Here is a 201,757-nt window from a genome sequence, read left to right as displayed (position 1 = left end):
GAGCCGGCAGCAGATGGAAGCGCTGGAAGACGAAACCGACCCGTCGGCGGTGCGCGTCCAGCCGCCGTGCCGTGAGCTCGTCGCCGTCGACCTCGACCGTTCCCTCACTGGGTCGGTCCATTCCGCCGAGCAGATGCAGCACCGTGGACTTCCCCGAACCCGAGGGACCGGTCAGCGCGACGGCGGCCCCTGACTCGATGCGCAGATCGACGGCGTCCAGCGCGACCAGGTCCGCATACCGGCGCGTCACGCCTCGTAACGACACATCCACCCGGCTTCCACCCTCCTGCATTGTCACAATGCAGGAGTACATTGTCACAATGCACACGACATGTAAATGGCGTTGCAGGAGGGTCCATGCCGCTTCACCATGCGGTGCTCGCGCTGCTGGCCGACGGCCCGGACCACGGCTATGAACTCAAGGGCCGGTTCGAGAAGGCCATGGGCCCGCAATGGGGCGGCCTGAACATCGGGCATCTCTACCAGATCCTCGAGCGCCTGGTTCGAGACGGCTACGTCGTCCCGTCCCATGTGAGCCAGGCGGACCGCCCCGACAAGACCCGCTACACCCTCACACCCGCCGGACAGGACGAGTTGCGGGACTGGGCCACCAGCGCCTGGGTGCGCACCGGCGGTTTCCGGGACGAACTGTTCCTGAAACTCTTCGGCGCTTCCTCCCTCGGTCCCGACGTCCTCGCCACACTCATCACCGCACAACAGCAGACCTACATCGCCGAACTCGCCGGCCTGACCCGGCTACGGCGTACCCGAGCGGACGATCCCCTGGTCAGCCTCCTGATCGACGGGGCGATCGCCCACACCAAGGCCGACCTCGAACTCCTCGACACGGCCGCCCAACGCCTCGCCCCCATCACCCAACGCCCCAAAGCCGCAGCCCCACAGGCCGACACCCGCGAGACGGAGGGGCAGCAAGGGGCCTGACGGCTCTGAGACATGGCCCCGACGACGCCAGCACCAGGCTCGCGTCAGTCACTCCGGACAATTGCGACAGCCTCACGATCGGCCGTGTTCGTCCACCCATCAGCGGCCGTCCATCTGGAGTGATCCACCGAGCGGTGTCACCCCACAGCCGCTCCCAGTGATGAGCAAGGCGCACGGCATGGCTCTGACCAGCTCTTCCGTAGAGACGCTTCCGCCTGACAGAAGCCGCCTTGCGTCGCCGCCGTGTCCGTCAGGACGCTGTTCCCAACCACGGCAAGCGGGGCGAAGACGCCCCGCCGACAGGGACGGGAACCCCATGCCTCACATGACCGCCTTCGCCAGGAACCAGTGGTACGTCGCCGCCTACAGCCACGAGGTCGGGCGCGAGGAGCTGCTCGGCCGGACCATCCTCGGTGAACCGCTCGTGTTCTACCGGACGGAGGAGGACGGGACGCCGGTCGCGCTCGCCGACCGCTGTGTGCACCGCCGCTTCCCGCTGCACGAGAAGCCCAGCCGGCTCGACGGCGACAAGCTGGTGTGCGGCTACCACGGGTTCACCTACGACACGACGGGTGCCTGCGTGTACGTGCCCGGACAGAAGCGCGTCCCGCGCACCGCCCGGGTGGCCTCCTACCCGGTGGTCGAGCTGGACTCCCTGGTGTGGGTGTGGATCGGCGACCCGGCCCTCGCCGATGCGCAGACCATCCCCCGGGCCCGGCACCTCGACGCGCCCGGCTGGGTCACCGTCCGCGGCATGGAACCCATCGACGCCGACTACGGGCTGCTCGTCGACAACCTCCTGGACCTCTCCCACGAGACGTATCTGCACGGCGGTTACATCGGCACCCCCGAGGTCGCCGAGACGCCGATCACCACCGAGGTCGACGAGGGCGCGGGCATCGTGCGGGTGAGCCGGCACATGGACGACGCCGAGTGCCCGCCGTTCTACGCCAACTCCACCGGCATCCAGGGCCGGATCACCCGCTGGCAGGACATCGAGTACCACGCGCCCTGTCTGTATCTGCTGCACAGCCGGATCGCGCCGGTGGGCGTGCTGCCGGAGGCCGACGGCAGCGACCCGAACGGCTTCCACACCGAGATCACCTACGCGATCACGCCGTCGACGGACGGCAAGGTGTACGACTTCTGGGCCGTCTCGCGCGACTGGGCGACGGACGACAGCGAGGTCACCGAGTTCATGCGGAGCAACAACCACACCGTGGTCATGCAGGACGTGGTGGCGCTCAACCTGCTGCACAAGACGCTCGGCACGGAGCGGACGGGGTACCAGGAACTCAGCATCAACATCGACACCGGCGGTCTCGCCGCCCGCCGTATCCTCGCCCGGCTGGTCGAGGAGGGCGACAAGCCCGTGGAGAAGGTCCTGTGAGCAGCTCCACCGGCGAGATCTACCGCATCGACTGGCTGCCGGGCACCGACGTCCTGCACGGCACCTGTCACTGCGGCGCCGAGCACAGCGCCCAGGATCCGGTCGAGATGTGGGAGTGGATGCTCGGCCACCCCGAAGGACACGAGCCCGCCGCGCCACGAGGAAACAGCTCATGACCGTGTACGAAGCCGAACTCATCGTCGAGCGCAGGGAGTTCGCGGCCGACGGGGTGCTCGCCCTGACCCTGCGCCACCCGCTCGGCGAGGACCTGCCGGCCTGGGAGCCGGGCGCCCATGTCGACGTCGTGCTCGGGCCGGAGCTGGAGCGGCAGTACTCGCTGTGCGGGGATCCCGCGGACCGTTCGGTGTGGCGGATCGCCGTACTGCGGGAGCCGGACGGGCGCGGTGGGTCCGCCCATGTGCACAAGCAGCTGGGACAGGGCGACAAGGTGCGGGTGCGCGGGCCGCGCAATCACTTCCGGCTGGAGAGCGCGCCGCGTTACCGGTTCGTCGCGGGCGGCATCGGCATCACCCCGATCCTCCCGATGGTGGCCGCCGCGGAGGCCGCGGGCGCCGAGTGGACGCTGCTGTACGGCGGCCGCACCCGCAACTCCATCGCCTTCACGGAGGAGTTGGGGCGGTACGGGGACCGGGTGAGCGTCTGCCCGCAGGACGAGACCGGGCTCCTCGACCTGGGTTCCGTGCTGGACGACCTGCCCGAGGACACGCTCGTGTACTGCTGCGGTCCCGGGCCGCTGCTGGACGCGGTCGAGGAGCGGTGCCCGGCCGAGCGGCTGCGGGTCGAGCGGTTCTCGCCGAAGGCCCAGGAGGCCGGGGAGAACAGCGCGTTCGAGGTCGAGCTGGCGCAGAGCGGCCGTACCGTCACGGTCGCGCCGGACGTCTCCGTGCTGGATGCCGTGCGTGCGGCCGGTGTGGAGGTGCTGTTCTCCTGCACGGAGGGCACCTGCGGCACCTGCGAGACCGACGTCCTCGACGGCACCCCGGACCACCGGGACTCGGTGCTCACCGCCGAGGAGCAGCAGAGCGGGGAGACGATGATGATCTGTGTGTCCCGCTGCCGTGGGAAGAAGCTCGTGCTGGACCTGTGATCCCGAGGCCGGCACGCTCCTGGTCGCCGATGGCGCCCCCCTGACGCAGCACAGGTCAGGGGGCGCAGCCGCGGTCAGGATGGGGCTCATCGTCGGCGGCTCCGGCACGGCAACGAGCTGTCGCGGGGTGAGGGCCCGGGGCTACCGCTCAGTTGGTGTCAGCGGGCGGCCCAGAGCCCCCGGACGTGCCCGAGGTGCCGGGTCATCACCTCGCGCGCGGCCTCGGTGTCGCGTGCGAGCAGCGCGTCGAGGAGTTCGAGGTGCTCCTCGGCGGAGGCCTTCAGCCGTCCGGTCTCGACCAGGGCTGTCAGTCCGTACAGCCGTGAACGCTGCCGCAGGTCCCGTACGACCTCCACGAGGTGGTCGTTGCCTGCCAGGGCGAGCAGTGCGAGGTGGAAGTGCAGGTCGGCCTCGACGTAGTCGGTCAGGTCGCCTCGCGTGGCCGAGGTGACGATCTCCATGGCGAGCCGGCGCAGCGCCTTCAGGTCGTCCAGGTCGGCGGTGGTCGCGAGGCCGACCGTCGTCGGGATCTCGATCAGGGACCGGATCTGGGTGTACTCGTCGAGCTGCTTCTCGGAGACCTCGGTGACCCGGAACCCCTTGTTCGGGACGATCTCGACCATGCCCTCCTTCACCAGCTCGAGCATCGCCTCGCGCACCGGGGTCGCGGAGACGCCCAGGCGGGGGGCGAGGGCCGGCGCCGAGTACACCTGGCCGGGGCGCAGTTCACCGGAGATCAGCGCGGCCCGCAGCACGTCCACGACCTTCTCCCGGAAGCTGGGCTTCCTGCCGCCGAGCGAGGGAATGTCGGGCCGGTGCTGGGCCATGGTGATCGTCCTCCTTGGGTTACCGGACATTATCGGGCCGCCTACAACACGAACCCCGCGGGGAACGGGTCCTCCGGGTCGAGCAGATACTGGGCGGTTCCGGTGATCCAGGCGCGGCCGGTGAAGCTGGGCAGGACGGCGGGGCGGCCCGCGACCTCGGTGGTGCCGAGGAGGCGGCCGGTGAAGCGGGTGCCGATGAAGGACTCGTTGACGAACTCGGTGTGCAGGGGGAGTTCGCCGCGTGCGTGCAGCTGCGCCATGCGCGCGCTGGTGCCGGTGCCGCAGGGTGAGCGGTCGAACCAGCCGGGGTGGATCGCCATCGCGTGCCGGGAATGGCGGGCGTCGGATCCGGGGGCCAGCAGGTGGACGTGGTGGCAGCCGCGGATGGACGGGTCCTCGGGGTGGACGGGCTCGTCCTCGGCGTTGACGGCGTCCATCAACGCCAGCCCCGCCGCGAGGATGTCGTCCTTGCGGGCGCGGTCGAAGGGGAGGCCGAACCGGTCCAGCGGGAGGATGGCGTAGAAGTTTCCGCCGTAGGCCAAGTCGTATGTCACCGACCGCCCGTCGGCCAGCGTCGCCTTGCGGTCGAGCCCGACCGCGAACGACGGCACGTTCCTCAGCGTCACCGCCTTGGCCGCACCGCCCTCCACCGCCACCTCGGCGACCACGACTCCGGCGGGGGTGTCGAGGCGGATGGTGGTGACCGGTTCGACGACCTCGACCATGCCGGTCTCGACGAGCACGGTCGCGACGCCGATGGTGCCGTGCCCGCACATCGGCAGGTACCCGGACACCTCGATGTAGACGACACCCCATTCGCAGTCGGCCCGGGCCGGCGGCTGGAGGATCGCGCCGCTCATCGCGGAGTGCCCGCGCGGCTCGTTCATCAGCAACTGCTTGATGTCGTCGCGGTGTTCGCGGAAGTGCAGCCGCCGCTCGTTCATCGTCGCGCCGGGGATGGTCCCGATCCCGCCGGTGATCACGCGGGTGGGCATGCCCTCGGTGTGCGAGTCGACGGCGTGCAGGACGAGTCTGCTGCGCATGGCCTGCCTCCTGGTGGGTTACGCGAGTCCGGCGGCGACGGCCTTCTCGGTGGCCGCGCGGACGGCCGCCTCCTGATCGGGCAGCAGCGGCATACGGGGCGGCCGCACCGGCCCGCCGTGCCGCCCGACGATGTCCATGGACAGCTTGATCGCCTGTACGAACTCGACCTGGGAGTCCCACCGCAGCAGCGGATGCAGCTGCCGGTACAGCTGGTTCGCGGTGGCCAGATCGCCGTCGACGGCCGCGTGGTAGAGCTCAACGCTCGCGGCCGGCAGGGCGTTCGGATAGCCGGCCACCCAGCCCTTCGCGCCCGCGATCGCCAGTTCCAGCAGGACGTCGTCGGCACCGATCAACAGGTCGAGTTCCGGGGCGAGTTCGGCGATCCGGTAGGCGCGGCGGACATCCCCGGAGAACTCCTTGACGGCGTGGATGTATCCCTCCCCGTGCAGCTTCGCGAGGAGTTCCGGCACGAGGTCGACCTTGGTGTCGATCGGGTTGTTGTACGCCACGACCGGCAGACCCGCCTTCGCGACCTCCGCGTAGTGGGCGAGCACCGAGCGCTCGTCGGCGCGGTAGGCGTTGGGCGGCAGCAGCATCACCGCGTGGCAGCCGGCGTCGCGGGCCTGCTCGGCCCAGCGGCGGGACTCCGCGGACCCGTATGCGGCCACCCCGGGCATGACCCGCTGCCCGCCGATCGCGGCGACGGCCGTCTCGACGGCCTTGGCGCGTTCCTCGGGGGTGAGCACCTGGTACTCCCCCAGCGAGCCGTTGGGGACGACGCCGTCGCAGCCGTTCTCGACGAGCCAGGCGCAGTGCTCGGCGTATTTTTCGTGGTTCACCGTGAGGTCGTCGTTCAGCGGCAGCGCGGTGGCGACGAGGACTCCGCGCCAGGGACGGTGGTGGGTCATGAGGATCCTCTCTCGGTGGGGTGCGTGTCCTCGTCGGCGAGGACACCGAGCGGTACGGGACGCGCGAACGGCCGTCTGGAGGGGGTGAGTTGGCATCCGGCCAGCCCGGCGACCGCGGGAGCGCACACCCGGCCCTGACACCAGCCCATCCCGGCCCGGGTCAGCAGCTTCACCGTGCGGACGTCACCGGCGCCGAGCTCCGCGACGGCCTCGCGGATCGCGGAGCCGGTGACCTCCTCGCAGCGGCACACGACGGTGTCGTCGGTGATCAGGTCGCTCCAGTGGGCGGGCGGCGCGTACACGGCGTCGAGCGCCGCGGCGAACTCGCTCAGTCGGGTACGGGACTTGGCGGCCGCGGCCCACTCGCGCGGGTCCGGTGCACGGCCCGCGAGGCGGGCTGCGGCCGAGCGTCCGGCGATGTGCCCTTCGGCGAGCGCGAGGGCCGAGCCGCCGATGCCGGTGGTCTCGCCCGCGGCCCAGACGCCGGGGACGTCGGTGCGCTGCTCGTCGTCCACCTGCACGTTCATGCCGTCGAGGCGGCAGCCGAGGGTCTCGGCGAGGTCGGTGTGCGGGAGCATGCCGTGGCCGACGGCAAGGGTGTCGCAGGCGATGCGGCGCCCGGTGCCGGGCCGGACCCGCCCCTCGCCGTCGAGCGCGGCGACGGTCACCGCCTCCAGCCGCTCGGTGCCGTGCGCCTCGACGACGGTGTGCCGGGTGAGGGTGCGCACACGGTGCCGGAGCAACCGGGCCGCGTAGCCGGCCCCTTCGGCGAGCTTGCCCGGTTGCGCCGCGAGCGCCCGGGACCGTCGTACGAACGCCTTGGGATCGGCGGATTCGACCAGCGCGGCAATCCGCACTCCGGCCGCGGCGAGCACGGTCGCGACCGGCAGCAGCAGCGGCCCGGTGCCGGCGACCACGGCGGTACGTCCGGACACCGCGAGGGTTCCTTTGAGCATGGCCTGGGCGCCGCCCGCGGTGAGGACGCCGGGGAGGGTCCAGCCGGGGAAGGGCAGCACCTTCTCGTAGCCGCCGGTGGCCAGGAGCACGGCGTCGGCGTGCACGGCCACCGGGTCCTCCTGCTCGGGGCCGAGCAGGGCATGCACGGTGAACCGGTCCGCGTGACGTTCGACGAACCAGACGTGATGGTCCGTCAAGTGCGTTACTGCACCTGCCTTTACGTATGTGTCGAGCCCGTCCCGCAGTCGCTCCCAGGTCCGCCAGTCGTGGTGCAGCGCCTGGGGCCGGTGCGCGCGCAGTTCGGCGGCTGGCTGCCGGTAGAACTGGCCGCCCGCTTGTGCGGCCGCGTCCAGGAGCGTGACCCGCACGCCGTGCGCGGCGGCGGCCACGGTCGCGGCCAGGCCCGCCGGGCCCGCGCCGATGACGGCGAGATGGGGTCGGTCAGGCGGCATGGCCGGTCCCCTCCTGGGTGCGGATCGCATCGCCGGGCTGCAGGGAAACGAGGCACGCCCGTTGGTTGGTACGGCCGTTGATGGTCACCAGGCAGTCGAAGCAGACGCCGATCCCGCAGAAGACGCCGCGCGGGCGGCCTCCGTCCCGGGTGGTGCGCCAGGAGGTGACGCCCGCCGCCCAGAGCGCGGCGGCGACCGTCTGGCCGGGCAGCGCCTCGATCTCCCGGCCGTCCAGCGTGACCGTGAAGGCCGGGCGCGGGTGGGCCTGTGCCAGGTCCAGTGGGGAGCTCACGTGGTCTCCTCGGGGAAGCGGTCGGGGCGGAACGGGGCCAGGTCCGGGTCGGGTCTCTGCGCGGTCAGGGCCTGGGCGATCAGGTGCCCGGTGCCGGTCGCGAGCCCGATGCCCGCCCCCTCGTGGCCGCAGGCGTGGAAGAGGCCGGGGACACGGGGATCCGGGCCGATGGCGGGCAGATGGTCGGGCATGTACGGGCGGAAGCCGGCGTACGAGCGGATGGCGCGGACGTCGGACAGGAACGGGAACAACCGGGTCGCGCCGGCCGCGAGGGCGCGCAGGGCCGGCAGCGAGAACGCCCGGTCGAAGCCGACCCGTTCCCGGCTCGCGCCGATCAGGATCGGGCCCGCGGCCGTGCCCTCCACGACCGGCGAGGTCTGCAGCGCGGCCGAGTCGCTGGCCACGTCGGCCACGTAGTCGGCGGCGTACACCTTGTGGTGGACCATGCGCGGCAGCGGTTCGGTGACGAGGACGAAGCCGCGCCGCGGGAGGACGGGCAGGGAGGTGCCCGCGAGGGCGGCGAGTTCGCCGCCCCAGGTGCCTGCCGCGTTGACCACGGCCGGAGTGTGGATGTCGCCCTGGTCTGTGCGAACCGCCCGTACGGTCCCGTCAGTTGTGCGCAGAACGCCCGTCACCGTACGGCCGGTGAACAGGCGCGCGCCGGAGGCCCGGACGAGGTGGGCGGCGGCCAGGGCGGGCATGACCTGGGAGTCCTGCGGGTAGTGGACGGCGCCGGGCAGGCCGGGGGCCAGATGGGGTTCGAGTGCGTACAGTTCGGTGCCCGCGACCGTCGTGGCGGTCACTCCGGCGGCTCGCTGCCCGGCGGCGAAGTCCTCCAGTGCGACGAGGCCGCCGGGGGAGGTTGCCACCACCACGCCGCCCTTGGCCTCGTACTCGATGACCTCTCCGAACTCCTGCGCCAGTTCGGCCCACAGGCGGTTGGAGAGAAGCGCCAGGTCGAGCTCCGGGCCGGGCTCCTTGTCCGAGACGAGGAGATTGCCCTCGCCCGCACCGGTCGTGCCGCCGGCCACGGGACCGCGGTCCACGACGATGACGTCCAGGCCGGCCCTGGAGGCGTAGAGAGCGCAGGCGGCGCCCGTCATGCCGGCTCCGACGATCACGACATCGCAGGTCAGTGGCTGACTCACGGCAGTACTATGTCACATACCACTGATTCTGAACATGGCGCGCACCCGGCTGGCCGCAATCACCTCGCGGCGCCGCTGATGTGGACGTCACCTGCCGCGCTCAGGCGGCCCAAGAGCGCCTGCGCATCACCAGCGCGACGGTTGTCCCGATCCCCACGGCCAGCAGCCCGAGCCCGCCGAAGATCAGCGGCGCCAGCCACAGCGAGGCGAACCCGTTGATCCGCGCCTCCCGGGGGGAATCCGCCGGGTAGAGCACCTCGACCCGCTCACCCGCCTCGTACGACGGCGGATTGGAGCCCACGGAGTCCCGGAACGTCCTCTGCTCGCCGTCCGCCGACGTGAACTCGACCACCGGGTACGCCATGCGCTTGCCGCTCGACCGGTTCTTGTGGAATGAGCTGCCGTGTTCGGTGCGCCACTCCAGGGACACCACCGTGCCCTGGGCGCGCTCCCCGTCCGTCAGCAGCGAGACCGACCGCCCCGCAAGAATCAGCCCGACGACCAGGAACAGCGCCCCGAACGCGATCACGCCGAAGGTGATCCACCTGCGGGCACGCCGCTCCCGTACCTGTGTCTGCACCATGCCCCTCTCACTCGTCCGGCCTCGCTCGTCCGAACGAAAGAGGAACGTTATCCCAGGTCACTCGGTAGTCGTGGCCCTGCTGAGGCACAGTCAGACCCGGCTTCCGGTCGCCGTGTCCGCCGACAGCCGCTGGGCGACACAGATCGGAACGACCGAGAGCAGGACGAGCACGGCCGCCGGCGAACAGCGCCAAGCGCACCAGCGGGAATGTGACGTCGGCGAAGGCGCGGAAGGTGTTCGCGCCGAGGTCCATGGCCGCCTCCTCGTACGAGCCGGCCGTGCGCCGCAGCCTGGCCACGACGTTGTTGAAGACGACGATGCAGAAGGTGGCGTGCGCGACGACCACCGCGAACAGGCCGAGACCGACGCCGAGCGGCGCAAGTACCGTGCCCCCGCGCTGATGCCGGTGGCGGTCAGGCCTCGGGGGCCGGCACCACCCTCAGGTGCGCCGCCGCGTGCCGGGGCCTGCGGGTCCTGGGGCGGGCGGGGCGGGTCTCCCGCAGCACCAGCGTCATCCGGGTGTACCCCATGTCCTGCAGCGTCCTCGGGGTCTCGTCCACCACACGGCAGTCGGTGGCGCCCCAGCGCGGATCGGGGTGCGTCAGGGGGCGTACGGCGCCGTCGTGCGCCACGGCCTGTTCGCCGACCGCGCGGATCCAGTGCGGCAGGCCCTGCCGGTAGGCGGCCTCCATGATCGGGTCCTGGGCGATGTCGCGGCGGATGGACTGCAGTCCGTGGTCGTGGCCGTAACGCTCGATGGCGGCCGCGAAGTGGGCGAGCATCGGCAGGCACCAGCTGGACTCGTGCTCCCCGAGGACCGTGCCCGCGTCGGGGTGGAACAGCACGAATCTGAGGAAGTTGTCGCCGGGCATCGCCGTCGGATGCGGGCTCACCTCACGGAAAAGTGACGCGAAAGCATTGTTGGACAGAACGACGTCCCAGCGGTGGTCGAGGACGACGGACGGAAAGGGAACGGCCTCCAGGAGGGTGGCGTAGTCCTGCAGATACGCCTGGGCCTCGAGACTCTCGGGGACGGGCCGCGGTGCCGGACGCTGCCCTCCTGCCTGATACGCCATCGGGAGGTCACCCCTCTTGCCTCTGCGGCCTTCACGCGGCGCCTTGATCCTGCGGCCCCGGATCGACGCGTGTCAACTATCGTGGCATTTCATGCTTGTTGACGGCTGAATTTGGCCACAGTTGTGGCGACACCTGGATGTGAGTTCGAACTACCCGGTAATCTCCGTCGGGTTCACGGCAACCGCTTGTGAGAAGCCTGTGAGAAACGTAGGAGATCTGTCGGTGACGGATGGCTTCGAGAGTCCGGGCACCACGGCCACGACCGCTGCGCTGCCGGCCGTCGTCGCCCGCGTCACCGCGCTCGCCGACCGGCTCGGCGTGCCGCACGCGGAGGTCTTCGACACCGGCCGCCTGTCCGCCGCCTCGGGGGTTCCCGAGCCCGTGGTCAGGGCCCTGCTGAGCGGCCGTCCCGCGGGCGAGCCCGATGTGCAGGAGCGGTTTCTGCAGCGGCTCGACCTGCTGCGGCGCACCCGGCTCAAGCCCAACGGGCGCAAGTACACCCAGCAGGAGATAGCCGACGGTGCGGGCATGTCGCGCCAGCAGGCGGGCGCGCTGATCAACGGCGACAGGCGGCCCACCATGGAGCACTGCGACGCCATCCAGCGCTTCTTCCGGGTGCACGCCGGATTCCTCACGGCCGAGGACCCCGAGGCCCTCACGGGCGCGCTGCAGAGCACAGAGCAGGAACTCCTGCACAAGCTCGCCGAGCGGGAGGCGGCCGCGGCCGCCGACGACCCGCTGGAGCGGCTGCTGCAGGACCACGGTGTCCGCGGAATCGCCTGGCGGGCCGCACAACTGCCCACCGACCAGCACCGCGACAAGGTCGCGGAGTGGCTGGACATGCTCCTGGAGAGCGTCAAACGGCCCGAGTCGTGAGCCTGGGGAGAGCTGTGGGCATCGGAAGGGACATGCGCCGCCTGTGCGGCGAGCTGGTCGCGGAGCTCACCCTTGCCGCACCGGCGCCGCCCGGGGACCTGTACGGCGCGCTGTGCGCGGCGATGAGCAGACGGCGCGGCCGGCCGGTGCACTTCCGCACGGCCGCCTTCCCGACCGGCACGGCGAGCGGGCTGTGGCTCGACATGACCGACCAGGACCTCGTCGTGATCGAGGAACGGACCGCGCCGGACCACCAGTTGGTGATCCTCGGGCACGAGCTGTGGCACATGAAGGCCGGTCACTGCGGCCATCACGTCGAGGGCGCCCGGGTCGCGGCCCGCCTGCTCAGCGACGACGCGGACCTGCGGGACACCGTCCGCAAGGTGGCCGCCCGCAGCCGTTTCGACCTCGCCGAGGAGCATGAGGCCGAGTCCTTCGGCCTCCTGCTGGCCAGCAGGTGCCGCACATGGCTGGCGGGTTCCGGGGTGCGGGGGCCGGTGCAACGCGATCATCTGGCAGGGCGGATCGAGGCGTCGTTGGGGTATCTGGGGCCGCAGGGCTAGCGGTGGATGAGCGGCACGGGCGCGCACATCACCGGTTCCACGTGCTGTTCTTCACCGGCCGGCGCAGCACGTCCCTGATGCGCCACCACAGCTTGCGGGCACGCGGGGTCCCGGTGGAGTAGCCGGTGCTGAACCCGATGTCGTCCGAGGTGCGCCCCAGGGGCGTTCCCTCGGGCGAGTACCGCGGTGGTATGTCACGTTGCACTGCGTTCGCTCGCCTCCCTCAGATCCCGTTCCACCTTACGGTTACGGGCCGTGTCCGGCCGGCCCGCGGTGGTGCCCGGCCGCCCCCCGACGAGCAGTTCGCGCCAGTGCTCCCGGCTCCAGTCGGCCGGATGCGTGGTCGCCGTGAACTCCTGGACCAGCGACACGAACCGCGCGGGGTCGCTGTGGAACGGGAAATGGCCCGCCTGTTCGAAGATCTCCAGGCGGCTGCCCGGCATCGCCTCGTGCGCCCCGTACGCGTGCCGCACCGGCACCACGCTGTCCCGGTCGCCCCACAGCAGCATGGTCGGCATGCCCTCGGTGAGATAGCACCGGTCGAGCATGGTGACGACCTGGCCGCGCCAGTCCACGACCGCCCGCAGGGTACGGATGAACGCGTTGCGGCTGGTCTCGTCGGGCAGGGCGTCGACGAGGGTGAGCAGTTCGGGTGCGTCCTGGCCGAGATCGGTGTCCAGGAGCTTCATCAGGCGCACCGCGAGCCCCACTTGCAGCCGCATCCCCGGCAACCGCAGGGTGGACAGCATCAGGTGGGCGCCGGGCAGGGAGACCAGCCGCAGCACGGGATTGACCTCGCGTCCCACCCCGCCCGCGCTCACCAGGATGAGCCGTTCGGTGCGCTCGGGGAACTGGTAGGCGAACTGCATGGCCACGCCCCCGCCCAGCGAGTGCCCGACCAGCGTCGCCGACTCGATGCCGAGCGTGGTGAGCAGGTCCCGCACGCCGTTCGCGTACGCGGCCACCGAGTAGTCGGCGCGCGGTTTGTCCGAAGCGCCGTGTCCGAGCAGGTCGGGGGCGATCACGGTGTGCGTGCGGGCCAGGTCGGGGATCAACTCGGCCCAGGTCGCCGAGGAGTCGCCGATGCCGTGGATGAGCACCAGCGCCGGGCCCTCGCCTGCCATGCGGAAGGCGCGCCGGTATCCGTGCACCATGCGGTACTGCAACTCGAGTTCTCCGTCGCCCACCGGGCGCAGTCGTACGGCACGCACCGGGCGCCGTAGTGGGACGTCGACCACGCACTCGCCTCCCCGTTCCTGGGCCGCGCACAAGCGGCCGAAAGCCCTTGCCCTCCAGCGTAGAACTGCTTTCCCACAAGGGATTTCGGGGACGTTTCGCCTCCGCTAAGCGGGCGAACCGACGGTTGCCCGGACCCCATTGTCAGTGGCGGGCGGCAAGCTGGAGTCGCGCCCCCTTGTGCGGGGTGCGACCGACGACGCCGACGCGGGGAGAGCCGACCGATGCACACTGCCGTACTGACCGACCGCGAGCGCACCGCCGTGCAGGCCTACCTGCGGCTCTTGCACACCGTACGAGCCGCGTTCGACGGTCCCCCCGGCTCCCCGCGACCACCCGTCGTACCGCCCGCGGTGCTCGCCGAGGCGGAGCATGCACTGGCGGAGGCGGGTCTGGCGGGCAACGAGGAGGAGTTCTTCCGGCTGCTGCAGAGCTGGTGCCCGGAGCCGTGACGGCCAAAGCCGTGAGGGCCGGCGGCGGCCGGGCGGGGGCTCAGGGAGTGTGCGGCACGGCGATCGCCGTCGCCACCAGCCCCCGCTGGACGGTCCACCGGCCCTCGAAATGCCCGAGCCGACGGCCGCCGACCAGTGGGCCGGGGACGAGGAGTTCGGCGCGGAAGCCGCCGTGCAGCCGCTCGTCGGGGTCGACGAAGACCTCGATGTCGGCCTCGGTGAAGTCCAGCCACAGTCCGGTGAGGGGGAACCACGCCTTGTAGACCGATTCCTTGGCGCTGAACAGCAGCCGGTCCCAGTGGGCCTCGGGATGCCGCACGGCCAGGCGGCGCAGCCTGCCCGCCTCGGCGGGAAGGGACACGGCGTCCAGGACGCCGTCCGGGAGCGGCCGGTGGGGTTCGGCGTCGATGCCGACGGAGGCCAGGTCGGTGGCGCGGACCAGGGCGGCGGCGCAGTAGCCGTCGCAGTGGGTCATGCTGCCGACCAGGCCGGGCGGCCAGGCCGGTGCCCCGCGTTCGCCGGGCAGCAGGGCCTGCGCGGGCACGCCGAGCTTCTCCATGGCGCGGCGCGCGCAGGCGCGTACCAGGGCGAACTCTCGGCGGCGCTTGTGCACCGCCTGCGCCACCGCCTTGGCCTCCTCGGGGTACAGCGGTGCGGGCTCGCTCCCGTCGTCGCCGTGCACCTCCACGGCCACCACCTCGTCCGGCAGCAGCTCCTCGATCACCGGACCCCGACCTCCTTCGGCAGCACGCGGCGCAGTCTCCCCGGCGGCTGCGGCCGCTTGCGCCACTCTCGGGGGTAGCCGACGGACACCTCCTCGAAGCGGACACCCTCGTGCCAGGTGGTCCGCGGGATGTGGAGGTGCCCGTACACCATGGTCTCGACGCGGAAGCGGCGGTGCCAGTCGGCGGTCAGTGCGGTGCCGCACCACATGGCGAACTCCGGGTACCACAGGACGTCGCAGGGGTGCCGGTCCAGCGGGTAGTGGTTGACCAGGACGGTCGGCAGGTCGGCGGGGAGCGCGGCGAGCCTGCCCTCGGTCTCGGCGACCCGGGCCCGGCACCAGGCCTCGCGGCTCGGATAGGGGTCGGGGTGCAGCAGGTACTCGTCGCTGCACACGATGCCGGTGCCGTGCGCGTACTCGAGGCCCTGCTCCTTGGTGGTGCAGCCGGCCGGCAGGAACGAGTAGTCGTAGAGGAGGAAGAGCGGTGCGACGGCCACCGGGCCGTCGGGGCCCTCCCACACCGGGTAGGGGTCCTCGGGTGTGGTCACGCCGAGTTCACGGCACAGGGCGACGAGGTGCTCGTAACGGGCGACGCCACGCAGGGTGACGGTGTCCTTCGGATGGGTCCACAGCTCGTGGTTGCCCGGCGCCCAGATCACCTTGCGGAACCGGCTCGCGAGCGTCTTCAGGGCCCAGCGGATGTCGGCCACGTTCTCCGAGACGTCGCCGGCCACCAGCAGCCAGTCCTCGTCCGACTCGGGGCGCATCGCCTCGACCAGGGCGCGGTTCTCGGCGTATCCGATGTGCAGGTCGCTGATGGCCAGCAGCTGTCCGGCACCACCGGCCGTCGACGTCACCTTGCGCCCCCTCCGTACACGCTGCGCACCCGCGGACTCACGGATGGGACCACGAGAACACATTTCCCGGCTCACCGACAAGGCGGCAAGATCGTTGAATCCGTAACACGTACGTTGCACGCGCGGCCTCTGGGAGGCCGTATGATCGCCCCGACACCACCGCCAGGAACTTCCCTTCTTCAAGGGCGGTTTGGTGACCCTCCAACTCCCCTGCCCGGGCACGGGCTGCTCAGCCGTGCCCGCGAACCGTGAAAGGACGGCCCTGCATGGTCTCTCGCGTACGCGTCTGGCTCAACCGCACGTACGCGGAGAACGTGTTCTTCATGGATCAGCTGCGGCGAAATCCCAGTGATCGCGCCGTGGAGATCCATGCGACGCACGGGGACGCGGACTCCCCCGTGCTGGCCGCCGCCGACACCGCCGATCTGGAGCCGGAGGGTCTGTCCCCGGCCGCGTACGTCGAGTACGCCCTCGACCAGTGCCAGCGGCGCGGCATCGACGTCTTCGTGCCCCGGCTGCAGCAGGCGGCGATCGTGGCGCACCGCGCCGACTTCGAAGCGGTCGGTACGGCGCTGCTGGCGCCGCCTCCGGAGGCGGTGGCCGTCTTCCACGACAAGGTGATCGCGTACGAGGCGGTCCAGGCGATCGGGGCGCCCGTGCCGCCGTGGTGGCGGGTGCGGACTGCGGCTGAACTCGTCGCCGCCGTCGAGGAGTTGGAGGCGGGCGGGCACAAGGCGTGCTTCAAGCCGGCGTCCGGCGCGGGCGGCGTGGGCTTCCGTGTGATCACGCGCGCCCCCTTCTCGCTCGTTCACCTCAACGGTTTCCCCGGCCCGCATGTGCCGCTGGATCTGGTCGTGGAGGCACTGCGGCAGGCCGACGAGCCCGTCGACTGGCTGGTGATGCCGCGTCTGGAGCAGCCTGAGGTGTCGGTGGACTGCCTCACCGGTCCTGACAACCGGGTGCGGCTGGCGATCGGGCGCACCAAGAACGGGCGGCGGCGTGGGTTCACGCTGCACGAGCAGTGGCTGGAGCCGGCGCGGCGGATCGCGGAGGGGTTCGGGCTGCACTATCTGTCCAACATCCAGTTCCGGATGTTCGGTGACGAGCCGGTGCTGATGGACGTCAACACGCGGCCCGCGGGCGGGCTGCACCAGCTGTCGCTGTGCGGGGTCAACGTACCTTGGGCCGCTGTGCAGTTGGCGCTCGGCGAGGACCCGGGTGAGGTGGCTCCGCCGTTCCTGGGGCAGGACTACACGGTGGTGTCGGGGCCGCGGCCGCTGCGCGCGGTTTCGCTGCCGCAGCAGCGGGTTGAGGCGGAGCCTCTGTTGCCGGCGGTGCCTGTTGACTCCGTCGGTTTCGCGGCTCAGGTACTGCCGCTCTAGGTTGTCGGCCGGGTGCGGCTTGTCTGTGGCTTGTCGCGCAGTTCCCCGCGCCCCTAAAGGGGCGCTGCCCCACCGGTATGGACCAATTCCGCGTCAAGCCTTGACAGCGGGATTGGTCCATACCAACTTGTGTTGCGCAGTCCTCTGCATCTCCGTGCACTCCCGAACACCCCCATTCCCCAGGGAGATCGCGTGCGCAACACACTCGGACGTCACAGACGTCGGCTTCTTGCTCTGCTCGGCTCCGCCGCTCTCGCGCTCGCCGGAGCCATCGCCCTTCCCGGTACGGCCCAAGCGGCCAACATCCTGACCAATCCCGGCTTCGAGTCGGGCGGTCTCTCCCCCTGGACCTGCACCGGCAACCTCGGTTCGGTCGTCTCCTCCCCCGTGCACGGCGGCTCCAAGGCCCTTGCGGGGGCGGTGAGTTCGAGCGACAACGCACAGTGCAGCCAGACCGTCTCGGTCCAGCCGAACACCACGTACTCGCTTCAGGGCTGGGTGCGCGGGTCCTACGTCTACCTCGGCGTGGACGGCGGTGCGTCGACATGGACAACCTCCCCGTCGGCGTACAGCCAGCTGTCCGTCTCGTTCACCACCGGTGCCTCGCAGACCAGCGCCACGATCTACGTCCACGGCTGGTACGCCCAGGGCACCTACTACGCCGACGACATCAGCCTCGACGGCCCCGGTGGCGGGGGCGGCTCGGACACCCAGGCGCCGACCGCGCCGACCGGGCTGACCTCCACCGGCAAGACCTCGTCGAGCGTGTCGCTGCGGTGGAACGCCTCGACGGACAACGTCGGCGTCACGGCGTACGACATCTACAGCGGCTCGAACAACGTGCTCACCGTCTCCGGTACGACCGCCACGGTCAGCGGGCTCTCGCCGAGCACGTCGTACACCTTCACCGTCAAGGCGCGGGACGCGGCCGGGAACACCTCCGGGGCCTCCAACTCCGTCTCCGTCACCACGGATGCGGGCGGCGGTGGCGGGACCGGGTTCAAGCAGGCCGCGCCCTATCTGTACGAGGGCTGGGGTGACCCCCCGAGCCCGTCGGCGGTGATGAGCGCGACCGGCGTCAAGTGGTTCACGATGGCCTTCGTGCTCGACTCCGGTGGCTGCACTCCCGCCTGGGACGGCAGCCGGCCCCTGACCGGCGGCGCCGACCAGTCCGCGATCAACGCCGTCCGCTCGGCCGGCGGTGACATCGTTCCGTCGTTCGGCGGCTGGCAGGGCAGCAAGCTCGGCGCCAACTGCTCCTCCGCGAGCGCGCTCGCCGGGGCCCTGCAGAAGGTGATCGACGCGTACTCGCTCAAGGCGATCGACATGGACATCGAGAACTCCGACGAGTTCGAGAACGAGGCCGTCCAGGCGAAGATCCTCACCGCCCTGAAGACGGTCAAGGCCAACAACCCCGGCCTGAAGACCATCGTCACCTTCGGCACCTCGACGACCGGCCCGACGTACTACGGCAACCGGCTCATCGAGCAGGCGCAGTCGCTCGGTGCGAACATCGACGTCTTCACGATCATGCCGTTCGACTTCGGCGGCGGCTCCGACATGTACGGCAACACCGTCAACGCTGCGGAGGGCCTCAAGGCCAAGCTGAAGTCGACGTTCGGCTGGGACGACGCCACCGCCTACTCCCACATCGGCATCTCCGGCATGAACGGCCTGTCCGACCAGCAGGAGACCACCACTCCGGCGATCTGGACCCAGATCAAGGACTGGGCGAACAGCCACCACATCGCCCGGCTCGCCTTCTGGTCGGTCAACCGCGACCGTCCGTGCCCCGGCGGCGGCGTGGTGAGCAACTGCTCCGGCATCAGCCAGAACAACTGGCAGTTCACCTCCATCACGGCCGGTTTCACCGGCTGACGGCGACCTGAAGAAGACCTGGCGCCCAGGCCCCCGCGGCGGAAGAATCCTGTCCCGCCGCGGGGGCCTTCGCGTGGTTCGACGTGACGGGACTCGGGGGCGGCGCAGGCGTGAGGACGAGGATCGCGGCCGCCTGGCGTCTGTTGCTCCTCCTCACGCTCGGCCTCGCCGCGTGCGGGGTGCCCGACGAGTCGGGCTCGGGGGCGGGTCTGAGCCAGGCCGCCCTGGAGGCCTCGATCCGCAACGACCGCAAACACCTCTTCGACGGGTCCCTCACCTGCACCCCGGACATCTCGATGTCCGTCGGGGCCGTCTGACCTACGCCCTCGTCCTCACCGCGCGCGGCGAGAAGTCGCCGCGCCGCGCCGGGAGAGACCGCTCAGTGGGAGTGGAGCGTTACGGCCGACGAGCCGGGCGACTACGACCTTGCCGTCGCCGTCATCACCTACCAGGGCAACACGAACCGTGCCCTGGAGACCCTCAGCCCACCGATCAAGGTCCGTCTGAAGGTGTACGACACCTGGTCGCACCGCTTCACCTCGATGCGGAACTGGCTCTACACGGCGGCGGGCGTCGCGGGGGCCCTCGTCGGCATCTACGCGCTCCGGGCTCCCCTGACCGAACTCGTACGAGGACGGCGGGAAGCCCGGAAGCAGCGCGACGAGAACCGCGACGGATACATGTGAGCGGGTCTCAGAAGCGGCCCGACCCCCGGTACAGCTCCAGCTCCCCCTCCAACTCCACTGCGAGCACGGTCGCGTACGGGTCGAGGTCCGGCTGCGCCGGCGGGTCGATCCACAGCACGCCCACCGCGTCGTGCAGACCGCCGACCACCCGGTGGCCGAGCTCGGTGCCGGTGCCCACCACGCTGACCTTGCGGACCTTCGTGGCCAGGCCCCGGACGCCGATCTCGGCGCGGGGGATGTCGAACAGGGTGAGGTAGAGGGTGCGGCGGTCGGCGGACAGGGTGCTGGGGCCGTAGTGGTGCCCGGCCGGCAGGCCGCGCACCGTTCCGTACACCGCCTCCGCGTGCCTGCGGATCCACTCCCCCAGGCCCTCCAGCCGTTCGACCTGCGGCTGCGGGATGGTGCCGTCCTCCATGGGGCCGACGTCCAGAAGGAGATTCCCGCCGCCGCCGATCGTCTCCGTGAAGTAGCGGATCAGCTGGGCGAGCGACTTGTGGTTGTGGTCGTGGTGCTGGTAGCCCCAGGAGTCGTTGATCGTCAGGCACAGCTCCCACGGGCCGTCCGGCGGCACGATGGGGGCGCCCTGCTCCGGCGTCGCGTAGTCGCCCTCGCTGAGCATGCGGGCGTTGAAGACGACATCGGGGACGTACGACCGGATGAGCGCGGCGAGTTCGGGGATCCGCCACTGCTCCTCGCTGCGGTCCCACTCGCCGTCGAACCACATCAGGTCGGGCCGGTAGCGGGAGGCCAGCTCGCGGATCTGGCCGTCGCGGTAGGCGATGAACCGCTCCCAGGCTTCCAGGTCCTCGTCCTCGGCGGCGACCTCCGAGTAGCGGTTGTCCTCCTGTTCCGGCGGGCGGCCCGGCTTGCGGGTGGACGCGTAGTCGGGGTGGTTCCAGTCGGAGTGGGAGTAGTAGAAGCCGACCTTGAGGTCCTTCTCGCGCAGGGCCTCGGCGTAGGGGCCGAGGTAGTCCTTGCCGAGGTTGAGGTCGCCGTACTCCGTGTCCCACAGAGCGACGCCGTCGTGGTGGCGGGACGTCAGGACCGCGTACTTGGCGCCCGCCCGGGCGAACAGGTCCGCCCAGGCCTTCGGGTCGTACTCGGCCCCGGTGAAGCGCTCCAGCTGGGACATGTACCGGTCGTGCGGCACGATGTCGTCGTAGAACGACCAGGACTCCTGGACACCGTCGACGGCGTAGATGCCCCAGTGGACGAAGATCCCCAGCTTGGCGTCTGTGAACCAGGGTTGCATGGCCATGCGTCAGCCCCTCCGCAGCCGGAGGGTCAGGATCTGGAAGGGGCGCAGCGTGACCGGGACGGCGCCCTCGACGAGCTCCGCGTCCTCCAGCGGGCGCTCCAGCAGGTCGGTGACCTGGGCGCCGGCCAGCGGGAAGCCGGTGCGCAGGACGCCCTGGGCGCGGCCGCCGCGGGACTCGTAGAGCCGGACGACCACGTCGCCGGACTTGTCGTCGGCCAGCTTCACGGCCTCGACCGTCACTCCCTCGCCGTCCACCGAGACGACCGGCTCCGGCGCACCGGCCGAATCCGCCACCCGCAGGGGAAGGTTGAGGGCGTACCCCTCCGCGACCGCGTCCTCGATGCTCGCCCCGGGCAGGAGGGAGTAGACGAAGCGGTGGCGGCCCTGGTCGGCCTCCGGGTCCGGGATGCGCGGTGCGCGCACCAGGCTGAGGCTGATGCGGGTGGTCGTACCGCCGTCCTCGCGGACCGTGCGGGAGACGTCGTGGCCGTAGGTCGAGTCGTTGATGACGGCGACGCCGTAGCCGGGCTCGGCGATGTGCACCCAGCGGTGGCCGGAGACCTCGAAACGGGCCGCCTCCCAACTGGTGTTGGTGTGCGTGGGCCGCTGGATGTGGCCGAACTGGATCTCCGCGGAGGAGTGCGGGGCGCGGATGTCGACCGGGAAGCCCGCCTTGAGGATCTTCTCGGCCTCGTGCCAGTCGATGTCGGTCTCGAAGTCGATACGGGGGCTGCCGGCCCGCAGGGTGATCGTCTGGGTGAGCTTGGAGCCCTTTCCGAAGCTGCGCTCCACGCGGATGGCGCCGAGCAGCGGGTCCTCCTCGACGACCGTGACCGAGTCGGCGTCCAGCAGGTCCGTGTAGCGGTTCTTGTAGTGCTTGTCGATGTCCCAGGCGTCCCAGTAATTGGGCAGGTCGGTGTGCAGACGGAGCAGGTTGCCCTTGTCGGCGAGGACCTCGCGGCCGGCCCGCAGATCCCGTACGGACGCCAGGGTGCCGTCCTCGGCCACCTCGACACGGACCAGGCCGTTGTCGAGGACCCGTCCGGCCACCGTCACCGGCTGCGGCGGCTCGGCGGCGGCGAGCGGAGCGCTGCCGCTCGCGGGCACCTCGACGTACGTCGGGCCGCCCTCGGCCGTACGCACGACCTCGGCCCGGTCGAAGGGGCTGGTGTTGAAGACCCGTGCCGCGCCACCGCCCAGCGCGGCGACCGCCTCGGCGGTCAGCTCCTCCAACTCCTTTGCCACACGGGCGTATTCGGCCTCCGCCTCGCGGTGCACCCAGGCGATCGAGGAGCCCGGCAGGATGTCGTGGAACTGGTGGAGCAGGACCGTCTTCCACAGCCGGTCCAGCTTCTCGTACGGGTAGGTGTAGCCCGGCGCGTGCAGCGCGGCCGTGGTCGCCCACAACTCGGCCTCGCGCAGGCGGTGTTCGGAGCGGCGGTTGCCCTGCTTGGTGCGGGCCTGGGAGGTGTAGGTGGCGCGGTGCAGCTCCAGGTAGAGCTCGCCGTTCCAGACCGGGGCGTCCGGGTACTCCTCACGGGCCTTGGCGAAGAACTCGTCCGGGTGCTCGACGACGACCTTGGGCGAGCCCTCCAGGTCGGCGAGCCTGCGGGCGCGTTCCATGATCTCGCGGGTGGGACCGCCACCGCCGTCCCCCCAGCCGAAGGGGGCCAGGGAGCGCGTACCGGCGCCCTTCTCTGCGTAGTTGCGGACCGCGCGGTCCATCTCCTCGCCGCTGAAGCGGGCGTTGTAGGTGTCGACCGGCGGGAAGTGGGTGAAGATGCGGGTGCCGTCGATGCCCTCCCACCAGAAGGTGTGGTGGGGGAAGGTGTTGGTCTGGTTCCAGGAGATCTTCTGGGTGAGGAACCACTCGTTGCCGGCGAGCTTGGCGAGCTGCGGGTAGGCCGCGTTGTAGCCGAAGGAGTCCGGCAGCCAGACGCCCTTGGTCTCGATGCCGAAGTGCTCGATGAAGAACCGCTTGCCGTGGACGAGCTGGCGGGCGATCGCCTCGCCGCCGGGCAGGTTGCCGTCGGACTCGACCCACATGCCGCCGACCGGCGCCCACTGCCCCTTCTTCACGGACTCCTGGATGCGCGCCCAGACCTTGGGGTAGTTGTCGCGCACCCACTCGTACTGCTGGGCCTGGGAGCAGGCGAAGATGAAGTCGTCGTACTCGTCGGCGAGCGCGGTGACGTTGGAGAAGGTGCGGGACGTCTTGCGCTTGGTCTCGCGGATGGGCCACAGCCAGGCGGAGTCGATGTGCGCGTGGCCGACGCCGGAGACGGTGTGGGCGCTGGCGTGCGCGGGCTTGGCGAGGACGGGCGCGAGCACCGCACGGACGGCGGCGGCGCTGCCGGAGACGTCGTCCAGGTCGAGGGCGTCCATGGCCCGGTCCAGGGTGTGCAGGATCTCGTGGCGGCGCGGCTCGTGCTCGCCGAGGTGGACCATGAGCTCGCGCAGCACCTGGAAGTCCAGGTCGAGGTGGAAGACCTCCTCGTCGAGGACGGCGAGGTCGGCGCGCTGGAAGGTGTACAGCGGCTTGTCGCCCGCCGTCAGGATGTCACCCAGGGGCGTGGGCTCGGCGAAGTTGTTCGCCAGGATGTCCGGGTTCGAGGCCGCCTCGACCAGGTAGTCGATCTCCTCGCCGCCGGTGGCCGGGTTGGCGATCGGCACGTACTGGTTGAGCGGGTTGACCGCCTTCAGCGGCGTACCGTCGGTGAGGTGGACCAGCGCCTCGGCCTGGTTGCCCGGCCAGTCGCCGACGAAGCCGAGGTCGATGACCGTCTCGACGCGCCGGCCTGCCCACTCGGCGGGCACCTGGCCGCGCATCCGGAACCAGGTCGTGCCCCACGGCGGGCCCCACGGGGTGCCCATCGCGAAGGGCTCGTAGGACGCGGCCGCGGCCTCCTCGAACGGGACCGGCTCGCCCGGCGCCTGCCAGGCCTCGACCGTCAGCGGGACGGTGGCGGCGTAGATCGCGGTCTTGATGCGCTGGTTGTGGAGGCGCTCGGCGCGCTCCTCGATCCGGCGGCGTTCGTCGTGCATGAGAGGTCTCCAGAGAGAGGGCGGCGAGAGCGCAAGGTGCGCGAAAGCGCTTTCCGCCGGGAGCTTACTTCAGGTAGGAAAGGCCGGGGTGAACGTCCGTGTAGCCCTCGACCAGCCGTCGGGCCACGTTCACCGAGTCGACCAGCGGGTGCAGCGCGAAGGCCTTGACTGCCGTGGTGCGGGAGCCGGACTCGGCGGCGGCGAGGACCTCGCGCTCGACGGCCTTGACGGCGCAGACCAGGCCGGTGGCGTGCTCGGGCAGCGGTGCGACGGCGACCGGGTGCGCGCCGTTGGCGTCGACGAGGCAGGGGACCTCGATGACGGCCTCGGCGTCGAGCACCGAGAGGGTGCTGCGGTTGCGCACGTTGAGGATCAGGGTGGTGCGCTCGTCGCGGGCGATGGCCCGCATCAGGGCGAGGGCGACCTTCTCGTAGCCGCCGGAGAGGTCGTCGGCGTCGCGCTCGCCGGCGCCGGCGGTCTCGCGGTTCTCGGCCATGTAGGTCGCCTCGCGCTCGGCGCGGGTGCGGTCCCAGGCGGCGAGGGCGTGGGCGCCGGGGTCGCGCATCTCCTCGTAGAAGTGGGCCTGCTGCTCGCGCAGGAAGGCGCCGCGGGTCTTCTCCGCCTGCTGGTAGGCGCGGACGGCCTCGCGGTTGAAGTAGTAGTAGTGCAGGTATTCGTTCGGGATCGCGCCGAGGGACTGGAGCCAGTCGACGCCGAAGAGCTTGCCCTCCTCGAAGGAGCCGAGCAGGTCCGGGTCGGCGAGCAGGCGCGGCAGCTCGTCGCGGCCCGCGATGTGCAGGCCGCGCACCCAGCCGAGATGGTTGAGGCCGACGTAGTCGATCCAGGCTTCCTTCGGGTTCCCGCCGAGCACCCGGGCGATACGGCGGCCGAGGCCGACCGGCGAGTCGCAGATGCCGATGACTCGGTCGCCGAGGTGGCGGGACATGGCCTCGGTGACCAGGCCGGCCGGGTTGGTGAAGTTGATGACCCAGGCGTCGGGGGCGAGGCGGGCCACCCGCCGGGCGATGTCGACGGCGACGGGAACCGTGCGCAGGCCGTAGGCGATGCCGCCCGCGCCGACCGTCTCCTGGCCGAGGACACCTTCCGCGAGGGCCACGCGCTCGTCGTTCGCCCGGCCCTCCAGGCCCCCGACCCGGATCGCCGAGAAGACGAAGTCGGCGCCGCGCAGGGCCTCGTCGAGGTCGGTCGTGGCCGTCACCGTGGGCGCGTCCTCGACGCGGGCGGCCTGCTCCGCGAGGACCCGGGTCACCGCGGACAGCCGGCCCGCGTCCAGGTCGTGCAGGACGACCTCGGTGACCCTGCCCTCGCCGCGGTCTCCCAGCAGGGCCCCGTACACGAGCGGCACGCGGAACCCGCCGCCGCCCAGAATCGTCAGTTTCACCGGTTTCCTCCGAAGACGCCCCGGCGCCCATGCCTGCGCGGGTGAGCTCCACACAGTGCGCTGCGAGAACCAAGCACGCACTGTGTCCTTGCACTTGTTCCAAAAACCCGGGCTGGTTTCAACCCGGCTGGTGTTGATCGTGTGAGACTCGATCGTTTGCTGAGCGTTCGAGCAGCGTGAGCCAGGAATCTCCTTCGACTTCGAGGGAGAGGGTTCAACCTTGCACCTTTCCTGCCACCACGACCTCGACGCGGGCCTCCTCCAGGGCGGCCCGCGTCGCTGTGTCCACCGGCGTGTTCGTCACCACCACGTCCAGGTCCTCGGGACCGCAGACCTTCGCCATTCCGGTACCCGGGAACTTCGCCGAGTCGGCGAGGAGGACGACCTTGTCGCTCGCCTTGATCATGGCGCGCTTGACCGGCACCTCGACGACCGTCGTGTCCATCACCTGCCCGCCCGGGCGCACTCCACTGGTGCCGAGGAAGAGCCAGTCGGCGTGCAGCTGGCGCAGGTTGTCCTCGGTGAGGAAGCCGACCAGGGAGCGGTACTCGCGGCGGACCATGCCGCCGAGCAGTACCAGCTCGATGCCCTCGTCGTCGGCGAGCTCCTCGTAGACCACCAGATTGCTGGTGATCACGGTGAGGCGGCGGCCGTGCAGCTGGCGGGCGAGCCGGAAGGCGGTGGTGCCGATGTCGAGCAGCACCGACTGGCCGTCGGCGACCATCGCTGCGGCCCGCTCGGCTATGGCGTCCTTCTCGGACACCCGCACCTCGGCGACCTCGGCGAAGGGCTGGTCGCCCTCCTCCACGACGGCGCCGCCGTGCACACGGGTGAGCAGGCCGTCCTCCTCCAGCTTGACCAGGTCGCGCCTGATCGTGGCGGGGCTCACACCCAGCTGCTCGGAGAGGTCGGTCACAGCCGCGGGCCCGCCGGAGCGCAGGGCCCGCAGGATGAGTTGGTGTCGTCGTTCTGCCAGCACGGCGTGAACACTACTCGTCATCTTCAATCAAATCCATGCTCAGTTCTGCTCGGGTATTGACCAATCTCATGGATCAGCGCACGATTCCGGTCATCGAAAATGACGAGTTTTGACGAGAGGCTGTTTCGCGTGGACGACGACAGGCCCGACGTGCTCCTGACCGGGCTGCTCTTCTACGACCTCGTCCTCACCGGGCTCGGGAAGCCGCCGGCGCCGGGCGAGGAGATCTGGACGGGCGGGATGGGCTGCGGCCCCGGCGGCATCGCGAACCTCGCGGTGGCCGCGTCCCGGTTCGGCCTCAGCACCTCGCTGGCCACGGTCTTCGGCGACGACTTCTACGGCGAGTACTGCCGTGACGTCCTGTGCGACCAGGAGGACATCGACCTCTCGCTCTCCCGCACCGCGGACGGCTGGCCCACCCCCGTCACCGTCTCGCTCGCCACCGGTCACGACCGGGCCCTCGTCACCCACGGCCAGGAACCCCCGTACTCGCAGGACACACTGATGGGCGACCCGCCCGAGGCGCGCACCGCCCTCGTGCACCTCGAGGCCGAGCCCCGCGTATGGCTCGCCAAGGCCGCCGCGAACGGCACCCAGATCTACGCCGACGTCGGCTGGGACCCCACCCAGGAGTGGTCCACCGACCTCCTCGACCAGCTGAAGCTGTGCCACGCCTTCCTCCCCAACGAGACCGAGGCGATGGCCTACACCCGCACCGACAGCGCGGTCGCCGCGCTCGGCACGCTCTCCGAGCTGGTGCCGGTGGCCGTGGTCACCCGCGGCGGGGACGGCGCCGTGGCCGTCGACCAGACGACAGGCGAGTACGCCGAGGTCCCGGCCCTGGACGTCGACGTCCTGGACGCCACCGGCGCCGGCGACGTCTTCGGGGCGAGCTTCGTCGCGGCCTCGCTCGGCGGCTGGCCCCTGGAGGAACGGCTGCGGTTCGCCGTCCTCGCCGCCGGGCTGTCGGTCCGGCACCACGGCGGGGCGCTCGCCGCCCCCGGCTGGTACGGCGTCGACCGCTGGTGGCGGTCGCTGAAAGATCCCGAACTGCGGCGCGCGTACGGCTTCCTGGCCGACCGGATCCCGGCCGATCCCGGACCGCCCGTGCGGCACGCCCCCGTCACCCCGCCCGCCCACACGCCCGTCGGCCCCCACGCCTGAGAACGGCGGCAGCAACCCCTCGAATCCCCTCTCCACGTCGAACAGGAACAACAGGAGTGACCCGTGGACCTTTCTCGTAGAGGCTTCCTCCAGGCCGCCGCGCTGACCGCGGCCGCCTCCGGCCTGACCGTCGCATGCGGCGGCAGCTCGGGCTCGGGCGGCACCAAGAACGGCAAGGACCTCACCCTCTGGTACTGGGGCGGCGCACTCAGCGACAAGGTGGTCGCGGAGGCGAAGACGCACTTCGCCGGCCAGGTCAAGCTGACCTCCGCCTCCATCGGCGGCGACTTCAAGCAGAAGCTCACCACCACCATCGCGGCGGGCACCTCCGTGCCGGACATCACCGGCATCAAGGGCGAGGACATAGCGTCCTTCCTGCCCAACGCCGACCGCTTCCTCGACCTGAACGACCTGGGCTTCAAGAAGCTCTCGTCCCAGTACCTGGACTGGAAGACCAAGCTCGCCCAGACCAAGGACGGCAAGCAGATCGGCTTCCCGATCGACATCGGCCCCACCGCGCTCTTCTACCGCGAGGACTTCTTCGCCAGGGCCGGGGTGCCCACCGACCCCGACAAGGTCGCCGCCCTGGTCAAGACCTGGGAGGACTACTTCCAGCTCGGCACCGAGCTGCAGAAGAAGAACCCCGGCACCTACCTGGTCAACAACCTCGGCTCCATGTTCGACATGACCGTCGGCCAGGGCACCGCGCGGTTCATCGACAAGAACAACCGCTTCATCGGCGACCAGGACCACATCCGCGCCGCATGGACCACGTCGGTGCGCCCCTACACCCTGGGCCTCGACGCCAAGATCAACGACAACACCTGGAACGCCGCCGTCGGCAAGACCCTCCTCACCGAGCTCGGCGCGGCCTGGCACGCGCTGGACATCGAGCAGGCCGCGCCGGGCACCAAGGGCAAGTGGCGGGTGTGCGCGATGCCGGGCGGACCGGCCAACCAGGGCGGCTCCTACCTGGCCCTGCCCAGGCAGTGCCGCAACCCCGAAGAGGCGTTCAAGATCATCAGCTGGATCCTCAGCCCGGCCAACGACGCGCGCGGCTTCACCGACGCCGCCATCTTCCCGGCCGCCCCGGCCGCGTACTCCATGCCGGCCATGACGGGCCCCGACGCCTTCTTCGGCGGCCAGAAGATCATCGAGGTCTTCGGGCCGGCCGCCAAGGCCGTGCCGTCCGCGTACGAGGCCCCGGCCGACGCGGCGGTCATGGCCCCCTACAAGACGGAACTGACCAACATCGAGGCCAAGGGCAAGAAGCCCGACGACGCCTGGAAGGACGCGGTCAGCCAGGCCAAGCAGATCGCCCGCCGGCAGGGGGTGAGCTGAGGTGTCGTCCCCACCGGTCACCGGCTCCGCCGAGGTGCCGCAGCGCCTCGGCGGGCCGGTCCCGGCCCGGTTCCGCCCGCGGCGCACCCCGCCCGCGGGCTCGGCTCGGCCCAGGCGGCGCGGGCCGCTGTCGTACTGGCGGCAGTACCTGGCGATCTCGCCGTTCTACCTGATCTTCGCCGCGTTCTCGTTCTTCCCCGTCTTCTACTCGCTGTACCTGGCCTTCCAGCGCTGGGACGGCATGGGCACCATGCAGTTCGTGGGCCTGCAGCAGTTCAGGTTCCTGTGGGACGACCCGGTCTTCTGGCTGTCGATCCGCAACACCCTGGTGATCTGGGTGCTGTCCACCGTGCCCACCCTCTTCGGCGCCCTGATGCTGGCGACGCTGCTGCACTCGGTGCGCCGCTTCAAGGGCTTCTACCGCATCGCGCTGTACGTCCCGAACGTCACCTCCATCGTCGCGGTGGCGATCTTCTTCGGCGCGGTGTTCAGCAACAACTTCGGTCTGGTCAACGCGATCCTGGGCGTGGTCGGCATCTCACCGATCCCGTGGCTGAGCAACCCGTGGCTGATCAAGGTGGTCATCTCACTGCTGATGACCTGGCAGTGGACCGGCTACAACATGATCATCTATCTGGCCGGTCTCCAGGCGATCCCGAACTCGGTCTACGAGGCGGCGAAGATGGACGGCGCGGGCCCGATCCGCACGTTCTTCCAGATCACGATCCCGATCATGCGGCCGATCATCCTGTTCACGGTCATCATCTCGACCATCAACGGTCTGCAGAGCTTCAGCGAACCGCAGGTCCTGTTCGCCAACAACGCCGCCAACGCCAACCTCGGCGGCCCGGGCCAGGCCGGTCTGACCACCTTGCTGTACTTCTACCAGTCGGCCTTCCTCAACAACGACTACGGCTACGGCGCGGCCATCGTGTGGGCCTTCTTCGTACTGATCATCGTCCTCGTCGCCGTCAACTGGCGCATCACCACACGAGGGAGGAAGGCATGACGGCAGTGGACACCGCACGGCCGGCCACGGCCGGCAGGCGGCTGCGCCGCCCCAGGGGCCTCACGGCGCACATCATCCTCATCGTGGCCGTCCTGATCTCGGTCTTCCCGTTCGCGTGGACGATCATCATGGCGACCAACACCACGCAGGACATCTACAAGAGCCCGCCGAAGTTCACCTTCGGCTCCCATCTGCTGGAGAACATCCGGCATGTGCTGAACACCATCGACTTCTTCGGGTCGATGCTCAACACGGTGATGGTCGCGACCGTCACCACCGTCCTGGTGCTGTTCGTCGACTCCCTGGCGGCCTTCACCTTCGCCAAGTTCGACTTCCCCGGGCGCAAGCTGCTCTTCGGCACGCTGCTGCTGTTCATGATGCTGCCGTTGCAGCTGGCGATCCTGCCGCAGTTCATCCTCATGTCGAAGATCGGCTGGGTGGGCATGCTCAAGGCGCTGGCCCTGCCCTCCCTGGCCAACGCCTTCGGTATCTTCTGGCTGCACCAGTACATCCAGAACGGCGTGCCCGACGAACTCCTCGACGCCGCGCGCATCGACGGCGCCGGGTTCTTCCGCCAGTACTGGAACATCGCGCTGCCGATGATCAGGCCCGCGCTGTCGTTCCTCGCCATCTACGCCTTCGTGAACTGCTGGAACGACTACGTCTGGCCGCTGGTCGTGCTCACGAACCCCGGGCATGTGACTCTCCAGGTGGAGCTCGCCCAGCTCAACGTCGGCCACACCACCGACTACAGCATGGTCATGGCCGGTGTACTGATGGCGGCGCTCCCGCTGGTCATGGTGTTCAGCATCTTCGCCCGCGGGTTCATCGCGGGGGCGACGGAGGGGGCGGTACAGGGAAGCTGACCGGGCGTTCCGCCACGTGGGCCCAGGCACGAACGACGAGGGAGGCAGACAGTGACGGACGCCGAGGGCCGGAACGGCAAGGTGCTCGTCGTGGGCATGGACGGCCTGCGATACGACCGGCTCACCCGAGAGCCGTCCAACGCCCCCGTCCTGCACGGCCTGATGGCGGCGGGCGCCGTGGGCACCAGCCTGCTGCCCTACGGCGAGGCCGACGGCCACGCGGAGAACGGGCCGTCGACCAGCATGGCCTACACCGACTCCGGGCCCGGCTGGTCGAGCATCCTCACCGGGGTGTGGCCCGACCGGCACGGCGTGCGGGGCAACGACTTCGTGGGCGCCGACTACGCCCGCTACCCCGACTTCCTGACCCGCGCCGCCACAGCCGGCCGGCGCACCGCGGCCGCGGTGTCCTGGCCGCAACTGGTCCGCCGCGGCGTCCTGGGCCCCGCCATCGAGCGACGCCGGCGCTACAACGGCGAGTTCCGCGGCTACCGGACCGCGGACCGCCGCGTCGCCCGCACCGCCCTGCGCTGGCTCACCAGGCACGACCCGGACGTCGTGTTCGTGTACTTCGGCGCCACCGACGAGGCCGGCCACGACACCGGCCCCCTCTCCCCCGCCTACGACCGAGCCCTGCTCGCCCAGGACGCCCACCTGGGGCGGCTGCTGGAGGCGATCGACGCCCGGCGCAGCGACGACCCGCGCCGCGCCGACGAACGCTGGACCGTGCTGGTCACCACGGATCACGGCCACCTCGACAGCGGCGGCCACGGCGGCGACACGCACGCGGAACGGGAGGTCTTCGTCATCCTCGCCGAGCCCGGCAGGCCCGGCGGCTCCCGACCCGAGGACACCCGCCTCGACGACATCCCGTCCCACGGCGCCCGGTCCCACCCCACCGAGCCCGGCAGCACCGCGACCGGCGGCTCCACGTCCGACGGCACCCGGCCCCACGACACCCCGCCCGACAACACCCCGCCCCACAGCCCCCGGCCCCACCACACCCGGCCCAGCAGCCCCCCGACCGGCACCTCCACCTCCCACGACGCCCCGCCCCACGGCGCCCCCTCCGACAACACCCCGCCCCACGGCCTGCGCCTCGACTCACCCCGTCTCATCGACATCGCCCCCACCGTCCTGGACCGGCTCGGCATCCCCGTCGACCCCGCCTGGGGCCTGCAGGGCCGCGTCCTCCCCCGGCCCATCGCACCGACTTCGGACAGGTCATGACCGACGCACTCCCCGCGGATCCACTGATCACCCTCCGCCCCTGGCAGGCACCCGAGGTGACCTCCTGGGGCCGCCTCCCCATGAACGCCGTCGACCGGCGCTCCGGAGCCCTCTCCCTGGACGGCGACTGGCGATTCCAGTTGCTTCCCGCTCCGGACGCGCCGGTCGGCGGTGACTGGTCCTCGTCGTACGTCCCCGGCGTCTGGACCATGCAGTCCGCCGGTGCCGGCGACCTGCCGCAGTACACCAACGTCCGCATGCCGTTCCCCGAGTTCCCGCCCGGCTCACCGGACGCCGATCCGACGGGCGTGTACGAGCGCGAGGTGGACGTCCCCGCCGACTGGGCCGGGCGCCGGATCGTGCTCCAGGTCGGGGCCGCCGAGAGCGCGCTGCTCGTGCATGTCGACGGGCGCCCCGTGGGGATCTCCAAGGACTCCCATCTGGCCGCCGAGTTCGACCTCACGGATCTGGTGCGTCCCGGCGGGCGATCGGTCGTACGGCTGACCGTCGTGAAGTGGTCGGACGCCTCGCACATCGAGGACCAGGACCAGTGGTGGCACGGCGGCATCACGCGCTCGGTGCTGCTGTACGCGACCGATCCCCTGCACCTGGCCGACGTGACCGTGCGGGCGTCGTACGGCGGCGAGCTGCGTGTCGACTGCCGGGTGCGGGACACGCGCGGCGCGCTGCCCGACGGGTGGTACGTCAGCGGCGAACTGGACGGTCAACTCCTCGCGCAGGACCGGGAGTTCGACCGCGTCAACGCCGAGGACGACCGCGTCTCCGACTTCCTCGGCGAGGCCCGTATCAACGCCACCGTGCCCGAGGTGCGCACCTGGAACGCCGAGACTCCCGAGCTGTACGACCTCACCGTACGCCTGCACCGCGCCGACGGAACGGTCGCCGACACCTCGCTCCACCGCATCGGCTTCCGCGACGTCGAGATCGTCGGACGGGACCTGCTCGTCAACGGTGAGCGGGTGTTCATCCGGGGCGTCAACCGGCACGACTTCCATCCGCTGACCGGCCGCACGGTGTCGTACGACGACATGCGCGCGGACCTCGTCCTGCTGAAGCGGTTCGGTTTCAACGCGATCCGCACCTCCCACTACCCGAACGACCCGACGCTCTACGACCTCGCCGACGAGCTCGGCTTCTACGTCGTCGACGAGGCGGACATCGAGTCCCACGACCACGCCCACGAGATCGCCGACGACCCGCGCTATCTGAACGCCTTCGTGGACCGGGTCTCGCGGATGGTGCTGCGGGACAAGAACCACCCGTCGATCATCATCTGGTCGCTGGGCAACGAGTCCGACTACGGCGCCAACCACGATGCGGCCGCCGGGTGGGTACGGCGGCACGATCCGACGCGGCCGATCCAGTACGAGGGTGCCGCGAAGCTGGACTGGGCGGCGACGGACGACGCCTCCGACATCGCCTGCCCGATGTACGCGCCGCTGGAGGACTGCGTCGCCCATGCCCTGTCGGGCCGGCAGACCCGGCCCCTCATCCAGTGCGAGTACTCGCATGCGATGGGCAACAGCAACGGCACCCTGGCGGACCATTGGGCGGCCATCGAGTCAACGCCAGGTCTTCAGGGCGGGTTCATCTGGGAGTTCTGGGACCACGGCATTCTCCAGCGTGTGAACGACGGAAGACCGGTCGGGCGTGGGGGCGCCGGGCTGTATGACAACGGTGTCGCCGCGCCCGGCCACCGCTGGGCCTACGGCGGCGACTTCGGCGAGACGATCCATGACGGAGCGTTCATCGCCGACGGAGTCGTCTTCCCGGACCGCACCCCGAAGCCGGTCCTGTACGAGCACCGGGAGATCGCGGCACCGGTGCGCATCGAGTGCTTCAAGCACGAGGGCATCGTGCTCGGCAACCACCAGCACTTCCGGGGCCTGGACTGGCTCTCCGGCCGGTGGGAACTGTCCCTCGCCGACGGCCGCACCCTGACCGCACCCGCCGAACTGCCCGCCCTGCGGCCCGGCGAGACGGCCTCGGTGCCGCTCCCCTTCGACCTCCCGCGCGACGGCGGCGAGGCCTGGCTGACGCTGCGGGTGACGACCGCGGAGGACCAGCCGTGGGCGCCGCGCGGCACGGACGTGTGCGCGCCGCAGGTGCAGCTGCGCGGGCCGTCCGTGTCCTGGGAGGTCCCCGTGGACGGCACCGTCGAGGTCGACGACGAGGGCCTCCTGGTCCATCCGCTGCTGACGGCCGCCCCCACGCTCTCCCTGTGGCGGGCACCCACCGACAACGACGAGCTCGGCGGCATCGCCCTGCGCTGGCGGACCTGGGGGCTCGACTCGCTCGTCCGCAAGGTCGTGTCGCTACGGCAGGACGGCGGCCGGGTCACCGTGGACGCCGAGTACGCGGGCACGGTCGGCGTCGTACGGCACCGGCAGGTGTTCACCCCGGTCGAGGGCGGCATCCGCATCGACGAGGAGGCCGAGCTGCCGGACGAGTTCCACGATGTGGCACGGGTCGGCTCGGTCTTCGAGACGGCGGAAGGCCTCGACCTGCTGGAGTGGTTCGGGCAGGGCCCGTGGGAGTCGTATCCCGACCGGAGCGTCGGCGCACCCGTCGGCCATCACTCCGTGCCCGTCGACGCGCTGTTCACTCCGTATCTGCGCCCGCAGGAGAGCGGCGGACGGCACGGTGTACGGCACTTCACGCTGTCCGCGGCGGACGCGACCGGCCTCGCGGTCGTCCTGGACGAACCGCGCCAGGTCTCCGTCACCCGCCATCGCGCCGAGGACCTGACCGCCGCCTCGCACCACGACGAGCTCGTGCCGCGCTCCGGGTGCGTGGTGCACCTCGACGCGGCGCACCGGGGGCTCGGCACGGCGTCGTGCGGCCCCGACACCTCCGCCTCGTATCTGATCCCGCCGGGGGTCCACCGCTGGAGCTGGACCCTGCGCGTTCTGTAACCCCCCGCCCTTCCCCGTTCCTCACGTCACCTTTCACGGAGCACACGTGTGCACTTCGCATGACCACAACCAGGGCGAGGCCGCGCAGGCCGGTGCCGCCCGACGCAGTTTCCTCAGAGCGACCGCGCTGCTCGGCGCCGCCGCCGGCGCCGGGGTCGCGCTGCCGGCCGTCGCCGAGGCGGCACCGGCGAGCGCGAGCAACCGGCGGCCCGACGCCCACAGCCGTCGCTTCACGCTCGCCGTCATGCCCGACACGCAGTACCTCTTCGACGGGCCCAGCATCGACAAGGCGCCGGTCGAGGCCTCCCTGCGCTATCTGCTGGAGCACGGCAAGGACGAGAACATCGTCTTCCTGTCCCACCTGGGCGACCTCACCCAGAACGGCGCCAAGGACGAATTCGCCGCGATCAGCGAGGCGTTCGGGCTGCTGGACCGCAGGGGTGTCGGCTACAGCGTCCTGGCCGGCAACCACGACGTGAGGTCCTCGACGGACGACCAGCGCGGCTCGACGCCGTACCTGGACGCGTTCGGGCCGCAGCGCTTCAAGGGCAAGAAGACGTTCGGCGGCGCGTCCGACGACGGCTACAACACCTACCACCTGTTCAGGGCGGCCGGGCGCGAGTGGCTGCTGCTCGCGTTGGACTGGCGGCTGTCGGCGAAGGGGTACGCCTGGGCGAAGGACGTGCTCGCCCGGCACCCGAAGGCGCCGGTCATCCTCACCACGCATGAACTCGTCGTCGAGGACGACCAGTTGTCGACGTACGGGCAGCAGCTGTGGGACCAGCTGGTCGAGGAGCACGACCAGATCTTCCTCACCCTGAACGGCCACTACTGGCCCGCGGGCCGCGCGACCCGCAAGAACGCGGCCGGCAACGACGTCCATCTGCATCTCACCAACTACCAGAACCGCTACTTCGGCGGCGCGGCGATGATCCGTCTGTACCGCTTCGACCTGGACCGGAACGTCATCGACGTGGAGACCGTCTCCCCGTGGATCCTCGGCCGGGCGGGCAAGGGCATCAACGAGCTGGAGCGGCAGGAGATCGAGCTGAGCGGTGACGCGGACCGCTTCTCGGTGGAGATCGACTTCGAGAAACGTTTCGCCGGATTCGCCCCGGTACCGGCCCGTCCGGCCCGCCCCGCCTCCAGGGTCGTCATCCCGGGCACGGTCGCCTACTGGCGATTCGACGGCCACGACGACTCCACGCCGGTCGGCGGCACCGTCCGTGACCTGTCCGGGCGCGGCAACGACCTCACCCTCGTCACGGTGGGCGGCGGCGCGCTGAGCTGGTCCTCCGACCACCACCCCGACCAGCCCGGCCACGGCAGCCTGGAGTTCCAGGGCTACAAGTCGCCGCTGAAGGGCGCGTATCTGAAGACGGTCGACGGCGCCCCGCTCAACTCGGCGACCTTCAAGGACGGTTACACCATCGAGGCGTTCTACCGGCTGCCCGCCGACTGGGACCCGGACCACAACGCCTGGTCCGGCATCGTCAGCCGCACCGGCACGGGCGGCGCGGCCGGCAAGACCGCCGACGACCCGGACGAGCCGCTCGCCACCCTCTCCCTGTCCAACGACCGCGAGCCGCAGTGGGCGATGCGCCCGCTCAACCAGCAGGGCATCGCCACCAACTGGGGCCAGGAGACACCGCTGGAGACCTGGTGGCACCTGGCGGTCGTCAACGACGGCCGGCACACCACGCTGTACGTCGAGGGCTGCCCGGTCGTCCGCAATCCGAAGGCCCCCGCGGTCGGCATCGCCTCGGTCGGGCTGCCGTGGCTGCTCGGCGGCTACGAGTACGCGGGCAAGATCGACCAGATCCTGCACGGCCGCCTCGGCGATGTGCGGATCGTCTCCCGGGCGCTGCCCGTGGCCTCCTTCATGAACCACTGACCCGCGACAGGGACTCACCATGACCGAGCAGCAGCTGCCCGCCTGGGCCGACCCGTCCGTCTCCCCCGCCCACCTCGACGCCCAGGGCGTCTCCCGCCGCGGGCTCCTGCGCCGCGCGGGCATGTTCGGCGCCGCCTTCGCCCTCGGCGGGGCCGCCACCCCGGCCCTCGCCGCCACCGACCGCGGCTTCGGCGGCCACGACCCGCGCCTCGCCTACCTCGTCGGCGACCACCACGTCCACTCCGTCTACAGCCACGACGCCAAGTACACGTTCTCCCAGCAGGCGCAGGCTGCCGCGAAGTACGGCCTGGACTGGATGGTGTTCAACGAGCACTCCAACTTCGGGCACGCCCACTACGGCGCCGCCCTGGAGCACCAGGAGATCCTCAAGGCCCGCGCCGAGAACCCCCGCCAGCTGATCTTCCAGGGCCTGGAGTGGTACATCCCGGCCGCCGAGCACTGCACCGTGTTCGCCGCCCCCGGCCCGAACGAGGTCGATCTGCTCACGCAGTTCGAGCTGGCCTACGACGGCAAGCTCCTCGGCTACACCGACGGCTCCGCGACCGGCACCGACACCGCCCGCAACGAGGCCCACGCCGTCAAGGCCGTCAAGTGGCTGGCCGAGCAGCGCAGTTCGGGCTATGTCGACGACGTCCTCGTCCTCGCCAACCACCCCCTGCGCCTCGGCATCGACTCCCCGCACGAGATGCGCAACTGGCGTGACGCGGCCCCCGAGATCATGATCGGCATGGAGGGCGCGCCCGGCGCCCAGGGCGCGGCCATACCCGGCTGGCGCGGTGCCACCTCGATCCGCGGTGAGTACGAGAACAAGCCGTCGGCGCAGTCCTGGGCGGGCTACCCGGCGGACGCGTATCTGACGTACGGCGGCTTCGACTGGGCGACGGCGACGGTCGGCGGCCTGTGGGACTCGATGCTCGCCGAGGGCCGCCTCTTCACGATCACCACCAACTCCGACAACCACCGCACGGTCTTCGACACCTGGAAGAACGGCGACTGGCCGGCCGGGCAGAACTTCGACAACACCGGCAAGCTGCCCGACCCGGTGAACACCGACACCCCGCAGCCCGGCAGCGACTTCTGGCCGGGCGAGTTCAGCCGCACCCACGTCGGCGTGACCCGCTACGGCTACCGCGCGGTGATGGCGGGCCTGCGCGCGGGCCGCGTCTGGCTCGACCACGGGCATCTGCTCGACGGCCTCGACGTCCGCGTGAAGCGGGACTGCGACGCGGGCCCGGGCGTCACGCTCGGCGGGCGGCTGCGCGTCCGCAGGGGCGAGAAGATCACGCTGTACGTCACCGTCACGACCGCCTCCCGGGCCAACCCGCAGGGCATCCTGCCCCAGTTGGCGCACGTGGACGTGATCCGGGGCGCGGTGCGCGGCCCCGTGACCGACCGGGACAGCTGGAAGGCACCGGACACCAGGGTCGTACAGACGAAGGACGTGTCCGGCCGGACGGGGACGTACACGCTGCGCATCCCGCTGACCGTCGGGGACGAGTCCTTCTACGTCCGGCTGCGCGGCAGCGACGGGAACCGCCACGGGGTGGGGTACCTGGGTGCCTCGGTCGACCCTGCCGGGCCGATTCCCCACGAGCCCGGCAACGGTGATCCGTGGGCGGACACGTGGTTCTACTCGAACCCGGTTTTCGTCGATGTGGCAGGTGCGTAGATCATCTGCGGCTGCGTCGTGGCTGGTCGCGCCCCGCGGCGGAGCCGCTGATGTCACAGCCCCGCGCCCCTTTCGGGGCGCGGCGAACTGACCCGTGACGTCGTACCGTGGCCGCATGACCGGTGAAGAGTCGTTGCGGCCGCAGTCCCTCCTGCTCACCTTCCTGGGTGACCAGGTGCTCGGGCGGGACGTCTGCGTGTACTCCGGCAGCGTGATCGACGTCTTCGGGCGGGCCGGGGTCGGCGAGCAGGCGACCCGCTCGACGCTGACCCGGATGGTCAAGCGGGGCCTGCTGCGCCGCCAGCGCGAGGGCCGCAAGATGTACTTCGGGCTGACCGAGCACTCGGCGGCGGTGCTGCGGGACGGTGAGCACCGGATCTGGCAGGCCGGTGCGGTCAACCGGCACTGGGACGGCACCTGGACCCTGCTCGGCTTCTCGCTGCCGGAGTCCTGGCAGCGTCAGCGGCACGATCTGCGTTCCAAGCTCACCTGGAGCGGTTTCGGGCCGCTGTTCAGCGGTCTGTGGATCGCACCGGGCGAGGTCGACGTGGCGGAGCTGGTGTCCGAGCTCGGGCTTGCCGCGCATGTGAAGGTCTTCCGTGCGCACGCCGACGCCGGGATGGACATCGGCGCGATGATCGAGGAGACCTGGGAGCTGTCCGAACTGGCCGCGCGCTACGAGGAGTTCGTGCGCCGCTGGGAGGCCTGGGAGAGCCGGCTGCCGGAGGCCGACGACGCCCTGGCGCTGCGGCTGCGGTTGCAGGCCGAGTGGCTGCAGGTGATCCGCCGCGACCCGCGCCTGCCGGTCAAGCACCTGCCGGACGACTGGCCGGCGGAACGGGCCGAGAAGGCGTTCCGGGCGGTGCACGAGCGGCTCACACCGCTCGCACGGGAGGCCTCGGAGCGCCTTCTCGACCTGATGCCGGTACGCCCCGATCAGGCGTAGAACCGCGACAGACTCTGCAGTACGGCCGCGGGCTTCGTGCCGCCCTCGATCTCGATCGTGCCGTCCACGGTGATCTGGACGCCGCCCGGCACCTCCTCGACCTCCGCCAGCTTGCCGACCAGGCGGATGCGGGAGCCGGCCTTCACCGGGGAGGGGAAACGGACCTTGTTCAGGCCGTAGTTCACCTTCGTGGTGACGCCCTGGACGTCCAGGAGTTCGGTGAACAGGGGGATGAAGAGGGAGAGGGTGAGGTAGCCGTGGGCGATCGGGGCGCCGAAGGGGCCCTCGGCGGCGCGCTCGGGGTCTACGTGGATCCACTGGTGGTCGCCGGTGGCGTCGGCGAAGGTGTTGATGCGCTCCTGGGTGACCTCGATCCATTCGCTGGTGCCCAGGTCGCTGCCCGCGAGCTTCTTCAGTTCGTCGATGCCGTTGACGGTGACGCTCATGTAGCTGTCCTTACTCGGGAAGTTCGGGAGTCTCAGGAGTGGGTGCCGTAGCGCTTGCGCACGCGGGACTTGAGGAGCTTTCCGGAGGCGGTGCGCGGGAGTTCGTCCGCGAGGACCACCGACTTCGGGATCTTGTACTTGGCGAGCTGTCCGGCGAGGGAGGCGAGGATCTCGTCGGCGTCGATCGTGGCGCCCTCGCGGGGCACGACGACCGCGCGCGGCACCTCGCCCCATTTCTCGTCCGGCACGCCGATGACGGCGCACTCGACGATGTCGGGGTGGGCGAGGAGGCGGTCCTCGATCTCGGCGGGGTAGATGTTCTCGCCCCCGGAGATGATCATGTCTTTGATACGGTCGACGATGTAGACGTAGCCGTCCTCGTCGACGCGCGCCGCGTCCCCGGTGCGGAACCAGCCGTCCGCGAAGGCTGCCGCCGTCTCCTCCGGCAGCCCCCAGTAGCCGGACATGACGGCGGGGCTGCGGACCACGACCTCGCCGTTCTCCCCCGGCTCGACCGGGGTGAGGTCGGGCCGCACCACCCGGACGTCGGCGAAGAAGTGCGGCACCCCCGCCGAGCCGGTCTTGCTGACCGACTGCTCGCCGTCGAGGAAGCAGACGCCGAGCGCCTCGGTCATGCCGTAGCCCTGGAGGAACGTCAGCCCGCGCGCCTGGTACGTCTCGATCAGCGGGGTCGGCACCGGGGCGCCGCCGCAGCTGAGCATGCGCACCGACGACAGGTCGGCGTCCGGCCAGCGTGGCTGGCGGGCGATCTGCTCGAACATCGCCGGCACCCCGAACATGTAGGTGATCCGGTGGCGTTCGACCAGGTCGAGGGTGGCCGCCGGATCGAAGGCCTCGACGAGGACGCAGGTGCCGCCCTTGAGCAGTACCGGCAGGGTGAGCACGGTCAGGCCGGCGATGTGGAACAGCGGCGCCGACACCAGCGCCCGCTCGTCGGCCTGGAGGTCCTTGTCGATGAGGAAGTTGACGCTGTTCCAGGTGACGTTGGCGTGCGAGAGCATCGCACCCTTGGGGCGGCCGGTGGTGCCCGAGGTGTAGAGGATCAGACAGGTGTCGTCGGCGGCGACGGGCTCGTCGACCGGTTCGTCCGGGGACGAGGAGAGCAACTCCTCGTACTCCGGGCCGACTTCGAGGAACACGCGGACGTCCGTGCTGCCCGGCAGTCCGGCGACGAGTCCGGCGTGCGAGGGGCCGTAGACCAGGACCTTCGCACCGGAGTCGGCGAGCTGGTAGGCGATCTCGGGGCCGGCCAGGCGCGTGTTCTGGGGGACGAAGATCGCGCCGAGCAGGCCGGCCGCGAACAGGGTCTCCAGGAAGGAGGGGTGGTTGGGCCCGAGGTAGGCGATCCGGTCGCCGCGCCTGACACCCCGGGCGCGCAGGGCGTGGGCGAGGCGGGTGGTGCGGGTGTGCAGCTCGCCGTAGCTGAGCGTGGTGCCGCCGTGGACCAGGGCGGAGCGGTGCGGGGTCTTGCGGGCCCGGCGTGCGGGCCATGACCCGAGTCCCTCGTTGCGCATCTACGGCCCCTTACGGCTTCGTCAGCCCGAGCAGGCGGGCGGCGTTCTCCTTGAGGATCTTCGGCTTGACCTCGTCCTTGATCGACAGCTGCTCGAAGTCGGAGAGCCAGCGGTCGGGGGTGAGGACGGGGAAGTCGGAGCCGAAGAGGACCTTGTCCTTGAGCAGCGTGTTCGCGTACTGCACGAGCTGCGGCGGGAAGTACTTCGGCGACCAGCCGGACAGGTCGATGTGCACGCCCGGCTTGTGCGTGGCGACGGCGAGGGCCTCGTCCTGCCAGGGGAAGGACGGATGCGCCAGGATGATCTTGAGGTGCGGGAAGTCGGCGGCCACGTCGTCCACGTGGAGGGGGTTGGAGTACTTGAGCCTGATCCCGCCGCCGCCGGGGACTCCGGCGCCGATGCCCGTCTGGCCGGTGTGGAAGAGGGCGATGGTGCCCGTCTCCTCGATCACCTCGTAGAGGTCGTACGCCACCGAGCGGTCGTTGGGGAAGAAGCCCTGGATGCTGGGGTGGAACTTGAAGCCCTTCACCCCGTACTCCTCGACCAGCCGGCGAGCCTGCTTCACGCCCGCCTTGCCGCGGAACGGGTCGATGGAGGCGAAGGGGATGAGCACGTCGGCGTTGGCGGCCGCGGCCTCGGCGACCTCCTCGTTCGGGACGGGCGCGGTGCCGGTCGCGGACTCGGCGTCGACCGTGAAGATCACGGCGGCCATCTTCCGCTCGCGGTAGTACGCGGCCGTCTCCTCCAGGGTGGGCTTCCGCTTGCCCTCGACCTTGAAGTAGGCGGAGGACGCGTCGTGCAGGTCGTCGTCCAGGGAGGAGTGGCCCTTGGAGGAGACCTCCGCGTGGGTGTGGACGTCGATCGCGACGAGTTCCTCGACGTCGATGCTCGTCATGCTCAGGCCTCCGGGAACTTCGGGGCGGGGACGCCGACGCTCTGCAGCTCCGCGCCGACCGAGGTGGGGAAGGCGTCGGCCAGGCTGTCCGGGGTCCAGCCGCCGTCGGCGTAGGCCGCCTTGATCTCCTGCGGATGCGACCAGAGTGCCACCTTGTCGCCGCCGATGCCGATGGCCTGGCCGGTGATGCCGCGCGCGGCCTCGGAGGCGAGGAACGGGACGAGGGCCGCGCAGTCCTCGGGGGTGCCGAAGCCCTCGCCCTTGCGCAGGAAGTCCGGGAGCGGCTCGCCGTTCTTCATGGCCTCGATGTACGGGGCGAAGGCCGGGATGGTCTCGGTCATCGCGGTCGCGGCGACCGGCACGATCGCGTTGACGGTGATGTTCGCGCGGCCCAGCTCCATGGACCAGGTGCGGGCGAAGGCGGCGATGCCGGCCTTGGCGGCGGAGTAGTTGGTCTGCCCGAAGTTGCCGCGCTGCCCGGCCGGGGAGCCGACCAGGATCAGGGTGCCGCCCTCGCCCTGCTCGCGCATCCGGATCGCGGCGGCGCGGGCGCAGGTGAAGGTGCCCTTGAGGTGGGTGGTGATCACCGCGTCGAAGTCGTCGTCGGACATCTTCCACAGCACCTTGTCGCGCAGGATGCCGGCGTTGGTGACCAGGATGTCCAGCCGCCCGAACTCCTCGACCGCGCGGTTCACCAGCCGCTCGGCGGCCTCGCTCGTGCCGACCGGGACCACCTCGGCGACGGCGGTGCCGCCCGCCTCGGCGATGGACTTCACGGCCGCCTCGGCCACGGCCTCGTCGACGTCGTTGACGACCACGGACGCGCCGTGGGCGGCCAGGGCGTGCGCATAGGCGAGGCCGAGGCCCCGGCCGCTGCCGGTGACGACGGCGACCTTGCCGGTGAGATCGATGCTGGGCACGAGTGGATCCCTTTCGCATGGGTTGCGGCTTCGAGATCGAAGCTAAGAGCAATAATTGTTGACGTCAATAGTTGTTGCCAACCTATGGGTACGTCATGCTGGAATCACCAGGACGCATCAAGCACAGGGAGCCCGCCATCACACGCCAGCACGCCACCCCGAAGCCCATCGACGTGGACGAGCCGTGGATGCGTGGGCTGCACGCGGACACCGGCTACCTGCTCTACCGTCTGGGCCTGCGCTCCGGACAGCTGTTCAACGCCTTTCTGCAGGAGTCGGGGCTGCGTCTGCGGCACTACGCGGTCCTGCGCTTCCTCGCCACCACCGACGGCGCCCTGCAGCGCGAACTCAGCACCCACCTCGGATACGACCCGAGCGCGATCGTCGGCCTCGTCGACGACCTGGAGAAGCTCGGCTTCGCCGAGCGCCGCCCCTCCCCCGACGACCGCCGCAGCCGCATCGTCGTCCTCACCGAGGACGGCCGCGCCTTCCTGCGCGACACCGACGAGGCGGGGCTGCGCGCGACGAACGAGCTCTTCGAGCCGCTCGAGCCGGCCGAACGCGAGACGCTGCACGCGCTGCTGCTGCGGATCGCGGGGGACGGGCTCGGCTGACGCCATGACCGCCCGCTCCGCCCCCGAGCGGCTGCTCGCCGTGCTCTCCGCCTTCGACCACGAGCACCCGGCGCTGTCCCTCACGGACATCAGCCGGCGGGCCGGGCTGACCCTCACCACCGCGCACCGCCTGGTGGGCGCCCTCACCGACTGGGGCGCCCTGGAGCGGGACGCATCCGGCGTCTACCACGTCGGGCTCAGGCTGTGGGAGGTCGCGGCGCTCGCCCCGCGCGGGCTCGCGCTGCGGCAGATCGCGCTGCCGTACCTGGAGGACCTGTACGAGGCGACGCACGAGAACGTGCAGTTGGCGGTGCGGGACGGCGGGGAGGTCGTCTACATCGAGTGGATCTCCGGTCGCAGCGCCGTCGGCGTGCACATACGGGTCGGGGCGCGCTGGCCGCTGCACGCCACCGGGGTCGGGCTTGCGCTGCTGGCGCACTGCGGTTCGGAGGCGCAGGAGGAGTACTGCGCGGGGCCGCTCGCCTCGTTCACGCCGTACACCATCACCGAGCCGGTGCAGCTGCGCCGGGTGCTGGCCGAGGTGCGGCGCACGGGGGTCGCGGTGAGCAGCCGTCAGGTCACCGACGACGCCCTGTCGGTGGCCGCCCCGGTGCGCGGGCCGGGCGGGGCGGTGGTCGCCGCCGTGTCGGTGGTGGTGCCGCAAGCCGATGCGCAGGTACCGGTGCTGGCGCCCGCGGTGCGGCTTGCGGCACGCGGCATTTCGCGGGCCCTGGGGTGGCGGCCGGCGAAGGAGCCGTAGGGACGCCTCAGCAGTTGCCGGGCATCGGTCTGCCCGCGAACCGGTCGGTGAGCCACTTGACCGAGTCGCCGATGGCCTGCGGGTCGCCGAGGAGATGGTCGCCGGCGTACGAGGTCCACTGCGTGGCTATTCCCGCGTCGCAGTAGGCGCGGCGGGTGGCCTGGCCGGTCTCGGCGGGGATCACCTCGTCGAGGAGGCCGCGGTACTGCAGGACCGGGAAGCCGATCTCGTAGCGGGCCCCGGATCCGGACGGGCCCACGCCGACGCCGAGTTTGTTCGTGTCGGCGATCTCGCCCCAGGTCGTGCCGTCGGGGCCGCGCAGGGCGTAGAGCTGGTCGAGGGTGAGCCTGTCCTTGGTGTAGTTCTCGATGTGGGCGCCGGTGAAGCGGGCGACGGTACCGACCGCGCAGAGCGACTCGGCGTCCTTGACCGCCTGGCGGCCCGTGTCGTTGAGCAGCCCGTCGAACGGCATGTCCGGGTGGGTGACCGACAGGCCGATCACCGCGTCCACCAGGAACCCGGCGAACGCCCCGCCGTCGAGCGAGTTCCCGACCTGCTTCAGGTCGCCCGGGATCCCGCCGGACGCCACGCCGGCCACCTTCACCTCGGGGGCGTAGGACTTGGCGAGCTGCGCGGCCCACAGGCTGCCCGCACCGCCCTCCGAGTAGCCCCAGATCCCGACCTGCGCGTCGGGGCTCACCCCGCTGCCGGGCAGTCGGGAGGCGGCGCGTACGACGTCGAGGACCGCGTGTGCGGCGTCGGCGCCGGAGACGTACGGATGGACCTGGCCATCCAGGTATCCGGCGCCGTCGGTGGCCGCGACGGCGAACCCGGCCTTGAGCAGCGCCGCGATGTTCGGCCCCTCGTAGGCGTCCTGGTACTCGCCGGCGAGCTGCTTGGAGAAGGCGCACTGCGGTCCGATGCCGAGGGTGCCGGGCACGAACGCGACCAACGGCCGCTCGCCCGGGCCCTTCCACGCCTCGCGGGGCACGATCACCGTGCCGGCGACGGCGTCCTTCCTGCCGTGGCCGTCGGTGGAGCCGTACTGCACCTTCCAGGCATGGAACGGAGTGCCGCTTCCCACCATGGGCAGGGAGTCGACCGCACGGCAGGCGATGACGTCGCCGGGCGCGGCACTCGCGCTTGCGGGTGGCCGGTAGACCGCGGCGTCGGGATCGGAACACGCCCCGCTGGTCCCGGCCGTCGCGGTCACGGCCGGAACGGTCAACAGCCCGCCGAGCAGGGCTCCGGCCCCGAGGAGTGCGGCTCTCCGGTTGCGCGGCTTCTTCGGATGATTCTTCGTCACCTCAGAACGTCCCTTCTGCGTGGTGACCAGGAGCCGCGAGGTTACGGACGAGTAGGTAAGCACTGATAGTTAAAGACCGACAAAACGGAGGCGGTCCACTGCGCCCCGCTGACAAAGCAGCCCGGGCGACGACTCGGCGCCGGATATCCCTCTCACCGGCGAGGCCCCGCCCCCGACGCCCTGGCGATACTGGAACGGCCCTTGCCCCGAGGAGCCGCCCATGCCCCCGCAGTCCTGGTTCACGCAGGCCGCCGCGCGCCTGCGGACGGCGAACCCGTACGCCGTCGACACCGCTCTTGCCGCGCTCGTCCTGTTCGCCGTCTCGCTGCAGTGGCTCTTCCCCGACGAGGGGGACGACCGGCTCACCTGGCAGGGCTGGCTGCTGGGTGCCGCGACGGCGGTGCCGCTGGTGTGGCGGCGGCGGGCGCCGTTCGCGACCGCGTGGGTGGTGTCGGCGGCCACGCCCGCGATGGCCGTCTACCACGCTCCCCCGCCGGGTGTGATGTGGGGCGGACTGGTCGTCCTCTACACCATGTCCGCCCGGGCCCTGCCCTGGCAGCGGCGCCTGATGCTGGTCGGCTGGGTGATCGGGGCCACCGTCACCATGCAGCAGAAGGAGGATGCCCGGCCCTTCGAGTACGCCTTCCATCTGCTCTGCATCGCCTGCGCGTACTCGCTCGGCCGGCTGGCCCGCGTCCAGCGCGCCTACACCGCGGAACTGGAGGACCGGGCCCGGCGGGCGGAGCGGGAGCGCGCCGCGGACACCGCACGGGCCATCGCTCAGGAACGCGCCCAGATCGCCCGGGACATGCACGACATCCTTGCCCACGCCGTGAGCCTCATGGTCGTCCAGGCGGAGGCAGGCCCGGTCGTGGTGCGCAGTGATCCGGAGCGTGCGGAGGCCTCGTTCGACGCGATCGCGGCGGCGGGGCGGGACGCGATGGCGCAACTGCGCCGGATCCTCGGCGTGCTCAAGGAGGAGCAGGGCAACGGCACTTCACCACAGCCGGGCGTGGCGGCGCTCCCCCAGCTGCTGCGTCAGGTCGGCGAATCGGCGGGCCTGCGGGTCGAGTTGCACACCACAGGCAACCCGCACCCCCTGCCCGCGGACGCCGAGGTCGCCGTCTACCGGGTGGTGCAGGAGGCCCTGACCAACACGGTGAAGCATGCGTACGCTGTCTGCGCGACCGTCGAACTCCACTGGACGGAGGACCTGTTGACCCTCACGGTGACCGACGACGGACGGGGCCCGGTGGCGTCCGGCGGCGGGCACGGGCTGATCGGCATCCGGGAGCGGGCCGCCGCGTGCGGGGGCAGCGCCGAGGCCGGGAGCGGACCGGAGGGCGGCTTCCGGGTCGTCGTACGCCTGCCTGCCGCCGCCCGTCAGGCGGCCCTCGGGTGAGCATCCGGGTGGTCGTGGCCGACGACCAGGAACTGGTCCGCAGCGGCTTCAGCATGATCCTGGAGGCCCAGCAGGACATCGAGGTCGTCGCCGAGGCCGGCGACGGCGAGCAGGCGGTCGCGGCGGTCCAGCGGCACACGCCGGACGTGCTGCTCCTGGACATCCGGATGCCGGTCATGGACGGACTGGAGGCGGCTCGGCGGGTATGTGCGCAGTCCTGCTGCAAGGTCGTCATGCTGACCACGTTCGACCTGGACGAGTACGTGTACGAGGCGCTGTACGCGGGCGCCAGCGGCTTCCTCCTCAAGGACGTGCGCCGCGACGACCTGGTGCACGCCGTACGCGTGGTCGCGGCCGGCGACTCGCTTCTCGCGCCGACGGTGACACGGCGGCTGGTCGCGGACATCGTGCGGCGGCGCCGCGAGCAGACCGCCGACCCGGTCGTCCCGCAGCGACTGGACGTCCTGACCGCCCGCGAGGTGGAGACGCTGCGGCTGCTGGCCCGCGGCCTGTCCAACGCCGAGATCGCCACGGCCTTCTTCGTGAGCGAGCACACCGTCAAGACCCATGTCAGCAACGTGCTGAGCAAGCTGGGGCTCAGGGACCGGGTGCAGGCGGTGATCTGCGCCTACGAGACGGGCCTGGTGACGCCGGGGGCCTCCTAGTCCGCCCGGTCCGGCTCGTCGCCGAGTTCCTCGAAGAGGGTCAGTTGGAGGGCGCCCGGAGCTTCGAGCCGGGAGTTCAGCGAGTTCCACGGGGTACGCGTCGGCTCGGCGAGAACCTCGGCCCCTGCGGCGGCCAGTCGTGCCGTGGCGACGCCGGCGTCGTCCACCTGGAAGGCGACCCGGATGTGCCCGGCCACACGGTGGCCCACCTCGACGTCGTCGATGAAGGCGGCGTGGTTCGGGTCGGTCAACTCCAGCGTGGCGCGGCCCGCTTCGAGGATGGTGACTCTTCCGTCGGGAGACGAGAACGCGGCGCGCTCGGGCAGGCCGAGGACGTCCCGGTAGAAGCGCAGGGCCTCGTCGTAGTCGGGTGCCGTGACGACGAGGCGGAGTTCGCGGACGGCGGGTTCACCGGACATACGGGATCCTCCAAGATCGCGCTTGTTCTGCTCCCTCAACTCCTGCACCCGTGCGCAGCATTCCCGCCGTCTCCCTCTCGGGAGTGAGCCGAACGTCTGCCTCCCCCGTAAGAACGAGGCCCCGAAACCACTCCCCCCGGCGATCCGCCACACCCTCCGTCACCACGAGCCTGAGGGCGATGAGAACCGACGACCCGCCGGGAGGGACCGTGCTTTCCACACTCGCCCGGGCAGCGACCCGCCGCCCGCTGACCGTCATCCTGCTGTGGATGCTCTTCCTGCTGCTCGGCTTCGGGCTGGGGACGGGCGTCTTCGGACGGCTCTCCGACAACGTGCCCGAGGTACCGGGCACCGAGTCGGAGCGGGCCGCCCAGTACCTGGACCACGCCGACCCGACCGGGGAGTCGATCACCGCCGTCGTCGCGGGGACCGCCGTCTTTGCCCCCGGGCTGCGCGAGCAGGTCGAGCAGGCCGTGGCGGACGTACGAGACATCGCCGGAGTCGCCGCGGTGCCGGACCCGTACCGGATCCGCGGCCTGACCGCCGGCGACCGCCAGGCCCTGATCGTCCCCGTCACCTTCAAGGGCGGGCTCGGCGATGGCGCCGAAACGAAGGCGGTGGACGCGGCGGTCGACCGCATCAAGCAGATCCACGCGCCCGAAGTGCACGTCAGCGGCGGCCCGTTGCTGGGCAAGCAGCTCGGTGAACGTGCCCAGCAGGACGTGAAGAACGCCGAGTTGATCTCACTCCCCGTCGTACTCGCCCTGCTGCTCGTCGTGTTCGGCGGGCTGCGCGCGGCCGGACTGCCGCTGGTGATCGCGGTGAGCGGGATCGCGGGCGCCTTCCTGGCGCTGTTCGGGTTCAGCCAGGTCACCGACATCTCGGTGTACGCGATCCAGGTGACGACCATGCTGGGCCTCGGACTCGCCGTGGACTACGCCCTCTTGATGCTCGTCCGCTTCCGTGAGGAGCGCCGCAGCACCGAGGACGTCGTCGAGGCGGTGCACCGGACGGTCGCCGCGGCGGGGCGGACGGTGCTGTTCTCCGGGCTCACGGTGGCCGTCAGCCTGACCGGTCTGCTCGTCTTCCCCAGCGTGTTCCTGCGCAGCATGGGCCTGGCGGTGGCCGCCGTGGTCGTCATCGACATGCTGGCCGCACTGACGCTGCTGCCGGCGCTGCTGGCCAGGTTCGGCGCGAAGATCGCCCCGGCGAAGGCCGTGCCGGAGGGCGAGGAGGGCCGTTTCTTCGCCCGGGTGGCCCGCTTCTCGGCCCGCCGCCGCGTCGCCGTCCTGGCCACGGTGGTCCCGGCCCTGCTCGTCCTGGCGCTGCCCGTCACCGGCATGAAGATCGAGATCGGCGACGCGACACAGCTGCCCTCCAGCACCGAGGCACGGCAGCTGTACGACACCGTCGACGCGCACTTCCCGGCGGGCACGGGGGTCTCGCCGGTCACCGTCGTCCTCAGGCCGGGGACCGACTCCGCGACCGCCGACCGGATCCGTGCCCTCTCTTTGACGGCACAGTCCCGCGAACTGCCCGACGGCGGGGCGGTCGTACAACTCCAGCCATCAGGCAGGGTCGACGGCAGGGAGGCCACCGACCTGGTCAAGCAGGTACGGGACCTGCGCGGCACCGAACCGGTCCAGGTCACCGGGCCCGCCGCCCGCCTGGTCGACTTCCGCGCGATGCTCTCCGACCGCGCGCCCTGGGCCGCCCTCACGGTGCTGGCCGGCATCTTCGTGCTGCTGTTCGCGTTCACGGGCTCGGTGCTGATCCCGCTGCGCACGATCCTGACCACGCTGCTCAGCCTGGGCGCGGCGCTCGGCGTGGTGGTGTGGGTCTTCCAGGACGGCCACCTGGCCGGCGCGCTGGGCGCCCAGGGCCTGGGCGCGCTGAGCCTGACCGCCCCGCCCCTGATCGTCGCGATCGCCTTCGGACTGGCCATGGACTACGAGCTGTTCATCCTGGCCCGGATGCGCGAGGCCCGGCACCTGACCGGCAACGACCGGGAGGCCGTGGTGACCGGCCTGCGCCGCTCCGGCCGTGTGGTCACCTGCGCCGCCCTGCTCCTCGCCGTCGTCTTCGGCGCCTTCATGACGGGCGGCTTCTCCCCCATCCTCCAGATCGGCCTGGGTCTCACCCTCGCGGTCCTGATCGACGCCACGGTCGTACGCATGCTGCTGGTCCCGGCGACGATGACGCTGCTGGGGCGCCGGGCGTGGTGGGCGCCGGGCCCGCTACGGCGGCTGCACGACGGGTTCGGACTGCACGAAGAGGCTTCGCGGCCTCGGGAGTTGACGCACAGCTGAAGAACTGGCGGCCAGTTCCCCGGGCCCAGGGGCGCGGGGAACTGCGCGACCAGCCACGACGGCTCTGCAGACGATCGACAGTCTCGCGGATCGTTCACGCAGACAAACCCGCCCGCATACGCCGATCCCGCGGCGCCTCCTTCCGCTCCAACCGGGCATCCAACAGCCGCCGCGCAGCGTCACACCGCCCCGCCGACACCAGCGCATACAGCAACGTCTCCTCGACGACCTCCCGTTGAGCGGCACTGCCGCCAACCCTCCGCAGCACCGGCAACACCGCATCAAGCCCCCGCACGGCGTCCTGAAACCGCTCCTCCACCACCGCGGCGAACGCCTCGCACAGCGGCACGATCACCTCCCGCTGCACCTCGTCGGCACCGGCGGCATGGTCCCGCAGCCGGTGCAGCGCCGCCAGATCCCCCGCGGCGGCGAGAGCCACCGCCGCGTGCAGCGCGGTGAAGGCGGTGGCCGGGCGTTCCAGGACGTCCAAGGCGACCGTGCCCAGGACGTCTTCCGCGGGCAGTTCGCCCCGCCAGCTGTCGCTCAGCCGGGCCCGCCACAGCAGCGACCCGGAGTCCACGAGCGCCCGCACCCCGGTCACCACCCGCCCCGGTGCCAGCTGCGCGAACCAGCGCCTGCGTACCGCCGCCGGGTCGTCGAGGGCGAGTTCGTGCAGGGCGATGTGCCAGGAGAAGTGAGCCCGGTGGACGGCGCCCCGGCCCTGCCCGGACACCCAGCCGTCCAGCCAGTCGCGGCCCGCCTCGTGCACACCGGACTCGTAGTGGACGTGGGCCAGGGCGTGCACGGCATGTCCGGAGGCCGGTTCCAGGGCCAGAGCGCGGTGCGCGAGCTCACCGGCCTCGTGCAGCCGACCCTGCTCCTGCCGGAGGAAGGCGAGCAGCGAAGTGTGGAACCAGTGGCCGTCGTAGGCCGGAGACGTCCGCTCGACCAGCCGCAGCGCCTGGTCGTCGTCGAGGTCGGTGACGCCGGAGAAGGCGATGGTGGGCACGGCGGCCGCGAGCGCGAGCGCGTCGGCAGGGTACGCGTCGAGGTGGCGTACGAGGGCCGTGTCCCCGTCGTCGCCGTGCACCCGCCGCGTGACCACCTCCACGAAGGAACGCTCCCGCTCGTCGGCGTGTTCGCGCGCGGAGCGCTGCGCCTCGGCGAGTGCCCGCGGTACGTCGACGGCGGCGCCGCACTCGTGGCCCAGCAGGGCGAGGGCCGCATGGCCGAGGGCGAACCCGGGGTCGAGGGCCACGGCCCGGGCGAAGGCGTCCTCGGCGCCGGCGCGGACCTTGAGGACCCGGCCCAGGCCGCTGCGGTAGGCGGCGGCCGCCTCGGAGTGGGTGGACAGGGCGAGTCCGTGTCCGTCGACGGGACGGCGGGAGGGACGGGGCCTGGCCTTCCTGCCCGTCAGCGGGGCGAGCAACTGCCCTGCCAGGGACGCCGCCTGGACGCGGATCTCGGGGATCGCGGTCGTCTCCCACAGTTCGCCGCGGCGCGGAGCGCCCAGCGTGAACAGCGGGCGGTCCGCGCGGCCTTGCGAGTCCAGCAGCCGCCCGTCGCGGGTGGCCACGCCCATGCCGAGCGGGCCCGGGACCGCGGCGCCGGACGTGAACAGGGAGCGCCACAGGGGGTCGTCGAACCGTCGTCCCGGTCCGGTGCAGTCGATCACCCAACCGACGTGCAGCGTACGGCCGTTGGAGAGGGTGACCAGGAGTGAGCCGTCCTGCTCGACCGCGTCCGTCACCGCGCCGGTGTGGACGGCGAGCCGTCGGGCCGTCCGGGCCCGGGCGATGCACTCGGCGGTGGCGGGGGCCATGCGGTGGCGGTGGGTGTTCCACAGGGCGCCCTCATGGGCGAGGAACTCGGCCCGGTCCTCGGGGGTGAGGCTCTCCCAGAGGCGGGCGGTGTGCGGACGCAGGCTGTCGAGGGCGGGGCGCCAGTCCCCGTGGGTGCGCACGGAGCGGCTGATGTGACGGTAGACGGCCCTGCGCAGACGGCCCAGCGAGGCGTCGTCGAGGCCCTCGGGTGCGCCCATCGGGCCGGCCGGGGTGAGGGCGTGCGGCTGCGGCAGCAGGCCGCTGCGGGAGAGGGCGTGGACCGTGCGGCCGGGACGGTCGAGGGTGAGGGAGAGGTCGACGGCCGTCAGTCCGGTGCCGACGAGGAGGACGTCGGCGGTGTCGGAGAGCGGTCCGTGCAGGGCGCCCGTCGCCCAGGGCGTGGCGATGAAACGGGCCGAGGCGCGCAGGGCGGGCGGGGCCCAGGTCGCGGAGGGGGCGGCGGGGCCGGTGGCCAGGACCGCACTGTCAACGGCGAGATGTCCCCCGTCGGCGAGGCGGAGCTCCAGCCCGCCCTCGGGGGTGCCGGTACAGCTCTCGGCGCGGGTGCGCAGCCGGCGTACCGCCACCGTGCCCTGCGCCCGGACGATGGCCTGCGCGAGAGTGTCGGCGAGATAGGCCCCGTAGCGGTAGCGGGTGGCGAAGTCGGCGGCGGTGACGGACGGTTCGCCGTGCCGGCACAGCCAGCGGGTGAAGTGGCCGGGATCGTCCGGGTAGCAACTCATGCCGCCGGCGGGCACGTTGAGGCGGTGGCGCGGGTCGCGGGTGGCGTACGCGGTGCCGCGCCCCGCCTCCGGGGCCGGATCGAGAAGGACGAGGCCGAGCGGTGTCCGGCGGCGCGTGGCCGTCTCGCAGAGCTGGACGGCGGTCAGTGTGCCCGCCGCGCCTGCTCCGACGACGGCCACGGTGTGCGGCTCGCGGACTTCGGTCACGTATACCTCCGGCGGTGGTCGGTCACTCAGAGCCCCGGTCGGGCCGCTCATACTCTGTTCACAATCCCAAGGGCTGAGACAACCGTGGTTTCGGGCCTTCTCGGGGCGGCTCCTCACCGAATCTCAGGAATCGGCCCGGAAATTCAAAGGATCAACAAATCTGCGCACCGCAGGATGCACACCGCCGGCACCCTCGGGCGCGCTTTAACACCTTTGCACCGTTCAGGGCATGAACTTCCACGCCACGGAAGGACTTTCCTTGCTTTAACTCTTGACGGTCCTGGCGGCGGAGAGCACATTGGGCCCACCCTGAGAGCGCTCTCAAGGCGTCAAGGGCACCCGCAGCCCATCACCCCGCACCCGGGAGGCACCCCCATGAGTGCAACCTCCGGCATGCCCAGACGGCGACGTGCGCTCCTCGCCGTACTCAGCACGCTCGGCCTGGCGGCCGCGCTCGCCACCGCCGCCACCCAGTCCGCCGACGCCTCGGCGCCCGCACCCCCGTCGGGCTGGACGCAGCTCTTCCTCGACGACTTCAACGGCTCGGCCGGAACCGGCGTCAACACCTCCAACTGGCAGTACGACACCGGGACTTCGTACCCCGGCGGTGCCGCCAACTGGGGCACCGGCGAGGTCGAGACGATGACGAACAGCACCAGCAACATCTCGCTCGACGGCAGCGGCAACCTGAAGATCACCCCGATCCGCGACTCAGCCGGCAACTGGACCTCGGGCCGTATCGAGACCAACCGCACCGACTTCCAGCCCCCGGCCGGCGGCAAGCTGCGCGTCGAGGCCCGCCTCCAGATGCCCAACGTCACCGGTGACGCGGGCGCGGGCTACTGGCCGGCGTTCTGGATGCTGGGCGCCCCCTATCGCGGCAACTACCAGAACTGGCCGAGCGTCGGCGAGCTGGACATCATGGAGAACGTCCAGGGCATCAACAAGGTCTGGGCGACGATGCACTGCGGTACCAACCCCGGCGGCCCGTGCAACGAGACGACGGGCCTCGGCAATTCGATCGCGTGCCCGGGCACCACCTGTCAGTCCGGCTTCCACACCTACACCATGGAGTGGGACCGCTCGGTCAGCCCCGAGGCGATCCGCTTCTACGTCGACGGCGTCAACTACCAGACCGTCACCGCCAATCAGATGGACGCCACGACCTGGGCGAACGCCACCAACCACGGATTCTTCGTCATCCTGAACGTGGCGATGGGCGGTGCCTTCCCGGCCGCGTTCGGCGGCGGCCCGACCAGCGCCACGGAGTCCGGCCACCCGATGCTCGTCGACTACGTCCAGGTCCTGTCGAGCGGCGGAGGCACCACCACACCCCCGCCCTCCGGCAACCGTGACGCCTACGGCGCCATCCAGGCGGAGTCGTACGACAGCCAGTCCGGCACCGCCACGGAGAGCACCACGGACACCGGCGGCGGCCAGGACATCGGCTCCCTGGCCAACGGCGACTGGGCCCTCTACAAGGGCGTCAACTTCGGTTCCACGGCGGCCACGCAGTTCTACGCACGCGTGGCGAGCGGTGCCGGGTCCGGGGTGAGCGGCCTGGTCGAGGTGCGCCTGGACAGCCGTACCGCCCCTCCGATCGGCAGCTTCGCCCTCGCCAACACGGGCGGCTGGCAGTCCTGGAAGACGGTCCCGGCCAACATCAGCGCGGTGACCGGAACCCACGACGTCTATCTGACCTTCACCAGCGGCCAGCCCGCGGACTTCGTCAACTTGAACTGGTTCGACTTCGGTCACTGACCGGGCGGGCGGCGGACTTCTTGAATCCTCCCCCTCGTGAACGAGGGGGATTCCTGGCTCAGGCTGCCTCCGGGAGCGGCGCTCCCGGGGGTCTTACGCCGTCGGCGCCAGCCGGGTTGAGACCAGCCCGGACGAGCATCACGCGGGCGGAGTTCTTGTCCCGGGGGGGGACACGGTTCCGCATGCGGTGCAGGCGTAGGTGCGTTCGGACAGCGGCAGGGCGTGCTTGGCTCTTGCTCCGCAGTTGCCGCAGTGCATGGTGGTGTGGGCCGGGTGCACCAGGTGGACGATCCGGCCGTGTTTGCGGGCCATCTCCAGCAGGGCCCGTCTGGTGGCGCCGATCGCCGCGTCGGCGGCCTTGCGGGCCATGGTGGACTTGGCGGCGAGGAACCTGGGCCGGAAGTCCTCCACCGCGATGGCGTCGTGGTCGTGCCGAGCTGACGGAGCGGATCGAGGCGCTGACCAGGATGCGGGACACCCTGGTGCGGCGCATACCGTGGCTGGGCGCCCCGGCCGCGTCCTGAGTCACCGCAGCTCCGCCCGGAACGCCGCCGGTGTCAGCTCCGTGTGCTGCTGGAAGAACTTGGAGAAGTTCGCCGCGTCGGGGAAGCCGACCGCCGCGCCCACCCGGCCGATCGGCAGATCCGTGTGGGCCAACAGGCGTTTCGCCTCCAGGACGACCCGCTTGTCGATGAAGCCCTTGGGCGTCTGACCGGTCGCGGCGCGGACCGCCCGGACGAGGGTGCGGCGGGAGTAGCCGAGGGCGTCGGCGTAGGCGCTGACGCTGTGGTTGGTCGCGAAGTCCTTCTCCACGGCGTCGCGGAAGAGGGTGAACGTCGTGTCCGACTCCCGGCGGACCGCCTCGGCGGAGCTGGCCGCGAGATGGGCGAGGCGCAGCAGGAACGCCGTCAGCGAGTGACGCAGCACCGCCGTGTGCAGGCTGAGCGGCAGGGTCGTGTTGTCCTCGTACTCGCGTTGCAGTTGGGCAAGGGCGGCCCTGAGGGCGGTGAGCTGGGCCTCGTCGGGGTGGAGCAGGGGCGGCAGGTCGTAGCGGTAGAGGCCGGTGGCCTCCACCGTGGCGCGCGGCAGAAACCCGGGTTGCATGGTCAGCACGGTTCCGCGGTACCCGCTCGTGCGCGAGAAGCGGTGGACCTGGCCGGGACGGATCCACAGCAGTTCGCCGGCCGCCGCCTCGTACTCGGCGAAGTCGATCATGTGGCGGACCGGGGCGCCGTCGAAGAGCATCACGACATGGAAGTCGATGCGGTGGACGCGCTCCAGCGGGGCCTCGGCGTGCCAGGTGTGGCCGGTCCCCATCGGGCCGACCTGCATACCGACTCCGCCCACACTCAGCTCGACCGGGAAAGGGAACGTTCTGATGCCGTCCACCCCAGCGTCACCGTCTCCACCTTGGATGGTTCTGCCCGCCATGTCCTACTCGCGCCGCCTCGGTCGTGCCGTCGGTGTCCCACTTTCACCACAGGCTGACACACAGCGACCTTCCCCCGTAAAAGTCAGACTTTTAAGTTTGAAGGCATCCGAGCAGTTCAGTCGCTTCGATCGAGGACTTCTTGAAGATGAGTACGCACACTCCGGACAGCTTCGAATGGACCGAACTCGACCGGCGCGCCGTCGACACGGCTCGTCTGCTCGCGGCCGACGCCGTGCAGAAGGTCGGCAACGGCCACCCGGGCACGGCGATGAGCCTGGCCCCGGCCGCGTACACGATCTTTCAGAAGGTGATGCGTCACGATCCCGCGGACCCCGAGTGGACCGGCCGGGACCGTTTCGTTCTGTCCCCAGGCCACACCTCGCTGACCCTCTACACGCAGCTGTTCCTGGCCGGGTACGAGGTCGAGCTCGATGACCTGAAGGCGTTCCGTACGCACGGTTCCAAGACGCCTGGCCACCCCGAGTACGGGCACACCGCCGGTGTCGAGACCACCACCGGGCCGCTCGGGCAGGGTGTCGCCAACGCGGTGGGCATGGCGATGGCCGCCCGCTACGAGCGCGGCCTGTTCGACCCGGAGGCCCCCGAGGGAACCTCCCCCTTCGACCACACCATCTGGGCGATCGTCTCCGACGGCGACCTGGAGGAGGGCGTCTCCGCCGAGGCCTCCTCGCTGGCCGGCCACCAGAAGCTCGGCAACCTGGTCTTCCTCTACGACGACAACCACATCTCCATCGAGGGCGACACCGCGACGGCGTTCTCCGAGGACGTCCTGAAGCGCTACGAGGCCTACGGCTGGCACGTGCAGCGTGTCGAGCCCTCGCTCGGCGGCGACATCGACGTACCGGCTCTCTACGCGGCCCTCAAGGCCGCGCAGGCCGAGACCGGGCGGCCCTCGATCATCGCGATGCGCACGATCATCGCCTGGCCCGCCCCGAACGCGCAGAACACCGAGGCCTCGCACGGCTCCGCGCTCGGCACCGAGGAGATCGCCGCCACCAAGCGCATCCTCGGCTTCGACCCGGAGCAGTCCTTCCAGGTCGACGCCGATGTGCTGGCCCACGCCCGTGAGGCCCTGGACCGCGGCGCCGAGGCGCACGCGGCCTGGGACAAGCAGATCGACAAGTGGCGCGGCGCCAACCCCGAGCGCGCCGAGCTGTTCGACCGGATCGTGGCCGGCCAGCTGCCCGAGGGCTGGCAGGACGCGCTGCCGGTCTTCGAGGAGGGCAAGGCCGTCGCCACCCGCGCCGCCTCCGGCAAGGTGCTGCAGGCGCTCGGCGCGATCGTCCCCGAGCTGTGGGGCGGCTCCGCCGACCTGGCCGGCTCGAACAACACCACCATCGACAAGACCTCGTCCTTCCTGCCGAAGGGCAACCCGCTCCCGGAGGCCGACCCCTACGGCCGCACCGTCCACTTCGGCATCCGCGAGTTCTCGATGGCCGCCGAGATGAACGGCATCGCGCTGCACGGCAACACCCGTGTCTACGGCGGCACCTTCCTGGTGTTCTCCGACTACATGCGCAACGCGGTGCGGATGTCGGCGCTCATGCAGCTCCCGGTGACATACGTCTGGACGCACGACTCCATCGGCCTCGGCGAGGACGGGCCGACCCACCAGCCGGTCGAGCACCTCGCGTCCCTGCGCGCCATCCCGGGCCTCAACATCGTCCGCCCGGCCGACGCCAACGAGACCGCGATCGCCTGGGGCGAGATCCTCAGGCGGCATGCCACCGACCCGGCCCCGCACGGCCTCGCCCTCACCCGTCAGGGCGTGCCGACCTACGCGCCCGACCCCGATGCGGCGAAGGGCGGTTACGTCCTGAAGGAGTCCTCGACCGAGACCCCTGACGTCGTCCTGATCGCCACCGGCTCCGAGGTCCAGCTCGCCGTCGCCGCGCGCGAGCAGCTGGAGGCCGAGGGGATCGGCACCCGGGTGGTGTCGATGCCCTCCGTGGAGTGGTTCGAGGAGCAGCCGCGGGAGTACCGCGAGCGCGTTCTTCCGCCGTCCGTGCGGGCCCGTGTCGCCGTGGAGGCAGGGATCGGTCTGACGTGGTACCGCTACACGGGTGACGCAGGACGCATCGTCTCCCTGGAGCACTTCGGCGCCTCCGCCGACGCCAAGACCCTGTTCGCCGAGTTCGGCTTCACCCCCGAGAACGTCGCCGCAGCCGCGAGGGAATCCCTCGCTGCCGCCCGCGGTTGATCCGATCGCCAGAAAGAAGATGATCAAAGTGACCGAAGCAACCGCGACCGCGGGAGCACTCAAGCGCCTGTCCGACGAGGGCGTCTCCATCTGGCTGGACGACCTCTCCCGCAAGCGGATCGAGTCCGGCAACCTCGCCGCACTCGTCGAGAACAGCAACGTGGTGGGCGTGACCACCAACCCGTCCATCTTCCAGGCCGCCATCGGCTCCGGCGAGGGCTACGAGGAGCAGCTCGCCGACCTCGCCGTCCGTGGCGTCACGGTCGAAGAGGCCGTACGGATGATGACCACCGCCGACGTCCGCGCCGCCGCCGACATCCTGCGGCCCGTGTACGACGCCACCGGAGGCCGCGACGGCCGGGTCTCCATCGAGGTCGACCCGCGCCTGGCCCACGACACCAAGGCCACCGTCGCCGAGGCCAAGCAGCTGGCGTGGCTGGTCGACCGGCCCAACGTCATGATCAAGATCCCGGCGACCAAGGCGGGCCTGCCGGCCATCACCGAGGCCATCGGCCTGGGCATCAGCGTCAACGTCACGCTGATCTTCTCCCTGGAGCGCTACCGCGAGGTCATGGACGCCTATCTCGCCGGCCTGGAGAAGGCACAGTCCAAGGGCCTCGACCTCAGCACCATCCACTCCGTGGCCTCCTTCTTCGTCTCCCGCGTCGACTCCGAGATCGACAAGCGGCTGGACGGCCTCAGCTCCCCCGAGGCGTCCGTCCTCAAGGGCAAGGCGGCACTCGCGAACGCGCGTCTCGCCTACGAGGCATATGAGAACGTCTTCGGTGGTGAACGCTGGACCGCCCTCGCCGGCGCCAGGGCCAACAAGCAGCGCCCCCTGTGGGCCTCGACCGGCGTGAAGGACCCCTCGTACAAGGACACCCTGTACGTGGACGAACTCGTCGCACCCGGCACCGTCAACACCATGCCGGAGGCCACCCTCAACGCCACCGCCGGCCACGGCGAGATCACCGGCGACACGGTGACCGGCGGCTATGCGCAGGCCCGCGCCGACCTGGCCGCCGTGGAGGCCCTCGGGATCTCCTACGACGAGGTCGTGCAGAAGCTCGAGGACGAGGGCGTCGCCAAGTTCGAGACGGCCTGGCAGGACCTGCTGGACGCCGTCACCAAGTCCCTGGACAGCAAGGGAGTTGAGACGGAATGACAGAGCAGGCCACGGCCGGGTCGGCGCTCGACTGGACCAACCCCCTGCGGGACGAGCGCGACCGCCGGCTCCCGCGGATCGCGGGCCCGTCCGGGCTCGTCATCTTCGGCGTCACCGGCGACCTGTCCCGCAAGAAGCTGATGCCCGCCGTCTACGACCTCGCCAACCGCGGCCTGCTGCCGCCGGGCTTCTCGCTCGTCGGGTTCGCCCGCCGGGACTGGGAGGACCAGGACTTCGCGCAGGTCGTGCACGACGCGGTCCGTGAGCACGCGCGCACCGAGTTCCGTGAGGAGGTCTGGCAGCAGCTCGCCGAGGGCATGCGGTTCATCCCCGGCGACTTCGACGACGACACGGCGTTCAAGCAGCTGAAGTCGGCCGTCGACGAGCTGGACGCCTCCCGCGGCACCGGAGGCAACTTCGCCTTCTACCTCTCCGTACCGCCGAAGTTCTTCCCCAAGGTCGTCCAGCAGCTCAAGAAGCACGGCCTGGCGAAGGCGCGCAAGGGCTCCTGGCGGCGCGCGGTGATCGAGAAGCCGTTCGGGCGCGACCTGACGAGCGCCCGTGAGCTGAACGCGCTCGTGCACGACGTGTTCGAGCCGGACCAGGTCTTCCGCATCGACCACTACCTGGGCAAGGAGACCGTCCAGAACATCCTGGCGCTGCGCTTCGCCAACCAGATGTACGAGCCCATCTGGAACCGGTCGTACGTCGACCACATCCAGATCACCATGGCGGAGGACATCGGCATCGGCGGCCGCGCCGGCTACTACGACGGCATCGGCGCCGCCCGTGACGTCATCCAGAACCACCTGCTGCAGCTGATGGCGCTCACCGCCATGGAGGAGCCGATCGCGTTCGACGCGGAGTCGCTGCTCACCGAGAAGCTGAAGGTCCTCAAGTCCGTGCGGCTGCCGGAGAACCTGGGCGAGCACACGGTCCTCGCGCAGTACGCGGAGGGCTGGCAGGGCGGCGAGAAGGTGGCCGGCTATCTGCAGGAAGACGGCATCGACCCGAACTCCAGGACCGACACCTACGCGGCCATCAAGCTGGAGGTGGACAACCGCCGCTGGGCGGGCATCCCCTTCTATCTGCGCACCGGCAAGCGCCTGGGCCGCCGGGTCACCGAGATCGCGGTGGTCTTCAAGCGGGCGCCGCACTCCCCCTTCGACTCCACCGCCACCGAGGAGCTCGGACAGAACGCCATCGTCATCCGGGTCCAGCCCGACGAGGGCATGACGGTCCGGTTCGGCTCCAAGGTGCCCGGCACCTCGATGGAGATCCGGGACGTGTCGATGGACTTCGCCTACGGCGAGTCCTTCACGGAGTCCAGCCCGGAGGCGTACGAGCGGCTCATCCTGGACGTGCTGCTCGGCGACGCCAACCTGTTCCCCCGTCACCAGGAAGTGGAAGAGTCCTGGAAGATCCTCGACCCGATCGAGGAGTACTGGGCGCGGCACGGCAAGCCCGCGCAGTACGCCTCGGGCAGCTGGGGACCCGAGGAAGCCGACGAGATGCTCGCACGAGACGGACGGAGCTGGCGCAGGCCATGAAGATCGACCTGACCGACACCACGGCAAGCAAGATCAACAAGGCGCTGGTGCAGGGCCGCCGCGCCATCGGCACCCCCGCCGTGGGCATGGTCCTGACGATGGTCATCGTCACGGACGAGGAGAACGCCTACGACGCGATCAAGGCGGCCGAGGAGGCCTCGCACGAGCACCCCTCGCGCACCCTGGTCGTCATCAAGCGGCACGCCCGCACCCCGCGCGACCGCATGGCCTCCAAGCTGGACGCCGAGGTCCGGGTGGGCGCCGACGCCGGCACCGGCGAGACGGTCGTGCTGCGCACCTACGGCGAGGTGTCCGACCACGCCGACTCGGTCGTCCTGCCGCTGCTGCTGCCGGACGCCCCGGTCGTCGTGTGGTGGCCGGTGGACGCGCCCGAGGTGCCCGCCAAGGACCCGCTGGGCGCCCTCGCGCAGCGCAGGATCACCGACCTGTACGCCGTCGAGAACCCGGCCGAGACCCTGGAGCAGCGGGCCCGCTCCTACGCGCCGGGCGACACCGACCTCGCCTGGACCCGGCTGACGCCGTGGCGCTCGATGCTGGCCGCGGCCCTGGACCAGGCCCGCACCCGGATCGTGTCGGGGGCCGTGGAGGCCGAGGCCGACAACCCGGCGGCCGAGCTGCTGGCGCGCTGGCTGGAGGCACGGCTGAACGTGAAGATCGACCGCGTGGTCACCGCGGGCCCGGTCGTCACGGCCGTGCGGCTCGGGACCACGGACGGCGAGATCGTCATCGACCGCCCCGAGGGCCCGCTGGCCACGCTCACCCTGCCCGGCCAGCCCTCGCGCACCCTAGCGCTGAAGGTCCGCACCACCTCCGAACTCATCGCCGAGGAGCTCCGCCGCCTCGACGCCGACGAGATGTACGCCGTCGCCCTGCGGGGCGAGGCCGGCAAGGAGAAGCTCTCCCATGTCTGACTCCCCCAAGCTCACCCGGCGCCCCGAGTGGACCGCCCTGGAGGACCACCGCGCCCAGGGCCAGCCGGTGCTGCGTGAGCTGTTCGCAACCGACCCCGGCCGCGCCGAGCGGTACGTCGTACGCGTCGGTGACCTGCGCATCGACTACTCCAAGCACCTCGTCAATGACGAGACCCTGGCGCTGCTGCAGGAGCTGGCGACCGCCACCGACGTGTTCGGGCTGCGCGACGCCATGTTCCGCGGCGAGAAGATCAACGTCACCGAGGACCGGGCCGTGCTGCACACCGCGCTGCGCGCCCCGCGGGACGCGGTGATCGAGGTCGACGGCGAGAACGTGGTGCCGCAGGTGCACGCCGTCCTGGACAAGATGAGCGACTTCGCCGAGCGGGTCCGCTCCGGTGCCTGGACCGGCCACACCGGCAGGCGGATCAGGAACGTCGTCAACATCGGCATCGGCGGCTCCGACCTGGGCCCCGCGATGGCGTACGAGGCGCTGCGCACCTTCACGGCCCGCGAGCTGACGTTCCGCTTCGTCTCCAACGTGGACGGCGCCGACCTGCACGAGGCGGTACGGGACCTGGATCCGGCGGAGACCCTGTTCATCGTCGCCTCCAAGACCTTCACCACGATCGAGACCATCACCAACGCCACTTCGGCCCGCTCCTGGCTGCTGAACGGCCCCGGCGGGCTCGGCGAGGAGAAGGCGGTCGCCCAGCACTTCGTGGCCCTGTCCACGAACGCCGGCAAGGTCACCGAGTTCGGCATCGACCCGGACAACATGTTCGAGTTCTGGGACTGGGTCGGCGGCCGCTACTCCTTCGACTCGGCCATCGGCCTGTCGCTGATGATCGCGATCGGCCCGGACCGCTTCCGGGAGCTGCTCGACGGCTTCCACACCGTCGACGAGCACTTCCGGACCGCGCCCGCGGAGGCCAACGCCCCGCTGATCCTCGGCCTGCTGGGCATCTGGTACGGCAATTTCTTCGGCGCCGAGTCCCATGCGGTCCTGCCGTACAGCCACTACCTGTCGAAGTTCACGGCGTATCTGCAGCAGTTGGACATGGAGTCCAACGGCAAGTCGGTGGACCGCGACGGCCATGCGGTGGGCTGGGAGACCGGCCCGGTGGTCTGGGGCACTCCCGGCACCAACGGGCAGCACGCCTACTACCAGCTGATCCACCAGGGCACGCGGCTCGTCCCCGCGGACCTGATCGGTTTCGCACGTCCGGCGGCCGAACTGAGCGACGAACTGGCGGCCCAGCACGACCTGTTGATGGCCAACCTGTTCGCGCAGGGCCAGGCGCTGGCCTTCGGCAAGACCGCCGACGAGGTGCGCGCGGAGGGGATCCCCGAGGAGCAGGTGCCGCACCGCACCTTCCAGGGCAACCACCCCACCACGACGATCCTGGCGAAGGAACTGACCCCGTCGGTCCTCGGCCAGCTGATCGCCCTCTACGAGCACAAGGTGTTCGTCCAGGGCGCGATCTGGAACATCGACTCCTTCGACCAGTGGGGCGTCGAGCTCGGCAAGGTCCTCGCCAAGCGCGTCGAGCCGGCTCTCACCGAGGGCGCCGACGTCCCCGGCCTCGACCCCTCCACCACCGCTCTCGTGGCCGCGTACCGCGAGCTCAAGAACGCTCAGGAAGAAGTGAACTGACCATGCAGATCGGACTCATCGGGCTCGGCAAGATGGGCGGCAACATGCGCGAGCGGATCCGCCGCGCCGGCCACACCGTCATCGGCTACGACCGCAACCCCGACCTCTCCGACGCGGCGAGCCTCGCCGAACTGGTCGACAAGCTCGAAGCGCCGCGCGTGGTGTGGGTGATGGTCCCGGCGGGCGCCCCCACCCAGTCCGTCGTCGACGAGCTCGGCGCCCTCCTCTCCCCCGGCGACACGGTCGTCGACGGCGGAAACTCCCGCTGGACGGACGACGAGAAGCACGCCGAGGAGCTGGGCGCCAAGGGCATCGGCTTCGTCGACGCGGGTGTCTCCGGCGGTGTGTGGGGCCTCAAGAACGGCTACGCGCTGATGGTCGGCGGCGACAAGGAGCACGTCGAGCGGCTCCAGCCGATCTTCGAGGCGCTCAAGCCGGAGGGCCCGTACGGCTATGTCCACGCGGGCAAGGTCGGCGCCGGGCACTTCTCCAAGATGGTCCACAACGGCATCGAGTACGCCATGATGCAGGCCTACGCCGAGGGCTGGGAGCTGCTGGAGAAGATCGAGTCGGTGGACAGTGTCCGGGAGGTGTTCCGCTCCTGGCAGGAGGGCACGGTCATCCGTTCCTGGCTGCTCGACCTCGCGGTCAACGCCCTGGACGAGGACGAGCACCTGGACAGGCTGAAGGGCTTCGCGCAGGACTCGGGTGAGGGCCGCTGGACGGTCGAGGCGGCCATCGACAACGCGGTGCCGCTGCCCGCCATCACAGCCTCCCTCTTCGCGCGGTTCGCCTCCCGCCAGGACGACTCCCCGCAGATGAAGATGATCGCGGCCCTGCGCAACCAGTTCGGCGGGCACGCCGTCGAGTCGAAGGAGTAGCACGGTCGTGGGAGACCTTCTCCTGGTCCGCCACGGCGAGACGGAGTGGAGCGTGTCGGGACAGCACACCAGCTGGACCGACCTGCCCCTCACCCAGCACGGTGAGGAGCAGGCCAAGTCGCTCGCTCCACTCCTCTCGCAGCGGACCTACGCACTTGCACTGACCAGCCCGCTCGGCCGCGCGATACGCACCGCCGAACTCGCGGGCATCACCGGCACGGTGGTCGAACCGGACCTGCACGAGTGGGACTACGGCGCCTACGAGGGCATCACCACCGTCGAGATCCACCGCACCCGCCCCGACTGGAACCTGTGGACCGACGGCGTGCCGCCCGGCCCGGACGGACACCCCGGCGAATCGCCCGAGCAGATCGGCCGGCGCGCCGACCGCGTCCTGTCCCGCGTGGCCGCGGCCCTCCCCGACGGTGACGTGATCCTCGTGGCCCACGCCCATTTCCTACGGGTCCTGACGGCCCGCCGCCTGGGCCTGCACCCCGCGGACGGCCGCCTCTTCCAACTGGCGACGGGCACGGTCGGCCGCCTGTCGACCGAGCACGACCGCCCGGTGATCGCCGAGTGGAACACCCGGCCCTGACATCACGACCAGCGCACACGCGCGTTCGCTTTCCCGGCGTCGCGGGATGCCATTCAAGAACCAGGTGAACGTGCTCGTTTGAAACCCACCGGCGGCACGCGGAACTCTGGGATTAGAGTCCCGCTCTGTGGAGATCAACGATCTGACGCCGGCCGAGCAGCAGGTGTGGCGGGCGTTTTCGACGGGGGCGGTGGTCGACTTCCGGGAGGGGGGCGACGCGGAGGACACGGCGGAGGGCGCGCAGTGGGGGCCTGAACGGACCGTTCGGGCAACCGTGTTGCGTGCCCTTCTGCTCAACGGGCCCCAGGAACCGGGCGAGATAGCCGCGGTCAAGCTGGCCGGAGCCCGGATCACCGGTGCCCTGGATCTGCGGTACGGCACGAGCGACTTCGCCATCCGGCTGAGCCACTGCCACTTCGACGAGGCACCGCTGCTGTACGGCGCACGCTTCCGGCAGCTCAACCTGAGCCACTCGGTGCTGCCGGGGCTGACTGCCGCGACTGTACGGGTGGAGGGTGTGCTGCGGCTGACGGACTGCCGGATACGGGGGCCGGTGCGACTCGGCGGGGCCCACATCGCGGGGGCGCTGTTCATGGACCGGGCCACAGTGTCGGCACCGGACGAGACCGTGCTCGAACTCAACCACGTCACCATCGGCGACGACCTGTGGGCGCCCGGGCTGCGCGCGGAGGGCGAGGTGCGCCTCAACGGGGCCGAGGTCGCCGGTTCGATCAGGCTGAACGAGGCACGGCTCGACCGTCCTGGCCGCGTCGTCCTCGACGCAGAAACCCTGACCGTGCACGGCGATGTCCTGATGCGGAAAGTGCGCACGCGCGGGTGGATCGGCTTGCGAGGCGCCCGCATCGGGGGCTGCCTCGAACTGTCGTACGCACGGCTGTCGAACCCCGGGGACGCGGCGCTACGGGCGAGCAGCTCCAGCATCGGGGAACTGTGGCTGCGCAAGGGCCCGCCCATGGACGGCGACCTGAATCTGCGCCGCGCCCAGATCGAGGTCCTGGTCCTGGAACCGGAGATGCTGCCCACCCGGGTGTTCCTCAGCGACCTCGTCTACACCTCGCTCACCCCGCACGTACCCGCCGAGCACCGCCTGCCGATGCTGGAACGGGACGGCGACGGCTATGTCCCGTATGCCTACGAGCAGTTGGCCACCGCCTACCGCCGTGTCGGCGACGACCACGCCGCCCGCCTCGTCCAGCTCGCCAAGCAGCGCCGCCTGCGCTCGACCCGCGCCTGGTACGGCCGCCTCTGGGGCTACGTCCAGGACGCCACCGTCGGCTACGGCTTCCGCCCGCTGCGCGCCGCCGTATGGCTGCTGTCGCTCCTCGCCATCGGCTCGACCGCCTACGCCCTGCACCACCCCCACGCGCTCAAGGCGTCGGAGGCCCCGCACTTCAACCCGGTCTTCTACACCCTCGACCTGCTGCTGCCGGTGATCTCGTTCGGCCAGGAGGAGGCGTTCGCGCCGGACGGCTGGTACCAGTACCTCGCGTACGCCCTGATCATCACCGGCTGGATCCTGGCCACGACGGTCGTCACCGGCGTGACCAGAACCGTCAGCCGCCAGTGAGCCGCCGCGCGGCATGCTGCGCGGCCAGGCGCACGGGCGCGTTCTGGGCGCCGTACCCCTGGTATCCGCCGTCACGCTGGACGAGCTCGAAGAAGACCCGGCCCACGGTCCGCGTGTAGCAGTGCCGGAACTGCCCGTACCGGTCCCGGTCGTAGAGGATCCCGAGCTCGCGATACGTCTCCAACTCCCCGTCGGCGAACTCGAACCGGGCCGCCAGGTCGTCGTAGTAGTTCGCGGGCATCGCCAGCAGCAGCCCGCCCGCCTCGCGGAAGCGGCGCGCCGCGGCCACCACGTCGTCCGTCGCCAGCGCGATGTGCTGGGCATGGACCGTGTCGTCGGCGGGCGCCGCCCCGACGGACAGGGCGATACGGACGCTGCCGTCGGCGGCGGCGACGGCACGGCTGCGCAGCAGGCCGTACGGGTCGGCGACGTCCACGCTCTCCTGGGCGGACAGGCCGAGCACGCTGCGGTGGAACAGGGTGGCCTCGTCGAAGTGGTGCCAGGGCTGGACGAGAGCGAGATGGTCGATGCGCCGCACGCCCGAAGCCGCCGGTCCGGACAGCTCGACGTCCTCGAAGTCACCGCGCCAGTCGGGCAGTTCGGGCCGGCCGGTCGCGCAGAAGAACAACTCCGTGCCGTCCGGGGCCGCCACGGCATCCAGCGGGGCGTCCTCGCTCGCGCGACGGCGCGGCAGCACGGGGGCCAGCAGCGCCTCGGCGCGCCGGGCGGCGCCCGCCGGGTCCGGGGACTCCAGACCGATCGCGGCGAGCCCGGTGCCGTCCCGCCGGGCGGCCGGCCCGGTGTTGACGAGCACGCGGGCCTGACCCGCCTGCCACAGATCGACCGGCTTGCTGCGGTGCCGCGCGGTCCGGGCAAAACCCAGGGCCCCCAGCACCTCGCTGACCGGTTCGGCATCGGGAGTGACCAGCTCGGCAAAGGCGATCCCCGTGGGAACGACGGGGGCGGGCAGCTCGGCCAGCCCCACCGCCTCCTGGAGGACCAGCAGCGACCGGTGCGCATCCACCGCCGTCGGGCCGGCCTCGGCCTGCCTGAACACGTCGTTGAAGACCTCCAGGGAGAGCGGCCCGGAATACCCCGTGCGCAGCACATGCCGTACGAGCCCGGCGACGTCGAAGCCGCCCTGCCCCGGGAAGCAGCGGTAGTGGCGACTCCACTGCAGGACGTCCATCGCAAGCAGCGGAGCATCCGCGAGCTGCAGAAAGAAGATCTTCTCGCCGGGGATGTCCTCGATGCCCTTGGGATCGGACCCACGGGAAAGAATGTGAAAGCTGTCGAGACAGGTGCCGAGCGCGGGATGGTCGGCCGTCTCGACGACATGCCAGGCATGGTCGTACGTACTGACGTGCCGCCCCCAGGCAAGCGCCTCGTAGGCGACACGGATCCCGAAGTCCTGTGCCAGATCGGCGAGTCGACTCAGCTGCTCGGCGGCGAGGGCGTCGTCGTCCACGGCCAGGGGACTCACGCTGGAACAGACGAGGACCGTCCCGGCCCCCAGTCGCCGCATGACCTCGAACTTGTGCCGGGCCCGACGCAGATTACGCGCGAACTCCTCCTCCGGGACGGCCTCGATGTCCCGCATGGGTTGATAGAGGTCGATGCTGAGGCCCAGGTCGCCACACCGGGCCCGGATCTCTTCGGGCCTGAGGGGACTCGCGAGCAAGTCGTTCTCAAAGACCTCAACACCGTCAAAGCCGGCCCGCGAGGCGGCCGTGAGCCTCTCGGTCAGAGAGCCGCTGAGCGAGACGGTGGCGATAGACGTACGCATGGCCCTGCTCCTTCAAACTGCCGGTACTGCAGCGCGCCTACAGGGGCGCTGGGAACTGCGCGAGCAACCACAAACCAACCCGCACCCGTCACACGGCCTCACCCACCGAGCTCTCAACAGCAAAGTCCGCCAGCATCCGCCCACTGTCCGGCTCCCGCCCGGTGAACAACCGAAACGCATCCGCAGCCTGGAACACGGCCATCCCACCCCCATCCAAAGTGGCGCAGCCCACCGCCCGGGCAGCGCGCAGCAACTCCGTCTCCAAGGGCCGATAAACAACCTCGGCCACCCACAAACCGGGGTGGAGAAGCTCGGCGGCAAAAGGCAGCCCAGGGTGTGCAGCCATCCCGGTGGGCGTGGCGTGCACGATGCCGTCCGCGTCGGTGAGCAGCTGCGCCAGCTGATCGGGGGTGGCGGCGGCCGCCCGGCCGACACCGAAGTGCCGGTTCAGCGAAGCGGCAAGTTCCGCGGCCCGATCCGCCAACGCGTCCACGACAGTGACCCGCTCCGCCCCCAGGGTGAGCGTCGCGTGAGCCACAGCCGCCCCCGCCCCGCCGGCCCCCAGCTGCACCACCCGCTCCAGCGAAGCGTCCGGCAGCCCCCGCGCGAACGAGGCCGCGAACCCGGTGACGTCCGTGTTGTGGCCGATCGCGCGGCCGTCCTCGAAGACGACGGTGTTGACCGCCCCCAACGCCTCGGCCTGCGGAGCAAGCCCGTCCAGGTGCTCGATCACCAGCTGCTTGCACGGGTGCGTGATGTTCAGCCCGTCGAAGCCGAGGTCCCGGGCGGCCCGCACCAGGTCGCCGACCGCCTCGGGGGGCACGCCGAGGGTGTCGATGTCGATGAGCCGGTACAGACAGCGCAGGCCCTGCCGGTCCGCCTCCCGCTCGTGCAGCGCCGGGCTGAGCGACGGGCCGATGCCGGAACCGATCAGTCCGACGAGATACGAGTCCTTGGCCACGGGGCCTCCTGAACCGAGCGCTAATGTACGAACTAGTACGTTAGCTATATCAGCCCGATGGCCCCCTGGGAAGACCTCGCCGGCGCCGCCCGGCCCGCCTTCTAGAATCTGCGGCACTGGCCGCACTCCCGAAGGAACCCGATGACCAGCGTCGACGAACCGGCACGACCCAACGGGCGGATCCGCGACGCCGCCCGCACCCAGGCCGAGATCCTCGACGTGGCGACACAGGAGTTCGCGCGGGCCGGTTACGACGGCGCCCGGGTCGACGAGATCGCCGCCCGCACCCGCACCACGAAGCGGATGATCTACTACTACTTCGGCGGCAAGGAACAGCTGTTCACGGCCGTCCTGGAGCGGGCGTACGGCGTGATCCGGGAGGCCGAGCAGAAGCTGGACGTCGAGCATCTGGACCCGGTCGCGGCCATCCGGCGGCTGGCCGAGCTGACCTTCGACCACCACGAGCAGCACCCGGACTTCATCCGCCTGGTCAGCATCGAGAACATCCACGGCGCCGAGCACATCGCCGCCTCCGAGAAGCTGGGCAGGATCGGCTCCCCCGCGCTCGACGTGATCCGCCGCATCCTGGCCGCCGGGCAGGAGTCGGGCCTGTTCACGGCCGATGTCGACGCGGTCGACCTGCACGCGATGATCAGTTCGTTCTGCTTCTTCCGGGTCTCCAACCGGCACACGTTCGGCGCCCTGTTCGGCCGCGACCTGGTCGACCCGGCCCAGCGCGAGCACTACCGCACGATGCTGGGCGACATGGTGATCGCCTACCTGACGGCGGACCGCGCGACGGACTGACCACGCCGATCACCCGCACCACGGCGGCAAGATCCTTCGGCACCACCCCTTGACACCCGGGAAACGTGGGCGCAACATCCGTAGCCAACCGCTACTAACTATCCAGTGGGTTAATTAGCCGGGTAGCACCCGGCGCGGCCGTCCCGTCACCCCAGGGATCCGGCACTTCTCCCCCGCCGCTCACTCCGCTTACGTTGGAGTTCCCTCGAAGGAGCAATGCCGTGACGCACGCTGTCGCGCCCCGCGACCCTGCCGAAACCGTCGGGCAGCCGAAAAAGGCGGCCACCGCCGCCTGGATCGGCAGCGCCCTGGAGTACTACGACTTCTTCATCTACGGCAGCGCGGCCGCGCTGATCTTCCCGAAGGTCTTCTTCGACGAGTCCGACCCGGCCACCGCGACCCTGCTGTCCCTGGCCACGTTCGGTGTCGCGTACGCGGCCCGGCCGATCGGCGCGCTCTTCCTCGGCCACTTCGGCGACCGTGTCGGCCGTAAGAAGATCATGGTCTTCACGCTGATCCTGATGGGCCTGTCGACCTTCCTCATCGGCTGTCTGCCCACCCGCGCCCAGGTCGGCACGCTCGCCCCGGTCCTCCTGGTCGCCTGCCGTGTGCTGCAGGGCATCTCGGCGGCGGGCGAGCAGGCCAGCGCGAACTCGATGACCCTGGAACACGCGCCACCGCACAGGCGCGGCTTCTTCACCAGCTTCACCCTCAGCGGCACACAGGGCGGCCAGCTCATCGCCACCCTGGTCTTCATCCCGGTGGCCGCGCTCCCCGAGGACCAGCTGCTGTCCTGGGGCTGGCGGGTGCCGTTCTGGGCGAGTGTCGCGGTCGCCGTCGTCGGCTATGTCATCCGCCGCAAGCTCCAGGAGACACCGGCCTTCGCCAAGCAGGCGGCCACCGCGGGGGTCGTCAAGCTGCCGCTCGCCGTGCTGATGCGTGAGCACTGGGTGGACGTGCTGCGGGTGATCGGGGGCGCGCTCATCGCCTCGGTCTCGACGATCTTCACGGTCTGGGCCCTCGCCTACGCCACCAGCGACTCGGTCGGCATGTCCCGCTCCTCGATGCTGTGGGTGGGCGCGCTCGCCAACCTCGTGGCCCTCGCCGCGATCCCCCTGTGGGCCTCCCTGTCGGACCGCATCGGCCGGCGTCCCGTGTTCCTGATCGGCGCGGCGGGCAGCGCGCTCGCCATGTTCGGCTACCTGTGGGCGATCTCGACGGGCAACTACCCGCTGACCCTCGTCCTGGGCATCGTGGCCTTCGGCATCGTCTACAGCGCCGCGAACGGCGTCTGGCCCTCCTTCTACGGCGAGATGTTCTCCACCCGGGTGCGCCTGTCCGGAATGGCGATCGGCACCCAGATCGGCTTCGCCGTGGCCGGCTTCGCGGTCACGTTCGCCGCGCAGATCGCGGGCCCCGACGGCACCGACTGGTCCTCGGTCGCCCTGTTCACCGCAGCCCTCTGCGTCCCGCCGGTCATCACCGGCCTCTCGGCCCGCGAGACCCACAAGATCCCGACGGAGCTCCTGGGTGAGCGGGCCGCCCAGGGAGCGTCACAGCCGGAGACGGTCACCGCCTGACGGGGCCCCCGCCCCCCCCGGGCCCCGGACACCCGCACTGGTTCCGGCGCCCGGGGGTTCCGGCGTGCCCGTCCCGCGCTCACGGGCGCCTCGGCCGGCCACTCGGGCGGATTCCCCCTGCCGGGCCTGCGCGGGCGCCACCGCGTCGGCCTCCGTCCCGGTCAGGGCCTGCCGCGCTGCCGTACTCCGCCGGGCCGTGTCCCACCAGGGAGGCACGGTCCTCCGCCATTGCCTCCGGCTTGTCGGGGACCCGCCGCTGCCCGCAGATCTCGTACGCGCCGGGCCACGGCAGCGGCGTGGCCACGGCGCCGGAGGCCGGCGTCACGGCCACGCCCTCAGGGCACCCGCCGCGTGCCTCGCAGCGCGGCCGCGAGGCTGCTTTCATCGCCTCGACGGGCAGCACAGCGTGGCGGACTTCCCGGAACTGCCGGAGGCCTCGGTCGAACAGGCTGTCCGGAGCCCTACGCCCGCGGGTGCCGCGGCTCGTAGAGGCCGACCTCGCCGCCGCCCGGCAGCCGGAAGCCGGTCAGCCGGCCCCAGCGGGCCTCCGCCGAGGGCCGCGTGAACTCCACGCCCTTCGCGGTGAGTTCGGCGGTCGTCGCGTCGAGGTCGTCGCACATCAGCATCAGTTCGTGCGACGGCTCGCCCTCGGCCGGGTGGAAGGCGACCTCGGCGGGCGGCGCCTTGAAGATGAGCCAGCCGTGCCCGGCGTCGACATGCGCCCAGCCGAGGACGTCCCGGAAGAAGGCGCGGTCCGCCTCGGCGTCGCGGGTGTAGATCACCACATGTGCACCATTGATCACGCGCGGAGGCTAGGTCCCCGGCCCCGGCCACGGCAAGGGCGGCGCGCGGTCCCTCATGCGGGGGCCGCGGCCACGCAGAACTCGTTGCCCTCCGGGTCGGCCATGATGATGTGGTGTCCGCCGAACTCCTCCAGGACGCTCCCGCCCGCCCTCACCAGGCGCTCGGACTCGGCCCGGATGCGGGCCCACCGCTCGTCGGGGCTGCCGCCCCCCGGTACCCGGACGTCGATGTGGAGGCGGCTCTTCGTCGTCTTGGGCTCGGGGACCTTCAGGATGGACAGCCGGGGGCCCACGCCGTCGGGATCGCAGAGCCACGCGCCGTCGTCCGTGGGGTCGTCGTCCGGCAGGTCGAACTGTGCGAGCCATTCCCCGCGGGTCGCGAAGGGGGCGGGCGGCGGCTCGTCGACATAGCCGAGCGCCGTCTTCCAGAACTCGGCGAGGAACTTCGCGTCCGCACAGTCAAGCGTGAGATCGAAGGTGGCTGCCATGCAAGGACCGTACTGCGCACCACTGACAGCCGGGCCGCGGCCGGAGCCTGATCAGGCGTTCGACCAGCCCCGCTCGCACAGCACCAGCCGGTAGCCGTCCGGGTCCTCGATGGTGACTCCCCATTGATTCCAGTAGGGATTGGGCGACGGCACCCGCCTGCCGCCGTGCTCCTCCAGCCGGGCCACCAGATCTTCCGGCACGGGACCGTCGACGTAGACGACGAGGAGGTCCTCCTCGGTGGGCCGGGGCTCGACGGGCCGCGCCGGTTCATGGACGAGCTCCAGATGCCATCCGGCGTCCGGCCGGCCGAGCATCAGCAGGTCGTGCTCGCCGGGTTCGGAACCGCCCTCGGCCCGCCAGACCACACTCAGCCCGAACCCCTGCGCCCAGAACCGCTCGGCGGCCGCGAGGTCCCGGGACGGGCGGGCGATACGGATGTGGCTGCGGCCGTCGACCGGCATCATGACCTCTTCCTGAGCTGCGGCATCCTTCCTCGCAGCCTAGGCGGTCCATGATCCCCGGACCATCGGTCGTCCGCCCTGCACCCCGGGACCTAGGTCTCCACCCGACGCTTTCCCGAACCCTCCGGGCGAAAGGCGCTGTTGAGGCATTGCGCGCACTGCGGTAATCATGAGGGACCTCCGCGTGCTCCGGCCGGATTCAGGGGCGGCCGGAGTGCGCGGACCGATGTTGACTATCGTTGCCCGATCACACGAGCGGGTGGCGAGAGGCGGACGAGGACGTGGCGGGGGCCGGGTGGATACGGGTGCCGGTCGGCGACGACGCCGCGCGGTGGGCCAGCCGCGGGCGCAGCCACAAGGTGCTCCTCGTCGTCCACAACGTGACCGCGGCGACCCGTCTGCTGGACGTCCTGCCGCTGTTCCACGACGACTTCAGGGTGCAACTCCTGGCCACCTGCCCCGGCTCGTCGGCGTTCCGGGCGGGCGTCGCGGAACTGCTGGACGGGACCGGGGTACCCGTACTGCCGTGGGAGCAGGCGGTCGTGACGCCGGTCGCGCTGGCCATCTCGGCGAGCTTCGGCGGTCAACTCCGGTCACTTTCCGGCGTATTGACCGTGCTGTCGCACGGCATCGGATACACTAAAAAACTGGCGACACCCGACACCCGACACCCGACACCCGACACCGGGCAGCGGTCAGGAACGGTCGGATCCGGTCTTCGGGATGTCCCCGGAGTGGCTCCTCGACGAGAACGGCAAACCGCTCGCGGACGCGCTCGTCCTCTCCCACCCCGAACAGTACGAGCGGCTGCGCACCGTCTGCCCCGAGGCCGCGCCGACGGCCGTGCTCGCCGGGGATCCCTGCTGGGACCGTCTGCTGGCGGCCCGCCCGTACCGCGACCGCTTCCGCCGCGCCCTCGGGGTGGGCCGGGACCAGCGCCTGGTCGTCCTCAACTCCACCTGGAACCCCGAGTCGCTGTTCGGTGACGGCGGCGGCGATGACGTGATCCCTTCTCTGCTCCCCCGTCTGACCTCGGAGTTCCCGGCCGACGAGTACCGTCTCGCGGCGGTACTGCACCCCAACGTCTGGCACGGTCACGGCCCCGGTCAGATCCGCGCCTGGCTGGACCGCGCCCGCCGCGCCGGTCTGGCGCTGATCGACCCCCTGGAGGGCTGGCGCCAGGCGCTGCTCGCCGCCGACGCCGTGATCGGCGACCACGGTTCGGTGACCTACTACGCCGCCGCCCTCGGCACACCGGTCCTCCTCGGCGCCGCACCCCTCGCCGGCCTGGACCCCGAGGCCCCGGTCCACGCATTCGTCAGCACCGCACCCCGCCTCGACCCCGCACGCCCCCTGCGCCCGCAACTGGACGCACTCATCGACCACCACCGACCACACCCCGGACTCGCCGAGTCGGTCAGCTCCGCACCAGGCGAGTCCGCGACCCGCCTCCGACGGCTCTTCTACGACCGTATCGGCATCCCCGAAACGGACGCCCCAGCCCGCCTGGAACCACTCCCTCTCCCGCCGTACGAACCCGCGGCACACACCGTCCCGCTGCTGGTCCTCACCCGCCTGCTCGGCTCCGGCGAGGTTTCGGTCACCCGGTACGCGGGCCCGCATCCACCGGCGAACGGGGAGGGCGAGGCCCATACGGCGGTCCACGAGGACACCCGCGAGACGGACCAACTCGCCCTGGCCGACGTGGTGTTCCGGTACGGCGACGAGAACGACCCGCGCTTCGTCTCCCCCGCCCACTGGACGGCGGAGGCCCTCACCCGCCATCCGCACTGCGCGCTGGCCGCCTATGTCACCGGCCCTGGCTCGTGCGTGGTCCACACCCGTACGGGCACTTCGATACGCCTGGACGCCGCTCCCGGCGCGGACGCCGATCCGGCGGCGTACGCCTCCGCCCTGTACGCGTGGCTCGCAGCGGGCAAGTCACTGAAGGAGGCGGCCGGGCAGGGGCTGACGGTCCGGATCGGGAGGGCAGCCCACCCCGTGCGACTCACTCCGACGTAACGCACGGCTCCCTCAACACCCGCAACCGCGCCGCCTGGCACTCGGCGATCTCCCGCCCCGAGGCCCCCAAGCCCCTCGCCGATAAACGCGGCTCGCAGCGGGGCAAACCGCCGAGCCGGACAGGGGCTGAACCATCCGGTCGGACCCGCAGCCCACCCGTGGCGACTCACTCCGGCCCGACGCACCACTCCCGCGGCTCCCGCAACCACACCGCCTGGCACTCAGCGATCTCCCCGACCCGAGCTCCTCAAGCCCCTCGCCAATACGCACAGCTCGCAGCGGGCAAGCCGTCGAGGCGGCAGCCGCAGGGGGTGCCCATCCGGATCGGCACGGCGGTCCGCCCTCAGCAGCTCACTCCGCCGTGACGCACCGCTCACGCAGTACCCGTAGCCATGCCACCTGGTACTCGGCGTTCTCTCGGTCGAGGGCTGCGAGTGCCTCGTCGATCAGTGGGCGGGCGAGGTGCGGCTCGTCGGCGGACAGGTGGGTTTCGGCGAGGTCGGTGAGGGTGCGGGCGGTGTTGTAGGCCTCGGTGGTGTCACGGAAGAAGTGCAGGGCGCGTTCGAGGCGCTGTACCGCCTCCTCGCGGCGGCCCAGGCCGCGCAGGGCACGTCCCCGGTGGCGTTCCAGCAGGGCGCGGGCGCGCGGGAGGTCGGCGGCGCCCTCGTCGTCGGGGCCGATGCCGTCGAGGATGCCGTACGCCTCCTCGAAGCACGCATACGCCTCCTCGAAGCGCCACTGCCGCAGCCGCAGCAGTCCGAGGAACTCGACCGCGGAGGCATGACCGCGCACATGGCCGGCCGTCTGCTCGTCCCGGGCGGCGGCGAGCGCTTCGGGTTCGGCCTCGTCCCAGCGGCGCAACTCCGTGAGGGTGTGGGCGAGTTGGGCGTGCAGGGCGCCGGCCGTGCGGGTGCCGGGGAAGTGCTCGTCGGCGGTTCGCGCTCCGGCGCGCAGTGCGGGCAGCAGGACATCGTGGTGGCCGGCCTTGAGCTGGAGCGGCCACAGGGCCTGACAGAGCAGGACGACCGTGGCCCAGTCCCGGAAGTCCTCCGCCGCGTGCACCGCCTCTACGAGACCGGGCGCCTCGGCGGCGAGGGCGGCGACGGCCCTGCCCCGGTCCGCGAAGGACACCGGTGACTGGGCGGCGGGCACCCGCCAGCTCTCGGGCAGTGCGGCCCGTGCCGCGCCGACGGCCAGGTCCCGGTAGCCGGCGACGACGCGGCTGACGGCGGCCGAGCAGGCCGCGATTCCATCGACGGCGGCAGCCGTGTGCTCGGCGTGGGCGCGGACGGCGGGGCGGTAGCGGTAGCGGCCGGAGTCGGTGCGGTCCAGGAGGAGGGCTTCGGCGAGTTCCTCCAGGTGGCGGGCGGCTTCGCCCTCGTCGAGGTCCGCGGCGCGGGCGGCCGCTGCGGGGTCGAGGGCGGGCCAGTCGCGCAGGGCGGCGAGCCGGTAGAGACGGGCCACGGCCGGTGTGAGCAGACGGTACGAGTCCTCGGCGGCGGCGCGGACGGGATCGCCCTCGGGCCCGGCGGGCGGCTCCGTGTGCGCGGCCAGGCGGGGTGCCGCGGCGCGCAGGGCGTAGGGCGAGCCGGCGCAGCGGTCGAGGACCGCGGGCAGCGCGGCGCGGGCCGCGCTGATCGCCGGTTTGCCGACGAGGTCGGTGAGCAGCCGTACGGCGTCCCGCCTGGCCAGCGGGCCGACCGGGATGCGCAGGGCGTCCAGGCCGGTGAGCGGCTGCCGGGCGACGACGATCGTGAAGACCCCGGGCGCCGAGGTCAGCAGCGGCCGGAGCTGGGCGGCGGACCGGGCGTGGTCGAGCACGAGCAGCAGCCGCCGGTCGGCCAGACAGCGCCTGAGGAGCTCCGCGCGGTCGGCCGCTGCCGGGGGTATCTCCTCGTGGGGCAGACCGAGTCCGCGCAGCAGACCGCCGAGAACCGCTTCGGGCGCGCGGGCGCGCAGGTCGGCGTAGAGCTGGCCGTCGGGGAAGCGGGCGGTCTGCCGCCAGCCCCAGTGGATGGCGAGGGTGCTGGTGCCGATGCCTTCGGGGCCGTGGAGGAGCACCAGCCGGGGGCGTCCCGCGAAGGCGCGCGTCGCCTCCTTGTCCAGGGCCTTCAGGGCCTTTTGCCGGTCCGTGAAGAAGTGCGGGGCGGTGGGCAGGCAGGGGCGGTGCGGTCCCGATCCGGTACCGGGGGCTCGTACACCGGCGGCGAACTGCGCCCAAGCCTGCGCCAGTTGAGGGTCCCGCTGGACGCGTTCGTGCACCAGGCGAGCCACCTCGTCCAGTTGGCCGGGGGTGGTGGGAGCCGTCACCTCGCCCCCGGCGATACGGCGGACCAGACCGCCGGCCGACTCCCACGCCCACTTGCCGGCCTCGTTCGCCATGCCCGATCCGACGGCTCCGAGCACCGCGCCGATGGCGCCCAGCGAAACCGGATCCACCATGCCGCGCACTCCCCGTCTTCCGCTCTCCGCAGTTCCACCTGCCGCTGGCAGTGATCAACCCTAGCCGCAGCGAGGCAACATGACAGGGCATCACGGGACACGGGCTCCCGAACCGCCGGACGGGCTCATGGCTCTTCAGCCCTGGTTGGCCCCCTTCGGAATGCCGTACGCCCGCTCCACCTTCAGCCGCACCACCAGGCGCCGGTCGCGGACCATCGCGGCACGGTAGTCGTCCCAGTCCGGGTGCTCGCCCACGACGTCGCGGTACAGGCGGATCAGCTCCTCCACCGTGTCGTCGTGCGGATCCTTGGCGACGGGTGTGAGCTCGGCGGTGCCCTCGACGACCGTGTAGGCGCGACGGTCCGGCGTGGACACGTGGTACGACGCCCGCGCGTCCCGGCGCAGATTGCGGGTCTTGGCCCGGTCGTCGGTGACGGAGATCCGGATGATGCCCTCGTCCGGATAGTAGTGATGGCTGACGTTCGACAGCTGGGGCCGGCCGTCGCTCTTGAGGGTGACCAGTACGCCGCTGCGCTCGTCGGAGAGCAGCTCGAGCAGTGTGTCGTGAGTCATACCCGGATCAACCCGCGGGACCGATCTACGCATTCCCCTCCGCCCATTTCCCAGTAGACACTGTCTACGGACGAGTGGTAGACAGTGTCTATGGATGCATCGGAGAGTGGGCTGCGGGACCGGCTGGTCGACGTCGGAGTGGAGCTGGTCGCAAGTGAAGGCGCGCAGGCGCTGACCCTGCGGGAGATCGCGCGCCGGGCGGGCGTCTCGCACGGGGCGCCCCGCCGCTACTTCCCCACCCACCTGGAGCTGCTGTCCGCCATCGCCCGCCGCGGCTTCGCCGAACTGGCCGAGCGGGCGACGGCAGCCACCGGCGACGGCACGGCGACCCCGCGTGAGCAGCTGACGGCCCTTGGGCAGGTCTACCTGGAGTTCGCCGTCGACAGCCGCGGCATGTACGAGCTGATGTTCCGTCACGACCTGTTGGAAAGCGGGCACTTGGGTCTGCGTGACACCAGCCTGCCGCTGTTCGGGCGGCTGGTGGAACTGGTCGGGCGGGTACGGCCCGGCGCGGACGCCCGGGTCGTCGCGGGCGCACTGTGGGCGAATCTGCACGGCATCGCCCAGCTGTGGGGCTGGGGCAGCCTCCAACTCGCCACGGGCGCCGACGACTTCGTACCTGTGCTGCGTTCGGCCCTCGACGCCCATCTGGGGGACGGCGCATGAGCGGGCACCGCTCGCTGACGCTGGCGTGCAGCGTGGTCGGGGCGGTGATCGTCGCCCTGGACGGCACGGTCCTCACCGTCGCGCAGCCCACTCTGCAACGCGACCTGGGCGCGTCCTTCGCGCAGGTCCAGTGGACCAGCACCGGCTATCTCATCGCGGTGGCGGGCCTGTTGGTGTTCTCCGGACGGCTCGGCGACCGGTTCGGGCATCAACGGCTCTTCGCCCTGGGGATGCTGGGCTTCGGGGCGACGTCGGCGGGCATCGTTCTGGCGCCCGGTGTCGGCTGGGTGATCGGTCTGCGGGCCCTGCAAGGTGTGTTCGGGGCGTTGCTGCAGCCTGCCACGCTGGGGATGCTGCGGGCCGCCTTCCCGCCCGACCGGCTGCGGATGCCGATCGCCGTGCGGACCGGCGCGATCGGGCTCGCGGCCGCGGCGGGGCCCGTGCTGGGCGGGGCGCTGGTGGCCGGGCCGGGCTGGCGGGCGGTGTTCTTCCTCAACGTCGTACCGGCACTCGCCCTCGGCCTGCTCGCGCTCACACTGCGCGAGCCGCGCGCCCAGCAGCCCTCCCCGGCCCGCCTGGACGTGCCCGGCGCGCTGCTGCTCGCGGTGGCCCTGGCCTGTCTGGTCCACACCCTGGTCGGGCTGCCGTACGGCGGATGGACGCCGGCGAGCGCGCTCGGTCTGGTGGCGGCCGCGGTCGCGGGTGCCGCCTTCGTACAACATGAGCGGCGGACCGCGCACCCGCTGGTGCCGCCGGACGTGGTGGGCTCGGCAGCCGTCGGTTCCGCGCTCGGCATGCTGGTCGCCGCGTCGGCCGCCCTGAACGGCACACTGTTCGTCGCCACCTTCCTGCTCCAGGACACACTCGGTCTCGCCCCGGTGCACATGGCCCTGCTCAGCCTGCCGCTCGCGGCACTGATGATCGTCGCCGCGCCGGGGTGCGCGGTGCTGCTGCGCCGGGCCGGGGCCCGCCGTACGAGCGTGGCGGCGATGACCGTGCTGGCCGCCGGGATCCTGGTGCTGGGCCGGGCCTCCGGAACGGTCGGCTTCTGCACCGGGTTCGCACTGGTGGGGGCAGGGTTCGGCACGGTGATGGTGGCGGCCACCCATGTCGTCGTACGCCAGGCCGCCGTCGGGTCGGCCGGGGTGGCGGGCGGGTTGCAGCAGACCGCGATGAACGTCGGTCCGGTGCTGGGCGTGGCCGCAGCGACGACGCTGATGGGGCCCGGCCACGGGCACGGGCCGGCGCTGAGCGTCCTCGCCGTGGTGGCCGTGGCGGGGGCGGTGGCGGGCCGCGCACTGCCGGAACGTTCCACCGAAACGATCAATCATGGTCAACAGGGGGACCTCGTGCCCGTTCCTGAGCGACGATGAGACCAGACACAACAGGCAAAGTCCGCTGCGTTCAGCGCGCCCCCGAAGGGGCGCGGGGAACTGCGCGACCAGCCACGACAGTGCCGCAGCCGATTGACGGCCTGTCGCGGCACTCACAGCGGAGCGCTCCGCGCACGGAGGAGAGCGAATGGCACAGCTGCGACAAGAGGTCGACCCTGGCGAGGCCGGGCTGGACGCCAAGGCGCTGGACCGCCTCGACCAGCACTTCGCCCACTACGTCGACGAGGGCCGCCTGCCCGGCTACCTGGTGGCCGTGGCCCGCAGCGGACGCGTCGCCCACCTCACCACCCACGGCCTGCGCGACATCGCGGCGGGGCTGCCCGTCGAGGCGGACACCCTGTGGCGGATCTACTCCATGACCAAGCCGGTCACCTCGGTCGCCGCGCTGATGCTGGTGGAGGAGGGCCGTCTGTCGCTCGACGACCCGGTCGCCCGCCACCTCCCGGCCTTCGCCGACCCGCAGGTCTACGAGAGCGGATCCGGCTCCGGCGTCCGGACCCGCCCGGCCGCCCAACCCCCGCTGATCCGGCACCTGTTGACCCACACCGCGGGCCTGACCTTCGCCTTCTACCACCAGCACCCCGTCGACGCCCTCTACCGCGAGGCGGGCCTCGATTCGGCCGTACTGCCCGGCTCCGACCTGGCCGGGACCGTCGACGCGTACGCGCGCCTGCCGCTGCAGTTCGAGCCGGGCACCGAGTGGAACTACTCGGTCGCCACCAATGTCCTCGGCAGGGTGATCGAGGTCGTGTCCGGGCGGGCGCTCGACGAGTTCTTCGCCGAGCGCGTCCTCGGCCCGCTCGGCATGACCGACGCCGGGTTCTGCGTCACGGACGAGCAGGCGCCGAGGCTCTCCGAGCTGTACGGGGAGACCGACGCCGGCGGCATCGAGCCGATCGCCGGGCTGCCGCTGCGCGGGCGGCCCCGCTTCCTGTCCGGCAGCGGCGGGCTGGTGGCCTCCGCGTACGACGTGCACCGCTTCATGGAGCTGCTGCGCCGCCGCGGCGAGCTCGACGGGGTCCGTCTGCTGGCCCCCGAGACGGTGGACCTGATGACCAGCAACCAGCTGCCCGGCGGCGCCGACCTGCGCGCCTTCGGCAGCCGCCCGGTCCACGACGAGCCCGGCAACGACGGCGTCGGCTTCGGCCTCGGGGTCTCCGTCGTCATCGACCCCGACCGCACCCAGGCGCCTTCGGGCCTGGGCATGTTCGGCTGGAGCGGGGTGGCGACGACGACCTTCTGGGTGGACCCCGGGCGCGATCTGACCGTGCAGTTCATGACGCAGGTCCGGCCGAAGTCGTCACTCAGGCTCTTCCCGGACCTCAAGCGGCTGGTCCACGAGGCGGTCGCGGACTGAGCGGTCCTCGGGACCGCGACCGGTTCACCTCGCCGACCGCCGGTGTCGGCGAGGTGGTGCACGTTCCTGCTCAGGACAGGTGGGCCACCGCGTCCAGATGCGGCAGGACGTGGTCGAGCCGCTCCCGCTTGGTGCGCAGATAGGTGATGTTGCTCTCGCACGGCGGGATCAGCAGCGGGACGGTCTCGGCCACCTCGATGCCGTGCTGCACCAACGCCTCCCGCTTGCGCGGGTTGTTGGACATCAGACGCACCGAGTTCACGCCCAGGTCCTGGAGGATCTTGGCGGCGACGCCGTAGTCGCGGGCGTCCACCGGCAGTCCCAGCGCGAGGTTCGCCTCGACGGTGTCCAGGCCCTCCGCCTGCAGCGCCATCGCGCGCAGCTTGGCGAGCAGACCGATGCCGCGGCCCTCGTGGCCCCTCAAGTAGACGACTATGCCGCTGCCTTCGGCGACGACGGCCTTCAGCGCGGAGGCCAGCTGGTCGCCGCACTCGCAGTGCTGGGAGCCGAACGCGTCACCGGTCAGGCACTCGGAATGCAGCCGGGTGAGAACACCGTCCGTGCCGATGTCACCGTGGACGAGGGCCACTTGCTCGTCGCCGCGATCGTGATCCATGTAACCCACCGCCCGGAATTGCCCGTACACCGTGGGCAGTGGGGCATTCACAATCCGTTCCACGCCCGTGCGCTGTGGGGACTTCTTGCCGAGGACGCCGATTTTATCTGTCATGATCTGATTCCTAAGCAGAGACGAAAGGCCGTGAAGAAATGAGTGTTTCGGGCGCGCGTACGGCGGCATACGGGCTGGTGCCGGCGGACACTACGGAAGAGGTACGGACCAGGGCGGCGGGTGTCTCAACGCAGGTCGCAGTCCTTCCGGTCGGGAGCTTCGAGCAGCACGGTCCGTTCCTTCCGCTGGCGACCGACACGCTCGTCGCCTGTGCCGTGGCCCGGGAGATCGCGGCGGCGTACCCGGTGCACCTCCTTCCGCCGGTGACGATCTCCTGCTCGCACGAGCACGCGGCCTGGCCGGGGACCGTCAGCATCTCCTCCGTGACCCTTCACGCGGTGGTGAGTGACATCGCGCAGTCGCTGCGCCGCTCCGGCGTCGACGTCCTGGTGGTGGTCAACGGGCACGGCGGAAACTATGTACTGGGCAACGTCGTTCAGGAATCCTCCGCCCGCGGCGAGCGCATGGCTCTGTTCCCGGCCGCCGAGGACTGGGAAGCGGCACGGCAGCGGGCGGGGGTGACCACCTCGCTGCTGACCGACATGCACGCGGGAGAAATCGAGACCTCCATCCTTCTGCACGCTCACCCGGAATTGCTCCGCCCCGGTTATGAGGCCTCCGATTTCGTCGCGGACGACCGGCGTCATCTGCTCACCCTCGGTATGTCCGGCTATACCGATTCGGGCGTCATCGGACGCCCTTCGCTCGGTTCCGCGGAAAAGGGGAAGGAACTGCTCGCCGCCCTGGCGGATTCCTTCGGAGCGTATTTCTCACTCCTCACCTCGGCGGACGATTCCGGCGCGGAAACCGGAGAGACGGGGGAAGCCGGCAGCGCGCGCGGGTAGTCGGTTTCGCGTGCCGGTTCCGGGGCGGCTGCCGCCCTTCCGGAGCCTGCGCGCAGGCCCGTGTACCAGCGGGCGACGAGGACGGCGAGGCCGGGCAGGGCCGCCACGAAGCTGAGCACCCCGTACACCACGGAGACGGCCACCCCGCTGCTCGCGCCGAGCCCGGCCGCTCCGAACGCCCAGGCGGCGACGCCCTCGCGGGGGCCGAAGCCGCCGACGTTCAGGGGCAGGCCCATCGCGATCAGTGCGAGGACCGCGAGCGGCAGCAGCGCGGCGACGGAGGCGCCGGATCCGGCGACGCGTGCGGCCAGCACGAACATCGCGATGTGGCCGGCCAGGATGAGCACCGACGAGGCGACGACGCCCGGCCAGTTGCGGCGGGACAGCAGCCCCTCGCGCGCCTCGGCGAGCGTCGCGCGCAGCGCCCGGCCGCGGCGGGAGGGCGCCTGGTTCATCCGCAGCGCCACCATGACGGCGAGCGCGCCCGCCACTGCGAGCCCCACCAGCGGCGCGAAGTGCCGGGTCTCCGCGAGCACGGGGGACGGCATCGTCAGCAGCACGGCTCCGCCGAGGACGGTCAGCGCGACCTGCCCGGCGACCCGTTCCAGGACCACCGAGCGCACGCCTCGGCCCATGTCACCGGCGCTCTGCCCGTGCCGTACCGCACGGTGCACGTCTCCGAGGACTCCGCCGGGCAGGGCGGCGTTCAGGAACAGCGCCCGGTAGTAGTCGGCGACGGCCGCCCCGAGCGGCAGCCGGATCCTGAGCCCCCGGGCGACCAGCGCCCACCGCCACGCGCTGAGCACAGTGGTGACCACCCCGATCCCCAGCGCCGCCAGCAGCGTCGGCATGTCGATCCGCCGCAGCCCGTCCAGCAGCACCCCGGTCCCGAGGCGCCACAGCAGCGCCCCGAGGATGACGACACCGGCGACCGTACCGAAGTGGGTCCGCACGGCACGAGAGTTGAGCCGGCTCACGATCCCCCGCCACCATGACTCCCGCCCCACGCCCGCTTCCGGCCGGGCGGAGGAGACGATCACACCGATACGCGCCTCGGAGACGGCAGCACCGGTGGGCGCGAGGGACGCCACACCGGGGGGCCGAACCGCGACGGCCCCCGCCGCAGACCCGACGCCACCGACCCGCGCCTCAACCGCCGCCCCGGTCGTCGTCGTTGAGCCCGCTCCGCCGGCCAGCGCTTCCGTCGGATCCCCCGCCGACGTAACACCGTCGACCTGCCCGTCGGCGGGTCCGCGACGCAGCGCGCGTACCGCTCGCTCGCGTCGTACGACGACGGCCCGCACCGTCTCCACGCTCATGACGCGCCGCCTGTCGGTCGGGACAGGGCCAGCAGGTCGCTGTGGTGGACCACGACGTGGAGTTCGCCCGCCGCGCAGGCGGCCAGACGGTCCCGCAGATACCGTTCTGCGCGGGCCTTCAGCTCGGGGCGTTCCTCGACGGCCGCGCCCACCCAGCCGCGCAGCCACTGGGCCGTCAGCGCGGCCTCGTCGGGGCCGAGGCGCCAGGGGCTGGGGTTGACCCGTACCGTCGCGCCCCGTTCCGAGAAGGCCTCGCAGGCCACCGTGATCGCGTCCGGGCCGAGCAGGCCGCCGCGGCGCTGGTGCGCGTTGAACGCCTCGGTGATCTCCTCGTCCATCGGGTCGGACGGGGTGAGTTCGACGCGTCCGGCCACCGAGAGCGTCAGCAGGGCGGGACAGCCGGCCCCGGTGCAGGCGGCGGCGAGGGCCTCGATCTCCTCGCGGGTGAGGACGTCGAGCAGCGCGGACGCCGTCACCAGCGAGGCGCCGGCGAGCGCGTCCGGGGTGAGCCGGGCGACGTCGCCGCGGCGCGTCTCCACGGAGACCCGGCTGCCGTCGGCGGCGGAGCGCGGGGAGGCGACGGCCGCGAAGTGCAGCAGGTACGGGTCGCGGTCGTGCAGGACCCAGTGCTGGGCGCCGTCCAGGCGGGGTGCGAGCCAGCGGCCCATCGAGCCGGTGCCGCAGCCCAGGTCGTGGATGACCAGCCCGGCCTTGCCCGGCAGGTTGGCCAGCCGGATCCGCAGCGGGTCGAGCAGCTCGTGCGACCGCGCGGCGGCGTCGGCGGGTTCGCGCAGCTCCAGCCACTCGGGCGCGTAACGGGGCGCCTCCTCGGGCCCGGTGTCACGCAGCCGCACGGTGGCGCGCTCGCCGGGGCGCGGGGCGGGGCCGGCCCCGGGTATCACGGAGTCCGCCGTCTCGCAGGCGTCGCGGTCGGCCTGTTCGGAGCCGCCCCGCGGCCCGGGCTGCGCCGGGATCTTCCCGCCGGACTTCGCCGGCACCGTCCTGTTCATGCCGCCCTCCTGGGTTCGCTCGGCAGCCGGCCCAGTACTCCGGCAAGGCTTCGGGCCGTGGTCGCCCATCCGTCCAGGGCGGCCCGCCGGCCCCGGGCGGCGGCCTTGAGCCGGCGTCGTACGTCGGCCTCGCCGAACCAGCCGCGCAGTTCGGCGGCGAGGGCGGCGGGGTCCTCCGGCGGCACGAGGATGCCGGGCACACCGCCGTCGGGGGCGCGTCCGACCGCCTCGGGGAGGCCGCCGACATCCGTGGCCAGCACGGGGATGCCGCGTGCGAGGGCCTCCGTCACCGCCATGCCGTACGTCTCCGCGTACGAGGTGAGGACCATGAGGTCGGCGGCGTTGTAACTGGCGTCGAGCTCGGCACCGGCCTGCGGTCCGGCAAGGTGGATCCGGTCCTCCAGACCGTGCTCCTTGATCAGCAGTCGCAGCTGGGCGACGTACTCGGGGTCGTGCCCGAGCCCGCCGACGCACACGCAGCTCCACGGCAGGTCGGCCGCCGCGGCCAGCGCCTGCACCAGCCGGTGCTGCCCCTTGCGCGGGGTCACCGACGCCACGCACAGCAGCCGGGAGACGCCGTCGGTGCCGGAGGAGAGGGGCGCGATGTCGGCGCCGGGGGCGGCGACGTGCACCCGCTCGGGGGCGAGGCCGTGGTGGGCGACGAGGCGGCGGACAGCCCAGTCGCTGGTGGCGATCACGGCGGGCACGGCCCGCAGCACGTCACGTTCCTTGGCGTCCAACTCGGCGGCCACGGCGGGCTCGAGGCCCCGCTCGTCGCCGAGCGGAAGGTGCACGAGGACCGCCAGCTGCAGCCGCTCCGTCTCCGGGACGACGATCTCCGGGACCCCGCAGGCCACGATCCCGTCCAGCAGGACGACCGAGCCCTCCGGCAACTCCCGCAGTGTCCGCGCGAGTTCCGCACGGGCTTCCGCCCCCGGCCGGGGCCACTCGCCGGCCACCGCGTGCTTGTGCACCTGCCAGCCGAAACCGGGCAGGTCCAGACTGACGCGCCGGTCATAGGCGTTGCCGCCGCTCGGCGCGGCCGGGTCGTCGACACCGCCCGGCATGACGAAGTGCACGGAGCGCAGGGACATGGGGATGATCTCGGCGTTCTTCAGGGCGGAGTGCTGTACGGGCACATAGCTGAGCGACGTCATCTCCGCCTCCCCCGGGGCGTTCTCCACCTTCTCCAAGGTCACGTCGGTCACAGGGCACGCTCGTAACTCGCCCAGGCGATGTGCGACTCGTGCAGGGTCACCGAGATGCCTGCGATGCCCTTGGCGCCCTCACCCAGCGCGCCCTTCTCGATCCGCTCGGCGAGCCGGTCGGCGATGACCTTCGCCAGGAACTCCGTGGAGGTGTTGACGCCGGCGAACTCGGGCTCGTTGTCGAGGTTGCGGTAGTTCAGCTCGCTGACGACGGCGCCGAGTTCCTGGGTGGCGAGTCCGATGTCGACGACGATGTTGTCGTCGTCCAGCTGCTCGCGCCGGAACGTGGCGTCCACCAGGAACGTCGCTCCGTGCAGGCGCTGCGCGGGTCCGAAGACCTCGCCGCGGAAGCTGTGGGCGATCATGATGTGATCGCGGACGGTGACACTGAACAACGGACGACCCTCCAGGTGCGGCGCCTCTGGTCCTCCGGCCGTTGGCCGCCGGAGGATGCCGTGTAGTACGGCTCTTCGCTTCCCCCCGTTCAGCCGAATCTCACTCTTTTCTCAGGTCAGACCGTTTCGGGGTACCTCACACGGTGACACAGCGCGGGAATCTCGCCGTTGGCCAGCCGGGGCATCACCTCAGGCAGCTCCTCGAACGCGCTTTCCCCTGTGATGAGAGCGTCGAGCGCCGGGTCGGCGAGCAGGTCGAGAGCGAGGGCGAGCCGGTCGGCGTAGCTGCGGTTCGCGCGGGCCGGGGAGACGGTGCCGACCTGGCTGCTTCGGATCGTCAGCCGCCGGGAGTGGAAGGCCTCGCCGAGCGGGAGGCTCACCTTCCGGTCGCCGTACCAGCTCAGTTCCACGACGGTGCCCTCGGCGGCCAGGAGTTCCAGGGCCCGGGCGAGGCCCTGCTCCGTTGCACTGGCGTGCACCACCAGGTCCCTTTCCCCGAGCGCGTCCTCGGGCAGCGCGAAGTCGACTCCGAGGGCCTCGGCGGTCTTCGCGCGGGCCGGGTCGGCGTCGACGAGTTGCACGCGTACGCCCGGGAAGCGGGCCAGCAGGGCGGCCACCGAGCAGCCGACCATGCCGCCGCCGACCACCGCGATCCGGTCGCCGACCAGCGGCGCGGCGTCCCACAGGGCGTTCACGGCGGTCTCCACGGTCCCGGCGAGGACGGCCCGCTCGGCAGGAACGGTGTCCGGCACGACCGTAACGGCCGAAACCGGTACCACATACCGCGTCTGGTGCGGATACAGACAGAAAACCGTACGCCCGACCAGTTCCTCGGGCCCCTCCTCCACCCTGCCGACACTGAGGTAGCCATACTTCACGGGTGCGGGGAACTCACCCTCCTGGAACGGCGCCCGCATGGCCGCGTGCTGACTCTCCGGAACGCCGCCGCGGAAGACGAGTGTCTCGGTGCCGCGGCTGACTCCGGAGAAGAGCGAGCGCACCAGCACCTCGCCCTCGGCGGGTTCGGGCAGGTCGACGCTCCGGATCTCGCCGAGACCCGGACGACTCAGCCAGAACGCGCGTGCGGTGCGGTTCATCCGGCCTCCTCCTGAACGATCGGGAAGTTGTTCACGTACCGAGGTGTGCACAGGCCGCGCACAGTACGCGGCGTTGATCGACTTTGTCATACGGCCGGAGGGTGTGCGGTGGCCCTGAACAACACTTACGACGCAAGGCTGGTCCAGCAGGAGACCGCTGTGGGAGCGGGCGTTCAGATCCTGTTGCTGGCCCTGCTCGGCACGGCGATCGGCATGGGGCCGGCGGGCTGGCTGACCGGCCTCGTCTTCGCCGTCGCCATGTGGGCGGTGCTCTCGCGGGCACTGCACCGCACCCGGCCGCGCTCGTTCGGCCCGGCCAACCGCGTGACGCTCGGCCGGGCGACCCTGGTGGGCGGTGTGACGGCCCTGGTCGCGGACTCCTTCGAGAGCTCCCCGCCGGTCACCGCCCTCGTCGGCCTCACCGCGGTCGCGCTCATCCTGGACGGTGTCGACGGCAAGGTCGCCCGCGCCACCGGCACCTCCACCCCCCTGGGAGCGCGCTTCGACATGGAGGTCGACGCGTTCCTGATCCTGGTGCTCAGCGTGTACGTCTCCATGCAGCTCGGCCCGTGGGTCCTGCTCATCGGCGGCATGCGCTACGCCTTCGTCGCCGCGGCCCGCGTCTGGCCGTGGCTGAACGCCTCCCTGCCGCCCAGCACGGCCCGCAAGACGGTCGCCGCGATGCAGGGCATCTGCCTCCTCCTGGCCGCCTCGGGCTATCTGCCCCCCATGGCCTCCCTCGGGGTCGTCGTACTGGCCCTGACCACACTGATCTGGTCCTTCGGCCGCGACGTCCTGTGGCTGCGCCGGACGTCCCGGGTCCAGGACGGCGAGGTCGAGGAGATGCTGGACCTGGAGTCGGAACGCGAGCCGGTGGCGTCCTGAGCCTTGTCTCCCGGGCACAGACCAGGAAACGGTTCAGCAGCGCCCTACAGGGGCGCGGGGCTGTGTCGATTTGACAGGCCGTCGGAAGCTGCCTAAAACCTAGCCACATGACATTCATTTTCAAAATGAGGTCGGCCCGGTAATGCGGGTCGCGTTCGTCGGCAAGGGCGGCAGCGGCAAGACCACCCTCTCAGCGCTCTTCACCCGTCATCTGGCCCGCTCCGGCGCGCCGGTACTCGCCATCGACGGCGACATCAACCAGCACCTGGCCGAGGCGCTGGGGCACGACGAGGACCATCTGGACGCCCCGCCCCTGGGCGCCCATCTGGCCGAGATCAAGGACTTCCTGCGGGGCACCAACCCGCGCATCGCCTCCCGCGAGGCGATGATCAAGACGACCCCGCCCGGCCGCGGCTCCCGCCTCCTGCGCCTCCTCGGCGAGGACGAACTCCACGCGCGCCACGTCCGGCGCGTGGGCGACGTGCCGCTGATGGTGACGGGCGAGTTCGACGAGAGCGACCTCGGGGTGGCCTGTTACCACTCCAAGCTCGGCGGCGTGGAGCTCTATCTCAACCACCTGGTCGACGGCCCCGGCGAGTACGTGGTGGTCGACATGACGGCGGGTGCGGACGCCTTCGCCTCCGGCCTGTTCACGCGGTTCGACATCACGTTCCTGGTGGCGGAACCGACCCGTAAGGGCGTCTCGGTCTACCGGCAGTACCGCGACCACGCCCGCGAGTTCGGCATCCGTGTCGCCGTGATCGGCAACAAGGTGACGGGCGAGGACGACCTGCTGTTCCTCAAGGAGCAGGTGGGCGACGACCTCCTGACCCACCTGGTCCACTCCCCGTGGGTACGGGCGGCCGAACAGGGCCGCGCGGAAGGCGGGTTGGACACCCTGGAGCCGCACAACCGCCACGCCCTGACCATCCTGCGCGAGACCGTCGACGCCCACCCCAGGGACTGGTCCGCCCTGCACCGCCACGCCGTCGAGTTCCACCTGCGCAATGCCCGCGCATGGGCGGACGAGGCGACCGGCCTGGACCTCGCCGCCCAGGTGGACCCGGAGTTCGTACCCGGCCCGACGGCGCTCACCTGACCACCCCCATGCAGAACATCCACCACCTCTTGGAACGGACGCCCGTTTTCATGTCTCTCGACGTCTCCCCGAAGCTCCTCGCCGAAGCCGAGTCCGGTGACCTCCGCGAGGAGGACTTCGTGGACACGGTCCGCACGTCCCTCCCGTACGCCTACGACCTGATCGCCTCCCTCGCCGGCGAACTCAAGGGCGGCACGGCCGAGTTCACCGACAACCAGACCCCTCCCCCCTCCGGGCAGGAGCGCGGCCAGCTTCTGCGCGCCCTCGCGAGCGACGCCATCCGCGGCAGCCTGGAACGCCACTTCGGGGTGGAACTCGCCTTCCAGAACTGCCACCGGGTGGCGGCGTTCCGGCCGGGGGCACGGGACGGCGAGACGTACGGGCGGTTCACCTCACTGCGGTCGCAGGTACTGAACCAGTCGCCGGAGTTCCGGGACTGCTGACGCACGCCGCGCCCTGCCGGCCGGCACGACCGCAGCCACCGCTCAGAGGATCTCTTCCTCCTCCGGGACGACGACCTGGTCGATCATGTACTGGATCTTCTCGGCCGGCAGGGCGACCGCCATGGCCCAGTAGTAGATGATGAGGCTGAAGACCGCGGTGGCGAGCATGTCCCACCACAGCGGGAACCACGGGTGCTTCAGAGGACCGAAGTCACTGAGGTAGACGATCAGCCCCATGCCGACCAGATAGACCGGCAGCCACTGGGCGGCACGCAGGTCCAGCTGCGGGGTGATCGGGTTCATCTTGAACACGCGGTTGGCGATCAGGATGACGTAGCCGATGAGGATGGCGACGCCGAGCTTCCAGTCGGTCGTCCAGCCCGACCAGAGGATCAGCAGGTTGGCGACGATGAAGGCGAGCGGTGACATCCAGCTGCCGCCGGGCAGCCGGTAGGGGCGGTGCGCCTCCGGCAGCCGGTTGCGGAACACACCGAAGGACAGCGGTGCGCCCGCGTACATCAGCACGCTCGCGCTGGTGATCAGCCCGACCAGGGAGCGCCAGCTCGGGAAGGGCAGGAAGCAGATGCAACCGATCACGAAGGCGGTGATCAGACCCACCCACGGGACACCGCGCCCGTTCGTCTTCTCGAACGCGGACGGCACGTAGCCGTTGCGGCTGAGGCCGTAGGAGACCCGGGAGGAGCCCGTGATGTAGATCAGGCCGGTGCCGGCGGGGGAGACCACCGCGTCGAGATAGAGGATCGTGGCCAGCCAGCCCAGGCTGATGAGCGTGGCGACCTGGGCGAACGGCCCGCTCAGCGCGTTGAAGGCGGAATTGGCCCAGGTATGGCCGATCTGGCTCGCGGGGAGTGCGGCGAGGAACACGACCTGCAGGAGGACGTAGATGATGATGCCGAGGATGATCGACCCGATCACCGCCCGCGGGATGTCCCGCTTGGGATGGGCGCTCTCACCGGCCAGCTGGTCTGCCTGCTCGAAGCCCAGCAGGGCGAAGATGATGCCGCTGGTGGACACGGCGGACAGGATGCCCTTGGCGCCGTAGGGGTTGAATCCGTCGGCCGCGGTGAAGTTGCCGGTGTGGAAGGTCGCGATGGCGAAGACGAAGATCGTCAGCAGCGGGACGCCGACCTTCCACCAGGTCGCCGCGCTGTTGGTGCGGGCCAGCAGTCGGATGCTGAGGAAGTTGATCGCCGTGATGACCGCCATCAGCCCGACCGCGACGGCTATGCCGGAGGCGGTCAGGACGTGTTCGCCGCCCTTGATCTTCTCCCAGCCGTGCGCCCAGGAGTAGTGCTGGCCGTACGTGATCATGGCCAGCACCTCGATGGGCGCCACCGTGGCGGCCTGCAGCCAGGAGAACCAGCCGAAGGAGGCACCGGCGGCGCCGCCGTAGGCGTAGTGCGGGAAGCGGGCGGTTCCGCCCGACACCGGATACATTCCGCCGAGCTCGGCGTGCACCAGGGCCAGGATGAGGATCGCCACGCCGCCGATGGCCCAGGAGATGATCGCCGCCGGCCCGGCCGCCGCCAGGGCACCCTGGGCGCCGAACAGCCACCCGGATCCGATGATCGATCCCTCCGAGGCCCAGATGAGGCCGATGAAGCCGATCTCGCGCTTCAGTCCCGGTTTGGTTCCCGCGCTGGGCGCTTTTTCCGATGTGGCCATGACGCACACCCCCTCATAGGGTGATCCTCGTCACATCATCGTGCCACGCCGACGCGCTCGCGGCAGCCGCACATGCGTGCACGACTCGGCAAAATGCCCATGAGCGGGGCGGCCCTGCCTGTGCCGGATCCGGGCTCCCGCGCCCGGATCCGGCACAGGAGTCCCGTTTCAGGCCGCCTCGCGGACACGCCCCCGGTGAGCGCGGACGATCTCCGCGTAGCGGTGCCCGCTCCCCTTGATCGTCCGCGCCTGCGTCCGGTAGTCCACATGCACCAGCCCGAACCGCTTGTCGTAGCCGTACGCCCACTCGAAGTTGTCGAGCAGCGACCAGGCGAAGTAACCGGCCAGCGGGGCGCCCCTGCGAACCGCTGAGGCGCAGGCCGCGAGGTGGCGTTCCAGGTAGTCCTGGCGCTCGGGGTCCTCGACGGTGCCGTCCGGTCGTACGACGTCCGGGTAGGCGGAGCCGTTCTCGGTGACGTACAGGCGCCGGGCGCCGTACTCCTCGGTGAGGCGGAGCAGGAGCGTCTCGATGCCGTTCGGGTCGATCTCCCAGTCCATGCCGGTGCGCGGGACGCCGAGGCGGCGGACCGTACGCACATGCGGTGCAGGGGCCGAGGGGTCGTCGGCGACGGTGGCCGGCATGTAGTAGTTCAGGCCGTGCCAGTCGAGCGGGGCGGCGATCGTCGCCGAGTCGCCGTGCCGCTCGGGGAGTTCGACGCCGTACACCTCGCGCATGTCGGCCGGGAACCCTCGGCCGTACACCGGGTCCAGCCACCAGCGGTTGACGTGCCCGTCCTGTCGGCGGGCGGCCCGTACGTCCTCGTCGCGGTCGGTGGCGGCGTGCACCGTGGAGAGGTTGGTGACCAGGCCGACCTGCGCGGACGGCGCCGCGGCGCGGATCGCCCCGGCGGCGAGGCCGTGGCCCAGCAGCAGGTGGTAGGAGGCGCGGACGGCGGCCGTCAGGTCGGTCAGGCCGGGGGCCATCCGGCCTTCCAGGTGGCCGATCCAGGCCGAGCACAGCGGTTCGTTGAGCGTGGCCCAGTGCGACACGCGGTCGCCGAGGCGTTCCGCCACGACCGAGGCGTACTCGGCGAAGGCCTGTGCGGTGTCCCGCTCGGGCCAGCCGCCGCGGTCCTGGAGGGTCTGCGGGAGGTCCCAGTGGTAGAGGGTGACGAACGGCGTGATGCCCGCCGCCAGCAGGCCGTCGATCAACTCGTCGTAGAAGGCGAGGCCCTCGGGGTTCACCGGTCCGTTCCCGCCCGGCAGCACCCTCGGCCACGCGATCGACAACCGGTAGGCGTTGGTGCCCAGTTGGCGCATCAGGCCGATGTCCTCGCGCCAGCGGTGGTAGTGGTCGCATGCGACGTCGCCGTTGTCGTTGCCGGCGACCTTGCCGGGTGTGTGGGAGAAGGTGTCCCAGATCGACGGGGAGCGGCCGTCCTCCGCGACGGCGCCCTCGATCTGGTACGCCGCTGTGGCCGTGCCCCACAGGAAGTCGGGCGGGAAGGCGGCGAGGTCGATGCGGTCGGACACGGAAGTCCCTTCGGAATCGGTGGAGTTGGTCTCGCGACGGCTCACTTGACGGCTCCCGCCGTGAGTCCGGCGACGAGATAGCGCTGCAGCAGCAGGAAGCCGGCCACCACGGGCACGCTGACGACCAGCGAGGCGGCCATGATCTGGTTCCAGTAGACGTCGTTGAGGGTGGAGTAGCCCTGGAGGCCGACGGCGAGCGTGCGGGTGGTGTCGTCGGTCATGACGGAGGCGAAGAGCACCTCGCCCCAGGCGGTCATGAAGGCGTAGACGGCGACGGCGACGATGCCGGGGATCGCGGCCGGAACCACCACCCGGAACAGCGCGCCGAGCGGGCCGCAGCCGTCCACCAGCGCCGCCTCGTCCAAATCCTTCGGCACCGAGTCGAAGTACCCGATCAGCATCCAGATGGAGAAGGGGAGGGAGAAGGTGAGGTACGTGAGGATCAGGCCGCCGCGGGAGCCGAACAGGGCGATGCCGGTGGCGTTGCCGATGTTGACGTAGAGGAGGAACAGCGGCAGCAGGAAGAGGATGCCCGGGAACATCTGCGTGGACAGGACGGTGACCGTGAAGACGCGTTTGCCGCGGAAGTCGTAGCGGCTGACCGCGTAGGCGGCGAACACCGCGATCACCACCGAGCAGAGGGTCGCCGAGCCCGCGACGATCAGCGAGTTCACGAAGTAGCGCGCCAGCGGGACCGTCGACCAGATGTCGATGTAGGGGCGGATCGTCAGACCGCTGGGCAGCCAGCGGAACTCGCCCGTGACATCGGCGAGGGGCTTCAGCGAGCTGGAGACCATGACGTACACCGGCACCAGGACGAAGCCGGTGAGCAGGGTGAGGAAGATCCGCCGGAACCACAGGAACGAACTCGGCGGGGCCATGGGGGACTTGTACCTCTGGGCCTCAGACATCGGCCGTACTCCGTCCACGCGAGGTGAGCGCCAGATACGCGCCCGTCACCACCAGCAGGAAGAGCAGCAGGAGTACGGACATCGCCGAGCCGGTGCCGAAGTTCCAGGTGACGAAGGACGCCTGGTAGATGTGGACCGAGATGAGGTCCGCGGCCTCGGGGGCTGCCTTCCCGAAGAGCACGTACGGCGTGTTGAAGTCGTTGAAGGTCCACAGGAAGAGGACCAGGACGAGGACCTGGTTCACGGGGCGCAGGGACGGCAGCGTGATGCGGCGGAGCTGCTGCCACATCCCGGCACCGTCCAGTGCGGCCGCCTCGTACAGCTCTCGCGGGATGTTCTGCAGTCCGGCCATGACGATCAGGAAGGCGAACGGCCAGCCCTTCCACACCGACACGGTCAGCAGCGCGTAGAAGCTGTTGTCGCCGATCAGCCAGAAGGACGGCTTGTCGGTGAGGTGCAGCTGGTCGTGCAGGACGTGGTTCACCAGGCCGTTGTCGTGCTGGAACATGAACACCCAGGTGATGACGGCCGCGTAGACCGGCAGGGCGTACGGCACCAGGAACAGCGCCCGCAGCAGGCCGCGGCCGCGGAAGGTGTCCTGCATGAAGACCGCGGCCGCCGTGCCGATCAGCCAGCACAGGCCGACCGACAGCAGGGTGAAACCGACCGTGACGAAGAAGGAGTGCAGCAGTGCCTCGCCGACGGGGGCGTCGAAGTCCACCGACACCTTGTAGTTGCCGAGGCCGGACCAGGGCGCGGTGCCCCAGTCGCGGATGTAGAACTGCGTGAGCTCCTTGAAGCTCATCACGATGCCGATGACCATCGGCACGAGGTGGACGAGGAGTTCGAGGATCAGGGCGGGCAGCAGAAGCAGGTACGGCAGGCCGATACGGCGGATCCGGCCGGGGCGGCGGTCACGCGGCTCGCGTGCCGCAGCCCCGGAGGAACTCCCGCTCACCGAGGGCTCCTTGAGGGCGGTGGTCGTCATCGGGCTCACTTCGCCGGCATCTGCTGCTGGGCCTTTGCGAGCGCCGCCTTCACCGAGTCGGCGGTCACCGCGCGCCCGGCCGCCGCGTCCGCGAACAGGTCCTTGACGGCCGTACCGACCGCCGTCTCGAACTGCGACTCGTCGGCGACCTGCGGCAGCGCGGCGGCGCTCGTCGCGAGTGTCTGCTTCAGCACGGAGTTGGCCGCACTGTTGAAGGCGGCATCCGCCTGGGCGGTCTTCACGGGCGGGATCGAGCTGTACGCCGTGTTGAGGATCTTCTGCTCGGTGTCGCTGGTCATGAACTTCACGAACTTCGTGGCGCCGTCGAGGTTGTGGGTGTTCTTGAAGACGGCGAGGTTGATGCCCGCGACCATCGAGTTGACCTGGGTGCCGGTGCCGGGGGTGCCGGACTGCACGGGCACGGGCGCGATGCCGTACGAACTCTCCCTCATGCCCTGGGACTTGAGGTTGGCGGCGGCGGACTGCCACAGCAGCATGGCCTGCTTGCCCTTGGCGAAGTCGCTGACGGACTGGTTCTGCGCGTACTCGGCGTCGCCGGTCGGGATGACCTTGTCCTCGGCCATCAGGTCGACGTACTGCTTGACGGCGTCGACCACCTTGGGGTCGGTGAAGTCGGGTTTGCCGTCGGCGGTGAAGAAGTCGGCGCCGTGCTGCTTGGCGAAGACGAAGACGTGGTGGATGTTCTCCGAGAGGTTCGCCCCCTCGGCGCCGAGCGGTGACTTGCCCTTCGCCTTGATCTTCTTGCCGTCGGCGACCAGTTCGTCCCAGGTGGCCGGGGGCTTGGCGATGCCCGCGTCGGCGAAGATCGCCTTGTTGTAGTAGAGGGCGTAGGCCATGGAGTACAGCGGTACGGCCGCCGGGTCCTTGCCCTGCGCCCCCGTCGAGCCGAGTGCCGAGTCGACGAAGCGGTCCTTGCCGCCGATCTTCGCGAAGTTCTTGGCGTCCCAGGGCAGCAGGGCGCCGGTGGCCTGCAGCGAGGCGCTCCAGGTGTTGCCGATGTTGAGGACGTCGGGGCCCTGGCCGGAGGTGGTCGCGGTGAGGATCCGGTTCAGCAGATCCGACCAGGGAACCACCTCCAGCTTCACCTTGATGCCCGCCTGCTTCTCGAACTTGTCGAGTTCGGGCTGCAGGACCTTCTTGTCCACGGCGATGCTCGCGCCCTGGTTGGAGGCCCAGTAGGTGAGCGTCTTCGGCGAGTCGTTGGACCCACCGCCGGTCGAGGAACCGCCTCCGCAGGCCGAGGCGGCAAGGGCGAGTGACATGGTGACGGCGCCTACGGCCGCGGCTCGGATGCTGCGCATGGTTCTCGCGGTGTCCCTTCGGGGATCTCACTCATGGCTTAATTTAGGACGTGAGTTAAACCTCGGGGGATGGCCGCGTCAAGGGGTGCGGCAACCCTTGTGGAACTCCGGTCGCACCTCTTGACGCGCCCGTTCGGGTAGTTGAAGCATTCACCGGCGAGAGAGCGCTCCCAAACCCCACCTCGTTCACTTTCTGAACAGGAGAGCCGCCCCATGCCCCTGCCTGACTCCGGCCTGCCCGCTGTGGGCCGCAGAACCGTCCTCGGCGCAGCCGCCGCATCCGCCCCCGCAGTGCTCGGTCTGTCCGCCCGAGCGTCCGCCGCCGCGTCGCCGCCCGGGAAGCCGAAGCTCCTCCCCGGCGGCGGCGACCTCGGCCCGAACGTCCTGGTCTTCGACCCGTCCACCCCGGGCGTCCAGGCCAAGCTGGACGAGGTGTTCGCACAGCAGGAGTCGGCCCAGTTCGGCACCGGCCGCTACGCGCTGCTGTTCAAGCCGGGCAACTACAACGGCCTCAACGCCCAACTCGGCTTCTACACCTCGATCATGGGCCTGGGCCTGTCCCCCGACGACACCACCATCAACGGGGACGTCACGGTCGACGCGGGCTGGTTCAACGGCAACGCGACGCAGAACTTCTGGCGTTCGGCGGAGAACCTGGCCCTGGTCCCGGCGAACGGCACCAACCGGTGGGCGGTCGCACAGGCGGCCCCCTTCCGCCGTATGCACGTCCGCGGCGGCCTCAACCTCTCACCCACGGGCTACGGCTGGGCGAGCGGCGGCTACATCGCCGACAGCCGTATCGACGGCCAGGTCGGACCGTACTCGCAGCAGCAGTGGTACACCCGGGACAGCGCGATCGGCAGCTGGCTCAACGGCGTCTGGAACATGGTGTTCTCCGGCGTCGAGGGCGCCCCCGCGCAGAGCTTCCCGAACCCGCCGTACACCACGCTGGACACCACCCCGGTCTCCCGCGAGAAACCCTTCCTGTACGTCGCCGGCACCTCCGACCTCCGCGTGTTCCTGCCGGAGAAGCGGACGGGCGCCCGCGGTGTCACCTGGGGCAACGGCACCCCGCGGGGCACCTCGCTCCCGCTGTCGCAGTTCTACGTCGCCAGGCCGGGGGTCTCCGCGGCCACCCTCAACCAGGCGCTGAAGCAGGGCCTTCACCTGCTCCTCACACCGGGGATCTACCACCTCGACCAGCCGATCCAGGTGAACCGCGCCAACACGGTCGTGCTGGGTCTGGGTTACGCAACTCTCGTTCCCACCAACGGAGTTACCGTCCTACGGGTGGCCGACGTGGACGGCGTACGCCTGGCCGGCTTCCTGATCGACGCCGGACCGGTCAACTCCCCCGCCCTGCTGGAGATCGGCCCGCGCGGCGCCTGGCGGGACCACTCCGCCAACCCGACCACCGTGCAGGACGTGTTCGTCCGCATCGGCGGCGCGGGCGCCGGTAAGGCCACCACCAGCATGGTCATCAACAACCGGCACACCATCGTCGACCACACCTGGGTCTGGCGCGCCGACCACGGCGACGGAGTCGGCTGGGACACCAACCGCGCCGACTACGGGATCGTCGTGAACGGCGACGACGTGCTGTGCACCGGCCTGTTCGTCGAGCACTTCAACAAGTACGACGTGCAGTGGTACGGCCAGCGGGGCCGCACGATCTTCTTCCAGAACGAGAAGGCCTACGACGCCCCGAACCAGGCCGCGGTCCAGAACGGCTCGGTGAAGGGCTACGCGGCCTACAAGGTCGGCGACGGCGTCACCACGCACGAGGGCTGGGGCCTGGGCAGCTACTGCTACTACGACGTCGACCCGACGATCGTGCAGCACAACGGCTTCACCGCCCCGAACCGGCCCGGCGTCCGCTTCCACGACCTGCTGGTGGTCTCCCTGGGCGGCAAGGGCCAGTACGAACACGTCATCAACGACACGGGCACACCGACGTCGGGAACGTCGACGGTGCCGTCCACGGTGGTGTCGTATCCGTCAGCGGGGGCGGCTCCGCCCGCGCCCGTGGGACGGACATGAAGGGGCCGCGGCCCCATCCACGTACGGCAGGGCCCGTACGTGTGATGAGCCTGCGGGCAGTCGTGCCGCTTGGGGCGGCACGGGTGCGCGCAGGCGGCACCCCGCAGCGCCGGGTCGCGCGGCTCCGGGTCCGGCGCGGCAGCGGACGTACGGGCTCATCACCGACGCAGACGGGCCCCGACGTCCGGGAGCCGGGGCGGCCCCACCCGCGTACGGCATGGGCCGCGGGACGGGCCGTAGGTGTGCCCCTGCGTGAGCCTGCGGGCAGTCGTGCCGCTTGGGGCGGCACGGGTGCGCGCAGGCGGCACCCCGCAGCACCGGGTCGCGCGGCCCCGGCGCGACAACGGCCGTACGCGGTCGTCATCGACGCGAACAGCGCCCCGGCGTCCGGGTGTCGGCCGTGCCGTCCACGGACGGTGCCGTCCGCCCGATCCGGGGGCGGCCCCTGCCCACGTACGGCAGGGGCCGCCTTCTCGGTCACCGGGCCGGTGTCGCCGTCGGTGCCGGTGCGTGGCCCGTGGGGCGGGCCGTGAAGGTGCCGCGGCCCTGTGTTCGGCTGCGCAAGCGAGTCGCGTAGCCGAAGAGTTCGGCCAGGGGCACGGTGGCCGTGACGGTCGCCGCGTTGCCGCGCGTGGTCGAGCCCGAGACGCGGCCGCGGCGGGCGGCCAGGTCGCCGAGGACGCCGCCGACGGCGTCCTCGGGGACGGTGACCGCGACCTCGACGACCGGTTCAAGGAGAACCATCGTGCAGGCCCGCAGGGCCTCCCGCAGACCGAGCCTGCCCGCTGTGCGGAAGGCGGTCTCCGAGGAGTCCTTCACGTGGGTCGCCCCGTCGGTGAGGGTCACCCGCAGTCCGGTCACCGGGTGGCCGCCGAGCGGTCCCTCGGCGAGGGCGTCCCGGCAGCCGGCCTCGACCGCACGGACGTACTCCTGCGGCACCCGCCCGCCGACCACGGCCGAGCGGAACTCGAACCCGGCTTCCAAGGGCTCGACGTCGAGGACGACGTGCGCGAACTGGCCCGCTCCGCCGTCCTGTTTGACGTGCCGGAAGACCAGCCCGGACACCCCGCGCCCGACCGTCTCGCGGTAACTCACCCTCGGACGGCCGACGTTGACCTCCACCCCGTGGGCGCGCCGGAGTTTCTCCGCCGCGACCTCCAGGTGCAGTTCACCCATCCCGGACAGCACCGTCTGCCCGGTCTCGGGGTCCGTGCGCACCACGAGCGAGGGGTCCTCCTCGGCCAGCCGCGCTAGCGCCGAGGCCAACTTGTCGGCGTCGGTGGAGCTGCGGGCCTCGACCGCCACGGAGACCACCGGCTCGGCGACACCCGGCGGTTCGAGCACGATCGGCGCGCCGGGGGCGCACAGGGTCGAGCCGGCGCGGGCGGACTTCAGCCCGACCACGGCGACGATGTCCCCGGCGACCGCACGGTCCACCTGCGCATGCCGGTCGGCCTGCACCCGCAGGATCCGCCCGATGCGCTCGGTGCGGCGCGCGCCCGCGTCCCACACGGCGTCTCCCTTCTCGATGGTTCCCGAATACACGCGTATGTACGTCAGCCGCCCCGTCGGGCTGGCATTCACCTTGAACGCCAGCGCCGCGAACGGCGCCGCCGGATCGGCCGCCCGCTCCTGCTCCGTACCGTCGAACGTCCCCTGTACGGCGGGCACGTCGAGCGGCGAGGGCAGATACGAGACCACGGCGTCGAGCAGCGGTTCGATCCCGCGGTTGCGGTACGCCGAGCCGCACAGGACGACGACGCCCTCGCCGCTGCGGGTCAGCTCGCGCAACGCGGCGGCAAGCGTCACCGGCGAGAGAGCCCCGACCAGGCAGAACTCCTCCAGCGCACCGGCGTGCAGCTCGGCCACCGCCTCCTCCAGCAGCCGCCGACGCCGCGCCGCCTCGGCCAGCAGTTCCTCCGGCACCGGACCCTCTACGGCCGTGTCGGCGCCGTCGGCCCAGACCAGCGCCCGCATGCGGACGAGGTCCACGACACCGCGGAACCCGTCCTCCGCACCGATCGGCAACTGCACCACCAGCGGCGCCGGATGCAGCCGCTCGCGGATCGACGCCACGGCCGCGTCGAGGTCGGCGCCCGCACGGTCCAGCTTGTTGACGAACGCGATCCTCGGCACACCGTGCCGGTCGGCCTGCCGCCACACGGACTCGCTCTGCGGCTCGACCCCGGCGACGGCGTCGAACACCGCGACCGCCCCGTCGAGCACCCGCAGCGAACGCTCCACCTCGTCGGCGAAGTCCACATGCCCGGGGGTGTCGATGAGGTTGATCCGATGGCCGCCCCAGGCGCAGCTGACCGCCGCGGCGAAGATGGTGATCCCACGATCGCGCTCCTGCGGATCGAAGTCGGTGATGGTGGTGCCGTCGTGGACCTCACCGCGCCGGTGCGTGGTACCGGTGGCGTACAGGATCCGCTCGGTGACGGTGGTCTTGCCCGCGTCCACGTGGGCGAGGATGCCGAGGTTGCGGACGACGGCGAGGGAATCGAGGTTGGTGCGCACGGCCCGTTGGCCTTTCTGGTGATCGCTGATCATCGGCGATGATCGGAACAGGGCAGCGCGATTCCCGGGCGAACGGTCCCGACCACGGGCGCCGGTGAATACGGCGGGCCGCGTCAGACGTTCGTCGCGGGCATCCGGTACCGGCCGCGCAGCGGGCACCGGACGGACGGGGACACGAGGATCACCTCGAACTGCGAGCAGGGGACGACGACATCGCTGCGGTAACGCACGGCCGTCCTCCTCACTCGTCCCGCGCGTCACGGCGACGCACGGTGCCTGGCGAGTGTAGGGAACGCGGAGCGGGCGGGGCACCGGATTTTCCCCGCGGCACGCAGCGGGTGAACTCTCCCGGAGCGGACGGAACTTATCCTCCGCGCCACGAGTTTCCACGGTGCTGCAGCTCTCTTACGACACCGAACACATGGAGTTCTCATGGCCCTGTGGGACCGCATCAAGGAATCCGCGTCGACGATGCAGACCCAGCTCGTGGCGAAGAAGAACGACCTGAAGAGCGGAGCGTTCCGTGACGCCAGCATGGCGATGTGCGCCCTGGTCGCCGCCGCCGACGGCACCATCGACCCGGCCGAGCGGCAGCGCGTGGCCCAGTTGATCGCCACCAACGAGGTCCTGCAGAACTTCCCCGCCGACGATCTGCGCCGCCGCTTCGAGGAGAACCTGAACAAGCTGACGACGGACTTCGCCTTCGGCAAGGTCAGCGTGCTGCAGGAGATCGCCAAGGCGAAGAAGAAGCCCGCCGAGGCCCGGGCCGTCATCCAGATCGGCATCGTCATCGGGGGCGCCGACGGCGACTTCGACAAGACGGAGCAGGCCGTGGTGCGGGAGGCGTGCTTCACGCTCGACCTGCCGCCGCACGAGTTCGACCTCTGATCCGGCGTCTGCCTGAGCTGCGGCGCCCTGGCTCACCTCTTCAGGTGGTTTACGTCGCGCAGAACCGGTGAGGCGCGTGGGATGTCCCACCCCCAGGCCACAGCCGTAACTCAGGCAAGACACGCATCAGAAAACGCCGGCTCCCCACGCGGGGTGCAACAAGGGCGGGTGAAGCAGCGCGACGCCTATTTCGACAACGCGAAGTACCTGGCGATCGTGCTGGTGGCGATGGGCCACGCGTGGGAGCCGCTGCGGGACGGCAGCCGGGCCGTCACCGCGCTGTACGACCTCGTCTACGCCTTCCACATGCCGGCGTTCATCGTGATCTCCGGCTACTTCTCCCGCGGTTTCGACGCGAGCCCGGCGAAGATCAGACGACTCGTGACCGGCATCGCCGTTCCGTATGTCGTCTTCGAGACGGCGTACACCCTTTTCACCCGCTGGACGGACGGCGTCCCGGACCGGCCGATCACCCTCCTGGACCCCCTGTATCTGACGTGGTTCCTGGTGGCCCTGTTCATCTGGCGGCTGACGACCCCGCTCTGGCAGAGGGTGCGCCGGCCGCTGCCGGTGGCGCTCGTCGTCGCGATGCTGGCGACCGTCTCCCCTTCCATCGGCAACGACCTCGATCTGCAGCGGGTGCTGCAGTTCCTGCCGTACTTCGTGGTCGGTCTGTGCCTGAGGCCCGAGCACTTCCGGCTGGTGCGCCGCTGGAAGGTGCGCATCCTGGCCGTGCCGGTGTTCATCTGTGCGCTCGGCGCGGCGTACTGGGCGGTGCCGCGGATGACCGGCGCCTGGTTCTTCCACCGCGACAGCGCCCAGGAGCTGGGCGCGCCCGCCTGGTACGGGCCGGTGATGACACTGGCCACGTTCGGCTGCTCGATGGTCCTGGTCGCCTGCTTCCTGGCCTGGGTACCGGGTCGCCGCCTGTGGTTCACCGCACTGGGCGCGGGCACGCTGTACGGCTACCTGCTGCACGGCTTCGTCGCCCAGGGGTCGAAGTTCTGGGGCTGGTACTCCCCCGCCTGGATCCACGGTCCGCTCGGCGAGATCACCGTCACGCTCGTCGCCGCCGCGATCGTGACCGCGCTGTGCACACCGCCGGTCCGGCGGATCTTCCGCTTCGCGGTGGAGCCGAGACTGAGCTGGGCGTTTCGCCCCGCAACCGCGGAACACCCCTGCTGAGCAGGGGTCTCACCGGTGTCCGGGCACCGGTCGGGGGGTCGGCCCACCGGGTCTCTGCCGCCTGGTGCCGGCCGCGTCCCTACGCGCCGGCGAGGAAGCCGCTCCGTGCGGCATGAGCGCCCATCGCGGCTCCCACCAGCCGCCTCTCGAAGGACCGCAGTATCTGTTCGAGATCCGTCGCGTCGAACGACGTCGCATCCGTCCCCAGACTGATGCCGGCCGTCTCGGACATACCCCACACATCGAAGCAGAGCTTTCCGGAGTGTGTGTCGACGGGTTTGGGGAATCGTCCGTAGCGGCTGGATTCCATGGCTCGCTCGATGTCCTGCTGTGCGCTGTCCGCGCGAGCGCGGATCAGCGTGCGGGGCGCTATGGGGCGAATGTTGACCACGTACGGGTTGTGTGCCGAGCGGCCCAGTTCGGCGGAGACCTCGCCCAGGGATCTGGCGTAGCGGTCGGGCTCTCGCAGGCTGACGGAGGAGGATCTGACGAGTGCCGCGTCGACGGCCCGGCACAGCGCCGGGAACCGGTCGCTGCCCAGGGACGTGTCGACCGGGACGAGGGCCCGGCCGGCGACATGGGCCACCGCCTCGCGGGCGAACGTGGTCTGCCGGTTGGCCATCACGGTGTTGAACACGCAGTCGCCGACGCCGAGATGCTCGGCGAGCGCGCACGCGTAAGCGGCCTGCAGCACGGCGGCCGCGGATGTCCGGTACTGCTTCGCCAGACCGGCCGCCGCGAGTGCGACCGCCGCCGAGTCGAGGCATACGAAGTTGTACACGGCGCCCCGGTGGGTCGCGGGCCATTGGAGTTCGGGCATGACGGACCGACGGAGCATGGCCCGGTCATGGGTGTCGACACGATGGGCGTGCCGCAGGCCCGAGGGACTGGCTTCGAAGCTCGCGATCTGCCGCGGCTGCCACCCCGCACCGAGGCCGGCGCCGGGATCGGCGGCCAGTCGGGCTACGTGTTGGGCCACGATCCGGGCGGCCGTCGTGTCCGCCGAGAAGTGGTGCAGTGACAGCGCGATGTGGGCGGGTGCGCCGTCGACGGTGACGACGGCGGCCCGCAACGGCAGGTCGTCCGGGGCGAATCCGGGCTCGGCGAGTCGGAGGGTGAGCGCGCTCAACTCGTCGCGGGTCGCCGGGGCGTCGAAGGCGTATTCGTCGACCTGGAGCACGCCGGAAGCCACGACGACCGCGCGCGTGTGACCGTCCGCGTTACGCGGATACAGAGTGCGCAGCGCCTCGAAGTGGGCCACGACCGCGGCGAACGCGTGCAAGACCGCGGCGATGTCGGGTCGGCCGTCCAGTGCCCGCCCCATCCGTACGTTCCTGTTGCGGGGTCCGTGAAGGCGGGGCCGGCACCCTTCGCGTTCATGGGCCTTCTGCGACCAGGTCAGTTCATGCTCTCCGGCGGTACCGGCGACGAAGACGACGTCATGGCGTGCGATCAGTCGCATACCCGCCTCGGCTCTCTTCCGGTACGCCGACGCGGCCCGGGCGCGGGCGTCCTGTCTTCGGTCGGAGGATGGATCCCCAGGCAGAGAGTAGATCCGCGCGGACCGGGTGGGTCAAGGCTCGGAAGGGGTGGGACACGGCGGCGGACCCGCGTCCCGCCGCGTCCCACCGGTACTCACCGTGTCCCGCCGGCGATCGCGGCCAGGTATGCACCGCCCCGCAGAACGAGATGCAGATCGTGCACCCCGGTCACCTCCGCCGGCATCGGTGCGCTGACCGTGCGCCAGTCGTACCGGCCCTCGGTCCCCGCGGGAACGTGGAGGCCGGCGAGCAGGGTCCCGGCACCGGGACCGCCGTCGGCGTAGACCTCGACGGTCGCGTCCTCCGGCGTAGCGCGGGACACCTCGGCCGTGATGACGCGCGGTCCGTCCGCCGGACCGCCCAGGTCGACGGATCGGTAGCGCAGTGCGCAGTGGGTCGCGCCGGCTGCCGGCGTGACCGCCTCCCCAGACTCCCGGGTGGCGTCGACGAGCGTGCCGCCGGTCCACTCGTCGAAGTCGACGGCCTCCAGTCGTCCGCCGATGAGGCGGCGGACGGGAAGGGCCGGCCCCGTCACCGTGAGGGGCGCTGCAAGGGCGATGGCTTCGGCCGAGTGCCCGATCAGGATCTCGTACGCTCCCGGTGCCACGGCGAAGGCGCCCGCTGCGACGGACCAGTGTGCCAGGGCCGCGACAGGCACATCGAACTCCAGCCGGCGCCGTTCACCGGGGGCGAGGGAGACCTTGCGGAAGTCCGTCAGCCTGCGCCTGGGGGCACGGTGGCGGGCGGCGAGCGCGCGGGTGTAGAGCTGCACGGTCTCGGTGCCCGGGCGGGTGCCGGTGTTGGTGAGCTCGACGCTCACGGTCAGGGTGTCGTCCTGCGCCGCTTCCAGGGCGGACAGCCGCAGGTCGGCGTAGGCGAAGCTGGTGTAGGACAGGCCGTGCCCGAAGGGGTACAGCGGTGCGGCCTCGTGGTACTGGTACGTCCAGCCGGCGCTGATGATGTCGTAGTCGAGGCGGCCGGGCAGCGGGTCGTCGCCGCGGTACCAGGTCTGCGGGAGCCGTCCCGAGGGTTCGGCCTCGCCGAGCAGGATCGCGGCGAGAGCCCGGCCGGTGTCCTGCCCGCCGTGGGAGGTCCACACCACGGCGGGCAGGTGCTCGTCCGCCCAGTCGACGGCGTACGGGTAGCTGCTCATCACGACCAGCACCGACTCGGGGCGCGCGGCGGCGACGGCGCGCAGCAGGGCTTCCTGTGCGGGCGGCAGCGAGATGCCCGTACGGTCCTCGGTCTCACGGCCGTTGATGTGCGGGTCGTTTCCGAGGACGACCACGGCGACGTCCGCCGAGGCGGCGGCCGCGATGGCTTCGGCGACGCCGTTCCTGACGACCGTCCGGGTCCAGCGTTCGGCCTTCTCGGGGGCTTCGGCGGACAGGGTGACGCGGCCGGTGGCGGGGTCCACGGCGGCGTAGCGGCCGTTGCTGATGTTGCGCAGCAGTTCCGTGCCGTCCGGCTGGGGTTCCAGACGGAAGGTCTCGTGGACGAACCAGCCGTTCGGCTGCGTCTGGTCGGCGGCGAGGGTGAGGTCGCCGTCCTTGAGGGTGATGTAGCGCTCCGTGCGCGCGTTGCGGAGGGTCAGCACGCCTTCGCCCCAGTCGAACAGGTCGTGGCAGGCGCTGTCGCCCGGCTCCTGCTCGTCCGAGGGAGTGCCGGCCACCATGGGCCCGCCATGGTCGGGCTCCGGGACGCGCAGGAGACCTCCGGTGGAGGCGGCGCGCAGTGTGATCCGGTCGACGCCCTCCGCGCGGACCGCTTCGGCGCCGCGTTCCTCGAGCGCCGCCCCCAGGCCGGTGGCGATGGTGATGCGGTACGGCATGGTGCCGCTGTACCAGTCCTCGAAGAGGGTGTCCGCCAGCGGACCGACGAGCGCCACGCGGCGGCCGGGGGCCGGTGACAGCGGCAGTGCGCCGTCGTTCTTCAGCAGCACCACCGACTGCGTGGCCGCGCGCAGGGCGAGCGCACGGTGTGCGGGACTGTCCACGACGTCGTCACGGATGCCGGCGTAGGGGTCGAGGTCCGGGTCGAACTCGCCGAGGCGGAAGCGGATCGACAGGTGGCGTCGCGCGGCGCGGTCGATGTCGGCCTCGGTGAGCAGCCCGCGGTCGACGGCCGTGCGGAGTCTGCCGAGGGTGATGCTGCCGTCCTCGCCCATTTCGGTGATGCTGTCGACGCCGGCGCGTACGGCCGCCGCGTGGGAGGTGGGGTGGTCGTCGAAGTAGTGCTCCGATTCGGCCAGGTTGGTCACGGCTGAGGCGTCGCTGCAGACGAAGAGCTCGTGGCCGGTGGGCTCGGCCCAGCGCCGTACCTCGGTCTCGATCAGTGGACTGACATGGCAGGGGCGGCCGTTGATGAGGTTGTAGGCCGGCATGACGCCTGTGGCGGCGCCGGACGCGATCGCCGGGCGGAAGGCGGCGAGGTCGTATTCGTGCAGCACCCTGGGCGGCACCACGGAGGAGGTGACGTCGCGCTCGTTCTCGTTGTTGTAGGCGAGGAAGTGCTTGAGGAGTGGTGCGGTCCGCAGGTAGACCGGGTGGTCCCCGGCCAGTCCGCGGCAGTAGCTGACGGAGAGCCGGCCGGTGAGCAGCGGATCCTCCGCGTACCCCTCCTCGTTGCGGCCCCAGCGGGGATCGCGCAGCAGGTTCACCACGGGGGCCCAGACCTGCAGGCTGTGCCGGTGGCCGTCGTCGGAAGGGCGCTGGTGGAAGGCGCGGGCCTCGGTGCCGACGGCCGTGGCGACCTCGTGCAGCAGTTCCTCGTCCCAGGTGGCTCCCAGGCCTGTCGCCTGCGGGAACACGGTGGCCGGCCCCAGCCAGGACACGCCGTGCAGCCCTTCGGTACCGGTCTTGAAGGGGGCCAGTCCGAGGCGTGGGACTCCTGGTGAGTACTGGTAGAGCAGTTCGATGCGCTCGTCCGGCGTCAGACGGGAGAGCAGGTCGTCGACTCGCTGTGCCAGGGGCAGCGCGGGGTCACGGAACGGCAGGTCGGTGGAGGGCGGCTCGGGGCGTGTGGCGGCGGTACTCACCTGAGATGTCCCTTACAGGAGGCTCGAAGGAGAAGGCATGGGAGTCGTGGGAGTCGTGGGCGACTGCCGGTCCGGGCGGCGTACGGCTCTCTTCGATCGCACGGTCGTGGAGTCGAAGCGCTTCGACGTTGACATGACGCCGAGTCGTGTGTCAATCACAGTTCGCCCGGCCGCCGCAAGTCGCTGTCCAAGCCGTGCTCTTCCCTTCCGGTGTTTCACCAGAAGCGCAGCTCACCTGCATGAATCCGCAGGGAAGGTCGGGCGCACCATCTCCCTCGACGGGGCCTGTTACCGAAAAGTGACCTGAACGGCCCGTTGTCCCGCCCGGAAACACGGCCTTAGTGTCACCGAAACGTCGAAGCGCATCGAATCCGATTTCCTCCGACCTCCCGGCATCAGGCCACCGGAGGACTCAGCGTCGGCCCGCCGACCGGTCGGATCGACGGAAACGAAGGGCCGCAACGGGATGAGCATCGAGATGAACCGCCGAGCCGTCCTGCGAAGGGCCGCCGCGCTCTCCTGCCCCCAAGGAGCACCCCGACCTGGCGGCCGTCCCCAGCACTGGCTGGGTGTCGGGAACCGAAGGCAGGCCCGGACGGGCTGACACCGTCCGCCCACCCCTCCCCGACCACCCTGGCGCCGACGGGACTGCTGCCTCTGCACAGAACCGTACGAACCCGCACCCGAAAGGCAAGGACCGGTCATGTCCCACGCCCCGCACCTCTCCCGCCGAGGACTGCTGGCCGCCGGCGCGGCGGCGGCAGCACTCCCCCTGCTCACCCCCTCCGCCGCGTCCGCCCGTGCCGCCGGGAGGCTCCGGTGCGCGCCCTACACCTTCCGCAACGCCGAGATAGTCGGCGGCGGCTTCGTCACCGGGATCGTCTTCAACCAGCGCGAACCCGGACTGGTGTACGCCCGTACCGACATCGGCGGCGCCTACCGCCTGGACAAGGCGTCCCGGCGGTGGATTCCCCTCACCGACGGGATCGGCTGGGACGAGTACGGACACACCGGCATCATCAGCATCGCCACCGACGAGGTCGACCCCGACCGCGTCTACCTGGCGGCGGGCACCTACACCCTTCCCGACTGGGACCCGAGCATGGCGGCGATCCTGCGGTCGGACGACCGCGGCCGCACCTGGAAGACCACCCCCCTGCCGTTCCGGCTGGGCGGCAACATGCCCGGCCGCGGCATCGGCGAACGGCTGGTGATCGACCCGCACCGCAACGGCATCCTCTACCTGGGCGTGCGCGGCGGCCACGGGTTGTGGCGCAGCACCGACCACGGCAGGACCTTCGCGAAGGTGGCCGGCTTCCCCAACCCGGGCAACTTCGTCATCGACCCCACCGACCCCAATGGCTACAACGGCGACAACCTGGGCGTGCTGCAAGTCGTCTTCGACAAGCGCACCGGCAGAGCGGGCAGAGCGACCCGGACCCTCTACGTCACCGTCGCCGACAAGGACAACATCCTGTACCGGTCGACCGACGCGGGAGCGACCTGGGAACGCGTCCCCGGGCAGCCCACCGGCTACATCCCGCACCACGCGGTCCTCGACCACGAAGGCGGTCACCTGTACCTGGCGACCAGCGACACCGCCGGCCCCTACGACGGCTCCAAGGGCGATGTGTGGAAGCTGGACACCGCCACCGACACCTGGACCCGCATCAGCCCGGTCCCCTCCACCAGCGACGACAACACGTACGGATACAGCGGCCTGACCATCGACCGGCAGCACCCGGACACCCTGATGGTGTCCACCCAGGTCAAGTGGTCCCCCGACTGCATCCTCTTCCGCTCCACCGACGGCGGCGCCAGCTGGACCCGCGCGTGGGACCTGAGCGCGAACTCCGAGCGCACCCTGCGCTACGACATCGACATCTCCGCCGCCCCCTGGCTGACCTGGAACGCCTCCCCGTCCCTGCCCGAGATGACTCCCAAGCTGGGCTGGATGATGGAGTCCGTCCAGATCGACCCCTTCGACTCCGACCACTTCATGTACGGCACCGGCGCGACGATCTACGGCGCCGACAACCTGACCGACTGGGACAGCGGCGGCAAGGTGCACCTGTCCGTGCGGGCCCAGGGTCTGGAGGAGTGCTCGATCGGCTGCGTGATCAGCCCACCCGTCGGCCCGGCGCGCCTCTTCTCCGGAGTGGGCGATGTCGGCGGCTTCCGGCACACGGATCTCCACAAGGCGACGAAGATGTACGACAGCCCGACCTTCGGCGCCACCCCGGCCCTGGACTACGCGGAGCTGGCGCCCCACACCATCGTGCGGGTCGGCAGTCCCACCAGCGGCTGGACCCAGCACCTCGCCGTCTCCACCGACAGCGGCGACACCTGGAAGCCGTCGGGCAGTGAGCCGTCCGGCGTCACCGGACCGGGAGTCGACGACCAGGCCGTCGCCATCAGCGCCGACGGCAGGCGGATCGTCTGGTCACCGGCCGGTGCGCCGGTCAGCTGGTCCGACGACCACGGAGCGACCTGGACGGCTTCGAAGGGGCTGCCGGCCGGGGCCCCCGTACGCTCCGACCGGGTGAACCCGGCGAAGTTCTACGCCTACGACTCCGGCGTCTTCTACCTCAGCACGGACGGCGGCAGGAGCTTCAAGGCCACGGCGGCCACCGGCCTGCCCGTCGCGGGGAACGTCCGGTTCAAGCCGGTCCCGGGCCACGAGGGCGACATCTGGCTGGCCGGCGGCACCACCAAGCCCACCACCCCCACACCGTACGGGCTGTGGCGGTCGACCGACTCCGGCACGTCCTTCACCAGGTTCGACGCGGTGGACGAGGGCGACGTCGTCGGATTCGGCAAGGCCGCACCCGGTGCCGAGTACCCCGCCGTCTACACCAGCTCCAAGATCCGCGGCGTGCGCGGCATCTTCCGTTCCGACGACGCGGGCCGGACCTGGATCCGCATCAACGACGACCGCCACCAGTACGCCTGGACCGGCAACACCATGACCGGAGACCCACGGGTCCACGGTCGCGTCTACTTCGGGACCAACGGACGCGGGGTCATCTACGGCGACCCCGAGTGAGGTTCGGCTCCGGCCGCCTCGCTCCGCACCCGCCGTCCCGAAGAGGAGACCGGCGTGGCCCTGCTCTCCCCACGGCAGGACGACCGACTTCTCCTCTCCTGTGTGATCCCCCCACTCAGCACACATTCCGGAGGGCTGATGAAATTCCGTATCGGCTGGGCCGCGCTTCTCATGGCTCTGGCTGTCGTCCTCACCCTGCCGAACCCGGCAGTGGCAGACTCATCGACGTACTGGTTCAAGCACTACTCGACCGGCGGCAACGCCTCGACGTGGTACAGCAACGACGCCTCGTGGGGCGTGAACTCCTCGACCGGCACCGGTTTCGTCGCCATGGTCAACGGCAAGGACTGGGGCTGGTCGTCCCCGGTGACCACACTCCCCAAGAAGATCCGTGACGTCAGCCCCAACAACAACACCTGGTTCAGCCAGTCGGCGTCGCCGAACTCCGGCTCGTACTACGACGCCACGTACGACATCTTCATCGACCCCTACCCCGCGCCGACCGACCGCAACTCCAAGACCGAGCTGATGATCTGGCTCAACTGGTACAACACCAAACCGCTGGCCGACCACTACGACGCGAACGGGAACGCGGTCCCGGCCGCGACCAACGTCAGCCTGGGCGGCCGCACCTGGGACATCTACGAGTACACCTGGAGCAACGGCGGCCACACCCTCAGCTTCCTGGACAGGAACAGGTCCGGCTGGTGGTCCGGCAGCCTCACCCCGTTCTTCGACTACGGCCAGAACAGGGGTTTCTACACCGGGGACAACTACCTCAACAGCGTCATGGCCGGCTGGGAGTTCGGGCCGGGCAACTACGCCGCCAGCTCCTGGGGCGCCGTGGGCTTCTGACGCCGCCACAGGCAGAAGGGCGGACCAGTGACCGACCGCCCTGTGCCGGGAAGTACCGCCCGACTCTCCGTACGGAGGGTCGGGCGGCCCGTACGCAGCGCCCGATTCTCCGTAGGGAGGAACGTCATCACCACACGCACTGTCACCGACCGCCTGGGCGGGCTCGCCTTCGGTGGGGACTACAACCCCGAGCAGTGGGACGAGCCGGTATGGAAGGAGGACGACGAGCTCATGCGGCGGGCCAGAGTCAACCTGGCCACGGTGGGCGTCTTCTCCTGGGCCCTGCTCGAACCGGAGGAGGGTCGCTACGACTTCGCCTGGCTCGACGCCCACATCGAACGCCTGCACGCGAACGGCGTGGCCGTCGACCTCGCCACCCCGACGGCCTCCCCGCCGCCCTGGTTCACCCTGGCCCACCCCGACGCACTGCCGGTCACCCCGGACGGCACCCGCCTCACCCACGGCAGCCGCGACACCTACTGCCTCACCGCGCCCGCCTACCGCAGTGCGGCCCGGCGGATCGCCTCCGCCCTGGCCGAACGGTACGGCGACCACCCCGCCCTCGCGCTGTGGCACGTACACAACGAGTACGCCACGCTCTGCCACTGCGGCCATACGGCTGCGGCCTTCAGGGTGTGGCTGCGCGCCCGCCACGGCTCGCTGGACGCCCTCAACGACGCGTGGGGCACGGCCTTCTGGAGCCAGCGCTACACCTCCTGGGAGCAGGTGCTGCCGCCGCGAACGACGCAGTGGCACAAGAACCCCGGCCAGGGGCTGGACTTCCACCGGTTCTGGTCCGACGAGATCATCGCCGCCTACCGCGAGCAGCGCGACGCGATCCGCGCCCACAGCGACCGGCCGGTGACGACCAACCTGATGCTCCCCGCCTACCAGAACATCGATCTGTGGGCCCTGGCCCGCGAACTCGACGTCGTCAGCTCCGACCAGTACCCCGGCTCACCCGGTCTGGACGCCGCGGCCGACGCCGCGTTCCACGCCGACCGCACCCGCTCCCTGGCCGGCGGCAGACCCTGGCTGCTGATGGAGCAGGGCACCAATACGGTGTACGACCGCGACCGGGTGCTTGCAAAGGAGCCCGGGGAGATCCTGCGCCACACCCTCGGGCACATCGCGCGCGGTTCGGAGGGCGCCCTCTTCTTCCAGTGGCGGCAGTCCCGAGCCGGCGCCGAGATGTGGCACTCGGCGATGGTCCCGCACGCGGGGCCCGACAGCCGTGTCTTCCGGGAGGTCACACAGACCGGCGAGGCGGTCGCCCGGCTCGGCGAGCTGGCGGGATCGACGGTCACCGCGCCGGTGGCCGTCCTGCACGACTCGGACGCCTGGTGGGCGCTGGGCATGGACGGCCTGCCCTCCCCCGACCTCGATCACCACGAGGCACTGGGCCGGGCTCACCGAGCTCTGTGGGACGCGGGTGTCACGGTCGACTTCGCCCATCCCGCACACGAGTTGGGCCGCTACCGGCTCGTCATCGCCCCGGCCCTGTTCCTGATGTCCGACGCGGGCGCCGAGAACCTGCGCCGTTACGTCGAGGGTGGTGGGACGCTGCTCGTCCAGCACGCGAGCGGATTCGTCGACGAGCGCCTGCACGCCCGGCTGGGCGGATATCCCGCCGGGCCGCTGCGTGAGGCGCTGGGCGTCCGCGTCGAGGAGTACCGGCCGCTGCGGCAAGATGAGCGGATCGTCCTGTCGGACGGGTCGTACGGCACCGTCTGGAGCGAGTCCGTGCGCGCCGAGGGCGCTCAGACGCTCGCCGCCTACACCCACGGCATGCTCACGGACTGCCCCGCGCTCACCCGGCACCGCCACGGCACCGGGCAGGGCTGGTACCTCTCGACCCGCCTGCAGAAGACCGACTACGGAGCCCTGGTCCGCCGGCTGCTCGTCGAGTCCGGCGTCGGGCCGGAGCTGCCGGGTCTGCCGGCCGGTGTCGAAGCCGTCACCCGGCACATGCCCGACGGCCGCCGATGGCACGTCCTGATCAACCACCGCACCGAGGCCCTGTCCCTGCCGGAGCCCGCTCACGACCTGCTCACCGGTGCGCTCGCCCGCGAAGTGCCGCCCGGTGGCTGCGCGGTGCTGCGCAAGCCCTGACCTGGAAAGGCCACCATGACCAAGGAACAGCAGACCATCAGCTGGGGGCACGAGGCCCTCCGGCTGGAGATCCTCCTCGATGACGACGGCAGCCCGCGCCTGACACACCTCGGACTGCCCGGCGCGGCGGACCGCAACCCCGGTACACCCCTGCCTCTGGTCGAAGTGACGGCCGCGGGCCACGGCCGCGGCTGGTCGGGCAGCCGTCTCGTGGACACCGGCCTCGGCGGGCGGCTGCGCCACCGGGCCCATCACGCGACCCGCGACGGCGACTGGCACACGCTGACCGTCCACCTCCACGACCCGGAGACCGGGTTGGCCGCCGAGGTGACCTACCGGTCACCGGACGGGGTGCCCGCACTGCGCGGCGAGGTGACCCTGCGCAACGAAGGGCGGGCCACGCTGCACCTCGAGTCGGTCAGCTCTCTCGTGGTGGGCGTCCTGACCACGGACGGCACGGAGGCCATCGACGCCGCGGACCTGCTGTGGGCGGAGAACGACTGGCTTTCCGAATGCCGCTGGCAGCGACAGCCGATGCGCCTGACCTCACCGGCCCACCGCGGACGCGTGAGCGATGTCCACGGCAAGGCCGGCTTCGCCCTGAACGGCCAGGGCACCTGGTCCAGTTGCGGACATCTGCCCATGGGCGGCCTGACGGACCGCCGCTCCGGCCGCACCTGGCTGTGGCAGATCGAGCACAACGGCGGAGGCTGGCGCTGGGAGTGCGGCGAACGCGACAAGGCGGCCTACGCGGCGCTGTTCGGGCCCACCGACACCCACCACGGCTGGCGGCACCCCCTGGAACCCGGGGCCGCCTTCCGCACCGTACCCGCCGCGCTGTCCTTCAGCTCCGAAGACGGCCCCGACGCCGCGTTCGCCGCACTGACCCGCTACCGCCGCGCCGGGCGCCGCCCGCACGCCGACCACCGGCGCCTGCCCGTCGTCTTCAACGACTACATGAACTGTCTGATGGGCGATCCCACCACCGCCAAGCTGCTCCCACTCGTCGACGCGGCCGCCGAGGCGGGTGCCGAATACTTCGTCATCGACGCCGGCTGGTACGACGACGATGACGGCGGCTGGTGGAGCACCGTCGGCGCCTGGGAAGCGGCCGCCTCCCGCTTCCCCGGGGAGAAGGGCATCCACGAGGTGCTGGACCACATCCGCGAGCACGGCATGATCCCGGGCCTGTGGCTGGAGCCGGAGGTGATCGGCGTCCACAGCCCCATGGCCAAGTCCCTGCCCGACGAAGCGTTCTTCCGACGCGACGGCGTCCGCATCACGGAGACGGGCCGGCACCACCTGGACCTGCGTCACCCCGCGGCCCGTGCCCACCTGGACCAGGTCGTGGACCGCCTGGTCGGCGAGTGGGGCGTCGGCTACCTCAAGCTCGACCACAACATCGACCCCGGCTCCGGCACCAGCGCCCACCCCGGCGAGACGCCGGGCGCCGGCCTGCTCGGACACAACCGCTCCCACCTCGACTGGCTCGACGGCATCCTCGACCGGCACCCGCACCTCGTGGTGGAGAACTGCTCCTCCGGCGGCATGCGCTGGGACCACGCCCTGCTGTCCCGGCTGCAACTGCAGTCCACCAGCGACCAGCAGAACCTCCAGCTCTACGCGCCCATCGCGGCCTCCGCGCCCACCGCCGTCACCCCCGAGCAGGGCGCCGTGTGGGCCTACCCCCAGCCGGAGGACTCCCTCGACGAGGTCGCCTTCACCATGGCGAGCGCCCTCCTCGGACGCATCCACCTCTCGGGCCGTATCCCCGAACTGGAGCCGCAGGCCCGCGCACTGGTCCACGAAGCCGTCGCCGTGTACAAGGCCATCCGCGCCGACCTGCCCCAGGCCGTGCCGTCCTGGCCACTCGGCCTGCCCGCCTGGGACGCCCCCTGGATCGCCCTGGCTCTGCACACCCCCGCCACCACCTACCTCACCGCGTGGCGGCGCCCCGGCGCCGACCCGTCCGCAACGCTCCGCCTGCCCCGTCTGCGCGGCTCCCGCATCCACGCGGACCTGCTGTACCCGTCCACCAGCCAGGCCACCACCACCTGGGACCCCCGCACGGGCAACCTCTTGCTGACCTTGCCCACCGCCCCTGCCGCGGTCCTGTACCGGCTCACTCACCAGGAGAAGAGCGCCTAGCGGAGCAGACCTCGGCGGACGCCCCGACGGCGGCATCGAACGGGCCCAATTCGTCCGGGGTCAGCTCCGCGGCCGCCTCCTCAAGGGCCTCCTGACGTCCTGCCACCGGCGCGTCCGCCCTGCCCCACGGGTAGCGGCCGTCACCGCCGAGGCCGCGTGCATGCGGCCGCCGCCCCACCCCGGGGATGCGGGGCGGCGGCGGGGTGTCACGTGGTGGTCAAGTCTGCTTCGCGGGCATGGGTGGCAGCTGCTTCGAGGTAGGCGCCTGCCACTACCGCACTGGGTTTGGCAGGTCCATGCACTGCCAGAAGTGTCCTGGTGGCCACCGAAAACCTGATTCAGACCGACTAGCTATATTTGACCAACACCCCGATAATCGACGGCCAACCACAGCAACGGTCAGCTCCCACCATGGAGCGACGCTCGGGCAACTCCCTCCGTCGGGCCCGCTTCCGTCGCGGCACCGACGCTGTCCGGGCGACGTCCGGCCGACCCCGGAGCGGCTTGCCCCTCTTGCCTTCGGGTACAGCGGTTGAATGAGGATTGTCTCTGCAGCGTCCGAAACCCAGTGAAAGCGATGTGTTCGTGTCCCGTCTCGACGGCCCAGGCGACGACCGCGTGGAGAGGCCGGGTGACGGCCCGGACGCTGTCGCGTGGGAGATCGCCGACGCTGTGGAGAGTCTCACCAACCTGTGGTCGCTGGCTGCTCAGGAGGCGGCCGTGCGCCTGTCCCTGCACCAGCTTCGGGCGCTGCGGACGCTGGAGACGACACCAGGCCTGAACCTCACCACGCTGGCCGAGCGCCTTGACATAGGGCTTCCCACGGCCAGCCGGCTGTGTGACCGGCTGGAGGCGGCGGGGATGCTGGAGCGGACTCTGCACCCGCAGAAGCGCCGCGAGGTCCGGCTCAGCCTCACCCTGCAGGGACGCCGAGTGCTGGATGACGTGGCGTCGCGCCGGGCAGACGTGCTGACGCTCGCGTTGGCGGCCATGGAACCGGCGGAGCGGTCGGCTCTGAGCCGCGGGATGAGGGCCTTCCTCGCCGCTCGGAGCGGGGTGCCGCCCGCTCCGAGGGAGCGGCCTGGCGAGCGGTGACGGGGTCGGCTCGGGTGTGAGCCGCGCCATGTCGACGGCCCTGCCGCTCCAGTCGACGCAGAGGACAGTGGCGCCCGAGGTGATGCTCTTGTCGACGACGTGCTCGACCAGCCCGGCCACGACAGCACGCGCGTAGCGGCATTCGCGGTCGGGCACGACCCACGGCGGGCCGGTGACATCGACCTTTGCATCAGCGCCGACGAATTCGCCACGGCCCTTCATATGACCGGAACATGGGACGACGCAGAACCGATGCGGCGGGAGTCAGATGTCTGTCCCTGTCGCCCGCCCGGAACTCATGAACGGAGCGGTACGGCACAGCAGGAGGCAGACGTCGTCGTCGCGTTCGGACTCGTGGACCAGAGGTTTGAGGAGGGACTCGGAGCACGCGTCCAGGTCTTCGAGGTCGGGTTCGTGCAGTGCTGCCAGGGTCTTGGAGAGCAACTCGATCCCGGCGTCCATGCCCTGCGTACGCCGCTCGATCAGACCATCGGTGTAGAGCACCAGAGTCGAACCCGGTTCGATCTCGGTCGTGTGGTCCGTGTACTCGAACGGGATCGGGACACCCAGCATGACCCCTGGCCTGTCGTCCAGGACACGCACGGCGCCGCCGGGAGCACGAAGCACGGCCGGCGGGTGGCCGGCGGCGGCCCATGTCACCTGGAGGTCGTCGGGCCGGAAGCGCGCGATCATGGCGGTGGCGTAGAGGTTGGGCTGCTGGTGGCAGAGCATGCGGTGCAGCCGTGTGAGGATCTGGGCGGGGCTGGTCTCCTCGATCGCGTACGCGCGCAGTGCCGTGCGCAGTTGGCCCATGATGACGGCGGCGCGCAGTCCGTGTCCGGTGACGTCTCCTATGACGGTCAGCAGGCTGCCATCGGGCTGGAAGAAGGCGTCGTACCAGTCGCCGCCGATGTTGAGACCGCGGGTGGCGGGCAGGTACCGGGCGGCCAGGTGCAGGCCGTCCGCGGTGGGGAGGTCGGTGAGCTGGGCGCGCTGCAGTTCCTCGGCGGTGTCCCGATGCTGTTCGTAGCGCAGGGCGTTGTCCAGGCCGATGGCGACACGACGAGCCAGCTCGAACAGCATGAGGCTGGTGTCGGCGTCGAAACGGTCCCCGGGTGCAGCGAGCGTCAGGACGCCGAGGGACCGCCGCACGGTGAGGGGGATGCACAGCAGAGGGCGGTCCGGCGACAGAGCAGAGGGCGGGAGGTCGTCGGTGCCGGGCAGGCCACCGCGATGCGGCCCGGCGTGCTGCGGGCGGTCGGTGCGGGCGGCGGCGACTGCGGCGGCGGAGTGGCGGCCCTTTCCGGCTGCCTGCTCCTCCTTGTCGAAGAGCCAGACGTCGACCTCGCTCGCGTACTCCGGAACGAGCAGTTCGGGCAGACGGCGGACGATGGTTTCGTGGTCGAGCGACGCGGTGACGACCGCGCTGGCGTTGGCGAGGAAGGTCAGCAGGCGGCGCGCCTTCTCGGCCTCGCCGCGCGCGGCCCGCTCCGCGTCGAGCAGTTTCTGCTGGGTCAGCGCCGCGGCGTCCAGTTCGGCGTGCAGGGCCAGCACGCCCTGGTTGGTCTGGTGCAGTTCCTCACGGTGGAGACGGAGCAGGTTCTCCGACTCGTCCAGCCTCTGCAGAACCTCCGCCGTCTCCTCGTCCGCCGCCAGTAGGGCTTCGGCCCACGCGGTGTCGTCCCGCTGCGCCGGGAGAGACGGGCCCTGTGCCCTCGGGTCGGGGCAGGACAGGGCGAGCTGCCACGACGAGGCAGGTCCCGGGGACGGCGTGGCCGACTGTACGACGGCCCGTACCTGCACGCCCCCGTCCGGGCCTGGTTCCTGGACGGTCAGGGTGAGTTCTGCGCCGCCTTGCCCGAGAGACTGCCGCAACCCTGCGGTGAGCGCGGTGAGGAACCGCGCCCTTTCGATCTCGGGCGCGCCCAGGGAGGCTGCGAGATGCGCCGCGAAGGCCCGGGCTCGGGCGGCCTCCGTAGCTGTGGTGATCTTCCGGACGTCAGGCGAGGTCATGGTGTCGGTCCACGGGGTCGGAGGCCAGGACGGCCACGCTGGTGTCGTCGCGCACCGGGCTGGCCGCGCTGCTGGCATCACGCAGGAAGGTCGCCGCGACCACCGCCGGGTCATGGGTGAAGAGGCCGGCGTCCCCGGACGGCACCCATCGACTGGGCAACCCGTCACTGTGCAGGACGAGCAGGCTCCCAGGCCGCCAGGGCAGGCGACGTACGGGCACGGTCGCCGGAAACTGAGCGCCGACGATTCCCGGATGGGAGATCAAGTGGTCCCAGGTGGCGCCGACATGCAGACGGGCACCGATGTTGCCGACGCCGGCGAACGCCAGTCCCCCGCTGTCGGTGTCGACTTGTGCCACGGCGACCGCGGCGCCTCGGGTGGACCGAAGCGCCGGATGCATGTGGCGCAGGATCTCCTCCGGTGGCAGGTGTGCCGAGCGGTGCAGCTCGGCAACGGCGGCGCCGGACGCCTGCGCCGCCTTGGCGCCGTGGCCGAGGCCGTCGGCGAGCATCAGGGTCACGTGGCTGCCCGACCGGGCGAAGCTCCAGGCGTCTCCCGAGTGCTCGGCCCGGTCGAGCGGTACGTTGATCCCTCCAGCCCTCGGGCCCTGCTCGCTCCGTTCCCGACGCCTTGCGGGCTCCTGGTCGAAACGTGCGACCGCGACGGTACCGCGGGGGGTGCTGTGCAGGTCGAATTCGCTGGATATGCGCAGACAGGTACCCAGGCCGGCGCCCAGCGACGCCTCGCTGGTGGTGTACCCGTCACGGGTGGCCGCAGTGATGTCCTGGATACCTGGACCGTAGTCGAGGGCTGTCACCTGCACCCCGGAGGTGCGTGTGACGCCGGGCTGGTCGACGAGCTCGATCAGGACGCGACCGCCGTTGGCGTGCTTGACCAGGTTGGTGGCCAGCTCGGTGGCGACCAGGGCGGCGACCGCGGTGCGGTGAGAGTCGAGACGTACCTGTGTGCTGGCCGCCTCGACCGCCACCCGGACGTCCCGTACTCGAGTGGAGTCGTGCACCGGGATGTCCCAGACCCGTGCCATCACGCCCCCGGCCGTGCCGCGGGTACCCCTGTGGTCCAGGAGATGACGGTGACAGTCGTGCCGCGACCGGGTTCGGTGTCGATCTCGAACTCGTCGACGAGGCGTCTGGCACCGCTGAGACCGAGTCCCAGACCGCCTCCACTGGTGTATCCGTCGGTCATGGCCAGCTCGACGTCGCGGATGCCAGGGCCTGTGTCGACGAAGGACAGCCGCAGCCCCTGAGCCATGCGTGCAGTCAATCGCACGATGTCCACGTGCCCGCCACCTCCGTGGACCAGGGTGTTGCGGGCCAGCTCGCTGGCGGCGGTGACCAGCTTCGTCTGCTGCACCAGCCCGAATCCGAGGTCGGCCGCGCTCTGGCGTACCTGCTGACGGACCCACGCGAGGTCCACGTCCGAGGCGATCGGCAGGCTGGTTTCGACGGCGGGGTCGGAGGCCGGCATCATGTCGCCCTCTCGTGTCCGCCAGAGGCGCTCGGTGTGGACGTCCGGGCGAGGAGTTCCAGTGCGCGGTCGATGTCGAGCGCGGTGGTCAGCCCGGGCAGGGTGAGGCCCAGCTCGACCAGGGTGATCGCCACGGCCGGCCGCATGCCGACGACGACCGTGCGGGCCGCCAGCAAGCTGGCGCTCGCCGCGATCTCGGCAAGGATCCGTCCCAGGAAGGAGTCGACGGTCTCCACACCGGAGATGTCGATGATCACACCGCTCGCCCCGCTGCCGGCGATTCGATGGCTGATGTCCTGCTGGAGTTGCTCGGCCGTACCGTCGTGCAGCTCCCCCTGGAGGGTGACCAGCAGAGTCTCCCCCATCACCAGGACCGGCACCACGGTCGCGTGACCCGGGAAGGGAGCGGTCACCGCATGCTCGCACGGGGAGACACCTCGATGCCCAGCTGGCTGAGGGCGTAGGCCAGGGCGTCGGCGAGTGAGGCGCGGGTGAGGACCGAGCCGAGATCGATGCCGAGTTGCACGATGGTCTGTGCAATGGCCGGACGGATGCCGGAGACGATGCACTCGGCGCCCATCAGCCGTGCCGCGGCCACCGTCTTCATCAGGTGCTGAGCGACGAGCGAGTCGACCGTGGGCACACCGGTGATGTCGAGGATCGCGTACCGGGCACGCTGTTCCACGATGCCCTCCAGCAGGGACTCCATGACGACCTGGCTGCGGGCGCTGTCCAACGTACCGATGAGCGGTACGGCGACGACGCCCTCCCACAGACTGATGACCGGCGTGGCGACTTCGAGCAGCTGCTGCCGCTGCCGTGCGATCAGCTCCTCGCCCGAGCTCAGCGCCGCCTGCATCACCACCAGCCGCAGAGTACCCATCAGGGCGGTCAACGCCAGCAGGCCCTCGGCTGCCTCGGGCGAGGAGGGATCGGAGAACTCGGCCCTCAGCAACTCATCGACCGGCTCCCGCAGGGCGGCCACCTCGTCCGCGATCCGAGCCGGGCTCGAACCCGCCCGGGTCCGTGTACCGGACATGCCTCCCAGCTGGTCGCGCACGCTGTCGAAGCCGGGGGAGGCGATGTCCTCCAGGCGTCCGGACGAGGCGACGTCGGCCAGCGCGTCCACGACGGCTTTGCACGCGTCGACCGCTTCCTCCCGCGATACGGTGAACACGGTCCGGAAGAGCGGCGTATCGGCCCAACGCTGAGCGATCTGCTCCCGGCGGCGCTCCAGGAAAGTTCCCAGTCGGCGCGCCGTCGACCCGACCGCCTCTTGCTCCGACACCTTCATCGTCTCCTCCGTACAGGGTCACTGATCGACCACATCTGAGACGCAATTATTGCCTCGTGGCAAACGTTAGCGTCGCCGGTCTGATGCAAACAACATGGGATCGCCACACCGATACGGACACCCGGGCGATTCCGGACCTCGGTCAGATTCCGTGCCAGTCGAGGCAGACGACGAGCGCGTCGTCGTCGGCAACCGAACGACCGCGGTGTCCGGTCAATTCCCGGAGGATGGCGCGCGGGACCTCGGCGGCCGGCAGCAACCGGGTGGCCTGGACAGCCCGGGCCAGCGCGGCATCGCCGTACGCCTCCCCCTTGGGATCGGCGACCGCGTACACCCCGTCACTGACGAAGACGAGCCGGTCACCGGCCTCCACCCGGAACTCCTGGACCACATAGTCGGTCTCTTCGAACATGCCCAGCGGGAGCTGCGCCTCGAAGGTGACGCGTTCCACCGCTCCGCCACGCAGCCGCAGCAGGCGCGGCGAGCCCGCGTCCACGACGGCGGCGCGGCCCGTGGTGAGGTCGAAGTCGAACATCAGCACCGACAGGTAGCAGCGGCCCCGGTAGTGGGCGTACACCGCCTGGTCGGCCAGGGCGGCCTGGTCGTCGATGGCGAGCCCGGCGCGCCGGGCGTTGCGCAGGGCGTTGATGGCCAGGTTCGTCAGCAGGGAGGCTTCTATCCCCTCTCCCATGCCGTTGGTGACGTACAGCATCAGGTGGTCGGCCGTGGCGGACCAGTCGAAGTTGTCACCGAAGATCCCGTACGCCGGCTCCAGCTGCGCGGCCAGATCGTATTCCGGGCGGGAGCAGGAGCGCCCTGGGAGCAGTTGCCACTGCATCTCGGCGGCGAGCGTGAGCCGGTCCTTGCGCCGGGCCTGGAGGTAGATGTCGGTGTCCCGCTCCGCGACGACCACCTCGTGGCCGAGCACTTCCGCGATGTCGGAGAGCTCACCGAGCAGGTCCTGGACCCCGCTGTCGGGCGGCAGGGCCAGGGACAGCACACCCAGCCGGTCCCCGCGCACACTGACGGGAAGGTGCACTCGCACACGGCCGTTGCGATCTTCTTCGACGACCGGCTCCTGGGCACCGAAAGCACGGCCCGCCACGCTGTTGTGCACGGACACCGGCTTCGCGGTCTGCGGCAGCACCGCCACCGGTTGAAGCACCGTCAGGCCGTAGTCGGCCATCAGGAGGTCGACCGACTCAGCCGCGTACTGCTCGATCAGCACACGACGGACGGCGTCGAGCAACTCGTGGGGTGCCGCTGCACGCAAAGCCCGCTCAGCGATCACATATCTGTTCACGGTGGTAAACACACCAATCCTTCGGCGACACTTACGGGCCTCGCTCGCGACGAGGCCGCTCGATAGCCGCGTCAAGCCGTCCAAACCTTCGGTTGCCGCTACGGGCGCCTAGTACGCTGGCGACCGTCCCAGTGCCTGCGAGAGTGTGACAGTGGCCGCCTTCCGCCCCCGCCAGAAACCCGTCGAGATCGCCCGAGTGACCGCGACGGCTGGAGAGTTGCTGGAAGTCCTGTGGGGCCGGGCGTCCACCGCGCCGGCGTCGGCGTCGCAGATGCGGGTGCTGCTGACCCTGGAACACCAGGACGGCATCAACCTGCGCACACTGTGTGACGCACTCGCCTCCGCGCCCCCCGCCACCAGCCGGCTCTGTGACCGGCTGGTGGCAGCCGGCTTCGTCGAGCGCGTGATCAGCCAGGCCGACCGGCGCGAGGTCCGGTTGCACCTCAGCAACCGGGGTCGCACCTTCCTCGACGAGCTGCGCGCGCGCAGGGAACATGAGCTGCAGGCGGTGCTGCAGCTCATGCCCGTCGGCAAACGAGCGGCGCTGCTGGAGGGGTTGGAGGCGTTCTGCGACGCGGCGGCACTGCAGATACACGTGAACGGGGCACAGCCCGGAAACCGCACGGCCTGAACGCCGGGTGGTGCGACCGAACTCCGCCACACCCCGGGGCTTCGGTGGCCAGCACGCGGAGCGGTCTCCGCCCACCGGAACATTCCACATCCTTCCCCGTGCGGTACGACACGGCTACTTTGTTGTCCTAGGGTCATTGTTGTCAAATGGCAATGAACGTCTTGAGGGCTCCTTCATCACTTCGGATACCCCCGGACCGCCATCGGTCGACTGTGGGCCTCACCTCGGCGTAGAACGCGTCTGATCTGCCCACTTCCGGGTAAGCGGGCACAGTGCCATGCGGAGCAGGTCCAGTTCTGCGTGGTTGATGTGAGGTCTGTTCCCAGGACGCGCGGTGTGGGCCGCGCAGGAGAGTGAAGAGTGCGGGCGTTGATCTCGGGCTGGGCCCGGTTGCTGTTCTTCGCGGTGGTGATGTGCGGCGCCATCGTCTTCGTGGTTCTCTCGCTGCTCGTCACCGCATGGTGCTGGGTGCCGGCCGCGGTGCTGATGGTGCTGACGGCGGTCGGCGTGAGCGATCTGCTGCAGCGTCGGCACTCCATCCTCCGCAACTACCCGATCCTCGGGCACATGCGGTTTCTGCTGGAAGCCGTACGGCCAGAACTCCAGCAGTACTTCATCGAGCGCAACTTCGACGGCCGGCCCTACGACCGTGACGTGCGCTCCATTGTCTACGAGCGGGCCAAGGGAACGGACGCGGAAGAGCCGTTCGGCACGGACCGCGATGTGGACGCCATCGGGTACGAGTACCTGGTTCCGTCGATGGCGCCGAAACCGGTCGCCGATCGTCCCCCGAAGGCGCGGGTCGGCGGGCCCGGCTGCACCCAGCCCTACGATATGGCGCTGTTGAACGTGTCGGCCATGAGCTTCGGCGCCCTGTCCACCCGCGCGATCCTGGCGTTGAACGAGGGCGCCGCACGCGGTGGGTTCGCCCACGACACCGGCGAGGGCGGTCTGTCGGAATACCACCTCGGGCCCGGCGGGGACCTCATCTGGGAGATCGGCACCGGGTACTTCGGCTGCCGTACGAAGGACGGCCACTTCTCCGAGGGGGAGTTCGCGGACAAGGCCGCCCACCCCCAGGTCAAGTGCGTCTCCCTGAAGCTCTCGCAGGGCGCCAAGCCGGGCATCGGCGGAGTCCTGCCAGGCGGCAAGGTCAACGCCGAGATCGCCCGCGTCCGCGAGGTGCCGCAGGGACGGACGGTGATCTCACCGCCGTACCACCGCGTCTTCGAAACCCCGCGGGAACTGGTGCAGTTCATCGCCCGCATGAGAGAGCTCGCCGGCGGCAAGCCCACCGGGTTCAAACTCTGCCTGACCTCCCGGATGCAGTTCCTGGCAGTGTGCAAGGCGATGCTGGCCGAGGACGTCACCCCGGACTTCATCGTGGTGGACGGCGCCGAGGGCGGTACGGGCGCGGCGCCCTTGGAGTTCGCCGACCACCTCGGCACCCCGCTGACCGAGGGCCTGACCACCGTGCATGCCGCCCTGGTCGGTACCGGTCTGCGGGACCGGATCAAGATCGGCGCGAGCGGCAAGGTCGCCACGGGCGCCGACATCGTCAAGCGCCTCGTGCAGGGCGCGGACTACACCAACGCCGCCCGCGCCATGATGTTCGCACTCGGCTGCATCCAGGCCCAGCGCTGTCACACCAACACCTGCCCGACCGGAGTGACCACGCAGGATCCCCGCCGAGCCCGCGCCCTGGACGTCGCCGACAAGGCCGAGCGGGTGCGCCGCTTCCAGGAGGCGACCGTGCGCAGCGCCCTGCAGATCATGGCCTCCATGGGCGTCGCCGACCCCACGGAGCTCCGCCCGCACATGCTGCGACGGCGCGTCAACCCGACCACCGTCCTGCCCGGTGACCAGCTGTACGGTCTGCTCGAGCCGGGGCAGTTGCTCGCCGAACCGCCGCCGGACTGGGCCGCGGATTGGGCCGCGGCCGACCCCGACCACTTCGCCATCTAGCCCGGCAAAGGACGGGGCTTCGCCATCGCCGGCTCAGTTGCGAGATGCCCGGTCATTTCTGCGGGAAGTGGATGATCATGGATGACAATGACGGTCGTAAGCAAGAGTGGTGGGCGGCGCTGTGTCGCACACCTGTGGCGGTCTGGAACGATGACGTCACCGACTGGGCCGCCGCTCTCACCTACTACGCCGTCCTCGCCCTGTTCCCCGTCCTGTTGGTGATTCTCTCGGTTCTTGGGCTGACCATGCCCGCCACGACACCTGAGGTGATCGACCGGGTGACAGGGGTCGTCCCGCTCACCTCCCGCGGGCTGCTGCGCGATGCTCTTCTGCAGATGGCCCAACAGTCGTCCGCGGCATGGATGCTGGTCTTCTTCGGCGTCGCGGGGGCGTTGTGGTCTGGCTGCAGCTATCTGAGTGTCTTCCGCAGGGCCCTGCACGCGATCCACCACGCCGACGCACACCGGCCGGCATGGCGCACCGCCCCGCGTATCGTCATCACCGCGATCGTACTGATCAGCCTCCTGCTCACGACGACTCTCGCGCTGTTGGTGAGCGGGAGCCTGGCCAGGCGCCTGGGCCGGGCCTTCAGCCTGGGCACCGTGCCCCAGACCGCGTGGGACGCGCTGCGCTGGCCCGCTCTGGCTGCGGTGGCGGTCGCCCTGGTCCTGGTGCTCTACCGGTCAGGTCCCGCTCCCTCGAGACGGGTGCGGAAAATGGCGCCGGGTGGCGGGCTGGCGATCGTGCTTGTGCTGACCATCTCTTACGGCTTCACCCTCTACGCCTCGCACGTAAGCACTTACCACCGTCTGTACGGTTCGCTGGCGGGCGTGGTGGTCTTCCTCATCTGGCTGTGGCTGTCCAATCTGGCCCTCTTGATCGGCGCTCAGTTCAACTCCGAGCTGGCGAAACCCGCCCCGCATCGGCCGGCAGCGATTACCGCGTCAGCGTCGCCGACCCAGGCCCCAGAAACGACGAAATACCGGTGAGTCACATGACTCGACCGGTAATTCGTGAGTTCCGGGACGATCTCGTGAACGTCCCTGCTGGTGTCCGAGGGGGGACTTGAACCCCCACGCCCGATAAAGGGCACTAGCACCTCAAGCTAGCGCGTCTGCCATTCCGCCACCCGGACCAGGTGTCTGCCGCCTGGCCGGGGGTGTTCCCGGCGGCGACATGGACAACAATACCAAGCTTTCGGAGCGCCCTTCACCTGCATATCCGCCCCTCGGACACCAGATCCGGAGGGTCGGGCGCGGGCAGCAGGGCGCGTCACCGGAGGTGACTGCGCGGCTACGGCCTCCGGCCGGAATCGCGCCGTGCGAGGTGATCGCCGGGTGGCTCCCCTGGGGCGGGGCGCCACCCGGGCCTGGGTCACGGCATGAGGTGGTAGTCCGGGAAGTTCCCCGGCAGCCGCTCTCCCGCCGGGCCCTGGGTCACGGCGCGCACCAGCAGCTCGCCGCCGACGAAGGCGCCGCGTCCTCACCGAGGACTCCGTCCACATCGGCGACGGCGGCGACATCGTCACCTTCTCCGGGCAGGTCGTCCAGCCCAAGTCACCCGGGCACTGGATGGACCCGGGCCCGCTCGGCGCCCTCGGCGTCGGCGTCCCCTTCGTCCTCGCGGCCAAACAGGCACGGCCCGACAAGGAGGTCGTCGCCCTGTTCGGCGACGGCGCCTTCTCCCTCACCGGCTGGGACTTCGAAACCCTCGTCCGCTATGACCTCTTCGTCGGCATCGTCGGCAACAACTCCTCCATGAACCAGATCCGCTACGGCCAGGCCCAGAAGTACGGCCTGGAGCGCGAGCGGTCGGCAACACCCTCGGCGACGTCCACTACGACAAGTTCGCGCAGATGCTGGGCGGTTACGGCGAGGAGATCCGCGACCCCGCCCGACCGCCCCTTGACCGCGCCGTGGCTCAGGTCAGGACTTCGCCCGGTCGTGGTACGACCGCCGCGTGTGCTCCGTGTGCTCCCGCATCAGCTCTGTGGCCCGCTGCTCGTCCCGGTTCGAGATTGCGGCGATCAGCTCCCGGTGCTCGATCCAGGACTGCTGTCCGCGCTGCCGGGCGACCGGGGTGTAGTACCAGCGCACCCGGCGGTCGACCTGGGCGGCGAGCTCGGCGAGGACCGCGTTGCACGCCAGGTCCATGATCTTCGCGTGGAAGCGGGCGTTCATCGCGACGGCGCCGTCCACGTCGTCCGCGGCGACGGCCTTCTCGCCCTCCGCGCACAGCTCCTCGAGCACCGAGATGCCGGCGCTGCCCGCGTTGGCGGCGGCGAGCCGGGCCGCTTCGGCCTCCAGCAGCGTGCGGACGGTGAGGAGCTGGTCGGCCTCCTCCTCCGTGGGCTCGTGCACGAACGCGCCCTGGGCGGGCCGCAGATCGACCCAGCCCTCGGTGTTCAGCCGCTGCAGCGCCTCCCGTACGGGCTGCCGGGACACCCCGAGATGGCCTGCGAGTTCGCTCTCGACGAGGTGCTGGCCGGGCTGCAGGGCGCGCGTGGTGATCAGTTCGAGGAGCGCCTCGTAGACACGGTCGCGCAGCGGGCCGGGCCGTTCGAGCTTGGGTACCGCACCCTGCGGCAGACCTGTCGACAACATCGGTCGGTCCCCCTCCTGAGCAGCGCGGAGCAACTGCAGCCGGAAAGCCAGTATGGATTGTCTTTCGTCTACAGTCTACGGCGCACAGTGGCCAGGGCTACGGGTGGTCAAGTGCGTCACACCGGACCGCACGCGCAGGTCACGGGCAGCGGACGACCTGTCCGGCGTACGACAGGTTTCCGCCGAATCCGAACAGCAGCACCGGGTCCCCGGTCGAGATGGCGCCCTGCTCGACGAGCTTGGAGAAGGCGAGCGGGATGCTCGCGGCCGAGGTGTTCCCGGACTCGGTGACATCCCGCGCGACGACGGCGTTGACGGCGCCGATCTTCTCGGCGAGGGGCTCGATGATGCGCAGGTTCGCCTGGTGCAGGACGACCCCGGCGAGGTCCTCGGGGACGAGTCCGGCGCGCTCGCAGGCCTTGCGGGCGATGGGCGGCAGCTGGGTGGTGGCCCAGCGGTAGACGCTCTGTCCCTCCTGCGCGAACCGCGCGGGCGTGCCCTCGATGCGTACCGCATGCCCCATTTCGGGCACGGAGCCCCACAGCACGGGCCCGATGCCGGGCTCCTCCGCGGCCTCCACGACGGCGGCGCCCGCCCCGTCCCCTACGAGCACGCAGGTGGTGCGGTCGCTCCAGTCGGTCACGTCGGACATCTTGTCGGCGCCGATGACCAGCGCACGCAGCGAGCCACCCGCCCGGACCGCATGGTCGGCGGTGGCCAGGGCGTGGGTGAACCCGGCGCACACCACGTTGACGTCCATCGCGGCGGGCGAGGGGACGCCGAGCCGGGCGGCGACCCGGGCGGCCATGTTGGGTGAGCGGTCCACGGCGGTGGAGGTGGCGACCAGGACCAGGTCGATGTCACCGGGCGCGAGGCCGGCCGCGGCGAGCGCCTTGGCGGCGGCGTGGGCGGCCAGCTCGTCGACCGGCTCGTCCGGTCCGGCGATGTGGCGTGTCCGGATGCCCACCCGGGACGTGATCCACTCGTCACTGGTGTCGACCAGGCCCGCCAGGTCCTCGTTGGTGAGCACCTTGGCGGGCTGGTAGTGGCCGACGGCGGCGATGCGCGAGCCGTTCATTGAGGTGGTCCCCCTCGTTGCCTTGGGTAGCGGGATCCACCAGTCTGATCAGTGACTCACGGGTACGACGGCAGCCAAGACGACAGGATTCGGGCGCCATGGTTGTCGGCTTCTGTCAGGCCTTCGGACGCCCGAACACTTTCCGAACAGTCACCCGGTGAACAGCTTCGTCGCCTTCTGTACGAGCTCGTACACCCCGTAGGCGAGCGGTGCTCCCACCCACAGCCAGGCGAAGGCGATCAGCGGGCGCCGGTCAGGCCGACTCCGGCTGCTGTCGTTCGACATCGACGGTCTCCTCCCTGGGGGCGGGGATGTGGTGGCGGGCGTTGACGGGCCGGACGAGTTCGTTGGCGACGAAGCCGACGACGAGCAGTCCGATCATGATGATGAAGGAGAGCCCGTACAGGGAGGCGCCGCTCTTGCCGGCCTCCTTCTGGTGGTCGGCGATCCAGTTCACGATCAGCGGCCCGAGGACGCCGGCCGTGGACCAGGCGGTGAGCAGCCGACCGTGGATGGCGCCGACCTGGTACGTGCCGAACAGGTCCTTCAGATAGGCCGGGATGGTCGCGAAACCGCCGCCGTAGAAGGACAGGATCACCATCGCGCACAGGACGAACAGCGGCTTGGAGGAGTCGCCGAACAGCGCGATCAGCGCGTACATCAGCGCGCCGAAGCCCAGATAGACGCGGTAGATGTTCTTGCGTCCGATCAGGTCGGAGGTGGACGACCAGCCGATGCGGCCCGCCATGTTGGCGGCGGAGAGCAGTGCGACGAAACCGGCCGAGGCCGAGACGGACACGGGGGTCGAGGTGTTCTTGAAGAAGTCCTGGATCATCGGGGCGGCCTTCTCCAGGATGCCGATGCCCGCGGTCACGTTCATGCAGAGCACGACCCACAGACACCAGAACTGCGGGGTGCGGATGGCCGTGCCCGCGGAGACCTGCGGTCCCTGGAAGGCGCTCGGGGCGCCCTCGACCGGCCGCTCGCTGCGCGGCACCCGCACCAGCAGCACGCCGAGCGCCATGAAGACGGCGTACGACAGCCCGTGCACGAGGAACGCGAGCGCGATCCCGGAGCTGTCGGCGCCGAACGACTCCAGCATCTGCGTGGACCACGGCGAGGCGATGAGCGCGCCGCCGCCGAAGCCCATGATCGCGATGCCGGTGGCCATGCCGGGCCGGTCCGGGAACCACTTGATCAGTGTGGAGACGGGTGAGATGTAACCGATGCCGAGGCCGATGCCGCCGACGAAGCCGTAGCCGAGGACGATCAGCCAGTACTGCTCGGTGGCCGCGCCCAGCGCGGAGATCAGGAAGCCGGAGGAGAAGCAGACCAGGGCGACGGTCATCGCCCAGCGCGGCCCGTTGCGCTCCACCAGCGTGCCGCCGAACGCGGCCGACAGACCGAGCATGACGATGGCGAGCTGGAAGGGCAGCGCGCTCTGCGTTCCGCTGAGACCGAGCGAGGACTCCAGGGGCGGCTTGAAGACGCTCCAGGCATAGGCCTGGCCGATGGAGAGATGGACGGAGAGAGCGGCGGGGGGAACCAGCCAGCGGCTCCAGCCGGCCGGTGCGACGGGGGGACTCATGATCCCGAACGTAAGGGAGCGGCAAGGGAGTTGAGAAGGCGGCGCGTCGACCGTATGCGATGAGCGGTACACGGCGAGCGCCGAACGGTCGGACCGCCCGGTTTCCCCAACCGTGCGCGGAGTTTTGTGGCCCCCGCCACCATTGGCGGCGGGAGGTCGTCGTACGAGGTGCGGGACCGGTTGCGGGCGGTGCTCCTCGGCGGGGCGGCGGGCGGCTTCGTACGGCCGGACGAACTGGACATCCCCCTCACCTTCGAAGGCACCCGCGAGGCGGGCACCACGCTCGGCTCGGGTGTCGTCATGGCCTTCGACGACAGGATCCCGCTGCCCCGGCTGCTGCTGCGCATCGCCGAGTTCTTCCGCGACGAGTCGTGCGGCCAGTGCGTGCCCTGCCGGGTCGGGACCGTGCGCCAGGAGGAGGCGCTGCACCGGATCGCCGAGCGCACGGGCGCGGCGGCGGCCGATGACATCGCCCTGCTCAGGGAGGTCGGCCGCGCGATGCGGGACGCCTCGATCTGCGGCCTGGGACAGACCGCGTGGAACGCCGTGGAATCCGCCGTCGACCGTCTGGGGGCGTACGAATGACCGTGACGCCGCTGGGGATCCCGCGCCGGCTGCTGGAGTTCACCATCGACGGGGAGCCGGTGCGCGCTCCCGAGGGTTCGACGATCCTCGATGCCTGCCGGGCGGCGGGGAAGGACATCCGACCCTCTGCCAGGGGGACACCCTGCGCCCCAAGAACGCGTGCCGCGTCTGCATGGTCGAGGTGGCGGGATCCAGGACACTGGTCCCGGCCTGCTCCCGCAGGGCCGAGCCCGGAATGGAGGTCCGCACCGGCTCGGAACGGGCCCACCACAGCCGCAAGGTCGTCCTCGAACTCCTCGCCTCCTCGGTCGACTTATCGACGACTCCACAAGTCGCCGAATGGATCAAGGAGTACGAGGCGAAACCGGACCGCTTCGGCCCGGACGCGGCCCGCCTGGGCGAGGAACCCAAGGTCGACAACGATCTGTATGTGCGCGACTACGACCAGTGCATCCTCTGCTACAAGTGCGTGGACGCCTGCGGCGACCAGTGGCAGAACACCTTCGCGATCTCGGTCTCGGGCCGCGGCTTCGACGCCCGGATCGCCGTCGAGCACGACGCCCCGCTCACCGATTCCGCGTGCGTGTACTGCGGCAACTGCATCGAGGTGTGCCCGACGGGGGCGCTGTCGTTCAAGTCGGAGTTCGACATGCGCGCGGCGGGTACCTGGGACGAGTCGGCGCAGACGGAGACGACGACGGTGTGCGCGTACTGCGGAGTGGGCTGCAACCTCACTCTCCACGTGCAGGACAATGAAATCGTGAAGGTCACCTCACCGCACGACAACCCGGTGACCCACGGCAACCTCTGCATCAAGGGCCGCTTCGGCTACCAGCACGTACAGAACCGGGACTGAGACACGACATGGGACGAGTCACGGAACGACGCAAGGTGATCCGCATCCGCGACGGGGTGGTCTCGTCCCGCCCGGACACGCTCGTCGCCGAGGAACCGCTGGAGATCCGGCTGAACGGCAAGCCGCTCGCGATCACCATGCGCACCCCGGGCGACGACTTCGCGCTGGCCGCGGGCTTCCTGGTCAGCGAGGGCGTGCTCGCCGAGCGGGACGACCTGCAGAACATCGTGTACTGCGCGGGCGCCACGGTCGACGGCTCGAACACGTACAACGTGGTGGACGTGCGGACCGCGCCCGAAGTCACGATCCCCGACATCACGCTCGAGCGGAACGTCTACACCACCTCGTCCTGCGGGCTGTGCGGCAAGGCGAGCCTCGACGCGGTCCGTACGACGGCCCGCTGGCCGATCGCCGACACTCCCCCGGTCCACGTCGAACCCGAGCTGCTCGCGAGCCTCCCCGACCGGCTGCGCGCGGCCCAGCGGGTCTTCGACCGGACCGGGGGTCTGCATGCGGCGGCCCTGTTCACGGAGGCCGGCGAGCTGCTGGACATACGGGAGGACGTGGGCCGGCACAACGCGGTCGACAAGCTGGTGGGCCGCGCCCTGCAAAGCGGCGACCTGCCGCTGTCCCGCACGATCCTGCTGGTCTCGGGCCGCGCCTCCTTCGAGCTGGCGCAGAAGGCGGTCATGGCCGGGATCCCGGTCCTGGCGGCGGTCTCGGCACCCTCGTCGCTCGCCGTCGACCTGGCCGCGGAGACCGGCCTGACCCTCGTGGGCTTCCTGCGGGGCAGCTCCATGAACGTGTACGCGGGCGAGAACCGCATCGCTCTGCGGACCGCGGCCGCCCAGGGGTGACCGGCTCTCCGCGACACGGCGCCGGGGCCCCGGCCGGCGGGGAGCGCCCCTTGCGCCGCAGGGGCCCCGCCTCAGCTGCTCCCGCCGCCCTGCGGGATCAGCCCGCCACGAACCGCACCTCGGCCGCGGTCACCACGGTTCCCAGCCGCGGGAAGTCCAGCCGCACCGACGCGTCGTGTTCGGCGGCCGTGAGCGCCGCCATGGCGTCCTCCACGAAGACCAGGTCGTAGCCGAGGTCCTGGGCTGCGCGGGCGGTGGACTCGACACCGAGGTTGGTGGCGATCCCGCCGAAGACGAGCGTGTTGACGCCCCGCTCACGCAGCAGGTCGTCCAGTCCCGTGCCCTGGAAGCCGCCGATGGTCCGCTTCACGACCTCCAGGTCGCCGTCCCGGGCAAGCCCGGCCACCAGCCCGCTTCCGGGCGGCTGTTCGGTGACACCTGGGCGTTCGACCCGGATGAGGACGACGGTCGCGCCCGCCGAGCGGAACGCGGTCGCCAACTCCTCGGCGGCGGACAGGACTTCGGTGCCCTTGCGGGGCTCCAGGGGCAGCGCGACGATCCGGTCCATCAGATCGACGAGGACAAGGGCGCTGCGTGCGGGATCGAGTGCGAGGGATACGGCCATGACGGAACGTTATCCGCCGTCAGCTCTCCGTACCGGAAATCCGGATCAACAGGTCCATGAACTGGTCGCGTTCGGCCGCGGAGAGCGGCGCGAGCAGCTCGTCGTTGGCCGTGCGCGCCGCCCGCTCGCAGCGCTTGAGCAGCCGCGCGCCGGCCCCGGTGAGCGACACCGCGTTCTTACGGCGGTCCTTGGGATCCGGTTCGCGTACGACGAGAGCGGCGGACTGCAGGTCGTTGAGGACGCCGACCAGATCCTTCGGGTCGAGCTGCACGCTGCGCCCGAGGTCGGCCTGGGCGACGGGGCCGAGGTCGCGGACGGCGGAGAGCACCACGTGGTGCCACATCTTCTGCCCCTCCGCGGCCAGCGCCTCGGCCACCAGGGTCCGGCCGCGCGCGGCGGCACGGCCGAGCAGCCAGCTGGGGAGGGAGCGGATCGCGGCGAGGGGCGCTTCGGGCATGCGGACAGCCTAGCGAAAAGTCATTGGACTTCCCAATGAAGTTCGGATTATCGTTGGGACTCCCAACGAATGCGTCGGGAGTCCCGACGTCCCCTGGAGGTGTGATGCGCCGCGTCCGCTACGAGTCCACCGGCGGCCCTTTGCTTCTGGAGGAAGCCCCGGTCCCCGAGCCCGGCCCCGGCGAACTCCTCGTCCGCTGCGAGGCCGTGGGCGTCACGCTCCCCGTCGTCCGCAAGGTCACCGAGGCCGCCGAGCCGATCCCGCTGGGCGGTGAGATCGCGGGTGAGGTGGTGGCCGTCGGCGAGGGAGTCGCCCGCTTCCGCACCGGCGACCGCGTGACGGGGCTGTGCTTCGGGCACGGTTACGCGGATTTCGCGCTTCTGCACGAGGCCATGGCCTCCCCCGTGCCGGACGGCGCCTCGGCGGTCGACGCGGTCGCCCTCGTCCGCAGCGGCCTCGTCGCCCTCGGCGCCCTGGAGGCCGCCCGCCCGGAACCGGGCGAGACGGCGCTGGTCACGGCCGCCGCCAGCGGAGTCGGCCAGCTGGCCGTGCAGTTGGCGAAGGTGCGTGGCGCGGCCCGGGTGGTGGGTGCCGTGTCGGACACCGGGAAGGCCAACTTCGTACGCTCCCTCGGCGCAGACGACGTCGTCGCGTACGGCGACGACAGCTGGGGCGATCCCGTCGACTACGCATTGGATGCCGTCGGCGGCGAGCTGCTCACCCCGGCCGTCGCCGCGCTCGCTCCGGGCGGACGGCTGGTGGCGTACAGCTCGGGCGGCGGGTCGATCCAGGCGTACGACCTGCTCGTCGGCGCCAAGTCCGTGATCGGCTTCCAGATGGCGCGGATCGCCCGCGGCAAGCCGGAGTTGTACGAGCGCTGGCGTCAGGAGCTGTGGCAACTGTTCGGGGAGGGCACGCTGAGGCCCGCCGTGCACGGGGAGTTCGCGCTGGAGGACGCGGCGAAGGCGCACGCGGTGATCGAGTCGCGGAGCAATCTGGGCAAGGTCGTGCTGCGCCCCTGAACTCTGCATCGCTGCGTCAGCTGACCCGTCCACGGCGGCGGTCCAAGACCTGCTCGACCGGATGCCGCGAGTTCGAGCGGCAGGTCATCTTCTGGCCTCCCAGGAGGGGTTCGACGGCGTCGACGGCGGGATCGCACGGGCCTGATGACCGTGCGCAAGGGCGCGGCGGCCCCAGCGCACGGACAGCCGGGCTGCCCATGGACCAGGTGAGCAACAGCCACTAACGTCCCGTGGGTGCCCGACGACGTACGAGCACGACAGCGGACGGGAACCGGCCTCGGTCTGCTGCTGGCCCTGGTTCTCGGGGCCGTGCTGCTCACCGCCCTCCCGGAGCACGGTCGACGGGAGGGCGGCGCGTGTACACCGCACACAATCTCCTCGTGGTCGGCCGACGACCGTCTCACGCGTGAGTTCGCGCGCTACGGCGACGACGCGACCCGCACCGACGACTGGACCGGCGGCGACGGCACCCATTCGGTGCGGCTGCCGGACGGGCGGGTGCTGTGGTTGTTCTCGGACACCTATCTCGGCCAGGTGCACCGCCCGCCCAACCCGGCCGGCGAGTCGTACGCCTGGCGGGACACGACGGCCCCGCTGGTGCGCAACTCGGCCGTGGTGATGGACGGCAGGGGCCGCCTGCAGAGCACGCTGCCCGCGCCGGTCTTCCCCGACCCCGCCCAGAACCAGTGGCGCTGGCCGGTCGCGGCCCGGGTCGAGCCGCGCTCCCCCGGTTCCTCCGAGCAGGTCGTCCGGGTGCTGCTGTGGCTGCGGGCGGCCGGGCAGTCCCCGTGGATCTACGGAGTGCCCACCGCGACCGAGGTCGCCACGCTCTCCCTGCCGGATCTGCGGGTCGAGTCGGTGGTGAAGGTGCTCGACCAGAGCCTGGTGCCCGATCCCTCGCGTCGGATCCTGTTCGGTACGACGCTGGTGGACAAGGGCGGTTGGACGTACGTCTTCGGCGGCGACGACGGGCAGGCAGCCTCCCGGCCGGCCTCGTCGGCGTATGTGGCGCGGGTGCCGGAGGGGCGGCTCGCGGACGCGGCCGCCTGGCGGTACTGGGGCGGTTCGGGGTGGGGGCTGCGGCCACGGCCGGTGAGCGGGGCGAAGGTGGGCAGCGCGTTCTCGGTGGTGCGGGCGGGCGGGACGTATGTGCTGTTCACGATGGCCGCGGGGACGGCGGGGCTGACCACCGTGACCTCGTACTGGGCGTGCTCCCCCGTCGGGCCGTGGCACGGCCCGACGAGGAACTTCAGCCCCTCGCTGCCGACGGCGGGCGTCGCCGCGTACAACCCGCAGGTGCATCCCGAGCTGAGTAGCGACGAGCGGCTGGTGCTGAGCTACGACGTCAACTGGCTGGAGACGAGCGGCGCTTCGGCGAGCATCAACGCGAACGTGGCCCTGTACCGACCGCGGTTCGTGACGGTGCGGGTGACGCGGTCGCGGTGACCTCGGCGGCTTCCGCCACGGGGTCGTGCGAGCGGCGCTTGGCGAGCACCGCGCAGACCATCAGCTGCATCTGGTGGAAGAGCATCAGCGGCAGCACCGCCAGCGAGGCATGGGCGCCGAACAGGACGCTGGCCATGGGCAGTCCGGAGGCGAGGGACTTCTTGGAGCCGGCGAACTGGATCGCGATCCGGTCCTCGCGGTGGAAGCGCAGGGCCTTGCCGCCGTACCAGGTCAGGGCGAGCATCACGGCGAGCAGTACGGCTTCGACGACCAGCAGGCCGCCGAGCCGGATCGGGCTCACCTTGTGCCAGATGCCCTGGACCATGCCCTCGCTGAACGCGGTGTAGACGACCAGCAGGATGGAGCCGCGGTCGACCAGCCCGAGCACCTTCTTGTGCCGGGCGACGAAGCCGCCGATCCACCGGCGCAGCAGCTGTCCGGCGAGGAACGGCACCAGCAGCTGCAGCACGATCTGGACGAGCGAGTCGGCCGAGAACCCGCCGGCGCTGCTGCCGAGGACGGCGGCGGCGAGCAGGGGTGTGACGACGATGCCGACGAGGGAGGAGAAGGAGCCCGCGCAGATCGCCGCCGGAACGTTTCCCCGGGCGATCGACGTGAAGGCGATCGACGACTGGATGGTCGACGGGACGAGCGTGAGGAAGAGCAGGCCCTGGTAGAGCGGGTGGGTCAGCAGGACCGGGACGAGGCCGCGGGCGGCCAGGCCGAGCAGTGGGAAGAGCACGAACGTACAGGCGAGGACCGTGCCGTGCAGCCGCCAGTGCTTCAGTCCGTCCAGCGCCTCTCGGGTGGAGAGCCGGGCGCCGTACAGGAAGAAGAGGAAGGCGATCGCGGCCGTGGAGGCGCCCGAGGCCACGTCGGCGCCCGTCCCGCGCGCCGGGACCAGGGCCGCGAGGCCCACCGTCCCGAGCAGCAGCAGGATGTACGGGTCGATCGGTATCCAGCTCGGCCATTGCAGGCGCTTCACGGTGCTCCACTTGCTTGTTGCGGTCGGCGGGTCCGGGGCCGGAAAGCCCCCGTTCATCGTCCTCCTCCGCAAGCCGATCGGGAATCCGTCATACCGCTCTGACTGTCATCGCGATTCGCGATGAGCGGCTACCGTTGTTCCCATGTACGCCCCCTCCCACCTGCGGACGTTCCTTGCGGTGGCCCAGACGTTGAGCTTCACGCAGGCCGCCCGGCGGCTGGGGCTGCGGCAGTCCACCGTCAGCCAGCACGTGCGGCGCCTGGAGGACGCCACCGGGCGCCAGCTGTTCTCCCGGGACACCCACTCCGTGGAGCTGACGGAGGACGGCGAGGCGATGCTCGGGTTCGCACGGCGGATCCTGGAGGTGCAGGAGCAGGCCTCGGCGTTCTTCACGGGCACGCGGCTGCGGGGCCGGCTGCGCTTCGGCGCCTCGGAGGACTTCGTGCTGACCCGGCTGCCGGAGATCCTGGAGGGCTTCCGGCACGACCATCCGGAGGTCGATCTGGAGCTGACGGTCGAGCTGTCGGGCATCCTGCACGAGCAGCTGGCCGCCGGGAAGCTGGACCTGGTGCTGGCCAAGCGGCGCCCGGAGGACCCGCGGGGCGAGCTGGTCTGGCACGACGAGCTGGTGTGGATCGGCGCGGAGCGGCTGCGCCTGGACGCGGACCGGCCGGTGCCGCTGATCGTCTTCCCGCCGCCGGGCATCACGCGCGCGCTCGCCTTCGAGTCGCTGGAGCGGCAGGGCCGGCCGTGGCGCATCGCCTGCACCAGCGGCAGCCTGAGCGCCCTGATCGCGGCGGCCCGGGCAGGCCTCGGCGTCATGGCGCACTCCCGCGGCCTGATCCCGCCGGGCCTGGTCCGGGTCCCCGACCGCTTCGGCCTGCCCGAACTCGGCCGCGTCGACTTCGTCCTGGACCACGGCACCCGCCGCACCTCCGCCCAGAGCGCGGCGGACGCACTGGCGTCGACGATCCTGGCGGGCGGGGTCCGGCTGCAGCGTCGCTGAGCGCTCGGCTGGTACGGCGCGATGGGCCGTCGGTCGGCTGGCGGCCCGTGGTGGCTGGTCGCGCAGTTCCCCGCGCCCCTTCGGGGCGCTGCTGTACCGCAGCCGACTTCACCAGGGCCGCTGGGTCAGCGGGCCGGGAGCGGGTAGGTGAGCTGTTTGATACGGCGCAGGAAGACAGTCGTATCCACATGCTGAACGCCCTCCAGGTGGCCCAGCGGACCGCTGAGGTAGGCGTACAGGTCGGCGGTGCTTTCGGCCAGTGCGGTCGCGATGATGTTGCAGGGTCCCGTCGCCGCGGAGACGTGGGCGATCTGGGGGTGGCCGGCGAGGGCCTCGCCGACGGAGTGCAGGGCGGCCGGGGCAGCGGTGATCCACAGCATCGCGGCCACCGGGTGTCCGACCACCTCCGGGTCGCTCTCCGAGTCGATGTACACAGCCCCCGAGGCGAACAGTGCGGCGAGGCGGCGCTTGACCGCGGACTCGGACAGGCCGGTGGCGCGCTGCAGTTCGGGGTAGGTGGCCCGGCCGTCCCGCTCCAGGACGGCGAGCAGCGGCTCGTCCTGCGCTGTGAGGCGGGCGGGCCCGGCCGCAGGCTCGACCCGGGGGCGCAGGGCGTCCGTCTCCTCGGCGGTGAGCGCCCCGAACTTGCTGAGCCAGCCCTGCGCACCGCCGTAGAACCGGTGCAGCAACTGGTGGGCGCGGATCTCCACGACGCTGGGGGTGCGCGGGAGCTTGCCGAGGAGCAGGTCGTCGTGCTCGCCGGAGCTGCGCGGGCGGGTCAGGCACAGAACCTCGGTCCCGCCCGAAACGAGCCCGACCCAGCTGGTGTCGGGCCGCTTCGCCAGCGCTTCCCCGATGGCCGGGGCGCTGTCCGGCGCGCAGCGAACCCGCAGCATCCACTGGTCCCGGCCGAGCCGGCTTGCGTCCCGCATCACCACGATGCGCAGTCCGCCCTCGGCGCACAGCCGGCGGTAGCGGCGGGCGATGGTCTGGTCGGAGACGCCGAGCACCGCCGCGATCCGGCTGAACGGAGCCCGGCCGTCGATTTCCAGCGCCGACAGCAGGCGCAGGTCGAGCCCGTCGAAACCGGGCGCCAGCCGTGGGTGGGAATTCGTCTCCATACCGCCTTCTGATGTCGGATTCCAGCGCCGGGACGACTCCAGCCTCCGCGATCGTCCGGCCTGCCCCATCGTACGGAGTCATACGCAATCCATCGCACAAGGAGTTGAGGACATGCGTACATGGGGGCCGCTCACGGCCGTGTGCCTGAGCACGTTCATGTTGTTGCTGGATGTGACCATCGCGGTGGTCGCCCTGCCGGACATGGCGGGTTCGCTGCATGCGTCGCTGAGCGATCTGCAGTGGGTGATGGACGGGTATGCGCTGGCACTGGCCGCGCTGCTGCTCGGGACGGGCGCCGCGGCCGACGTCCTGGGCCGGCGGCGGGTGCACGTGGTGGGCGTGGTGATGTTCGCGACGGCCTCGCTGCTGTGCGGACTTGCGAGCGGACCGGGGATGCTGATCGCCTCGCGGGCGCTGCAGGGTCTCGGCGGGGCGGCGATGCTCGCGACCACGCTGCCGCTGCTGGGCTCCGTCTATCAGGGCAGGCAGCGTTCGGTGGCGCTCGGCGTGTGGGGCGCGGTCAGCGGCGCGGCGGCCGCGGTGGGTCCGGTGCTCGGCGGGGTGCTGACGGACGGGCCTGGCTGGCGGTGGATCTTCTACGTCAATCTGCCGGTGAGCGTGGCCGCGGTGTGGCTGACGCTGAAGGTCGTCCCGGAGTCGCACGGCTCGCGTGAGCGGCGCGTCGACTGGGCGGGCACAGTGACCTTCGTGGCCTTCGCGGGCGGGCTGACATACGGGGCGGTGCGGGCCGGGGAGCACGGCTGGGGCGAGACGGGCACCCTCGTGACGTTCGCGGCGGCGGTGGTGGCGCTGGTCTGCTTCGTCGCCGTGGAGCGGAGCGGCACGGACCCGCTGCTCGATCCGCGGCTGTTCCTCAAGCCCGCGTTCTCCGTGGTGATGCTGGGCGCGCTGGCCTTCAACGCGGGGGCGTTCGGTCTCATGGCGTACGACTCGATATGGATGCAGTCGCTGCTCGGGTTGAGCCCGGTGCGCGGTGGTGCGGTGTTCCTGTGGATGTCGCTGGCGGCGTTCGTGGTGGCGGCGGCCGGCGGGCGGCTGCTGCACGGGGTGCCGGCGCGGATCACGGTCGGCGGCGGTCTGCTGCTGGTGGGCTCGGGGCAGTTCTGCATGACGGTGCTGGACGCGGGGTCGACGGCGTCCGTGCTGGCGCCGGGCATGGTGCTGGTCGGGGTCGGTACGGGACTGGCGGCGCCCGGGATCGCGGGCGCGGCGCTGGCCGCCGTACCGCCGGAGCGGTCCGGGATGGCGGGGGGCGCGGTCAACACCTTCCGGCAGCTCGGCCTCGCGCTCGGCATCGCCGTCTACGGCACCGTGCTCACGTCGCGCATGCAAAGCACGCTGCCGCACGACGCGGCCCATGCGCTGGCCGGAGGCGCCGCCGGGGCCCTGCGCGGGGGCTTCTCCGAGCATGCGCTGCGGTCGGCGTTCGCCTCGGGGCTGAACACGGCGGCGGTGGCGGCGGGGCTGACCGCGACGGTCGCCGGAGCGCTGGTGATCGCCCTGGTCAGGACGGCGCGCCCGACCCGGACGGAAGTAACGGAAACCTCCGCTCCGACGCTGACAGAGGAGAGGACGGCACCCCTCGGGCAGGCCCGCTGACGGGCGCCGGGAGCGGTTTCCAGGTCGTACAGATTCGGTGGAGATTGCGGGACCGAAACTTACTCAACCGTCAGTTTTCTGTCCGACCCTTCCGGATGTGAGCGCATTTTCCGGCCGTGACCAGCCTGTACCTGAGCACTGCTCGGATTCGGCCCCCCTCCCGCCCTGTCGCCGTCTGGGGTAGCTTTCACGCCCTGTGCGGGGTAGCACTAAATCGGGCACTGAGGAGCGGGGAGCGGGTTTGCGCGAGTTCACCAACCCTCCGTTGACGTTGTCACCGCCGGTGGGCGGTCTGGCCGACGTCGTCTTCGAGCGTGCCCAGGAAGACCCGCTGCACATCAGCCTGGGCCGCAAGGACGACCAGGGGCAGTGGCGTGATGTGACGGCGGCGGAGTTCCGGGACGAGGTGCTGGCCCTGGCCAAGGGGCTGCTGGCCCGCGGCATTCGCTTCGGCGACCGCGTCGCGATCATGTCCCGTACCCGCTACGAGTGGACGCTGTTCGACTTCGCGCTGTGGACGATCGGTGCCCAGGTGGTGCCGATCTATCCCACGTCCTCGGCCGAGCAGTGTTTCTGGATGCTCTACGACGCCGAGTGTTCGGCGGCGATCGTGGAGCACGAGGACCATGCGATGACCATCGCCAGCGTCATCGACCGGCTGCCTCAGCTGCACCAGTTGTGGCAGCTCGACATCGGCGCCGTGCAGGAGCTGTACGACGCGGGCGCGTACATCGACGACGACGTGGTGCACCGGCACCGGCAGGCGGTCACCCCCGAGTCGACCGCGACGATCATCTACACCTCGGGCACCACGGGCCGGCCGAAGGGCTGTGTGATCACCCACGGCAGCTTCATGTGGGAGGCGGACACGGTTGCCCAGCGCTGGGATCCGGTGTTCCACTCCAAGAAGGGCGACGAGGCGGCGACGCTGCTGTTCCTGCCGCTCGCGCACGTCTTCGGGCGGATGGTGGAGGTCGCGGCGATCCGCGGTGGGGTGCGTTTCGGCCATCAGCCGCAGCTGAACGCGGCCGCGCTGCTGCCGGATCTGCAGGCGTTCAAGCCGACGTTCATCCTCGGGGTGCCGTACATCTTCGAGAAGGTCTTCAACGCCTCCCGCCGCAAGGCCGAGAAGGAGGGCAAGGCCGGGCCGTTCGAGAAGGCCGTCGAGATCGCCGTGAAGTACGCGGACGCCGTCGAGGCGAAGGCCTGGGGCACCGGTCCCGGCCCCTCGGCCGGTCTGCGGGTGCAGCACCAGCTGTTCGACAAGCTCGTCTATTCCAAGGTGCGGGCCGCGATGGGCGGCCGCATCCGCAACGCCATCACGGGCGGCTCCGCGATGGACCGGCGGCTCGGCCTGTTCTTCGCGGGCGCGGGCGTGCAGATCTACGAGGGTTACGGCCTCACGGAGTCGACGGCGGCCGCGACCGCCAACCCGCCCGGGCGCACCCGCTACGGCACCGTCGGCCAGCCCATCCCGGGCATGACCGTGCACATCGCGGACGACGGTGAGATCTGGCTGCACGGCCCGAACATCTTCCAGGGCTACCTCAACAACCAGAAGGCCACCGACGAGACCCTGCACGACGGCTGGCTCGCCACCGGCGACCTGGGCTCTCTCGACGAGGACGGCTACCTCACGATCACCGGCCGCAAGAAGGAGATCCTGGTGACCTCCGGCGGCAAGAGCGTCTCCCCCGGGCTGCTGGAGGAGCGGGTGCGCGACCACCCGCTGGTCAACCAGTGCATCGTCGTCGGCAACGACCGTCCGTACATCGCCGCCCTGGTCACCCTCGACCAGGAGGCCGTCGAGCACTGGCTGACCATGCGGGGCAAGCCGCAGATGTCGCCGGCCGAGCTGGTGCGCGACGCCGACCTGGAGACGGAGGTGCGGCGCTCGGTGGTCGCCGCCAACACCCTCGTCTCGCAGGCCGAGTCGATCCGCACCTTCCGGATACTGGCCCAGCCGTTCACCGAGGAACACGGTCTGCTGACCCCGTCCCTGAAGCTGAAGCGCAAGGCCATCGAGAACGCCTACGCCAACGAGGTCGAGGCGCTCTACCGGGCCTGAGCAGGCCCTGACGCACCGTCAACTGATGTTGATGCGGAAGAGCTTGTCCGATCCGTCCGGCTGGTTCCCGTTGTTGTCGCAGTTGGTGGTCGACAGCCACAGCTGGTCGGCGCCCGGTACCTTGGTCACGGTCCGCAGACGGCCGTACGTACCCACGTAGTACGCGGTCGGTGTGCCGACGCTCTCGTCGTCCCCGTTGATCGGGATGCGCCACAGCCGCTCTCCGCGCAGGGACGCCATGTAGACGACGTTGCGGACGATGGCGATACCGCTGGGCGAGGCCTCGGAGACGTTCCAGGTGGCCTTGGGGTTGGTCATCCCGGCGGTGCTGCAGGTGCCCTCGCAGATCGGCCAGCCGTAGTTGGCGCCCGGCTTGATGAGGTTGAGTTCGTCCTTGGAGCTGTTGCCGAACTCCGCTTCCCACAGCCGGCCGTTGCGGTCGAAGGCGAGGCCCTGCGGGTTGCGGTGGCCGAGGCTGTAGACGTAGTTGCCGAAGGGGTTGCCGGGGGCCGGCTTCCCGTCCGTCGTCATGCGCAGGATCTTGCCGTTGAGGGAGTTCTTGTCCTGTGCCAGGTCGGGCGTCTGGGCCTCGCCGGTGGAGACGTAGAGGTAGCCGTCGGGGCCGAAGACGAGGCGGCCGCCGTTGTGGTAGCGGTTCTTCTTGATGCCCTGGAGCAGGATCTTGTAGTCGCCGAGCGAGGTGCCGTCGTAGGTCATGCGGACGACACGGTTTCCCTCGTCGGCGGTGTGCATGAAGTACACGTAGTGGTTGGTCGCCCACTTCGGATCGACGGCGACGCCGAGCAGCCCGCCCTCGCCGTTGGTGGTGACGGCGTTCGGGACCGTGCCGACCTGGGTCCTCGTGCCGTCCTTGGTGACCTTCCAGACGCGGAAGTCGTCCCGCTCGGTGACCAGTGCGCTCTGCCCGTCGGGCATCCAGTAGGTGCCCCAGGGGATCGTCCACCCCGTCGACAGCGTGGAGACGGAGCTGGGCACGCCACCGTCGGTCGCGCACGCCTTGGTCGTGAAGGTGACGGTGTTGCTCGGCTGGGAGGTGTTGCCCGCCGCGTCTCGTGCGACGACGTTCAGCGCGTACGGGCTGTTGCAGGCGAGCCCGGTGAGCGTGGTCGACGTACCGTTCGTGACCGTCTTGTAGACCGTGGTGTCGCTGCGCACGTCGTAGGCGACGACCGCCTTGTCGTCGGTCGAGGCGCCCCAGGTGAGTCGGGCGCTGTTCGCGGTGACGTCGGAGGCGGAGAGCGTGCCCGGTTTCGTCGGCGGGGTGGTGTCGGAGCTGGGTTCGGTGGTGCAGTCGACGACCGGGCTCGCGGGGGAGGTGTTGCCTGCCGCGTCGCGGGCGATGACGGTGAGGTTGTAGGTGGTGTCCGGGCTGAGTGCGGTGAGGACCTTGCTGGTCGAGCTGCCCGGTGCCTCACTGATCTTGTTGCCGTGTTCGTAGATGTCGTACGCGGTGACGCCCACGTTGTCGGTGGAGGCGCCCCACGACAGCGTGAGGCCGTCCTCGCCGATGTCCGAGCAGGCGGGTTGGCCGGGACGGGTCGGGGCCTGGGCGTCGGGCGCCGTGCCGATGGTGATGCGGTCGAGGTTGGGGCCGCCGCCGGTCGTGGTCGCGGTGGCACGGATCTTGTGGGTGGCCGCGGTCAGCGGGACGTCGACGGTCCTGGTGGCCCAGGTGTTCCAGTCGGCGGTGGCCGGGAAGGACACGGCGGAGGCGACCACCGTGCCGTCCACGGAGAGGTCCATCGGACGGTCGGTTGCGGTCCCGTTGGCGTAGCGCAGGGTGAGTGCTGCGGTGCCCGCGGAGGCCGCGCTCACCGTGAACTCCACCCAGGAGCCCTTGACGTTGGTGTAGTCGACGAAGCCGGTGCCCGTGTATCCGGTGTGGTTGGTGGCCACCGTGCCCTGCGAGATGGCCGCGTCCTCGGCCTGGTAGTCGGTTCCGGCGAGCGCGCTGTCCCGGCTCAGGCGCGGGAGGGGCGCCGCCGGTGTGGCGTACGAGGTGCCGATCCACGCCTCGTCGATCCGCAGCCGCCGGTAGCGGGTGGTGTCGGTGGAGGCGGCCCAGGTGGTGTCCGCCTCCAGGCGTACGTAGCGGGCGTCGGCCGCAGCGAGGTCGATGCCCTGTACTCCGCGGCGGCTTGGGAGCTGCCCGGTCTTGACCGCGCTCCCCCAGGACGTGCCGTCGTTGCTCAGGAACACCTTGTAGTCCTTGATCCGCGCCGACTGCTCGGTGTCCGAGCGGGCGTAGGCGACGGAGTCCTCGCGCTGGTTGAGCCCGATGTACTGGACCCTCCTGGCCGAACCGAGGTCGAAGGTGAGACTGACCGGCAGGGTTTTGTCGTTGTCCCAGTAGGTGAGGTGGCTGCCGTCGCCTGCGGCCGATCCCGCATGTCCGCTCGCGGAGGCGCTCGAGGTCACCTTGACCCCGGTGAGGATGCCCTGACGACCGGCGGTGGTGACCTTGAAGACGGTGTCGTACGGGTCCCAGCCGCCGAGACCGCTCAGCGTCAGCACGCCGCCCGACTGCGACCACGAAACCGCCTTTCCGGTACGGAGGTTGGTGACGGAGGCGATGCGGTAGCCGTTGTCGCGGATGCGCAGGGTGCCGGTGCCGGGCGGCGTCAGGACATGGACGTACTGCAGGTTCGGGTCGCTCTTGCTGATCGTCGTGACGCCGTGCGCGCCGTCGTTCCAGAAGCCGGGCCCCAGGCCGCCGTACATGTAGCCGCCGCCCTCGGTGCCGTGCAGGGACTCCCAGATGGGGGCGAGGTAGGAGTCGGCGAAGGTGTTGAAGGCGGCCTGGTTGGCCGGGAACCTGCCGTTGACCTGGGCGGTCTCGGCCATCAGGGCCTTCACCGAGGAGCCCGCGTTGGTGATCAGCCGGCCGAGGGTGAGCTTCTTGTCGACGGTCGGGTCGGTGCCGTCGTACCACCAGGCGCCGGTCGAGGGCAGCTTGAAGTCGGCCTCGGTCAGGCGGGGTTGGGCGGTGTAGATCGCCTGCGGGTAGTCATAGGCGGGTGTCATCCCCGTCTTCTGCTCATTGCTGATCATGTCCATGATCGGCGTGTCTTCGTTGTTGTTGCTGAGCGTGTAGTTCGGGCGCTTGTCGTAGATCTGCTGGTAGAGGTGGTGGCTCTCCCAGTAGGAGTTGTCGTTGTCGATCCAGAAGCCGCCGAGCTCGGGGTAGCGGTCCATGACCTCGAAGAAGTTGTCGTAGCTGAACTGCCCGAAGCCGTCGCGGGTGGTCAGGTCGACGTTCTTGCCCTTGTAGGCGGAGTAGGCGGCCGAGTCGAGCCACTCGTGGCCGCCCTCGTCGTGCCACTTCGGGTCGTCGGTCATATAGAGGATGACCTTCATGCCCTTGGCCTTGGCGGCGGTGATCAGCTCACCGAGGAAGTCCCGCCGGGTGGAGCAGGATCCCGGGATCTTCGACGGCCAGGGGCGGGCGTAGCCGAGGCGGCTGTGGAAGGTGGCGAGGACGAGGTACTGGGTGTGCAGCTTCTGCGCCTCGTTCACCCAGTACTGCGGTGTCCAGCCGCCGCTCGTGACGTCGTTCTCCCAGGCGGTGCAGCTGGTGTGGGCGGGCGCGGTGCGCAGGCCCCAGTGCAGGAAGAGGCCGCCGACGGAGTTGCGGAGGAAGTCCTGACGGGGGTTCTCCAGGTCGCGGGGCCGTACGGCGTTCGCGCAGTTCTCGGTGGATCCACTGCTCGACACCCGCAGCGTCACGCCGCTCAGGCAGTACCCGTCGACGTCCTGGAAGCCCAGGTCGTACGGCGAGGCGGAGCCGCGCCCGGCGGTGAAGCCGGTGAAGCGGATGTCGCTCGCCGCGTTGGCGATGACCGCGGGGCGGCCGTCGTCCGCCGCGAACTCGACCGAGCTGTCGGCGAACTGGACGTGGTCGGCGTTGTGCAGGTACCAGCCGTAGGCCGGCCGGGTGCCGATGGCCTTCGGGTTGTAGTCGCCCGGGTCGTTGCTCGGCACCGAGGCGGACATGGGGGCGTGGCCGCCGGGCACGGTGATGTGGACATTGTGGAAGGTGACGCCGTTGATCCGGTGGCCGGTCTCGCCCCACAGGGTCGGGCTGAAGGACGGGCTGTTGCCGGTGGCCGTGATGTTGTCGTAGGTGATGTCGCTGATCGATCCGACGCCGGGACGGTTGCCGCAGCGCTTCCGGGTGCCGATCTTCTGCATGATCGGCGAGTGGACGTCCGTCATCGTGATGTCGCGGTAGTGGACGTCGGAGATCTTCGCGCCGTCCATCGACACCATCCCGAGGCCGGACTTGTCCGCGCCGTCGATGCGGATGTTCTCGAACTGGTAGTCCGAGAAGTCTCCGCAGGTCTCGGAGCCGAACATCAGGGCGTTGCAGCACCGGGCGCCGAGCGTCGAATCACTCACCCGCACATGGCCGTTGGGCAGCTTGGCGCCGAGGGCGTCGCTCTTGAAGACCAGGGCGTCGTCGTTGGCGTGGATGGTCGCGTTGGTGATCGTGGCGTCGGTCGTCGAGATGACGTTCCAGCCGTCGCGGTCGCTCGCGGTGTCGATGGTGAGGTGGTTGGACGTCACGTTCTTGCAGCCGTTGACGAGGGCCGCGAAGTGGCCGCCACGGCGCAGGGTGAGCCCGTCGCCGATCCTGAGCCCGTCACACCGCGTCAGCGAGATGATCTTGTCGGCCTCGCCGGACTTCGGGTTGCCGGTGATCAGGTTGCCCATGCCGTCGATGACGCCCTGCCCGACGAAGCCGATGTCGGTCAGCCGGTCGCCGTAGATCATCGCGTCGTGGAAGTGGCTGTGCCCGTAGTCCTGGTAGGCGTCGTACGGGTTGGCCTCGGCCTTGTCGTAGGTGTCGGCACCGGAGCCCTGGATCGTGGCGCCCTTGTCGAGCTGGAGCGTCACATGGCTCTTCATGTGGATGGTGTTCTGGGACTTGTAGGCGCCGGCGGGAAAGCGGACGATGCCGCCACCGGAGGCCGAACCGGCCGCCGTGATCGCCCTGTTGATGGCCGGCGTGTCGTTGGCGGAGCCGTCGGCCTTGGCTCCGTAGTCACGGACGTCGTAGACGGCGGCGGTGTGCGGGGTGGGGTGCGGGGCCGCGAGCGCGGCGGGGTGGGCGAGTCCGAGGACGACGGCGATGACGAACAACACGATCGCCGCCGCCCCCGTCCGCTGTGCGGTGGGCGGTCTCATATGGCGGTTCCTCAGACGAGTTGGTAGCCGCGGAGGTTGGTGAGCAGCAGGTAGGTGTCCTGCAGGGACCCGGAGGTGTCGCCGAGGGAGCGGTAGATGCCCCACTTCGGGCGCACCCGGTCGGCCAGGAAGGTGTCGACGCCGGTCTTCGACGCGTCCACGACGGTGGAGCCGCCGGACTTGAGGATCCAGCGGACCGAGCCCGCCGAGCCGCTGCCGACCTTGATCTGGAAGTCGACGTCGGTCCACTTGTCGTGCAGCGGGTCGAGGTCGGTGCGGCCGACGAGGATGTCGTCGACGGCCAGCTTCAGCTCGATGGTCTGCCTGCCGTTCACGCGGCGCAGGGACTGCACCACGATCGGCGAGGTGCCGTTGCCCGGCTGCTTCATCTGCATGATGTGCGTGAAGGTGGTCGTGGCCTTCAGCGAGCTGGGGATGTACATCGAGTACGTGACCCGCCAGGTCTGGCCCTCGGTCCACTTGAGGTAGTTGCCGCCGCTGCCGTTGCGCAGGCCGGTGACCTCCTGGCGCTGGCGGTCCGTCGAGGTGTCGCGGTCGACGGTGTGCATGTTGAAGCGCCAGTTGTCGCCGGTGGCGAAGATGTGCGGATGACCGGCAGGGTGCGAGTGTGCGCGGTCGTCCTCGACCGTCTCGAAGGCACCGAGGCCGTCGCCGCCCGCGGACGGCGCCCACTTCTGCTGCCAGGAGGCGGCGTGGGCGGTGCCGGCCGGCAGGCCGACCGCCGTGGCCGCGCCACCGAGAGCGGCGCCCAGCAGCACCCTTCTGGATGTGCTCATGACACTAATCACCTCGCAGTTGCTCGTTCATGATCAGGAAGGCGCCCAGGCCGTGGAAGTCGTTGGTGGCCCGGGTGCGGGCGATGTAGTACGCGTAGTCACCGACGTTCGTGCCGACGGAGATGTCGGAGAGGTCGGTACGGCCGTCCGGTCCGGTGGAGAGCTCGGCGAGCACGCCCCGGTAGCCCCGGTGGGCCACCTCCGCGTAGTGCGGATCGAGGTAGTGCTGCTGAACGCCGCGGGACAGGGCGTAGGTGAACATGCTGGAGCAGGACGTCTCCGTCCAGTTGCCGCTCCGGCCGCCCTTGTCGATCACCTGGAACCAGCGGCCGGTCGCCCGGTCCTGGTACTTCTCCAGACCGGCCGCCAACTTCCGTAAGGCGGAGAGGAGTTGGGCCCGGCGCGGATGGTTCGCGGGCAGCGCGTCCAGCACATTGACGATCGCCATGGAGTACCAGCCGACCGCTCGGCACCAGTGCTCGGGAGCGAGCCCGGTCTGCGGGTCGGCCCAGCTCGCGCTCTTCGACTCGTCGTAGGCGTGTCTGAGCAGACCGTTCGCCACCTGCAGATGGCTGCCGTAGACGTACAGTTGCCCGGCCGCTTCGTCGTCGGTGTAGGCGCTGTCGCCGAACTCCTTGCCGTACTCGACGAGGAACGGGTTCACCATGTAGGCGCCGTCCGACCAGAGCTGGTGGGCGCGGGCGGCTGAGTCCGCATGCCAGAAGCCGCCGTCGGCGGTGCGCGGGTAGGTGCTCAGGCGGTCGACGATCTTCCTGGCCGCCTTGCGGTAGCGGTCCTGGCCGGTCTCGTGGTGCAGGATCACCAGCAGCCGCCCTGCCTGCATGCTGTCCAGGCTGTTGAAGGACTGGGCGATGGAGCCGTCGCTCTTCACGAAACGGTCGACGTAGTCCTTGATGTAGGCCAGATAGCGGGCGTCGTGGGTGCGCGTGTACGTGAGGTACTGGCCGTAGAGGTAGAGGCCGACCGGGTAGGACCAGCCGCCGATGGTGCTCGGGGTGTAGCGGGCCATGGTGGAGTCGACGACGGCCACGGACCAGTCGGGGGCGGCGGCCCTGAGGTGTGCGGGCGCGGGGGCGGCAGGCGGAGCCGGTGTCGCCGCCGGCAGGGTGACGAGGCCGGCGGTGACGAGGGCGAGGGTCGTCAGTGCCGTCCGCAGACGTCTGGGGCTCATGTTCCTCCCTTTCGGTAGGCGTACGCGAGGTCGCCGCGCGGCCCCTCGGCGAGGTCGCGTACGAGGTGGTGGTCGGGGGCGTGCCGGCAGGCGGGGTCGGTGCGGCCGGCGTCGCCGGTGAGGGCGTGGGCCTGGCAGCGGCAGCCGCCGTGGTCGGTGGAGCGCAGGGCGCAGCCGCGGCAGGGCTCGGGCATCCAGGACTGGCCGCGGTAGGCGTTGAAGGCCTTCGACTCCCGCCAGATCCACGCCAGCCGGTGCTCGCGCACGTTCGGCGGGTCGAGGTCCGGCAGGGCGGCCGCGGCAGGGCAGGGCAGGGCCGTGCCGTCCGGGGCGACGGTGAGCGAGACCGCGCCCCAGCCGCCCATGCAGGGTTTCGCGGTGGCGTCCATCCAGTCGGGGGCGACCCACACCAACTCCACCGCGTCTCCGAGGAGTTGGCGCCAGCGGAAGACCGAGGCGCGGGCTTGCTCGACCTGTTCTCGGGTGGGCAGCAGGGCCGCGCGGTTGCGCAGGGCCCAGCCGTGGAACTGCGTGTGGGCGAGTTCGATGCGGTCGGCGCCCCAGGACAGGCCGAGGGCGATCAGGTCGTCGAGGGCGTCGAGATTGGCGCGGTGGAGCACGATGTTGAGGCCGAAGGGGAGACCGGAGGCGCGGATCAACCGGGCGGCCCGCTCCTTGGCCGCGAACGAGCGGGCGCCCGCGATGCGCTCCGAGGCCCCCGGATCGGCGTGCTGCACCGAGAGCTGGACGCTGCGCAGCCCGGCCTCGGCGAGCTGCGCCGTGCGCCGCTCGCTCAGGCCCACCCCGCTGGTGACCAGCTGCGTATAGAGGCCCGCGGTGTCGGCGGCCGCGACGATACGGGGCAGATCGCGTCGGAGCAGGGGCTCACCGCCGGACAGGTGTGTCTGCACGACGCCGAGGTCGGTGGCCTGGCGGAACACGTCGGACCACTGCCCGGCGTCCAGCTCGCTTGACCGACCGATCAGTTCGACGGGGTTGGAGCAGTACCCGCAGCGCAGCGGACAGCCGTGGGTGAGTTCGGCGAGCAGCGCCCAGGGGGCGTCCACGGTCATACGAGCCAGCCCTCCTTTCGCAGCGCGGCGAGGAAGCCGGGGACTTCGGTGGCGACCGGCGCGGTCGGGTACCGTTCGCCGAGTTCGGCGACGATCTCCTCCACCGCGCGCTTGCCGTCACAAAGGCGCAGGACGGGGGCCGCGCTGCCGCGCAGTACGACCACCCGCTCGGGGAGCAGCAGCAGATCGGTCTCCCGCACGCGGTCGTGGTGCAGGACGACACCGCGGGAGAGTGCCGGACGCCAGGTCATGGGCCGCCTCCGGCCACCGCGTCCAGCAGCGACCACAGCACCTCGCACTTGAACTCCAGGGCGGCCAGCGCGCGTTGCTGCTGCTCGCGGGTGCGGGCCAGATCGAGGACCAGGGCGAGGGCCTCGGCTCCGTCGCGGCCGCCCTGGTCGATGCGGGTGCGGAAGTAGGCGAGGCCGTCGGGGTCGATCCAGGGGTAGTGCCGCTCGAAGGCGGCGATGCGGGTGCGCATGAGGTCGGGTGCGGCGAGTTCCGTGAGGGAGGCGGCGACCGCGTCCAGGGCCGGGCGCAGGCGGCAGAAGTTGACGTATCCGTCGACCGCGAGGCGAACGCCGGGCAGTACCCGGGAGCCGTCCCACAGTTCGTCACGGTGCAGGCCGGCCGCCTCGCCGAGGCGCAGCCAGCGTTCGATCCCGCCCTCCCCGTCGGCGGTGCCGTCGTGGTCCTGGATGCGGCGCAGCCAGGCCCTGCGCGGCTCCGGCCGGTCCAGCCCGGCGAGGATCAGGGCGTCCTTGACGGGGATGTGGCGCTGGTAGTGGAAGCGGTTGACGATCCAGCGGCGCAGCTCGGCGGGGCTCAGTTCACCGCGGTGCATCCGCAGGTTGAAGGGGTGGCGGTCGTGGTAGCGCTCCGCGGCGACGGCGCGCAGCCGCTCGGTGAACTCGGCGGTTCCCCAGGCGGTGGCGCCGTCGGCACGGACGGTTGTGGCGGTCACGGTGCGGTCGCCGTACGGCCGGTCAGCGGTCGGCGAGAGCGTAGGCGGTCACTTCGAGAGCGGTCTCCACCACCGCATAACCCGGGCTTTGCCAGACGTTTTCATCCGATGTCTCCCGCTTTTCCGGGAGCGGCTGTTCCGTTCGGAGGGCATAGGGACGCGTCTCGTTCATGTGGCCGTACCTGCTTTCCTGAGGGGTGGGGGGTTGGGGAGGCCCAGACAGGCGAGAGGTGTTCACATGCATGCACCGAGTTCATGAACTCGTTCGGTGGCGCGATCCAGAGTTGCGGGAGGAAGGGCCCCCGTCAATGGTCCGGACCGAAGACGTCGGATGCTTTTCCGGACAATCCCCGGAACCGTCAACTGACTCATCAGTCAGTTCGGATGGATTATGCCGTCAGGAATGCATGACCGCCCGTGATCGTTGACGATGGGAGTACCACCTGACGACAACCGTAAGGATCAAGAGCTCGTGAGCAGCAAGGTCCCCCCGATCATCCTCAACAACGGCGTCGAGATGCCCCAGCTGGGCTTCGGTGTCTGGCAGGTGCCGGACGACGAGGCGGAGCGGGCCGTCGCCACCGCGCTGGAGGCCGGGTACCGCAGCATCGACACAGCGGCGATCTACGGCAACGAAGAGGGCACCGGCAAGGCGATCGCCGCCTCCGGTGTCCCCCGCGATGACATCTTCCTCACCACCAAGCTCTGGAACAGCGACCACGGCTACGACGCCACGCTGCGCGCCTTCGACGCGTCGCTCGACAAGCTCGACGTGGACTACGTCGACCTGTACCTGATCCACTGGCCGACCCCGGCCCGGGACAACTACGTCGACACGTACAAGGCGTTCGAGAAGCTGCACGCCGACGGCCGCATCCGGGCGATCGGCGTCTCCAACTTCGAGCCCGAGCACCTTGAGCGACTGATCGCCGAGACGTCGGTCATCCCGGCGGTCGACCAGATCGAGCTGCACCCGCACCTGCAGCAGCACGCCGCCCGCGAGTACCACGCGGAGCAGGGCATCGCCACCGAGGCCTGGTCGCCGCTCGGCCAGGGCAAGGGCCTGCTGGAGGTCCCGGCGATCGTCGCCATCGCCCAGAAGCACGGCCGCACCCCGGCCCAGATCGTGCTGCGCTGGCACCTGCAGCTCGGCAACATCGTGATCCCCAAGTCCGTGACCCCGTCCCGGATCAAGGAGAACATCGAGGTCTTCGACTTCAGCCTGGACACCGAGGACCTCGCGGCGATCAGCGCGCTCAACGAGGACCGTCGCCTGGGACCGGACCCGTCGACGTTCAACATGGCCTGACGGCTGCCGCGGTGCACAGGTCGGCCCCCGCCGTGCGGCGGGGGCCGACCTGTGCCCGGAGCCGGCGTTGCGGCCGACTCCCCCACGGACAACGTCAGTTGGTGCGCACCTCCGTGTAGACGACCTCGAACTCCTCCAGTCCGATCACGGTCACATGCGCCTTGGCCGCGCCCTCGTGCCGGGCCGACGCCTGGGCCCCGCGGGACGCGCCGAGAGCCTGGCGGTCCGTGAACAGCGCGCCGACCAGCCCGCGTCCGCGCTCCCGGTCGACCAGCAGGGAGGTCCTGGCCAGCCCGGACAGACTGTCGAGCCGGGGGACCACGGAAGCGCGGAAGGTCTCGGCGAGCAGATCCGCGTCCATCGGGTCGAACTCCAGCCTGGTGAGCCGCAGCCCGCCGCCCGCCTCCGGCTGCCGCACCTGATGGACGACCACCGCCTCGTAGTTCTCCACCGCGGTCGTCGCCGCGAACGGCTCCAGCAGCCCGCCGCGCCGTTCACGCATGACCTGGTCGCTGTTGTGCCGGGCCTCCTCCGACTGCCACCAGCTCGCCGTGAGCAGCTTGCCCAGCTCCCGGTCCACGAAGATGCCGGCCCCGCGATAGCCCGGACGCTCCTCCAGCAGATCCCGCCCCTGCGAGTTCAAGGCCCTGATGGCCGTGTCCACCTTCGCGGGATCCCCGGTCGCATACACCGTGCGAACGAACATGACGCCTCGCCTCCCGGAAGTCGGGCGCATATCTGGATATTGCGTCCATCCAGTCTTCTCCTCCGGGCAAACCGCTGCAATCAGGGCCGGACACAGCGGCGGAGCACGGCAGTCCAGCCCAAAGGGTTGACGGGGACACGCAAAGAGGGCCACCTTGTACGGCACCCAAGTAAGGAAACTTTCCTAACAGAAGGGTCCCCCACAGTGCGCCTACGAACACTGACCCTCGCCGCGGCCTCCGGGGCCGCGTTGCTCGCCGCCGGAGTGCTCCCCGCGAACGCCTCCGGTACGGCACGACCGGCGTCCACCCGGGAGGGCTCGGTCAGCGCGGCCGACCTGCTCGCCAAGGTGACGTCGTGTCAGCAGATCTCCCACGGCAAGTACAAGACGGACGACGAGACTTCGGCCACGATCCCCGTCTGCGGCAAGAACGGTGCGGTCTTCTGGAAGGCCGACATGGACATCGACTGCGACGGACAACGCACGTCGAAGTGCAACGAGAACACCGACCCCTGGTACCAGGACGACACGGCGTTCCACCAGTCCAACGGCAAGCCGCTCAGGGCAGATTCACTGCCGTACGTGGTCGTGCCCAGCTCCAGCAGTATCTGGAACTACTCCAGCTCCGGCATCAAGGGCGGCGGCGTGGTCGCCGTGATCTACAACAACAAGGTCGAGTACGCAGTCGTCGGCGACACCGGCCCCACAAAGATCATCGGTGAGGCCTCGTACGCCACCGCCCAGGCCCTCGGCATAGACAGCAACCCCGAGACCGGCGGCGCCGACTCCGGCGTGACCTACATCCTCTTCAAGAACTCACAGGTGTCCCCCATCGAGAGCCACAGCGCGGCGGTCTCGCTGGGGGATCAGCTGGCGAAGAAGTTCCTGCAGAACAACTGAGTGGCAAATACTGGGGTCCCGTACCCTGCAACAACTGCAGCCGAGACGGCCTCCACCTGGCACTTCTCCTCGGACCCGCACGTATGTGTGTGCATGTGTTGGCACTCGTAGGCGTGACCGTTTCCCACTTGTTTCCCAGTGGCAGACTGTCCCCAAGGTGACGCACAACAGAGCGCCGGGCCCGGCTCCCCTGGAACGCCCTCGGAGGCGAAGGATGGGAGCCGGGCCCGGCTTCTATTCCCAACGAGTCACCACTCGGCCAATTACGGTCAAGGGTTCACTCGTTCGGGTGGATACCCGGCAGAAGTTGCCGGGCAGGAGAAGCGACCCACCGCACGGCCGTCAAAGGGGGTACACGGCCGTGCGGTGGGCCAATCGGCGCCTCGGGGACCTGAACCCCGCGGTGCCGAAACCTCGCTGTGGAGTTGTCGCAGGCGTCCGCCCCGGCCCTGGATATATCCAGTTCGGGAGGCGGTTCGTACCTTCAGACCTCACGTCATGATCGACGCCAGGGGTCTCGTTGCCACAAGCGCGGTTCCGACAGATCGCCGCCGACATCAGCCGACGCATCGAAGCCGGCGAGTGGTCAGTCGGCGAGGACTTGCCGTCCCGTCGCGCCATGGCCGCCGCATACGGCGTCAATCCGCAGACCATGCGCCTCGCCCACCGGCTACTGCGGAGGCAGGGAGTCCTGGAGGGCGAGGAGCGTAAGAGGGTCTATGTGGCGCATCCTCCTGCTATGCGCACCCTCACGGACGCGGACGCGGAGTGGCCGTATGCCTCCGAGACCACCGACACCCGCCCTCGACCCGCCACGGTGGAGCTTGCGGAGCGGCTTGGCGTCCACGTGGGTGCGGCCCTCCAGCATGAGACGGTGGAGTGCCTGGACCCGGGCGGCAGGTCGGCGATGCTGGTTTCCTCGTGGTGGCGTGGGCAGCGCCAGCCGCACGCCTCGTATGCGGCGGAGCTGGGCTGCGTGGAGCTGCCGGTCGAGCAGGCGCACGCGCTTGGCCTGCTGGTGGACACCCTGGCCTTCCGTGTGGTGCGCACTCGTTTCGACCTTCACGGCCGCCCCCTGGAGACTGCTGATCTGATTTTGCCGATGGATCGTTGGCTGGTTCGGCTCGCGCCCGTGCGTGGGCAGTGAGCGCTTTCGGGTTTGGCGTGTGGGGCGCCGGAGACACGAGTAAACCTGACTTTGGTCCAGTGGGGAAGTGTGCCCGCTGCATATTTCTGTACGTTCCGTGTGTGCCCCGTGCGCTTCTGTAACCGCAGGTAGAGGCATGGCCAAACGTTTCCGCAAGTAACACCCGCGCCGCCCCGCCGGCCGCGCCGCCACGGCCGTCAGCCGGTCTCGGGTCGCGGGCACCGGCAGGTGCAGCGCAGCAGTGGTACTGGTATGCCGCCGGGCACAGGGGCGGGCAGGTCGACGTTGCCGTCGCAGTACTTGTGTTCGCCGAACTGGCAGGGCGGGCAGCGGGTCTCCTCCGAGACCGGGCGGCTCGGCTGTGCGGGGCCGTTCACAGGACGCCTCGCAGCCCGGCGGGGCTTTCGGCGGGGCACACGTAGACGGCTATCGCCCCGCCGGAGGGGGAGAGTTTCTCTCCGATGCGGAGCGGTGCGTGGTCGCGGCTTCCGCAGGGGCAGGCGTCTTGGCCGGTGCTGCCGTCTGGCTCGGGTGCGGGCGGGTCTTTAGGCTCTGCCATGTCGACGGTCTCCTCGTCGGCCACGCCCCCGGGCCGTTGTCGGCGGTCGCGGGGGTCTTTGCTGTGAAGTTGCACGATACCCCTGCGGGATAGGCGGTATAGGTCGTATAGGTCGGCTCGTCTCGCGTGTCTGGCTAGGCCCACCTAGCGTCTGGATCATGAAGTGGGAGCCGGAGATTCCGAGGTGGCGGCAGGTCTACGCCGTGATGACGGAGCGGATCGTCGACGGCACCTACCCGCCCGGCGGCAGGCTCCCGTCCGCGATGGACATCTGCGGCGAGTTCGGCATCAGCCAGGTGACCGCGAAGCGCGTGTTGACGGAGCTGCGGGCGGCAGGACTCGCCTACATGGAGCCCGGCATCGGGACGTTCGCGTCGGAGCTTCCACAGCCGCCTGAGTAAACGCTCTGACAGTGGTCGTCGATAGACTGATCACCATGCCCCCCACGCCCTCACACCCTGGCCTGCCGCGGCCTGTTGACGTGGTGCAGGCGGACATTCGGGCCCTGATGAAGGAGACCGGCGGCTGGCTGTGGGGCCCCACCCGGAAACGGTACGAAGCGCTGCGGGACGAGTGGGTCGCGGCTGAGCGGGCCCGGCTGGTCGAGGCGGCCTAGGCGCCGAAGTCGAACCGCATCTGCAGTTGGCGGGGCTCGGCGGCTCCGGCCAGTACGCGGGCGCGCCAAGTGAGAGCGCCTTCCTTGCAGTTCGCGCACGTCTTCGCGCGGTGTGTGCACTGCGCCAGCCGCTGCTTCTTCTTCCGGTAGCCGAACGACCAGGCCTGCGAGTCCGCAGACGTGAGCTGGTCGCCGTAGATACCGAGCCCGTCCGTCTTCACGCCGAAGCCGTGCAGTCGAAGACCCTGCCCGTGGAAGTAGTCGACGATCTCGGCTATCTCCTGAGTGTCCTGCCGGCGGCATACCGAGCCGAGACCCACCACGGGTTCCGCCGTCAGATCGAATCCGGCTTCCGCGTACAGGCGGGCGCAGTGCTTGTAGTCCTCCAGGGTGTAGCCCTGAAGAACGAGGATGAACGGGACGTCCGGGGCCAGGCGGCGCAGCTCCACCGCGTTGTCGACGGTGAGGCGCTGGTGGATGCGGACTGCGGTGGTCAGGTCCTGCTCCGGATCGCCGGGCTTGAGGCCGCGCAGTTCACGGGTGCCGTGGAAGTGCTGGCCGTGGAAGAAGCCGCCGCGGATGACGACTTCCTCGCACATCAGGTCCTGCGGTGCCGCCCACAGCATCCGTTCCGGCCCGAGCTGGTCGCGGTAGCGGCGTACCTCCGCCACGTACTCCTCGGCGGTCAGGGTCCAGCGGCCGTGCCGCTGGAGCTCGGTGAACCCGCCGGAGTCCAGGCAGAAGTCGTGCAGCGCGCGGGGGAACGCCGTGGCACGCCGGGCCAGCCGGGTGCGGGATACGAAGAACACCACGTCGTTGAACCGCGGGTCCGGGTCCCACAGCCAGTGCGGCTCAGGCGTGCCCAGGTAGAACCTCACGCCGACAACCTGGCGACACGGTCGTTGCGGTAGGCGATGAGCATGTCGATGACGTCGTCGACACGTCCGGCCTCCAGCGAGCGGAACAGGGCGGGCAGGCGGTGCTTCTCGTTCTGCTCCAGCAGGCCGAAGCCCTGGTGGGACTCGAACTCGATGCGCCCGTTGCGGCGGCCGTCGCGCTCCTCGGCACGGGTGCGCATGGCCTTGATGAGCCGGTAGCAGTTCCGGTTGGCGGCGTCGATGCGGCGTTGGTCGCGGACGGACGGAACCTCGGTCGTGCCGTTGCAGCGGTAGCAGGTGTCGGGGCCGCGTCGCGTGTGGTAGATGCCCGTTCCGTTGCAGCGAGGGCAGGGGCGCAGCGGGTCGAGCAGCTCAATCGCGGTGGTCGGCTTGGTGTCCTGTTCGGCAGCTGGCGTCCAGCGGTCCGACTCGCGCTTTCCCTCCGGGTCGGCGTCGGCGACGCAGCAGGCGCAGCGGAACAGCGGGGTGACCTTCACGGGAGTGCCGGCGGGGCTGGAGACAGGACGCCAGGAGGCCGCGTGCTCGTCACAGACCAGGTTCGCCCAGGTGTCCCAGTCGAGGCGGTGGGTGGCCTGCTGAGTGCAGATGCCGCTCTGGCACGTACCGACGGGCTTGCTGGGGTCTTCGACGACCTTGTTTTCCATCTTCGTTCCCCCTGATGGGCGCTTGTTTCTGTACCTACAGAATGCGCCCTCAGGCGAGCTCTTGTCAAGTCATCGGGCGAGATGGATGCTAGTTTCTGTACCTACACAACGAAGGGGTATCAGTGTCCCGACCCGCGACCGGCAAGACGCCGCTCCGCAACATCCGCGTACCTGACGAGCTGTGGCATGCCGCCATGACGGAGGCGAAAGAGGAAGGGCGCTCACTCACGGACGTCATCGTCAGCGACCTGCACCGGTACGTGAACCGCCGCCGACGGGAACGGGGAGCGCTCGACGAGGAGCGGGACGGCCCCGCATAAGATCCCCGGGTGGCACACACCTTCGACACCCTCGTACAACTGGAGCAGGCGGCCGAGCAGGCACGCGCCCGCCTCGACCAGCCCGGCACCGACCGCGACAGCACGTGGCGGGCCTGGCGGGACGCAGCCGAGGCGTTCCAGGCCGCCGTCACCGAGTACGCGGCCGAGGGCGAGTCGCGGGTTGAGGTGGAGATGCGGGTGAAGAAGGCGGTGCGGCACCCGGAAGCGGCCGAGTCCTGACAGCAGCGCACCCCTGGCCGGGGTTCCACGCTCGACCAGGGGTGCAGCAAACCCGACTTGGCTAGATGCAGCTGAATCGGACTGGTGCGATCAGCGTACCGACCGGCACCGACAATGCAGGCTCAGCTCTCCTCCGGCCACACCTCCAGCGCCGTCCCGGTCTCCTCGTCGACGAGGGTGATCCGCGCCCCAGGCAGGCCCCACGTGCCCACCCAGGTCGTGAACTTGCCGCGGGCCGTCGCCTCACTCCCCCACCAGCCGTGAGCGACCGGACGGCCGTCGACGGTGAGGGTGAGGTGGTAGCGCTCCACCTCAGCGGCCGGGATGGGCTGCATCGAAGTGCTCGGAGATTGCCAGCTCAACCCGAAGCCGGAAGTTGTTTGCCCGGACGTCAGCCTGCGCACTGATAGCCGCCGACACGTCGTCACTCGTGAAACCGGCAGGCAGCAGCAGTGGACCCATCGGCTCGACGTCGGGCCCCTCGTCGTGACGCCAGCCACAGTCGAGCGGACAGTGGAAACGCGCGACGCCGCCAAACGGGATCGGAAAGTCCGGCTGCGGGATTGTCGTCACGGCGGGAGGCGCCTGCTCGGCCTCGCGACGCATCCGCTCGATATCGGCGAGCGATGGCATCGAAAGCCCTGCGAGCACCGCGGCGAGGTCGTCATCCATGACCCCAGGATGCCAGCCGGCGACCCGCACCCTAGACTCGAACACATGTCCGACCTGTCGCCGTCCGAGCGCCTCGCCAAACTGCGTGCCGTCGAAGCCTGGCTGGAGTGGCAGCTACGCGACACCCGGCGCCGCATCGAACAAGTCGCGGCCGAGGCCCGCGCCGTCGACGGCTACATCACCGAAGCCGAACACCGCGCCGGCAAGCCCACAGGGGTCACCATCCACGCCGCCGACTGCCCGAAGATCCAGCAGGCAGTCGCCAACCTCGACGCCACCACCGCGCAATACGCCCTCGTCAAAGACAGCGGGTTCAACCACGCATGCCAGCACTGCAGGCCCGACGTCGCGCTCGGGATCGTCAAGGGCGAGTGACTACTCCGCTCGCCCGCCAGGTTCACCCGGATAGAAAGGCGAGTCGCTGCATCGCCGGTTCGTGCAGATCACCTTCTCCTCGTCAGGACTGGTCGGCTCGCTGTAGGTGCGAAGGCCCCAGCACCCACAAGTGGGGCAGGGCTCCTGCGGGCCCGGCTTGGTGAGATTCATGAACGCCATGAACGATCGATCCATCGCGCCATCCTGCAACCCGGCAACGTGGCCGTCGAGACTGCGCGCACGTGCGCCCGCCTCGACGGGGGATGCGAGGCGGGCGCACGGCCAGTGTGGCACGCCCTCCTGACAAGACGGCCGCGATCCGTCTACCGTGTCGGAACGCACAGGAGGAGGGGCCATGAGCGACGACACGGCCTGGGGCTAGACCCCGGACAGCGCAACGCCCCCGCAGCTTCGGCTGCGGGGGCGTTCCTGCGTGCGGCTACCGCCGACTGTCGCCAGGCGCGAGCAGGCTGGTGAGCTCGGCGATCGCCTCGGGCGAGGGCTTGAAGTACTTGCGGACGTTCTCCGGCTTCTTGTGTCGGGACTTCGCCATCAGCATCAGCAGCGAGGCGCCCTGTTCGCCGAGATGGGTCAGGGCCGAGTGCCGGTACTCATGGAGGTCCCAACCTGAACCTGGACTCCCGCTCGAGGTTGCCTCGTCGAGGAGTCCTCGAGCCTGCCCGTAGGAGAGCCGGGCGAGTCCGGTGTCGGGGCAGAGGTCTCGAGCGCTGACGACTTTGCCGGGGCCGGGCTTGCGGTGCGTGGTGAACACCGGGCCTCGAGTGCGGCCCTTGAGGAGGCGCGGCAGAAGCCGGGCGGTCCCGGCGTCCCAGTAGACGGGCTCGAGGACGAAGTCGTCTCGAGTCTGACCGCGGCGCCGGGTCTTCGACTTGGCGCCCTTGGCCTTGACCTGGCAGCGGCGGCCGGCGAGGTCGAGGTCTTCGATGTTGAGCTCGAGGATTTCGTCGGAGCGGGCGGCGGTCTCGTACAGCATGCGCCACAGCGTCTTCTCGCGGAGGTGGATGTCGCGGCGGCCGATGAGCCGGTCGATCTCCGACTTGGAGTGAGCCGGGGTGTCACTGTCGGGCGGCGTGAGGCGCTTCGTCCAGGCTGGTACCGACGGGCCGCCGTAGCCGCGCTCGCGGCACCAGGTGAGCCACGACTGCACGGCTGCGCGGCGCGCGTTCCAGGTGTTGACGGCCGCGTTCCCCCACAACTGCTCGAGCGTCTGGCCGATCTCGTCGTCGGCGACGGACTCGAGCGGGCGGTTGCCTCCGAGGGTCTCGAGCGTCTTGCTGACGCCGATGCCGTAGTTGCGGGCCGTGTTGGGGTTGCCGAGTGCCTCGAGGTAGCGGTCGGCTGCCGCCTGGACGGTGAGTGCTTTGCCGGTGGGGAGTTGTACGACGTTGCCCACGATCCTCCTTGCCGCAGATAACGGGGTCGCTTCGCGCGGGCTGTGGGTGTCGTCCTCCCTGCTCACGTTCGACCTTATCGCAGATAATAGGGCATTATCTGTGGGATAGTTGAGAGGTGTCATCATCTCACCGACCGTCAAGGAGCGGCATGGCGAAAGCGTTCGACACCCTGAAGGTCCACATCGAGGCGAGCGGCTGGGTGTTCGCGCTCGGCCACCTCCAGAAGTGGCGTGAGGCGAACCCTGACGGCACCATCGACGACTACTTCACCGAGGTGCGCGGTCAGACCATCAAGGCCAAGGAGCGCTTCGTCGAGGTCGAGATCGAGAACGGCGCGACGCGGGAGTCCGCCGTGCGGGCGGCGCGACTCATGCAGTGACCGTGAAGTGAGCGGTCCCCGCCTGTCGATACCAGGCGGGGACCTCCCCGAAGCGTAGCCGCACGACGAGACGCCGCCACTCCCCAGGGTGGCGCTTCGTCTCGGCCCCGAAGGCCTGGAACGTCACCGCCCGCTACGCTCCCGCCGCATGAGCATCCATTGGGGCGATGTCGCCACCTTCTCCACAGCCGCCCTCAGTGCGGTCGCGACAGCTGGCGCGTGGCTCGCCGCCCACCGGTCCGCGAAGACCGCAGACACGATGGCCCGCATCGAGCAGGAACGCTGGCATGCCGACCTGACGCCACAGTTCGAGCTCTCCTTGAGGGAGTACGACAACGGGCAGGCGATCCTGAACGTGCACCTCAGCGGGCCCGACGCGCTTCGCCGCCTCGACGAAGTGCGCATAGTCGTCGGCGATGACGACAGGGACCACACCGTCGTCTACCCAACTGGGAATGTGACGCAGGCCGATGTTGACGCCTTCGTCTGGGGGCCCTTCCGGTTCTCTCCCAACATCAACGGAACGGACGAACACGGGCGCGGGCCTGAGCCTTTCCCGCTCGACGTCGGCACCGGTACACCTCGGGCGATGCAGCGCACCAGGCCCGCGCACTGGATGGACGGCAAGACTCAGGCCATGTGGCAGGGCGAGAACGCCGGAAACCAGATCCGCCTCATCCTGACCTGCCGACGCGGCGACGACGAGTGGGTCATCGCCAGGCACCTCGACAACCCGCCGTTCAGCGAGCAGGCATGACAGAAGCGCCCCGCTCCCCGCCGCCGGATGGCAGCAGAGGAGCGGGGCGCAGGCGTGCCGGGTCAGAGGGCGATCGACAGGTGGACGAGGATCTGCACCAGCAGGTCGAGCATCCGGGTCACCTCCCCTCGCGCGAGGGGGCGGGGGTCAACCGGCCAATGGGGGTGGGCCGGTGGTCACAGGGTGGGGGCCGGGGTGAGTCCGTTCTCGGCGGCGAGCACCAGCGCCTGTCGAGCCAGGGCCACACAGCGTGGCGGAAGCGCCGACACGTCCCGGCCTGCGAGCAGTCCGTCGATGGCGGCGTGCACGTTCCCATGATCCGTGGGGCATAGGGCGACGAGCGGAGACTTAACCGGCTTTCCCGCGGCAGCCCACCACGCTTCGGGAACCACATGATGTTGGTTGAGGACCGCGGCCATGTGCCCCTTGTACAGGGTGCACGTCTGCAGGAGGATGCGGCCGTCAACCACCACCAGCCCGCGCGGGGTTGCCTCAGACATCGTCATCCTCCACATCGGGCGGCAGGTCCGGTTCGAGGAACAGGCCCTGCCATTGCGGGCGGGCACTGTCACCGGTGTGCGCCGGCTCGGTGGCGGCCTGGTCGGCGGGTTCGGGCATCAGGCCTCCTGTGGGCGAGTCCGGCGCTGAGCGGGAGCACCGCGGCCGACGGATTCGACGGGGTCGGGGTGGGGCTCGGCGGTGTGGTGGGCTGGCACGTGTAGTGGGTGGAACCAGCCGAGTCGGGCGTGCACTCGTAGGTGATGCCGGCGCCGTCCGTGAACGTCCAGCCGGATGGTGCCGGGCCGGTCGCACCCGTGTCGCCGGTGTCGCCCTTCGGGCCTTGTGGTCCAGCCGGCCCGGCTTCGCCCTGAGGTCCGGGAGGGCCCGCGCTGCCGACGGCCCCGGTAGGTCCGACGGCACCCGGTGAGCCTGCTACGCCTGGCATGCCGCTGGCTCCGGTGGCCCCGGTCTTGCCTGTTCTTCCGGGTGATCCGGTCGGGCCTGGCGAGCCGGGGATGCCTTGCGGTCCGCGGGGGCCGACGATGGACTGGCCTGCTTCGCCGCGGGATCCGGGCGGCCCGGCGACGGGCTTGTGGCCAAGACTCTGCACCTGCCGGGCGAGTGCGTCGCGGGCGTCGTTGGAGACGCGCAGGTCGTTGGAGAGGCCCTGTATCCAGATGGCCATGGTGGCGAAGGAGCCGACTGCGCCTGCCGCGATGACCGCGTACCGCAGGTCGGCTTTGCGTCGGTCTTTCGCCGGGGATGCGTGATTGCTCACGATCCGGCTCCCCTCGACGCGAGGTATACCTGCAGCAGTACGAGCAGCACTGGCACGATCAGCCCGGTCAGGATGAGGCGGCGGTCTGCCCGGCGTTCGTCTTCCCGCTTTCGCCGTTCCGCCTCCACATCCCGCTTCTCCTGTGCTCGCGCGGATTCGATGGCCGCCACCCGTTCGATGACCTGCCGGTGGACGTCGTCGGCGGTACGGCGTTCCAGTTCGTACCGCTCGACGCTGACCTTCTTCTCAAGCCGGGCGCCGTACTCGCGGAGGTCTTCTTTGAGGTCGGCGTGGATCGCCTCCAGGCGTCTGACGACCTCGCCGAGAGTCGGCTCGTCGGCCACGTACTGCTCCGATCAGACGACGTCCTGCACGGCCCGCGCGGACCGCGGCATGGACGCCTTCGTCTTCGCGGTGATCTGGGTGCGCAGGAACATGGCGAGCACGATCTGCACGGCGGACAGGACGAGGGCCTGCTGGTCCGCGGACCAGTGCAGCCCGAACCCGACGGCGAGGGCGAGGGCAGCCTGCGCGAGACCGTACAGGGGTGCGGCGAGGGCGTCGTGCGCCATCACGGCGACGACCAGGCCGACCGCGGCGGCGACCACCGTGTTGAGGACGGACTGCTGGTCGGCGGACAGGTGTACGCCGAACGCGGCGACCAGCTTGATGACGACAGCAGCCAGTGCGACGAACGCGGCCGGCTCTCTGCCCCAGATTTTGACGGACATGAGGAACTCCAGTTCGGTACGGCCGGGCTCAGCCGGTGATGGTGATGGTCGGCTTCCACGCTTCGAGGGCCTTCTTGACGGCGGCGACGACGCTGTCCGCGCTGCCCCCCGCCGACACGGCCGTCTGGATGGTGGCGAGCGTCTTCGCTGCCGCGTCGAGCTTGCTGTTCGCCGCCAGCGCGTCGAAGTGGATGTGCGCGAGGTAGTAGCCCGCGCCGTGGCTGACGGGCTGGCCCTTCGCGTCCTTCTCCGTCAGCGAGCCGATGCTGGTGAGCATCGAGTGCAGGTCGTCGAGCTGCTTGGCCTGGTCGGGGGTCATGTCGTTCTCCTGGGGGCGTGGGTATTGGCCGTAGTCGGCGGTGGTGGCGTAGTCGATGTCGGCGCTGCCGCCGAGGACGGTGCCGCCGCGCTGCTGGATGGTGGCGTGCGCAGACCACACGCCGCCGGACCAGGCGACGGTCTGCCACAGGTAGCGCAGCCCGTAGGCGTAGGCGCCTTCGATGACCTTGACGCCGCCGTAGCAGCCGGTGCGGGTCTTGCCGAGGACGGAAGTGACGCCGTCGAAGTACGTCTGCACCGACGCCCACGACGTGTCTTCGTCGACGGCGAAGTGGATCGGCATCGTGTCGGGCAGGCCCGCAGCCTTCCGCTGCACTTCCGCGGCCTGCGCATCCGCTGCTCCAGCCGCAAACCCGGAGGTTGCCCGGCCTGCCGTCGACTCCCACACGACGACGGTGCCGAGCCCCGCCCCCTGGTAGGCGGAGACGTGGGCGGCGGTGAGGTTCTTGCTGGTGTCGTGTGAGAAGTAGCGGGCCACGAAGGCCGCGCCGGTGGCTTTGATCTGGGTGACGCTGGGCTGCGCCCAGGCGATGTCGATGCCCATGACCGTCATGGGGCCGCCTCCTTGCTGTCGAGCAGCACCCGTATCTGATGCTGGTGTTCGTCGTGGATGGCGGCGATCTGCCGCTCGTGCTGCTGGTGGAGGCGTTCGACGTATTCGGTGTGCATCCGCCGTTCGACGCGCTGTTCCGCAACCCACGCCCGGTGAGCGGCCCACACGATCGGGATCCACAGGACGTTGGCCAGAAGGTTTGGCCACGTCGCCGTCCACGCGCCGGCCAGCCAGAGATCCATCAGACGAGTCCGTTGCGGTGCGCCCACACGTTCATCGACGTCCACGCCCGAACCAGGTCAGGATCCAGTCCAGGAGTCGGAGAAGGAGTGGGCGACGGAGGAGGGGTCGGGCTCGGCGTCGGCTGGGGGGCGGGGACCGGGTTCGGGTCGCCCGTCAGCGAAGCAAAGTCCTGGCCCAGCGCGTACAGGTCGTACCCGGCGACGTCCTTCCCGGTCTTCGGGTCGATCATGTCGGGGGTGACGAGGACCCACGCCTCCTCGAAGTACTTCGTGAAGAACCGCCAGGTCATCTTCTGTACGGCGCCCCAGGTGACGCACGACAGGCCGTTCTCGCCGTAGGCGCCGATGGTGACGCAGTGCCCGCCCTCGATCCGTGCGCCCCGGACGACGTCCCAGGGCTTCCCGGCGTTGAACTGGTCCATCGCCGAGCCGGGGAAGTTGAATCCGGCGTAGATCTGCCCGAACAGGCTGATGGCCTGCTTGACCTGAGTCGGGTTGGACAGGTCGACCTTGGCGAACGCGACGATCTTCTCGCCGAGGAAGCCGTGCTGGCGCCAGTAGTCCAGCACGTCCTGACAGACCGCACCCTGATCGGTGGACGGGTCCGCTGGAGTGAAGCCCGTGACGGCGGAGTAGAGGGCGAGCGCGTCCTTGTCCGTGACCTTCAGGACGGCGCCCTGGTTGACGTAGACGTCACCGATCCGCTTGTGACCGACGGCGGCGCACGTGCAGTCGCCCCACTGGTCGTTCGCGAGCATTCCCCAGTCGCTGCCAGGCACCGGCGACAGCCAGTCGGCGGAGGCGGGCGGGGCAGGCAGGCCGGGCGCCAGGTAGGCCCCGAATTTCAGATGCGGGCGGGCCGGCTCGGCAGGCAGCCGGCCGCCCTTGAAGGCGATGTTGCGGGTCAAGGTTGCTCCTGGACGTGCGAGAGCCCCCGACAGGCGCCAGGGGCTCGGGAAGGGCGTAGCCCGCGCGGCACGTGCGGGCCCGGGGCAGCTGGGGCTGCGTCAGGTGAAGGAGGGCGGGGTGCTCGCCGTGTCGGTCGTGTAGTTGATCTGGTCGACGTCCGTCTTCTGCACGGCGAACTGAGCGACCGTGCCCGCGGGCATGGCCACGCCGCGGAGGGCGGTGAGGATCGCCAGGGCGGTCGTGTCGTCGATGCCGCTCTCCGCCCACAGGGTGAAGCCGCCGTTGGATTGGGCGCCGGTCTCGTTCTGGGTGATGGTGACGGTGTAGTCGTAGCGGGTCTGCCTGTTGGTGCTGCTCACCAGGTCTCCTTCGGGGTCAGCTGGAGATCCGCCACAGGCACATCGTGGTGGCGATCGCGTTGGTTGTGGATGTTGTCAGGGTTGAGCCGGAGTTCTGCCAGGCCGCCAGCTCGACGTAGTCGCCGACGGCCAGCTGGACGATCGTGCCCGTGTACACGCTCGTGCCGTTGCTCGCCGACGGGGCCGCCTGCACCGCCGAGCCGGTGATGCCGGCGCCGTTCAAGAAGACCTGGAGCGTGCGGGTGCCAGCGCTGTTGGTGGCGAAGCAGACGGAGCCGGTGACGACGTACAGGCCCGCGGTCTGGGCGGTGAACCTCGACGTGTTGGTGGTGGTGGAGTGTCCGCCGTCGCTGTCGACGGTCTCGGTGTCGAGGGTGAGGACGGTGCTCGACGTGCTGGAGCCGAGGGACTGGGTGGTGGAGCTGTAGCCCTTGAACCGGACGGGTGCGAACAGGTAGTTGAGGCCCCCGAGAACGTTGGTGTTCCACAGGGCCGACGTCCAGAAGTTGCCGGGGACCTCGGTGGGAACGCTCGGGATGGTGGCCACGTCGGCCCCCTCTCAGTACGCGAAGGCGGTCGAGTCGAACTTGCTGACGGCGTCGTAGGTGGTGGGGTCGGTGACGCCTGCCGGGAGGGGTTCGCACACGATGTCGCCCGCCGTGTGCGCCTTGGTCGTGGCCGCGGTCAGCGTGATCGTGGCCGTGGTCCAGCCGGGCGAGGTTGCGCCGACCGCGCTGACCGTCACCGTCTCCTGGTTCGCCGTGTTCTGCCCCAGCACCAGGGACTGGCCCGGCCCGACCTGCGTGGCGAGCGGGTTGGTGGTGTCGGCAGACGCGTTGACGGTGATCGAGGTGACGCCCGCCGCGATGCTCGCGCCGAGGGTGGTATGCCAGGCCGCGAACACGGCATACGGCGTGGTGTCCGCCGGCGAGCATTGCAGTGTCTGCCACGCCTCGCCGTCGTCCCCGAACTCCCAGGCGATGTTTTCGATGAAGCACTCGATTTGCGTGGCGGGCACCCCTGGCGGCCGGCGCATCACCCGCACCCGCATGCCGAGTTCCAACGCCAGGCAGACCGGCCACATCGAGGGGACCGCACTCGGGTGCAGTTTGATCGAGCTGACGCGGGTGGCGGGCTGCTTGTACCGGGAGAGCAGGTAGTCGGCTGCGTCCTGGCACTCTGCGGTTGAGGTGCTGTTGACGGTGCGGGTCAGGGTCCGCGGGAAGTAGGCCGTGGCGGACGCGGTGTCGTTGGCGTAGAAGTTCTGGCCCGAGCTTTCCTGGGTGACGGTGACCTGATTCGACAGGTGGGTGCTGTCGTAGTCGGTCGCGATGTCTTCATACGGCCACTCGCCCGCCGAGGTGTTCTCCCCGAAGACGTAGACCGGGACGGTGGCGTTGTAGCGGGCGCTGCGGGCTTTGAACTGGATAAAGCCCTGCCGGTCGACGAAGTGCTCGCCATTCTCGGTGTCGATCACACCCTGCAACGCGGACACCGCGTCCTGTCCGTCAATCGCTGCCGGGCCCATGCTCGTCGTCAGCCCGGTCTGCAAAGTCGACGGTCCGGCGTACCCGGCGTAGCGCAGGATGCGCGCGTAGCGAGCGTTGCTCGACTCGCCGGAGCAGGCGGACTTCCAGGCCGTGTACAGGTTGCTGAGAGCCGTGCTGCCCAGGTAGGACGGGAATTCGCAGGCGAACGAGATGTCGCCCTGAAAATTGTTGGCGGTGCCGTTCCCTACGGTGGGGTCAACGTAGGCCCCAAGATTGTCCCCGATGATGTTGGTGGGGGCGTAGGCGGAGGAGACAGAGTAGGCGGATGCGACTCCGTCCAAGGCTACGAACGCGATTCCGGCAACAGGATCATGCCCGAATGCGGCGAGATGCCAGTTCCCGTCGACAACATTGACACTACCTGCCGACATTCCCGCAAGGCCCGACGATGGGCCAGCAAGTCCGAAGCCCAAGTGGCCGCTTGAGTCCACGTTGAGTTCGATCCGGGAGCCGGACGGGTTGCCGCCTGACCGCTGGTTGTCCATGGCGGTCCACATGTATGCGCCGCTCGTGGGCGTCGGGCCGGTGTACCGGAAGGCCAGCACCCGTGTCCATTGGGTGCTGATAGGTCCGAGGATGCCTGCGAGGCCGAGCCTGATGAACGTGGCGGCGCTGACGGTTGGCGTTCCCGGGTTGGGGTTTGCGATCCGGACGACCGTCCCGGTTGCTCCCGTGTAGGTTCCGGATGCGCCCGTGGCGGTGATCGCGTTGCCGAAGGTTAGGCTTCCCGCGCCGTATTTGGACACGCCGAGCTGGGCGGACGGGTAGTTGCCCGTCCAGTCGGATACCGCAGTCGAGCCGCTGGGGTCGTCGAGCCGGTACACGAACCGCGGGCTGTTGGAGTTGATCTCCTGTGTGAGGGGATCGCTCAGTTGTTTCTGGGAGAGCAGCGAGAACGCGTCCACCGCGGACGGCTGCACCACCCCATACGTGCCCTGCATGGCCCAACTGGACGGCCAGCGCTCCATGAAGCCCGCATACACCGGAAACCACACGCCCGGCACGGTCCAGGTCGACGCTGCAGAGGCCGCCTCGAACTGCCAAGCGTCCACCTGGACAGTGCACGCCGCAGCGGCTGCCGCGGCCGTTTCCACACCCGTCAACAGACGGCACGCATCCGCCGGGGCGGTCGCCGTGACAGTGACCTGCGTCCATGCCGCCGTTGTCGAACCGGTCAGAGTCGCCGCCGTCGACCTCGTCGTCGTCTGCGTTCCCGCCAGGTTGGCGAACACGATGAACGCATCCACCTGCAAAGATGTCGCCGCGGTCACGTTACGGACCATCATCTGCACCGTGTACGTCCGGCCCGGCTTGACCGCAGGCTGCGCCGTGTAGCAGATCGAGGTATGCGTAGCGGTCGCGTTGGGCACCGAGAACTGGAAGACCGTGCCGCCCTGCCAGGCGGTAGCTGAGGCGACGATGCTGCCGCCCGTGGAGTCGGCGAGCGAGAACACGTCGATACCCGAGCTGCCCTGCGGGATCGTGCCAGCCGCATAGCCGCCGAGGTCGCCGCCAGTGGCCTGTACCTGGGTGAGCAGGTTACGCGTGGGCGGCCACTGTGCACGCCTGCGGTACGGCTGGTACGGGAGGATGTGCCCGTAGTAGGGGCTGCTGGCGTTGGTCGGGTCCAGGACCGCGTCCGTGTTCGCGAGCGTCAGGCTCGCTTCACCGCTGCGGACTTGGTCCAGCTCGTACTGCCGCCCCCGCTGCACGGACACCGTCTGCCGGGTGCGGTCGGTGACGTCAACGTACCGGTCGAGCGGGCTGTCGCCACCATTGGCGGACCAGTACGGCGCCCACGCGTCTTCGACCATCGGCCAGTTCAGGTTCGGCTGGCCCGGCGCCGAGCTCGTCGTGTTGACGTGGTCGATGTACGCGGACATGCCTGCGGACTCGGTCGCGTAGTAGCCCGTCACGAACTGGAACTTGGTCGCGGTCGCGACCCACGTGTAGGCGGTCGTCGCTCTGGTGGTCCACGTGTACGCGTCCGGCGACGTGGAGAAGACGAAGCTCCCCGACACCTCCTGGATTCGCCACCACGCGTACTGGTACGGGTCGTAGGCGGCCCACGATGCGGCGATCGTTGTCGTGGTCGCCGTACCCGCATTAGTGACGGACGCGGTGAACACGCCGCCGCTGACCGCGAACGTGGCCTTGTTGCTGCCGTCGAGGAGCACCTCGAAGAACGTCTGCGTCGACCCGTTCCCGGGCGGCGTCGGCACCACCCGGGCGTAGACGCCGTTTGGAGCCGCCGGGTTCGCGGACGTCGCATCCCACGGGGTGCTCGCCAGCCCGTAGTAGTTCGTCGTGCAGGAGACCGCCACCCGGCACAGCGCCGTGTCGACCTGGACGTTCGGTGCGGGTGATGAGGCGTTCCACACGGCGGTGTTCAGCGTCGCCGCGCCGAAGTTGTCGTACAGGGCAGACAGCTTGGTCGCCACCGGGCACCCCCATCTGGCGCCCGGCGGCGCCCTCGAACCCTGTACTGGTCAGCGCTTGTACGCGGGATAGGTCAGCGGATTGCGCATGCCTCGGCGCAGGAACGCGGCCTCGACGTCCCGCGCGAGCCCGTCAACGGTCGCCACACTGCCCTTCACCTCGAACTCGAAGTGGTAGTGGTTGACCACGGTCCCACCGCCAGCGCCTGCCAGTGCCAGCCCGAGGCCGGCCCTACCGCCCGCGCCCGTCACGGACCCGGCGAGCCGGTGGACGGCTGTTGTGGCATGGTGGGCGCCGCCTTCCACGCCCTTGGCCAGGCCTCGGGGAATCCACTGACCGATCTCGGCGAACACCGTGCTGGGACTCCTGATGCCGAGCGCATGCTTGATCGCCCTCTGCATCGCCTTGGCGATCCGCATCATCTGGCGCTCGATCGCTTTCTCCTGCGACTGCAGCCCACGGACCAGTCCCTGCGCAGACCTCAGGCCCGCCCCGTACATCGAGTCGGCGACCGCCTTGCCTGCGCTCGTGGCGGCGGACTTGGTGGTCTTGTTCAGGGCGTTGATCTGGTCGATCTGCGCCTTCGACGCGCCTGCCAGTGCAGCTGCGGTCGCGCCGCCCTGGTCCACGCCCGCCGCGGCAAGCTGCGCGATCAGATCAGCGGAGAGGCCCCTCTTCTTCAGCGCCTGCAGTTCGGCCGCGAACTGCACGGCTTTGCCCATCTGGTCGCGCATCTTGTTGACCACGTCCTGCGCGGTCAATGCGAAGCCTTCCTGCGGGGCCTCGGTCACGACGCTGAAGCCCTGCATGACGCCGTCCGCGACGCTCTTGACCTCTTCCGACCACTGCTTCTGGAGGTCTTTGAGATGCTTCTGCGCGGCCTTGAGCCGGGTGGCCACCGAGTCCCGCCTAGCGGCCAGCGAGCGGAGGACCTTGTCCTCCTTCCGCGCATACGCCTCCAGGCGTTTGATCGTGTGCTCGTGGGAGGCCACCCAGGCGTTCATCGACCGCCCCTTACGGCCCCGTCCCCCCGACCCCCGCAGATCGGACACCCTGTTGTACGTCTCGATCAGCAGGCTTTCGATCCTGCGCGTCGCAGCCTTCACGCGCGCCGTCGAGCCGGTGAGACCGTCGACGAGGCCCTCGTTGAGGTAAATGCCCAAGCTGCGGAACACCTTCGACGGCGAGTTGATCCCCATGCGTCGGGCGAAGGACGTTTCCACTACGGCGCCCACGTTGGCCGTGGTCGCGGCGAGCACGGGCAGATGGCTGTTAAGGCCGTCCACCAAGCCCTGCATGATCATGCGTCCGGCGGGGACCAGCATCACCTTGTCGTAGGACGGGGGGCCCTTGTGGGAGGTGATGAACCCGCCGATGTCACCCAGGACGCCTCCGAGGCTGCCCATCGATGACTTGATGCCGGAAATCAGGCCGTGGATCACCGACGCGCCCGCGTCGTACAGCAGGTTCGAGAACCCGGCGCCGACGCTCATGATCGTGGAGGCCACGTCGTGGAGCTGCTGCCCGACGAGTCGCTTCAAGTCGCCCCACACCCGGGACCACTTGCCAGTGATCAGGTCGAGGATCAGGCTGACCGTATTGAGGATCAGGTGCATCGCGGTCGTCGCGACACCGGAGATCACGGACCAGGCCAGTTTCGCCGTGTCCTTGATCATCGTCCACGTGGTGCTCCACGCCGTCGCCAGCACCGCGAGGAGCGGCTTCATCGAGTCCCACCAGAGCTTCGCGTACAGGCCGATGGCTGCGAAGACGACCTTTGCGATTGCCCGGATCTGGTCGCCGTGCTGCTTCCACCACGCCGTCAGATCCGCGATCCGCGCCTTCACCCAGGCGATGACGTTGGTGTTGAACCAGTGGACCAGCCCCTGCACCGCGGTGACCATGGACCGCCAGACGCCGACGAAGGTCTGCTTGTGCGCGGTGAACCACGCAACCAGCGCCTGGAACGCCTGCCGCAGCAGCGGCAGCACCGAGGTGGCGAACCAGCGGATGATTGCCCCCGCGATCTGCCACTGCAGTTTGAACATCGTGCCGATGAACCGGCCAACGTCGTTGACGATCGTCCGGAAGGTACGGAAGTGGTTGTACGCGTAGACCACGGCAGCACCCACAGCCATGATCCCGGCCGCGATCGCCATCTCGGGGCCCAGCGCTGCGTACATAGCGGTCCCCACGGCGATGATCGCGGCGACGAGCGTGGCAGCGAGGGCCCCGGCCAGGGCCACGACGGCGCCCTTGTGCTGTGACAGCCAGACGACCCCGGTACGGATCCAGCCGAGGAACGTCTGCACGTAAGGCAGCAGCATCGTGCCCAGCCTGATGCCCATGTTGACGAGTGCAGCCTCGGTCTGGTGCAGCTGGTTCTGGAAGGTTTTCTGTGTCTTCTGCCAGGCTGCGTCGAACGCGCTGGTTTTCGACGCTTTCTGGATGTCCTCGAACTTGGTGCGCAACCCGTCGAGGTTCTGCATCAGCGACATGATCGCCTTGTCGCTGCGACCGCCACCGAAGATCTTCGCCAGGACGCTGTCGGCCTCAGTCCCCGAGACGCCCGCCTTGTGCAGACCGTCCTTCAGATCCTTCAACGCCACGTACAGGCCGTCAGGCTTCTTCAGGTCCATGGCGAGCTTGTTCTGCGTGATCCCCGCGGCCTTCATCGCCTTTTCCATGGCGCTGCTGGACGCCTTCACGTCCGTGCTGGCCAGGCCCAGGCCGGTGAGCATCTTCGTGGCCTTCTGCGACGGCGTGGTCATCATCGAGATGCCCATCGTCATACGGGTCGCCGCCACCTCCGCGCTGTTGCCGCGGTCCGTGAGGTACGCCAGGCCGGCGCCCATCGAGTTGATGGAGATGCCCATCTGCGCGGCCGTGGGTGCCCAGTTTTTGATCGACTCGTTGAAGTCCTGGAAGCGCATGTCGCCTTGGCCGACGATGGCGTTAAGGCTGGCCATTGTGGTCGCTGCTGCGGACGCGGGCTCGTTGAACGCCTTCATCACCGACGACAGCGAGTAGGTGGTGTCTTCCAGCGACGCCCCGGAGATCTTCGCTTCCTTCGCGGACTCCGTGACCACGGCGAGCGCACTCTTCAAGTCCAGCCCGGCCGAGATCGGGTGGTAGAGAGCCTCCGCCATCTGTGTGCCCGTGAACCCGACCTGCGTGCCCAGCCTCAATACCTCGTCGTTGAGCTGCGCCGAGGTCATGTGGACCTTCTTCAGCTGCTCATTCGACAGGCCGGCCGCGGTGTACAGGCGGGTCATGTGGGACTGGAAGTCCGCTGCCCACTTCACCGACATGACGCCGATCCCGGCCGCGATCCCGCCCGCGACCATGCCGATCCCGGCGAGCTTGCGGAACGCGCCCCCGATACGCGTTGTCGATGCCTCACCCTCGGCGGCAGCCTCGGCCATGCCCTTCTTGAAGGGGGCGGTGACGGAGCGGAGGACCACGTACAGGTCGCCAACTTCGGACGCCACGGCGCACCCCCTCTTCCACCAGGTCGCGCGAGAGGGGGTGATGTGGCAGAGAGTGCCGGATGCCAAGGGTTAGAACACGCGGCCCCAGGCTCCGCCGTACAGCTTGTTGTAGATCGTCACCGCGCTGATCTTGCAGGCGAACTCGGCCGCCGGCTTCAACCACGGATAGGTGGCCCCGTTCCGCAGCCCGGTCTCCAGGTAGTAGCCGTACTTGTCGGCTGGGGTCGGATTCCTGCCGTAGGGCGGGGTGAAGCCCAGCCGCGGGCCGACCTTCGTGTACCAGCCGTCGAGGTGCTTCTCGATCGGGGTGTGCCCCACGCTCCGCTTCAGCGTTCCCGAGATGACCGCCGGGCCGGTCCCGGGGCTGGCGGGTGTTTTCGTGCCGTACTTGTGGCGGCCGACGCTGGCGTTGATGCGGGCCTGGCGTTCCACTGCCAGCGCCAGCGGTTCCAGGGCGAGCCGGGTTCGCATGTCGCCCTCCACGGCGAGCTTCGCGAACCCCGCGGTGAAGACTCCGGGGCGCAGCTCGGTCATGCGATCACCCCATTCGGGACTGCCGTTCGGCCTTGCGGCGTTCGCGTTCCGTCTCGCGCTCCTCGTGCTGCGCCAGCATGGAGAGGAAGTCCAACGTGTAGCGGCGCACGTACCAGGGGGTGGCCTGCAGTTGTTCCCAGGACCAGTGCATGCGCCGCATCAGCAGGAAGTCGGCCCATTCGTCCGGGACCTGGTCGCCGCCCCACGTTTCCTCGATGATCGATTCGACGGGGATGAGGACGTTCTCGTAGTACGGCGAGCCGGGGCCTACTGAGGGTTTGTGACGCGCTGCACCTCTTCCATGATCCGGGTGATGATGGCCATGGGGAGGCGGCCGACGGCCTCGGGGGTGACCTTTCCGAAGCGCTGCTGGGTGCCTTCGCCGAGGCGGGCGAGGACAGCGGCGGGGTCGTCGTAGGGGTTGATGTCGAGGGTGTCGGCGGGGTTGAAGACCTCGTAGACCTTCCAGGCGACGATGAGTCCGGCCATGACCTTGTAGGAGGCGTTCAGGCCGTCCTGGGGGTTGAGCGGCTCGCCCTTGTCGTTGACGGGGACGTCCTCCGGGCTGAGTGCGTCGGGCGGCATCAGCTGAGGGTTCTTGATCAGGACGCTGACGTCGTCGCCGAGGTCGGGGAACTCCAGCAGGACGTAGGGGTTGGCGTAGCTCACGGCGGATCTCCTAGCAGGTGAGGGCGTTGAGGGCGTCGAACCCCGGCCGTGCGCGTGACGCCCTCACGCACAGGCACGGCCGGGGAGTTGATCTTCAGAATGCGGTGCTGACGAAGTTCTTCAGGACTGCCTGCACGCTTCCGCTGTCGGTGGCGTTGTAGATGCCGTTGATCTCGAAGTCGGCCTGCACGTAGGTGCCGGAGACGTCAGGCTTGCCCTTCGACCAGCCGCCCTGCGTCGTCGTGATCGTCAGCGACGACCCGGCCGCATCCACCCCCGCGCCGACGGGCTGCACTAGCGACATCGACGTCGGGTTGTTCTGCAGCGCCTGCAGGTACAGGTTGTAGTCGTTGTCGTTCTCGTAGATCGCCTTGTACGCGATGTCGGCGTCGAGGACGCCGGTGAAGACCTCGCGTGGCTGCTGGGTGCCGTTGCTCGCGTGGATGGCCTCGATCGGCCGCTTCAGCGTCAGGTCGTAGGTCAGGCCACGCGTCGAGGAGGCGCCCGCGTTGGTCATGGCGAACTGCCAGCCCAACAGCGGTGCAGGCTGGCTGAACGCCGGGGTGAACGGGCCTGCCTGGACGCTCGGGATCCACCCGGTGTACTTGGCGCCGCAGGTGACGATGCCCTTCGGGTCGACCTTGAGGGTGACGTCGGAGAGCATGCAGCCCTGGTAGCCCCACGCCTCCAGGACGTTGGACTGAGTCAGGCTGTAGGTCGGCTTGGCGGCCGTCGCACTCTGCTTGAAGGTGTGCGTCGTCTGCGAGACGACGGCGACCGCGGAGTTGTGGGCGAACGTCAGGCCGGACGTCGGCGTCGCGATGGGGATCGTGTACGGGCCCGCGCCAGTGGGGGTGCCAGTGGTGGCGTACTCCACCTTCGTCCCCGTGTCGATCATGATGGTGGAGCCCACTGGGATCGTCGCCGCCGTGCTGATCGACGTCGCCCCTGCGGTCGTTGAGGAGGACAGCGTCGTCGACACGCCAGGGGTGACCGTGTCCGGGCCGATGATCCTCAGCACATAGCCCAGCGCATCCGGGTAACCGTTGAACTCCAGGTCGACCTCGGAGTCCCCGGCGCCCTGGTACAGGCCCTGCAAGTTGCTGTCGTTGTTGCGGTAGCTGAGGTCTTGCAGCTGGTCGTAGTTGATGCCGAAGTCGAGCTTCGTGCAGGCCAGGTAGTACGAGGGCGTCACCCACGTGCCCTGCGTGGTCTCCTTGGCGAGGCCCACGTATGCGAGCCGTCCCAGCAAGGTCACTGCGGCTCACCGCCTTCCTTGTCGGTGTCCGCCGCGGCGGCGCGCTTCCTGCTGGGGGTCTTGGCCGGCGTCTCGTCAGCGGTCGGCTCGGTCTCGTCTTCGACGGGGGTCCAGCCGTCGAGGAGCGCGGGGAGTTCGGCGGTTTCGCCGGGCTGCACCGCATACGCCGGGTGGTCCTTCGTCTCGGCGACGTTGAACACGTAGGGGGTGGTGTTGCGCTGCCGCACCGGCGGCGGCGGGGTGGGCTCTTCGCTCACGGTGGTCTCCTGCGGCGGGGCGGGCATGAAAAAGGCCCCGCTGCGGGGGCCAGGCAACGAGATGGGCGGGTCAGGATGTGTAGTCCTTGTCGTCCGCCTGGTAGGTGATCGAGCAGGTCAGATCGGCCTGCGCCTGGATCGTCTGCTCCGGATCCCCGAACACGACGTTGATCGTCGTCGGATCCTCGGCGACGGACAGGAACCTCGCACCGTGCGTCTTGTCGAGCGGCATCGCCAGCGGCCCGTTGATGCGCTGGATCACCAACTCGACGGCATCATCCAGGGCTTGCTGCACAGACTCCGCCTGGCCGGTCTGCGACGACTGCGGCCAGATAATCCGCAGCTCAAGCCCGTAATGGTTGATCTTCCGATTGAAGCCGAAACGCTCCACCACGATCGTGCGCCGCAGGACGTACAACTGCCGACGGCGCTTCGCCGGCGTGCGCGCCCAGTACGGCTGGATCACATCGAACGGACCGCCCTGCGCGGCGCTCAACGCCGGCAGGCCGTCAGCCGCACTGTACGCGGACAGCCACGCCGCCTCACGGGTAACCGCATCGGCTGAACTCACCTGGGCCCCCTATCAGCGGTCGTAGCGGCACAGGATCTTCTCCGCGCGATCCCGCAGAGCCCCCGGATCGTGGCCGAACTGGGTTCCAGCGGGGTCGATCTCTGCCAGCGCGTTCACGGCGGCCAGCAGCTTGCAGGCGCGGCCCAGGTCAGCGGGAGGCGTCTGGTAGCCGCCCGAATAGGTGTACTGGACCGTGGTCCCCGGCGGCACGAACGTGCCGAGCTGGAACCGGCAGTGGCCAGTGTCCGGCTCGAACTGGATCGTCGACACCGACACCTGCTGCTGCCCCGAGTACGAGCGGTACAGCTGCACGTCCGCCACGGCCCCCGACCACAGGTCCGGGTAGTGCGCGGGAAAGTGCCTCACCCAGAAGTGCCGCACCAGCAGGGTGCTGCCCAGGGACTGCGCGCGGGAGAACCCCAGCTGGCTGGTGGGGTCCAGTGGCACGTAGGCGTCGAGGGCGTCCTCGATGTCCATGGCCTCGGCACGCTGCGTCTCGACCAAGCCCGTGAACGGGGCAAGGCGCCGGTCGCAGATGCCTTCGGCCTCACGCGTGGCCTCGATCATCAGCTGGTCGAGGGCGTCGGGCGAATAGTCGCGGACCAGGTCGGCGAACTGCCCGCTCAGCATGTCGGCCGAAGTAGCGAGCGGGGTGGGCGAGTCGGCGGCCATCGCTCACCCCCTGCCGTGACGCCAGTCGGTCACTCGCTGATCTCGGTCTGGGACTGTGCGGTCTTGCGGGGCCGGCCCCGCTTCGGGGTCGCGGGCTCGTCGTCTGTGCCGGCGCCCGAACCCGGGTCGGCCTTCTCCGACTTCTCCGGCTTGGCCGGTGCGGCGACCTCGGAGAAGCCGGGGATGGCCAGGAGATCGGCGACCAGGTTCACGTCGTCGACCTCGACGACGTCGCCGTCGTGCTCCCAGGTGTGGCCGGGGCAGGATCCGGCCTTTTCCTTGCGGATGTACGGCATGCGCCCTCCTGTCGGCATGCCGAACGCCCCAGCACGAATGCCAGGGCGCTCGAATGATGTGTGCGGTCAGCCTTGTTCGGCTGCCTTCTTGCGGGCGCGCATCGCCCGCTTGGCCTCACGGTCAGCGATCCGGCGGCACGTCTTGCACGCCCGAGCGCCCGTCTTCGGGGCTATGTACGTGTTGGCCTCGTCGTAGGGATGGCCTTGGGGGCAGTGCGTGCGGTCGGCCATCGGGACTGCGGGAGCGTCTCGTTGCTTGTCCCGCCACTCTCGCCAGTGCTGGCGACGGCAAGTCTTGCAGCCGCGCTCCTTGCCGCCCGGGTACCAGTAGGTGTTCTCCTCATCGAAGGGATGTCCCTCGCCGCATGAATCCTTGAGGATGTTGCGGGCGGGGGGTGCCTCACCGCGGAGGATGTTGACCCGGTCGGTGACGGGTTCCAGATGCCCCAGTGCGTTCACGCACATCGTGTTACGGCACAGATGATCGATGACCAGGCCGTCCGGAATCGGGCCGACGAGGTTCTCGTAGGAGAAGCGATGGGCCAGGCGCTTTTTGCCGTCGAACCAGAAGTAGCCGTAGCCCCGGTCGGACGGCCTCCCCTTCCACACCCAGCATGGCCCTAGTTCGGGACGGTGAGCTGGGACGGAGCCGTTCTTGTTGACCTTGCTGTAGAAGCGAGCGGCGGTACGCTCGTCCATGTCGGACCTCCGAGACAGGTTCGGCGCTGGCCGGGAAGGTTCGCACGCCTTCCCGGCCGCTTTGTTGCCGCAATTCTAATTCAGATTCCCCAACCGGGGGGCCTGAATTAGATATTGGCCACGATCCGACTTCCGCGTCCCACGTAACGCGGCCCGCGCACGGCCAGCGTAGTATCCGTCAAGACGGCAAATGGAAGTGTATCCGGTGCAGCGACGGTCGGCGCGAGCGGCAGGATCTGCATGTCGCGGGTGTAGGGGCGGACCATGAAGTTCGGGTCGCGCGGGACGAGGTAGATGTCCTCGGCCGCGTTGGTGACCGTGCGGGGCTTCGCCCCGGTGTTCCCGCCCTGGTAGGCGGACGGGCCGGTGTTCCCGGACGAGTTGGTGAGCAGGTTCGTGCCGGTGTCGACGATCGACGTGACGGCCGCTCCCGTAGTGTCGAACGCGTCCACGACGCCGACCAGGGTTTCGGTGCCGGTCGCCGTCGACCGGTACACCTTGTACAGGATCGGGGAAGCGCCGTCCGGCAGGTTGGTCGGGGTGGAGAAGCTCAGCGTGACCGTCGACGTGGAGCCGGTGGTGGTCTGCGAGACCTCGGTCGCCGCGGAGATCTCACCGAAGCGGGCCGCGACCGCGGACACCTGGTAGTAGTAGGTGGCCGCCGCCAGAGTGCCGCCCGTGGTCGCGGTCGCCGTGGTGACCGTGCCCATCTGGTTGGTGCGCGGGCTCAGGAACGAGCTCTTGACGATCGGCACGTCACGGTACGACGGCACGTTCAGACCGGCGCCGATCTCGACCGTGGGCGCCATGAACCGCTGCTGGTTCGTCAGGATCTGCGCCACGTTCGACGCCATACGCGGCGACATGATGAACATGTACTGGCTGCCGACCGGCATCGCCGCGTTCGTCTCGACGAGGTCGATGATCTCGTCGAGGTGCTTCAGTGCGAAGTTCGCGCCGGCCAGGTCGGTGGCGTTGACGTAGTTGTTCGACCCGGTGCCCGCGGTCCAGTTGGACACGAGGTAGTCCAGGCCGGAGCAGATCGGGTAGAGGCCGTTGGCGGTGGCGCCGTCGTTGCCCCAGATGAACGCGTTCTCCAACGACCACAGCATCGAGGTGACGGTGCCGTCGAGTTCGAGCTGGCGCAGGTCGCCGACGATGTCGCGGGTGACGGTCTGCGCGTAGCCGGTGACGGAGCCGACGGCCTGGAACAGGCGGATGTTGAAGACGGCCTGCTCGTAGGTGGAGTTGCCGATCGGACGGGCGCCGCCGTCGGTGACACCACCGGAGTCGGGCCGCTGCACGCGACGGTTGAAGAAGTACTGCGTGGAGCGCCATTCCTTGGACGGGATGGCGGCCAGGAGCGGCGCGTACCGGCGCTGGTACTCCAGCAGGACCGGGTCGATCGCCTTGGGGATGAGCGGGGTTACTGCTCCGGCCGTGGTGATGGCCTCTTCGAGCTCGGTGGGCACGGTCGCCTCTTTTCATGCGAAAGCCCCGCCGGGACGTGTTCCGGGCGGGGCGTTGTGTGGTGGTGGTCAGGACTCCCGGGTGGGGGTCCTTGGGCGAGCCGTGCCTACTGGTGGGCGGGCTGCGGGGTGCGGGCGAAGGCGCCGAGGAGGATCTCGGCGCGGTTGGCGAACAGGTCCTCGGGCGTCTTGTCCGCAGCACCGGTCTGGTCGTTCTCGTGGACGCGGTAGCCCTGGCGCGGCGGGAGTCCGTTCTCGCGGAGGAGTTCCTCGCGGAGTTCGTCCTTGGCGGCGGCGAGGCGGGCTTCGACGAGTCGGGCGACGCGCTGGTCCTCGGTCTCCGCGACGGGCTCCGGCGCGGCCGGGGCGGCGGTCTCAGTCGCCGGTGCGGCCTGCGGGCCGACGCGGTCCAGGAGCTGGGTGAACTGCTCCTGGGTGAGGGCGATCATCGGCGCGGGCGCCGGGGTGCTGGCCGTCTCGGCGGCCGGGGTCTGGGCCTCGCTCACGGCGGGCACCTCCGTGGTTTCGGTGTTGTCCCCTACCGGTGTGGTCGGGGAGGTTTCGGTGAGGGCGTCGTTGGCTGCGGCGGCAGTGATGGGCTCGCCGGGCTGAAGTCGATCGAGGGCGCCGGACTCCTTGAGTGCGGCGGCATGCTCGGGCCGGACCGGCTGGCCTGCCGTGGCCGGCGGTACCGCCTCGGAGGCTGGGTGCCCGGCGGCGGGGGCGCTCTCCATGTCGTCGTCCGGGCTGGCCGCGTCTTCGCTGTCGCCGTCGGTGTCGGCGTGGGGGGCGCCGTCCACGTCGATGTCGGCGTCCATGTCGGGGTCCATGGCCTGGAGGGCATCGACGGCGGCTGTCATGGCGGCGGCGGTGATGACCCGGAGTTCGGCGGGGTCGATGCCGCACGCGCGCATGGTCAGGCTGATGGGCCCGTTGTAGGCGTCGATGCAGAACCCGGCGCCGCCACCCGGGCCGTCGGGGTAGTACTCGCGGATCTCCCCGAGCCGGGTGCTGTCGTTCTCCTTCATGGAGCCGTCCTTGTTCCAGGTGTCGGGGATCATTCGGGTGAGGCCGAGCGCCGCGGCGCGGGCGATGATGTGGGCGCGGATCTTGTCGTGGTCGGCGCCGCCCCGGCCTACCGCGCGGATCGCTTTCCGCAGGTCCGCCTTCGTCTTGATCGGGTATGACGGTTCGCCGGAGGCGTTCTTCATCGCCTGGCCCTTGGCGGCCATCTGCCGCTTCTGCTTCGCCGAGTACGCCTCACCCGGGGCGTGTTCGGTTACGGCTTCCACGGTGGCCTCCACGGACTCGCTGATCGGGGTGCGGCCGTGAGACTCGGCAGCCGCAGGCGCGTCCGGGAGGTAGGAGGCTGCTGCCACGGTTGCGCCGAGAACTCCCGGGGAGGCGGTGAAGTCGACGGCGTCGATCTCCAAGTCCTCGGCGGTGGTCACGGACACGCCTTCATGGCTGAGCCGCTTGACCGGGCCGAGCCAGTAGCCGTGAATCGACACCGACTTCAGCGCCGGCGCCTGATCCTTGCCCGGCACCACCAGTGCGGCGATGTCGCGGCCGGGCGCCGTGTCGTAGAGGTCGGCGGTGTAGCTGGCGGCCCCGTCCTCCCCGACCTTGACTCCGGTGAGGCGGCCCACGATCTTCCGGGAGTCGTCCCCGGCGTCGTGGTGGGTGCGCATCACGATGGGGAGCCCGTCGGGGTCGGCGATGCGTTCCTGCATGCGGGCGGCGGCGCGGGCGATGAGTTCCCGGCTGTATAGGCGCTTGTTGCGGGAGACGCCGGGGGTGAGCATCGTCCCGGAGATCGTGGCGATCGTGGCGGTTCGGGCGGCCAACGGAGGTACCTCCTCGGCGATGGTTATGCCGGGGCGAGGACGCATCGGCAGCGGGGGTGGGCGGGCAGGCGTGGCGCGCCGTACAGGCTGTAGGGGTTGCCGGCCTCGTTGGCGAGGCAGGCGTCGCAGACGCGTTCATCGCCTGCGGTGATCCATTCGACGGCGTCGATGCCGCTTGCGAGGTAGGCGGCGAGCAGTCCTGCGCCGTAGGCGGCAGAGACAGCGACGTCTGTGGCGAGGACGAGGTCGTCACCTGCGTCGACGGTGTCTTCACCATCGGTGGCGGGGTCGGAGCTGCCGGTCATGGCCCGGCCTGCGCGGCGTGCGGTCGCGGTGAGTGCGGCAGTGAGGGCGGCGGTTGCGGTGCCGTCGGCGTTGTGGTCGCTCATGTCCGCGCGGCTGATCGTGGCATCCGAGCCGCTGTCGCCGTAGGGGGTGTCGTCTGCTCGGTCGTGGCTGGCGAGGTGGCGGCCCGCGTTCCAGCCGGCCTGGTGGGAGCGTTTCGCCGCGGTGGCTAGGGCGCGCCTAGTGCGCTGCCAGGAGCGTGCCGAGAGCAACGCCAGGACGGCTGCTGCAGCGGCCTCACCCCGGTGGTCGGTGGGCTGCCGGGTCTCGCCGAGCACTGCTGCCGCCTGGGTCAGGTCGAGGCCGCTGACGTCCTGCCGCCAGGCTGCGAGGACGACATCGTCGGCCGCCGCGTGGAGCGCCAGACGGTGGCCGTACACCTGCCGCCAGACACCTGCGGCAGTGGGGATGTGGATCGTGGGCCTGGACACCGCCACCCCCTGCCGCCGCGCGTGTCAGCCGATCTGTTTCGCGATGAGCGGCCCGACGTCCTGCGCTCGGGTGGGATGCCCTTGTCCCATGTCGCCTCCCTGTCACACGCGGGCGAGCGTCTCGCAGAGGAACTGCTGGTAGGCGCGGTCCCAGTCCTCTTCAGGCTCCGGCTGGTCCTGCGGGTCGGCCCGTGGCCCTGTGTCGCCCTGGTCCTGTGGCGGCAGGTCCCCCGCGGCTGGCGGGGGCTGCCGCGGCGGCGTCGGCCGCAGCTCGACGCCGGGGACGTCCACGCCGGCCGTGACGCCGGGGGCGGCGTTCTTCGCGATGAGGGCCTCGGACATGCGGTCCATCTGCGACCACAGCACCATGTTCTGGCGGTCCACCAGCACCGGGGCGTCGCCACCCTCGACCGGGGGTTCGCCGATTTCGTCGCGGTACCGGTTCAGCGTGTAGGCGCCGTTACGAAGCCGGGTGTCGCGGATCTCCTCAATGACCTTCGAGTCACGGTAGTCGATCTCACCGAACTCCATGTGCCAGCCGTCGACCCCGAACCCGAGCTGCACCAGGTGGTAGTTCAGCTTCTCCAGGATCAGATTGGCGATCGGGATGACGGTGTTGACGCGGAACGTCTTGTCCTGCGCCTCACCGGTGCCAGAGCCGAGGTTGCCGGTTTCGATGATGCCGAGCTTCGCCGGGGGCACGCCGAACGCGGCAATGATCTGGTCACGGAGCTGCCGGTCGGCGTCGAGGTAGTCGGTGACCTTCCGCTGGTCGAGGACGTTGACGGCGCCCCCGTTGGTGGTGATAACCGGGGTGCCGACGGCTTTCGGGCCGAGGTTGAACACCGTGTACTGCTCACGCCAGCGTTGCACGTCGGTGTCCTGCGCGTTCTGCAGATCGACGTGGACACGCGGCGGGTCGCCGCGGCGGAAGCACTCCTTGAGGGTGGCCATCGTGAACAGCCACGCCGTGACGGGCAGCAGCACCTTCTGTGCCGGGCTGACGCCGTACAGGCCACCGCGGGGCGCGTCGAGGCTGATGTGGATGACCTGATCAGGCGTGAACTTTGCGGTGCGGACGCCGTCGACGTCCTGCACGTACCCGGACACCTCGCCGTGCTGGTCGGCGATCACTGTCATCGTGGTTGCGTCGAGCGTGTACAGGGCGACGGGCTCGCCGAGCAGGGTCACGACCTCGATGTAGGCGTCGCCGAACAGCATCAGGTCGGTGGCGGCGCAGCGCAGCAGCTGCACCATGTCCTCGCGCGGGTTGACGAACTTCACCAGCCTCCGCAGGCGCGGCACCTGAGCAGGCTCGGCCGGGACCTCGCCCTCCGTGTCGGCGCTGTCGGCGACGATCTGCAGGCCTCCTGCGGTCACGGTCCGGGCGATCAGGTCGACGCTCGCGGACACCCAGTTGCACGACATGTACGCCTGGTGCAGCTGGAACAGGACCTGCTGCCGGTCCGAGCCGGCCGCTACCAGTGTGGACGCGGAAGTGCTGAGCGGGATGCCGTACTCGTAGCCGACACGCCGCACCTGTGCGGGCGTTGGCGGGGCGACCGTGGCTTCGTCGACGGGCGCGGTCTCGACGACCGGGTCAGACCCGAAAGCGTTGCGGAGCCAGCTCACAACCCCCACGGGTCACCTCCCTGCAGGATCGGGAAGCCCCCGATGGACGGCACCGCCGGGGCAGGCCGGTTCGGGTTGGAGGCTGCGGGTTCGAGGGTGGTGAGCGTGGGCTCGGCCTCAGGGAAGTGGAAACGCGTCTCGTTACCCAGGTTGACCAGCAGGTATCTCAGCGCGTCCGATGCATGGTCGTCGGCGGTGGTGTCGGCGTCCTCCGGGTCGCCCTTCGTGGCGTGCGGCAGGTCTGACAGTTCCCGGTACAGCTCGGGAACCGTCGAGAACATGTGGATCATCGGACAGGTGTCCCAGCCCTGGGCCCGGTGGTGCGGGCAGGCGGCCCCCTCTTTGAGGTAGGAGCGCACGCGCTGCCAGCCAGTCACCCGGGATCCAGGGCCCTTTCCGGCTTGGGCGAGGTGTACGCCGTTCTCGGCATACACCTGGGCGATCGGTTTGGCGTCGCCACGGGTGGCCCACATCGCATCGTCTGCGAACCGCACCGCAATGCGCTCGTCGGGGCTCTCTGCAGCGAGGATCTGCCGCGCCTGGTCGGCCTCGCCGACACCGCGGCGGTAGATCTCTCGGTAGATCCAGACGCGGCCGTCTTCGTCCTGCGCACCCCACAGAGTGCACCAGGGGGCTGTGTAGCCCCAGTCGACGCCGTTGTACCGCTTCCATGTGGCGGGGAGTTCGATCGGCTCGATGACGTGCCGGTCGCGCTTCAGCTCGGGGAACATTTGGCCTTGGAACACGTCCCAGTCACCGTCCAGGAAGGCGGAGCGGAGTTTGCCGTCGAGGGCTTGAAGGTCTTGGGCGTACTCCGGGTTGACGTGCGGGTTGTCCGAAAGCTTCGACGGGATGAAGCGGACAGTGCGGCCACGGATGTCGGTGATGACCTGCTGCCCGTAGTTCGTCGGCTTGATGTAGCGAGTCTTGACCGCGCCGTGGCCGGCGCCGCCCGGGTTGCTGCCGGAGCGGATGCCGATGACGGGGATGTCGCGGCGGCCGGACCGGAGGCGGGACTCCAGGAAGCTGATGACGTCGGGGGGCGTCAGGGTGCGTTCGTCGAAGGTGAGTTTCTGGTACTGGCCGCCCTGCCTGCGGGTGGCGTCCTGCACGCTCTCCGCGTACCGGTACATGATCAGGCTGCCGTTTGGGAACCTGAGCTCGTACTCGGTGCCGTTCCACTTCGCGCCCAGCTTCCGCGCGAACCCGGCCTGCGCGAGCTCGGCGATCAGCGACTCCTTCAGCTCGCCGAACGTGCGCCGGAACGCCCCGATGCGAAGCCCCGGGTAGAGGATGCAGTCCCGGAGGTCGTCCATGAGGAGGGCCCTGGTCTTGCCCCCGCCCGCGCTTCCGCCGAACAAGACGTCGAACTCTGTGGCGGCGTGGAAGATCTGCTGTTTCGGAGTCGGCTCGTAGTCGAGCTCTCCGAACACGTCGCGGGGCTCGAAGGCTCGGGCGGCGTGTTCGACCCAGTCGATGGTGGCGGTCATGGTCACCGCCTCCTGGTTCAGTCCGAGGCGAGGGCCCGCAGGTGTCGCGGCACGACCTGGGACACGAGTGCCTGCTGATCGGGTGTCAACTGCAGGTCGCCGAGGATCTTCCTGATGACCTCAGCGACCAGCGCGCCTTGGGACTCCGCCAGTCGCACCCGTCGTTCTTCGATGCCGGCCCGGATGGCTGCCTCGCACACCTTCACCAGGTGGGCACGCTCTTGCTGGTACAGGCGCAGCCAGACGTTCGGCGCGGCTTCTTCGGTCGTCCCGCGGTCTTCGCCGCCGGATTTCTCCCGGGTGATGCCCCAGACGAGGGGGTGTTCGCGGTCTGTGCCGTCGCCGACCGCTTCGGATTCGATCTCTTGGACGCGTTCGCGGAGCCATTGGACGTGCCCGGCGGTCCATTTCACTTCGTCGAGGAGGGCGTCAGTGGCGGTCGTTTCGATCTTCAGGCCGTAGGTTGCCACGAGAGCTGCCGCTTTCTCCTCGGTGATGCGCCGCGCCGCGGCCCTGAGGGATTGTGGTGCTTTGCCGCCATGCTTTTGACACACCGTCTGCCCGTCCATCGGCCACAGTTCGCACTGCAGGCCGGTTCGTTTGGCGCGCCCCCAGCAGCGGCGCCGCCCGTCGGCCCGGTATTCCTTGAAACCTTCGGGCAGTTGGCGTCTGCGGCTGACCATCACGCGCCGCCGGTCTGCCAGTGGTCGGGCAGCATGCTGGGCGGCTCGGGCGCGTCCTCGGGGTGGGGTTCGGGCTCGCAGTCGCAGCCGGGCAGGTCGGTCTCGTTCGGCGCGCTGCAGCTGCCGGCGTGGATGAGGGCGGCGGCGTCCATGCCGATGGCGTGCGCCCCGCACGCGTACATGGTGACCGTGGTGTCGTCGGCGGTGGGCAGCGGCGGGAACACGGGGGCGGCCTGCTGCGGGTCGGCGAGGAGGATGCGTTCTTGGCGGCGTTCCTGCTCGGCTGCGACGTGCGCGGCGAGTTCGTCGGCCGTCGGCCGCCGCCGCCAGTTCACGACCGCTTGGCCGCCGCAGGCCGCGCACACGGGGCCGGCCGACAGGGTTGGCGTGGTGGGCTCGGGCGCCGGGGCCGCTTCGGGGAACTCGGGTGAGGGCGTGGACATGAGGGTGCTCCGAGGGCCAGGTGGTGTTGTGCGGGATGCCGTCAGGTGATGTTGATCATCCCGAACGGGATGACGGGGATCTCGGGGCTGTCCGTGATCCGCACCCACATCGTGTAGCGGCCGACTGCCAGTGCCACGGCGCCGCCGGGGCCGACGAGGCAGTGCGCGATGTACGCGTTGCCGGGTGTGCGCGGCTGGGTGCCGTCCCACGATCCGGTCTTCCAGTCGCCGGACGCGGGTTTGGCGCCGTTGTCCGTTGGGGTGAACGCGAACTCCACCACGTCGCCGGTCGGGTTGACCGGCACACCGGCCGACGTGGCGGTGACGGCGGCGGCCACGAATTCGAGGGACAGCGCGGATTGGGTGATCACGGCGCCTCCTTGACCGTCCACGGGCCGGGCGCTTCGACCACTGTCCAGTTCCGGGGAGCCTGCCCCGCCGTCCACGGGGTGGGGAGGGGGGCGGCGGTGATGACGGTGTCGCCGCGGGTGGAGTGCACAGTGCCGCTGGCAGTGAAGGAGGCCGTCGCGGTGAGGGCGGCGACCCCGACGAGGTCCGTGGTGCCTGCCGCAGCGAGGGCTGCGGTCGCAGCAAGTCCGGCCGTTGCGAACGTGGCCCGGACGCCGTCTGCGGTGAGCGCTGCGGTGGCTGCAAGGCCTGCGTCGGCGAGAGCAGCACGTTGGCCGGCCGCCGTGAACGATGCGGTGGCGCCCAGGGCGGCATCACCGGTCGTTGACCGCTGTCCGGTCGCGGTAAGGGTTGCCGTCGCAGTAAGGGCGGCGTCGCCGCTGGGGGTGATGGTGCCGCTCGCGGTCAGGGTCGCGGTGGCGGTCAGGGCCGCGCTGGTGGAGGTGGTGCGGGTGCCGTCGGCGGTGAGGCTGGCGGCGGCGGCGAGCGCTGCATCGCCTGCGGTGGTGCGCACCCCAGACGCGGTGAGGGTGGCGGTCGCGTTGAGGGCCGTGTCGCCGCTGGCGGTCCGGACGCCGGTGGCGGAGAGCGTGGCGGTGGCAGCCAGTGCGGCATCGCCCGAGACGCTGGCGCCGACGTCGGCGCCGGTGAAGTCGTCGAACCTGAGAACGTTCGATGACTCGGCGCGGAGGCCGACGGACGTGCCCGTCGTGACCGCTGTGTTGGTGGCCGTGACCTGGGCGACGCCGTTGACGAGGCCTTTGATCGTCGAGCCGACGGCCTGGATCTTCGCGACGTCGCCTGCGACGGCGGCTGCGGAGTAGGTGCCGATGTTGGTGAACGATCCACCGACGACGCTGAACAGGTCCCAGCTGGTGCCGTTGTTCCGCCACAGGTAGCCCTGGGTGAGGGTGGAATCGCCGCGGCACCAGACACCGTGGCTGACGGCTCCGGTGGCGGCGATCGTCACCTGCGCGCTGTTGTCGCTGGTGCTCATCGCGGTGGCGGCACGGATGATGATCGTGCCGCCCGCGCTCCCCGACGAGAGCTGCTGAGAGACGATCGTCCAAAGGCCGGACGAGTCAACCCAGTTGGCGCCCGGGGCGCCGTTAGCACGGTTGAAGTCGTCGAAGAAGCTCGTCACGAGCCCTCCCCGTCAGGGCGTCACGCTGCCTGCGCCCCGAGCGAAGCGGTGAGCGTGTTCAGGTTGAACTGATCGGCCGAAGCCCATGCCTTCGGCGTCGTCAGCGCGACGGAGAACTCGAACGATCCGGCGCTCGCTGCCGTCCACACCGAGATGTGGGTGAGCGTCTCACTGGTACCTCCGTTCGTCCACGCCGACGGCGGAGTGCTGAGCGACAGCGCCGACCCGGACGACGAGCTGGAGAACACGAACGAGTTGCGGGTCGTGGAGCCAGCACTGATGTTGGAGGTGCCTGCGGCGCCGGGGTCGCCGGTGTGAAGCTGCACGAATGTGCCTGCGACGGCGCTGTAGGCGGCGCCTCCGTTGCCGGTGGTGCGGAGGGTGTTGAGCCAGCCCGAAACCAGCGCGGGGGCGAGTCCTGCGGTCACTGCTCGTCCTCCTCGGGCGTCGGGTCGGTGGTGTCGGTGTCGGGCTCAGGGTGGGGCTGGGCGGGGGTGACCTCACCGGAGGCTTCGAAGATCAGGGTGAAGGTGTGTTCGTCGGCCACGCGGCCTCCTCAGGTGCGGGCGCTCCGCGGCGCGGGGGTTGGTCACGATCTGATCGCCGTCGTGTACGCGGCGTTGGGGCGCTGCCATGCTTCGCGGCATGTCTGATGCGACCGTTACGCCCGCTGTCCCGCCGCTGCCCGAGAATCCGCCGCCGACGAAAGGACGTTGGCGCCTCCCGCTGGTGACGGGGCTCGCGGGTCTCGTCGTTGGGGCGAGCGCCGTCGGCTTGGCGTGGGGGCTGTCCGGCGGCGGCTCGTCGGCTCCGGCGTCGTTCACGTTGCGGGGCACGATGACGCTGACCGGGGACAACGTGCCGTCCGGAGACACGTCCGAGGAGTGCACGGGCTACGAGGGCTACGAGGACATCGCAGAGGGTGCGAGTGTCACCGTGTACGACTCGGCGGGGACGGTCGTGGCCACCGGCGCGCTGGGTACGGGCAAGCCGGACTCGGCGTCGTGCGTGTTCCCGGTGCGGGTGCCGGATGTTCCGGGCGGCTCGAAGTTCTTCCGGGTCGAGGTGTCGCACCGGGGGCAGATCACGGTGACGGCTGCGGAGGCGAAGGCGGGGAAGTTCGAGGCGTCGCTGGGCTGACGTTCAGTGGGCCTGCAGCACGTGCACGGCGGTCGGCAGCAGCCACAGCCCAAGGGCGGCGTAGGCGAGACGGTCGCGGGGGATGCCGTTCGGCAGCGTCGCGGCCAGAGCGAAGAGGACCAGCGCGATCGTGTAGCAGAAGACGTTCAGCATCGAGGTCACCCGTCCAGTGCTGCGCGCACGAAGGCGTCCTTGGCTTCCAGGAGCTTCCGCAGGCCGACGGTGAGTTCGGGGCCGTCCGGGAGCGCCTGGACCATCTGCTCGGCGAGGTCGTGGCACGGCTTGCTGACGGCCTGGAGGTGCTCCGGGAGGTGCGCGTAGTCGAAGTAGCGGGCGACGTGCGCGGTGCCCGGATGGCGGCTGCTGGCGTCCATGGAGGTCTCCAGGGTCTCTATGCGTCCAGGACTGCGATGAGGAGGTGGTCGGGGATGTCGGCGACCTGCTCCCATGTCCACCGGTAGTGGTGCATCAGCACGATGCGGACGAGGTCCATCACGCGGCACTCCTCAGCTGCGGTCGCGTTCGAGGATGGTGCGGGCGATCGAGATCCAGCTGTCCGCGAGGCTCTCCAACCGCTGCATGAGCGAGTGGTCGGTAACGACCTCAGCGTTCAGTAGGAGCCGGGCGGCGTGCGCAAGGGAGCTGTCCACGGTGAGCGGGTCGGCCGCGGCGGGCGCGGGAGTCTGGTTGTCGCTCACGCGCCACCTCCGACTGGTTCGAACGCGATCAGCTCGGTCACGCGCAGCAGCCCGGCGCGGGACGGGTGCGGGTCCCAGGCCATGGAGTCGTCGACCCAGACCACGGCGTGGCGTACGCCGCGCTCGGACGGACCCCATGCCATCCCGTACGGCACGTGCGTTGTAGGCGGCCGGAGGAGAGGTCGGTAGCCGTGGGCAAGGCAGAAGTCGCGGAGCCGCTCTTCCCAGTCGTCGTGCTCGATGAAGTGCGGCACCTCGTCGAGCTGGAGGTCGAGCAGCGAAGCGACCGCGGCCTGGAGGCAGTTGCCGGGACGGCCGGACGGGTCGCCGTGCAGGATCGACTGGGCGACCGGTCTCACGCGGGGATCCAGCGGCCGTCGCGCACGAACCCGTGGTCTCCGCAGCCGCGGCACAGCAGGCTCGGGCTGAGCGTGACCGGGTCGAGGGACTCCACCGTCCACTTCGGGGCGCCTGGGTGCACCTGCCGCTGCACAGGTCCATCGAAGGTGGCGAAGCTGCCGACGCAGAGGCCGCCGTCGGGCCTGGGGTGGTCCACGATGAGGCCCCAGCGCTCGACGTCGGGGATGCCGTCGTACTGGGGATTGAGGTCGCGGTCGGGTGCCCAACAGGTGAAGCGCGCCGTGTGGCCGTGGCCGAGGTCGAAAGACTCGCTCATTGCGCCTCCGTCTCGTCAAGCAGGTACGTCAGCAACCAGCCGGAGCGTTCGTTGACCTGCGAGGGCGCCCAGCCGAGGCGCTGCCCTGCGAGGAAGTAGACGTAGGCGGGGGTCGTCACCGCCTTCTTGCAGGCTCGGCAGGACTCGAACCTGCAACGCACGGTGTTGGAGACCGCTGCTCTTCCAATTGAGCTACGAACCCAAGCGACCGCCGGTCCGCGGGGCGAAAGGTCCGCGACTAACCAGCGATCACCCGAGGACGCTCTACCACTGAGCTACCAGCAGACCGTGCACGGCCTTGTCGCGGCTGGACGGGACTCGAACCCGCGTCTTCCCCTACGTGGCACCGGCCAGATTTGAACTGGCGACCTCTGGGATATGAGCCCAGCGAGCTGACCTAGCTGCTCCACGGTGCTTCGTTCAGGCTAACCGTCGGCTGCGGCGATACCGATCGGGTTTCCTGGTTCCGCCGTCGGCCGGGACCCTCAGCCCGACCGGCGGCGGACGACTATGCGGCGGCGTAGGTGCGCCGGGCGCGTTCGCGGGTGGCTTTCTCGGCACGGATCACGTCGATCGCAAGGAAGAGCGGTCGGCCTCGAAAATCGTGGCCCACTTCGGTGAGCACTCCGCGGTACTTCCAGTTGCGGACCACATTGGGCGAGACCTGGGCTGCTTCTGCGGCCTGCGCAACGGTCCATCGGGTGGTCGTGAGATCCACCGACAGGTCAATCACGGTAGCCTCCTCACGGCCCGGAAATCACGAAAGGCCCCGCGTGCGCGCGAGGCCTTCTAGGCATGATGCTCCGCCAGAGAGGATCACGCATGATGACCGGTCCCGTCAAGCTGCGGCGATGACTTGACCCGTCAGCGTCTTGACGTAGTCGTCGTACTCCGCGCTGGTCATTACGCGCTGGCAGTCCGGGTCGCGGCATTCGATGTACGGGCGGTCGTCGATGAGCCGCAGATCACGCGACTCCACCAGGTATGGGCCCTTGCATCGAGGGCACGGCGCGAGGCGCTGAACGTCGCGCTGCTCGTCCTGTTTCGTGAACCGAAGTACAGACCTGTACCAGCCAGAGGCTTGGCTGCCTGGGTTGGCGTTATCGCGGCCCCAGGATTCGTCGGCGGCGGGGTGGTGCTGCATGGCCCAGTTCCAGTGCGCGAGAAGCACGCGGGTGATTCCCTTGATGTTCTCTGCGTTGCGCGCGACGGGGGTGGGCTCGTAGTCGGTGTGCCAGATGTTCTGCAGTTTGAGGATGTCGGCTTGGAGTTCTTCCATGCCGCTGACGATCTGGTCGACGAAGAGCATTGCGGCTTGGCCAGGCCATGAGGCGACGCTGATGCGGCCGATGGTTCCGGTCAGCTTGGTTACGGTGCCGAACAGGGCTTCGAGATGCATGTCGGAGATCAGTAGTCCGGGGAGTGCGGCGAGTTCTGCGCGAGTGTTCTCGACGCACCCCCAGCATTGGGCGGGGTGGCCCCAGGTCGGCTGTATGTAGTGCTCGGTTCCGGTCTGTTCGCGGGCGGCTTCGGCGCGGCGCCAGGCGTTGTTGCACGGACCAGGGCAGGGAGTGGGCATGGCGGGCCTCCCGGGGCGTGTGCGGCTTCTGAGGCCAAGTATGCACACGCAGCGTGACAATGCCGGGGGTTACGGCTGCGGGAGGAGTTCGCGGCCCTCGCAGCCGCACGGCTCGAACCGCCAGGCGTACTCCCACTGCCACTCGGGGCCGACAACCCACGCTGGCGGACCGGTGAGTCGCCACACCTGGGTCGGCCCTTCGCAGTACCAGCCAGTGACCACGTTCCCCCAGGGACGGAACGCGACGGACGCCTTGCACAGAGGGCATCGCTTGAACCCCCACAGCAAGATGGCTGCCACGTCCAGCGGGTGGAGCAAGGGCGTCGGGAGGTAGTCGCCCGGGGTGTACGGCACGTGGTCGGCATCGTGGCCGCACCAGAGGCCGCACCGGTCGCCCTCTGCGGCGACAACGCAGCACTGGTGCTGTTGGTCGTAGTGCCGGAGCCAGCGATGGGCGTCGGTTTGAACGCGGCGGAAAAGAGCGTTGTCGATCACGTCGTCTCCTCGGTCCAGCCGTAGGCTTCGGCGAGGTTGCGGACGGTGTCGCAGCCGTCCTGACCGCAGATCACGCACTCGGCCTCTCCTTTGTGCGTGCACGGGCCGCCGCACTCGCTACAGAACAGTTCGCCCACAGGCTCGACGGCCAGCTCGACCACGGTGTGCGGCGTGGTGTGGAGCGCGAGGGTCTTCCGGTCGGCGGCGATCCGGCGCAGCACGGCGGCGGGGTCGTTGTCGGCCATGAACTGGCCGGGCGCCGGATCCAGGTAGTCCTGCGATCCGACGGCGACCATGAAGCCGGAGGGCCCCGTGGCGTTGAGGCTGCCGTGTGCTTGGTACTCCCAGTCGGTGCTTCCGGTCTCCTTCGCAGCCGCCTCCGCACGCTGCTGGGCCGCGTCCAGGGTCTCCCGCAGCCACGCCACCATCCGGTCCGTGTTCGTCACGCGTCCTCGCCCCATTCGACCGCCGTGAGCACGTGGCGGTCGCAGTAGTCGCCCTGCGTGGCCTTCTGCCAGCAGCGCACCCCGGGTTCGTCCGGCTCGCAGCGGGACATCAGCCACGAGTGCCACAGCCTCACGGCCGGGCGGCGCATCCGGTATCAGACGTTCGACAGCCGGATGCGCCACTTCGGGATGCGCCGCACGACAGAGGTGTACGGGCCCGTTCCGATGGTGGAGGCGACACGGAGGAGGCCTTCCCCATCAATGGAGATCATGGCGCCGCGCGGCAGCGGATCCACTGTTGTGATCGTCGTGTCCGTCACTGCTGCTCCTCGGTCGTGGCCCACTCGAACCGGATCCCAGCAGCACGCAGGTCTGCGGGGAGCGTGGCCGTCAACTCCTCGGCGAGCTCCGGAAGCTTCCGGTCCAGCCACGCCCTGTACGCGGCCTCCCGCTCCCGGGCTTCACGGGACGCCTCGTCGAGGAGGGCGAGGAAGTCGGCCAGCGGCTCGGCGCGCCCGGTCACGACTGCCCCTCGGGCGAGACGTTCCCGTACTTCCGTTGCCACTCAACATCCTGCTTGCCGAGGCCGTACTCGTGCATGGTGCGGTCACAGACGACATCGGTGTACGCCTTGTCGATCTGCTCAATGGTGCGCCCCATGGTGCGGGCAATCCTCTCCGGATCGCTCGGCCACTCCGCTTGCTGCGCAAGATAGTCGCAACCCTTCAGGCGCCGCTCGTAGTGGTATTGGAAGTCGGCGCACTGCCGGGCCAACGCCTGGACGAGTTGGGCGAAGTGGTGCGCAGGATCGCCCTCCCTGTAGAGGCGGCCGGACGCGGGATGGGAGTAGCCGGAATCGCTCATGCCGCCAGTATGCGACCCCCGCGCGACACCTCGCGCAGCAAAGCGGCCCCGCCCGAACCGGACAGGGCCGTCACGTGTCCGTCAGCTCCAGTCGCCGAACAGGCCGCTGTTGAGCTGCGCCATGCAGATGTTGTAGCCGCCCGACGCGTGCCCAGTCTTCGTGTGCCCGTCCACGGTCACCGAGCAGTTGATGTCCCCGGAGCCCTGCAGCTGGGCGTTCAGCTGGTAGTACATGGCGTCCTTGTTCAGGGGCAGCGTCGCCTCGAACTTGCCGCCCTTGAACGTGCCCTTGCGGGTGTCGGTGTCGGAGCCGTACTGGATGTCGAGGCCCCCGAGCGCCCCGGCGGGTGCGGTGCCCCACACCTTGAACTCGACGGTGTGGCTGGCCTTCTTCGACGGGGCGCTACTGGCCTTGGCGTCGCTGCCGCCGGTCTTCGCGGTGCCCTTGGTGCTGGTGTCGTGTGACGCGGCGACCGTGCCGCTCGATGCGCTGCTGGTCTTGTTGCCGCCACTGGTGGCGACCGCGGCGATGACGGTGATCACGACGATGAAGCCGAAGACGCCGGCGCAGCCGAGGCCGAGGATCTTTCCGACGTTGCGCTTCTTCGGCGGCTGCGCCGGTGCTCCCCAGCCGGGTTGTGTCGGTGCTCCCCATCCGGGCTGCTGTTGCGGGAACTGCCCTGGCTGCTGCGGGTATTGCTGGCTCATGTGCCCCCCTGGTGCTGTTGTGCCGTGGCGGGCGAATCTAGCGGATGTAAGCGCGCGGTGAAGGCGGCGTGCGGTTGCTGTGACACGACCGTGGCAGACGGCGTGTACGCCGAAGGGCCCACTTTCCGTTTCCGGGGTGGGCCCTGGGCTGTGCGACGGGGTCAGGTCTGCGGGCTGCCCTCCCAGTCGCGGGCGACGTCCAGGGCGCGGCGCAGCGCGGAGGCGAGCGGGAGGCGCTGCACCTCCGGCACGAAGACGGTGCGGTCGACGTCGGCGGGCTGTCCAGTGGCGTCGCGGTCGTACACGGTGTACGCGAGCCGCATCCCGTCGCCCTCGGGCCGGACCGTGAGCGTGTCGCCCCAGTCCGTGGTGGTCCATTCGCGGCGGTCGGTGAGGGCGTCGATCAGGCCGGGCACGTCTACGGTCCGCATCGGATACTCGGGCCCGTCCGGGGTGACCTGGACGTGGGCGCACTCGATGATCTGGATCTCGACCACGCCGTTGCCGACGTCCTGGCGCAGGCCCTCGGGGATGACCCTCAGGCGCGTCCCTTCGTCCGTGGTGTAGTCCCAGGGTTGCGGGGCGAGTTCGGCGATGACGATGTTTAGGGCGTCGCGGAAGTCCATGAGGTTCTCCGATCGGTCGAGTCAGGCGGCGTGCTGTTCGCTGGTCTGGTCGGCACCAACGGCCCGTTCGCATCCGCGGCATGGGGTGATCGCCCCGAATACGTAGGCGTCGGTTTTGTGCCCGGTCTTCCCGCAGGCGGCTTCCAACTCGTCCCACCAGCGGTTGTCGGCGGGCCGGCGGACGCGGTGTTCGGTGCGGCCGTTGACGAAGCGGACCCCGCGGATCGGGAACTCCTCGGCGGGGGTCTGGGGTGTGGCGGCGGTCGTCACTCGTCCTCGTCTCGGTGGATGTCTTGGTCGTTGCTGTCCCAGGCCCGGTCGTAGCGGGCGGCTTCGGCGGGTGTTTCGTCCCAGTCGTGTTGCCGGGGCTCGGTCGGCTCGTCGAGCCGCATGCCTTGGATCATGCGCCAGGCGCTCGCCCGCGCGGTCTCGCGGCTGACCTCCTTGAGGACGCGTTCGGCGTTCTCGGGGATGGGTTTGCCGTTTTCCAGGGCGTGGATGGCGTCGTCGATGGCGTACAGGGAGCGTTCGCCGCGGCGTTGCCGGGCCTCCGGGGTGTTGATCCACTCGTGTTCGCGCATCAGTCGTAGTCCTCTCCTTCACGCTTTGCCACGTGTACGTCGCCCATCCAGATGCGCCGCCCCGCCTCATTGACTTCCCGCTCCGTCTGGCGGGCGCCGGTCTCGGCGCGTTCGAAGGCGCGCCAGAACTCGGTGCCGTGCGGGGCTCCGCCGGGGCGGGTGGCGTGGGTGAGTTCGTGAGTCAGGACATGGCGGACCATGGACGGGGTGAGCTGGAAGGTCTGCCAGGCGATAGTGACCTCGTCCCGATCCTGGCCGGGACGCTGGACGTGCTTGCCCCACCGGGTGCGGCCGATGTCCCCGGCCTTCACCGTCGGCATGGGACGGCGGTGTGCCATGCGGGACCAGATCTGTTCGGCTTCGGTCTGGATCCACCGGGTTCCCTCGCGGCTGTACCAGTCGATGAATGTCTGCGCCGCGTTCGGGACTGCGGTGGAGTCGAGTTCGAACCAGTAGCCGGTGCCGTATCCGGAGGCGCGCCGCAGTGTGACGTCTGGGTTGTCGAGCAGGCGGAGGCGGGCGGATCGGCCCAGCCACAGGAAGCTTTCACCGCCGATGAATTTCTTGACGGGATGGTCAGGCGCGAACTGCTTTGCTTTGAGCAGCATGGCGCCGATCCGGTCCCGGTTCTTCGACAGCAGTTGGATCACTTCTTCGGGGGTGGCGTCGGCAGGGACGTGGAGGGTGATTCCATCGTTGCCGGGGCTCATGGTCAGACCGAGCGTCTTCCGGCGGGCGCTCACGCGAACGTCCGTGATGTGCTTGGCGAGACGCGGGTCGGCGGCGACGGCTTCGCGGATTGCCGCGACGATCGCAGTGGTCATCGTGGGCTCCTAGGCGGCGAGGGCGAGTCGGGCGGCGGCGAGCTTGAACTCGGCGCGGCGGGGCTTGTAGTTGAGGGCGATGACCGAAACCTGCTGGGGCGTGTACCGCAGGCAGTCCCGCATCCGGCGTCCGGCGTGGATGCGGCCGGGGGTTCCAGTGATGCCGAGTTTGGCGGCGACTTTGCGGAGGGTGCCGACCATGCTGGCGGCGTCGCGATGACTGAGGCCCTGGGCCATGGCGTGGGAGGCGAGGGTGCCGGTGCCGCGACGGTTGATGCGGGCGGCGGCGCGCTGGGTGCGGGTGCGGGCCTTGAGTGTGGCGCGGCGGGTGCGGTTGGACTGGAGCATTGGGTTCCCCCTGGCGGTTCGTTCCCCTCGTTCGGGGTGTACGTACACCTTAGCCACGGGTGTACGTACACCGCAAGGGGTTCGCCCTACCCAGCTGTACGTACACCAGGTACCGTGAGACCCATGCCTGACCAGCCGAAGACACAACATCGATCAGTCCGCATCAGCGACGACGACTGGCGCGACCTGCTCGCCGCAGCCAAGACACAAGGCAGCGACCGAGGGGGGGTCATCAAGGAGCTCGTCGCCTGGTATCTGCGTCGACCTGGAGTCACACAGCCGAAGCGGCCAGAGGCAAAGGACTGGAATACCGGCGACGCCTGATACCTCGAACCGGCCCCCGTTCCCCCACGGCCCGCGCCGTACCCATGGCGAAGGCCCCGGCGGATGCCGGGGCCGAGGGCTCGCGGTAGGTCAGTCGTTCACGTCGGTGACCCATTCGAGGCTGTCGCCGAACTCGCGGGCGAAGTCGTCGACCTGGACGGCCGGCTGGGGGGTGGCGGCGGGGGCCTGGTCGTCGGGGGCGTCGTCGGGGTTGCTGGTCATGGCGTCAGCCCTTCTTGGGGTATCCGTGGCCGGCGGGCGGGTACCTTCCGGCGGCTGCTTCGGCTTTGTCGCTGATGAGGCCATCCATGACGACGTCGTTGAAGTCGGGGTCGCTGTAGTGGCCGTAGGAGGCGTCCATGTGGTCGAGGAGGCGCCCGGTGCGCTGGTCGTCGTCGCGTCGGGATTCACGGCGGATTCCCATGATCACCTTCCGGCGTTGTCGATGAGCCACTGCCCGTATTCACGGTCAGCTTCGGCATGGATCTCGCCGCGATCCCAGCCGACCTTGACGGCTTGGTCGAGCGCGGGCTGGACGTGCAGCAGGTCGTGCATGCGGGTGGCGCAGCCGGCCCGCTGCAGTTTCTGGTTGTCGACGAGCAAGTGGATGGCGAGTGCCCGGAGTTCACGCCGGTCGGTTTCGGTGTAGGCGGCGGGGGCGCCTGGGGTGACGATGC

At 70.2% G+C, this 201,757-nt stretch carries 200 protein-coding genes, 3 tRNA genes and 6 pseudogenes (1 of these 209 cut by a window edge); 76 read left to right on the top strand and 133 right to left on the bottom strand.

Annotated features, from left to right (window positions below):
• Positions 1–250: ATP-binding cassette domain-containing protein (locus ACWCRD_RS03885; protein WP_450964339.1), on the bottom strand; the 250-nt coding region annotated here is incomplete at its 3' end.
• Positions 251–357: 107 nt separating this feature from the next.
• On the opposite strand from ACWCRD_RS03885, the gene ACWCRD_RS03880 reads away from it, so the two are divergent.
• From ACWCRD_RS03880 to ACWCRD_RS03865, 4 genes are all read left to right on the top strand, one after another.
• On the top strand, positions 358–942 hold the full coding sequence (locus ACWCRD_RS03880; RefSeq protein ID WP_450964338.1) for a PadR family transcriptional regulator: 585 nt from the start codon (positions 358–360) through the stop codon (positions 940–942).
• Positions 943–1,258: 316 nt separating this feature from the next.
• On the top strand, positions 1,259–2,332 hold the full coding sequence (locus ACWCRD_RS03875; RefSeq protein WP_450964337.1) for a Rieske 2Fe-2S domain-containing protein: 1,074 nt from the start codon (positions 1,259–1,261) through the stop codon (positions 2,330–2,332).
• The gene (locus tag ACWCRD_RS03870) at positions 2,329–2,508 is read left to right on the top strand and encodes a hypothetical protein (RefSeq protein WP_344400257.1); all 180 of its coding nucleotides are present in this window, start codon (positions 2,329–2,331) and stop codon (positions 2,506–2,508) included. The genes ACWCRD_RS03875 and ACWCRD_RS03870 overlap by 4 nt, the downstream gene beginning before the upstream one ends.
• Positions 2,505–3,440 carry a PDR/VanB family oxidoreductase gene (locus ACWCRD_RS03865; protein ID WP_450964336.1) on the top strand — a complete coding sequence of 312 codons (936 nt, stop codon included), beginning with the start codon at positions 2,505–2,507 and terminating at the stop codon, positions 3,438–3,440. The genes ACWCRD_RS03870 and ACWCRD_RS03865 overlap by 4 nt, the downstream gene beginning before the upstream one ends.
• A gap of 158 nt (positions 3,441–3,598) precedes the next feature.
• Here the strand turns inward: ACWCRD_RS03865 and ACWCRD_RS03860 are convergent, their stop codons facing one another.
• From ACWCRD_RS03860 to ACWCRD_RS03820, 9 genes and pseudogenes are all read right to left on the bottom strand, one after another.
• Positions 3,599–4,267, bottom strand: a complete 669-nt coding sequence (locus ACWCRD_RS03860; RefSeq protein ID WP_450964335.1) for a GntR family transcriptional regulator — start codon at positions 4,265–4,267, stop codon at positions 3,599–3,601.
• A 41-nt stretch (positions 4,268–4,308) separates the two neighbouring features.
• Positions 4,309–5,310 (bottom strand): proline racemase family protein, encoded by a 1,002-nt coding sequence (locus ACWCRD_RS03855; RefSeq protein WP_450964334.1) that lies wholly within the window; start codon positions 5,308–5,310, stop codon positions 4,309–4,311.
• A gap of 18 nt (positions 5,311–5,328) precedes the next feature.
• Positions 5,329–6,219, bottom strand: coding sequence for a dihydrodipicolinate synthase family protein (locus ACWCRD_RS03850; RefSeq protein ID WP_450964333.1), 891 nt, complete (start codon positions 6,217–6,219; stop codon positions 5,329–5,331).
• Positions 6,216–7,628: an FAD-dependent oxidoreductase gene (locus ACWCRD_RS03845; RefSeq protein ID WP_450964332.1), complete on the bottom strand. Its 1,413-nt coding sequence runs from the start codon at positions 7,626–7,628 to the stop codon at positions 6,216–6,218. The genes ACWCRD_RS03850 and ACWCRD_RS03845 overlap by 4 nt, the downstream gene beginning before the upstream one ends.
• Positions 7,618–7,920 carry a (2Fe-2S)-binding protein gene (locus ACWCRD_RS03840; protein WP_450964331.1) on the bottom strand — a complete coding sequence of 101 codons (303 nt, stop codon included), beginning with the start codon at positions 7,918–7,920 and terminating at the stop codon, positions 7,618–7,620. The genes ACWCRD_RS03845 and ACWCRD_RS03840 overlap by 11 nt, the downstream gene beginning before the upstream one ends.
• On the bottom strand, positions 7,917–9,068 hold the full coding sequence (locus tag ACWCRD_RS03835; protein WP_450964330.1) for an NAD(P)/FAD-dependent oxidoreductase: 1,152 nt from the start codon (positions 9,066–9,068) through the stop codon (positions 7,917–7,919). The genes ACWCRD_RS03840 and ACWCRD_RS03835 overlap by 4 nt, the downstream gene beginning before the upstream one ends.
• A gap of 100 nt (positions 9,069–9,168) precedes the next feature.
• Entirely contained in the window at positions 9,169–9,651 is a 483-nt protein-coding gene (locus ACWCRD_RS03830; protein WP_450964329.1) for a DUF3592 domain-containing protein, read from the bottom strand.
• Positions 9,652–9,741: 90 nt separating this feature from the next.
• A pseudogene (locus ACWCRD_RS03825) lies at positions 9,742–10,039 on the bottom strand (ABC transporter permease); the annotation flags it as partial.
• 25 nt (positions 10,040–10,064) lie between these two features.
• The gene (locus tag ACWCRD_RS03820) at positions 10,065–10,727 is read right to left on the bottom strand and encodes an MmyB family transcriptional regulator (protein ID WP_450964328.1); all 663 of its coding nucleotides are present in this window, start codon (positions 10,725–10,727) and stop codon (positions 10,065–10,067) included.
• 223 nt (positions 10,728–10,950) lie between these two features.
• On the opposite strand from ACWCRD_RS03820, the gene ACWCRD_RS03815 reads away from it, so the two are divergent.
• Together ACWCRD_RS03815 and ACWCRD_RS03810 are read left to right on the top strand one after the other, a co-directional pair.
• Positions 10,951–11,604 (top strand): helix-turn-helix domain-containing protein, encoded by a 654-nt coding sequence (locus tag ACWCRD_RS03815; RefSeq protein ID WP_450760864.1) that lies wholly within the window; start codon positions 10,951–10,953, stop codon positions 11,602–11,604.
• A gap of 32 nt (positions 11,605–11,636) precedes the next feature.
• Positions 11,637–12,167, top strand: coding sequence for a toxin-antitoxin system, toxin component (locus ACWCRD_RS03810; protein WP_450964374.1), 531 nt, complete (start codon positions 11,637–11,639; stop codon positions 12,165–12,167).
• Positions 12,168–12,195: 28 nt separating this feature from the next.
• Here ACWCRD_RS03810 and ACWCRD_RS03805 read toward each other — a convergent pair whose 3' ends face one another.
• Complete coding sequence (locus ACWCRD_RS03805; RefSeq protein ID WP_450964327.1) at positions 12,196–12,372, bottom strand: hypothetical protein; 177 nt, start codon at positions 12,370–12,372, stop codon at positions 12,196–12,198.
• A complete protein-coding gene (locus ACWCRD_RS03800) occupies positions 12,362–13,405 on the bottom strand; it encodes an alpha/beta fold hydrolase (protein WP_450964326.1) in 1,044 nt (347 codons plus the stop codon). The genes ACWCRD_RS03805 and ACWCRD_RS03800 overlap by 11 nt, the downstream gene beginning before the upstream one ends.
• A 222-nt stretch (positions 13,406–13,627) precedes the next feature.
• On the opposite strand from ACWCRD_RS03800, the gene ACWCRD_RS03795 reads away from it, so the two are divergent.
• Positions 13,628–13,855, top strand: a complete 228-nt coding sequence (locus ACWCRD_RS03795; protein WP_450964325.1) for a hypothetical protein — start codon at positions 13,628–13,630, stop codon at positions 13,853–13,855.
• Positions 13,856–13,895: 40 nt separating this feature from the next.
• Here the strand turns inward: ACWCRD_RS03795 and ACWCRD_RS03790 are convergent, their stop codons facing one another.
• Complete coding sequence (locus tag ACWCRD_RS03790; protein WP_450964324.1) at positions 13,896–14,579, bottom strand: 4'-phosphopantetheinyl transferase family protein; 684 nt, start codon at positions 14,577–14,579, stop codon at positions 13,896–13,898.
• Positions 14,576–15,436: a metallophosphoesterase family protein gene (locus ACWCRD_RS03785; RefSeq protein ID WP_450964323.1), complete on the bottom strand. Its 861-nt coding sequence runs from the start codon at positions 15,434–15,436 to the stop codon at positions 14,576–14,578. The genes ACWCRD_RS03790 and ACWCRD_RS03785 overlap by 4 nt, the downstream gene beginning before the upstream one ends.
• A 266-nt stretch (positions 15,437–15,702) precedes the next feature.
• Between ACWCRD_RS03785 and ACWCRD_RS03780 the strand changes: the two genes are divergently transcribed.
• The 4 genes from ACWCRD_RS03780 to ACWCRD_RS03765 all read left to right on the top strand — a co-directional run bounded on the left by ACWCRD_RS03780 (position 15,703) and on the right by ACWCRD_RS03765 (position 19,382).
• The gene (locus tag ACWCRD_RS03780) at positions 15,703–16,818 is read left to right on the top strand and encodes an ATP-grasp domain-containing protein (protein WP_450964322.1); all 1,116 of its coding nucleotides are present in this window, start codon (positions 15,703–15,705) and stop codon (positions 16,816–16,818) included.
• Between the two features lie 192 nt (positions 16,819–17,010).
• Positions 17,011–18,696 carry a carbohydrate binding domain-containing protein gene (locus tag ACWCRD_RS03775; RefSeq protein WP_450964321.1) on the top strand — a complete coding sequence of 562 codons (1,686 nt, stop codon included), beginning with the start codon at positions 17,011–17,013 and terminating at the stop codon, positions 18,694–18,696.
• Positions 18,697–18,806: 110 nt separating this feature from the next.
• The gene (locus ACWCRD_RS03770) at positions 18,807–19,013 is read left to right on the top strand and encodes a hypothetical protein (RefSeq protein ID WP_450964320.1); all 207 of its coding nucleotides are present in this window, start codon (positions 18,807–18,809) and stop codon (positions 19,011–19,013) included.
• 192 nt (positions 19,014–19,205) lie between these two features.
• Entirely contained in the window at positions 19,206–19,382 is a 177-nt protein-coding gene (locus ACWCRD_RS03765; protein WP_450964319.1) for a hypothetical protein, read from the top strand.
• Positions 19,383–19,389: 7 nt separating this feature from the next.
• Here ACWCRD_RS03765 and ACWCRD_RS03760 read toward each other — a convergent pair whose 3' ends face one another.
• The 4 genes from ACWCRD_RS03760 to ACWCRD_RS03745 all read right to left on the bottom strand — a co-directional run bounded on the left by ACWCRD_RS03760 (position 19,390) and on the right by ACWCRD_RS03745 (position 26,066).
• Positions 19,390–20,640, bottom strand: coding sequence for an alpha-L-fucosidase (locus tag ACWCRD_RS03760; protein ID WP_450964318.1), 1,251 nt, complete (start codon positions 20,638–20,640; stop codon positions 19,390–19,392).
• A 3-nt stretch (positions 20,641–20,643) separates the two neighbouring features.
• Complete coding sequence (locus ACWCRD_RS03755; RefSeq protein ID WP_450964317.1) at positions 20,644–23,685, bottom strand: alpha-mannosidase; 3,042 nt, start codon at positions 23,683–23,685, stop codon at positions 20,644–20,646.
• Between the two features lie 64 nt (positions 23,686–23,749).
• On the bottom strand, positions 23,750–25,087 hold the full coding sequence (locus ACWCRD_RS03750; RefSeq protein ID WP_450964316.1) for a 6-phospho-beta-glucosidase: 1,338 nt from the start codon (positions 25,085–25,087) through the stop codon (positions 23,750–23,752).
• Positions 25,088–25,301: 214 nt separating this feature from the next.
• Entirely contained in the window at positions 25,302–26,066 is a 765-nt protein-coding gene (locus ACWCRD_RS03745; protein ID WP_450964373.1) for a DeoR/GlpR family DNA-binding transcription regulator, read from the bottom strand.
• Positions 26,067–26,195: 129 nt separating this feature from the next.
• Here ACWCRD_RS03745 and ACWCRD_RS03740 point away from each other — a divergent pair, with 129 nt between their 5' ends.
• The 9 genes from ACWCRD_RS03740 to ACWCRD_RS03700 all read left to right on the top strand — a co-directional run bounded on the left by ACWCRD_RS03740 (position 26,196) and on the right by ACWCRD_RS03700 (position 39,142).
• Complete coding sequence (locus ACWCRD_RS03740; protein WP_450964315.1) at positions 26,196–27,230, top strand: carbohydrate kinase family protein; 1,035 nt, start codon at positions 26,196–26,198, stop codon at positions 27,228–27,230.
• 63 nt (positions 27,231–27,293) lie between these two features.
• Complete coding sequence (locus tag ACWCRD_RS03735) at positions 27,294–28,571, top strand: ABC transporter substrate-binding protein (protein WP_450964314.1); 1,278 nt, start codon at positions 27,294–27,296, stop codon at positions 28,569–28,571.
• A gap of 34 nt (positions 28,572–28,605) precedes the next feature.
• Entirely contained in the window at positions 28,606–29,580 is a 975-nt protein-coding gene (locus tag ACWCRD_RS03730) for a carbohydrate ABC transporter permease (RefSeq protein WP_450964372.1), read from the top strand.
• Positions 29,577–30,446, top strand: coding sequence for a carbohydrate ABC transporter permease (locus ACWCRD_RS03725; protein ID WP_450964313.1), 870 nt, complete (start codon positions 29,577–29,579; stop codon positions 30,444–30,446). The genes ACWCRD_RS03730 and ACWCRD_RS03725 overlap by 4 nt, the downstream gene beginning before the upstream one ends.
• Positions 30,447–30,497: 51 nt before the next feature.
• Positions 30,498–31,676, top strand: a complete 1,179-nt coding sequence (locus tag ACWCRD_RS03720) for an alkaline phosphatase family protein (protein WP_450964312.1) — start codon at positions 30,498–30,500, stop codon at positions 31,674–31,676.
• Positions 31,673–34,612, top strand: coding sequence for a glycoside hydrolase family 2 TIM barrel-domain containing protein (locus ACWCRD_RS03715; RefSeq protein WP_450964311.1), 2,940 nt, complete (start codon positions 31,673–31,675; stop codon positions 34,610–34,612). The genes ACWCRD_RS03720 and ACWCRD_RS03715 overlap by 4 nt, the downstream gene beginning before the upstream one ends.
• A 46-nt stretch (positions 34,613–34,658) precedes the next feature.
• Positions 34,659–36,506 (top strand): LamG-like jellyroll fold domain-containing protein, encoded by a 1,848-nt coding sequence (locus tag ACWCRD_RS03710; protein WP_450964310.1) that lies wholly within the window; start codon positions 34,659–34,661, stop codon positions 36,504–36,506.
• 19 nt (positions 36,507–36,525) lie between these two features.
• The gene (locus ACWCRD_RS03705; protein ID WP_450964309.1) at positions 36,526–38,196 is read left to right on the top strand and encodes a PHP domain-containing protein; all 1,671 of its coding nucleotides are present in this window, start codon (positions 36,526–36,528) and stop codon (positions 38,194–38,196) included.
• 115 nt (positions 38,197–38,311) lie between these two features.
• On the top strand, positions 38,312–39,142 hold the full coding sequence (locus ACWCRD_RS03700; protein ID WP_450964308.1) for a PaaX family transcriptional regulator: 831 nt from the start codon (positions 38,312–38,314) through the stop codon (positions 39,140–39,142).
• On the opposite strand, the gene ACWCRD_RS03695 is transcribed toward ACWCRD_RS03700, so the two are convergent.
• From ACWCRD_RS03695 to ACWCRD_RS03680, 4 genes are read right to left on the bottom strand one after another with little or no spacing between them, the layout of a single operon-like run.
• Positions 39,133–39,588, bottom strand: a complete 456-nt coding sequence (locus ACWCRD_RS03695) for a MaoC family dehydratase (RefSeq protein WP_450964307.1) — start codon at positions 39,586–39,588, stop codon at positions 39,133–39,135. The genes ACWCRD_RS03700 and ACWCRD_RS03695 overlap by 10 nt on opposite strands.
• A gap of 32 nt (positions 39,589–39,620) precedes the next feature.
• Positions 39,621–41,123, bottom strand: a complete 1,503-nt coding sequence (locus ACWCRD_RS03690; RefSeq protein ID WP_450964306.1) for an acyl-CoA synthetase — start codon at positions 41,121–41,123, stop codon at positions 39,621–39,623.
• Between the two features lie 10 nt (positions 41,124–41,133).
• The gene (locus ACWCRD_RS03685) at positions 41,134–42,009 is read right to left on the bottom strand and encodes an amidohydrolase family protein (protein WP_450964371.1); all 876 of its coding nucleotides are present in this window, start codon (positions 42,007–42,009) and stop codon (positions 41,134–41,136) included.
• Between the two features lie 11 nt (positions 42,010–42,020).
• Complete coding sequence (locus ACWCRD_RS03680; RefSeq protein WP_450964305.1) at positions 42,021–42,938, bottom strand: SDR family NAD(P)-dependent oxidoreductase; 918 nt, start codon at positions 42,936–42,938, stop codon at positions 42,021–42,023.
• A gap of 188 nt (positions 42,939–43,126) precedes the next feature.
• On the opposite strand from ACWCRD_RS03680, the gene ACWCRD_RS03675 reads away from it, so the two are divergent.
• Positions 43,127–43,552: a MarR family winged helix-turn-helix transcriptional regulator gene (locus tag ACWCRD_RS03675; protein ID WP_450964370.1), complete on the top strand. Its 426-nt coding sequence runs from the start codon at positions 43,127–43,129 to the stop codon at positions 43,550–43,552.
• Positions 43,553–43,556: 4 nt separating this feature from the next.
• A complete protein-coding gene (locus tag ACWCRD_RS03670) occupies positions 43,557–44,312 on the top strand; it encodes an IclR family transcriptional regulator (RefSeq protein WP_450964304.1) in 756 nt (251 codons plus the stop codon).
• 7 nt (positions 44,313–44,319) lie between these two features.
• Here ACWCRD_RS03670 and ACWCRD_RS03665 read toward each other — a convergent pair whose 3' ends face one another.
• A complete protein-coding gene (locus ACWCRD_RS03665; protein WP_450964303.1) occupies positions 44,320–45,618 on the bottom strand; it encodes a lipase family protein in 1,299 nt (432 codons plus the stop codon).
• 220 nt (positions 45,619–45,838) lie between these two features.
• Between ACWCRD_RS03665 and ACWCRD_RS03660 the strand changes: the two genes are divergently transcribed.
• Positions 45,839–47,020 (top strand): sensor histidine kinase, encoded by a 1,182-nt coding sequence (locus ACWCRD_RS03660; RefSeq protein WP_450964302.1) that lies wholly within the window; start codon positions 45,839–45,841, stop codon positions 47,018–47,020.
• Positions 47,017–47,685, top strand: a complete 669-nt coding sequence (locus ACWCRD_RS03655) for a response regulator (RefSeq protein WP_450964301.1) — start codon at positions 47,017–47,019, stop codon at positions 47,683–47,685. Before ACWCRD_RS03660 ends, ACWCRD_RS03655 begins: the two co-directional genes overlap by 4 nt.
• Here the strand turns inward: ACWCRD_RS03655 and ACWCRD_RS03650 are convergent.
• The gene (locus tag ACWCRD_RS03650) at positions 47,682–48,104 is read right to left on the bottom strand and encodes a VOC family protein (protein ID WP_450964300.1); all 423 of its coding nucleotides are present in this window, start codon (positions 48,102–48,104) and stop codon (positions 47,682–47,684) included. The two genes, ACWCRD_RS03655 and ACWCRD_RS03650, sit on opposite strands and share 4 nt — an antisense overlap.
• Positions 48,105–48,313: 209 nt before the next feature.
• Here ACWCRD_RS03650 and ACWCRD_RS03645 point away from each other — a divergent pair, with 209 nt between their 5' ends.
• Positions 48,314–50,413, top strand: a complete 2,100-nt coding sequence (locus ACWCRD_RS03645) for an MMPL family transporter (protein ID WP_450964299.1) — start codon at positions 48,314–48,316, stop codon at positions 50,411–50,413.
• Positions 50,414–50,507: 94 nt separating this feature from the next.
• Here ACWCRD_RS03645 and ACWCRD_RS03640 read toward each other — a convergent pair whose 3' ends face one another.
• Positions 50,508–53,186 (bottom strand): FAD/NAD(P)-binding protein, encoded by a 2,679-nt coding sequence (locus tag ACWCRD_RS03640; protein WP_450964298.1) that lies wholly within the window; start codon positions 53,184–53,186, stop codon positions 50,508–50,510.
• Between the two features lie 375 nt (positions 53,187–53,561).
• Here ACWCRD_RS03640 and ACWCRD_RS03635 point away from each other — a divergent pair, with 375 nt between their 5' ends.
• Positions 53,562–54,947, top strand: a complete 1,386-nt coding sequence (locus ACWCRD_RS03635) for a glycoside hydrolase family 16 protein (RefSeq protein WP_450964297.1) — start codon at positions 53,562–53,564, stop codon at positions 54,945–54,947.
• A gap of 58 nt (positions 54,948–55,005) precedes the next feature.
• On the opposite strand, the pseudogene ACWCRD_RS03630 reads toward ACWCRD_RS03635, so the two are convergent.
• Together ACWCRD_RS03630 and ACWCRD_RS03625 are read right to left on the bottom strand one after the other, a co-directional pair.
• A pseudogene (locus tag ACWCRD_RS03630) lies at positions 55,006–55,376 on the bottom strand (zinc ribbon domain-containing protein); the annotation flags it as partial.
• Between the two features lie 96 nt (positions 55,377–55,472).
• Positions 55,473–56,378 carry a helix-turn-helix domain-containing protein gene (locus ACWCRD_RS03625; RefSeq protein WP_450964296.1) on the bottom strand — a complete coding sequence of 302 codons (906 nt, stop codon included), beginning with the start codon at positions 56,376–56,378 and terminating at the stop codon, positions 55,473–55,475.
• A gap of 146 nt (positions 56,379–56,524) precedes the next feature.
• Here ACWCRD_RS03625 and tkt point away from each other — a divergent pair, with 146 nt between their 5' ends.
• The 8 genes from tkt to ACWCRD_RS03585 all read left to right on the top strand — a co-directional run bounded on the left by tkt (position 56,525) and on the right by ACWCRD_RS03585 (position 66,968).
• Positions 56,525–58,600, top strand: coding sequence for a transketolase (tkt, locus tag ACWCRD_RS03620; protein WP_450964295.1), 2,076 nt, complete (start codon positions 56,525–56,527; stop codon positions 58,598–58,600).
• Positions 58,601–58,619: 19 nt separating this feature from the next.
• On the top strand, positions 58,620–59,765 hold the full coding sequence (gene tal, locus ACWCRD_RS03615) for a transaldolase (protein ID WP_450964294.1): 1,146 nt from the start codon (positions 58,620–58,622) through the stop codon (positions 59,763–59,765).
• Positions 59,762–61,315, top strand: coding sequence for a glucose-6-phosphate dehydrogenase (gene zwf / locus ACWCRD_RS03610; RefSeq protein ID WP_450964293.1), 1,554 nt, complete (start codon positions 59,762–59,764; stop codon positions 61,313–61,315). The genes tal and zwf overlap by 4 nt, the downstream gene beginning before the upstream one ends.
• Complete coding sequence (gene opcA / locus ACWCRD_RS03605; protein WP_450964292.1) at positions 61,312–62,247, top strand: glucose-6-phosphate dehydrogenase assembly protein OpcA; 936 nt, start codon at positions 61,312–61,314, stop codon at positions 62,245–62,247. Before zwf ends, opcA begins: the two co-directional genes overlap by 4 nt.
• Positions 62,240–63,904, top strand: a complete 1,665-nt coding sequence (pgi, locus tag ACWCRD_RS03600) for a glucose-6-phosphate isomerase (protein WP_450964291.1) — start codon at positions 62,240–62,242, stop codon at positions 63,902–63,904. The genes opcA and pgi overlap by 8 nt, the downstream gene beginning before the upstream one ends.
• Before the next feature lie 2 nt (positions 63,905–63,906).
• Entirely contained in the window at positions 63,907–64,785 is an 879-nt protein-coding gene (gnd, locus tag ACWCRD_RS03595; protein ID WP_450964290.1) for a phosphogluconate dehydrogenase (NAD(+)-dependent, decarboxylating), read from the top strand.
• Between the two features lie 7 nt (positions 64,786–64,792).
• Positions 64,793–65,380 (top strand): histidine phosphatase family protein, encoded by a 588-nt coding sequence (locus ACWCRD_RS03590; RefSeq protein ID WP_450964289.1) that lies wholly within the window; start codon positions 64,793–64,795, stop codon positions 65,378–65,380.
• Between the two features lie 127 nt (positions 65,381–65,507).
• The gene (locus ACWCRD_RS03585) at positions 65,508–66,968 is read left to right on the top strand and encodes a membrane-associated oxidoreductase (RefSeq protein ID WP_450964288.1); all 1,461 of its coding nucleotides are present in this window, start codon (positions 65,508–65,510) and stop codon (positions 66,966–66,968) included.
• On the opposite strand, the gene ACWCRD_RS03580 is transcribed toward ACWCRD_RS03585, so the two are convergent.
• Positions 66,955–68,754, bottom strand: coding sequence for a bifunctional sugar phosphate isomerase/epimerase/4-hydroxyphenylpyruvate dioxygenase family protein (locus ACWCRD_RS03580; protein ID WP_450964287.1), 1,800 nt, complete (start codon positions 68,752–68,754; stop codon positions 66,955–66,957). The two genes, ACWCRD_RS03585 and ACWCRD_RS03580, sit on opposite strands and share 14 nt — an antisense overlap.
• Before the next feature lie 88 nt (positions 68,755–68,842).
• A complete protein-coding gene (locus tag ACWCRD_RS03575) occupies positions 68,843–69,715 on the bottom strand; it encodes a shikimate dehydrogenase (RefSeq protein ID WP_450964286.1) in 873 nt (290 codons plus the stop codon).
• A gap of 141 nt (positions 69,716–69,856) precedes the next feature.
• On the opposite strand from ACWCRD_RS03575, the gene ACWCRD_RS03570 reads away from it, so the two are divergent.
• Positions 69,857–70,522 (top strand): TetR family transcriptional regulator, encoded by a 666-nt coding sequence (locus ACWCRD_RS03570; protein ID WP_115910319.1) that lies wholly within the window; start codon positions 69,857–69,859, stop codon positions 70,520–70,522.
• Between the two features lie 221 nt (positions 70,523–70,743).
• Complete coding sequence (locus tag ACWCRD_RS03565; protein ID WP_450964285.1) at positions 70,744–72,102, top strand: MFS transporter; 1,359 nt, start codon at positions 70,744–70,746, stop codon at positions 72,100–72,102.
• A 79-nt stretch (positions 72,103–72,181) separates the two neighbouring features.
• Here ACWCRD_RS03565 and ACWCRD_RS03560 read toward each other — a convergent pair whose 3' ends face one another.
• The 5 genes from ACWCRD_RS03560 to ACWCRD_RS03540 all read right to left on the bottom strand — a co-directional run bounded on the left by ACWCRD_RS03560 (position 72,182) and on the right by ACWCRD_RS03540 (position 74,420).
• Positions 72,182–72,433 carry a hypothetical protein gene (locus ACWCRD_RS03560; RefSeq protein WP_450964284.1) on the bottom strand — a complete coding sequence of 84 codons (252 nt, stop codon included), beginning with the start codon at positions 72,431–72,433 and terminating at the stop codon, positions 72,182–72,184.
• A gap of 130 nt (positions 72,434–72,563) precedes the next feature.
• Positions 72,564–72,905: a VOC family protein gene (locus ACWCRD_RS03555; RefSeq protein ID WP_450964283.1), complete on the bottom strand. Its 342-nt coding sequence runs from the start codon at positions 72,903–72,905 to the stop codon at positions 72,564–72,566.
• Between the two features lie 53 nt (positions 72,906–72,958).
• The gene (locus tag ACWCRD_RS03550; RefSeq protein ID WP_450964282.1) at positions 72,959–73,393 is read right to left on the bottom strand and encodes a VOC family protein; all 435 of its coding nucleotides are present in this window, start codon (positions 73,391–73,393) and stop codon (positions 72,959–72,961) included.
• A 51-nt stretch (positions 73,394–73,444) separates the two neighbouring features.
• Complete coding sequence (locus ACWCRD_RS03545; protein ID WP_450964369.1) at positions 73,445–73,855, bottom strand: VOC family protein; 411 nt, start codon at positions 73,853–73,855, stop codon at positions 73,445–73,447.
• Positions 73,856–74,102: 247 nt separating this feature from the next.
• The gene (locus tag ACWCRD_RS03540; protein ID WP_450964281.1) at positions 74,103–74,420 is read right to left on the bottom strand and encodes a hypothetical protein; all 318 of its coding nucleotides are present in this window, start codon (positions 74,418–74,420) and stop codon (positions 74,103–74,105) included.
• A gap of 158 nt (positions 74,421–74,578) precedes the next feature.
• Between ACWCRD_RS03540 and ACWCRD_RS03535 the strand changes: the two genes are divergently transcribed.
• Positions 74,579–75,877: a hypothetical protein gene (locus ACWCRD_RS03535; protein ID WP_450964280.1), complete on the top strand. Its 1,299-nt coding sequence runs from the start codon at positions 74,579–74,581 to the stop codon at positions 75,875–75,877.
• A 351-nt stretch (positions 75,878–76,228) separates the two neighbouring features.
• Here the strand turns inward: ACWCRD_RS03535 and ACWCRD_RS03530 are convergent, their stop codons facing one another.
• Both ACWCRD_RS03530 and ACWCRD_RS03525 read right to left on the bottom strand, forming a co-directional pair.
• The gene (locus ACWCRD_RS03530; protein WP_450964279.1) at positions 76,229–78,319 is read right to left on the bottom strand and encodes a tetratricopeptide repeat protein; all 2,091 of its coding nucleotides are present in this window, start codon (positions 78,317–78,319) and stop codon (positions 76,229–76,231) included.
• Positions 78,320–78,454: 135 nt separating this feature from the next.
• Positions 78,455–78,892, bottom strand: a complete 438-nt coding sequence (locus ACWCRD_RS03525) for a PPOX class F420-dependent oxidoreductase (RefSeq protein WP_450964278.1) — start codon at positions 78,890–78,892, stop codon at positions 78,455–78,457.
• 90 nt (positions 78,893–78,982) lie between these two features.
• Here ACWCRD_RS03525 and ACWCRD_RS03520 point away from each other — a divergent pair, with 90 nt between their 5' ends.
• The 3 genes from ACWCRD_RS03520 (at position 78,983) to ACWCRD_RS03510 (ending at position 82,309) form a co-directional block, all read left to right on the top strand.
• Positions 78,983–79,558 carry a TetR/AcrR family transcriptional regulator gene (locus tag ACWCRD_RS03520; protein ID WP_450964277.1) on the top strand — a complete coding sequence of 192 codons (576 nt, stop codon included), beginning with the start codon at positions 78,983–78,985 and terminating at the stop codon, positions 79,556–79,558.
• Positions 79,555–80,931, top strand: a complete 1,377-nt coding sequence (locus ACWCRD_RS03515; RefSeq protein WP_450964276.1) for an MFS transporter — start codon at positions 79,555–79,557, stop codon at positions 80,929–80,931. The genes ACWCRD_RS03520 and ACWCRD_RS03515 overlap by 4 nt, the downstream gene beginning before the upstream one ends.
• Before the next feature lie 148 nt (positions 80,932–81,079).
• Positions 81,080–82,309 (top strand): serine hydrolase domain-containing protein, encoded by a 1,230-nt coding sequence (locus ACWCRD_RS03510; RefSeq protein ID WP_450964275.1) that lies wholly within the window; start codon positions 81,080–81,082, stop codon positions 82,307–82,309.
• 70 nt (positions 82,310–82,379) lie between these two features.
• Here ACWCRD_RS03510 and ribA read toward each other — a convergent pair whose 3' ends face one another.
• Positions 82,380–83,039, bottom strand: a complete 660-nt coding sequence (ribA, locus tag ACWCRD_RS03505) for a GTP cyclohydrolase II (protein WP_344400184.1) — start codon at positions 83,037–83,039, stop codon at positions 82,380–82,382.
• A gap of 38 nt (positions 83,040–83,077) precedes the next feature.
• Here ribA and ACWCRD_RS03500 point away from each other — a divergent pair.
• A pseudogene (locus tag ACWCRD_RS03500) lies at positions 83,078–83,737 on the top strand (creatininase family protein); the annotation flags it as partial.
• Here the strand turns inward: ACWCRD_RS03500 and ACWCRD_RS03495 are convergent.
• The 5 genes from ACWCRD_RS03495 to ACWCRD_RS03475 form a co-directional block, all read right to left on the bottom strand.
• Complete coding sequence (locus ACWCRD_RS03495) at positions 83,710–85,203, bottom strand: lysylphosphatidylglycerol synthase transmembrane domain-containing protein (RefSeq protein ID WP_450964274.1); 1,494 nt, start codon at positions 85,201–85,203, stop codon at positions 83,710–83,712. The pseudogene ACWCRD_RS03500 and the gene ACWCRD_RS03495 sit on opposite strands and share 28 nt — an antisense overlap.
• Positions 85,200–86,213, bottom strand: coding sequence for a class I SAM-dependent methyltransferase (locus ACWCRD_RS03490; RefSeq protein WP_450964273.1), 1,014 nt, complete (start codon positions 86,211–86,213; stop codon positions 85,200–85,202). The genes ACWCRD_RS03495 and ACWCRD_RS03490 overlap by 4 nt, the downstream gene beginning before the upstream one ends.
• A complete protein-coding gene (locus ACWCRD_RS03485; RefSeq protein WP_450964272.1) occupies positions 86,210–87,421 on the bottom strand; it encodes a glycosyltransferase family 4 protein in 1,212 nt (403 codons plus the stop codon). Before ACWCRD_RS03485 ends, ACWCRD_RS03490 begins: the two co-directional genes overlap by 4 nt.
• Complete coding sequence (locus tag ACWCRD_RS03480) at positions 87,418–87,816, bottom strand: 6-carboxytetrahydropterin synthase (protein WP_115910305.1); 399 nt, start codon at positions 87,814–87,816, stop codon at positions 87,418–87,420. Before ACWCRD_RS03480 ends, ACWCRD_RS03485 begins: the two co-directional genes overlap by 4 nt.
• Before the next feature lie 116 nt (positions 87,817–87,932).
• Positions 87,933–88,913, bottom strand: a complete 981-nt coding sequence (locus tag ACWCRD_RS03475; RefSeq protein ID WP_450964271.1) for a zinc-dependent alcohol dehydrogenase — start codon at positions 88,911–88,913, stop codon at positions 87,933–87,935.
• 108 nt (positions 88,914–89,021) lie between these two features.
• Between ACWCRD_RS03475 and ACWCRD_RS03470 the strand changes: the two genes are divergently transcribed.
• The 3 genes from ACWCRD_RS03470 to ACWCRD_RS03460 all read left to right on the top strand — a co-directional run bounded on the left by ACWCRD_RS03470 (position 89,022) and on the right by ACWCRD_RS03460 (position 91,340).
• Positions 89,022–89,798 carry a CDP-alcohol phosphatidyltransferase family protein gene (locus ACWCRD_RS03470; RefSeq protein ID WP_450964270.1) on the top strand — a complete coding sequence of 259 codons (777 nt, stop codon included), beginning with the start codon at positions 89,022–89,024 and terminating at the stop codon, positions 89,796–89,798.
• Between the two features lie 142 nt (positions 89,799–89,940).
• On the top strand, positions 89,941–90,897 hold the full coding sequence (locus ACWCRD_RS03465; protein WP_450964269.1) for an ATP-binding protein: 957 nt from the start codon (positions 89,941–89,943) through the stop codon (positions 90,895–90,897).
• A 50-nt stretch (positions 90,898–90,947) separates the two neighbouring features.
• Positions 90,948–91,340 (top strand): SCO5389 family protein, encoded by a 393-nt coding sequence (locus ACWCRD_RS03460; RefSeq protein WP_450964268.1) that lies wholly within the window; start codon positions 90,948–90,950, stop codon positions 91,338–91,340.
• 42 nt (positions 91,341–91,382) lie between these two features.
• Here the strand turns inward: ACWCRD_RS03460 and ACWCRD_RS03455 are convergent, their stop codons facing one another.
• From ACWCRD_RS03455 to ACWCRD_RS03435, 5 genes are all read right to left on the bottom strand, one after another.
• A complete protein-coding gene (locus ACWCRD_RS03455; RefSeq protein WP_450964267.1) occupies positions 91,383–93,026 on the bottom strand; it encodes an APC family permease in 1,644 nt (547 codons plus the stop codon).
• A gap of 168 nt (positions 93,027–93,194) precedes the next feature.
• A complete protein-coding gene (locus tag ACWCRD_RS03450; protein WP_450964368.1) occupies positions 93,195–94,559 on the bottom strand; it encodes a GH1 family beta-glucosidase in 1,365 nt (454 codons plus the stop codon).
• 41 nt (positions 94,560–94,600) lie between these two features.
• On the bottom strand, positions 94,601–95,440 hold the full coding sequence (locus tag ACWCRD_RS03445) for a carbohydrate ABC transporter permease (protein WP_450964367.1): 840 nt from the start codon (positions 95,438–95,440) through the stop codon (positions 94,601–94,603).
• 22 nt (positions 95,441–95,462) lie between these two features.
• Positions 95,463–96,458 (bottom strand): carbohydrate ABC transporter permease, encoded by a 996-nt coding sequence (locus ACWCRD_RS03440; RefSeq protein WP_450964266.1) that lies wholly within the window; start codon positions 96,456–96,458, stop codon positions 95,463–95,465.
• Positions 96,459–96,463: 5 nt separating this feature from the next.
• On the bottom strand, positions 96,464–97,780 hold the full coding sequence (locus tag ACWCRD_RS03435) for an ABC transporter substrate-binding protein (protein WP_450964265.1): 1,317 nt from the start codon (positions 97,778–97,780) through the stop codon (positions 96,464–96,466).
• A 213-nt stretch (positions 97,781–97,993) separates the two neighbouring features.
• On the opposite strand from ACWCRD_RS03435, the gene ACWCRD_RS03430 reads away from it, so the two are divergent.
• Positions 97,994–99,820: a coagulation factor 5/8 type domain-containing protein gene (locus ACWCRD_RS03430; protein ID WP_450964264.1), complete on the top strand. Its 1,827-nt coding sequence runs from the start codon at positions 97,994–97,996 to the stop codon at positions 99,818–99,820.
• 477 nt (positions 99,821–100,297) lie between these two features.
• Here ACWCRD_RS03430 and fusA read toward each other — a convergent pair whose 3' ends face one another.
• Positions 100,298–102,373, bottom strand: coding sequence for an elongation factor G (fusA, locus tag ACWCRD_RS03425; protein WP_450964263.1), 2,076 nt, complete (start codon positions 102,371–102,373; stop codon positions 100,298–100,300).
• Between the two features lie 399 nt (positions 102,374–102,772).
• Here fusA and ACWCRD_RS03420 point away from each other — a divergent pair, with 399 nt between their 5' ends.
• Together ACWCRD_RS03420 and ACWCRD_RS03415 are read left to right on the top strand one after the other, a co-directional pair.
• Positions 102,773–103,228 carry a tellurite resistance TerB family protein gene (locus ACWCRD_RS03420; protein ID WP_266962873.1) on the top strand — a complete coding sequence of 152 codons (456 nt, stop codon included), beginning with the start codon at positions 102,773–102,775 and terminating at the stop codon, positions 103,226–103,228.
• Positions 103,229–103,309: 81 nt separating this feature from the next.
• Positions 103,310–104,413: an acyltransferase family protein gene (locus tag ACWCRD_RS03415; protein ID WP_450964262.1), complete on the top strand. Its 1,104-nt coding sequence runs from the start codon at positions 103,310–103,312 to the stop codon at positions 104,411–104,413.
• 79 nt (positions 104,414–104,492) lie between these two features.
• Here ACWCRD_RS03415 and ACWCRD_RS03410 read toward each other — a convergent pair whose 3' ends face one another.
• Together ACWCRD_RS03410 and ACWCRD_RS03405 are read right to left on the bottom strand one after the other, a co-directional pair.
• Positions 104,493–105,737, bottom strand: a complete 1,245-nt coding sequence (locus ACWCRD_RS03410) for a condensation protein (protein WP_450964261.1) — start codon at positions 105,735–105,737, stop codon at positions 104,493–104,495.
• A gap of 311 nt (positions 105,738–106,048) precedes the next feature.
• Positions 106,049–108,991: a glycoside hydrolase family 3 C-terminal domain-containing protein gene (locus ACWCRD_RS03405; RefSeq protein ID WP_450964260.1), complete on the bottom strand. Its 2,943-nt coding sequence runs from the start codon at positions 108,989–108,991 to the stop codon at positions 106,049–106,051.
• 703 nt (positions 108,992–109,694) lie between these two features.
• On the opposite strand from ACWCRD_RS03405, the gene ACWCRD_RS03400 reads away from it, so the two are divergent.
• The 5 genes from ACWCRD_RS03400 to ACWCRD_RS03380 all read left to right on the top strand — a co-directional run bounded on the left by ACWCRD_RS03400 (position 109,695) and on the right by ACWCRD_RS03380 (position 118,247).
• On the top strand, positions 109,695–112,037 hold the full coding sequence (locus ACWCRD_RS03400) for a xyloglucanase (RefSeq protein ID WP_450964259.1): 2,343 nt from the start codon (positions 109,695–109,697) through the stop codon (positions 112,035–112,037).
• Between the two features lie 138 nt (positions 112,038–112,175).
• Positions 112,176–112,892, top strand: a complete 717-nt coding sequence (locus ACWCRD_RS03395; RefSeq protein ID WP_450964258.1) for a GH12 family glycosyl hydrolase domain-containing protein — start codon at positions 112,176–112,178, stop codon at positions 112,890–112,892.
• A gap of 126 nt (positions 112,893–113,018) precedes the next feature.
• A complete protein-coding gene (locus ACWCRD_RS03390; RefSeq protein WP_450964366.1) occupies positions 113,019–115,004 on the top strand; it encodes a beta-galactosidase in 1,986 nt (661 codons plus the stop codon).
• A 15-nt stretch (positions 115,005–115,019) separates the two neighbouring features.
• Positions 115,020–117,152, top strand: a complete 2,133-nt coding sequence (locus ACWCRD_RS03385; protein ID WP_450964257.1) for an alpha-galactosidase — start codon at positions 115,020–115,022, stop codon at positions 117,150–117,152.
• Between the two features lie 585 nt (positions 117,153–117,737).
• Positions 117,738–118,247 carry a MarR family winged helix-turn-helix transcriptional regulator gene (locus ACWCRD_RS03380; protein ID WP_450964256.1) on the top strand — a complete coding sequence of 170 codons (510 nt, stop codon included), beginning with the start codon at positions 117,738–117,740 and terminating at the stop codon, positions 118,245–118,247.
• 264 nt (positions 118,248–118,511) lie between these two features.
• Here ACWCRD_RS03380 and ACWCRD_RS03375 read toward each other — a convergent pair whose 3' ends face one another.
• From ACWCRD_RS03375 to ACWCRD_RS03350, 6 genes are all read right to left on the bottom strand, one after another.
• Positions 118,512–120,260 (bottom strand): PP2C family protein-serine/threonine phosphatase, encoded by a 1,749-nt coding sequence (locus tag ACWCRD_RS03375; protein ID WP_450964255.1) that lies wholly within the window; start codon positions 120,258–120,260, stop codon positions 118,512–118,514.
• Positions 120,247–121,305 (bottom strand): SpoIIE family protein phosphatase, encoded by a 1,059-nt coding sequence (locus ACWCRD_RS03370; RefSeq protein ID WP_450964365.1) that lies wholly within the window; start codon positions 121,303–121,305, stop codon positions 120,247–120,249. Before ACWCRD_RS03370 ends, ACWCRD_RS03375 begins: the two co-directional genes overlap by 14 nt.
• Positions 121,305–121,748, bottom strand: coding sequence for an anti-sigma regulatory factor (locus ACWCRD_RS03365; RefSeq protein ID WP_450964364.1), 444 nt, complete (start codon positions 121,746–121,748; stop codon positions 121,305–121,307). The genes ACWCRD_RS03370 and ACWCRD_RS03365 overlap by 1 nt, the downstream gene beginning before the upstream one ends.
• A complete protein-coding gene (locus tag ACWCRD_RS03360) occupies positions 121,748–122,113 on the bottom strand; it encodes an STAS domain-containing protein (protein WP_450964363.1) in 366 nt (121 codons plus the stop codon). Before ACWCRD_RS03360 ends, ACWCRD_RS03365 begins: the two co-directional genes overlap by 1 nt.
• A gap of 44 nt (positions 122,114–122,157) precedes the next feature.
• Positions 122,158–123,042, bottom strand: a complete 885-nt coding sequence (locus tag ACWCRD_RS03355; protein ID WP_450964254.1) for an STAS domain-containing protein — start codon at positions 123,040–123,042, stop codon at positions 122,158–122,160.
• A 142-nt stretch (positions 123,043–123,184) separates the two neighbouring features.
• Complete coding sequence (locus ACWCRD_RS03350) at positions 123,185–124,345, bottom strand: PP2C family protein-serine/threonine phosphatase (RefSeq protein WP_450964253.1); 1,161 nt, start codon at positions 124,343–124,345, stop codon at positions 123,185–123,187.
• Positions 124,346–124,490: 145 nt separating this feature from the next.
• Here ACWCRD_RS03350 and ACWCRD_RS03345 point away from each other — a divergent pair, with 145 nt between their 5' ends.
• From ACWCRD_RS03345 to ACWCRD_RS03335, 3 genes are all read left to right on the top strand, one after another.
• Positions 124,491–124,976, top strand: coding sequence for a MarR family winged helix-turn-helix transcriptional regulator (locus ACWCRD_RS03345; RefSeq protein ID WP_450964252.1), 486 nt, complete (start codon positions 124,491–124,493; stop codon positions 124,974–124,976).
• A gap of 411 nt (positions 124,977–125,387) precedes the next feature.
• Positions 125,388–126,941: an FMN-binding glutamate synthase family protein gene (locus ACWCRD_RS03340; RefSeq protein ID WP_450964362.1), complete on the top strand. Its 1,554-nt coding sequence runs from the start codon at positions 125,388–125,390 to the stop codon at positions 126,939–126,941.
• Positions 126,942–127,018: 77 nt separating this feature from the next.
• Positions 127,019–127,930 (top strand): YihY/virulence factor BrkB family protein, encoded by a 912-nt coding sequence (locus ACWCRD_RS03335; protein ID WP_450964251.1) that lies wholly within the window; start codon positions 127,019–127,021, stop codon positions 127,928–127,930.
• A 58-nt stretch (positions 127,931–127,988) separates the two neighbouring features.
• On the opposite strand, the gene ACWCRD_RS03330 is transcribed toward ACWCRD_RS03335, so the two are convergent.
• Positions 127,989–128,076, bottom strand: a tRNA-Leu gene (locus ACWCRD_RS03330).
• Between the two features lie 346 nt (positions 128,077–128,422).
• On the opposite strand from ACWCRD_RS03330, the pseudogene ACWCRD_RS03325 reads away from it, so the two are divergent.
• Positions 128,423–128,856 (top strand): annotated as a pseudogene (locus ACWCRD_RS03325) (thiamine pyrophosphate-dependent enzyme); the annotation flags it as partial.
• 10 nt (positions 128,857–128,866) lie between these two features.
• On the opposite strand, the gene ACWCRD_RS03320 reads toward ACWCRD_RS03325, so the two are convergent.
• From ACWCRD_RS03320 to ACWCRD_RS03305, 4 genes are all read right to left on the bottom strand, one after another.
• Positions 128,867–129,544: a GntR family transcriptional regulator gene (locus tag ACWCRD_RS03320; protein WP_450964250.1), complete on the bottom strand. Its 678-nt coding sequence runs from the start codon at positions 129,542–129,544 to the stop codon at positions 128,867–128,869.
• 139 nt (positions 129,545–129,683) lie between these two features.
• Positions 129,684–130,622, bottom strand: a complete 939-nt coding sequence (locus tag ACWCRD_RS03315; protein WP_450964249.1) for a beta-ketoacyl-ACP synthase III — start codon at positions 130,620–130,622, stop codon at positions 129,684–129,686.
• A gap of 150 nt (positions 130,623–130,772) precedes the next feature.
• Complete coding sequence (locus tag ACWCRD_RS03310; protein ID WP_450964248.1) at positions 130,773–130,907, bottom strand: MFS transporter small subunit; 135 nt, start codon at positions 130,905–130,907, stop codon at positions 130,773–130,775.
• Complete coding sequence (locus ACWCRD_RS03305; RefSeq protein WP_450964247.1) at positions 130,876–132,210, bottom strand: OFA family MFS transporter; 1,335 nt, start codon at positions 132,208–132,210, stop codon at positions 130,876–130,878. Before ACWCRD_RS03305 ends, ACWCRD_RS03310 begins: the two co-directional genes overlap by 32 nt.
• Positions 132,211–132,378: 168 nt before the next feature.
• On the opposite strand from ACWCRD_RS03305, the pseudogene ACWCRD_RS03300 reads away from it, so the two are divergent.
• The 3 genes and pseudogenes from ACWCRD_RS03300 to fdhD form a co-directional block, all read left to right on the top strand.
• A pseudogene (locus tag ACWCRD_RS03300) lies at positions 132,379–132,795 on the top strand (NADH-ubiquinone oxidoreductase-F iron-sulfur binding region domain-containing protein); the annotation flags it as partial.
• Positions 132,792–133,651, top strand: a pseudogene (locus tag ACWCRD_RS03295) (2Fe-2S iron-sulfur cluster-binding protein). The pseudogenes ACWCRD_RS03300 and ACWCRD_RS03295, both read left to right, overlap by 4 nt.
• An 8-nt stretch (positions 133,652–133,659) precedes the next feature.
• Complete coding sequence (gene fdhD, locus ACWCRD_RS03290; protein WP_450964246.1) at positions 133,660–134,508, top strand: formate dehydrogenase accessory sulfurtransferase FdhD; 849 nt, start codon at positions 133,660–133,662, stop codon at positions 134,506–134,508.
• A 97-nt stretch (positions 134,509–134,605) separates the two neighbouring features.
• Here fdhD and ACWCRD_RS03285 read toward each other — a convergent pair whose 3' ends face one another.
• Positions 134,606–135,133 carry an isochorismatase family protein gene (locus ACWCRD_RS03285; RefSeq protein ID WP_450964245.1) on the bottom strand — a complete coding sequence of 176 codons (528 nt, stop codon included), beginning with the start codon at positions 135,131–135,133 and terminating at the stop codon, positions 134,606–134,608.
• A 19-nt stretch (positions 135,134–135,152) separates the two neighbouring features.
• Positions 135,153–135,590 carry a MarR family winged helix-turn-helix transcriptional regulator gene (locus ACWCRD_RS03280; RefSeq protein WP_450964244.1) on the bottom strand — a complete coding sequence of 146 codons (438 nt, stop codon included), beginning with the start codon at positions 135,588–135,590 and terminating at the stop codon, positions 135,153–135,155.
• A gap of 104 nt (positions 135,591–135,694) precedes the next feature.
• Between ACWCRD_RS03280 and ACWCRD_RS03275 the strand changes: the two genes are divergently transcribed.
• Together ACWCRD_RS03275 and ACWCRD_RS03270 are read left to right on the top strand one after the other, a co-directional pair.
• A complete protein-coding gene (locus tag ACWCRD_RS03275) occupies positions 135,695–136,612 on the top strand; it encodes a quinone oxidoreductase family protein (RefSeq protein WP_450964243.1) in 918 nt (305 codons plus the stop codon).
• A 234-nt stretch (positions 136,613–136,846) separates the two neighbouring features.
• The gene (locus ACWCRD_RS03270; RefSeq protein ID WP_450964242.1) at positions 136,847–138,058 is read left to right on the top strand and encodes a DUF4185 domain-containing protein; all 1,212 of its coding nucleotides are present in this window, start codon (positions 136,847–136,849) and stop codon (positions 138,056–138,058) included.
• Here the strand turns inward: ACWCRD_RS03270 and ACWCRD_RS03265 are convergent.
• Positions 137,994–139,016 (bottom strand): bile acid:sodium symporter family protein, encoded by a 1,023-nt coding sequence (locus ACWCRD_RS03265; RefSeq protein ID WP_450964361.1) that lies wholly within the window; start codon positions 139,014–139,016, stop codon positions 137,994–137,996. The genes ACWCRD_RS03270 and ACWCRD_RS03265 overlap by 65 nt on opposite strands.
• 169 nt (positions 139,017–139,185) lie before the next feature.
• On the opposite strand from ACWCRD_RS03265, the gene ACWCRD_RS03260 reads away from it, so the two are divergent.
• On the top strand, positions 139,186–140,049 hold the full coding sequence (locus ACWCRD_RS03260; RefSeq protein WP_450964241.1) for a LysR substrate-binding domain-containing protein: 864 nt from the start codon (positions 139,186–139,188) through the stop codon (positions 140,047–140,049).
• A 125-nt stretch (positions 140,050–140,174) separates the two neighbouring features.
• Here the strand turns inward: ACWCRD_RS03260 and ACWCRD_RS03255 are convergent, their stop codons facing one another.
• Positions 140,175–141,170 carry an Lrp/AsnC family transcriptional regulator gene (locus ACWCRD_RS03255; RefSeq protein ID WP_450964240.1) on the bottom strand — a complete coding sequence of 332 codons (996 nt, stop codon included), beginning with the start codon at positions 141,168–141,170 and terminating at the stop codon, positions 140,175–140,177.
• A gap of 112 nt (positions 141,171–141,282) precedes the next feature.
• Here ACWCRD_RS03255 and ACWCRD_RS03250 point away from each other — a divergent pair, with 112 nt between their 5' ends.
• Together ACWCRD_RS03250 and ACWCRD_RS03245 are read left to right on the top strand one after the other, a co-directional pair.
• Entirely contained in the window at positions 141,283–142,791 is a 1,509-nt protein-coding gene (locus ACWCRD_RS03250; protein ID WP_450964239.1) for an MFS transporter, read from the top strand.
• A 241-nt stretch (positions 142,792–143,032) separates the two neighbouring features.
• On the top strand, positions 143,033–144,859 hold the full coding sequence (locus ACWCRD_RS03245) for an AMP-dependent synthetase/ligase (protein WP_450964238.1): 1,827 nt from the start codon (positions 143,033–143,035) through the stop codon (positions 144,857–144,859).
• 18 nt (positions 144,860–144,877) lie between these two features.
• Here the strand turns inward: ACWCRD_RS03245 and ACWCRD_RS03240 are convergent, their stop codons facing one another.
• Genes ACWCRD_RS03240 through ACWCRD_RS03210 form a run of 7 tightly spaced genes read right to left on the bottom strand, consistent with a single transcriptional unit; the run spans position 144,878 to position 154,265 of the window.
• The gene (locus ACWCRD_RS03240; protein ID WP_450964237.1) at positions 144,878–150,067 is read right to left on the bottom strand and encodes a PQQ-dependent sugar dehydrogenase; all 5,190 of its coding nucleotides are present in this window, start codon (positions 150,065–150,067) and stop codon (positions 144,878–144,880) included.
• 11 nt (positions 150,068–150,078) lie between these two features.
• The gene (locus ACWCRD_RS03235) at positions 150,079–150,864 is read right to left on the bottom strand and encodes a heparin lyase I family protein (protein ID WP_450964236.1); all 786 of its coding nucleotides are present in this window, start codon (positions 150,862–150,864) and stop codon (positions 150,079–150,081) included.
• A 4-nt stretch (positions 150,865–150,868) separates the two neighbouring features.
• Positions 150,869–152,056: a glycoside hydrolase family 88/105 protein gene (locus ACWCRD_RS03230; RefSeq protein WP_450964235.1), complete on the bottom strand. Its 1,188-nt coding sequence runs from the start codon at positions 152,054–152,056 to the stop codon at positions 150,869–150,871.
• On the bottom strand, positions 152,053–153,129 hold the full coding sequence (pqqE, locus tag ACWCRD_RS03225) for a pyrroloquinoline quinone biosynthesis protein PqqE (RefSeq protein WP_450964234.1): 1,077 nt from the start codon (positions 153,127–153,129) through the stop codon (positions 152,053–152,055). Before pqqE ends, ACWCRD_RS03230 begins: the two co-directional genes overlap by 4 nt.
• Positions 153,126–153,380 carry a pyrroloquinoline quinone biosynthesis peptide chaperone PqqD gene (gene pqqD, locus ACWCRD_RS03220; protein ID WP_450964233.1) on the bottom strand — a complete coding sequence of 85 codons (255 nt, stop codon included), beginning with the start codon at positions 153,378–153,380 and terminating at the stop codon, positions 153,126–153,128. Before pqqD ends, pqqE begins: the two co-directional genes overlap by 4 nt.
• A complete protein-coding gene (gene pqqC, locus ACWCRD_RS03215; protein ID WP_450964232.1) occupies positions 153,377–154,093 on the bottom strand; it encodes a pyrroloquinoline-quinone synthase PqqC in 717 nt (238 codons plus the stop codon). The genes pqqD and pqqC overlap by 4 nt, the downstream gene beginning before the upstream one ends.
• Before the next feature lie 22 nt (positions 154,094–154,115).
• Positions 154,116–154,265, bottom strand: coding sequence for a pyrroloquinoline quinone precursor peptide PqqA (locus ACWCRD_RS03210; protein ID WP_450964231.1), 150 nt, complete (start codon positions 154,263–154,265; stop codon positions 154,116–154,118).
• Between the two features lie 300 nt (positions 154,266–154,565).
• Between ACWCRD_RS03210 and ACWCRD_RS03205 the strand changes: the two genes are divergently transcribed.
• A complete protein-coding gene (locus tag ACWCRD_RS03205; RefSeq protein ID WP_450964230.1) occupies positions 154,566–155,402 on the top strand; it encodes an aldo/keto reductase in 837 nt (278 codons plus the stop codon).
• Between the two features lie 94 nt (positions 155,403–155,496).
• Here ACWCRD_RS03205 and ACWCRD_RS03200 read toward each other — a convergent pair whose 3' ends face one another.
• Positions 155,497–156,108 (bottom strand): hypothetical protein, encoded by a 612-nt coding sequence (locus ACWCRD_RS03200; RefSeq protein ID WP_450964229.1) that lies wholly within the window; start codon positions 156,106–156,108, stop codon positions 155,497–155,499.
• A gap of 204 nt (positions 156,109–156,312) precedes the next feature.
• Between ACWCRD_RS03200 and ACWCRD_RS03195 the strand changes: the two genes are divergently transcribed.
• The 4 genes from ACWCRD_RS03195 to ACWCRD_RS03180 all read left to right on the top strand — a co-directional run bounded on the left by ACWCRD_RS03195 (position 156,313) and on the right by ACWCRD_RS03180 (position 159,330).
• Positions 156,313–157,008, top strand: coding sequence for a glycoside hydrolase family 75 protein (locus tag ACWCRD_RS03195; protein ID WP_450964228.1), 696 nt, complete (start codon positions 156,313–156,315; stop codon positions 157,006–157,008).
• A 520-nt stretch (positions 157,009–157,528) separates the two neighbouring features.
• Entirely contained in the window at positions 157,529–158,155 is a 627-nt protein-coding gene (locus ACWCRD_RS03190; RefSeq protein WP_450964227.1) for a GntR family transcriptional regulator, read from the top strand.
• Positions 158,156–158,872: 717 nt separating this feature from the next.
• The gene (locus tag ACWCRD_RS03185; protein ID WP_450964226.1) at positions 158,873–159,115 is read left to right on the top strand and encodes a winged helix-turn-helix domain-containing protein; all 243 of its coding nucleotides are present in this window, start codon (positions 158,873–158,875) and stop codon (positions 159,113–159,115) included.
• A 35-nt stretch (positions 159,116–159,150) separates the two neighbouring features.
• Positions 159,151–159,330, top strand: coding sequence for a hypothetical protein (locus ACWCRD_RS03180; protein ID WP_450964225.1), 180 nt, complete (start codon positions 159,151–159,153; stop codon positions 159,328–159,330).
• Here ACWCRD_RS03180 and ACWCRD_RS03175 read toward each other — a convergent pair.
• Positions 159,327–160,208 (bottom strand): deazapurine DNA modification protein DpdA family protein, encoded by an 882-nt coding sequence (locus tag ACWCRD_RS03175; RefSeq protein ID WP_450964224.1) that lies wholly within the window; start codon positions 160,206–160,208, stop codon positions 159,327–159,329. The genes ACWCRD_RS03180 and ACWCRD_RS03175 overlap by 4 nt on opposite strands.
• On the bottom strand, positions 160,205–160,873 hold the full coding sequence (locus ACWCRD_RS03170; RefSeq protein ID WP_450964223.1) for a hypothetical protein: 669 nt from the start codon (positions 160,871–160,873) through the stop codon (positions 160,205–160,207). Before ACWCRD_RS03170 ends, ACWCRD_RS03175 begins: the two co-directional genes overlap by 4 nt.
• A gap of 122 nt (positions 160,874–160,995) precedes the next feature.
• Here ACWCRD_RS03170 and ACWCRD_RS03165 point away from each other — a divergent pair, with 122 nt between their 5' ends.
• Together ACWCRD_RS03165 and ACWCRD_RS03160 are read left to right on the top strand one after the other, a co-directional pair.
• Positions 160,996–161,193 (top strand): hypothetical protein, encoded by a 198-nt coding sequence (locus ACWCRD_RS03165; RefSeq protein ID WP_450964222.1) that lies wholly within the window; start codon positions 160,996–160,998, stop codon positions 161,191–161,193.
• 9 nt (positions 161,194–161,202) lie between these two features.
• Complete coding sequence (locus tag ACWCRD_RS03160; RefSeq protein ID WP_450964221.1) at positions 161,203–161,433, top strand: hypothetical protein; 231 nt, start codon at positions 161,203–161,205, stop codon at positions 161,431–161,433.
• A 122-nt stretch (positions 161,434–161,555) separates the two neighbouring features.
• Here the strand turns inward: ACWCRD_RS03160 and ACWCRD_RS03155 are convergent, their stop codons facing one another.
• Entirely contained in the window at positions 161,556–161,768 is a 213-nt protein-coding gene (locus tag ACWCRD_RS03155; protein ID WP_450964220.1) for a hypothetical protein, read from the bottom strand.
• Positions 161,746–162,105, bottom strand: coding sequence for a hypothetical protein (locus ACWCRD_RS03150; protein WP_450964219.1), 360 nt, complete (start codon positions 162,103–162,105; stop codon positions 161,746–161,748). Before ACWCRD_RS03150 ends, ACWCRD_RS03155 begins: the two co-directional genes overlap by 23 nt.
• A gap of 45 nt (positions 162,106–162,150) precedes the next feature.
• Here ACWCRD_RS03150 and ACWCRD_RS03145 point away from each other — a divergent pair, with 45 nt between their 5' ends.
• Entirely contained in the window at positions 162,151–162,480 is a 330-nt protein-coding gene (locus tag ACWCRD_RS03145) for a DUF6233 domain-containing protein (RefSeq protein WP_450964218.1), read from the top strand.
• 439 nt (positions 162,481–162,919) lie between these two features.
• On the opposite strand, the gene ACWCRD_RS03140 is transcribed toward ACWCRD_RS03145, so the two are convergent.
• The gene (locus tag ACWCRD_RS03140; RefSeq protein ID WP_450964217.1) at positions 162,920–163,894 is read right to left on the bottom strand and encodes a tyrosine-type recombinase/integrase; all 975 of its coding nucleotides are present in this window, start codon (positions 163,892–163,894) and stop codon (positions 162,920–162,922) included.
• 149 nt (positions 163,895–164,043) lie between these two features.
• Here ACWCRD_RS03140 and ACWCRD_RS03135 point away from each other — a divergent pair, with 149 nt between their 5' ends.
• Positions 164,044–164,274 (top strand): hypothetical protein, encoded by a 231-nt coding sequence (locus ACWCRD_RS03135; protein ID WP_450964216.1) that lies wholly within the window; start codon positions 164,044–164,046, stop codon positions 164,272–164,274.
• Positions 164,275–164,362: 88 nt separating this feature from the next.
• A complete protein-coding gene (locus ACWCRD_RS03130; RefSeq protein WP_450964215.1) occupies positions 164,363–165,031 on the top strand; it encodes a hypothetical protein in 669 nt (222 codons plus the stop codon).
• Positions 165,032–165,207: 176 nt separating this feature from the next.
• Here ACWCRD_RS03130 and ACWCRD_RS03125 read toward each other — a convergent pair whose 3' ends face one another.
• The 31 genes from ACWCRD_RS03125 to ACWCRD_RS02975 form a co-directional block, all read right to left on the bottom strand.
• Complete coding sequence (locus ACWCRD_RS03125; RefSeq protein ID WP_450964214.1) at positions 165,208–165,531, bottom strand: hypothetical protein; 324 nt, start codon at positions 165,529–165,531, stop codon at positions 165,208–165,210.
• Positions 165,524–165,649 (bottom strand): hypothetical protein, encoded by a 126-nt coding sequence (locus tag ACWCRD_RS03120; RefSeq protein ID WP_450964213.1) that lies wholly within the window; start codon positions 165,647–165,649, stop codon positions 165,524–165,526. The genes ACWCRD_RS03125 and ACWCRD_RS03120 overlap by 8 nt, the downstream gene beginning before the upstream one ends.
• A 657-nt stretch (positions 165,650–166,306) precedes the next feature.
• Positions 166,307–166,654, bottom strand: a complete 348-nt coding sequence (locus ACWCRD_RS03115) for a hypothetical protein (RefSeq protein ID WP_450964212.1) — start codon at positions 166,652–166,654, stop codon at positions 166,307–166,309.
• Between the two features lie 12 nt (positions 166,655–166,666).
• Positions 166,667–167,041, bottom strand: coding sequence for a hypothetical protein (locus tag ACWCRD_RS03110; protein ID WP_450964211.1), 375 nt, complete (start codon positions 167,039–167,041; stop codon positions 166,667–166,669).
• Between the two features lie 28 nt (positions 167,042–167,069).
• Positions 167,070–167,933, bottom strand: a complete 864-nt coding sequence (locus tag ACWCRD_RS03105) for a glycoside hydrolase domain-containing protein (RefSeq protein ID WP_450964210.1) — start codon at positions 167,931–167,933, stop codon at positions 167,070–167,072.
• Entirely contained in the window at positions 167,930–168,175 is a 246-nt protein-coding gene (locus ACWCRD_RS03100; RefSeq protein WP_450964209.1) for a hypothetical protein, read from the bottom strand. The genes ACWCRD_RS03105 and ACWCRD_RS03100 overlap by 4 nt, the downstream gene beginning before the upstream one ends.
• Complete coding sequence (locus ACWCRD_RS03095) at positions 168,175–169,083, bottom strand: hypothetical protein (RefSeq protein WP_450964208.1); 909 nt, start codon at positions 169,081–169,083, stop codon at positions 168,175–168,177. Before ACWCRD_RS03095 ends, ACWCRD_RS03100 begins: the two co-directional genes overlap by 1 nt.
• A 99-nt stretch (positions 169,084–169,182) precedes the next feature.
• Complete coding sequence (locus tag ACWCRD_RS03090; protein WP_450964207.1) at positions 169,183–169,443, bottom strand: hypothetical protein; 261 nt, start codon at positions 169,441–169,443, stop codon at positions 169,183–169,185.
• A gap of 16 nt (positions 169,444–169,459) precedes the next feature.
• On the bottom strand, positions 169,460–169,990 hold the full coding sequence (locus ACWCRD_RS03085; protein WP_450964206.1) for a hypothetical protein: 531 nt from the start codon (positions 169,988–169,990) through the stop codon (positions 169,460–169,462).
• A gap of 12 nt (positions 169,991–170,002) precedes the next feature.
• Complete coding sequence (locus ACWCRD_RS03080) at positions 170,003–173,317, bottom strand: hypothetical protein (protein ID WP_450964205.1); 3,315 nt, start codon at positions 173,315–173,317, stop codon at positions 170,003–170,005.
• A 165-nt stretch (positions 173,318–173,482) separates the two neighbouring features.
• Positions 173,483–176,923, bottom strand: a complete 3,441-nt coding sequence (locus ACWCRD_RS03075) for a phage tail tape measure protein (protein WP_450964204.1) — start codon at positions 176,921–176,923, stop codon at positions 173,483–173,485.
• Between the two features lie 69 nt (positions 176,924–176,992).
• Complete coding sequence (locus ACWCRD_RS03070; protein ID WP_450964203.1) at positions 176,993–177,457, bottom strand: hypothetical protein; 465 nt, start codon at positions 177,455–177,457, stop codon at positions 176,993–176,995.
• 4 nt (positions 177,458–177,461) lie between these two features.
• Positions 177,462–177,608, bottom strand: a complete 147-nt coding sequence (locus tag ACWCRD_RS03065) for a hypothetical protein (protein WP_450964202.1) — start codon at positions 177,606–177,608, stop codon at positions 177,462–177,464.
• 116 nt (positions 177,609–177,724) lie between these two features.
• Complete coding sequence (locus ACWCRD_RS03060; protein ID WP_450964201.1) at positions 177,725–178,126, bottom strand: hypothetical protein; 402 nt, start codon at positions 178,124–178,126, stop codon at positions 177,725–177,727.
• Between the two features lie 94 nt (positions 178,127–178,220).
• Complete coding sequence (locus tag ACWCRD_RS03055) at positions 178,221–179,384, bottom strand: phage tail tube protein (protein ID WP_450964200.1); 1,164 nt, start codon at positions 179,382–179,384, stop codon at positions 178,221–178,223.
• On the bottom strand, positions 179,381–179,641 hold the full coding sequence (locus ACWCRD_RS03050; RefSeq protein ID WP_450964199.1) for a hypothetical protein: 261 nt from the start codon (positions 179,639–179,641) through the stop codon (positions 179,381–179,383). The genes ACWCRD_RS03055 and ACWCRD_RS03050 overlap by 4 nt, the downstream gene beginning before the upstream one ends.
• Positions 179,642–179,711: 70 nt before the next feature.
• Positions 179,712–180,212, bottom strand: a complete 501-nt coding sequence (locus ACWCRD_RS03045; RefSeq protein ID WP_450964198.1) for a hypothetical protein — start codon at positions 180,210–180,212, stop codon at positions 179,712–179,714.
• Positions 180,213–180,224: 12 nt separating this feature from the next.
• Positions 180,225–180,884, bottom strand: a complete 660-nt coding sequence (locus ACWCRD_RS03040; protein ID WP_450964197.1) for a hypothetical protein — start codon at positions 180,882–180,884, stop codon at positions 180,225–180,227.
• Between the two features lie 29 nt (positions 180,885–180,913).
• Positions 180,914–181,180 carry a hypothetical protein gene (locus ACWCRD_RS03035; RefSeq protein WP_450964196.1) on the bottom strand — a complete coding sequence of 89 codons (267 nt, stop codon included), beginning with the start codon at positions 181,178–181,180 and terminating at the stop codon, positions 180,914–180,916.
• 66 nt (positions 181,181–181,246) lie between these two features.
• Positions 181,247–181,879, bottom strand: a complete 633-nt coding sequence (locus tag ACWCRD_RS03030) for an HNH endonuclease signature motif containing protein (RefSeq protein ID WP_450964195.1) — start codon at positions 181,877–181,879, stop codon at positions 181,247–181,249.
• A 107-nt stretch (positions 181,880–181,986) separates the two neighbouring features.
• The gene (locus ACWCRD_RS03025) at positions 181,987–183,351 is read right to left on the bottom strand and encodes an SU10 major capsid protein (protein ID WP_450964194.1); all 1,365 of its coding nucleotides are present in this window, start codon (positions 183,349–183,351) and stop codon (positions 181,987–181,989) included.
• A 104-nt stretch (positions 183,352–183,455) separates the two neighbouring features.
• The gene (locus ACWCRD_RS03020; RefSeq protein WP_450964193.1) at positions 183,456–185,195 is read right to left on the bottom strand and encodes a hypothetical protein; all 1,740 of its coding nucleotides are present in this window, start codon (positions 185,193–185,195) and stop codon (positions 183,456–183,458) included.
• 23 nt (positions 185,196–185,218) lie between these two features.
• On the bottom strand, positions 185,219–185,971 hold the full coding sequence (locus tag ACWCRD_RS03015) for a hypothetical protein (protein ID WP_450964192.1): 753 nt from the start codon (positions 185,969–185,971) through the stop codon (positions 185,219–185,221).
• Positions 185,972–186,073: 102 nt separating this feature from the next.
• The gene (locus ACWCRD_RS03010) at positions 186,074–187,612 is read right to left on the bottom strand and encodes a phage portal protein (protein ID WP_450964191.1); all 1,539 of its coding nucleotides are present in this window, start codon (positions 187,610–187,612) and stop codon (positions 186,074–186,076) included.
• Complete coding sequence (locus tag ACWCRD_RS03005; RefSeq protein WP_450964190.1) at positions 187,600–189,093, bottom strand: terminase large subunit domain-containing protein; 1,494 nt, start codon at positions 189,091–189,093, stop codon at positions 187,600–187,602. Before ACWCRD_RS03005 ends, ACWCRD_RS03010 begins: the two co-directional genes overlap by 13 nt.
• A 17-nt stretch (positions 189,094–189,110) precedes the next feature.
• Entirely contained in the window at positions 189,111–189,776 is a 666-nt protein-coding gene (locus tag ACWCRD_RS03000) for a hypothetical protein (protein ID WP_450964360.1), read from the bottom strand.
• On the bottom strand, positions 189,776–190,219 hold the full coding sequence (locus ACWCRD_RS02995) for a hypothetical protein (protein ID WP_450964189.1): 444 nt from the start codon (positions 190,217–190,219) through the stop codon (positions 189,776–189,778). Before ACWCRD_RS02995 ends, ACWCRD_RS03000 begins: the two co-directional genes overlap by 1 nt.
• Before the next feature lie 41 nt (positions 190,220–190,260).
• On the bottom strand, positions 190,261–190,590 hold the full coding sequence (locus ACWCRD_RS02990; protein ID WP_450964188.1) for a hypothetical protein: 330 nt from the start codon (positions 190,588–190,590) through the stop codon (positions 190,261–190,263).
• Positions 190,587–191,771, bottom strand: coding sequence for a hypothetical protein (locus tag ACWCRD_RS02985; protein WP_450964187.1), 1,185 nt, complete (start codon positions 191,769–191,771; stop codon positions 190,587–190,589). Before ACWCRD_RS02985 ends, ACWCRD_RS02990 begins: the two co-directional genes overlap by 4 nt.
• Before the next feature lie 20 nt (positions 191,772–191,791).
• Positions 191,792–192,199 (bottom strand): phage tail fiber protein, encoded by a 408-nt coding sequence (locus tag ACWCRD_RS02980; protein WP_450964186.1) that lies wholly within the window; start codon positions 192,197–192,199, stop codon positions 191,792–191,794.
• A complete protein-coding gene (locus ACWCRD_RS02975; RefSeq protein ID WP_450964185.1) occupies positions 192,196–192,318 on the bottom strand; it encodes a hypothetical protein in 123 nt (40 codons plus the stop codon). Before ACWCRD_RS02975 ends, ACWCRD_RS02980 begins: the two co-directional genes overlap by 4 nt.
• A 98-nt stretch (positions 192,319–192,416) precedes the next feature.
• Here ACWCRD_RS02975 and ACWCRD_RS02970 point away from each other — a divergent pair, with 98 nt between their 5' ends.
• The gene (locus ACWCRD_RS02970) at positions 192,417–192,911 is read left to right on the top strand and encodes a hypothetical protein (RefSeq protein ID WP_450964184.1); all 495 of its coding nucleotides are present in this window, start codon (positions 192,417–192,419) and stop codon (positions 192,909–192,911) included.
• 3 nt (positions 192,912–192,914) lie between these two features.
• Here ACWCRD_RS02970 and ACWCRD_RS02965 read toward each other — a convergent pair whose 3' ends face one another.
• The 21 genes from ACWCRD_RS02965 to ACWCRD_RS02865 form a co-directional block, all read right to left on the bottom strand.
• Positions 192,915–193,073 (bottom strand): hypothetical protein, encoded by a 159-nt coding sequence (locus tag ACWCRD_RS02965; protein WP_450964183.1) that lies wholly within the window; start codon positions 193,071–193,073, stop codon positions 192,915–192,917.
• The gene (locus ACWCRD_RS02960; RefSeq protein WP_450964182.1) at positions 193,070–193,285 is read right to left on the bottom strand and encodes a hypothetical protein; all 216 of its coding nucleotides are present in this window, start codon (positions 193,283–193,285) and stop codon (positions 193,070–193,072) included. Before ACWCRD_RS02960 ends, ACWCRD_RS02965 begins: the two co-directional genes overlap by 4 nt.
• 132 nt (positions 193,286–193,417) lie before the next feature.
• Complete coding sequence (locus tag ACWCRD_RS02955; protein ID WP_450964181.1) at positions 193,418–193,609, bottom strand: hypothetical protein; 192 nt, start codon at positions 193,607–193,609, stop codon at positions 193,418–193,420.
• A complete protein-coding gene (locus tag ACWCRD_RS02950; protein WP_450964180.1) occupies positions 193,606–193,968 on the bottom strand; it encodes a hypothetical protein in 363 nt (120 codons plus the stop codon). Before ACWCRD_RS02950 ends, ACWCRD_RS02955 begins: the two co-directional genes overlap by 4 nt.
• On the bottom strand, positions 193,965–194,285 hold the full coding sequence (locus ACWCRD_RS02945; protein ID WP_450964179.1) for a hypothetical protein: 321 nt from the start codon (positions 194,283–194,285) through the stop codon (positions 193,965–193,967). The genes ACWCRD_RS02950 and ACWCRD_RS02945 overlap by 4 nt, the downstream gene beginning before the upstream one ends.
• Entirely contained in the window at positions 194,282–194,404 is a 123-nt protein-coding gene (locus tag ACWCRD_RS02940) for a hypothetical protein (RefSeq protein WP_450964178.1), read from the bottom strand. The genes ACWCRD_RS02945 and ACWCRD_RS02940 overlap by 4 nt, the downstream gene beginning before the upstream one ends.
• A 10-nt stretch (positions 194,405–194,414) precedes the next feature.
• Positions 194,415–194,487, bottom strand: a tRNA-Trp gene (locus ACWCRD_RS02935).
• A gap of 139 nt (positions 194,488–194,626) precedes the next feature.
• A tRNA-Met gene (locus ACWCRD_RS02930) sits at positions 194,627–194,701 on the bottom strand.
• 92 nt (positions 194,702–194,793) lie between these two features.
• Positions 194,794–195,018, bottom strand: coding sequence for a hypothetical protein (locus tag ACWCRD_RS02925; RefSeq protein ID WP_450964177.1), 225 nt, complete (start codon positions 195,016–195,018; stop codon positions 194,794–194,796).
• 105 nt (positions 195,019–195,123) lie between these two features.
• Positions 195,124–195,864 (bottom strand): hypothetical protein, encoded by a 741-nt coding sequence (locus ACWCRD_RS02920; RefSeq protein WP_450964176.1) that lies wholly within the window; start codon positions 195,862–195,864, stop codon positions 195,124–195,126.
• A gap of 69 nt (positions 195,865–195,933) precedes the next feature.
• Positions 195,934–196,359: a hypothetical protein gene (locus ACWCRD_RS02915; RefSeq protein WP_450964175.1), complete on the bottom strand. Its 426-nt coding sequence runs from the start codon at positions 196,357–196,359 to the stop codon at positions 195,934–195,936.
• Positions 196,356–196,805, bottom strand: coding sequence for a DUF6221 family protein (locus tag ACWCRD_RS02910; protein ID WP_450964174.1), 450 nt, complete (start codon positions 196,803–196,805; stop codon positions 196,356–196,358). Before ACWCRD_RS02910 ends, ACWCRD_RS02915 begins: the two co-directional genes overlap by 4 nt.
• 155 nt (positions 196,806–196,960) lie before the next feature.
• Complete coding sequence (locus tag ACWCRD_RS02905; protein ID WP_450964173.1) at positions 196,961–197,125, bottom strand: hypothetical protein; 165 nt, start codon at positions 197,123–197,125, stop codon at positions 196,961–196,963.
• Positions 197,122–197,328 (bottom strand): hypothetical protein, encoded by a 207-nt coding sequence (locus ACWCRD_RS02900; protein ID WP_450964172.1) that lies wholly within the window; start codon positions 197,326–197,328, stop codon positions 197,122–197,124. The genes ACWCRD_RS02905 and ACWCRD_RS02900 overlap by 4 nt, the downstream gene beginning before the upstream one ends.
• Positions 197,325–197,669: a hypothetical protein gene (locus ACWCRD_RS02895; protein ID WP_450964171.1), complete on the bottom strand. Its 345-nt coding sequence runs from the start codon at positions 197,667–197,669 to the stop codon at positions 197,325–197,327. Before ACWCRD_RS02895 ends, ACWCRD_RS02900 begins: the two co-directional genes overlap by 4 nt.
• Before the next feature lie 81 nt (positions 197,670–197,750).
• Entirely contained in the window at positions 197,751–198,377 is a 627-nt protein-coding gene (locus tag ACWCRD_RS02890; RefSeq protein WP_450964170.1) for a hypothetical protein, read from the bottom strand.
• 161 nt (positions 198,378–198,538) lie between these two features.
• A complete protein-coding gene (locus ACWCRD_RS02885; RefSeq protein WP_450964169.1) occupies positions 198,539–199,003 on the bottom strand; it encodes a hypothetical protein in 465 nt (154 codons plus the stop codon).
• Between the two features lie 21 nt (positions 199,004–199,024).
• Positions 199,025–199,273, bottom strand: coding sequence for a hypothetical protein (locus tag ACWCRD_RS02880; RefSeq protein WP_450964168.1), 249 nt, complete (start codon positions 199,271–199,273; stop codon positions 199,025–199,027).
• Positions 199,270–199,584 (bottom strand): hypothetical protein, encoded by a 315-nt coding sequence (locus ACWCRD_RS02875; protein ID WP_450964167.1) that lies wholly within the window; start codon positions 199,582–199,584, stop codon positions 199,270–199,272. Before ACWCRD_RS02875 ends, ACWCRD_RS02880 begins: the two co-directional genes overlap by 4 nt.
• Positions 199,584–200,408 (bottom strand): YgjP-like metallopeptidase domain-containing protein, encoded by an 825-nt coding sequence (locus ACWCRD_RS02870; RefSeq protein ID WP_450964166.1) that lies wholly within the window; start codon positions 200,406–200,408, stop codon positions 199,584–199,586. The genes ACWCRD_RS02875 and ACWCRD_RS02870 overlap by 1 nt, the downstream gene beginning before the upstream one ends.
• A gap of 9 nt (positions 200,409–200,417) precedes the next feature.
• Positions 200,418–200,756, bottom strand: coding sequence for a hypothetical protein (locus tag ACWCRD_RS02865; protein WP_450964165.1), 339 nt, complete (start codon positions 200,754–200,756; stop codon positions 200,418–200,420).
• Positions 200,757–200,879: 123 nt separating this feature from the next.
• On the opposite strand from ACWCRD_RS02865, the gene ACWCRD_RS02860 reads away from it, so the two are divergent.
• Positions 200,880–201,080, top strand: coding sequence for a hypothetical protein (locus tag ACWCRD_RS02860; protein WP_450964164.1), 201 nt, complete (start codon positions 200,880–200,882; stop codon positions 201,078–201,080).
• A gap of 90 nt (positions 201,081–201,170) precedes the next feature.
• Here ACWCRD_RS02860 and ACWCRD_RS02855 read toward each other — a convergent pair whose 3' ends face one another.
• The 3 genes in view from ACWCRD_RS02855 to ACWCRD_RS02845 are tightly spaced (at most 4 nt apart) and all read right to left on the bottom strand, a layout consistent with a single transcriptional unit that may run on beyond the window.
• Positions 201,171–201,302: a hypothetical protein gene (locus tag ACWCRD_RS02855; RefSeq protein ID WP_450964163.1), complete on the bottom strand. Its 132-nt coding sequence runs from the start codon at positions 201,300–201,302 to the stop codon at positions 201,171–201,173.
• 4 nt (positions 201,303–201,306) lie between these two features.
• Complete coding sequence (locus ACWCRD_RS02850; RefSeq protein WP_450964162.1) at positions 201,307–201,504, bottom strand: hypothetical protein; 198 nt, start codon at positions 201,502–201,504, stop codon at positions 201,307–201,309.
• Positions 201,505–201,506: 2 nt separating this feature from the next.
• Positions 201,507–201,757 carry the 3' portion of a hypothetical protein gene (locus tag ACWCRD_RS02845; protein WP_450964161.1) on the bottom strand. Its footprint extends 37 nt past the window's final position, so only the last 251 of its 288 coding nucleotides appear in the window; the start codon falls outside the window, past its right edge; the stop codon is at positions 201,507–201,509.

Source organism: Streptomyces sp. NPDC002092, from assembly GCF_053593775.1.
The sequence above is the reverse complement of the archived record's forward strand: the minus strand, read 5'-3'. Positions and strand labels throughout refer to the sequence as shown.

Bases quoted from the DNA above. Each gene is read 5' to 3' on its own strand.
- ACWCRD_RS03880 (WP_450964338.1), top strand. From the start codon at position 358: ATGCCGCTTCACCATGCGGTGCTCGCGCTGCTGGCCGACGGCCCGGAC.
- ACWCRD_RS03875 (WP_450964337.1), top strand. From the start codon at position 1,259: ATGCCTCACATGACCGCCTTCGCCAGGAACCAGTGGTACGTCGCCGCC.
- ACWCRD_RS03865 (WP_450964336.1), top strand. From the start codon at position 2,505: ATGACCGTGTACGAAGCCGAACTCATCGTCGAGCGCAGGGAGTTCGCG.
- ACWCRD_RS03860 (WP_450964335.1), bottom strand. From the start codon at position 4,267: ATGGCCCAGCACCGGCCCGACATTCCCTCGCTCGGCGGCAGGAAGCCC.
- ACWCRD_RS03855 (WP_450964334.1), bottom strand. From the start codon at position 5,310: ATGCGCAGCAGACTCGTCCTGCACGCCGTCGACTCGCACACCGAGGGC.
- ACWCRD_RS03850 (WP_450964333.1), bottom strand. From the start codon at position 6,219: ATGACCCACCACCGTCCCTGGCGCGGAGTCCTCGTCGCCACCGCGCTG.
- ACWCRD_RS03845 (WP_450964332.1), bottom strand. From the start codon at position 7,628: ATGCCGCCTGACCGACCCCATCTCGCCGTCATCGGCGCGGGCCCGGCG.
- ACWCRD_RS03830 (WP_450964329.1), bottom strand. From the start codon at position 9,651: ATGGTGCAGACACAGGTACGGGAGCGGCGTGCCCGCAGGTGGATCACC.
- ACWCRD_RS03820 (WP_450964328.1), bottom strand. From the start codon at position 10,727: ATGGCGTATCAGGCAGGAGGGCAGCGTCCGGCACCGCGGCCCGTCCCC.
- ACWCRD_RS03810 (WP_450964374.1), top strand. From the start codon at position 11,637: ATGCGCCGCCTGTGCGGCGAGCTGGTCGCGGAGCTCACCCTTGCCGCA.
- ACWCRD_RS03795 (WP_450964325.1), top strand. From the start codon at position 13,628: ATGCACACTGCCGTACTGACCGACCGCGAGCGCACCGCCGTGCAGGCC.
- ACWCRD_RS03780 (WP_450964322.1), top strand. From the start codon at position 15,703: ATGGTCTCTCGCGTACGCGTCTGGCTCAACCGCACGTACGCGGAGAAC.
- ACWCRD_RS03760 (WP_450964318.1), bottom strand. From the start codon at position 20,640: ATGGCCATGCAACCCTGGTTCACAGACGCCAAGCTGGGGATCTTCGTC.
- ACWCRD_RS03755 (WP_450964317.1), bottom strand. From the start codon at position 23,685: ATGCACGACGAACGCCGCCGGATCGAGGAGCGCGCCGAGCGCCTCCAC.
- ACWCRD_RS03725 (WP_450964313.1), top strand. From the start codon at position 29,577: ATGACGGCAGTGGACACCGCACGGCCGGCCACGGCCGGCAGGCGGCTG.
- ACWCRD_RS03715 (WP_450964311.1), top strand. From the start codon at position 31,673: ATGACCGACGCACTCCCCGCGGATCCACTGATCACCCTCCGCCCCTGG.
- ACWCRD_RS03705 (WP_450964309.1), top strand. From the start codon at position 36,526: ATGACCGAGCAGCAGCTGCCCGCCTGGGCCGACCCGTCCGTCTCCCCC.
- ACWCRD_RS03700 (WP_450964308.1), top strand. From the start codon at position 38,312: ATGACCGGTGAAGAGTCGTTGCGGCCGCAGTCCCTCCTGCTCACCTTC.
- ACWCRD_RS03695 (WP_450964307.1), bottom strand. From the start codon at position 39,588: ATGAGCGTCACCGTCAACGGCATCGACGAACTGAAGAAGCTCGCGGGC.
- ACWCRD_RS03690 (WP_450964306.1), bottom strand. From the start codon at position 41,123: ATGCGCAACGAGGGACTCGGGTCATGGCCCGCACGCCGGGCCCGCAAG.
- ACWCRD_RS03675 (WP_450964370.1), top strand. From the start codon at position 43,127: ATGCGTGGGCTGCACGCGGACACCGGCTACCTGCTCTACCGTCTGGGC.
- ACWCRD_RS03670 (WP_450964304.1), top strand. From the start codon at position 43,557: ATGACCGCCCGCTCCGCCCCCGAGCGGCTGCTCGCCGTGCTCTCCGCC.
- ACWCRD_RS03660 (WP_450964302.1), top strand. From the start codon at position 45,839: ATGCCCCCGCAGTCCTGGTTCACGCAGGCCGCCGCGCGCCTGCGGACG.
- ACWCRD_RS03650 (WP_450964300.1), bottom strand. From the start codon at position 48,104: ATGTCCGGTGAACCCGCCGTCCGCGAACTCCGCCTCGTCGTCACGGCA.
- ACWCRD_RS03635 (WP_450964297.1), top strand. From the start codon at position 53,562: ATGAGTGCAACCTCCGGCATGCCCAGACGGCGACGTGCGCTCCTCGCC.
- ACWCRD_RS03625 (WP_450964296.1), bottom strand. From the start codon at position 56,378: ATGGCGGGCAGAACCATCCAAGGTGGAGACGGTGACGCTGGGGTGGAC.
- tkt (WP_450964295.1), top strand. From the start codon at position 56,525: ATGAGTACGCACACTCCGGACAGCTTCGAATGGACCGAACTCGACCGG.
- tal (WP_450964294.1), top strand. From the start codon at position 58,620: ATGATCAAAGTGACCGAAGCAACCGCGACCGCGGGAGCACTCAAGCGC.
- zwf (WP_450964293.1), top strand. From the start codon at position 59,762: ATGACAGAGCAGGCCACGGCCGGGTCGGCGCTCGACTGGACCAACCCC.
- opcA (WP_450964292.1), top strand. From the start codon at position 61,312: ATGAAGATCGACCTGACCGACACCACGGCAAGCAAGATCAACAAGGCG.
- pgi (WP_450964291.1), top strand. From the start codon at position 62,240: ATGTCTGACTCCCCCAAGCTCACCCGGCGCCCCGAGTGGACCGCCCTG.
- gnd (WP_450964290.1), top strand. From the start codon at position 63,907: ATGCAGATCGGACTCATCGGGCTCGGCAAGATGGGCGGCAACATGCGC.
- ACWCRD_RS03580 (WP_450964287.1), bottom strand. From the start codon at position 68,754: ATGCGTACGTCTATCGCCACCGTCTCGCTCAGCGGCTCTCTGACCGAG.
- ACWCRD_RS03570 (WP_115910319.1), top strand. From the start codon at position 69,857: ATGACCAGCGTCGACGAACCGGCACGACCCAACGGGCGGATCCGCGAC.
- ACWCRD_RS03550 (WP_450964282.1), bottom strand. From the start codon at position 73,393: ATGGCAGCCACCTTCGATCTCACGCTTGACTGTGCGGACGCGAAGTTC.
- ACWCRD_RS03545 (WP_450964369.1), bottom strand. From the start codon at position 73,855: ATGCCGGTCGACGGCCGCAGCCACATCCGTATCGCCCGCCCGTCCCGG.
- ACWCRD_RS03540 (WP_450964281.1), bottom strand. From the start codon at position 74,420: ATGGCCAGCGCGACCGGCGTCACGACCGCCTGCTCCCACGGCAGTACG.
- ACWCRD_RS03535 (WP_450964280.1), top strand. From the start codon at position 74,579: ATGTCCCCGGAGTGGCTCCTCGACGAGAACGGCAAACCGCTCGCGGAC.
- ACWCRD_RS03530 (WP_450964279.1), bottom strand. From the start codon at position 78,319: ATGGTGGATCCGGTTTCGCTGGGCGCCATCGGCGCGGTGCTCGGAGCC.
- ACWCRD_RS03525 (WP_450964278.1), bottom strand. From the start codon at position 78,892: ATGACTCACGACACACTGCTCGAGCTGCTCTCCGACGAGCGCAGCGGC.
- ACWCRD_RS03520 (WP_450964277.1), top strand. From the start codon at position 78,983: ATGGATGCATCGGAGAGTGGGCTGCGGGACCGGCTGGTCGACGTCGGA.
- ACWCRD_RS03515 (WP_450964276.1), top strand. From the start codon at position 79,555: ATGAGCGGGCACCGCTCGCTGACGCTGGCGTGCAGCGTGGTCGGGGCG.
- ACWCRD_RS03510 (WP_450964275.1), top strand. From the start codon at position 81,080: ATGGCACAGCTGCGACAAGAGGTCGACCCTGGCGAGGCCGGGCTGGAC.
- ribA (WP_344400184.1), bottom strand. From the start codon at position 83,039: ATGACAGATAAAATCGGCGTCCTCGGCAAGAAGTCCCCACAGCGCACG.
- ACWCRD_RS03495 (WP_450964274.1), bottom strand. From the start codon at position 85,203: ATGAGCGTGGAGACGGTGCGGGCCGTCGTCGTACGACGCGAGCGAGCG.
- ACWCRD_RS03490 (WP_450964273.1), bottom strand. From the start codon at position 86,213: ATGAACAGGACGGTGCCGGCGAAGTCCGGCGGGAAGATCCCGGCGCAG.
- ACWCRD_RS03475 (WP_450964271.1), bottom strand. From the start codon at position 88,913: ATGAACCGCACCGCACGCGCGTTCTGGCTGAGTCGTCCGGGTCTCGGC.
- ACWCRD_RS03465 (WP_450964269.1), top strand. From the start codon at position 89,941: ATGCGGGTCGCGTTCGTCGGCAAGGGCGGCAGCGGCAAGACCACCCTC.
- ACWCRD_RS03460 (WP_450964268.1), top strand. From the start codon at position 90,948: ATGTCTCTCGACGTCTCCCCGAAGCTCCTCGCCGAAGCCGAGTCCGGT.
- ACWCRD_RS03455 (WP_450964267.1), bottom strand. From the start codon at position 93,026: ATGGCCACATCGGAAAAAGCGCCCAGCGCGGGAACCAAACCGGGACTG.
- ACWCRD_RS03445 (WP_450964367.1), bottom strand. From the start codon at position 95,440: ATGGCCCCGCCGAGTTCGTTCCTGTGGTTCCGGCGGATCTTCCTCACC.
- ACWCRD_RS03440 (WP_450964266.1), bottom strand. From the start codon at position 96,458: ATGACGACCACCGCCCTCAAGGAGCCCTCGGTGAGCGGGAGTTCCTCC.
- ACWCRD_RS03435 (WP_450964265.1), bottom strand. From the start codon at position 97,780: ATGCGCAGCATCCGAGCCGCGGCCGTAGGCGCCGTCACCATGTCACTC.
- ACWCRD_RS03430 (WP_450964264.1), top strand. From the start codon at position 97,994: ATGCCCCTGCCTGACTCCGGCCTGCCCGCTGTGGGCCGCAGAACCGTC.
- fusA (WP_450964263.1), bottom strand. From the start codon at position 102,373: ATGATCAGCGATCACCAGAAAGGCCAACGGGCCGTGCGCACCAACCTC.
- ACWCRD_RS03420 (WP_266962873.1), top strand. From the start codon at position 102,773: ATGGCCCTGTGGGACCGCATCAAGGAATCCGCGTCGACGATGCAGACC.
- ACWCRD_RS03415 (WP_450964262.1), top strand. From the start codon at position 103,310: ATGTCCCACCCCCAGGCCACAGCCGTAACTCAGGCAAGACACGCATCA.
- ACWCRD_RS03410 (WP_450964261.1), bottom strand. From the start codon at position 105,737: ATGGGGCGGGCACTGGACGGCCGACCCGACATCGCCGCGGTCTTGCAC.
- ACWCRD_RS03400 (WP_450964259.1), top strand. From the start codon at position 109,695: ATGTCCCACGCCCCGCACCTCTCCCGCCGAGGACTGCTGGCCGCCGGC.
- ACWCRD_RS03395 (WP_450964258.1), top strand. From the start codon at position 112,176: ATGAAATTCCGTATCGGCTGGGCCGCGCTTCTCATGGCTCTGGCTGTC.
- ACWCRD_RS03385 (WP_450964257.1), top strand. From the start codon at position 115,020: ATGACCAAGGAACAGCAGACCATCAGCTGGGGGCACGAGGCCCTCCGG.
- ACWCRD_RS03375 (WP_450964255.1), bottom strand. From the start codon at position 120,260: ATGACCTCGCCTGACGTCCGGAAGATCACCACAGCTACGGAGGCCGCC.
- ACWCRD_RS03370 (WP_450964365.1), bottom strand. From the start codon at position 121,305: ATGGCACGGGTCTGGGACATCCCGGTGCACGACTCCACTCGAGTACGG.
- ACWCRD_RS03365 (WP_450964364.1), bottom strand. From the start codon at position 121,748: ATGCCGGCCTCCGACCCCGCCGTCGAAACCAGCCTGCCGATCGCCTCG.
- ACWCRD_RS03360 (WP_450964363.1), bottom strand. From the start codon at position 122,113: ATGGGGGAGACTCTGCTGGTCACCCTCCAGGGGGAGCTGCACGACGGT.
- ACWCRD_RS03355 (WP_450964254.1), bottom strand. From the start codon at position 123,042: ATGAAGGTGTCGGAGCAAGAGGCGGTCGGGTCGACGGCGCGCCGACTG.
- ACWCRD_RS03340 (WP_450964362.1), top strand. From the start codon at position 125,388: ATGTGCGGCGCCATCGTCTTCGTGGTTCTCTCGCTGCTCGTCACCGCA.
- ACWCRD_RS03335 (WP_450964251.1), top strand. From the start codon at position 127,019: ATGGATGACAATGACGGTCGTAAGCAAGAGTGGTGGGCGGCGCTGTGT.
- ACWCRD_RS03320 (WP_450964250.1), bottom strand. From the start codon at position 129,544: ATGTTGTCGACAGGTCTGCCGCAGGGTGCGGTACCCAAGCTCGAACGG.
- ACWCRD_RS03315 (WP_450964249.1), bottom strand. From the start codon at position 130,622: ATGAACGGCTCGCGCATCGCCGCCGTCGGCCACTACCAGCCCGCCAAG.
- ACWCRD_RS03310 (WP_450964248.1), bottom strand. From the start codon at position 130,907: ATGTCGAACGACAGCAGCCGGAGTCGGCCTGACCGGCGCCCGCTGATC.
- ACWCRD_RS03305 (WP_450964247.1), bottom strand. From the start codon at position 132,210: ATGAGTCCCCCCGTCGCACCGGCCGGCTGGAGCCGCTGGCTGGTTCCC.
- fdhD (WP_450964246.1), top strand. From the start codon at position 133,660: ATGGGACGAGTCACGGAACGACGCAAGGTGATCCGCATCCGCGACGGG.
- ACWCRD_RS03285 (WP_450964245.1), bottom strand. From the start codon at position 135,133: ATGGCCGTATCCCTCGCACTCGATCCCGCACGCAGCGCCCTTGTCCTC.
- ACWCRD_RS03280 (WP_450964244.1), bottom strand. From the start codon at position 135,590: ATGCCCGAAGCGCCCCTCGCCGCGATCCGCTCCCTCCCCAGCTGGCTG.
- ACWCRD_RS03275 (WP_450964243.1), top strand. From the start codon at position 135,695: ATGCGCCGCGTCCGCTACGAGTCCACCGGCGGCCCTTTGCTTCTGGAG.
- ACWCRD_RS03260 (WP_450964241.1), top strand. From the start codon at position 139,186: ATGTACGCCCCCTCCCACCTGCGGACGTTCCTTGCGGTGGCCCAGACG.
- ACWCRD_RS03255 (WP_450964240.1), bottom strand. From the start codon at position 141,170: ATGGAGACGAATTCCCACCCACGGCTGGCGCCCGGTTTCGACGGGCTC.
- ACWCRD_RS03250 (WP_450964239.1), top strand. From the start codon at position 141,283: ATGCGTACATGGGGGCCGCTCACGGCCGTGTGCCTGAGCACGTTCATG.
- ACWCRD_RS03240 (WP_450964237.1), bottom strand. From the start codon at position 150,067: ATGAGACCGCCCACCGCACAGCGGACGGGGGCGGCGGCGATCGTGTTG.
- ACWCRD_RS03235 (WP_450964236.1), bottom strand. From the start codon at position 150,864: ATGAGCACATCCAGAAGGGTGCTGCTGGGCGCCGCTCTCGGTGGCGCG.
- ACWCRD_RS03230 (WP_450964235.1), bottom strand. From the start codon at position 152,056: ATGAGCCCCAGACGTCTGCGGACGGCACTGACGACCCTCGCCCTCGTC.
- pqqE (WP_450964234.1), bottom strand. From the start codon at position 153,129: ATGACCGTGGACGCCCCCTGGGCGCTGCTCGCCGAACTCACCCACGGC.
- pqqD (WP_450964233.1), bottom strand. From the start codon at position 153,380: ATGACCTGGCGTCCGGCACTCTCCCGCGGTGTCGTCCTGCACCACGAC.
- ACWCRD_RS03210 (WP_450964231.1), bottom strand. From the start codon at position 154,265: ATGAACGAGACGCGTCCCTATGCCCTCCGAACGGAACAGCCGCTCCCG.
- ACWCRD_RS03200 (WP_450964229.1), bottom strand. From the start codon at position 156,108: ATGTTCGTTCGCACGGTGTATGCGACCGGGGATCCCGCGAAGGTGGAC.
- ACWCRD_RS03185 (WP_450964226.1), top strand. From the start codon at position 158,873: ATGAAGTGGGAGCCGGAGATTCCGAGGTGGCGGCAGGTCTACGCCGTG.
- ACWCRD_RS03180 (WP_450964225.1), top strand. From the start codon at position 159,151: ATGCCCCCCACGCCCTCACACCCTGGCCTGCCGCGGCCTGTTGACGTG.
- ACWCRD_RS03170 (WP_450964223.1), bottom strand. From the start codon at position 160,873: ATGGAAAACAAGGTCGTCGAAGACCCCAGCAAGCCCGTCGGTACGTGC.
- ACWCRD_RS03155 (WP_450964220.1), bottom strand. From the start codon at position 161,768: ATGCAGCCCATCCCGGCCGCTGAGGTGGAGCGCTACCACCTCACCCTC.
- ACWCRD_RS03150 (WP_450964219.1), bottom strand. From the start codon at position 162,105: ATGGATGACGACCTCGCCGCGGTGCTCGCAGGGCTTTCGATGCCATCG.
- ACWCRD_RS03145 (WP_450964218.1), top strand. From the start codon at position 162,151: ATGTCCGACCTGTCGCCGTCCGAGCGCCTCGCCAAACTGCGTGCCGTC.
- ACWCRD_RS03135 (WP_450964216.1), top strand. From the start codon at position 164,044: ATGGCGAAAGCGTTCGACACCCTGAAGGTCCACATCGAGGCGAGCGGC.
- ACWCRD_RS03125 (WP_450964214.1), bottom strand. From the start codon at position 165,531: ATGTCTGAGGCAACCCCGCGCGGGCTGGTGGTGGTTGACGGCCGCATC.
- ACWCRD_RS03120 (WP_450964213.1), bottom strand. From the start codon at position 165,649: ATGCCCGAACCCGCCGACCAGGCCGCCACCGAGCCGGCGCACACCGGT.
- ACWCRD_RS03110 (WP_450964211.1), bottom strand. From the start codon at position 167,041: ATGTCCGTCAAAATCTGGGGCAGAGAGCCGGCCGCGTTCGTCGCACTG.
- ACWCRD_RS03105 (WP_450964210.1), bottom strand. From the start codon at position 167,933: ATGACGGTCATGGGCATCGACATCGCCTGGGCGCAGCCCAGCGTCACC.
- ACWCRD_RS03100 (WP_450964209.1), bottom strand. From the start codon at position 168,175: ATGGATCTCTGGCTGGCCGGCGCGTGGACGGCGACGTGGCCAAACCTT.
- ACWCRD_RS03070 (WP_450964203.1), bottom strand. From the start codon at position 177,457: ATGACCGAGCTGCGCCCCGGAGTCTTCACCGCGGGGTTCGCGAAGCTC.
- ACWCRD_RS03065 (WP_450964202.1), bottom strand. From the start codon at position 177,608: ATGCACTGGTCCTGGGAACAACTGCAGGCCACCCCCTGGTACGTGCGC.
- ACWCRD_RS03040 (WP_450964197.1), bottom strand. From the start codon at position 180,884: ATGGCCGCCGACTCGCCCACCCCGCTCGCTACTTCGGCCGACATGCTG.
- ACWCRD_RS03035 (WP_450964196.1), bottom strand. From the start codon at position 181,180: ATGCCGTACATCCGCAAGGAAAAGGCCGGATCCTGCCCCGGCCACACC.
- ACWCRD_RS03030 (WP_450964195.1), bottom strand. From the start codon at position 181,879: ATGGACGAGCGTACCGCCGCTCGCTTCTACAGCAAGGTCAACAAGAAC.
- ACWCRD_RS03005 (WP_450964190.1), bottom strand. From the start codon at position 189,093: ATGACCGCCACCATCGACTGGGTCGAACACGCCGCCCGAGCCTTCGAG.
- ACWCRD_RS03000 (WP_450964360.1), bottom strand. From the start codon at position 189,776: ATGGTCAGCCGCAGACGCCAACTGCCCGAAGGTTTCAAGGAATACCGG.
- ACWCRD_RS02995 (WP_450964189.1), bottom strand. From the start codon at position 190,219: ATGTCCACGCCCTCACCCGAGTTCCCCGAAGCGGCCCCGGCGCCCGAG.
- ACWCRD_RS02970 (WP_450964184.1), top strand. From the start codon at position 192,417: ATGTCTGATGCGACCGTTACGCCCGCTGTCCCGCCGCTGCCCGAGAAT.
- ACWCRD_RS02960 (WP_450964182.1), bottom strand. From the start codon at position 193,285: ATGGACGCCAGCAGCCGCCATCCGGGCACCGCGCACGTCGCCCGCTAC.
- ACWCRD_RS02945 (WP_450964179.1), bottom strand. From the start codon at position 194,285: ATGAGCGAGTCTTTCGACCTCGGCCACGGCCACACGGCGCGCTTCACC.
- ACWCRD_RS02920 (WP_450964176.1), bottom strand. From the start codon at position 195,864: ATGCCCACTCCCTGCCCTGGTCCGTGCAACAACGCCTGGCGCCGCGCC.
- ACWCRD_RS02895 (WP_450964171.1), bottom strand. From the start codon at position 197,669: ATGAGCGATTCCGGCTACTCCCATCCCGCGTCCGGCCGCCTCTACAGG.
- ACWCRD_RS02890 (WP_450964170.1), bottom strand. From the start codon at position 198,377: ATGAGCCAGCAATACCCGCAGCAGCCAGGGCAGTTCCCGCAACAGCAG.
- ACWCRD_RS02885 (WP_450964169.1), bottom strand. From the start codon at position 199,003: ATGGACTTCCGCGACGCCCTAAACATCGTCATCGCCGAACTCGCCCCG.
- ACWCRD_RS02875 (WP_450964167.1), bottom strand. From the start codon at position 199,584: ATGCGCGAACACGAGTGGATCAACACCCCGGAGGCCCGGCAACGCCGC.
- ACWCRD_RS02870 (WP_450964166.1), bottom strand. From the start codon at position 200,408: ATGACCACTGCGATCGTCGCGGCAATCCGCGAAGCCGTCGCCGCCGAC.
- ACWCRD_RS02865 (WP_450964165.1), bottom strand. From the start codon at position 200,756: ATGCTCCAGTCCAACCGCACCCGCCGCGCCACACTCAAGGCCCGCACC.
- ACWCRD_RS02860 (WP_450964164.1), top strand. From the start codon at position 200,880: ATGCCTGACCAGCCGAAGACACAACATCGATCAGTCCGCATCAGCGAC.
- ACWCRD_RS02855 (WP_450964163.1), bottom strand. From the start codon at position 201,302: ATGACCAGCAACCCCGACGACGCCCCCGACGACCAGGCCCCCGCCGCC.
- ACWCRD_RS02850 (WP_450964162.1), bottom strand. From the start codon at position 201,504: ATGGGAATCCGCCGTGAATCCCGACGCGACGACGACCAGCGCACCGGG.